This window comes from Pseudomonas sp. DSP3-2-3 (assembly GCF_049898225.1).
Taxonomy (GTDB): Bacteria; Pseudomonadota; Gammaproteobacteria; order Pseudomonadales; family Pseudomonadaceae; genus Aquipseudomonas.
This window is the reverse complement of sequence record NZ_JAFCXH010000002.1, coordinates 1-230686: the sequence shown is the minus strand read 5'-3', so window position 1 is coordinate 230686 and position 230686 is coordinate 1. Positions and strand designations below refer to the sequence as shown.

Sequence of the window (230686 nt, the reverse complement as noted above, 5' to 3'; positions counted from 1 at the left end):
TAAGCATTGACCAGGCCGATCTGTGGATAACTCTGCAACCATTGATGGGCCAGTTCCGGTGCCATGGCTTCCCCGGTCGGCAGCATCCAGCGCAGGCGCTCAAGTGACAGACGCTCTGCCGCGAGCATGCCTTGAATCAGTGACGGCACGCTTTCCAGCACGGTGATGCCGCTGTTCTGTACATGTTCCAGCAACCCCTGCGGATCGTGCGCAATGGTGTTGGGCACGATATCCACCCGCGCCCCGAACAGCGGCGCAGCAAGGAATTGCCAGACGGAAATATCGAAGCTTTGCGACGCGGTCTGCGCGATCACGTCGAACTGATCCAGTTGCAGGTACGGCACCTTGCTCAGTTGATTGTTGAGCATGCCGCGTTGTTCGACCATCACGCCTTTGGGCTGCCCGGTCGAACCGGAGGTGAAGATCACATAAGCCAGGTTATCCGGCCCGGAATAAATCCCCGGATTGCGCACCGAATGCGTGCCCTGCTGCACGTCTTCCCAGACCAGCAAGCGCGGTTTGCCGGCGCAGGAGAACCCTTCGAGCAAGCCCAGCGCCTGCTCGCGATAGGCCTCGGTGCAGACCAGCAGCGGCGTTCCGCTCTGCTCGATAATGCCGCTCAGGCGCTGATCCGGCAGGCCGGGGTCCAGCGGCAGGTAACCCGCGCCAGCCTTGAAGCTGCCGACGATCATGCCTAGCAGATCCAGGCTCCGTTCGGCCAGCAAGGCGACCGGCTGATCAATTTGCACACCAGCTTCGCGCAAGGCATGGCCAAGGCGATTGGCGTGACGATTGAGGTCTTGATAACTCCAGTTGCGCTCCAGACACGTGGCGGCGATGCGCTGGGGATGCGCCTCGACCTGGGCTTCAAACAGCTGCGCATAGCCTTGCTCAAGGGGATAGTCATACGCGCTGCGGTTGCAATCGTCGATCAGGAATTGCCGCTCCGCATCGGCCAGCAATGGCAAGTCCGCCATCGTGCCCTGAATGCCATCGGCCAGCGCCAGCAGCAGACGCTTGAACTCGCCGAGCAAGCGTTCAACGGTTGCGCCATCGAAATAACGCTGATCGAAGGACAGATGCAGGCCCAACTCATCGCCGGGATAACACACTGCCGTCAGCGGGAAATTGGTGTGGGTGCGACCCGAATCCGAGCTGGCGCTCAGGCTTTGCGCACGATCCAGCACCGACACTTCCACCGGGGCGTTTTCGAAGACGAACAGGCTGTCGAACAGCGGCTGGCCCTTGGGCAGCTCGCTGCATTCCTGAATCTGCACCAGCGGCATGTACTCGTGCTCGCGCAGTTGCAGATTGCTGTCCAGCAGGCCGTGCAGCCAATCCAGCACCGAGCGGCTTTGGTCAGCCGCAGGCAGGCTGACCCGCAGCGGAATGCTGTTGATGAACAACCCGACCGTGCGCTGCATCTGCGGCATGTCCACGGGACGTCCAGCCACGGTGACGCCGAACACCACGTCGCGCTCGCCGCATACACGGCGCAGCACCAAGGCCCACGCGGCCTGCGCGAAGGTGTTGACCGTCAGTTGATGACGCTGGGCCAGCTCTTTGAGGCGCTGTCCGTCCTGCGCATCCAGACGCGTATAACGGTCACCGACAATCATGCCGCCGCTGTGCCCGGCGTGTTCACGCAGCAACGGGCGATCCACCGGAATGAACGTGGTGCGCTCGAAGCCCTGCAAGTTGGTACGCCACCAGTGTTTCGACTGGGCGATGTCCTGGCGCTGCAGCCAGCCAATGTAATCGCGATAACGCGGTGGCGCGGGCAATGCAGCTTCGCGTCCCTCACCAAGCGCGGTGTAGATTTCGAAGAAGTCGCTCATCAGCAAGCCACGGCACCAGGCATCGATGAGGATGTGGTGGTTGCTCATCATGAACCAGTAACGCCCGGCGCCAATGCGGATCAGGCGCAGGTGGAATGGCGCTTCATGCAGCAGATCGAAACCGGCCTCGCGCTCGTTTTTCAGCAGCGCTTGCAGGCGCTCTTCATGGCCGTGCTCAGGTTCGGCGCTCCAGTCGACAAACTCGATGCGGGTGGCGCCGGGCTTGTGGATGATTTGCAGCATTTGCTCGCCGCTGTCCCAGCAGAACGAGGCACGCAAGGCTTCGTGGCGGGCAACCACCGCTTGCCAGGCCTGGGCGAAACGTTGCGGGTCGATCTCGCTGTCGATGCGATACCGGTCCTGCATGTAATAAATGCCGGTGCCAGGTTCCAGCAGCGTGTGCAGCAGCAAACCTTCCTGCATCGGCGTCAGCGGATACACGTCTTCAATGGCCGCCACCGGGATCGGCAGCGCATCCAGTTGTTGCTGACTGAGCCTGGCCAGCGGGAAGTCCGATGGCGTCAGGCCGCCCGCATCATCGGCCAGGCAATGGGCGATCAGTCCTTGCAGCTCGGTCAGATAATCATTGGCCAGGGCATCGATGTGGGTCGCGTCGAAACGCTCGTGGCTGAACGTCCAGCGCAACACCAGTTCGCCGCCATACACCTGACCATCAATGCTCAACGCATTTGGCAATGGCGCCTGTTCGTCGTGAGTCGGGCCGACATCGGCATCCAGCGGTTTGAACAGCGCGTCATCGGCGAAACTCTGATCGAACTGGCCCAGATAATTGAAGGTGATCAAGGCCTGGGGCAATGCGGCCATCGCCTGCCGACACCCATCATCGGCCAGATAACGCAACACGCCGTAACCCAGACCTTTGTGCGGCACGCTGCGCAGCTGTTCCTTGATGGCTTTGATCGACGGCGCCAAACCGGTGGCGTCGGCAATGTCCTGCGGCACCAGGCGCAACGGATAAGCGCTGGTGAACCAGCCGACGCTGCGGGTCAGGTCGATGTCATCGAACAGGGTTTCACGGCCGTGGCCTTCCAGCTGAATCAGCGCGGCCTTGTCGCCAGTCCAGCGACACACCACGCGAGCCAGTGCGGTCAGCAGCAAGTCGTTGACCTGGGTGCGATAGGCCGCTGGCGCCTGTTGCAACAACTGCCGGGTGCGTTGGGCATCAAGGCGCACGCTGAGAGTTTGCGCCTGAGCGTTTAGCTGACGGCCTTGGGGATGATCGAACGGCAAACTGCTGCTGTCGATCAACTGGCTTTGCCACCAGGACAACTCTTCACGCAGCGGTTCGCTGACGGCATAGGTCTGCAAACGCTGGGTCCAGTCGCGGAACGCGCTGGTTTTCGCTGGCAATGCTTGCTGGCGATAAGCCGATTGCAAATCATCCAGCAGAATCCGCCAGGACACGCCGTCCACCACCAAATGGTGAATGGCCAGCAGCAGTTGCTGCGGCGCTTTGCCGTCGCTGACCAATACTGCGCGCAGCAATGGGCCGCGCTCCAGATTGAGGCTGCGTTGCGCATCGGCGAACAGCTCCGGCGACGCTTGCTCCGCTCGCCACAACACGGCGCATTGCTCCATCGGCGCGTGCTCGGCACTCCACACGCCAGCGTTGCGTTTGAAGCGCAAACGCAAGGCATCGTGCTGCACCAGCACTTCGCGCAGTGCCTGTTCCAGGCGGACCGGGTCGAGGATTTCAGTGGGTTGCAGCAGCAGCGACTGGTTCCAGTGCTGCGCCTGAGGAATCTCGCTGGCGAAGAACCAGTGTTGAATCGGCGTCAGTTTTGCCGCCCCGAGGATCGGCCCTTGTTCGGCGAGAATCAATTCGGCGCGAGTCGCCACGCTGGCCAGGGTCTGCACGGTCTGGTGCTGGAACATGTCGCGCGGGCTGAAGTGAATCCCCGCCTGACGCGCCCGGCTCACGACCTGAATCGACAGGATCGAATCGCCGCCCAGTTCAAAGAAGTTGTCCACCAGACCGACCCGCTCGACATTCAGCACGTCGCGCCAGATCGCCGCCAGGGCTTGCTCCAGCTCGCTTTGCGGGGCGATGAACTGTTGGCGATGGTGCTCCGGGTCCGGCGCGGGCAAGGCTTTGCGGTCAAGTTTGCCGTTGGCGGTGAGCGGCATGCTGTCCAGCAGGATCAGCTGCGCGGGCACCATGTAATCCGGCAACTGGCTGTGCAGGTGAGTCCGCAAGGCATCACGCAGCTCAGCAGTGTCGCCTTCGCCAACCACATAACCGACCAGTTGCTTGCCGCTTGGCGCATCCAATGCCAGCACCACGGCTTCACGCACGGAAGGATGCTCCAACAGGCGACTTTCGATTTCCCCCAGCTCGATGCGGAAGCCGCGAATCTTCACTTGATGGTCGATGCGACCGAGGTACTCCACGAGACCGTCGGCGCGCTGGCGCACCAGATCACCGGTGCGGTACATGCGGCCGCCATTGGCACAGAACGGATCGACGACAAAACGCTCGGCGGTCATGCCCGGTCGCTGATGATAACCACCGGCCAGCCCGGCGCCGCCGATGTACAGCTCGCCGGTCGCGCCCTGGGGCAACAGCGTCAGGTCGGCATCAAGAATGTAGGCGACTCGCGCCCCGACCACGCTGCCAATCGGCACCGTGGCTGCGCCCTCTTCCAGCACGTGCGGCGCCAGACACGCCAGCGGCATGACCACGGTTTCGGTCGGGCCATAGGCATTGAAGAACTGCTCCGGCTGGAACGCCGCGCGGATGCGTTGCAGGTGTTCGCCGGTCAGCGCTTCGCCGCCGGTGATACACATGCGCACCGGCAAGGTTTGCTGCTGGCTGGCCAGCCATTGCGCCAACTGGCTGCCGTAGCTCGGGGTAAAGCCAAGAATGTTGATCTGCTGCTCACGAACCAGCTGGCAGATTTCCTCTGCATCCCACTGCCCTTGAGCACGCATGACAACCCGCGCGCCGCAGAGCAACGGCACCAGGAGTCGTTCAGTCGCGGCATCGAAGTTGATCGAATAAAAATGCAGCTCGCAATCATCGTCGCGCATGCCAAAGCGCTGGATCACCGCCTGACAATGCATCGCAATCTCACCATGACTGACCGTCACACCCTTGGGTTTGCCAGTGGAGCCGGAGGTGTAGATCAGATAAGCCTGATGCTGCGCCAAGGTGACGTTGGGCAGGTTGCTGGGGTCATAAAACTCTTCCTCCTGTGGGAGCGAGCTTGCTCGCGAAAGGGCCGATACAACCGACGCATTTTCAGAGTCTGCAACACCGTCTTCGCGAGCAAGTTCGGCTCCCACAGTCCCGCGCTCACCCCCCACTCTTTGTGGGAGCGAGCTTGCTCGCGAAAGGGCCGATACAACCGACGCATTTTCAGAGTCTGCAACACCGTCTTCGCGAGCAAGCTCGGCTCCCACAGTCCCGCGCTCACCCCCCACTCTTTGTGGGAGCGAGCTTGCTCGCGAAAGGGCCGATACAACCGCCGCATTTTCAGAGCCTGCAACACCGTCTTCGCGAGCAAGTTCGGCTCCCACAAGCCCAGTTTTTGTCAGCGGATAACAGCCAACTCCCTCAGGCAACTCCCCCAACGCATCAAACAACGCCGTATCGCCCAACAGCAAACTAATGCCGCTGTCTTCAATCATGTAACGCAAACGGTCCAGCGGGTATTCCGGATCCAGCGGCACGTACGCGCCGCCAGCCTTGAGAATCGCCAACAGACCGATGACCAGTTCGTGGGAGCGCTCCGGCGCCAGCCCGACCCGCACTTGCGGACCGACGCCACGCTCGCGCAGGGCCCGGGCCAGCTGGTTGGCGCGATTGTTGAGCTGGGCATAACTCAGGGTTTGCCCGGCAAACGTCAGCGCGCCAGCCTCCGGGGTTTTGCGCGCCTGCTCCTCGAACAGCTCATGAATGCACTGCGACAGATCATGCTCGCCCGCCTCTTCAGCCAGACCGGCAATCAAACGCGTCTGCTCGGCAGGATCAAACAGTTGCAGCTCGCTCAAGCGCTGGCCCGGATCGGCGATCAAGCCTTGCAGCAAGTTGCGCCAATGAGCAGCCATGCGCGCAATACGCGGTTCATCGAACAGATCGCGGCTGTACGTCAGGCAACAGCCCAGGTGCTGGTCAAGATCCGTGACTTCCAGATTCAGGTCGAACTTGGTCGCGTGGGCATCGTTGACCAGATAATCCACCGCCATGCCCGCCAACGTGCGGCTTTGCTGGAACTCCCAGCGCTGCACGTTGCACATCACCTGAAACAACGGGTTATACGCGGCACTGCGCGGCGGTTGCAGGGCTTCGACCAGATGATCGAACGGCAGGTCTTGATTGGACTGACCTTCAATGACGGTCTGACGCACCTGATCGATCAACTGCGCAACACTCATCTGCCCGTCGAGCTGGCAGCGCAGCACTTGAGTGTTGAGGAACGCGCCGATCAGCCCTTCGCTTTCCGGGCGGATGCGGTTGGCGACCGGCGCGCCGATGCGCAAATCCTGCTGCCCGCTGTAGCGATAGAGCAGCACCGCCAGCGCAGCAGTCATGGTCATGAACAGCGTCAGGCCGTGTTCAGCGTTGAAGCGGCGTACCTGGGCCGCCAGTTCGTCGCCCAGATCGAAGCGATACAAGCCGCCGCGATGGCTTTGCACCGGCGGACGCGGGCGGTCGCCGGGCAGTTCCAGCAGCGGATGTTCATTGCCCAGCTTTGCGGTCCAGTAATCCAGCTGACGCTGGCGCTCGCCAGATTCCAGCCATTGCCGCTGCCAGACGCTGTAGTCCAGGTATTGCACCGGCAGCGGTTCGAGCGGCGATTCGCGATCATCGACAAAAGCTTCGTACAGCGCACTCAACTCTCGGGCGAAGATATCCATCGCCCAGCCTTCGGTAACGATGTGATGCAGGGTCAGGACGAAGTAGTGTTCCTGCTCGCCAGCCTTGACCAGACAGGCGCGCAGCAACGGGCCGCGCTCCAGATCAAAAGGCTCGTGAGCCTGGGCATCAGCAAACGCCTGCAACTGCTGCTCGCGGGCGCTTTGGCTCAGCCCGGAGAAATCCTGCCATTGCATCTGCACGGTGGATTCAGCAGCAACCTGCTGACAGGCCACGCCATCGACACTCGGGAACGTGGTGCGCAAGGTTTCGTGACGGGCGATCAAGGCTTGCAGGGCCGCTTCGAAACGGCTGATATCGAGCACGCCGCGCAACCGCGCCATGCCGCCGACGTTATAGGCCGGGCTGTCCGGTTCCATTTGCCAGAGGAACCACATGCGTTGCTGGGAATAGGACAACGGCACCGGCTGGCTGCGATCAACCCGCTGAATCGGCTGTTGCCGATTGCTGTCGCCCGCCAGTTGCATCCGCGCAACCTGCTCGGCAAACGCGCCCAGCTCGCTGGCATCGAACAACACCCGTAACGGTAATTCCACATCGCAGGCCTGACGCACGCGGGAAACGATCTGCGTGGCCAGCAATGAATGCCCGCCCAGGGCGAAGAAATCGTCGTTGAGCCCCACTTGCTGCAACCCCAGGATCTCGCGCCAGATGGCGGCGATCTGCTGCTCAAGTTCGGAACGCGGTTCGACGTGCACGCGTTGCTGCCATTGCGGCTCAGGCAAGGCGCGGCGGTCCAGCTTGCCGCTGGGGCTCAACGGCATCTGCGCCAGACGTATCAGCTGCGCCGGGACCATGTACTCCGGCAGTTCAGCGGCCAGCGCGGTTTTCAGTTGTTCGGAGGACACGTCGCTGTCCGCTGTGTACCAGCCGATCAGCTGCGCGCCAGCCTGGCTTTCGCGCACCAGCACCACGGCTTGCAACACGTTTGGCTGAGTCAGCAAGCGCGCTTCGATTTCCTGGGGTTCAACGCGAAAGCCGCGCAATTTGACCTGCTGATCAAAACGCCCCAGATACTCGATGACACCGTCGGCGGCCCAACGCGCCCGGTCGCCGGTGCGATACAGGCGCGCGCCCTCCTCGCCCAATGGATCGGGCACGAAACGCTCGGCGGTCAACTCGGGTCGACCCAGATAACCACGGGCCAGGCCGATGCCGCCAATGCACAGTTCGCCAGGCACGCCGGCCGGCAGCGGATTGAGTTCGCTGTCGAGAATCCGACACAGCACGTTGCCCAGCGGACGGCCAATGGGCGAGCGCGCACCGTCTTCGCTCCGGCAATGCCAATGGGTGACGTTGATGGCGGTTTCGGTCGGGCCGTAGCGGTTGTGCAGTTGCACCTTCGGCAATTGCGCCAGCACCCGGTTACGCAGCTCGGCGGGCAAGGCTTCGCCACCGGAGAAAATACGCTTCAGGCTGCTGCACGCCGCGATTTGCGGGTCTTCGATAAACAGCTGCAACAGCGGCGGCACGAAGTGCAAGGTCGTCACGCCGAATTGCTCGACCAGTTCGATAATGCGCCGAGGATCACGATGCTCGCCGGGCGCAGCGATCACCAGCTGGCAGCCGATAATCAGCGGCCAGAAGCACTCCCACACCGACACGTCGAAACTGACCGGTGCCTTCTGCATCAGCACGTCAGCAGGCGTCAGTTGATAGGTGGCCTGCATCCATTGCAGGCGCTCGGCCAGTGCGGCGTGGGTGTTGCCGACGCCTTTGGGCTGGCCGGTGGAGCCGGAGGTGTAAATCACATAGGCCAGGTTAGCGCCATTGAGGTGCAAACCTGGCGCGCTGCGTGGCCAGTTATCCAGATGCAAGGTGTCGAGGGTGATAGCGGTGACATTTTGCTCCACCGGCAACTCTGCCAGCAGATGGCTCTGGGTCAGCAGCAGTTCAACGCCGCTGTCGCGCAGCATGAAACCGACACGCTCTTTCGGGTACTCCGGGTCCAGCGGCACGTAGGCACCGCCAGCCTTGATGATCGCCAACAAGCCGATCAGCAGTTGCGGCGAACGCTCGGCGCAGATACCGACGCACACGTCCGGGCCGACGCCTTTGTCGCGCAAGTAATGCGCGAGCTGGTTGGCCTGGCTATCAAGACTGGCGAAATCCACTTGCCCGCCGTCCCAGACCAGCGCGATACGTTCCGGTGTCAGTGCCGCCTGCTCGGCCAGCAACTCCGGCAACCAGCGCGTGGCGGGCGGGCAAGGTGCGCGACTCCATTCCAGTTGCCGGGCCTGCTCGGCAGCACTGAGCAGCGAGATATCGCCAATACACTGTGTGGGTTGATCGCAGATCTGCTGCAACAAGGCGGTGAAATGCTCGGCCATGCGCTGCACGGTCTGCACGTCGAACAACTCGGCGGCGTAATCAAAATGCAGCGCCAGACACCCGCGATGGTCTTCTTCACTGTGCAGTTGCAGCTCGAATTTGGCTTCGCGGCTGTGCCACGGCAGTTCATCGGCGAGCAGCCCCGGCAAGCGGCGCAGCGCACTCAGGTCCCGTTGCTGATGGTTGAACATCACTTGAAACAGGCCTTGCTCCCGCGCATGGGGCATTGCTTCGAGTAGCTGCTCGAACGGCAAGTCCTGATGGGCCTGGGCGCCGAGGGCTGCCGCGCGGGCTTCGCGCAGCAACTGGTTGAACGGCTTGCGTGAATCCACGGCACCGCGCAGCACCAGCGTGTTGATGAAAAAGCCCACCAGACCCTGGGTTTCCAGACGCGGGCGGTTGGCACCGGGCACGCCGATGCGAATATCAGTCTGGCCGCTGTAGCGATGCAACCACCCCTGGAACGCGGCCAGCAGGACCATGAACAACGTCGCGTCATGTTCCTGGGCGGTGTAGCGCAGGGAGGTGCTCAGGCCTTCGTCGAGCAACACGCTGTAACGCGCCGCCCGATGGCTGTGCAACGCACTGCGCGGATGATCGGTCGCCAATGCCAACGTGGGCTGTGCGTCACCCAGTTGCTCGGTCCAGTAAGCCAGTTGCCGCGCGGCTTCACCCGCCGCCAGCCATTGCCGCTGCCATTGCGCATAATCGGCGTAGTGCAGCGGCAACGGCGCGAGCGCCAGGTTCTGGCCTTGACTGGCAGCCGCATAAAGCCTGGAGAACTCGTCAATCAGCACGTTCAGCGACCAGCCGTCCGCGATGATGTGATGCAGCGTGACCCAGAGTTGATGTTCCTGCTCGTCGAGGCGTACCAGCGTAACGCGCAGCAGTGGACCGTTTTGCAGATCGAAAGGGGTTTGCGCTTCCAGCTCTCTGGCCTGCATGGCCTGAGCGTCGCGTTCGCTGGCGGGGATCGGGCTCAGGTCCAGGTGCTGCAAGGCAAAGACCGACGCCGGCTCGATGCGTTGCAACGCTTGCCCTTCGCGCTCCAGGAAGCGCGTGCGCAAGGCTTCATGGCGCTGGATCAACTGCTGGAAGCTGGCGATCAACGCCGCCTGATCCAGCTCGCCGCGCAAACGCAGCGCCGCAGGGATGTTGTAAGCCGCGCTTAGCGGCTCCAGTTGCCAGACAATCCACAAGCGATTCTGCGCCAGGGATTGCGGCAAGTCGTGATCACGCGGCAGCGCTTCAATGGCGTTTTGCATCGGCACACCGGCAGCTTGTTGGCGAGCGACTTCGGCGGCGACCTCAGCGGCAAAGGTCGCCAGCGTCGGCGATTCAAACAGCAGGCGCAGGTTCAGCTCCAGGCCAAGCACTTCCCGCAGGCGGGCCAAGACCTGCGCCGCAGCAATGGAATTGCCGCCGAGCAGGAAGAAATGATCATCGGCCGCGATCTGCTCCAGGTGCAGTTGTTCGCGCCAGATGGCGGCGATGGTGTCTTGCAAGTCGTCGGCCGCGCCGGCCAGCACGTGCTCAAGATGCTGTTCATCCGGATAGCGCGCATAGCTGTCGAGACTGCCCTCGGTCAAACCCTTGGCACAGGCGGCGCGTTGCAGCTTGCCGCTGGAAGTCTTGGGCAGCGCGCCGGGATTGAGCAGCACCACGACGCTGGGCGCTTCCTGAAATGCTTCGGCAACGGTTTGCCGAATGACCTTGATCAACGCCTGCGGTGCGAGGATTTTCTGCACGCTGCGGCTGACTTCTGCGGCGATACCGATGCTGTCCACACCGTTTTCGCTGATGGCGAACGCCGCGACCCGGCCCTTACGCACCACATCCACTTCGCGCTCGATGGTCTGCTCGATGTCTTGTGGATAAAGGTTGTGACCGCGCACGATCAGCATGTCTTTCAGGCGGCCGGTGACGAACACTTCGCCATCACGGATAAAGCCCAGATCACCCGTGCGCAACCAGGTGCGGCCATCACGCTCGACAAAGGTTTTGGCACTGGCTTGAGGATTGCGCCAGTAGCCATGGGCAATGCTCGGGCCCGCAGCGCAGATTTCGCCGACCTGATTATCGACCAGCACTTTGCCGGTTGCAGGTTCGACAACCTGCACCGCGTGATCCGGCTGACTGCGGCCGCAGCTCATCAACAGGCTGCCGCTGCCCGGCTCTGCGCGATTTTGCGTGAGGGCTTGCGTGTCCACCTCGATATTCCCGATGCCGCGCCCGCGTTGCCCGCCGCTGACGAACAGCGTCGCTTCGGCCAGGCCGTAACAGGCGAAGAAACTTTCTTGAGTGAAGCCAGTGGCTGCAAATTTGCTGCTGAACTGATCGAGGCTGTCTTGCCGGATCGGCTCGGAACCGGAGAACGCCACCCGCCACTTGCTCAGGTCCAGACCGACCAGGGCCGATTCGCTGATCCGTTCACTGCACAGGCGATAGGCAAAATCCGGCGCACCGCTGATGGTTCCGCCGTATTCGCTGATGGCTTGCAGCCAGCGCACCGGCCGCGCCAGAAAGTATCCCGGCGACATCAGGACGCACGGCACGCCGCTGAAGATCGGTTGCAGCAACCCGCCGATCAGCCCCATGTCGTGATACAGCGGCAGCCAGCTGACGATGACGTCGTCCGGGTTCAGGTCGATGCCAAAGCCGCGCCGGATCAACAGTTCATTGGCAACCAGATTGCCGTGAGTGACCTGCACGCCTTTGGGCAGCGCCGTGGACCCGGAAGTGTATTGCAGAAAGGCGATATCGTCGGCGTGTATATCCGTCGCGCGCCAATCGTTGGCCAGCGCGTCGTCAAGGCTGTCGACGCACAACAGTTGCGGCGCGTTCGCGCTGTGCAGTTGCTCCATTTGCAGCAGCGAATCGCGCAGCGCGGAACGGGTCAGAATCAGCCGGGGTTCGGCGTCGGCGATGATCGACAGCAGGCGCTCCTGATGATGGCGACGCGCCGACTCGGGCGGATAAGCCGGCACTGCGATGATCCCGGCGTACAGACAACCGAAAAACGCGGCGACATAGTCCGGACCGCTGGGGAACAGCAGCACCGCACGCTCGCCGGGACAGGCCTGGGCCTGCAACGCAGCGGCAATGGTTCGCGCCCTCAGATCCAGCTGGCGATAGCTGAGCACCGCGCCTTCGCTGGCGTCTTCGGCAAGAAAACGCAGGGCAATTCGATCAGGCTGGTGGGCCGCACGTTGTTGCAGGGCCTGCACCAGAGTGTTGGGGAGTTCGAATGCGTCGATCATGGTTGTTCCTGCCTGAGTCTGGCTTGCAATCGGGAATGCCGGGGATGGGCGCGCCGAACGCGCGCCGGGTATCGCGGTGTGAATCAGCTGGCCGCTGCGGCGGGTGAGCGTTGGCGGCCGGCACGCGCCAGATGCTGCTCGGCATAACGCCGCAGACAACGCAGCAAGGCGCTTTCCTGTTTCTGCAGGAAAAAGTGATGGCCTTCGAACATGTCCAGGGAGAATCCGACGGTGGTTTCATCCTGCCAATCGAGCAGCTCTTCAACACCCACGCTGTCTTGCTTGCCGCCGAATACATGGACCGGCATCGGCAGCGGTTCGCGATGCAGGTATTCAAAGCTGCCGCACAACAGGAAGTCCGCGCGCAGAATGGGCAGCATCAGCTCCATCAGATCACGGTTGGCCAACGCGTCCTCGGAGGTGCCTTGCAGTGTTCGCAAGCGCTCGATGAGCTCGGCGTCGGTCTTGGCAACGCGGTATTCGCTGACATCACGACGCGCCGGACCGGCGGTTGCCGAGGTGAACAGACATAACGGCGCAGGCGCGCCCAGATCTTCCAGCGCGTGGGCCAGCTCATAGGCCAGCAGCCCGCCGAGACTGTGACCAAACAAGGCGTAGTGCTGATCCGGCGTTTGGGTACAGTGCTGGCTGACTTCCCGCGCCAGTTGCCTGGCAAGCCCGCGAATATCGGTGTGCAGCGGCTCGTTCATGCGCATGCCGCGTCCCGGCAGTTCCAGCGGATGAACTTCAAGCCACTGCGGCAACACTCGTCGCCAGCGGCTGTAAACCATGGCGCTAGCACCGGAATACGGCAGGCAGAACAGACGCAAGCTGTTGAAGGCGCTCACTTCAGGCCACCACTTTGTCCTGATCCATCTTCTGTCGCAGGCTCAGCGGGCGCATGTCCGTCCAGTGCTGCTCGATATATTCCAGGCATTCCTTCTTCAGGCCTTTCATGCCAACCGCGCGCCAGCCATTGGGGATGGCTTTGTAGTCGGGCCAGATGGAGTACTGCTCTTCGTGATTGCACACCACTTGGAAGGTGAGGTCTTCGCGATCAAATACCATGTCATTCTCCTGTTGCATGGGGCCAGGCGGTGAGCCGGCACTGTCACCAAGGAGAACGGATGGGATTGCGAATTAATTAGTAACAGGAGGTTCTGCCAACTCTGCGCGGCCTACGAGCTATCAGAACGCCAGCAGTAAAACTTGCGGTTAGTTATATTTCTCAATTGACAATAATTATCATCCAGCCTAATTTGTTGCCCGGTGTGTAGGAGGCTTCTCCTACAAAGCTTCAGCTGCCCATTGCTGCAAGGTGATTTCCATGCCGGAACAATTATCCACAAGTACGTGCGATTCACCGTTACTCCAGGCGTTCGTAGAAAACCGCCTTATCCTGGTCAAAATCGCCGCCCGCATCACGGGTTGTCGATCAAGGGCCGAAGACGTTGTGCAGGATGCCTACTTCCGCCTGCAATCCGCGCCGCAGATCACTTCATCGATCAAGGCGCAACTGAGCTACCTGTTCCAGATCGTGCGCAATCTGGCGATCGATCACTATCGCAAACAGGCTTTGGAACAGAAGTATTCAGGCAGCGAGGAAGAAGGACTGAATGTGGTCATCCACGGCGCATCTCCTGAAGCTTCGCACATCAACTTCACGACCCTGGAAACCATTGCCGATGCCTTGACCGAGCTGCCGAGCCGCACCCGGTATGCTTTTGAAATGTATCGTCTGCACGGCGTCCCGCAAAAAGATATCGCCAAGGAACTGGGCGTATCACCGACCCTGGTGAATTTCATGATCCGCGATGCCCTGGTGCATTGCCGCAAGGTGTCCCGCCAGGAACCCCGCGCTCTTCGTCGCTGACAGCTATCGGGCAGGTCATCCCTGCCCGCGCTGCGCTCCACCTACCCTCTCCCGTCACAGCCAGTCGCAGTGGGCATAGAAACGCTCGCGATCCAGGCTCATGAGTGCCGCGCGTTTGTGCGGGAAGTCGAACTCTTTCTCGCGGATAAAGCCCTGCGCCTGCATGTAGCTGATCATTTTTGCGTTGTCCGCGCGGGGTTCCGACACGATCCGCCGGGTGCGCTCTTCGGCGCTGAACACGTAATGCAGCAGCGCTGACAGCCAGCTGGCGACCTTATGCGGCCCCCGATGACTTTCCTCGCCGACCAGCATGTGAATGCCGCGGTCAGATTCGGCCGCGTCATAGAACGGCGCGATGCGATCTTCCAGCGCCCAGTACACCTCAAAGTAAGCAAACGGCTGATCGTCGAAGCAGCCAATCAAGGTCAGGGTATGGGGATCGGCTTGCTGCTTGAGCAAGTAATCACGATGCTGCTCAAGCGTGCCGCCTTCCTGCCAGAACGCCAGAACCCGCGGGTTGTTTTGCCAGCGGTTGAAACGCTCAAGATCCTGGTCGATGTCGAGGGTACGCAGGGAAATCCAGCTACCCAGGCGGGCATCGAATCGCCGATAGACTTCGCCAGCCGGCTTGGGCGGACGGATCAATTGCACGGGGCTCAGCGGTAATGAAGAGGGCATGTTCCGGGCTCACGAAAAAAGACGTATTCCATGAGAAAACGTCAGTCGCGCGAATAAATTTAGCGGCTTCGACCGACCGTTGGCCCGGAACAGAAATGAATGCTGCAGCGGCGCGCGCATCCATGTGAAAATGTCGACCACCATTTAACGAGCCAGGTCGGGAGGCTCAGCATGCGTTACGCACAGGATCACAAAGCCCAAACTCATCAACGCATTCTGCATGAGGCGTCGGCGCGTTTTCGGCGCGACGGCATCGGCGCGACAGGTCTGCAACCTTTGATGAAGGCCTTGGGCTTGACCCATGGCGGCTTTTACGCGCACTTCAAATCCAAGGACGATCTGGTGGAAAAAGCCCTGCGATGCGCGGTGGATGAGTCCCGCGAGCGCACTGCACCGGTTTTTGCTGAAGAAAATGCGCTGGAGAAATACATCGATTTGTACTTATCCGAAAGCCATCGTAGCAATCCCGACAAAGGCTGCCCGCTGCCGACCATGTCCTGCGAACTGGGACAGCGCGGTCAACCCAGCCCGATCACTGACGAACTGATTCAGGCCCGACTGGCTTCCCTCAAGAACACTCTCTCCGGCCCTGATGCCGAAGCACAAAGCATGATGATGCTGTCGACGATGGTCGGCGCGCTGATGTTGTCACGCAGCGTGCAGGACACGGAACTGTCGGACCGGATCCTGGCAACTGCCCGGGAATGGTTGAAGAAGACCCCGAGCAAGACGTGATCAGTCACGCCAGCGGCGAAACAGTACGCTGGCGTTGACGCCGCCGAAGCCGAAGCCGTTGGACAAGGCATATTCGATTGCCATCGGCCGCGCGGCGCCGTGCACGATGTCCAGCCCGTGTGCCGCCTCGTCAGGATTGTCGAAGTTGAGCGTCGCCGGGGCGACCTGATCGCGAATCGCCAAGGCGGTGAAGATCGCTTCTATCCCACCCGCCGCGCCGAGCAAGTGCCCGGTTGCGGATTTGGTCGACGTCACCGCGATTGAGTTCTGATCACCAAACACCGCCTTGATCGCTGCCATCTCACCTTTATCCCCCACCGGCGTGGACGTGGCATGCGCGTTCAGGTGCTGGATCTGCGCAGGTTCAATGCCCGCCTGGCGAATCGCCGTTTGCATGGAACGCTGAGCGCCACTGCCATCCTCCGGTCCGGCGGTCAAATGGTAGGCGTCGGCGCTGGTGCCATACCCGACCAGCTCGACAATCGGCGTGGCACCACGGGCCAGCGCATGCTCCAGGGATTCAATCACCAGGATCCCGGCACCTTCGCCCATGACGAAACCGTCACGATCCCGATCAAAAGGTCGCGAAGCTTGCTCCGGCGTTTCGTTGAAGTCGCTGGACAGGGCCCGCGCTGCGGCAAACCCCGCGAGGCTGACTTTGTCGATAGCCGCTTCCGCTCCGCCGCAGATGGCAATGTCAGCCTCGCCGCAGCGAATCAGCCGCGCCGCATCACCGATGGCCTGCACGCCAGCCGCGCAAGCAGTAACCGGGGCACCCAGCGGACCTTTGAAACCGTGCTGGATAGAGACGTGACCCGCCGCGAGATTGACCAGGAAAGATGGAATCGTAAACGGTGAAAGACGCCGCGGCCCGCGTGTATCGGTGGTGCGCACCGCTTCGGCGATGGACACAAAACCGCCGATGCCTGAACCGATGATCGTCGCCGTACGTTCCTGGGCGTGCAGCGTTTCCGGGGCCCAGCCGGCCTGGGCGATGGCTTGCTTGGCTGCGGCGAGGGCGAACAGGATGAAACGATCCATCTTCTTCTGCTCTTTGGCAGGCACGGCCCAATCGGCATCGAAACCCGCTTCGGCATCATCGGCCAACAGCGGCACACGGCCACCCACTTTGCCCGGCAGATCAGCAACAACCTCTTCCGGCAGCCTGACAATGCCGGATCGACCTGCCAGCAAACGTTGCCAAACCGGCTCGACCCCGCAGCCTAGAGGTGTGACAAGGCCCATGCCGGTGACCACGATTCGGGGACCACTCATACGCTCGTTCTCCTGGTTTTCATCGAAGGGTTCAGCCTTTGTAACGAGCTGCCTAAAAGACGGCCTGATTAAATTACGACCATAATTTAAGCGCATTGTATGTCGGCCGACATTCATCATGTCAAGGGGCTGGAAAGTTTTGGTGTGACGGGAATGACGGAAGGGGTTGCAACGAGGAGGGAGCAAGACGGCCGATCCTTGATCGGCCGGGTTGGAGCGAGGTCAGGGCGCGTTACTGAACCACAAGCTTTTCGCGGTTCTTTTCCAGAATGGCTTTGCCAATGCCCTTCACTTCAATGAGCTCATCAACCGACGTGAACTCGCCATTGGTCTCGCGGTAGGCAACGATGGCATTGGCTTTACCCATGCCAATACCGGACAGCTGTTTTTGAAGGGTGTCCGCATCGGCGGTGTTGATATTGACCTTATCGGTTATCTGTTGCTGCATGCTCGCCATCTTCGGCGCGTCGATTGTTGCAGGCGGCATCGGGGCGGCCGTAACCGCGACCGAAGCACTGGTTAGCAAAGCAAACAATAGCGAGGACAAAAAAGATTTACGCATTAGCAGGCTCCATAACATCATTAAAGTGGGCAACTTTCCAAAGTTGCTCATTCAAATTAGTTGATGAATGGGAGCTGTCAAAGGTGGCAAGAGTTTCGAATTATTACTTCCGTCCGAGGTAAAAATAACTTACAACTAATCAGATAAATTTGATCAATCCAATTCCCTGTCAAAACTCGCCGCGACGCTCCTGATATATCCAGTCAACAATTTCTCCGTCCGGCGAATAACCACTGACGGTTTCCCTGAGTTGTTGTCTGACGGCGGTATAGTCATCGTCTTCAACGGCTGTAAGAAGTTGCGAGAGACGCACCTTCAATACTTCCCAGGACAGATAGTCTTCCTGAGCGCTCATGATCATCGGATGTTCGGTCGACACCACGTTATCGCCGATCAACAATTCTTCGTACAATTTTTCGCCTGGACGCAGTCCAGTGAATTCAATAGAGATATCGCCATGAGGATTTTTCTCGGATCGAATACTCAGGCCTGACAAATGCACCATCTTCTCTGCAAGTTCGACGATCTTCACTGGCTCGCCCATGTCCAGAACGAACACATCTCCGCCCTGCCCCATGGAACCGGCCTGGATTACCAACTGGGCGGCTTCCGGAATAGTCATGAAGTAACGGGTAATTTTCGGGTGCGTGACCGTCAATGGTCCGCCGGACTGGATTTGCTTATGGAAAAGCGGAATCACCGAGCCCGAGGAGCCCAGGACGTTGCCAAAGCGAACCATGATGAAACGGGTTTTGTTGACTTGATAAACATTGCCCTTGTCACCGAACATTACCGGCGCTGTTTCGCGGCTCAAGGCTTGCAGGGTCAATTCGGCCAGACGCTTGGTGCTGCCCATGACATTGGTTGGCCGGACAGCCTTGTCCGTGGAAATCAGCACAAAGTTCGCGACACCCGCCTGCAGCGCGGCCTGGGCAGTGTTAAGCGTACCTACGACATTGTTGATCACGCCTTCGGCAATATTGTGCTCAACCATGGGCACATGCTTATACGCTGCGGCGTGATAAACCGTTGCCACATGCCAGGTTTTCATGATGTCCAGCAACTTGGAGTGATTGCGAACCGAGCCCAGAATCGGCAACAACTTCACTGACAGAGACTCGCGCGCAACACGCTGCTCAAGCTCGGACAGGATGGTGTAGAGGTTGAACTCACTGTGATCGAACAACAACAGCGTCGTCGGCCCAAGCAACAGAATCTGTCGACAGAGTTCTGAGCCGATCGACCCTCCGGCTCCGGTTACCAGCACAACCTGGCCTTTGATGCAGCGCTCCAGTAAATCCTCCTGGGCGGGTACGGAATCGCGCCCGAGCAGGTCGGCAATGTCCACTTCCTGGAGGTCGTCAACCTTGACCCGGCCTGCCGCCAGATCCATGAAGCCGGGCACGCTGCGCACATGCAGCGGAAAGCCTTCGAGATACCCCAGAACCTCGCGACGTCGGCCTCGGGTCGATGACGGAATCGCCAGTAATATTTCCTGAGCGCCTGTGACCTCGATCATTCGCTGAATGTGCTTGGGCTTGTAAACCTGCAGCCCGGAAATCACGCGATTGGAGATGGATTCGTCGTCATCGATAAATGCCACCGGCCGCATCAGGCGGCCCATTCTCAGGGCTGCGACCAGTTGATTACCTGCCGCGCCCGCGCCATAGATCGCGACCTTGGGCAAACCGTCATCACGGTTGGTAAACGGCACGTGCTGCGCGGCAGAAAACCAGTCGCCGAGGAAATATTGACGCATCGCCAGGCGTAGCCCACCGATCATCACCAGGCTCAACCACCAATAGTTGAACATGATGGAACGCGGCACCACAGGCTGATGATTGCTGTAGGAATAAACGATGCAGCCCAGAATAAGAGCGGAAAGACTGACGGCCTTGATGATCGCTATCAGCGCATCGTTGCCGAAATAGCGCATGACAGCGCGGTACATTCCGAACCGGATAAACAGAGGGATAGCGACAATCGGCGCGCTGATGAACAGCCAGGTATGTTTTTCCAGCGGATTGATCAGGTCGTCGATTCCCAGACGAACGACGAACGCCATCCAAAGCGCGAACCAGACCAATACGACATCAGTGGCGACCTGAATCACACGCTTTTGTCGACGCGGCAGTGCCACCAAAAAATTCCGTAACGTGTTCATGACTCCTTCCCGCACCTCTTGCTACCCCTCTCGTTTCGACACAACGAATTTGAACTGTTACGCAAACACGGAATTGTTTCAATTTATCTGAAAAACCGGGGTGCCGCGCTGTCAATCGCGCTCGAATGCACCCGCACTGAATTTGACTGCCAGCAACACCAGCGGCACATAGGCAATGCAAATCCCCAACAGCCCGTCAATTCCGGACGTTGCCACCCACAGCGCTACGGGCAACAACCACAACAGGTTAATCAGGCCCACTGCCAGCGTGACTGGGAGGTGCCGACCGTACCGCCGTGATGCGAATTGATAAGCATGACTGCGATGGGCTTCGTAGACCTTGTCCCCACGCAACAAACGCCGGATGAGGGTGAAGGTCGCATCGACAATGAACACTCCCAGCAAAATCAACCACGCCCAAAACAGTTGGGGCGACGCCCAGCCCGCCTGCAGCGAAGCCACACCTAGTACGACACCCAGAAAACCGCTGCCTGCATCGCCCATGAAGATTTTCGCCGGCGGGAAATTCCAGAAGAGAAACCCGGCAACGGCCCCTGCCAGCAACACCGGCATCCAGATCAGCTCGGTAAAACCGCACACCATGTAAATAAAGCTGGCGCCGCAACAAACGCTCAACGCCTCAATACTGGCAATGCCGTCGATGCCATCCATGAAGTTGTAGAGATTAAGCATCCATACTAGATAGAAGGCCGCGAGAACGTTGCCGACAAAACCGAGATCGACCCGCACGCCAAAAAAATCCAGTGGCGCCATACCGCCCAACCAGAACAGCGCCCATGCAGCAGCAGCAAAATGACCAAGCAACCGCCAACGAGCGGCAATGTGCCCGTGATCGTCCATGAAACCGATCACCGCGACCAGAACTCCTGCCCCTCCCACCGCTATAAGTGCAGCAGCCGGAAGCTTCTGCTGGACACCGAGCAACACCAGCGCCAGCAAAAATGTAACCACGATAGCAACGCCGCCCCCGCGTGGCGTCGGCACCGAATGCGAACTACGGGCATTGGGCACATCCATCAAACTTTGCGAAAGCGCATAGCGACGAAGACCAGCCGTCAGCGTTAACGACAACAACACCGCTACTACGACCCACCACCACTCACTCATCGTTTTTATGTTCCAGATAATATTTCGCAGTCGTCTTCATGGCTTCTTCGACACTGACCGGAGGCACCCAGCCGAGCATCGTACAGGTTTTGCTTATATCGACCTGCAGGGAACCGCAGAGTCGTTGTGAAAAAGCTCGCTTCCCCAACAGCGTGGCGGCTGTCGTCAACAACCACATCGGCACCGGGATCAGGCGCGCTGGCTTACCCAGGGCCTTGGCCATTTGCCTAAGCAGCCCGGTTGTAGACAGATCATCGCCGTCGCTCACCAGAAACGTCTGGTTGGTTGCGGCCGGATGTTGAATGCACGTGACAATCAGATCCACCAGATTGTCCAGCGCAACCAGACTGCGCCGGTTGTTGATGGCACCGAGCGGCAGCGGAACACCTTTGTCGAGCCAGCGCATCATGCTCAGGAAGTTGGCCTTGACGCCCGGACCGTAGACCAGCACCGGGCGAATAATGACCACTTCCATGCCCGTGCGACCGGCGAGTTCTCGAAGCCCTTGCTCCGCCTTCGCCTTGGAGACGCCATAGGGATCAGAAGGATTGGCAGGCTGGTCGGCTGTAAAGGGTTTGGCTGATGCTGTTGCCTCGCCGTTCACCTTGATTGAACTGATGAAGATAAAGCGCTTCACGCCAGCAGCCGCAGCCTGCTCGGCAAGGTTCAGCGTTCCGGCTACGTTGATGCGCAGATACTCCGCGTCAGGATCTGCTGAAGAGTCGTTCATCACGTGGACGCGGGCGGCGGCGTGGATAACAACGTCCACGCCCTCGACAAAATTTTCCCACTGAGCGTCCGGGTCGATCGACTTGATCGTTACAACTTCCACGGCATTCTCGGGTTCGGAGCAATCACCACGTACGGCGACACGTACCGAAAATGCGGAGCGACCCGACAAATGACGCGAAATGGCACCACCGACAAACCCTGTCGCGCCAGTAATGCCAATCAATGTGGTTTTACCAACCATGAGACCGTACTCTGGAAATCTCAGGGATGTTACCGGCAGGACTTCAAAACTCAATTGAAATATTCAGAGTGGTTGCGTGGGTGCCAAATAACACGATGTGTGTATAACGCCCGTGCGGCGATGCGGCACGTCAGCTATCTGGGCTTCTACAATGTTTAATAGCAAATCTGACAGATTGCCCGGCGCCAACAGTTATTAGCTGGCAATCGTTACGGCGCGCTTTTTAGTCGCGTACTTACGCTTCAGTGAGGCATTCAAAGCCTCCTTCGCATCGGACTCACCATGCACCAGCCGCACCTCTTCGGGCCATTCACTCATCCCCGTCACGAACTCAATCAAGTCACCTTGATCCGCATGCGCAGAGTACCCGCCCACAGTGGTCACGCCTGCGTTGATTGCGAAACGCTCCCGATCCAGTTCTACGTAACCGCCCTGCGGTCCGTACTTTTGAATGGCTGCGCCGGGAGTGCCTTTGACTTGATAGCCTACGAAGAGAACGTTGTGTCGGCTATCGCCCAGCATAGCCTTGAGGTAATTGACGATTCGGCCGCCTGCACACATACCGTGACCTGCAATGACAATCGCTGGACGTTTGGTACTGGATAGATAGTTGACGACCTGGAGATGCTTGTCGTGACTGTCGATGGTGACCAATTGTTCGAACGCCAAGGGGCTACGCCCGTCGCTCAGTCGCTCCTGAGCTTCAGCATCCCAGTAGTCGTTGAAGTCCCTGTATATCCTGGTGAAGCTAGCTGCGAGGGGAGAATCCAGAATGACTGGCAATTGCGACCAGCCCACCGCCGGACCAGTTTGAACACCTTCAATATCGGCAGGGAAAGGCGCATTGGCGAGCGCTTTACGGCGCAGGATATCTTCGATTTCATACAATAGCTCTTGCGTGCGGCCAATGCTGAAGGCCGGAATCAATACCGTGCCGTTATCGGCCAGGGCTTGATCTATAACCGCTTCGAGCCGCTGCTGTCGGCTGGCGCGATCTTCATGCAAGCGGTCACCATAGGTGCTTTCCAATACCAGTATGTCGGCTCGCTCGGGCGACTTGGGGCTTGGCAAAAAAGGTGTATGGCTTGAACCCAGGTCGCCGGAAAACACTACACGCTTGTTACGCGACTCCAGCGGGTAATTGATATCGCACTCAACATACGCCGAACCCAGGATATGCCCTGCTCGCTGCAGGCGAATGCTGCATACCAATTGATCGGTTTCAACGATCGTGAACCATCGATCAAACGGCAGTGCGATTATTCGTTTGTTGATGATCGTCAGATATTTATCCAGCTCCTCTTGGGAACGGCCAAACTGATGACTGAAAGCGTCTTGGAGGACAACTGGCAACAGATGAGCAGAGGGTTCGCTACACAGAATGGGACCGTTGTACCCGGCAGCCAACAACTCCGGAATGCGACCGACATGATCGGTATGCACATGGGTTAGTACCAACACCTTTATGGTGTCCAGAGCAAACTGAATGGAGTTGACAGCGGACCGCTTTTTTCCGTCAACAGGTTCCAACAAAGTCCCACAATCGACGAGCAGGCTGTGATGTTTATCCATATGTAACTCATGACATGAGCCAGTAACAGTCGCAACGGCGCCATGATGAGTGATTTGGGGATAGTGCATGAATGACCTCTTCAATCCTGACTCAGCGGTAGGTCAGAATCCTCGCAGCAAGCCAAAATGCCGTCGTGCACATACATGCGCTTAGGGGCATTTCAAACACACTTCGATTGGTTCAACCATGCTCGTCTATATAGGGAATGAGGTGCATTTTGCTCGCGAGCAGATTTATTGCAACTGGGTTGACAACACCATGCATTGGCGAAACCAGATACAAAATAAAAATCCAACCCTATAAACAAAGGGGTCAACGTATATGCCATATAACCAAGTTATACAGCCTTACAAGAATCAACTATTTTTCTTAGCAATTTAGAAGAAAATTCCTACAAACTTTGATGGAACCGCTACGAAGGCAGGCAACCCTTTCGCAGACAGATGCAGGTCAAGCGAATATTTTTACCGGATTTTCGATCAGGTCCGGAGATGAAGAACAGCCCGGGAACATCGTGGGAGGATTCCGAGATTTCAGAATCCGACGGACGCAGACTGCGGAGTACTGCAACAAGACGGCTAGATAGCCGCCACTTTGCGTTTTTTGCGCAGACTCATTGCCCATGACAAAAACGGACCAATGAGCATGCCGATCAAAAGCGCGAGGACTATGGGCACCGCTAGGGAGAGGTGCGGCGCCGACCATCCCAGGAATGCCAGCGAAACAGGTTGCTGGTTTTCCAGGATGAAAATAATCGTGGTCGCGACTACGGCCAAGGCGACAATGCCCAGGAGCGCGCGTACTAGAATCTGCATGTATCTATTCTCCGTTCTGAAGGTCTAGAGCCCTTCTTCTTCGTCTTCATTAACGCGGTCGCGCAGTTCTTTGCCTGGCTTGAAGTGCGGAACAAATTTGCCATCGAGCGTAACCGACTGGCCGGTTTTTGGGTTACGGCCCACACGCGGAGCGCGATAGTGCAAAGAGAAGCTGCCAAAGCCACGTATTTCGATACGGTCGCCGGTGGCCAGACATTGGGACATTTGTTCAAGCATGGTCTTGATGGCCAGCTCAACATCCTTGGATGAGAGCAGCCCTTGATGGGTGACAATTCGTTCGATCAACTCCGACTTCGTCATATTTTTCCCTTCTTTTTCAAGCAGCTAGATCAGCGCTCCGAAGGTTTTAGCATGACCGGATCGATTTGAACAGCCCGAGTATTGACTTATGTGATCCTTACACTGTTGGAAAATCGTCTCCCGTGGGCAAAAGAGCTAATGCAAGGCGAGAGACCGGAAAGCGCCCCTAAGGCTCCTCAAGGCGAAAACGTCAGGGATAGCTAGGCGAACCGACCGTTGTCGATAAGGCCGACTATCGAAGCACCAGGAGCCCATAGTCAAATCCCGCCCACAAAAAAGGGCGACCGAAGTCGCCCTTTTTAATGGTCAATCAGAACTTAGTTCTGTTTTTCCATTTGTGCGCGAAGCAGGTCACCAATAGTGGTAGGACCGGTGCTTTCTGCAGTTTCTGGCTTGCTACGCAGGCTTTGGATCGCTTCTTTCTCGTCTTCAACGTCTTTCGACTTGATGGACAAGCTGATCACGCGGCTCTTGCGGTCAACGCTGATGATCTTGGCTTCGATCTCTTCGCCTTCTTTCAGAACGTTACGCGCGTCTTCAACGCGGTCACGGCTGATTTCGGAGGCTTTGAGGGTAGCTTCGATGTCGTCGGCCAGAGTGATGATGGCGCCTTTGGCGTCAACTTCTTTAACGATACCGCGGACGATTGCGCCTTTGTCATTGACAGTGACGTACTCGGAGAACGGATCGCTTTCCAGCTGCTTGATACCCAGCGAGATACGCTCGCGCTCTGGATCTACAGACAGGATAACGGTGTCGAGTTCGTCGCCCTTCTTGAAACGACGTACGGCTTCTTCGCCCACTTCGTTCCAGGAGATGTCGGACAGATGAACCAGGCCGTCGATGCCGCCGTCCAGACCAATGAAGATACCGAAATCGGTGATCGACTTGATGGTGCCGGAGATTTTATCGCCCTTGTTGAACTGGCCAGAGAAATCTTCCCATGGGTTAGATTTGCACTGCTTGATGCCGAGGGAGATACGACGACGCTCTTCGTCGATGTCCAGAACCATAACTTCCACTTCGTCGCCGACTTGAACGACTTTCGAAGGGTGGATGTTTTTGTTGGTCCAGTCCATTTCGGAAACGTGTACCAGGCCTTCCACGCCTTCTTCCAGCTCTGCGAAGCAGCCGTAGTCGGTCAGGTTGGTAACACGGGCAGTTACGCGAGTGCCTTCCGGGTAACGAGCTTTGATAGCAACCCATGGGTCTTCGCCCAGTTGCTTCAGGCCCAGAGAAACACGATTGCGTTCGCGATCGTACTTCAGGACTTTTACATCGATCTCATCGCCAACATTGACGATTTCCGATGGATGCTTGATGCGCTTCCAGGCCATGTCGGTGATGTGCAGCAGGCCATCGACGCCACCCAGATCGACGAATGCGCCGTAATCCGTGAGGTTCTTGACGATACCTTTGACTTGTTGGCCTTCCTGCAAGGACTCGAGCAGAGCTTCGCGCTCGGCACTGTTCTCGGCTTCGAGGACGCTGCGACGGGAAACGACAACGTTGTTGCGTTTCTGGTCGAGCTTGATGACCTTGAACTCGAGCTCTTTGCCTTCCAGGTGAGTCGTGTCACGCACAGGGCGGACGTCAACCAAAGAACCTGGCAGGAACGCACGGATGCCGTTAACGTCGACAGTGAAGCCGCCTTTAACCTTACCGTTGATAACGCCCTTGACCACTTCTTCAGCTGCGAAAGCCGCTTCCAGAACGATCCAGCACTCGGCACGCTTGGCTTTTTCGCGGGACAGCTTGGTTTCGCCAAAGCCGTCTTCGACCGCGTCAAGAGCAACGTGAACTTCGTCGCCGATCTTGATGGTCAGCTCGCCAGCGTCGTTGTGGAACTGCTCCAGCGGGATGAGGCCTTCAGATTTGAGACCGGCGTGAACCGTCACCCATCCAGCCTGGTAATCGATATCAACGATGATCGCGGTGATGATCGAACCGGCCTGAAGGTTGAGGGTCTTTAGGCTTTCTTCAAAAAGTTCTGCAAAGCTTTCGCTCATTTTAATTCCTGTTGATCAAGGGCGAAGAATACGCCCATCTGCCACATTCCAGACAACGTGGGTTTCGTTCAAGTAAAAGAAAGCCTGCGGGACTCGACTGGTCTCCCACACGCTTCTTTGTCATCCGGCGATATCGCGAAGCGCGATTTCACTCATGATGCGTTCCAACACCTGCTCGATGGATAATTCCGTGGAATCCAGCTGTATGGCGTCATGCGCCGGCTTGAGCGGCGCTACCGCTCGCTGGGTGTCACGCTCGTCGCGTGCACATATCTCATCTAGCAGACTCGACAGACTAACATCATCGCCTTTGGCCTTCAACTGCAAGTAACGGCGTCGAGCACGTTCCTCGGCACTGGCGGTCAGAAAAATCTTCAGCGGGGCGTCCGGAAACACCACCGTACCCATGTCGCGCCCGTCTGCGACAAGGCCCGGCTCTTCCTGAAAGGCCCGTTGACGTTGCAGCAATGCATCACGCACCGCAGGCAATGAAGCGACCTGCGAAGCGCCGCTGCCGATTTGCTCATTACGAATCGAATGGGTCACGTCCTCGCCTTCGAGGATGATGCGCTGCCCCTGACCGCCAGGCCCGGCTTCGAATTGCACATCGAGGTGCGCGGCCAGCAGCTTCAGGGCTTCTTCGTTGGTCAGGTCGACGCCATGGTTGCGAGCGGCGAACGCCAGCAAACGATAGAGCGCGCCGGAGTCCAGCAGGCACCATCCCAACCGCTTGGCCAACAAACCGGCAACTGTGCCTTTACCTGAACCGCTTGGTCCGTCGATGGTGATAACCGGTGCTTTAATCTTCACAGCTGTCCCTCTTGCACTACACGCATGCCGACTTGAGCGCAAAGCGCGAGAAAATTTGGGAACGACGTAGCGACGTTCGCGCAATCATGAATGTGAATCGGGGCCGAGGCCCGCAGTGACGCAACGCTAAAGGCCATGGCGATACGATGGTCGCCATGAGCATTCACGACGCCGCCACCGATCTGACTCGCGTCAATAATAATCCCGTCCGGGGTCGGTTGAACGCTCACGCCAAGCGCCAGCAGACCATCGGCCATGACCTGGATACGGTCCGACTCTTTAACCCGCAACTCCTGTGCACCGCGCAAGATAGTACGCCCTTCTGCACAGGCCGCCGCAACGAATAAAACCGGGAACTCGTCGATTGCCAGAGGCACCAGCGCCTCGGGGATTTCGATACCCTTGAGCTTCGCCGAGCGCACGCGCAGGTCCGCCACCGGCTCGCCGCCCACTTCACGCTGGTTTTCCAGGGTGATGTCCGCCCCCATCAAACGCAGGATCTGGATCACGCCGATGCGGGTCGGATTGATGCCAACGTGTTCAAGCAACAGATCGGCACCTTCGGCTATCGAGGCCGCGACCATGAAAAACGCCGCCGAGGAGATGTCTGCCGGCACTTCAATCCGGGTAGCCGTCAATCCTCCACCGGATTCGACACAGACCACTGAACCGTCGACGCTCACCGGATAGCCAAAACCACGCAGCATTCGCTCGGTATGGTCGCGAGTCGGCGCCGGCTCGATCACACTGGTCTTGCCCTCGGCATACAGACCCGCCAGCAACAAACAGGATTTAACCTGAGCGCTGGCCATCGGCATGTCATAGGTCAGACCTTTGAGCGCCTGCCCGCCACGAATCGTGAGCGGCGGACGACCTTCAGCAGCGGTCTCTATGACAGCACCCATCTGCCGTAAAGGATCGGCAACCCGACTCATGGGACGCCGGGAGAGCGAGGCGTCTCCTGTCAGCATGCTGTCGAAATCCTGTGCCGCGAGCAGGCCGGCGAGCAAACGCATCGACGTGCCGGAGTTGCCCAGATAAACAGGGCCCGGTGCAGCTTTCAGCCCGTGCAGGCCAACCCCGTAAATAATCACCCGGCCGTGATGCGGACCTTCGATCACCACACCCATGTCACGAAAAGCCTGCAACGTTGCCAGCGCATCTTCGCCTTCAAGAAAACCTTCGACTTCAGTGATGCCGTCGGCCAGGGAACCGAGCATGATCGAGCGATGAGAGATGGACTTGTCCCCCGGCACTCGAATCTGCCCGATAACGCTACCGCCCGGGCTGGCAACAAATACCAGGTCCTTGACGGGCTGTTCATCGACATAGGCCCGGCGCGCCAGGATCTTGCCGAAATGTTCGCGAGCCACGCGCGCACGGGTGAACACGCCCAGCAATTGATGCCCGTCACCCGCATCAACCGCGTCGCGCAACGCATCGAGGTCGCTGCGGAAGGTATCCAGAGTCCGTAAAACCGCCTCGCGATTGGCGAGGAAGATGTCATGCCACATCACCGGGTCGCTGCCGGCAATACGCGTGAAATCGCGAAAACCACCGGCCGCGTAACGGAAAATATCCAGGTTTTCATTGCGCTTGGCCAACGAATCCACCAAACCAAACGCCAGTAAATGCGGCAGATGGCTGGTCGCAGCCAGCACTTCATCGTGACGTTCGACCTGCATGTGCTCGACATCGGCGCCCAGCTCGGACCACAACCGATCAACCAGCGCCAAGGCTTGCGGGTCGGTTTCGGCCAGCGGCGTCAGAATCACTTTGTGACGTTTGAATAACTGGGCATTGGACGCTTCCACACCGCTCTGCTCCGAACCCGCAATCGGATGCCCCGGCACAAAACGCGCAGGCATGCCGCCAAAAGCCTGGGTTGCAGCCCGCACGACGTTACCCTTGGCGCTGCCCACATCGGTCAGCACGGCATCGCCAAGGTCGAAAGTGGCCAGCAACGCGAGCATTTTTTCCATGGCCAGAATCGGCACCGCAAGCTGAATGACGTCGGCACCACGACAGGCAGCTGCCAGGTCTTCTTCACAGCGATCAACGACACCCAGCTCTACCGCCAGCTTGCGCGATTGAGGGTCGAGATCGACACCAACCACTTCGCCGCACAATCCGCTTTCGCGTAAACCTTTGGCGAAGGAGCCGCCAATCAAACCCAGACCTACTACTACCAGGCGGCCGATCATAGGCCGGGCAGATTGCATTGAGATGACATCAATCACGCGCCAGAACCTTGGTCAGCGCTTCAAGGAAACGGGTATTTTCCTGCGGCAGGCCAATGCTGACGCGCAAGTGATTGGGCATGCCATAACCGCCGACCGGTCGCACGATCACGCCCTCGCGGAGCAAGCTCTGATAAACAGACGCGCTTTCACGCCCCAGATCCACAGCAATAAAGTTGCCTTTAGAGGGAATCCAGTCCAGGCCCAGCAAACGCAAGCCGCCTTCCAGTTGCTCCATGCCCACTTCATTCAACTGGCGGCTTTTGGTGACGTATTCCACGTCATCCAGCGCGGCGCACGCAGCCGCCAGCGCGAAGCTGTTGACGTTGAACGGCTGGCGCACTCGATTGAGCACATCGGCAACGGCTGGCGAGGACAGGCCATAACCGACCCGCAACGACGCCAGGCCATAGGCTTTGGAGAAGGTGCGCGACACCAGCAGGTTCGGAAAATCGGCGAGGTAATTCAGGCCATCAGGCAGTTCGGCGCCTTGGGCGTATTCGATATAGGCCTCGTCCAGCACCACCAGCACATGTTTAGGCACAGCGGCGAGAAACCTGTTCAAGGCATCCGGGCCGAACCAGGTACCGGTCGGATTGTTCGGATTAGCAATGAAAACCACCCGCGTGTTGCTGTCGATAGCCGCCAGCATTGCAGGCAGATCATGGCCCCAGTCTTTAGCCGGCGCGACATGGGCGTCAGCGCCAACGGCCTGGGTCACAATCGGATAGATGGCGAACGCAAACTCGCTGAACACCGCATTGAGCCCCGGCGCCAGGTAAGCCCGGGCAACCAGTTCAAGGATATCGTTGGAGCCATTGCCCAGCGTCACCTGACTGGTTTGCACCCGGCAGCGCTCGGCAAGACGCTTTTTCAACTCAAAGCCGTTGCCGTCGGGATAGCGGGTCAGCTCGGCGAGCTCGTCACGAATGGCAGCCAAGGCTTTGGGACTGGCGCCAAGAGAGTTTTCGTTACTCGCCAGCTTGATGATGTGCGCCGGATCGATACCCAGCTCACGAGCCAGTTCGTCCACGGGTTTACCCGGAACGTAAGGCGAAAGTTTTTGCACGCCCGGCTGCGCCAGGGCGAGGAAGTCGGCAGTCATGTCTCGCCCCTTGTTAAAGAACTGCTTTCGGGTAGGAACCCAGCACCTTGAGCGCTACGGCTTCCTGACTGATCTGTTCCAGCACGGCCTTGACCAACGGATCACGGTGATGGCCGACGAAGTCGATAAAGAACACGTAGGTCCATTTACCGCTGCGCGAAGGTCGCGTTTCGATGCGCGTCAGATCGATTCCGTTTTGATGGAAAGGCACCAGCAACTCATGCAGCGCGCCGGGCTTGTTGCTCATCGAGACGATGATCGAGGTCTTGTCGTCGCCGGTCGGTGGGACTTCCTGGTTGCCGATGATCAGGAACCGGGTGGAGTTATCCGGGCGGTCTTCGATCTTTTCTGCCAGACGGGTCAAGCCATACAGGCCAGCAGCCATGTCGCCGGCAATAGCCGCCGAGTTCCACTCGCCCTTGACCCGCTTGGCAGCTTCGGCGTTGCTGGCGACGGCCACGCGCTCGACATTCGGGTAGTGAGCGTCCAGCCACTTGCGGCACTGCGCCAGTGATTGAGCGTGGGAATAGATGCGGCTGATGCTTTCAGTCTTGGTGCTTTCGCCGACTAATAGATGGTGGTGAATACGCAACTCGACTTCGCCACAGATGACCATGTCGTGTTCGAGAAAGCTGTCCAGCGTATGGTTGACCGCGCCTTCGGTGGAGTTTTCCACCGGAACTACGCCGAAATTCACCGCACCCGCCACGACTTCACGAAACACTTCGTCAATGGCGGCCATTGGCAGACTGATCACTGCGTTGCCGAAGTGCTTGATCGCAGCGGCCTGGGTAAACGTGCCTTCAGGGCCTAGATAAGCCACTTTCAGCGGTTGCTCCAGAGCCAGGCACGACGACATGATTTCGCGAAACAGCCGCGCCATCTCTTCGTTACTCAGTGGGCCGCGATTGCGCTCCATGACACGCTTGAGCACCTGGGCTTCGCGTTCCGGGCGATAGAAAACCGGCACTTCGCCTTCGGCCAGGGTCGACATTTTGACCCGCGCCACTTCCTGCGCACAGCGCGCGCGTTCGCTGATCAACTCCAGGACTTTTTCGTCCAGGCTGTCGATGCGGACCCGCAGCGCCTTGAGTTCTTGTTCGGACATTAGCCGTGTTCCTTCTCGAACTCTGCCATGTAGGAAACCAGCGCGTTGACGGCGGTGATGTCCACGGCATTATAGATAGAGGCACGCATGCCACCGACCGAGCGGTGACCCTTGAGGTTCAGCAATCCGCGAGCGTCAGCACCGACCAGGAATGGTTTGTCCAGGCGATCATCGGCAAGGCGGAACGGCACATTCATCCACGAGCGGTCGGACTTGTTGATCGGGTTGCTGTACAGGCTGCTGGCATCGATGAAGTCATACAGCGTGCGCTGCTTGGCTTGATTGAGCTTGCCAATGGCCTCGACACCGCCCTGCTCTTTCAGCCATTCGAACACCAGACCGGACAGATACCAGGACAGCGTCGGCGGCGTGTTGTACATCGAGCCGTTGTCGGCCGCGACCTTGTAATTGAGCATGGTCGGGCACAGCGAACGCGCGCGACCCAGCAGGTCTTCACGAATGATCACCACCACCAGGCCGCTTGGGCCGATGTTTTTCTGCGCGCCGGCGTAGATCATGCCGAAACGGGAGATATCCACCGGACGCGAAAGGATGTCCGAAGACATGTCGGCAATCAGCGGCACGTCACCGGTTTCCGGGATCCAGCTGAATTCCAGGCCGCCGATGGTTTCGTTGGGCGCGTAATGCACGTAGGCCGCGTCTTTGGACAGCTGCCATTCGTTCTGACCGGGAATCGCGAAATAGTCATAGGGTTTGGCGGTTGCGGCAACGTTGACGTGGCCGTAACGCGAAGCTTCTTCAATGGCTTTCTGCGACCAGATACCGGTGTCGATATAGTCGGCGGTGCCTTCTTCAGGCAGCAGGTTCAGCGCAATCTGGGCGAACTGCTGGCTGGCGCCGCCTTGCAGAAACAATACTTTGTAGTTAGAGGGAATCGTCAGGAGGTCGCGCAGATCCTGCTCGGCCTTATTGGCAATGGAGGTGAATTCATCGCTGCGATGACTCATTTCCATGACGGACAGGCCTTTGCCATGCCAGTCCAGCAGTTCCGCCTGGGCACGCAGCAGAACAGCTTCAGGTAGCGCAGCAGGACCTGCGCAGAAGTTAAAGGCTCGCTTGCTCATATCCACTCTCACTACGCGCTGATTTCTCAGGCTTGGGTCGTTTGAAGTTGGAAGTGCCGAAGGCTGCGAACGGTTTTGAACCGTTCGCAGCCTTCGGCAACTCCTGCAGGAAACCTTTGGAATCCCTGCTATTTACACATCAGATCAGCTTTGCGGTTCTTCGTCGTCCGGCGCAGCGTCGGCTTGCAGGTCGCCGCCGGCATCGCTTTCTTCTGCGATATCGAGCATTTCGCCTTCAATAGCGTCGCCTTCCAGCTCTTCACCGTCCAGATCAACGCCTTCGAGTTCTTCGCCTTCGACTTCCGATGGCTCCTGCACACGCTCCAGGCCGACCAGTTTTTCGTCGCTGGCCAGCTTGATCAGCGTGACGCCCTGGGTATTACGGCCCAGGCTGGAAACTTCGTCGACACGGGTACGAACCAGTGTGCCCTGATCGGAAATCAGCATGATTTCCTCGCCGTCGAGTACCTGAACCGCGCCGACCAGTCGGCCGTTACGTTCGTTGCTGACCATGGCGATAACGCCCTGACCGCCACGCTTGTATTCAGGGAACTCGGAAATTGCCGTGCGCTTGCCGAAACCGCGTTCCGATGCAGTGAGAATCTCGCTGCCTTCTTCCGGGATCAGCATGGAAATCAGCTTCTGGCCTGCTGGCAGACGCATGCCGCGAACACCGCGAGCGGTACGGCCCATGGCTCGAACGTCGGATTCCTTGAAGCGCGTGACCTTGCCGCCATCGGAGAACAGCATGATTTCCTGCTCGCCATCGGTGATGGCCGCGGAGATCAGGATGTCGCCTTCATCAAGTTCCAGCGCGATGAGACCGACGCTACGCTGACGGCTGAAGGCCACCAGCGGAGTTTTCTTGACGGTACCGTTGGCGGTGGACATGAAGATGAACGGCGCCTTCTTCTTGTCTGCGGCCTTGATACGCGCCTTGCGTTCTTCTTCGGTCTCGGTACTGTTCTCGTCATCGATTTCGCCTTCGATGACTTCGCCTTCTTCCTCGTCAGCCCGCTTGCGCATGGCTTCCAGGTCTACCGGCAGCATGGTGGTGATGTATTCACCTTCGCTGAGCGGCAGCAGGTTGACCAGCGGACGTCCGCGCGCAGCACGGGATGCTTCAGGGATTTCGTAAGTCTTGAGCCAGTACACCTTGCCTTTGCTGGAGAACATCAACAGCGTGGTGTGACTGTTGGCAACCAGCAGGTGAGCAATGTAGTCCTCATCCTTGACGCCGGTAGCCGATTTACCTTTACCGCCGCGACGCTGCGCCTGATAGACCGCCAATGGCTGGGTCTTGGCATAGCCGCCGTGGGAAATGGTTACGACACGCTCTTCTTCAGTGATCAGGTCGCCGAGCGTCAGATCCAGGCGCGCATCGAGAATTTCGGTGCGGCGCACGTCGCCGTATTCGGCGCGGATCAGCTCCAGCTCTTCGCGGATGACTTCCATCAGACGCGTGGCGCTGTTGAGGATGCGCAGCAGTTCGCCGATCTGGGCCAGGATTTCCTGGTACTCAGTCAGCAGTTTTTCGTGTTCCAGACCGGTCAGGCGGTGCAGACGCAGTTCAAGAATCGCCTGAGCCTGTTCCGGCGACAGGAAATATTTGCCGTCACGCAGGCCGTATTGCGGATCGAGGTTGTCCGGGCGGCATGAGTCCGCACCGGCGCGCTCGACCATTTCCACCACCGCGCTGGATTCCCACGCGGTGGAAATCAGCCCGACCTTGGCTTCAGCCGGTGTCGGCGAGGCTTTGATCAATGCAATAACCGGGTCGATGTTCGACAGGGCAACCGCCTGGCCTTCGAGCAAGTGCCCACGTTCACGGGCTTTGCGCAGTTCGAAAACGGTACGGCGGGTAACCACTTCGCGACGGTGGCGGACGAAGGCTTCGAGCAGATCCTTGAGGTTCAGGATTCGCGGGCGACCATCGATCAGCGCAACAATGTTGATGCCGAACACCGCTTGCAGCTGGGTCTGGGCATAAAGGTTGTTGAGGATCACCTCAGGCACTTCGCCACGACGCAGCTCGATCACGACACGCATACCGTCTTTGTCGGATTCGTCGCGCAGCTCGGTGATGCCTTCGAGTTTCTTCTCTTTAACCAGCTCGGCGATCTTTTCGATCAGACGGGCTTTGTTCAGCTGATACGGCAGCTCTGTGATGACGATCTGCTGGCGGCCACCGACCTTGTCGATATCCTCCACCATCGAGCGGGCGCGCATATAGATGCGGCCACGACCGGTGCGATAGGCTTCGACGATGCCGGCGCGACCATTGATGATCGCAGCTGTCGGGAAGTCGGGGCCCGGGATGTATTGCATCAACTCGTCGATCGACAACTCGGGGTTGTCGATGAGTGCCAGGCAGCCGTCGATGACTTCACCGAGGTTGTGCGGCGGAATGTTGGTCGCCATACCCACGGCAATACCGCTGGAACCGTTGACCAGCAGGTTGGGAATACGCGTCGGCATGACCGCAGGGATCATTTCCGTGCCGTCGTAGTTCGGCACCCAGTCCACGGTTTCTTTGTGCAGGTCAGCCAGCAGCTCGTGCGCCAGCTTGGTCATGCGCACTTCGGTGTATCGCATGGCAGCGGCGTTGTCGCCGTCCACCGAACCGAAGTTGCCCTGACCGTCTACCAGCAGGTAGCGCAGCGAAAACGGCTGCGCCATCCGGACGATGGTGTCATAGACAGCAGTGTCGCCGTGCGGGTGATACTTACCGATAACGTCACCGACCACACGGGCGGATTTCTTGTACGGCTTGTTCCAGTCGTTACCCAGCTCGCTCATCGCGAACAGCACACGCCGGTGCACGGGCTTCAAGCCATCGCGCGCATCCGGCAATGCCCGACCGACGATTACGCTCATCGCGTAGTCGAGGTAGGACTGCTTCAGCTCGTCTTCGATATTGACCGGGAGGATTTCTTTGGCCAGTTCGCCCATGAGAAGCCTGATTCCTTTTTCTGGTGAAACCTCGTCACATCCATGCGGGACGAACGAAGCTCGCCGCTGCTGGCATTTGCCTGGCAACGACTTACGACAAATCAACGAGTTAAGCTCTGGATCTGCGCAGTAAGGACGACTACGAATAGCGCCCTTGGAAACCGCCGGATGTTACCACAAACGCCGCTACGCACCTATCCTTTGAAAGCCCTGAAAATGAGCCACGGTCCTGTAAGACGTCTGAGAAACGCTTACAGGACCGCATAGCACCCTCTGGACAAACTGCTGATGGCGCAACAAAGCACTCAATGCAGGCGCTTGCGACACATCAATTGAGTCATTTTCGCGGCATCCGGGCGCTCGACGATGCCCTTTTCAGTAACGATGGCGTCAATCAGGTCAGCCGGGGTTACATCAAAAACAGGATTGAACGCATCGACGTCCGCGCCAACCCGCTGCCCGCCTATTTCCAGGAGCTCACGCCCCTCGCGCTCTTCGATGACGATGTCTTCGCCGCTGGCGGTGTCCATGTCGATGGTCGAGCTCGGAGCAACGACCATGAAGCGCACGCCGTGATGCATGGCAGCCACGGCCAGTTGATAGGTACCGATCTTGTTCGCCACGTCACCATTGGCGGTAATCCGGTCCGCGCCGACGATTACCCAGGTGATGCCTTTGGTGCGCATCAGGTGCGCTGCGGCCGAATCGGCATTGAGCGTCACCGGAATGCCTTCGTTGGCCAGCTCCCAGGCCGTGAGTCGCGAACCTTGCAGCCATGGCCGGGTTTCATCGGCGTAGACACGTTCGATCATGCCTTCAAGGTACGCCGCGCGGATCACGCCAAGGGCCGTGCCGAAACCACCCGTGGCCAGTGCGCCGGTATTGCAGTGAGTCAGAACGGTCTGCAGATTGCCCTGGTGCTTGCGAATCAGGTCAGCGCCCAGTTGGGCCATGGTCAGGTTGGCTTCCCGATCGCTCAGGTGAATCGCCACCGCCTCGGCTTCCAGCGCCTGCAGCGCATCGTCGCTGTGCTTGACGCGCTGCAGGCGATCACGCATGCGGTTCAGCGCCCAGAACAGATTCACTGCCGTAGGACGCGAACCCGCCAGCACCTGGAAATCTTCCTCCAGCGCCGCGACCCAATCGCCGCCCGCCGCAATCCGCGCACGCGCGCCCAACACGACGCCATAGGCGGCGCTGATGCCGATTGCCGGCGCGCCGCGCACCACCATCGAGCGAATCGCCTCGGCGACGCCCGCAGCACTGGTATAAGTCAGCCAGATTTCCTGGAACGGCAGGACCCGCTGATCCAGCAGATGAAGAGCGTCATCCCGCCAATCGATGGCTTTCACCTTCTCCGCAGCCATAAGTCGATCGCGCATTGCACACCCCATACTAAAAACCAATGCCGGACACCAAAAGCCGCCGATTATAGCGAGCCGCCCGCGAAGACGCTCGGGTATACTTCGCCGTCCCTGTAATAAGCCCTGGAAACCCAGTCATGCCCAACCCCTCAGCGCCCCTCGATCTCCTGCTCCTGCCCACCTGGCTGGTGCCGGTCGAACCTGCTGGCGTGGTGCTCAAGGAGCACGGCCTGGGTATTCGCGATGGCTGTATCGTTTATATCGGTCCACGCGCCGAAGCGATGAAGCAATCGACGCTGGAAACCCTGGAGTTGCCGGGCATGCTGCTCAGCCCCGGTTTGATCAACGCCCACGGCCATGCAGCGATGACGCTGTTTCGCGGTCTGGCCGATGATTTGCCGTTGATGACGTGGCTGGAAGAACACATCTGGCCCGCCGAAGGCAAATGGGTCGATGAAGACTTTGTTCGCGACGGCACCGATCTGGCGATTGCCGAGCAGCTCAAGGGCGGCATCACTTGTTTCTCGGACATGTACTTCTTCCCGAAAGTTGCCGCAGATCGTGTGCATGTCAGCGGCATGCGCGCGCAAATCACCGTCCCGGTGCTGGATTTCCCGATTCCCGGCGCCCGCACCACCGACGAAGCGCTGCACACCGGCGTCGAGTTGTTCAACGACCTGATCCATCATCCGCGTATAACAGTCGCGTTCGGGCCTCACGCGCCGTACACCATCGGCGATGACAACCTGGAGAAGATCCGGGTGATCGCCGATGAACTCGACGCGATGATTCAGATGCACGTTCACGAAACGGCCTTTGAAGTCGGTCAAGCTGTTGAGCTGACCGGCGAGCGGCCGCTGGCCCGACTGAATCGTCTGGGCATGCTTGGGCCGCGCTTTCAGGCGGTGCACATGACCCAAATCAGCGATGAGGACCTGGCTTTGCTGGTAGAAAGCAACTCCAGCGTTATCCATTGCCCTGAGTCGAACCTGAAACTGGCCAGCGGCTTCTGCCCGGTCGAACGTCTGTGGCAGGCTGGCGTCAATGTAGCAGTGGGCACCGACGGCGCGGCCAGCAACAACGATCTGGATTTGCTGGGCGAAACACGCACGGCGGCGCTATTGGCGAAAGCGGTCGCTGGCTCTGCCACGGCGCTGGACGCCCATCGCGCCCTGCGCATGGCCACCCTGAATGGCGCGCGCGCCTTGGGCATTGCGCAGGTCACCGGTTCGCTGGAGATCGGCAAGGCGGCAGATATTGTCGCCTTCGATCTGAGCGGCCTGGCCCAGCAGCCAATTTACGATCCGGTATCGCAGCTTATATATGCCACCGGCCGCGACTGCGTCAGCCATGTCTGGGTGGCGGGCAAACAGTTGCTAGCAAACCGCCATTTGACGCGCATGGATGAACAGGCGCTGTGCGAAACCGCCAAAGCCTGGGGTCAGCGCATTTCAGGCCACACCGGCCACTCAGAATAAAGCTGCACTGGCACCATAACTGCCAGCCTGGCGACACGATTTTCCAAGTTTAAGAGGACTTCCCATGAGCAACGTCGACCACGCTGAAATCGCCAAATTCGAAGCCCTGGCCCATCGCTGGTGGGATCGCAACAGCGAATTCAAGCCGCTGCACGATATCAATCCACTGCGTGTGAACTGGATCGACGAACGCGTCAATCTGGCCGGCAAGAAAGTGCTCGACGTCGGCTGTGGCGGCGGCATTCTCAGTGAAGCCATGGCCCTGCGCGGCGCGACAGTTACCGGTATCGACATGGGCGAAGCGCCGCTGGCGGTGGCTCGACTGCACCAACTGGAGTCCGGAGTCAGCGTCGAATATCGGCAGATCACCGCCGAAGACCTCGCCGAGGAACTGCCGGAGCAGTTCGACGTGGTGACCTGCCTGGAGATGCTGGAGCACGTGCCCGATCCATCCTCGGTGATCCGCGCCTGCTTCCGCATGGTCAAACCCGGCGGCCAGGTGTTCTTCTCGACCATCAACCGCAATCCCAAAGCGTATCTGTTCGCCATTGTCGGCGCCGAATACATCATGGGCCTGCTGCCGCGCGGCACTCACGACTTCAAGAAATTCATCCGCCCGTCTGAACTGGGCGCCTGGAGCCGTGCTGCCGGCCTGCAGGTCAAGGACATCATCGGCCTGACGTACAACCCGCTGACCAAGCACTACAAGCTGGCATCGGATGTCGACGTCAATTACATGATCCAGACCCTGCGGGAGGTGTAAGCCATGCGCTTGAGAGCGGTTCTATTCGACATGGACGGCACCCTGCTCGACACCGCTCCGGACTTCATCGCCATCTGTCAGGCGATGTTGGCGGAACGCGGCCTGCCGGCGGTAGACGACAAGCTGATCCGTGACGAGGTTTCCGGCGGCGCCAAGGCGATGGTCGCGGCGACGTTTGCCCTTTCGCCCAACGCCGAAGAGTTCGAGGCCCTGCGCCTGGAGTTCCTTGAGCGTTATCAACGCGACTGTGCGGTCCACAGCAAACTGTTCGATGGCATGGGCGAACTGTTGGCGGATATCGAGAAAGCCAATCTGATCTGGGGCGTGGTCACCAACAAACCGGTGCGCTTCGCCCAGCCGATCATGGAACAGCTCGGGCTGGCGGAACGCTCGGCGCTGCTGATCTGCCCGGATCACGTCACCCATAGCAAACCGCACCCGGAACCGCTGATCCTGGCCTGCAAGATGCTCGACCTGGACCCGGCCAGCGTGCTGTTTGTCGGTGATGACCTGCGTGACATCGAATCTGGTCGCGATGCTGGCACCAGGACCGCCGCCGTGCGCTACGGCTATATCCATCCACACGACAATCCCGATCATTGGGGTGCGGATGTGGTGGTCGATCATCCGCTGGACCTGCGCAAGGTGCTGGATAACGCGTTGTGCGGGTGCTGACACGCGAGCTGTAGGAGCAAGCCTGGTGGGAGCGAGCTTGCTCGCGAAGGCGCCGGGACATTCGACACGTTTTGAAGCTCCGGCGCGGCTTTCGCGAGCAAGCTCGCTCCCACAAAAAGCTCGCTCACGCCTTTCCAGGATAATTCTCAAGAGGTAACCCATGTTCGATTACACCCCTCGTCCTGACCTGCTGACTGGTCGGATAATTCTGGTTACCGGTGCCGGCCGCGGCATTGGTGCTGCGGCTGCGAAAACCTACGCGGCCCACGGCGCGACCGTGTTGCTGCTGGGCAAGACCGAAGCCAATCTGACCCAGGTCTATGACGAGATCGAAGCGGCTGGCCACCCTCAGCCGGTGGTGATCCCGTTCAACCTGGAAACCGCACTGCCCCATCAATACGATGAACTGGCGGCGATGATCGAAACTGAATTCGGTCACCTGGACGGCCTGCTGCACAATGCGTCGATCATCGGCCCGCGCACCCCGCTGGAGCAACTGTCCGGCGAGAACTTCATGCGCGTCATGCAGATCAACGTCAACGCGATGTTCATGCTGACCAGCACGCTGTTGCCGCTGCTCAAGCTGTCGACGGATGCATCGGTGGTATTCACTTCCAGCAGCGTCGGACGCAAGGGTCGCGCTTACTGGGGCGCTTATGGCGTATCCAAGTTCGCCACCGAAGGCCTGATGCAGACCCTCGCCGACGAACTCGACACCGTCGCGGCGGTTCGCTCCAACAGCATCAACCCCGGCGCTACCCGTACCAGCATGCGCGCCCATGCCTATCCTGCTGAAAACCCGCTGAACAACCCGACGCCGGAGGAAATCATGCCGGTCTACCTGTACCTGATGGGCCCCGACAGCACAGGGGTTAACGGGCAGGCGTACAACGCTCAATAAGTGGCTTGATCAACAATGGATAAGGCATTTGCCACGGTGCAAAACACCGTCGGCGAATGCAGTCAATTAACTGGCTCATTCTTTCTGTCATTTAACTGTCGCCCGACGACCCGCTTTTGGCAATTCGGTTCAATATCTATCTGAACTCAAAGTCATATATATAAATGAACTAGATGGCACAAGTTTCGCTCTAATCGAGCCAAGCCAGCAATATGTGCTGAGGAGTGAGACCATGATTTCTCCTACCCAGACCAACAATACCAACGCTATTGATTTCGACGCCGCCAAATTGCAACGACTGGGTTTTTGTAATAGGCAAAGTCAACACATCGTACCGCCGCCTGTCGACTTGTCCCAGTTGATACAGCAACTCGGCCTGCATTTACAGACCAGCCTGGAAGTGGAACGGGTTCTCTCGATCTTTTTTCAAGGCGTGCAGCGCTGGATGTCCCTCAGTGCGCTGACTTATGACCACCGTGATAGCGATTTGCATCTACAGCTCGGCGAGCGCTCGCATCACAGCGTGAACTACAGCCTGAGTAACGAAGGCGAATACCTGGGAACCCTGCTTTTCCAGCGTAACCAACGGTTTACCGAGCAAGAGCTCACGGACCTTGAGTCGCTGCTGGCCTGCCTGCTGTTCCCGATGCGCAATGCCCTGCTTTACCGCTCGGCGACGCAGAGTGCCCTGCGCGATCCATTGACTGGAGCGGGCAATCGCATCGCGATGGACCAGACCCTGTCCCGGGAAATCGAAGTCGCCCGTCGTCACATGCAGCCGTTGTCGCTGCTAATGCTCGACATCGACCACTTCAAACAGGTCAACGATACCTATGGGCATTCCTCGGGCGATGAAGTGCTCAAGGCTATTTCCCTGGCAATCAAGGGACAGCTGCGCAATATCGACCGGGTGTTTCGTTATGGCGGTGAAGAGTTTTTGATCGTGCTGTCGAACACCGGACGCGAATCTGCGGCAATGATCGGTGAGCGCCTGCGTAAAGCCGCACATGACCTGATCTATCCGATTCTGGACCATCCGCTGGAGCTCACCGTCAGCCTCGGCTGCTCGACGCTGCTGCCAGCGGAGTCCGCTGACAGCCTGTTGCGGCGTGCCGATGCCGCGCTCTATGTCGCAAAGCGCGAAGGCCGTAATCGACTGGCCATGGCAAGTTAATCCTCAGCTTTCAAGCTCGGCCGCCCGCGTGCGATGCGTAGCCGTCTTGTCCAGTTGCATGCAGTGCTCCAGAAACAGGAACATATAGTCATAGCTTTTGGTGACCGCCTGCCGCAATTCAGCCTGCAAGTGTTGACTCGGATCGTTACCCGCCAGGGTACAGATGATTTCCAGCGCTTCCCACGGATGTGAATCATCGTATTGCGCATGCATCTTCAGCCACTTCATGGCCCGCTTTCTTGATTCTTCCGGAAACGACTCCGCGTATTCGCCGCTGGAACACACCACTGCCGACCATTCCCCCGTCGCCCCCTCGATGGCGTAGTTAGTGGCCGCGATAGCCACAATCAGCGAATCGGCCGAGCTGGTATGCCAGCACCAATGACTCAATGCATGTAAATGCGGTGATACCCGCTGCGCTTTCAGGTCGTCCAGCGAAACACCATGAGCCTCGCTCCAGTGGATCCAGTAATCCGCATGATTGAGCTCCACCCGGATATTACGCATCAGCCAGCGCCGCGCCATGTCTTCACCGGGATGACGGGCGAAGCGGGTCTTGGCAAGATTGTTGGCCATATAAACTGCGAACTGTTCAACTACCGGCCAGCCGCCAATCAAGTACTGGCGCATGATCTTCGGACTAAGCTGCCCGTCACGCATGCGTTGATAAAGCTCATGTTCAACGACTTTCGCCTTGGCATTGCTGCAATCCTGGATTAGCCGCTGCGCCCAAACTGGATAACTACTGGCTTCCATAAGCGGACCGTTTCTGCTGAAAGCTTCGATCACTGTGTGGCTCCTTTTGTAGGTGTAGGTTTCAGTATTGGTCAGCGAAATATGCCTGGCGTGCTGAATAGCATTGTCTTGGTCCGCACGGCGCGGGGCCGCAGACTTTCACACGTAAACAATGCGGGACGCTCGATCAGAAATCCTTGAGCAAAGTCCACTCCAATTTCCCGCAATGCCTCTTCGATTTCCGGAGTCTCGACAAATTCGGCAATGGTGCGCTTGCCCATGACATGACCGATATGATTGATCACTTCGACCATAGCTCTATTAATGGGATTGTCGAGCATGTCTTTGACAAAACTTCCGTCGATCTTCAAAAAGTCCACGGGCAAGTGTTTGAGGTATGCAAACGACGACATACCGGCGCAGAAATCATCCAGAGAAAACTGGCATCCCAGGCTTTTCAATTCATTGATAAATCGAATGGCGCTTCCCAGGTTGGCAATGGCATTGGTTTCGGTGATTTCGAAGCAAATCGATGAAGGCGCGATCTCGTAGGTGAGAAATTGCAGCTTGAGGTATTCGAGGAACGCATCGTCGCCAATACTGGAACCGGACAGGTTGATCGCACAGACCACCAGCGGCCCGCTGTAACTTTTATCCTCCGCACATTGCGCAATGATTTTAAAGACGTTCTGCACCACCCAGCGATCCAGCGTGGTCATCAAGCCATAGCGCTCAGCAGCGGGGATAAAACTGTCGGGCTGGATCATCCGCCCGGACTCGTCACGTAACCGCAACAGGATCTCGATATGTCCTGCTTGTCCGCCGCCATGGCTGATGTCGGAGATTTCCTGGGCATACAGGCAGAAACGGTTTTCTTCCAGAGCCAGATGCAGGCGCTGGATCCAGGCCATCTCGCCGAAGCGCACGGATACCTCGGAATCGTCGGCGTGATAGACCTGTACGCGGTTGCGGCCCTTTTCCTTGGCCATATAACACGCCATGTCAGCAGCGCGCAGCGAAGCTTCAAGGGTGGTCGGGACATGGGAAATATGCACCAGGCCGATGCTGACGGTGGTGACAAAGGGCCGGCCTTTCCAGACGAAATGCAGGCTTTGCACACTCTGACGCAGGGTTTCGGCAATCTTTTCCGCCAGTAGCGGCGGGCAGTCTTCCAGTAATATGCCGAACTCATCGCCACCCAATCTGGCCAGGGTGTCGCCTTCACGAATGCCTTGCTGCAACAACGCGCAGATGTGCCGCAACAGCTCATCACCCGCCGCATGCCCGCTGGTGTCGTTCACCAGTTTGAATTGATCAAGATCCAGGTACATCACCGAGTGTCGATTCGGCTGGCGGGTCAGACCGATCAGCGCTAGGTCCAGACGCTGCTCGAACTCGCGTCGATTGGCGAGGCCGGTCAACGCATCGTGGGTCGCCTGCCAGGACAGGTTGGCGATGTATTGATGCTCTTGCGTCATGTCGTGCAGCACCAGCACGGTACCGCTGATCTTGCCATCGGTCTGGATCGGTGAGCCCACCAGAGCGACCGAGACGATGCTGCCATCAAGCCGCTGAATCAATTTGGAATGTTCGCTGCCGCCTCTCAATTTGCCGCTGAGGATGCGCTCAATCAGGCTGTGGCTGTCCTTCTGATCGTTTTCGTCAAGCAGGCTGAATAGCGCAGCCAGAGGCAATCCGCTGGCCTGGCCATTTTTCCAGTGCGTCAGGCTTTCAGCTGCGGGGTTCATATAGACGATCGAACCTTCGACGTCTGTGGTGATGACCCCTTCGCCAATGGATTCCAGGGTGATTTGCGCCCGCTCCTTCTCGACCTGCAACGCATCGGCAAAGGCGTGGCGTTGGGCGAGCAGTTTGTGGGTGCGCAACAACGCCAGCATCACCAGGACCACGGCGGTTGCCAGGTTGACGATCAATAACAGTCGCAGAATGCTCCTCGAGCCAGCGCCCAGGGCGTCGCTGAAGGCTTTCGCCGTTGGCGTCACGTCTTCATTGATCGTATTGATCTCGGCACGCCATCGGCCTGCATCACCGTAAGTGGCTTCTCCGGAGTTGATACGCTCGTGCATCTGGCGCGCAATATCATCCAGCCGCATCAAGTACTCGTCGCCCTGGACCCACAGATCCACGGCCTTTTGCATATAGCCATAGTGCTGAAAATGCAGGTACAGCCAGATGACCCCGGAAACATCATCGGGATGATTGCCGCCCTGCAGGATGCCTTGCCGCGCAAGATCGAGTGCCGGCTCAGGCTGGTCCAGCGCCATTCGCGCCAGATGGCCGCCTTTGGGCACCGCGATAGCTTGTTGATAGCGCAGATAATCGAGTTCGTCGCGGCTGTTGGCGTAAAGACTCAGGTAATGGATGGCGTCCTTTTGCCCTTTCGACCAGAGGCTTTCGCCGGCGACATAGCTGCGCACGGCTGACAGCGTGTACAAGCTGACGCACCCAAGCAAAGCCTGGAATAGCGCAACAGCAATAAATGGCCAAACAACGCCCAGCAGACGGGGCTTTTCGAGAATCCGCTTTTGCCTCATGGTTTCCCTTTCATAAGCGTTAGCGTTGCCAGATGCTCAACAAGCGGCCTGATCAATTTCATCCTTGCCTCAGACTAGGCTAATTCCATGAAAAGGTCGGGGGATTTTCTCAAGCTTGAAACAGGCTGGCGTTGCGGCGTCATCATGACACCGCGCCTATAAGAAGACGGATCAGAAGAAAGTTAGTTCTCGGTATTTCGGGAAAATTCCGCGCACTTCTGAGGCAGCGACCGTCAGATATGTTGCAGATGGCCGTAAAGCTTGGCATAGAGCCCGCCATCGGCGATCAACTGCTGGTGATCACCCTCTTCGGCAATTCTCCCGCCATCGAATACCAGCACCCGATCCGCCTGCTTAACCGCCGACAGACGGTGCGCAATGATCAGCGTCGTGCGTCCGTTAAGGAAGCGCGACAGGGCTTGATGCAAGCTGTATTCGGTAGCGGCATCCAGCGCCGATGTGGCTTCGTCGAGGATCACCACCTTGGGGTCGGACAACACCATTCTGGCGATGGCCAATCGCTGGCGCTGCCCGCCGGACAAACGCACGCCGGAACGCCCGACAATACTGTCCAGTCCATCGGGGAAGGCGCGAATCGTCGGCGCCAGTTGCGCAATCTCCAGGGCCCGCCAGCACGCTTCGTCGCTCCGTTCACGGCCCATGCTCAGATTGGCGCGCACCGTGTCGTTGAACAGCGCCGGATGTTGCAGCACCACCGAGACATTTTCCCGGACGGTCTCCAGACCCATTTCCTCCAGGCTTGCCCCACCAAAGCGGACAGTCCCGGATTGCGCGGTATACAGACCCAGCAGCAGTTGCACCAGCGTGCTTTTCCCGCCGCCACTGGCACCCACGATGGCGACTTTCTCCCCAGGGGCGATGGTCAGGTTCAGCTGATCCAGAACGTTCTCTTCGCCATAAGCGAAACTCAGGCCGCGAATTTCGATGCCGACGGTTTCCTGCCCTGCAAACGGATCGGCACCGCCCGGATATTGCGGCTCGTCAGCGCGGGCCAGCAGCTCGTTGATCCGGGTCAGCGCGCCGCCAGCGGCGTACCAGGCGTATTGCAGATTCAATAATTGCTCGACCGGACCGATCATGAACCACAGGTAACTGAATACCGCGAGCATCTGCCCGATGGACAGGTCGGAAAACAATACGGTGAGCATCGCCGCCGCACGAAAGATATCGATGCCGAATTGAAACAGCAGCCCGCTGGCACGACTCGACGCATCGCTTTTCCATTGCGAGGCGATGGCGTAATCGCGAACTTCCTGAGCGCGCAGCCCAAGCCGCCCGAGAAAGTAGCCCTGACGATTGCCGGCGCGGACTTCCTGGATCGAGTCCAGGGTTTCAGTCAGGGCCTGGGTAAAGCGCGAGGTGCTGTCGTTTTCCTGCTTCTTCAGATGCTTGACCCGCTTGCCCAGCTTGACCGTGGCATAAATCACCAGCGGGTTGAACAGCATGATCAACAGGGCAAGCTTCCAGTGCATCCACACCAGAATCCCGGCGGTTCCGGCCAGGGTCAGCATGGCAACCAGAAACCGGCTGAGTGTGTCGCCGATGAATTTGTCCACGGTGTCGAGGTCGGTGACCAGATGCGTGGTAACGGTGCCGCCGCCGAGGCTTTCATATTCGCCCAGCGATATTCGTTTGAGACGCTCGATAAGCCGGATGCGCACCCGGTAGACGATGTCTTTGGACAACCGGGCGAAAAGCCGGGCCTGAATGACGTTGAACACCAGCGCACCCAGGCGCAGGCACACCGTGGCGAGCAACATCAGGCCGATATAACCGACCGAGGTTTGCAGGCTGTCGGGCAGAAAGTGGTTCATGAACGTGAGCGCGCTGGCGCCGTGTCCGAGCAATACCTCGTCCACCAGCAACGGCAGCAGCAATGGAATCGGCACGCTGCACAAGGTCGCCAGCACGGCGACACCATTGGCGATCCACAAGGCTTTTTTATGGCGCACTGCCAGACGTCGAATTTCTGCCCAGCTCAGTCGATCGATGCGCCCGGACGGATCGCTCCCGCCTTGATCAGGTTCATGCACTGGCGGCACGCTCCAGCCATCGACCCAGCAGCGGCGAGAGATCCTCCAGGGATTGATAACCATTGGTCAGCAACGCCAACTGACCGTTGCGTTCAGCCAGCAAGGTCGGAAACCCGGCGATACCCAAATCCTGCACCCAGGCAAAATCAGCAGCCGTCGCGGCATGTTGCTCAGTGCTGTCGAACGCCTCGGCGAATTCAATGCGGGGCAGACCCGCCTGCTCGGCCAGTTCGGTGAGCAACGCCGCCTGGGTCACATCGCGCCCATCAAGATAGAACGCTTGTTGAATGAGTCTGACCAACTGCCACGCGCTGTCCGGATCGAGGCTGCGCGCGGCCACCACCGCCCGACAGGCGGGCTCGGTATCGTAGACAAAACCATCGGGCAACGCATCGTCAAAACGGAAGGCTTGCCCGGTGGTTTCCGCCACCGCTTGCCAGTGCTCAAGGATGTAACGTCGGGTCGTCGGCTCAAGTGCAGCGCCGCTGCCGGTGCGCAAGCCGCCCATCACCAGCTGCAAAGTCATGCCGCCCGCCTGCGCTTGCTCCACCAACGCCTTGGCCACGTCGGCAAAGCCCCAGCACCAGGAACACATCGGGTCCATTACATAGAGCAGGCGAGCAGACATGGATCAAGCCTCGGTTGGCAAACGATAGTTACGGCCGATAGGGTGTGGCTGATTACGCTGCTTCGCCAGTTCGATCTGCTTCTGCCGATCAATGGCGCTGCGGCGGGTTTTCTCGCTCAGCGTGTCCCAGCAATGCGGGCAGCTGATGCCAGGCGTGTAATGCTCGCTGGCGCGGTCCTCGGCATTGATCGGCGTGCGGCAGGCGTGACATTGATCGTAGTCGCCTTCGGTCAGGTCATGGCGCACGGTGACGCGATTATCGAAAACGAAACATTCACCACGCCACAGGCTTTCTTCCTGAGGCACTTGTTCCAGATACTTGAGGATCCCGCCCTTGAGGTGGAAGACCTCGCCGTAACCTTCGCCGAGCATGAAACTCGAAGCCTTTTCACAGCGGATACCGCCAGTGCAGAACATGGCGACTTTCTTGTGCACCGCCGGGTCGAAGTGTTCCTTGATGTACTCGGGAAACTCGCGAAAGCTGGTGGTCTTCGGGTCGATGGCACCTTCGAAGGTGCCGATGGACACTTCGTAATCGTTGCGGGTGTCGATCACCAGCACTTCCGGATCACTGATGATCGCGTTCCAGTCCTGCGGATCGACATAGGTGCCCACGGATTTATTCGGGTCAACGCCTTCGACGCCCAGGGTGACAATCTCTTTCTTGAGCTTGACCTTGGTGCGGTAGAAGGGTTGCTCGTCGCAATACGACTCTTTGTGGTCGATGTCGTCCATGCGCGGATCGTTCTTCAGCCAGGCCATCAGCCCGTCGATACCTTCGCGGCTACCGGAGACGGTGCCATTGATGCCTTCTTCGGCGATCAGCAGCGTGCCTTTGATGCCATTGTCGACCATCGCCTGCAGCAGCGGTTCGCGCAGGGCAACGTAGTCGCTGAGCGTGACAAACTTGTATAGCGCGGCCACGACGATCGGTTGAGTCATCGGCTTTTGTGTCATGTGTTTCTCCAGGTGGCGACCCTCGCAAAGGGCCTACCGGATCAGAATTCAGAATGAAAAACGCGCCGACAGAGCGGCGCGTTGCGGATTCTAGCAAAAATCAGGGTTAATCCGATAACCCCCTTTCAGACGACAGTCAATGACCACCCGCACAGGTCGGCGAGGCAGGCGCGGCACCGGTCTTAGCCCATTCTTCGGGGGTAAAGGTGTGCAACGCCAACGCGTGGAACTCACCCATCAGACCGCCCAGAATGCCGTAGACCTTCTGATGACGCTTGACGGCGTTGAGCCCTTCGAATTGCTCGCTGACAATAATCGCCTTGTAGTGAGTCTGCTCACCGCGACTGTGCATGTGGCTCTCGTCGAGCACTTGCAGGTGCAGTGGCTGAAACACGGCCAGTGCCGATTCGATACGCTTTTGCATGGTCATGACAGGTCTCGCCCGATCAGTCGGTTAAGGCTTTTGGGCTGGAGCAGGAGCTGCCTTGGCAGGTTCCAGTTCCGCAGTCATGTCAGCCAGCAGTTTGTTGACGACAGGTACCGCGCTTTCCAGTTTGCTCTGGGTCAGCTGAGCCGATTGCTGAGTCATCTCAGGCATTTTGGTCAGCACTTTCTTGCCCAGTGGAGACTGGTAGAACGCAACCAGATCCTTCAACTCGCTTTCGGTGAAATTGGCGGTGTAGAGCTTGATCATGTCGGGTTTCAGCTTGTTCCAGCCGATCGCCTGATCCAGCGCTGCGTTGGCTTTGGCCTGATAGGTTTCAAGCAACGCTTTTTTCGCTTCAGGGGCTTTGGTTTCGGCAAAGCGCTGAGCAAACATCTGTTGCACTTGCATGTAGACCGGGGTGCCCAGCTTGTCAGCATGAGCCAGCTTGAGGAACGTTTCGGCACTGGCGTTATGGCTGGCGGTATCGGCAAGAACCTGGCCGCTGGCACAAACCAGTACAACCGCGGTACAGATGGCACGAAGACGGGTCATCGAGTTTCCTTTCTAGCAGGCGAGGCAATACCTCAAGGCCGACCATTCTGCGCCCATGTCCGCTTTTGGCTCAACCCCTGACGCGCCGAGCGGTTAAAAACGCTAATTAGGGAACCCAATATGGATAGCAAAGCCTAAACTTCGCATTGATGCGCACTGAACTTTGAGGAGTGAACCCGTGAGTCGTACTGAAACTGACAGCCTTGGCCCGATCGAAGTCCCCGATGACGCCTACTGGGGAGCACAGACTCAACGTTCGCTGATCAACTTTGCCATTGGCGATCAGCGTATGCCCTTGCCGGTGCTGCACGCCCTGGCGCTGATCAAGAAGGCTGCGGCCCGGGTCAACGACCGCAACGGCGATTTGCCCGCCGACATTGCCCGGCTGATCGAGCAGTCCGCCAATGAAGTACTGGGCGGCGAGCACGACAGCCAGTTCCCTCTGGTGGTCTGGCAAACCGGCTCTGGCACGCAGAGCAACATGAACGTCAACGAAGTGATTGCCGGGCGCGCCAATGAACTGGCCGGGCAAGGCCGTGGCGGCAAGACCCCGGTACACCCCAACGATCACGTCAACCGCTCGCAAAGCTCCAACGATTGCTTCCCGACCGCGATGCACATCGCTGCCGCCCAGGCGGTTAAAGAGCAGCTTTTGCCAGCAATCGCCGAGCTGTCCAACGGCATTGCCGAGCAGTCGGCACGGCATATGAAACTGGTCAAGACCGGCCGCACGCACATGATGGACGCGACGCCGATCACCTTTGGCCAGGAGCTTTCCGCGTATGTCGCGCAGCTGGATTATGCCGAGAAAGCGATTCGCGCCACCCTGCCCGCCGTCTATGAACTGGCCCAGGGCGGCACGGCGGTCGGCACGGGCCTGAATTCACCTCACGGTTTCGCCGAGGCAGTCGCCGCTGAACTGGCGGCATTGTCCGGCCTGCCCTTCGTGACCGCGCCCAACAAGTTTGCCGCGCTGGCTGGCCATGAGCCGCTGACGGCGTTGTCCGGCGCCTTGAAAACCCTCGCCGTGACCTTGATGAAAATCGCCAATGACCTGCGCCTGCTGGGCTCCGGTCCGCGTGCCGGCCTGGCTGAAGTCAGACTCCCAGCCAACGAGCCCGGCAGCTCGATCATGCCCGGCAAGGTCAACCCGACTCAGTGCGAAGCGCTGTCGATGCTGGCCTGCCAGGTCATGGGCAACGACGTCACCATCGGTTTCGCCGCGAGCCAGGGCCACTTGCAGCTGAACGTCTACAAGCCGGTGATCATTCACAACCTGCTGCAATCGATACGCCTGCTCGGCGACGGCTGCAGCAACTTCAACGAACACTGCATCGCCGGCATGGAACCCGACGCCGAAAAAATGGCTGAACACCTGGAACGCGGCCTGATGCTGGTGACGGCGCTCAACCCGCATATCGGCTATGACAAATCCGCCCATATCGCCAAGAAGGCCTACAGTGAAGGGCTGACGTTGCGCGAGGCTGCGCTGGCCCTGGGTTATCTGACCGATGCCGAGTTCGATGCCTGGGTCCGCCCGGAAAAAATGCTTGAGGCTGGCAGCAATGGTTGATCCGAAAAGCGGCGCGACACCCCTGGAAGGGTATGGCAAACGCATCCTGATGATTTTCGGTACGCCGAAATCTGCAAGCTTCGGGCACGCGCTGGGCGAGGCTTATGCCCTGGGCGCGCGCAGCGAAGGCCACGTGGTGCGGATGCTCAAGCTGGGAGAACTGGACTTCGACCCCGTGCTGCATAACGGTTACGAACAAAGCCAGAACCTGGAGCACGATCTGCTCGAAGCCCAACGGGAAATCCATTGGGCCGAGCATCTGGTGTTCGTCTACCCGGTCTGGTGGGGCGGATTGCCCAGCGTGCTCAGCGGGTTTCTCGACCGGGTATTGATGCCCGGTTTCGCCTTCAAGACCCACGGTCGCAAGCACATTTCCAACGAACTGCTCAGGGGCCGCACGGCTGAGCTGTTGGTGACCATGGACACCCCACCGCGCTATTTTCGCTGGGTATACGGCGCACCGGCGCACCGGCAGATGGTACGCACCGTGCTGGCGTTCTGCGGGATCAAGACCAAGCGCCTGACTGAATTCGCCCCAGTCCGCATCTCGTCCGAAGAGCAGCGCCAGCAATGGCTGCGCAAGGCCGAAATGCTCGGGCGCAAGTAGCCCCGATCTACATCAGCCCAGCGTCAGGGCTGCACTGCCAGCCTCGCCTTCCTTGCGCGCCATCCGGCAAGCATCGAAGGGCCGAGTGCGACCAGCGCCGAACCGGCCACCACCAGCACCGCGCCGCCGTAGCCCAGCAGGTTGATCTGCTCGGCTTGCACGTACTCGGGCCACAACCAGGCAGCGATTGCCACGCAGGCAAAGGTCACCAGCGGAGTCAGCGCCAGCGTCGCACTGACGCGCGATGCTTCCCAGTGGGCCAGCGCCTCGGCAAACGCGCCATACGCCACCAGCGTGTTCAAACAGCAGGCCAGCAACAGCCAGCCTTGCAGCGGGCTCAGTTGCAGCGCCTCGGCAGGATGCGCCCACGGCGTAACCAATAGCGCGCAGAACAGATAGATCACCATCATGACCTGCACCGAATTCCACACCGTCAGCAACTGCTTCTGGCTCAGGCCGTAGAACGTCCACACCACCGCCGCCAGGAACACCGTCAGCACGCCTGCGGTGTATTCGCTCATGGACGTCAGCAACTCGCCGAGGCGCTGATTGAAGAACAACGCAAAACCGATCAACAGCACCGCCAGGCCCACGCCTTGCGCAATACTGAAACGTTCCTTGAACAGAAAAATACTGCTGATCAATAACAGGATCGGACCCATCTGAATCATCAACTGGGCGGTGCCGGGGCTGAGCAGATTCAGGCCGATCAGATACAGCACGTAGTTGCCCACCAGCCCCAATACCGCCAGCAGGACCAGAATCTTGCCCTTGCGGCCCAGCACCTTGAAGCTCGGCAAGCGCTTGACTGACGCCAGCCATATGAACAGCAGCGATCCGGACACCAAAAGTCGGAACCACGTCACAGTGACAGGGTCCATCACTTGCAGCACTTGTTTGAGCTTGACGGGCAGAATGCCCCAGAGCAGCGCTGTCAACAGCGCCAGACACAGGCCATAAATCCATCGGCCAGACGAGATGTGCATGAAGAATTCCCAGGCAAGTGCAAAAAGTGCAGGCGATCATTGTAGGTGTGGATTGCGACTCGACACAGTTGCAGTTGAGCGCGCAATACGGCCAGAACTGTTTTAGTCGGCCTTCGCCCCAAGCAGTTCCCCAGATTCATTTTTCAGCAGGAGAAGATCATGTTCGGCAAACGTGAGCAGGACCCGGCCCCCACCGTCCACTATCGCAGTGACCGGGTAACACGGGTCAATGGCGAATATTTTTTCAGCACTCGGGAAAATACCCTTGAAGGTCCGTACCCCAACCGTACTGAAGCCGAGCGCGAAACCGAGGCTTATATTCAACGCATGCAAGCCCTGAACGGCAGCCGGCGCGAAGCTTTGAACAGTTAATGTTCAGCCGTGATTGCGCGCAAAAGTGTCGGCACCCATGGCCTTGATCTGCCCCTCGATCAAGGCTTCGAACGGAGCCAGCAGTGGCGCAAATGACTGCGGCGCTTCAAGGATCTGCAAGGCGTGGGTGATCGCTTCGAGGGTGGACAATGCGTCTGGGCCCGGAGCCTTGCGCAAGCGGTAACGGGACTCGGGCACGTGTTCCAGCGTGACCCGTGGCAGCGCCGCCAGCAGCGGGTTGAGGTGCAGCAATTTGCGCGCCTTGCGCCAGGTACCGTCCGGCACCACCAGCAGCATCGGCAACCCGTTTTTCTCCTGCGTTACCAACGCCTGCGCATCGTCGCCGGGAAATAACAGTCGCGCCTGATAACCCGGCGGATTGAGCAGTTCATGCATGTCTTCAAAAACTTCCCCAACGACCAACTGCGCATTATTCAAGCCCAGCGCCGCCAGCCGCCCGGTGTTCAACGCATGCTGAACTTCACTGGGGTGCTGCAACACCAGCACGCGAGTGCGGCTGTCCAGTTGCGGGATCAGCGAGCACAGGCAATGGCTTTCGGGGCGCAGGCAACGTTCACAGCGCGGGCGGGACATCGGGCGTTCCTCTGGCAGAATTCGGTCAGACAGGATTGAGCTGCGCTTTAAGCAGGTCGCGGAAAGTTTGGATCAACGGCTCGCGGCTGCGACCCCGGCGCACGATCATGGAAAACGGCGCCTGATAACCGAAGGTTGCCGGCAGCAGCACGCGCAAGTGCCCCGAATCCACCCACGAATGGGCATAGTGCTCCGGCAGATAACCGATGTAGGCGCCGGACAGCACCAGAATCAGCTGCGCCTCCATACTTTCCACCGTTGCGGCGCTGTGTTTGAAACCATGCCGTGCCAGTTCCGCCTGGCTCCAGTAACCGCGTCCGACCATGCGTTGCTGGGCGATCACAGGCTCGGGAATACGCCGCTCGGCAAACAAGGTGTGGCGGTTGCTGCAATACAGCCAATGCTGCTCGCGATACAGCGGTTGATACAGCAGACCGTTCATCCGCGTGGAGAACGAGCCGATGGCCAGGTCCAGCCGGTTATCCAGCACGCCGAGCTGCAATTCGTAAGGGCTCATCACCGACAGGTGTAAATGCACCGCCGGGTGTTCTTCGCTGTAGGCACCAATGACTTCGGCAAACGGCAAGGCCGGATCGCTCACCGTGGAGTCCAGCACGCCGAGGTTGAGCGTACCGCGCAGCTCGCCCTTTAGTGCGGCGGCATACAACTCGAACCCTTCCAGCTCACCCAGCAGACGCAGGGTTTCCTGATGAAACAGTTCGCCTTTGCTGGTCAGACTGAACCCGCCGCGCCCCCGATGACACAGGACGATACCCAGCGCCGCTTCCAGCTGGCTCATATAAGTGCTGATCGCCGACGTGGAAAGGTTGAGTTCCTGCTGCGCACTGGCAAAGCCCTGGTGGCGCACCACGCTGGCAAAGATACGCAGCAGTTTGAGATCGGGTAACGCGCTGGGCATGGGGGTTCCGATAGAAAGTGTGTGTTGAATCGCGGCCCCGTAGCAGCGAACGCCAAGGCCACGCAGCTTAGCGCAAAACCGCATTAGTTTCGAAATCTCTAAACTAAGTATTTCGCCCCAGCGATTGTTCCCTGCTGCCCCACTTCCCAGAATCGACGCATTCAAACCAACGATGAGGCAATCCCGTGGAAAAGATTTTTCACCAACCACTGGGCGGCAACGAAATGCCGCGCTTCGCCGGTATTGCCACCATGATGCGCTTGCCGCACCTGCAATCTGCGGCCGGCCTGGACGCTGCTTTTGTCGGCGTGCCACTGGATATCGGCACCTCTCTGCGCGCCGGGACCCGCTTCGGCCCGCGTGAAATTCGCGCTGAGTCAGTGATGATTCGCCCATACAACATGGCCACCGGTGCTGCGCCGTTCGATTCGCTGTCAGTGGCCGATATCGGCGACGTGGCGATCAACACCTTTAACCTGCTGGACGCCGTGCGCATCATTGAAGAAGCCTACGACGAAATCCTCACCCACGACGTGGTGCCGATGACGCTGGGCGGTGACCACACCATTACCCTGCCGATCCTGCGCGCCATTCACAAGAAATACGGCAAGGTCGGCCTGGTGCATATCGATGCCCACGCTGACGTCAACGACCACATGTTCGGCGAGAAAATCGCCCACGGCACTACCTTCCGCCGCGCGGTTGAAGAAGGTTTGCTGGATTGTGATCGCGTCGTGCAGATCGGCCTGCGGGCCCAGGGCTATACCGCCGAAGACTTCAACTGGAGCCGCAAACAAGGCTTCCGCGTAGTTCAGGCGGAAGAATGCTGGCATAAATCCCTCGCGCCGTTGATGGCGCAAGTTCGCGAAAAAGTCGGCGGCGGTCCGGTTTATCTGAGTTTCGATATCGACGGCATCGACCCGGCCTGGGCGCCAGGCACCGGCACCCCTGAAATTGGCGGCCTGACCACCATTCAAGGCATCGAAATCATCCGTGGTTGCCAGGGCCTGGATCTGGTCGGTTGCGATCTGGTGGAAGTCTCGCCACCGTACGACACCACCGGCAACACCTCCCTGCTGGGCGCCAACCTGCTCTACGAAATGCTGTGTGTCTTGCCGGGTGTGACTCACCGCTAGAAACACATGTGGGAGCGAGCTTGCTCGCGAAAAAGCCAACGTAGCCGTCGAGACTCTCGCAATGAGTGACGTAGCATTCGCGAGCAAGCTCGCTCCCACGGTATTCAGTTTGATTGAGAGCCTGGAATTCAATGAGCGACCACAACAACGTACTGCAAGCCGCCGCCGATCTGGTGACGGCGTTTGCCAGCAATAACCGCCAAACGTATTTCGCGGCATTCAGCGCGGACGCGACCTTCGTGTTTTATACCCTGGAAAAACCGCTGCTCAGCCGCAGCGCCTATCAGACGTTGTGGGACAGTTGGCGGGAAGAGGGATTTGAAGTGCTGTCCTGCGTATCCAGCAACGCCCATGTCAGCGTGTATGGCGATGTGGCGATTTTTCTCCACGACGTGACCACCGAGTTGCGCGCAGGGGGCGAGCAAAGCACCAGCGAGGAACGCGAAACCATTGTGTTTGCCCGCCAGGCCTCCGGTAACTGGCTCGCCATTCACGAACATTTGTCGGCTACTCCCTAATAAAAAAGCAGTACTCCACAAGCACCAAATGATCGGAGCAGATCATGGATAACAATAAACAGCGCGCGCCCACCCAACGTCCCACCAGCAGCATCGAAACCTTCGGCGTAGAACAGATTCCCGATCACGCCCGCAGTGCCACTCCCCGCGATTTGTTCCGACTGATTTTCGGCGGCGCCAATACCTTTGCCACCGCAGTGCTGGGCAGTTTTCCGGTATTGTTCGGTTTGTCCTTTCAAGCGGGCGTCTGGGCGATTGTCCTTGGCGTATTGGTCGGTTCGATCATCCTCGCGCCAATGGGCCTGTTCGGCCCACTCAACGGCACTAACAACGCAGTATCGTCCGGCGCGCATTTCGGTGTGCATGGCCGAATCGTCGGTTCGTTCCTGTCGCTGCTCACCGCAATCGCTTTCTTCTCGCTGTCGGTCTGGAGCTCGGGCGATGCATTGATCGGCGGCGCGAAACGTCTGATCAACCTGCCGGAAACCGACCTGACCCTTGGCCTGGCCTACGGCCTGTTCGCCATATTGGTCCTGACAGTCTGCATTTATGGCTTTCGATTCATGCTGTGGGTTAACAAGATCGCGGTCTGGGCGGCGAGCCTGCTGTTCCTGCTGGGGATCTTCGCGTTTGCCAGCACGTTTGATGCGGGCTTCGCCGGCACCGTTGCCATGGGCCAGGAAGGTTTCTGGGCCGCGTTTATCGGCTCGGCGCTGGTTGCCATGAGCAATCCGGTGTCGTTCGGCGCATTCCTCGGCGACTGGTCGCGCTACATTCCACGGGATACGCCCAAGCGGCAGATCATGCTTGCCGTCATCGGCGCCCAGGTCGCAACGTTAATTCCATTCCTGTTTGGCCTGGCCACCGCGACCATCGTCGCCATCAAGGCGCCGGACTACATCGCCGCCAATAACTACGTCGGCGGCCTGCTGGCGGTTTCGCCGACCTGGTTCTTTCTACCGGTGTGCCTGATCGCAGTGATCGGCGGCATGTCCACCGGCACCACGTCGCTGTATGGCACCGGGCTGGACATGTCCAGCGTGTTCCCGCGCGTGCTGTCGCGGGTCAAGGCGACGCTGCTGATCGGCGTGATGTCCATCGCGTTCATCTTCATCGGCCGCTTCGCCGCCAATCTGGTGCAGAGCGTTTCGACCTTCGCGGTGCTGATCATCACCTGCACCACGCCATGGATGGTGATCATGATCATCGGCCTGCTGGTGCGACGCGGCTTTTATTGCCCGGAAGACTTGCAAGTCTTCACCCGGGGCGAAAAAGGCGGTCGTTACTGGTTCAGCCACGGCTGGAACTGGCGCGGGCTGGGTGCCTGGATTCCCAGCGCGCTGGTTGGCCTGTGCTTCGTGAACCTGCCGGGGCAGTTCGTCGGTCCGCTGGGCAACCTGGCCCAAGGCATCGACATCAGCCTGCCGGTTACCCTGGGCCTGGCGTCTCTGGTGTATCTGGCCCTGCTCAGCCTGTTTCCGGAACCGGCTGCCGTGTATGGCCCCAACGATCCGCGCAGCCAGAAATCCCTTGGCGCTGCTCCGGTAGCGGAACAGACGGCTGTCTGACCGTTGCCGCTACTAGCGAACATAAAAGAGGATGTCCACGGACATCCTTTTTTACATCTGCAGCTTTCTATGCCCCGAGTTACGGCGGATTTGAGCTAGCCTTGATGATGCAGTGCAAGGAATGCTGTACACCGAATTGCTGTTCATCAAGCAGATCACATGCATATGGATCGATTTGGAAACACCCTGTTTTATGGAAGTTGGGGCTGATCCTCTAAATGACGGATAACAGGGGCTTTCATGAACCGCAACGAAATCCAGCAACACGTCTTCGACACGATAGGCATCATCCTGGTCGACAAGTCAGAGATTCATGAAGATTCCAGCTTCAAGGATTTGATGCTCGATGAGGATGATGTGAACGAGCTGTTCAAACAATTGCAGGATGACTACGGCTTTGAATTCCCGGCCGCCGTCAAACTGCGGGCCGTCGAAAAACCGGAAGAGTTGATCCTGCCCATGCTGGTGGACTTGATCCTGATGCTGAAAAAAGACCAGCCAAAGCGCTCGGACAAAAAACCCGAGGGTACAAGCAAGGAATAAAAAGGAAGATCAGGCCGCCATTCAGGGCCTGTTATCAGCGACGGGACGCGGGCGCGCCCCGGCAGAAGACGCCGTTTCGACTACCGACGTGGACGGCGTTGTTTATCATTCTTGTCGTTGCTGCGCACCGGAATCGGTTGCAGTTTGGGCCGTTCGATAAGACCCAAGGCAACGCCCAGATCGTGAAGCCATTCTTGCAGTTTGGTATTCATAAAGCCCCCTTCAGGGAAATACTCGACGACCGACATCTTTAAGCCGCTTCAACAGAATAGTGCTATTTCACACTTTACGCCTGCTACCGAGTGTCGCGGAAAAACATTTTTCCCGATGTGCCCAATGTGACAGCTTCAGGACTAATCCCACGTATTTAAACGACCAACGGCAGCCCAAGACATGCGCCGACACAGTTTAGCGCCTCAGCAGTCCGCGCAACTTGCGGCGAATCCATTGTTCGCCGCTGACCAGGGTAATCCCGAGTAAAACCAGAATCGCCCCGATCACAAAATTGAAGCTCAGCGGCTCATCCAGCAGCAGCACGCCGAAGGTCACGCCAAACAGCGGCGTCATGAACGAAAACACCGCCAGATTCGACGCCAGGTACCGGCGCAGCAGCCAGAACCAGGCGAGGTAACTCGCGCACGACACCACCAACCCTTGAAACAGCACGCTGCCAATGCCAACCGGCGTCAGCTCGACCTGGGTGATCTGGCCGCTGACCGCAGCAATTAGCAGCAGCCCGACCAGACACACCATCAATTGATAAAACAGAGTCAGGGTTACCGGCGCCTCGGACAGTCGGGATGCGCGCACCACTACGGTGGTTGCACCCCACGCCATGCCCGCCAGTACGCCAAGGCCATCGCCGATGAGCATGTTGCGATCGATGTTGGTCAATGACATGCCGCCGACGAAAGCCGTGGCGATACCCAGGAACGCGAGAAAAATCCCCAACCACTGCAGCGGTCGTAGCCGCTCGCTGGGCAGACGCCAATGCAGCCCCAGCGCGGTAAAGATCGGCGCGGTATAAAGGAACACCGACATATGCGCAGCACTGGTCAGCGCCAGACCCTGGGCGATGAACAAAAACTCCAGGCCGAAGAGCGATCCGGCCAGCAGCCCGGCGCGCCAGGTGCTGTTGATTTTCCGGTGGCCGCCTTGCCAGCACAGCGCAACACCCACGATCAGCGCGGCGATGCCGGAACGTCCCGCGGCCTGCATGATTGGCGCAATGTCCGGTGCAGCCCACTTGATCAGCACTTGCTGCAAGCCCCAGATCACGCACAGCACCAGCATGACTTGCAGGGCGAAACCATCGGCGCTTTTGCGCGTCACGCTCATGCTCAAAGAGTCCATTCGGAAAAAGAAAAGCGGCGGATCATCTCACACCTTTTATTCAGGTAGCTGCGCCAGGCCTTCATCGTCGGTCATTGCCCGCTCCAGTAGCTCCGCTGGCAGGTTCTTGCTGGCACGCGCGCCGAGCAACTTGAGCTGCTCGCTGCGACTGACCAGGTTGCCGCGCCCATCCGTGAGCTTGTTGCGCGCCGCGCTGTAGGCTTTGTCCAACTGCTGCAAGCGATTGCCAACTTCATCCAGATCCTGAATGAACAGCACGAATTTGTCGTAAAGCCAGCCGGCCCGCTCGGCGATTTCCCGGGCGTTCTGGCTCTGGCGCTCCTGCTTCCAGAGGCTGTCGATCACCCGCAAGGTCGCCAGCAACGTCGTCGGGCTGACAATCACGATGTTGCGGTCGAAGGCCTCCTGAAACAGATTGGGTTCGGCTTGCAACGCGGCAGAAAAAGCCGCCTCGATCGGCACGAACAACAACACGAAATCCAGACTGTGCAAACCTTCCAGACGTTTATAGTCTTTGCCGGACAAGCCTTTGACGTGGTTGCGCAGCGACAACACATGCTGCTTCAACGCCGCCTGACCGATAACTTCGTCGTCGGCGCTGACGTATTGCTGGTAAGCCGTCAGGCTGACTTTGGCGTCGACCACCACCTGCTTGTCGCCCGGCAGCATGATCAGCACATCCGGCTGGAAGCGCTCGCCATCCGGCCCCTTGAGGCTGACTTGCGTCTGATATTCGCGGCCCTTTTCCAGGCCGGCGTGTTCCAGCACACGCTCAAGAATCAGCTCGCCCCAATTGCCTTGGGTCTTCTGGCCTTTGAGCGCGCGGGTCAGGTTGGTCGCCTCATCGCTCAGGCGTTGATTGAGCTGCTGCAAACGCTCCAGTTCCTTGCTGAGGGAGAAGCGTTCCCGGGCCTCCTGCTGGTAGCTTTCCTCTACACGCTTTTCGAACGACTGAATGCGTTCCTTGAGCGGATTGAGCAACTGCCCGAGTTGTTGCTGACTGGTTTCGGCAAAGCGCTGCTCACGCTCATCGAAAATCTTCCCGGCCAGTTCAGCGAACTGGGCACGCAGCTCGTCTCGCGAACCCTGAAGGTCATCCAGGCGCTGCTGATGGCTTTCCTGTTGCTCACGCAGCTCGGCAGCCAGTGAAGCGCCGCGTGCGTCCAGCTGGCGCAACTCAGCCTCTTTGGCGGAACGTTCGATGCTCCAGGCCTGCGCCGCATCCTGGGCACTGTCGCGTTCCTGACGCAGCAATTCCACTTCCCGCCGCAGCGCCGCAAGGTCGGCCTGCTTTTGCGCATTGGCCTGGCTCAAATCGCTGATTTCATCGCGGCTGGCGTCCAGCTGCGCGCTGAGCCCGTCCTGAGCCATCTGCGCAGTACTCAAACGCTCGTCCAGCAATGCGCTTTCGGCCTGCTGGCGAACCAGCTTGCGCTGCAGCTGCCAGGCCAAGGCCAGTAAAGGTATTGCCGCTGCACCAAGCCCCAGTAAAAGGCTGGTCAAGTCCATCGCCATAGAGACTCCTGGTGTCTGTCTCGAGCCACTGACAGTAAAGACATGCCGAACTCCGATTCCCGGCATTATGCGCAGAACAGCGATTTGCGCCAGACATCGGTTGTCATGGCAGATGCTGCGGCTCAGTAACGGTTTAGCTGGCCGAGCAGTCGTTGCGCGTCGAGTGAACCCTTGGCCGATGCAAGTTCGAGCCAGTGCCGCGCCTGGCGGGGCTCGCTGATCGGGGCCTGGGTACACAGACGCCCGTATTCGTACTGCGCAGTGCAATCGCCAGCCCGAGCGGCCTGCCGCAGCAGTTCGTGACCGATGCGCCGATCACGGGCGTTGCCACAATCGTGGCACAGCATTTTGCCTAATCGGCTCTGCGCCACCACAACTCCTTGACGCGCCGGTTGCTTGAGCAGGCGACCGGCAAAATGCTTGATACTCGGTTTGCTGCCCAGACGTGGGCTGTCCAGCAGCCACAAGGCAACGCGCAACGAAAACCGTGGAGGTTCGTTTGAAGAAGTTCGAGGCTCTAGAGATGGATCAGGACGCGGTTTCATAAACACTGCGGGGGCAAATCAGGAGGCGCGCAACTCTACACTTTTTCTCGCCGAGGTAAAGTCCCGAAACCAAGAGATGCCCGAAATAGAGCAAGCGCTTGGGACAATCCACAGAACCTGTGGATAACTCAGTGGACAACCGTACTTTAACTCTCGCAAACGTAGGCAGAATGGGGCCTCCACTCAAACTGACGATTTTTTCACCAGTTAAAAAATACGATGTTTTTCATTGACTTAATAATTCACCACGGTAAATCAAGCTCTTAGGAGCGGTTGTGACAGTGATGTGGCAGCATCGTCGCGCAATGTGCACAACTCAATTTCCAACCGCTATCAGACACCCTTGCCGTCATCGCAAATCCGCATTGAGCGAGACTCATTTTCAATCAGGGCAGCCCCGGCAGGTCAGCCAGTGGTGCATGAATCGACCGCTGCCACGGCACTGGCATCGGAAAATCCGGCATTCAACTTTCCAATCTGGTCGTGTCAGTGGAATATAGGCGGCCATTTTCCAGCAACGGTCTTCTTCCTTGCGTGAAGTTTTCAAGTTTATTGCCCTGTTGTTGCTCGTCTGCACCGTTACCATCGCGGTCACACTGACGCTGCCGATGCCTGATAACGCTGTATTCGCCGTTGCAGTACTGCTGCCGGCCATCGCGCTGGCGTTGATCATCAGCGTTGAGTTGAGCGAAGGCCGGATCAACGGCGTGGGCGAAATCATGCGTGCCATCGAAACCCGCCAATCCAGGCGCCTGACGCTTGCCGCATATCTATTGGGCTGCGCGCTGGTGGCCGCGACGCTGGTGTTGGTGTACGACGGGGTTTTTCGTACGCGGTAGATTTTATTTGGCACTGCCCCTTCCATCGCGGTCGATGATCGGTTAGCATTGCCGCCGTTAGTACCAAGCTGAAAGTCAATTCTGGTCGAACAATCCCCCCGACAAGCATCCTTCCGATTCGAAGGTGTTGTTGCCAATAAGGGATCGACCACCTCGATGGTTTCCAGACATGAACCCTACGCGCTGATTACCCACCAACGGGAGCTGTAGCGTAAAAAGTTTCATGGCCTGATAGAACCAGCCTGCAAATTGATCAGGATCTGCACCCAGAGCGGCGAACCTTTGCTCTTGTTGTGTTGCCTGCCCTCCTAAGTACCTACCGGTCAGCCCGAGCGCCATACAATCCAGCGCGCTTCAACTGTCTGCTTTGTTCCAGTCAGGTTCTTCGCCCTGCCCTACCTGAAAATAACAGGTGTTGGCCCGCGTTTACTGGGACGTTTTATTTTTGCACGGCCTTATTCCGTGTTGTTCAGGAACACCATAACCATGACTACTCATACACAGACTCAGGATGCCATCCGCACCCTTACTCACGCTTTCGCACCAATGAACTGCCTGATCATGGCTGCTCGCAAAGGTTGCTTCAGCTTCACCATCGTCAACGAACACGGCATCGCTCGTCACAGCGAACGCCTGTACCCCGATCAGTACTCCAGCGCCGAGCCGCTGCAGGCCGTGATCGAGCGTACCCGTCAGGCACTGGTTGCCTGATAGAGACCGCATACTGAGCGCCACTCAGCCGGTCAATAAAGCCCCGCCCCTCGAAAGGCGGGGCTTTTTTTCGTCTGCGTTTCGGCCTTCTGAATCACTCGATAATCCGCGCTGCCTATCGCCAAGGGATATATAGAGAGCAGTGCTAGACGGGAAATAATTTAAAAACAGGGTTTTACACGCAATAGATGACACTACACTTCAACTTGAGCGGCAATGCCGCTTCCGGCGAGCCTGATCCGATTCATCGCTGCCACGCGCCAGGCTCGTTGGCCACCAGCTCCCGAGGGTGTCATGGGAATTGCAGCCAGTGATCTATCTCGACACGTTATTCGGCCGACATTGATATATCTCGATCGTCATAGTGCTTGCGCCGAATCCTTCCTGCTTGGCGTTGCCGCCAGCCAGTCAGCCCTGGGCGCCGCCCTCGACAGCCGACGCGGCCATGGCCTGTACTGCATCCCCGAACTGCGCCACCGACAGATCTGGGACAATTACCTGGCCCTTGATCCTGAATTGGCCAGCCGGGTGCGCGGACTTGCCAGCCAGCATGCGTTTCTCACCGGACCGCATCTGGAGCTGACCGTCAATTTGCGCTACTCCACTGCCATCGCCTGGTTGATGGTCGAAGCCCACGGCGTATTTTTGCCCAGCGATGAAAACCCGCTACTGATGGCCAGAATCTGGCGAGAAATATTTGAGCCCCAAGGACGTTTGAGGGACTTCATCAGTGCGTGGCAAAGTTGCGTCGCACCGCTTTCCTACCCTGTGTGAACAGGCTTGCGGAAAATCACGTTAGCGGGAGATCCCACCACAATATAAGGATTGTCCTACAAGAATCGCTCTAACTCGCGGCATTCAGGCTATAGCGCATTGCTAAAAATGTTGGTAATTTCCGCGCGGTGATCAACACGGAGTTCTAATAATGAAAAAAGTAATGCTCAAGACCACACTTAGCCTCGCAGTCAGCCTGGTTTCCTCTCAACTGTTCGCTGCCGGTTTCGCCATCAACGAGCAGAGTATCAGCGGGATGGGGACTGGTTTTGCCGGCCGCTCTTCTTCTGCCGATGATGCCAGCACCGTATTTGGCAACCCCGCCGGGATGTCCCGCCTGAAGAGCGAGCAAGTGAGTGTTGGCGCAGCCGCCATCATCGCCAAGACCGATATCAAGCACGGTCGTGGCACTTTCGGCGGCAGTAACGATGGCGATATGGTACCGGTCGTCGGCGTTCCGATGGGCTACTACGTAAAACCTATCGATGATCACTGGGCATTTGGCGTTGGTGTCTATGTTCCTTTCGGTCTGGTTACCGACTACGAAAGCGGCTTCGCGGGCCGTTACTGGGGCGACAAGAGCCACGTTCAGGTCATCACCTTCCAGCCAACCGTCAGCTACGCCTTCAACGACAAGGTCTCCATCGGGTTCGGCCCGACCATCAACCGCCTTGACGGTGAACTGACTTCCTCGACGTTGACCGCCGCTACTCCGGGCCGCAACGATGGCAAAGTCAAGATCAAAGGTGATGACACTGCAATCGGCTTCAACGTCGGCATCCTGGTGCAGGCCACTGACACCACGCGTCTGGGCCTGACCTACCACTCCAAGGTCGATTACAAACTCGACGGCAAAACCAAGATCCAGGGCGCCGGCTTCGGCCCGTTCAGCGGCCAGAAGTACGATGCTTCGCTGGACATCAGCACGCCTGAATCGGTCGATTTCTCGGTCACGCAACAGCTCGACGAGAACTGGACTGTCTATGCGGGCAGTACCTGGACGCGCTGGAGCCGTCTGGAAGACATCACCGTAAATAACGATGGCGTTCCACGTCAGCTGGGTGGTTCGACTGGCGCCATTGGCACGATCTCCGAAGAGCAGAACTGGCACGACACCTGGGCACATGCCATCGGTGCCTCGTACAAGGTCAATAAAGAGTGGACCTTGCGCACCGGTTTCTCGGTGGATCAGTCGCCAACCAACAACACCAACCGTTCGCCACGCATCCCGACCGGCGACCGCAAGGTGTTCAGCCTGGGCGCTGGCTGGAGCCCGACCGACAAGATGACCATCGACGTGGCGTATTCGTATCTGCACGAAGACAAAACGAAGATTCGTGATGCCAGTTCGACCAAGGGCGCGTACAGCGCTGACTACCAGAACAGCGCACACGGCCTGGGTACTTCGGTCACCTATCGCTTCTGATACTGAGAACCCGGTAGGCTGAAAAAGCTACCGTCCGTTCACAAAAAGCCCCGCAATCGCGGGGCTTTTTGCTGCATGGCAATCAGGTCATGGCCTGGAAGCGATCGCCTTTTCGACGGCGGCGATCAGTTCCGGATCATCCGGCGCAGTCAGGCTGGAGAAGTTGGCGATGACCTTGCCCTGACGATCGATGACGTATTTGTAGAAGTTCCAGCGCGGCGCACTGCTTTGCTCGGCGAGGACTTTGAACAGGTGCGTCGCCTGCGGACCTTTGACAATCTGCGGCTCGGTCATGGTGAAGGTCACACCGTAGTTCACGTAGCAAACCTTGGCCGTTTCTTCACCATCCCTGGACTCCTGCTTGAAGTCGTTGGACGGCACACCGACCACCTCCAGCCCTTGCCCCTTGAAGCGTTGATTCAACGCCTCCAGGCTTTTGAACTGCGGCGCGAAGCCACAGAAACTGGCGGTATTGACCACCAGCATCGGCTTGCCGGCAAAGCGCTGGCACAGGTCGATATTTTCCTTGGCGCGCAGTTTGGGCAGCTCGCCCTGCAGCAACGCTGGACATTCGGCAGCCAGCGCCGGACCGGTCATGGCAAACATAAGAAGTGGAAGAGAAAACCAGCGAATGGTCATACGGCACCTGAGCGCACCGAGGGTGCGATAGTTATTGTCTGTGGACACGCTACCCCGCGTCGCAAAAAATGCCTGGTCGAGCGGGATAAAGGTTACACATTCAAGCTCAGCAAGCACCCATGCCCAACTGCAATGCAGCCAGGCCGACACCTTGCCATGCCCACCAGACCAGCATCAGCAACAGCGCAATACCAAAGCCGGCACCCCAGCTCCAGAACCTGTTCACGCAGCATTCCCCTGCATCTGCAGACGCGCCACCGGACGCTCGCGTACCGGCCAGTTCAATGCGGCGGCCAGCAGGCTGAGCAGGATCGATACCTGCCAGATCAAATCGTAATTTCCGGTCCGGTCATACACCACGCCACCCAGCCAACCGCCAAGAAAGGCGCCCAACTGGTGGAACAGGAACACAATGCCACCAAGCATCGACAGGTTGCGCACGCCAAACAGCGTGGCGACCGTGCCATTGGTCAGCGGTACCGTCGACAGCCACAGCAAGCCCATTGCTACACCGAACAGATACGCCGTGGTTTCGCTCAACGGCACCCACAGGAACAACGCGATTACCACCGCACGCAGCAAATACAGGCTGGTCAACAGGCGCGGCTTGGACATCCGCCCGCCCAGCCAACCTGCGGTATAGGTGCCGAAGATATTGAACAGGCCGATCAGCGCCAGCACCGTGGTGCCGACCTTGGCCGGCAAATGCTGATCAACCAGATAAGCTGGCAGATGCACGCCGATGAACACCACCTGAAAGCCGCAAACGAAGAAACCCAGAGCCAGCAACCAGAAGCCGGAATGGGAACAGGCTTCGTGCAGTGCTTCACGCAGGGTCTGCTCACCACCGACCAGGGCGGTAGGAACGTCCTTGAGCATCATTACCAAAGGCAGAATCAAGGCGACCAACGCACCTAATACCAGCAAGGCACTGGACCAGCCCAGCCAGCTGATCAATCCCAGCGTGCCCGGCAACATGGCGAACTGCCCGAACGACCCGGCGGCGCTGGCGATCCCCATGCCCATGCTGCGTTTTTCCGCAGGCAGCGCCCGCCCCACCACACCGAGAATCACCGAAAACGAGGTGCCCGAAAGACCGATGCCGATCAACAAGCCCGCGCTCAGGGACAAACTCAAAGGCGAGTCGGCCATGCTCATGGTCATCAAGCCAATCGCATAGAGAATCCCGCCGACGAATACCACTTTGGCGGCGCCGAAACGGTCCGCCAAAGCGCCCGCAAATGGCTGCGCCAGGCCCCACATCAGATTCTGAAAGGCAATGGCAAAGGCGAACACCTCGCGACCCCAGCCGAAATCGGCACTCATGGGCGCCAGGAACAAGCCGAAGCCGTGCCTGGTGCCCAACGACAGCGCCAGAATCAGCGCACTGCCCAACAGAATCCAACCACTGGTACGCCAAACCGATGTCATGCTTATTCTCCAGGCAAAGCCGGCCAAGTTGGTACGTGGATATACCCGTAACAGGATGTGTGCAAGGGAGGATGGTGTCAATGTTGACGACCCGCGCCGTCGCCCAGCGTCACGCCGATGTCGTTGGAACGAGGCTTGCCCGCGAATCAGACGCGTCGGTGGGCCAGACAGACTGCGTTATGGTTCTTCGCGAGCAAGCTCGGCTCTCACGGTTTTATAAAATCGCCACCGCCAGCAAGACCGCCACTTCCAGCAGCTCCAGCATCGCACCCGCGGTATCGCCGGTGGTGCCGCCGAGTCGGCGCAGCATCAGATGCCGTAGCCAGAAGAACCCTACTGAGGCGACCAGCAGCGCCAGCAAACCGGAGATTCCGGCGATCAGCACGCAGGACAACGCGCTGATCAGCAAGACCTGCCGACCGGCTCTACGTGGCAAGTGATCGGCCAAGGCCTGGCCCAGACCGCCAGCGCGCACATAAGGCGTGCCGAGGAACAAGCCCAGCATCGCCGCGCGCCCGATCAACGGCGCAAGCAGCAAGCCCAGTGTCTGTTGATTTTCGATCAATGCCATTAGTGCGCTGAATTTGAGCAGCAACACCAGCACCAGCGTCACCACCGCAATCGGCCCGCTGCGCGGGTCTTTCATGATGCTCAGCGTACGCTCGCGGTCGCCGAAACCGCCAAGCCAGGCGTCGGCGCTGTCGGCCAGGCCATCCAGATGCAGGCCGCCGCTGAGCAACACCCAGGCGGTCAGCAGCAACGCCGCGTGAAGCATCGGCGGTGCGCCGTCGAGCAGCGCATTCAGACTCAGCAGCAATACGCCGAACAGCACACCAACCAGAGGATAGAACAGCAGCGAACGGCCCAATTCCTGGGGTTGCGGCATGCCGGGCAGACGAATCGGCAGACTGCTGAGAAATTGCAGGGCTATCCAGAACGGCAACATCTCAAACCTCCGCCAGCAAGCCGCCCGCAGCGACTGTTATCGACAGCAGCGCACCGTGCCCGACCTGAACTTGCAGCAACTGTTCACGAGGCAGGCCCCGCGCCTGGGCAAGCAACAAACGCATTACGCCGCCGTGACTGATCAGCAACACCCGTTCGCCAGCATAAGCCTGCTGTAAACCCTGCACCGCAGCCAGAACCCGTGCCGAGAACTCAAGCACCGGTTCGCCATTGGGCGGAGTAAAGCTGTACGGATCAGCCCAGAACAGTCCCAGCCCTTCGGCATCGGTTCCCATCAGCTGTGCAGCGCTGTGCCCTTCCCAATCGCCGAAATGCAATTCCTGCAACGCGGGTTCAAAGCTCAACGGCAGCGCCGACTGTTCGGCCAGTTCTTCGGCGAAACGCGCGCAGCGTTGCAAAGGCGAGCTGACGATCCGATCCCACGGCCCTCCTTCGATTACCGCCGCACGCATTTGCGCCCAGCCGATATCGGTCAGGGCGTCGTCGAGGCTGCCGCGCATGCCGCCGCCGAGTTCGGTTTCGCCGTGGCGCAGCAGGTCCAGGAGCAAAGTCATGCCGGGCGATCTGCCACGGCGGCTTCAGCGAAGGTCGCCATGCCGTTGTGCAGCTGACAAGCCAGACGCACCAGCGGCACCGCCAACGCCGAGCCGCTGCCTTCGCCCAGACGCAGGCCCAGATCCAGCAGCGGTTCGGCGTGCAGGGTTTCCAGCAGATGACGATGCCCAGGTTCCGCGCCACGGTGGCCGAACAACAGCCATTCCCGGCACGAAGGATTCAAGCGCACCGCTACCAACGCGGCCACGCTGCAGATGAAACCATCGACCAGCACCGCGATGCCTTCCTGGGCGCAGGCCAGATACGCGCCGACCAGCGCCGCGATTTCAAAGCCGCCCAGGCTGAACAGGCTTTGCAGCGGATCGCCCGCGTGCTCGACATGCAGCGCCAGCGCGGCTTCAATCACGTGGGTTTTATGGGCGATGCCCGCTGCATTCAGGCCGGTGCCGGGACCGACCAGCAGCTGTGCCGCGCATTCCAGCAACGAGCAGGCCACAGCACTGGCCGAGGCAGTGTTACCGATGCCCATTTCGCCGCCCACAAACAATTCGCTGCCCACCGCCTTGGCACGCAACACGCTGTCGCGTCCGGCCTGTAACGCCAGCAAACCCTGTTCCTGAGTCATCGCCGGGCCCTTGGCGAAGTTGGCCGTACCCGCACCGATGCGCAAATGACGTACACCCGGCAGGTCCAGCGGCGCAACGGTGCCCAGATCCACCACATCCAGTTGCGCTGCCAGTTGCCGGGCCAGCACGCTGATGGCCGCGCCGCCAGTGACGAAGTTATGCAGCATTTGCCCGGTCACTTCCTGGGGATAGGCCGAGACACCTTCGGCCACCACCCCATGATCTCCGGCAAAAATCGCGATCCACAGCGCATCGGCACCGGGTTTGACCCGGCCCTGTAGACCGGCGAGCTGCACCGCGACCCGCTCAAGCTGGCCGAGGGACCCGGCGGGCTTGGTCAATTGCTGCTGACGCGCCAGCGCTTCTTCGCGCACGGCCACGTTGCTGGCTTGCGCGGGATTGAGCCACCAGGAATTACTCATAATGCGGATCCTTTCAAAGTCAGTGGCAAGCCGGCAACGGTCAACACCACGCGATGGCAACGTTCGGCCAGGGCTTGATGCAACAGGCCGGCTTCGTCGACATAGCGGCGGGTCAACTCACCGAGAGGCACGACGCCCAACCCGGTTTCATTGCTGACAAAAATGATTTCACCCAGCAGCAGCGCCAGGCAATCGAGCAGTGCCTCACGCTCCAGCGCCAGACGCTCGGGGTTTTCCAGCAGCAACAGGTTGGTGAGCCACAACGTCAGGCAATCCACCAGCAGGCAATGGTCCGGTGCGGCGTTTTCCCGCAGCACGCGGCTCAGTTCGAGTGGTTCTTCGATCAGCCCCCAGTTTTCCGGACGCCGCTGGCGATGCAACGAGACACGCTGATTCAGCTCGGCGTCCACCGGCTGGCTGGTGGCGATATAAATGACGTCCAGCCCCGACTCGCTGGCAAGCTTTTCCGCCAGACGACTCTTACCGGAGCGCGCCCCGCCGAGGATCAGTTGTTGCATATGTGCGCGCCTCTTCTTAGAAAACTCGGAACTGCTTGTCTAGCGCGAGATGCCCTGTGGGAGCGAGCTTGCTCGCGAAGAGGTCATCCCATCCGGTACCTTCGCGGAGCCTGAAATAACGCCTTCGCGAGCAAGCTCGCTCCCACAAGCCCTGGATTTCCTGCACCACCCGCAATGTCAGGTACATCCCAACCCACACAGCTCACGCAACAGCGCGCCGTCCAGATGGTTTTCCACCAGATCCGCCAGCCGCTCGATGTCCCGCTCGCGCAGGGCGTGATAATCCACTTCCTGCACGTTTTCCAGCCCCGCCCAACGCAACAGCGCGCTGCAGGCGGCGGGTGTTTCGAACAGGCCGTGCAGGTAAGTGCCGAGGATTTGCCCGTCAGCGCTTTGTGCGCCGTCGCAGCGATTGTCATCCAGCTGCACTGCCGGATTTTCCAGCGCCGCGCCCGTGGTCACACCCGCATGAATTTCATAGCCGCTGACCTCGACACCTCCGAGCAACAGTCGGCCACGCACATTGCGCAGTTGCTTGTGTTCTTCAAGCACGGTGCTCATGGCCAAGAGACCCAGGCCCGGACTTGATCCTGCCGCACCTTCCAGCCCCAGCGGGTCATGCAGTTGCTCGCCGAGCATTTGCAAACCGCCGCAAATTCCCAGCAGCTTGCCGCCGTACCGCAAATGCCGGGCAATGGCGCTGTCCCAGCCATTGTTGCGCAGATAAGTCAGGTCGCTGCGCACGCTTTTCGAGCCCGGCAGGATGATCAAATCAGCCGGCGGAATGGTCTGACCGGGGCCGACGAACTGCAAATTGACTTGCGGATGCAGGCGCAGCGGGTCGAAATCAGTGTGATTGCTGATGCGCGGGAGGATTGGCACCACAACATTCAGCACCTGCTCGACCTTGTCGGTCTGGCGCTGATCGAGGCCGTCTTCGGCCTCCAGATGAAGATCCATGACATACGGCAGCACGCCGACAACCGGTTTGCCGGTGCGCGCTTCGAGCCAGTCCAGCCCCGGTTGCAGCAAGGCGATGTCGCCGCGAAAGCGGTTGATGATGAAACCTTTGACCCGCGCCTGCTCGCTGGGCGACAGCAGTTCAAGGGTGCCGACCAAATGAGCAAAAACCCCGCCGCGATTGATATCGGCGATCAGCAGCACCGGGCAATCCACCGCCTCGGCAAAACCCATGTTGGCGATATCGTTGGCGCGCAGGTTGATCTCGGCAGGCGAACCGGCGCCTTCGACGACGATCACCGGATACTGCTCGCCCAGCCGTCGATGAGACTCCAGCACCGCTTGCATCGCGATCTCTTTATAGCCGTGATACGCCACCGCATTCATGGTGGTGACAGCGCGACCGTGAATAATCACTTGCGCACCGGTGTCGCTGTTGGGCTTGAGCAGCACCGGATTCATGTCAGTGTGCGGTTGCAGGCCACACGCCTGAGCCTGCACCGCCTGGGCGCGGCCGATCTCGCCGCCGTCCGCCGTCACCGCACTGTTGAGCGCCATGTTCTGCGGCTTGAACGGCACGACGCTGACACCCTGACGCGTCAGCCAGCGGCACAATGCCGTCACCAATGTGCTTTTGCCGGCGTCCGACGTGGTGCCTTGCACCATCAAGGTGGTCATGGATTTTCCTGATTGAATTCGCCAAGGGCGTTGGCCAGGCGTTGCCAATCCGCCTCATCGCGAGGCAGGCCGAAGCGCAGGCTGCTGTGGTGCGGGCCTTCGTCGAGGAACAGACGCAGCAAGATGCCCCGCCGGGCGCAAAACTCATACAACGCTGACGCACGGGGCGTGACCAGCCATTGAAACAGCGCGCAGCCGCCGTGCGGCGTCAGGTCATGGCGCGTGAGCAATTGCACCAGACGCTGACTGGCCTGATCGGTGCGCTGGCGTTGCTGGTGATGACCGTCTGTATCTCTCAGGCAAACCGTACCAAGTTCCCGGGTCGGGCCGCTGACTGCCCAGGGTCCGATATCTTTGGCCAGCAACTTGAGCAGATGCGGCTCAGCCAGCACAAAACCCAGCCGTGCCCCGGCCAGACCAAAAAACTTGCCGAACGAGCGCAACACGATCAGCCCGGTGCGCCAGGTTTCGGCCGCCAGGCTCAAACCCGGGGTGTTATCCATGAAGGCTTCATCCACCACCAGCCAGCCGCCCCGCTCCGCCAGCCGGGCATGCCACTTGAGCAATTGCTCAGGCGTCAGGTTCAGGCCGGTAGGATTATTGGGGTTGACCACCACCAGCACGATGAGGCTGTCGAGGAAATAATCGACTTCGTGTTCCAGCACTCCCCGGACCAGAAAACCGGCGCTGCGCCAGGCTTGGGCATGTTCGGCATAACACGGCGACAACACGCCGACCTTACCGGCGCCACGCAAACGCGGCAGGGCTTGAATCGCCGCCTGGGAACCCGGCACCGGCAACACCTCGGGAGCGCCGTAGTAAGTGCAGGCGGCTCGTTCCAGACCGTCGTCGGTTTCCGGCAGTCGCGCCCAGGCTTGCGGGGCGATTGGCGGAATAGGCCAGGCCCAGGGCGCAATGCCCGTGGAAAGATCCAGCCACTCACTTTCGGCAATGCCGTAATCGCGCGCAGCAGCACGCAGTCGTCCACCGTGTTCAAGCATAGAATTCAGCTCCCACACACAAAATCAGCAACCAGAGCCAGACACCGCGCTGCACCAGTTGCCAGCCTCGATCAATGGACTGCGCATCGGCGGGCAAGCCCTCGCCCAACTGCGGACGCTGATGCAGCTCGCCGTGATAAATCGCCGCACCGCCGAGTTCGACACCCAGAGCGCCGGCGCCCGCCGCCATTACCGGACCGGCATTGGGGCTGTCCCAGGTCGGGCCCTGAGTTCGCCAGCAGCGCAATGCGAGTCGGGTTTTGCCCAATAGCGCGTAGGTCAAAGCCACCAGACGCGCAGGAATGTAGTTAAGCAAATCATCGATTTTGGCGGCCGCCCAACCGAAACGCTCAAAGCGCTCGTTGCGATAGCCCCACATTGCATCCAGCGTATTGCTCAATCGATACAACACCACGCCCGGCGCACCGGCGACAGCAAACCAGAACAGTGCGGCAAACACTGCGTCACTGCCATTCTCCAGCACAGATTCGGTGGCCGCACGGGCCACTTCAGTAGCATCCAGCTCCGAAGTCTGGCGGCTGACCAGATAGCCGACCCGCCGCCGCGCTTCGTCAAGATCGTCGGCGCGCAACGCTTGGGCCACCGGCTCGACGTGCTCGCCAAGGCTGCGCAGGCCGAGCGCACAGTACAGCGCAAGGATTTCCACCAACCAGCCTATATAAGGCAGCCAGCTCAACATTGTGGCCAGCAACGTCAATGGCACCACGGCGAGAAACCACGCGGTGACGCCATGGCTGCGCCAGCCGCGTCCGCCAGAATTGAAGCGCCGCTCGATGCGATCGGCAAAGCGCCCAAAGGCCACCAGCGGATGCGACCGCTTCGGCTCGCCCAGCAACGCATCCAGCGCCACACCGGCGACGCTCAACAGCGCCACACTCATTGACTGACTCCCCATTGATTCTCGTAGAGCATTTCACTGAGCGGACGTTCTTGCGTCCAGCCTTCCATGACCAGCATCGGTGCCGGGTAAAATTCGCTCACCGGTCCCAGACACAAGACCGCCAGCGGCTTGGCACCGGCCGGCATGTTGAGCAGATCAGCCAGCGCCTGGGGTTCGAACAACGACACCCAGCCCATGCCCAGCCCTTCGGCACGTGCCGCCAGCCACAGGTTCTGAATGGCGCAGGACAACGAGGCCAGGTCCATTTCCGGCAGCGTGCGGCGGCCAAAAATGTGTTTCTCGCGGTCATCCATCAGCGCGGCGACCAGCACTTCCGCGCAATCGTCGATGCCCTCGACCTTGAGCTTCATGAAATCGTCAGCGCGCTCACCCATCGCTTCGGCGGTGCGCAGCCGTTCCTGCTCGACCTGCGCCTTGATCTGCGAACGCAAGGCCCGGTCGGTGACGCGAATAAACCGCCACGGCTGCATCAAACCGACGCTGGGCGCCTGATGCGCCGCACCGAGCAACCGCGCCAGCAGTTCCGGCGCAACCGTGCCGCCGCTGAAATGCCGCATGTCGCGGCGTTCGGCAATGGCTCGATACACTGCGGCTCGTTCGTCAGTGCTGAACGCTTGGTCATTCATGGCTTGAAAAGCGCCGCAACCGCTTGAGGATTGGAAGGGAAATAGAAGTGGACGTAGGACGCCGTCATGCGCCCGTCGCGATAGACCGCCTCCGCGCCGCGCCCGCCGTTGGGGCTGATGCCACGGGCGATGGGCTGCAATTCGGTGCTGGTCAGCGAATGGTGATACGTGTGGCCGCGCAGTTCGCCTTCCGGCAACGCAACTGTTTGCAGCGCCAATGCCGCCAGACGCTTTTGCATGACCGCTTCACCGGCGAGCAAACCCACCAACTCGGCGCGCTGACCGTCGACATCGGTCAAGGCGTCGAGCAGGTACAACATGCCGCCACACTCGGCCAGCAAAGGCTTGCCCGCCTGATGATGCTGGCGAATCGCGTTCAGCATCGACGTGTTCTGGCTTAGCGCCACGTGGTGCAGTTCCGGATAACCACCGGGCAGATACAGGCTGTCGGCAGGCGGCAGCACCGAATCGCGGATCGGCGAGAAGAACACCAGTTCGGCACCCATGGCACGCAGCAGATCCAGGCTCGCGCCGTAGGTGAACGCAAACGCTTCGTCATGGGCGACGGCAATCGTTACGCCTTGCAGTAAAGGCTCGGCGGGTACCAGGTCCGGCGCAGCGAAGGTCACCGCAGGCGGCAGTTCAACTTCGCAGGTGCTGGCCAGTGCTGCGGCGGCGGCATCCAGACGCAGATCAAGATCGTTCAACTCGCTGGCCTGCACCAGCCCCAAATGCCGGCTTGGCAATTCGATGCCGGTTTCCCGGGACAACGCGCCGTACCAGCGCAAACCTTCGGTGAGGCTGCCTTCGAGCAGTTGCGCATGCCGCACGGTGCCGACCCGGTTGGCCAAAACGCCGGCGAACGGCAGGTCCGGCTGATAACGCGCCAGGCCCAGCGCCAGCGCGCCGAAGGTCTGGGCCATGGCCGTGCCGTCGATCACGCCGAGGACCGGCACGCCGAAATAACGCGCCAGGTCCGCGCTGGACGGCGTGCCATCGAACAGGCCCATCACGCCTTCGATCAGGATCAGGTCGGCTTCACCTGCCGCTTGCCACAACAGGCGGCGGCTTTCATCAGCGCCGACCATCCACAAATCGAGCTGATAAACCGGCGCACCGCTGGCGCGCTCAAGAATCATCGGGTCGAGAAAATCCGGGCCGCATTTGAATACGCGAACCTTGCGACCCTGATTGCGATGCAAACGGGCCAGCGCGGCGGTGACGGTGGTTTTGCCTTGGCCGGAGGCCGGTGCGGCGATCAGAACCGCCGGACAATGACGCGGTTCACTCACAACTCGATGCCTTTTTGCGCTCGAATGCCGGACTGGAATGCGTGTTTGACCACGGTGATTTCCGACACGGTGTCGGCCATGTCAATCATTTCCGGTTTCGCGCCACGGCCGGTGACAATCACATGCTGCATCGGCGGCCGGGCTTGCAGGTCGCTGAGCACTCGCTCGATGTCCAGATAACCGTGCTTGAGGGCGATGTTCAGTTCGTCGAGGATCACCATGCCGATGGCCGGATCACGGAGCATTTCCAGGGAAACTTCCCACGCTGCTTCGGCGGCGGCGATATCACGCTGGCGGTCCTGGGTTTCCCAGGTGTAGCCCTCGCCCATCACGTGATAGCGAACCTGCTCTGGGAAACGTCGGAAGAAGAACTCTTCGCCGGTGCTGTTGCTGCCCTTGATGAACTGCACGACACCGCACTGCATGCCGTGGCCCATGGCCCGGGCCAACATGCCGAATGCAGAACTGCTTTTGCCTTTACCGTTACCGGTCAGGACCAGCAACAGCCCGCATTCATTGGGTGCACTGGCGATGCGCTCGTCCATCACGGCTTTTTTGCGCAACATGCGCGCCAGATGGCGTTCGTCACGTTCGGGGGATTCGTTCATCTCAGCTCTCCGCTTGAGGGCACGCGAAAGCAGACGGCAGGCAATAGCAAATGACTGGCAGCACGACTTTCGTCATGCCCAGAGCATCGCCCGCCGTGATGCTGTTGAATGGATCAGGCCGGTCTCCGGGCTCATGAGCGGGAAATCCCCTACTGTGCGCCTTCCCAAATCCTTGCAGACCCAGTGGCATCAGGCACAGCGTTGACTCATCTACCGTTGCGGGGGCAGCACCGGAATTGGTCGCCATGAGCGTCCTTACCGGTTTCCCTGTTTCACTCAAACATTTGCTGCAGCGATTTAAAACGTAGCGAGCGACGACAAGACAAGGCGGAAACAGGCGAGAAAGCGGAGTTGAGGTTCCCTCAATGAGCATTTCGAGTCTGTTTCCAACGCAGTATTGTCGAGCGCAGCAGTTTTAAACGCTGTAGACCTGAGCACCTGAAACAAAAGGCGCAGGTTAGAGGGTTGGGGATTGAGCGTCAATCAACTCAGCAACAGGTTGAACCTCGAAAGCACAGGCGTCTCTATCTCTTACTGGAACACTGCCCGTTATGGAGATCGATCATGTTCAAGCTCAGACCACAGTTCGCGGTTTTGCTACTGGTTGCCGGAGGCCTTGCGGCCTGCGGCGAATCTTCGACCCTGCAAGTCACCGACGGCACCGGGCCGTCACCAAAGTTGCCGGAACCGAACAAGACGATGATTCCGACCGTCAACATAGCGCCAGCGGTGGGCTGGGAAAAAGACGCCAAACCCGTCGCGGCCAAGGGCACGCAGGTCGCCGCTTTCGCCGAACATCTGGACCACCCGCGCTGGCTTTACGTGCTGCCCAATGGTGACGTGCTGGTGGCGGAAACCAACTCGCCGCCAAAGCCTGATGACAATAAAGGCATTCGCGGCTGGGTCATGGGCAAAGTCATGGGCCGCGCCGGGGCCGGTGTTCCCAGCCCCAATCGGATTACCTTGCTGCGCGACAAGGATCACGACGGCATTGCCGAAACCCGCACGGTGTTCCTGGAAAACCTCAATTCGCCGTTCGGTATGACCTTGGTGGGCAACAAGCTGTATGTCGCCGACACCGACCGCCTGATCAGTTTCCCGTATCAGGACGGCCAGACCTCGATCAGCGCGCAGCCGACCAAAGTCGTCGATCTTCCGGGCGGCACGCTGAATCACCACTGGACCAAAAACGTCATCGCCAGCAAGGACGGCAGCAAGCTGTATGTGACGGTCGGTTCCAACAGCAACGTCGCGGAAAACGGGCTGGCAGCTGAAGAAGGTCGCGCGGCAATCTGGGAAGTTGACCCCGCCAGCGGTTCGCATCGGATCTTTGCTTCAGGCCTGCGCAACCCCAACGGCATGGATTGGGAGCCCACCACCGGCAAACTCTGGACGGCGGTCAACGAGCGTGACGAAATCGGCAGCGATCTGGTGCCGGACTACATCACTTCGGTGCAAGACGGGGCGTTCTATGGCTGGCCGTTCAGCTATTACGGCCAGCATGTGGACGTGCGCGTAACTCCGCAGAATCCGGAGCTGGTGGCCAAGGCCATCGCACCTGATTACGCGGTCGGCCCGCATACCGCGTCACTTGGCCTGGTGTTCGCCGATGGCAAGACGTTGCCGGCGCCGTTCAATGAAGGCGTGTTCATCGGCCAGCACGGCTCCTGGAACCGCAAACCACACAGCGGCTACAAAGTCCTGTTCGTGCCGTTCAGCGGCGGCAAGCCAAGCGGCGCGCCGATTGACCTGCTGACCGGTTTCCTGAATGCCGACGAAAAAGCCCAGGGTCGCCCGGTCGGCGTGGTCAATGATCATCAGGGTGGGTTACTGGTGGCGGATGACGTGGGGAACAAGATCTGGCGGGTGACTGCGGCGAAGGCACAATAAGTTAACGGCCTGTACAAAACTTGTGGGAGCAAGCTTGCTTGCGAATGCGTCCGGGAAGCTTGCAAAGATGTTGAACGGGCAAATGTCTTCGCGAGCAAGCTCGCTCCCACAAGTGAAACGCGGTCATCTCGTGGGACCGGATCTATCCGGGAAGGCGTCGGTGTAGACACCACATCTTCGGCATCTGTGGGTTGCCCCCAAACATAGAATCTCCCACAGGTTCGGTTCGTGTCCTACGGATTACGCGCCAGACTCGATGGCTGAATCACGCGCTTGGCATTCAGGTAAGCGCGCTGCCAATACGGCTTGTCCAGACTGTCCAGCTTGACCGTGCCGCCGGTAGCTGGCGCATGCACGAAACGCCCTTCCCCGACGTAAATCCCCGCATGGCTGACCTGCGAGCCACCGCCGGTGGCGAAGAACACCAGGTCGCCAGTCTGCAGCTGTTCACGACCCACATTCGGCGCGCGCATGCCGATCATGTCGCGGGTCGACCGAGGCAGAGCAATGCCCGCCGCGTCACGATAGACGTAGCCGATCAAACCGCTGCAATCAAAACCGGAATCAGGCGTGTTGCCACCCCAATGATAGGGCGTGCCGACCAGCCCGAGCGCGCGAAACATCACGTCTTCGATAGCCGGGGAAAAACTTTCAGGAGGAGCAATCAGCACCGGACGCTGAACAATCCGGGGCTTGGAGGGTGGCGGCGGCGCGCTGGCGCAAGCGCCGAGCAAGGCAGCAAGAGTAATGACCGCAAGGCGTATCGTAATCGACATGGATACAACAACCTGAGCTGGATGCGGCTGCTTGCCGAGGGCGCTAAATGCGCAAAACAGGCTTATAGCCTGTTTTTGCATAACACGGTAGTGATTACTTGCGGCGCTTGAGCGTAGTCGTGGTCATTGCAGTCGTCTGCGGCGCGATATTTGGCGATTCCATCGCCAGGGCGCGCTTGGCCTCGATGAACGTCTTGCTCCAGTACACATCGTCCAGGCTGTCGACGCGAACACCACCACTGCGACGGCTGCTGGAGTGAATGAACTGATTGTCGCCCAGGTAGATGGCTGCATGGCTGACACGACCGCGACCGGCAGTGCTGAAGAACAGCAGGTCGCCCGGCGCCAGATCATTGCGCTTAACCAGTGGCGCATCGATGTTGATCATGTCGCGAGAAGAACGCGGCAGGCTCATGCCAGCTTTCTCACGGAAAAGATAACCGATGAAACCGCTGCAATCGAAACCGGTGCTGGTTGAGGTGCCACCGAAACGGTAGCGAGTACCGATCAGGGATTTGCCACGCTCAAGGATGCTGTCAGCCAGGGCTGGCAGTTGATAAGGCTTGTTGTCGGCAAACTGAGCCAGCTCGGCTTCAGTGGCCAGTTCTTCCTGCAACACCGAGCGATCGGAACGGCTGGCGGAGGATTGCGCGGTGATCTGCGTCTTGTACTGCTGTTGCTGCGCATCTTGTTGAGATACCGGCATGTTGGCCGAGCAACCGAACAGTAGTGATACGAGTGCGAGAGGCACGAGGGGTGCGAAGCGAGCTAGCATGGGCACAACCGTGGCTGACTGTTAAGGTGGCGAGACTATGCCAACTATGATCCTCATTTGCAAATTCAATCGAACTATATGTGACTTACCAGTTCGCTCATGACATGTACCGCTCGGCACTGCAAAAAAGCATCCATCTGCAGACTCTGGTCGGTAGGCGTCAAATTAATCTCCGCCGTAAAACCGCCGCAAACCCTTGTCCTGAATAGGGGTTCATGGATGTAGGGGAAGCTTGCGGTGGTACCTATGCTCAACACCGCATCAAAGCCCTTTGCCATCTCTTGATGCAGGGTTTCGAGGGCCAGCTCCGGTAGCAGCTCCTCGAATAAAACGACGGACGGTCGCAGAATGCCACCACAGTGACTGCACAACGGCGGCAACGGGCGGTCCAACTGCGCAGTCCATTCCGGGTCTTGCGCAGCGCATGACTGGCAATAGACCGGTGCCAGTTGACCATGAATCTCGATCAGTCTTTCAGGCGGGCTGCCAGCGGCGCGGTGATAGCCGTCGACGTTCTGCGTCAACACCCAGCAGTCGGGCTTCTTGCGTTGCAGTTGGGCGATAGCGTAATGCGCGTCATTGGGTTGCGCGCCCAGGCAGGCCTTGGCCAGTTGCGCGATGTACTTCCAGCACAACGCAGGATCACGGCGCAGCATCGGCCCGGACAGGGCCATTTCGATAGGTAGGCCATCAGCGGTCTTGTCGTTGTACAAACCGCCGACGCCGCGATAAGTCGGCAGGCCGGAATCGGCAGACAGCCCGGCGCCGGTGATGATCAGAATTCGCCGGGCATGTCGCAACGCTGCTGCAACCTGCAACACCAACGCCTGATCTACCACCCCAGCGTCTCTTTGAGGAACGGAATGGTCAGCTTGCGTTGCGCTTGCAGCGACGCCTGATCGAGTCGCTCAAGCAAGTCGAACAACGCGCTCATGCTGCGCGTGCCGCGCGTCAGGATGAAATGCCCGACCTCATCGGTCAGGTGCAGCCCGCGTCGCGAGGCGCGCAGTTGCAGGGCGCGCAGCTTGTCTTCGTCCGACAGGGCACGCATCTGGAACACCAGGGCCATGGTCAGGCGCGATTTGAGATCGGGGAGTTTGACCGGCAGCTCACGGGGCGATTGCGACGCCGCGATCAACAGGCGACGCCCACTGTCGCGCAGCCGGTTGAACAAGTGAAACAAGGCCTCTTCCCACTCGGGTTTGCCGACCACAACCTGCAGATCGTCGAGACAGACCAGTTCGTATTGTTCGAGGTTGTCGAAGAGTTTGACGCCTTGATCAATGACTTCCGCCAGTGGCAGATAAACCGCCGGCTCGCCCATCTGCTCGAAGCGCAGGCACGCGGCCTGCAACAGGTGCGTGCGCCCTACGCCGTCCTTGCCCCAGAGATAAATCAGGCTTTCGGTCCAGCCTGCGTCGGCTTCGCACAGCCGCTCCACGTAGCCGAGTGCGGCGGCGTTGGCGCCTGGATAGTAATTGATGAAGGTGGCGTCATCACGCAGACGCACACCCAGGGGCAGCTGAATCGGTTTCATGCTGGCTGAACAGCTCATGTGAGCCGTTAGGGGCCTCTGTGTAAAGTGTGCAAAGTTTATACCCGTGACGCTGGGCACACAATGCGCGAGACCATAAGGAAAATCAAAGGTTTGCGTGCTTTGCGAGGTTGCCGAACAATTGCCGGGAAAAATCCTGCAATAAAAAAGGGCGTGGACACTTGTCGTGCGCCACGCCCTTCGCGATGCAGCAATTTGCCCTACAGCTCAGGGTCGCCCATGCCGCCGTAGATGTCCGAGTCCTTATAAAGGTCATGAACATGTCGCACCAGAACCATGATCACCGCCGCCACCGGCAGCGCCAGTAGGATGCCGGTAAAACCGAACAGCTCGCCGCCCGCCAGAATCGCGAAAATCACCGCCACCGGATGCAGGCCGATGCGATCCCCTACCAATAGCGGCGTGAGCACCATGCCTTCCAGCGCCTGACCGACCATGAATACCGCAACGATGCCCATCATCGGATACAGGTCGCCGCCGAACTGGAACAACCCGGCTATCAATGCCGCGCCGATTCCGATCACGAAGCCCATATAAGGAACGATGGCCGCCAGACCGGCAATTACCCCGATCAACAGGCCCAGTTCCAGACCCACCAGCATCAGGCCCGCCGCGTAGATCACGCCCAGCGCCACCATCACCAGCAACTGGCCCCGGATAAATGCGCCCAGCACTTCATGACATTCGCCCGCCAGCTTGACGACCTGCCCTTCGCGATGACGCGGCAGCAAGCTGCGCACCTTGCCCATCATGACGTCCCAGTCGCGCAGCAGGTAAAAGCACACCACCGGGATCAGCACCAGATTGGTGATCAGGCCAATCAGCGCCAGACTCGACGCCGTCGCTTTGGACAGGACGATACCGACGATGTCGCCGGTCTGGCCCATGTGCTCGGAGATCGCCGCCTTGACCTTGTCGAACTTCCAGAAACCGTCGGCAAGCCCGAATTTGGCCTGCGCCCACGGCAGCGCCGTGTGCTGCAACCAGTCGAGCATTTGCGGCGCCAGCTCATACAGGCGGAACAACTGCTTGGCCAGCATCGGCACCAGGACCAACAGCAACGCCAGCAGAATCAAGGTGAACAGGGTAAACACCGCGACCACGCTCAAGGTCCGCGACAATCCGGCCTTTTCCAGGCGATCCGCCAGCGGGTCGCCCATGTACGCCAGCAGCAGCGCTACCAGAAACGGCGTCAGAATTGCGTGCAACAGGTAAACAAACAGGAACAGCAGGACAATCCCGCCGAGCCAAAACCAGCGCCGTGTGTCAGTCATCAAAGTCCCTCAGCTTCATAAAGTGCAGCAGTGTTTGAAACAGACCGCCGCTTACCAGCGGAAGTGCAATTGTGGGCCCGCCGCTGGCACGATCAGCGGTGCGGCGCCCGGTGTAGCGGTCGTACCATCGACCGGCGCGGCAGCTACCGGAGCTGGTGCAACTTCCCCGGCCGGCACTTCCTGCAACTTGGCCAGGGACAGTTGCGAACGCAGTTGATCGGCATTGGCGCTGACTTCATAGCTGATGCGATCGCCATCGACCGTTTTGAGGCGCGCACCAAAAGGCTCAAGCAGACGCATCAACTGCGCGTAACGCTCCAGATTCATGCCCTGCACCTCCAGCGTCAAGCCAGTAGCAGCGCCGGGTTTGACCACATAGCGCGGCGCCAGACGCTGGCTTACCGCTAACAGCACGGCATCGGCCAATGCCTCGGAGGTCGCGCCGGTCGCAGTGCCTTGTTCGCGTTGCTCGCCCAGCCACAAACGCCATTTGCCCTGCCACTGGCCGCCCTCTTCCTTGGCATGCACCGCCAGCAATGCGTCGGCGCCATAGCGTTCGGACGCTTCCTTGAGCGGCGTCGCATCGCTGCCTTCAAGGTTTTTCGCGGTACCGACGCCTTGCTCGCCAAGATCGGCCAGTGGCAGGCGCAACGGCAAGCCACGATGCTGGGCCGCACGCCGCAGCGGCTCGGCCGCGCTCTGACCATCGCCCACCAGATTCGAGCCATCGGTTGCGTCATTCAGCCACCAGCCAAGAATAGTCGGTCGATTGCTGCCCCAGATCGGCAGACCGGCCTGGCGCAGCGAACGGTCGGTGCTGGCGGGATCAAAATCCACCAGCAGCGATTCCGGCGGACCGGCCTCGTAGCCGAACTGGCTGATGATCTGCTGCGGATTCTTGCGCAGCTCGGCGAGCGCCGGGCCTTGTACGGACTTGGTGTCGCCGGTCAGACGCAACACCAGCGTGTCCAGTGCGGCTTGAGTGGCGCGGGTGCGCTCATCCGGAGTCTGGCCGCTGACCGGCTCGCGCACCTGATAAAGATTGTTGACGGTTTCGGCGAAGCTCGGCAGACAGATGAACGACAGGCAGCCGGCGAAGAATATTTTTGAGAGACCCATGGACAGTTCCCGGACAGAAAAGCGGCAGAAAAAACAACCGTAACAAGATAGCTGGCTTGGCTGAGACCGCAGAGCCAGGCCATTCATTCAAATTCCAGATGCAGGCTACACCTTATAGAGGCCTCGCCAAACGAGCCAGAGCGGTCATCGCCCGGTTTATTTTGTATCGATCAAGCCTGCCCGTCGGCCTAAGGATGGCCGCTGCCGCCCAAGCCTGATAAAATCGCGCGCCTTCGCAGACTGGTGATGGTGGCGGCCCGAAAAACTGCATTGCACGCAGGTGCAGTTTTCCAGTGGCCCCGCCGTTTCCGTCGATCCCACCCGAATCCCCCCTAAAGGCCTGGATTATGAGCAAGCAACCCTCCCTGAGCTACAAAGACGCCGGTGTAGACATCGACGCCGGCGAAGCATTGGTCGAACGCATCAAGAGCGTTGCCAAGCGCACCAAGCGCCCGGAAGTCATGGGCGGTCTGGGTGGCTTCGGCGCCCTCTGCGAAATCCCGGCTGGCTACAAGCAGCCTGTGCTGGTTTCCGGCACCGACGGCGTCGGCACCAAGCTGCGCCTGGCCTTGAACCTGAACAAGCACGACACCATCGGCATCGATCTGGTCGCCATGTGCGTCAACGACCTGGTGGTGTGCGGCGCAGAGCCGCTGTTCTTCCTTGATTACTACGCGACCGGCAAGCTCAACGTCGAAACCGCTACCCAGGTAGTGACCGGCATCGGCGCTGGCTGTGAACTGGCGGGTTGCTCGCTGGTGGGCGGCGAAACCGCTGAAATGCCTGGCATGTACGAAGGCGAAGACTACGACCTGGCCGGCTTCTGTGTTGGCGTCGTGGAAAAAGCCGACATCATCGACGGCTCCAAGGTTGCTGCCGGCGATGCCCTGCTCGCCCTGCCGTCCTCCGGCCCGCACTCCAATGGTTACTCGCTGATCCGCAAGATCATCGAAGTGGCCGGTGCAGACATCGAAAATATCCAGCTCGACGGCAAGCCGCTGACCGAACTGCTGATGGCGCCAACCCGCATCTACGTCAAATCCCTGCTGAAACTGATCAAGGACACTGGCGCGGTAAAAGCCATGGCCCACATCACCGGCGGCGGTCTGCTGGACAACATTCCGCGCGTACTGCCTGAAGGCGCGCAAGCCGTGGTTGACGTCGCCAGCTGGCAGCGTCCAGCAGTGTTCGACTGGTTGCAGCAGCAAGGCAACGTTGCCGAAAACGAGATGCACCGCGTGCTGAACTGCGGCGTGGGCATGGTCATCTGCGTCGCTCAAGAGCACGTTGAAACGGCATTGAACGTACTGCGCGAAGCCGGCGAGCAGCCGTGGGTGATCGGTCAGATCGCTACCGCTGCCGAAGGCGCTGCACAAGTCGAGCTGAAAAACCTCAAGGCGCACTGATGCCTGCAACCTGTGATGTGGTGGTGCTGCTGTCTGGCACCGGCGGCAACCTGCAAGCCATGATCGACAGCTTCAAGGACGGGAATCATCCCGTCCGCATCCGCGCGGTGATCTCCAACCGCGCCGATGCTTTCGGCCTGCAACGCGCCCGCGACGCGGGCATCGAAGCCTGCGTGCTTGACCACAAGGCGTATGACGGTCGCGAAGCGTTCGACGCCGCGCTGATCGAGCTGATTGACACCTTCCAGCCGCACCTCGTGGTGCTGGCGGGTTTCATGCGCATCCTCAGCGCCGGGTTCGTCCGGCATTATCAGGGCCGCCTGCTGAATATCCACCCTTCCCTGCTTCCTCTCTATAAAGGCTTGCACACCCATCAACGGGTGCTGGAGGCTGGCGACGCCGAGCACGGCTGCAGCGTGCACTTCGTCACCGAGGAACTCGATGGAGGACCGCTGGTCGTACAGGCAGTAATTCCGGTAGAGTCCGACGACTCTGCGGCAAGTCTGGCGCAACGCGTTCATGCCCAGGAACATCAGATTTATCCGCTGGCCGTCCGCTGGTTTGCCGAAGGCCGCTTGAGCCTTGGCGAAGAAGGTGCATTATTGGACGGTCAGTTACTCGCGGCTCATGGCCACTTGATACGAACCTAGGAGATATTATGCGTCGCGCTTTGCTGTTCGCTTTCGCTCTGCTCGCACTGCCTGCCGCTCATGCCGCAGACCTGCAACCGTTCTCCGCCAGCTATACCGCCGACTGGAAGCAATTGCCCATGAGCGGCACTGCCGAGCGCAGCCTGGCAGCAGGTCCGAACGGAACCTGGACCTTGAATTTCAAGGCTTCCATGATGATTGCCAGCCTGACCGAAGTCAGCACGCTGAAGGTCGACAAAGACGTACTGCTGCCGCAGACCTACACCTTTGAGCGTGGCGGTCTGGGCAAATCCAAGAAAGTCGACCTGGTGTTCGACTGGTCCACCAAGTTCGTTACCGGCACCGATCGTGGCGATGCGATCAAGCTGCCGCTCAATCGTGGCATTCTCGACAAATCGACTTATCAGCTGGCCCTGCAACATGACGTGGCCGCAGGCAAGAAGAGCATGAGCTATCAGGTGGTTGACGGCGATGAAGTCGACACCTATGACTTCCGCGTCCTGGGCTCGGAAAAAGTCGCAACCAAAGCCGGCCAGGTCGATGCCATCAAGGTCGAGCGCGTGCGCGACCCGACACAAAGCAAACGCATCACCGTCCTCTGGTTCGCCAAGGATTGGGATTACCTGCTGGTTCGCCTGCAACAGGTTGAAACCGACGGCAAGGAATACAACATCATGTTGCAAGACGGCACGGTGAACGGCAAAGCGGTCAAAGGCAGCTGATTCGTCAGCCCGCCTGCAATGCCAGAGCCCCGCTTTTAAGCGGGGTTTTTTGTGGTGCGCCGTTGGAGGCTTGCGCGCGAATCGGTGTTGACGCCTTCGCGGGCAAGCCTCGCTCCAACGAAACCGAGGCTTCGGCTTTTGATTTTGATTTTGATTTTGATTTTGATTTTGGCTTTTCCGTGCCGCGATCTGGTAGACACCGCCAAACGCGCGTCGGGAGGCTGAGCGCAGGTGTCGTGGTGTGGGGCAACCGGCATGGATGCCGGTCGAGCGCCGTTGCGCCATGGATGGCGCGTCGGCGCGTACCCACACCACGGCACCGGAGTGAAGGAACCGCTGCGAAGCAGAGGCCGGACGTCAGCGCAGAATGGTTTCCCCCCTTTGCCGAAACAAAGGGGGTCGACCGTCAGGGCGAAACCGGAATAAGCCGCACCGCAAAAGCCGTTGGCGCCACCCAGTTATAAACGCGAAATAAAGTGTTTCGAAGCGCGCAACGTGTACATGAAAAAACCTTCATTTAGCCGCACCCCCCCTGCAACCCAGACAATTCAAGCCCTGCGGCGATGTTCCCGTTTCCGCAACAAACCCTTGCACACTCAGGCTATTTACTTAGGAACCTAACAAATCCTATAACAGAGGCCTGCGACACATCGCCGCAGCCTCAAGTCAGGAGCCTGAACCATGACCGTACGAGTTACTGAACGCGACGACGCCCATATCTCTCACGAAACCATCGCTGATGGCATTCAGATCTGGGATGTACACCAGCAAGATCAGTTGGTAGGAATGTTTCATGTCGAGTCCGATGCCCATCGCTACAAGGCTGAGCTCGAAGAACTGGAAAGCAGACGCAACCAGTAAGACGCACTTTCAGAATCGCATCAAAACAAAACCCGCACTTGGCGGGTTTTGTTTGTTTCGCATTTACCACATCAGATCATCAGGGATTTTGTAGGCCGCGTACGGATCATCGCCATCGGCTTCTTCCGTCGGTTCGCTGAGCAGCACGATGCGCCGTGGATCGCGCTCCTGGATCTTCAGCGCCGCTTCCCGGGGAATGACTTCGTAGCCGCCGCCGTGATGCACGATGGCCAGCGAACCGCTGCTGAGCTTGCTGCGCATCAGGCTGTTGACCGAAAGACGTTTGACCTTCTTGTCGTCGACAAAGTTGTAATAGTCTTCGGTGGTCAGCTTCGGCAGGCGTGATACTTCGATCAACTGCTTGATCTGCGCGGCACGGGCTTTCTGCTCGACCTTTTCCTGCTGTTGGCGATTGAGTTCCTGATCGCGCCTGGCCTTTTCGGCCATGGCTTCCTGGGCGGCACGCTTTTGCGAGTCGTCGATCTCGATCTGGCCTTTGTGGGCCAGACGTTGTTCTTTCTGCTTGTCTTTGCCGACCTGTTTGGCCTGCTTTTGATTGACCAGACCTGCCTTGAGCAACTGGTCGCGAAGGGAAAGGCTCATTGTCTACTCACTTATGCAGATACACCGGGCTCAGCCACAGCTGGGCGCGTTCTTTTCCTGACGTTTGGCTTCGCCCCAGAGAGCGTCCATTTCTTCGAGGGTGCAATCTTCGATGGGACGATGGGTCTGGCGCAATGCCTGTTCGATAAATCTGAAGCGACGTTCGAATTTAGTGTTGGCGGCACGCAAAGCGTTTTCTGGATCGACTTTCAAATGCCGAGCCAGATTGACGGCAGCAAACAGCAGATCACCGACTTCTTCGGCAATCGCCTCGGCATCGTTGCTGGCCATGGCTTCAAGGACTTCATCCAGTTCTTCGCGAACGTTGTCCACCACCGGCAGCGCGGCAGGCCAGTCAAAACCGACCCGTGCGGCGCGCTTTTGCAACTTGGCGGCACGGGACAAGGCAGGCAAAACGGCGGGCACGTCATCGAGCAAGGACAGCTGCTCCGGCGCAGAAGCCTTGTCGGCGCGCTCCTCGGCCTTGATCTCCTCCCAACGCTGCTTGACCTGATCTTCACTCAAGCGCGGGGTTTCCAGCGGCGCGTACAAATCACCGGTAGGAAACACGTGGGGATGGCGGCGGATCAGTTTGCGGGTAATCCCGTCGATCACGCCAGCAAACTCGAAGCGCCCTTCTTCCCGGGCCAGCTGGCTGTAATACACCACCTGGAACAGCAGATCACCCAGTTCACCCTTCAGATCATCAAAGTCACCGCGCTCGATGGCGTCGGCCACTTCGTAGGCTTCCTCGATAGTGTGCGGCACGATGCTGGCGTAATTCTGCTTCACGTCCCACGGGCAACCGAACTGCGGATCGCGCAGCCGGGCCATAAGGTGGAGCAGGTCGTCGAGAGTGTGCATAGGGTTCCCTTCGGTCACAGCCGCAAGCTACAAGCTAAAAGCTTTAAGTTGTCCGCGTACAGCTTGTAGCTTGCGGCTAAAAGCTACCAGCTGCGCCTCAAGGCGTCCGATTCCGCCGCGTCTCGATAATATTCGGCAACTGGGAAATCCGACCCAGCAAACGCCCCAGTGCATCCAGGCCCGGAATCTCAATGGTCAACGACATCAATGCGGTGTTGTCTTCCTTGTTCGAGCGGGTATTGACCGCCAGTACGTTGATCCGCTCGTTGAGCAGCACCTGGGAAACGTCACGCAGCAAACCGGAGCGATCGTAGGCACGGATAATGATGTCCACCGGATAGGTGAGCACCGGTATCGGTCCCCAGCTGACCTGAATGATACGTTCCGGCTCGCGACCACCGAGTTGCAGCACCGATGCGCAATCCTGGCGGTGAATGCTGACGCCGCGGCCCTGGGTGATGTATCCGACGATGGCATCTCCCGGCAACGGCTGGCAGCAGCCGGCCATTTGCGTCATCAGGTTGCCCACGCCCTGAATCTGGATATCGCCACGTTTGCCAGGCTTGTAGCCGGTGGCCTTGCGCGGAACCAGTTCGATCGGTTCGTTGCCGCGTTCCGGCTCGACCAGCTGCTGCGCCAGATTGACCAGTTGCGTCAGGCGCAGATCACCCGCACCCAAGGCCGCGTACATGTCTTCGGCGGTCTTGAGATTGGCTTTTTCCGCCAGCTTGTCGTAGTCCACCGCAGGAAAAGCCAGACGCGCCAGCTCCCGCTCAAGCAGGGTTTTACCCGCCGCGACGTTCTGATCCCGCGCCTGCAATTTGAACCAGTGAACAATCTTGGCCCGCGCCCGCGACGTGGTGATGTAGCCCAGGTTCGAGTTCAGCCAGTCGCGGCTCGGCGTACCGTGCTTGCTGGTGATGATCTCGACCTGCTCACCGGTCTGCAGGCTGTAGTTGAGCGGCACGATACGGCCGTTGATCTTCGCGCCACGGCAGTTGTGGCCGATCTCGGTATGCACCCGATAAGCGAAGTCCAGCGGCGTCGCACCCTTGGGCAAGTCGATGGCGTGGCCGTCGGGAGTGAAGACGTAAACCCGGTCCGGCTCGATATCAACGCGCAGCTGTTCAGCCAGGCCGCCGATATCACCCAGTTCTTCGTGCCATTCCAGCACCTGACGCAGCCAGGAAATTTTCTCTTCGTAATGATTGGAGCCGGATTTGACGTCGGTGCCTTTATAGCGCCAGTGGGCACACACCCCGAGCTCGGCTTCTTCATGCATCGCGTGGGTGCGAATCTGCACCTCCAGCACCTTGCCTTCCGGGCCGATGACGGCGGTGTGCAGCGAGCGATAGCCGTTCTCCTTGGGGTTGGCGATGTAATCGTCGAACTCCTTGGGAATATGCCGCCACAAGGTATGCACGATACCCAGCGCGGTATAGCAATCGCGCATTTCCGGGACCAGCACGCGCACGGCGCGCACGTCATAGATCTGGCTGAATTCCAGACCCTTGCGCTGCATTTTGCGCCAGATGGAATAGATGTGTTTCGCCCGGCCACTGATGTCGGCGGTAACGCCGGTCGCCAGCAGCTCGTTTTCCAGCTGGCACATCACGTCGCTGATGAAGCGCTCGCGATCAAGGCGACGCTCATGCAGCAGCTTGGCGATCTGTTTGTATTGTTCGGGCTCAAGGTAGCGGAAGGACAAGTCCTCCAGCTCCCATTTGATGTGGCCGATGCCCAGGCGGTGGGCCAGCGGCGCATAGATGTCGAAGACTTCCCGGGCGACGCGGTTGCGTTTTTCCTCGTCGGTATTCTTCACCGCGCGGATGGCGCAAGTCCGTTCGGCCAGTTTGATCAAGGCCACGCGGACATCGTCGACCATGGCCACGAGCATCTTGCGCAGGTTTTCCACCTGCGCCTGACTGCCCAGCACCAACGATTGGCGCGGGCTGAGGCTGGCACTGATGGCGGCCATGCGCAGCACGCCATCGATCAGTTTGGCGACGGTCGCGCCGAAGCGCTGCTCGACATCAGGCAGCGGAATCTTGCCTTCGCGCACGGCACGGTAAAGCACCGCCGCAACCAGTGAGTCCTGATCGAGCTTGAGGTCGGCCAGGATCTCGGCGATTTCCAGACCGGTCTGGAAACTCGACGTGCCTTCCGCCCAGCGGTTCTTTGAAGCGTTGTCCTGTTGCTCGGCATTGCGGGCAAATTCACAGGCCTCTTTCAAGGCTTGTCGATCCAAAATCAGGTCGACGCTGACCACATGATCCAGCCATGCGTCGAGGTTGATACTGCCGTCTGTGTTTATCGGCTGGTGTGCTCTCACCTGTACCATGTCTTACCTTCCCTACGGCGCGATGAATAGCGCCTACAGTCCCTGGCCTTCTTGAGCGAACACTCCTTGCCGGGCAAGCAAGGACTGGCATTCGCGGGCCAATTGGATTAAACGAGACTCCATGTGAACCGCTGACTCAATTCCCTAAGCCGCTGCTCACTTACTCGCTTCAAATAAAGCCATCGCCTCGACATGAGCTGTCTGTGGAAACATATCGAGGATTCCGGCACGTTTTAATCGGTAGCCCTGTTTGACCAATTCGACAGTGTCGCGAGCCAAAGTTGCCGGGTTGCATGACACATAGAGCAACCGTTCGGCACCTAATGCCTTGAGCTTGCGCACCACCTCGAAAGCGCCGTCACGCGGCGGGTCCAAGAGTACCGCAGAAAAGCCCTCTGCGGCCCAGTTCGCTTGTGCCAGCGGCTGGGACAAATCCGCCTGAAAAAAGACTACGTTGTGCAGATCATTACTTATTGCATTGGCCGACGCACGCTCGACCATGGTCGCGACACCTTCGATTGCAACCACTTCTCGGGCCAGTCGGGCCAGGGGTAACGCAAAATTTCCCAGACCACAGAACAGGTCCAGAACCCGCTCGTCGGACGTGGGTGCGAGCCAGTCCAGCGCCTGTTCGATCATCGCGGTATTGATCGCCGCGTTGACCTGGATGAAGTCTCCCGGCCGGTAAGCCAGGTCCAGATTCCAGGGTTCCAGGCGATAGCCCAAAGCCTGTGCAGCGTCCATCGGTTGCGGATCACCTTCGCCATGCAGCCAGAGTTGCGCGTCATGGTCTTTGCAGAACGTTTGCAGGGTTGCCAGATCGGCATCGGCCAGCGGCGCGGTGTGGCGCAGCAATACAGCCGTGGAAGATCCACTGAACAGCTCGACATGACCCAACACCTGCGGTTTGCTGAAGCTTCTCAGCATCGCCGGCAATTGCATCATGATCGATTGCAAGGCCTGTACCAGCACCGGGCATTCTTCAATGGAAACGATGTCCTGGCTGGCAGCGGCGCGAAAGCCGACATCCAGGCGTTTGGCCTTGGCATCCCAGCGCACCGCAACCCGGGCACGTCGCCGGTAGGCGAATTCGGCACCGGTCAAAGGCGCCGCCCACTCTTGCGGCTCGACACCGGCCACGCGCTGTAATTGCTCGGCGAGCATGCGCTGTTTCAGGGCGAGTTGTTCGCTGTGGGGCAAATGCTGCACGCTACAGCCACCGCAGCGGCCGAAATGCACGCAAGACGCCGGACGGCGCATGGCGCTGGCCTGAAACACACGTTCGGTGCGGGCTTCGACGACTTTGCCGTGGGCGTTGAGCACCCGCGCTTCAACTTCTTCACCGGCCAGACTGCCGGCGACGAACCAGGTTCGCCCATCGAGAAATGCGATACCGCGCCCGTCGTTGGCCAGACGCTCGATGGTCAGCCGCTGTTTTTTTCCGGTGGGGATCTGCGTCGCCCGAACACCGCCTGCTGGTTGGAAGCGCAGGCCTCTTTCATGTTTGGCCATCAGTTGGGCGCGTCGTAGACGCCGGTCGACAAGTAACGGTCGCCACGGTCACAGATGATCGCGACCATGACCGCATTTTCCACTTCACGAGACAGACGCAACATGCCCGCTACCGCACCGCCGGAGGAAACGCCGCAGAAGATGCCTTCTTCGCGCGCCAGACGCCGCATGGTGTCTTCGGCTTCGGCCTGGGCCATATCGACAATGCGATCAACCCGGTCAGCCTGATAGATGCGCGGCAGGTACTCTTCCGGCCAGCGACGAATGCCCGGAATCGCGGCGCCTTCCATGGGTTGCAGACCAATGATCTGGACCTGTGGATTCTGCTCTTTCAGATAACGGGAAACGCCCATGATCGTGCCGGTGGTGCCCATCGAACTGACGAAATGGGTGATGGTGCCGCCGGTCTGCCGCCAGATTTCCGGGCCGGTACTGGTGTAGTGCGCCTCGGGATTGTCGCCGTTGGCGAACTGATCCAACACCTTGCCGCGGCCTTCGTGCTGCATGCGCTCAGCCAGGTCGCGGGCGCCTTCCATGCCCTCTTCCTTGCTGACCAGGATCAACTCGGCGCCATAGGCGGTCATCGCTGCCTTACGCTCGGCACTGGAATTGTCGGGCATGATCAGAATCATCCGGTAACCCTTGATCGCCGCAGCCATGGCCAGGGCGATGCCGGTATTCCCGGAAGTTGCTTCAATCAGGGTATCGCCGGGATGAATCTGCCCGCGCAATTCGGCGCGGGTAATCATCGACAGCGCCGGACGATCCTTCACGGACCCGGCCGGGTTATTACCCTCCAGCTTGAGCAGGAGAATGTTACTGGTATCGCCCGCCATACGTTGCAGACGCACAAGCGGGGTGTTGCCGACGCAATCGGCAATGGTTGGGTACTGCAGGGTCATGGCGTATTCGCAATCCAGACTGCGGGGGCGCCTATCATAACGGCAAACGCCAAAACCCCATATCACGCAAAGTGCGGGGTATATCGCTAAATGGAATAAGGGCTGAGGCTTGCTGTAGAACCGGCTTTAGCCGGGAGGGCAAATTGACGCCTTCGCGACTAAAGTCGCTCCTGCGGCCGATTCGCGGGCAAGCCTCCAACGGGTCTACAGTCGAGCATGTGTTCAGGTCCGTCACCTCACAATCCGTGGGAGCGAGCTTGCTCGCGAAAAGGTCGGCAAACCCGACACATCTGCGGCGCCTGAAATATCGCCTTCGCTAGCAAGCTAGCTCCCACAGGTGGAATACGGTCATCCCGAGGCACCGGATTTATCCGGCAAGGCGTCGGTACAAACAAGACATCTTCGGCGCCTGTGGGGTTGCCCCAAACATAGAATCTCCAACGGGTCCGAAGCTTACACATCATTTTTCGCCAACAACCGCATCTGCAACCGCAACCCACCCTCGATGTTCTGCGCCCACAACGCCCCGCCCTGCAAGGCCAGAGAGTTACGGGCGATGCTCAGGCCGAGACCGAAACCGCCGTTGCCAGGGCGCGACCCGTCCAGGCGGGTGAACGGCGCAAATATTCGCTCCAGTTCCCGCTCGTCCACCCCGCCGCCCTGGTCGTCGAGCCAGAGTTGCCAGAACTCCCCGTCAGGCTTGCCACCGAGACGCACGACCCCGTGCGGCGGCGAATGACGAATGGCGTTGCGCAGAATATTTTCCAGCGCCTGGGCCAGGGTATTGAGGTGGCCACGGACCCAGCAATCAGCGTCCAGATCGCACTGCAACTGAGCAGCGGGCCAGCCGCTTTCGAAACAGGCGTTCTCGGCGAGCATTTCCCAGAGCGCCAGCACCTGAATGTCTTCCTTGGGCAGTTGCCGGCGCTCGGTGTCGAGCCAGGCCAGTTGCAAGGTGTCGTCCACCAGACGCTGCATGCCGTCCACCTCGCGGCTCAGTCGCCCCCGTAGATCGACGAGGCTTTGCTCACTCTCGCAAGCCACCCGCAAACGGCTCAAGGGCGTCCGCAGCTCGTGAGACATGTCCCGCAACAATTGCTGCTGGACGATGACGGTGCTGTGCAGCCGTTCGGCCATTTGATCGAAGGCGCGGCTCAATTCACCCAGTTCGTCCTGACGATTGGTCATCTGGCTGGACAAGCGCTGCGCCAATTGGTCGGCATGCCAGGCATTGGCCTGAGCGCGTAGGTGATTGAGCGGCTGGATCAACAATCGATACAACCCAACGCACAACAACAGGGTGAAGACCCCGGGAATCACCCCATTGGTCAGCACTCGCCAGAGCACCACGTAACGGCCCGGCACGAAGCGTTTGGGCAACTCAATGACCAGGCTGCCCGCAGTGGGGTCCATGGGGAACGGGATTTTCAGCCAGGGCGTGGTCCGCGAACGACTGCTGGTGGGCCAGTCGAGCCCGCGCAGAAAGGTCATGTGCTGGCTGTCGACTTCACTCAGCGGATAACTGCTCAACGATTGCAGATCCGCGCCGATCACCCCGACCCAGCCGCTTTCGCTGCGACCGATCTGCGCCAGCCAGGCGTCGACACCGGCTTGTTGCCCGGAAACCCATGCACGTTCGGCGTCGGCGGCGTAATCCATCAGCGTGTCGCGTGCTTCCTCGGACAGGTACGCGTTGCGCTTTTCGGCGTAGTGACCCCAGGTCAAGCTCAGCCAGATCATCAACAGGCAAAAACCGACCAGCAGAAAAGCCAGCTTCCAGAACAGCGAATGCTTGCCCGGCAGCCGGGAAAAGGACTCAATCATCGGCGTGTGCAGCGCTCAGCACATAACCTTTGCCCCACACCGTCTGCACCTGTCGCTCCAGATAGCCGATGCCCTTGAGCTTGCGGCGGATCTGGCTGATGTGCATGTCCAGGCTGCGATCATGCTGGGCATAACCGCGCTGCAGCACATGCTGATAAAGGAAGGGCTTGCTCAGCACCTCTTCAGGATTACGCCACAGGGTTTCCAGCAGACGATATTCGCTGCGGGTCAGATCGCCGCGACGCTGCTCAAAACTGACATCGCAAAGCGCCTCGTCGAACACCAGTTCCCGACTGCCCTGCCCCGGCAGCGTGACGGGCGCAGGCGCATGGCGGCGTTCCAGGGCGACCCGCCGCAGGATCGCTTCGATGCGCACGCGCAGCTCGGCCATGCTGAACGGTTTGGGCAGGTAATCGTCGGCACCGTTGCGAAACCCGGTGATGCGATCGGTTTCCGCGCCCAACGCCGACATCAGGATCACCGGCAAGCTATGACTGCGGCGCAGATGGGTCAGGATTTCCAGCCCGCTCATGCCCGGCAGCAGGATATCCATCAACACCACGTCAAAGGACTGGCTTTGCGCCTGGACCAGTCCCTGGCTACCGTTCTGCTGCCAGGTCACCTGAAAACCGCACCGACCCAACTGCTCATGCACATAAGCGCCGAGCACCGGGTCGTCTTCTATAACCAGGATATTGGGAAGGTGGACGGTTTCGGGATTCATTATCTTTCGCGATTAATTCTCAATCGCCGATTATTCAAGATTGACGAGGGATGAGCAAGCGGGCGCAAGGTTGTTGACGCATGGCAGATCCATGCCTGAAGCGCGGCGCGGTAAGATGCCGGCAGTTACGAGCGGTAAAATCGCTACACTGCGTGAATATTGGCTCGCGCGATGCTGGTTCCAATTCTCAAATCATCCTGGCTGCTGGAGAAAGAGCGTGCTGAACAAGCTGGGCATCAAAGGCCGCGTACTGCTGCTGACCATCCTGCCCGCCAGCCTCATGGCTGCGGTATTGGGCGGCTATTTCACCTGGATGCAGCTCTACGACCTGCAAAACCAGCTGTTGCAGCGCGGGGAAATGATTTCCGAAGAACTGGCGCCGCTGGCAGCACCCGCGCTGGGTCGCAGCGACCGGGTTTTGCTGGAGCGCATCGCCGTACAGGCACTGGAACAGACCGATGTCCGTTCAGTGTCATTCCTCAGCCCGGAGCGCGAGGTCCTGGCCCATGCCGGGCCCAGCATGATCAACGAAGCCCCCATCGGCAGTGCCACGCGCCTGCTGCAACGCTCGGGCAACGATGCGACGCGCTATCTGTTGCCGGTGTTCGGCCGCCAACGCCATTTGACCGGCGCCATGGTGCCCGAAGAAGCTGATCGCCTGCTGGGCTGGGTCGAGCTGGAACTGTCCCACACCGGGACCTTGCTGCGCGGGTATCGCAGCATGTTTGCCAGCCTGTTGCTGATCGTAGCCGGTCTGGTGCTGACCGCCCTGCTCGCGGTACGCATGAGCCGCACGATCAACGTGCCGATCAGCCGCATCAAGCAGGCCGTGGCCCAGCTCAAGGATGGCAATCTGGAAACCCGCCTGCCACCGCTGGGCAGCCTGGAACTGGACGAACTGGCCTCGGGCATCAACCGCATGGCGGCAACCTTGCAGAATGCCCAGGAAGAACTGCAACACAGCATTGATCAGGCCACGGAGGATGTGCGGCAGAATCTGGAAACCATCGAAATCCAGAACATCGAACTTGATCTGGCCCGCAAGGAAGCCCTTGAGGCTAGCCGTATCAAGTCCGAATTCCTCGCTAACATGAGCCATGAAATCCGCACGCCGCTCAATGGCATTCTCGGTTTTACCCACTTGTTGCAGAAAAGCGAGCTGACCCCGCGCCAGTTCGATTACCTGGGCACCATCGAAAAATCCGCCGACAGCCTGTTGAGCATCATCAACGAGATTCTCGACTTCTCGAAGATCGAAGCCGGCAAGCTGGTGCTCGACAATGTGCCCTTCAATCTGCGTGACCTGCTGCAAGACACCTTGACCATTCTCGCCCCCGCCGCCCATGCCAAGCAGCTTGAGCTGGTGAGTCTGGTGTATCGCGACACGCCGCTGTCGTTGCTGGGCGACCCGTTACGCCTCAAGCAGATCATGACCAATCTGGTCAGCAACGCCATCAAGTTCACCCGCGAGGGCACCATCGTCGCCCGCGCCATGGTCGAAGACGAAACCGAAGACAGCGCGCAATTGCGCATCAGCGTGCAGGACACCGGCATCGGCCTTTCCAGCCAGGATGTGCGCGCGCTGTTCCAGGCCTTCAGTCAGGCCGACAATTCGCTGTCGCGGCAGCCGGGCGGCACCGGCCTGGGACTGGTGATTTCCAAACGCCTGATCGAGCAGATGGGCGGTGAGATCGGCGTGGACAGCACCCCCGGCGAAGGCTCGGAGTTCTGGATCAGCCTCAATCTGCCCAAGGCACGGGACGATATCGAAGACCTGCCCGCACTGCCGTTGCTGGGCTTGCGTGTTGCGGTCCTGGAACATCATGACCTGGCGCGCCAGGCGCTGGAGCACCAACTTGAAGACTGTGGCCTGGACACGCTGGTGTTCAATAATCTGGAAAACCTGCTCAACGGCGTGACCGCCGCGCACCAGACTCCGGCCGCCATCAGCCTCGCGGTGCTGGGCATCACCGCCCACGAACTGCCGCCGGAACGCCTGCGCCAGCACATCTGGGATCTGGAAAACCTCGGCTGCAAAGTCCTGGTGCTGTGCCCGACCACCGAACAAGCGCTGTTTCAGCTGTCCGTACCGGATATCTACACCCAACTGCAGGCCAAACCGGTCTGCACGCGCAAACTTCGCCGCACCCTGTCTGAACTGATCATGCCCAAGGTCATTCGCAACGATGCCGTCGAACCGCTGTCCAGCCGACCACCGCGCCTGCTTTGCGTGGACGATAACCCGGCGAACCTGTTGCTGGTCCAGACGCTGCTGGAAGACATGGGCGCAGAAGTGGTGGCCGTCGACAGTGGCTACGCCGCGTTGCAAGCGGTACAGGCCGACACCTTTGATCTGGTGCTGATGGACGTGCAGATGCCCGGAATGGACGGTCGCCAGGCCACCGAAGCCATTCGCGCATGGGAAGTCGAGCGCCAGAGCTCGTCACTGCCGATCGTCGCCCTCACGGCTCACGCCATGGCCAATGAGAAGCGCGCCCTGTTGCAAAGCGGCATGGACGATTACCTGACCAAGCCCATCAGCGAGCGGCAACTGGCTCAGGTGGTGCTCAAATGGACCGGGCTGGCCCTGCGCAATCAGGTGCCGGAGCCGCGCGCCGAGAAAGCCCGAAGCAGCGCGGATCTGGACGTTCTCGATAATGAAGAAGGCCTGCGCCTGGCCGCCGGCAAGCCTGATCTGGCCGCCGACATGCTGGCCATGCTGCTGGCCTCCCTGGAAAGCGACCGCGAAGCGATCCGCACGGCACGTGAAACAGGCGACCATGCCGGATTGATCGAAAGGGTCCACCGCCTGCATGGCGCGACGCGATACTGCGGAGTTCCGCAATTGCGTGCGGCCTGTCAACGCAGCGAAACCCTGCTCAAACAAAACGCTCCGGAAGTCCATGAGGCGCTCGATAACCTGGAGAAAGCCATCAACCGCCTGACCATCGAGGCACGGGTGAGTGTTTGAAGGCGCGCTGCCGGGATCAATGGGTGGGAGCGAGCTTGCTCGCGAATAGAGCAGTCGATTCAAAACTTCCGAGCCTGAAACAGGGTCTTCGCGAGCAAGCTCGCTCCCACAAACCAAGGAACCCTCTACCCTCATGCACACCCTCATTTTCAGCAGCCAGACCTACGATCGCGAAAGCTTTCTCGCCGCGAAGCTGCCCGCCGACCTGAAGCTGCAGTTTCAACCGGCGCGCCTGACCGTGGAAACCGCCGCGCTGGCGGACAAGCATCCGGTGGTCTGTGCGTTCATCAACGATGACTTGAGCGCGCCGGTGCTGGAAATTCTCGCTGCGGGTGGCACCCGGCTGATTGCCTTGCGCTCGGCGGGTTACAACCACGTCGATCTGCCCACCGCGCAGCGGCTGGGGATCAGCGTGGTACGGGTGCCGGCCTACTCGCCCCATGCCGTCGCCGAGCATGCCGTTGCGTTGATTCTCTCGCTCAATCGTCACCTGCACCGCGCCTACAACCGCACCCGCGACGGGGATTTCAGTCTGCACGGCTTGACCGGCTTCGATCTGGTGGGCAAAACCGTAGGCATCGTTGGCACCGGCCAGATCGGCGCGACTTTCGCGAAAATCATGGCAGGCTTCGGTTGCAAGCTGCTGGCCTACGATCCGTACCCCAATCCGCACGTCCAGGCGTTGGGTGCCGAATACGTGAGCCTGCCGCAATTGCTGGCCCAGGCGCAGATCATCAGCCTGCATTGCCCGCTGACCGAGCAAACCCGGCACCTTATAAATGAAGCGTCGCTGGCGACCCTTCAGACCGGCGCGATGCTGATCAATACCGGACGCGGCGCGCTGGTCGACACCCCGGCACTGATCGAGTCGTTGAAAAGCGGGCAACTGGGCTATCTGGGGCTCGACGTCTACGAAGAAGAAGCGTTGCTGTTCTTCGAAGACCGCTCTGATCGGCCATTGCAAGACGATGTCCTGGCGCGCTTGCTGACCTTTCCCAACGTGATCATTACCGCTCATCAGGCGTTCCTGACTCAGGAAGCGCTGGGCGCCATCGCGCAGACCACGCTGGACAACATCGCCGCCTGGGCCGATGGCGCCGCGCAGAATCTGGTGGTCGGTTAACAGGGACAGCGCGCCTCGAACGCATGATAGGATGCGCGCAATTTGGAGGACCCCATGGCCGAACACGATTTTCGCTACAGCATGCTCAACCCGCAACACACTCTGACCGAGTGCCGCACTTTGGCGCCCGGTCGCTATCAAGTCACCGGCAATGGCGGCTCGATTCATGACAACGATCAGTTGCTGGTCACCATCAAGGGCAGCAAAACCCTGCACATGCGCCTGATCGTCGCCAAAGTTCGACACTTGATCAACCCGCCCGGCCAATGGATTGCCGTGGCCAGCGGTCCGGTCTTCGACGAGCTGGCGATCCATCAGTGGAAGGTCAACTGCGACAGTTGCACGACCGTGCTGGATTTCGAGTTCATGGTTGACGCCAAACAAGGTGTTTCGGCGCAAAAACCGGCGGCTGCGGCGCGCATTGCCGAGCTGGGTTGGAAAACTGTTGGCGACAAACATCTGTGCAAGAAATGCCAGGAGAAAGCCGCATGAAACAGCTGGCTTTCCTGGGGTTGGTTGGCGGCGCGCTGCTGGTCGGTTGTGCGGCTCAGCCGCTGCCGATCAAACAGGATCAAAGCTATGTGCTGGAGTGGATCGGTGAACGCCCGCTGATCGACAGCAGCCACTTGACCATGACCTTGGGCGCGGACGGTCGCGCCTATGGCACGGGCGGCTGCAACCATTGGTTCGCGTCCTACACCCTGGACGAAAAAAGCATCAATTTCGGCCCGGTTGGCAGCACCCGCAAACTCTGTCCACCGGCGTTGATGGAGCAAGAACAGCGTTTCCTGCAGGCACTGGATAAAGTCCAGCGCTGGGACATCTCGCCCATCGACCAACTGCGCCTGTGGCCCGCCGAAGGCAAGCCGCTGCGGTTTTGGGAAGAGAGCTGATACGCCGCGCCAGCCAGTGTGGGAGCGAGCTTGCTCGCGAAGAACGATCACGCGGTAATCTGGCCCACCGAGGCGCCTGATTCGCGGGCAAGCCTCGTTCCCACAGGATGGCGTTGATTCTACCCTTCCCCACGCAACGCCTTCAGCCGCTGCGCAACACCGGCTGCGGTTTGTTCGCCGAGCAACTGCTCACGCAGCTTGCCCTTGTCGTCGATGATGTACGTCACCGGTAATGCTTCGCTTGGCGGCAGTTCGTAGCGTTCGGCCGGGTCCTGGGCCAGGACAGTGAACTTGATACCCAACGCGTTGGTAGCCGTTTTCAGGTCTTCGCCTTGCAGGTTGTCGAAGTTGACCCCAAGCACGCTGACCTGTTGATCCTTGAGCTGTTCGGACAACGCATTGAGCTCCGGGATTTCCGTGCGGCACGGACCACACCACTCGGCCCAGTAGTTGATGACCAGCCAATGCTTGTCGATGCGATTGCCCGCCACCTTCTGGCCGTTCTGATCCGTGCCCAGGTCCGCGCCGCAACCTGCAAGCAACAGACTGCCGACAACCGCTACTATCGCTGCCAATCGCCTTGCCATGTTTTCCCCCACTGCCATCGAATCAGAGCTAAACCTGCGACCGATCACCACCCCATGTTCAGCCGGTGCCATCACACGGGTAGAATAGCCGCCACCTTACGCAAGATGCGACCTGCAAATGACCGATCTGACGCTTTATCACAACCCGCGCTGTTCCAAATCACGCGGCGCGCTGGAACTGCTGCAAGTCCGCGGCCTGAGCCCGACCATCCTGCTGTATCTCGAAACCCCGCCCGACGCCGCGCAATTGCGCGAGCTGTTGGCCAAGCTGGGCGTCGGCGCCCGGCAACTGCTGCGCACCGGTGAAGACGACTACAAAACCCTCAATCTTGGCGATAAAAGCCTCAGCGACGACGATTTGATCGCCGCCATGGCGACTCATCCAAAACTGATCGAGCGTCCTATTTTGATCGCCGGCGACAAGGCAGCAATCGGCCGCCCACCGGAAAACATACTGGAGATCCTGCCGTGAGCGCGCCTTATATCCTGGTTCTGTTCTACAGCCGCAACGGCTCGACCAGCGAAATGGCCAGGCAGATCGGACGCGGTATCGAAGCTGGCGGAATGGAAGCGCGTCTACGCACCGTGCCGGCGATTTCCACCGAGTGTGAAGCCGTGGCGCCGAGCATCCCTGAAAGCGGCGCGTTGTATGCCAGCCTCGATGACCTGAAGAACTGCTCCGGCCTGGCCTTGGGCAGCCCGACACGTTTTGGCAACATGGCCGCGCCGCTCAAATACTTTCTCGACGGCACCAGCAATCTCTGGCTGACCGGCGCACTGGTCGGCAAACCCGCCAGCGTATTCACCTCCACCGCCAGCCTGCACGGCGGTCAGGAAACCACGCTGATGTCGATGCTACTGCCACTGCTGCACCACGGCATGTTGATCACCGGCCTGCCTTACAGTGAATCGGCGCTGGTGGAAACCAGCGGCGGCGGCACACCTTATGGCGCCAGCCATCACGCCGGTGCCGACGGCAAACGTCCGCTGGACAAGCACGAAACCGAGTTGTGTCGCGCGTTGGGCCAACGACTGGCGAAAACCGCGCAATTGCTGGAGACGCCTCGTGGCTAAACGGCCAAAAGTCCTCCCCGCGCTGGAATGGCTGGAACCCAGGGTGCGCATCAGCCGGGTCGTCAGCCTGATCTGCTTTTTGGGCCTGATCGCCCTGCTGACCATTTATTACCTGTTTATCGCCGACCTGCACGGCGCCAGGCCTTGGGTCATCCTGATCATCGAACTGGTGCCCTTGCTGCTGCTTGCCCCCGGCATGCTGGTCGGCAACACGCGCAGCCATTCCTGGACCTGCTTCGTGGTCAACCTGTACTTCATCAAGGGTGCGCTGGCGGCTTACGATCCAAATCGCTCGGTGTTCGGCGTGCTGGAAATGCTCGCCAGCCTGGCCGTGTTCACCAGTGCATTGCTGTACGTGCGCTGGCGTTTTCAATACAACCGCAAACTTGCGGGTGAAGGTTCGGTCTGAGGTTTACCCAGACCCGTGCGTTGGAGCATGAATGCAAGACTACAAATGGCTGAATGAGTATTGCCTGAACCGTTTCGGCTCAGCGAACGCCCTGGAAGCACATCTGCCGACACCCAAGACCACCAGACAACTGCAAGCCATCAGCGCCGACCGTTATCTGTCGACCATGGCGCTGCGGGTGTTTCGTGCCGGTTTGAAGCACAGCCTGGTGGATTCGAAGTGGCCGGCGTTCGAAGAAGTGTTCTACCGCTTCGATCCGGAAAAAGTCGTGCTGATGGGCGCCGACCATCTGGAGCGCCTGATGCAGGATGCGCGGATCATTCGCCACCTGGGCAAGCTCAAGAGCGTGCCGCGCAATGCACAGCTGATCCTGGACATCGAGCAGGAACACGGCAGCTTCGGCCAGTTCATCGCGCAATGGCCGGTGGATGACATCACCGGGCTGTGGCAATACATCGCCAAGCATGGCAACCAGATGGGCGGCCTTTCCACTCCGCGCTTCCTGCGCATGGTCGGCAAAGACACCTTCATCCCGACCTGGGACGTGGTCGCCGCGCTGAACGCACAAAAAATCGTCGACAAGGTGCCGACCAGCAAACGCGATCAAGCCATCGTCCAGCAGGTGTTCAATCAGTGGCACAGTGAAAGCGGGCGGCCGTTGTGTCAGCTCTCGGCGATGCTGGCGTTTACCGTCAACCACTGATTTTTTTCCGCCAACCCCCGACAGAAGCGCTCGCCATCACGCGCTTCGTATACCATATCCGCCAGTCAACCCAACATGAGTCATCTGCGTGCCCCTTCTTCTGCCTGACGCTCCCAACCTCGGTGTCGCCCCTTCGGCGTCCGAAGTGATTGCCAAACACCTGCGCGACGCCATTATTTCCGGGCATTTCGCCGAGGACGAGCCTATTCGTCAGGACGACATCGCCAAGGTCTTCAACGTCAGCAAGATTCCGGTGCGCGAAGCCCTGAAACGCCTGGAAGCCGAAGGTCTGGTGCAATTCCAGCGCAACAAGGGCGCGGTGGTCACGCGGATTTCCGAGCCGGAGCTGGCGCAGATTTTCGAAGTGCGGGTCCTGCTGGAGGTTCAGGCGATTCGCCTGGCCGTGCCGAAGATGACCGACGACCACATCAAACGGGCGTTGGCCATCTGCGATGAGTTCATGACCGACGACAACGTAGGACGCTGGGCGGAACTCAACTGGGCTTTTCACACTTGCCTGTATGAAGCGGCCGAGCGGCCTTTCCTGCTCAACCTGATTCGCTCGATCCACGACAAGGTCGAACGCTACCTGCGCCTGCAAATGAGCTTCGCCGAAGGCAAGCTGCGCGCCGATCAGGAACACCGGGAGATTCTCCAGGCCTGTGCTGATCGCAACGTCGACAAAGCCGCCGAACTGATCGATCACCACATCATCGGCGTGTGCCGCGAGCTGTACGCGCACCTGCCCAACGAGTCGATCCGCGAAGTCTGAGGCTGTGCCGATTTCGTCATCGACGCAGGCGAAATCCTTCAAGACCTTCCACACCGTCAGCGTCACTCTGTAGTCGTCTCTCAACGGCAGGTGACCTGATGAAACGCATCCGCATTCTCGATTCCCACACCGGCGGCGAACCGACGCGGCTGGTGCTGGAAGGCTTCCCCGAACTGGGCACCGGCAGCATGGCCGAACGCCGGCAGATCCTTGCTGAGCAGCACGACGACTGGCGCGCCGCAACCGTGCTGGAACCGCGCGGCAGCGACGTGCTGGTGGGCGCGTTGCTCTGCGAGCCGGTTGATCCCGATGCGTGTGCGGGGGTGATTTTCTTCAATAACAGCGGTTATCTGGGCATGTGCGGCCACGGCACCATCGGGTTGGTGGTCTCGCTCGCGCATCTGGGCCGCATCAGCGCGGGAGTGCATCGCATCGAAACCCCGGTGGGCACGGTTGAAGCCACGCTGCATGAAGATGGTTCGGTCAGCGTGCAGAACGTGCCGTCCTATCGCTATCGCAAGGCGGTGAACGTCGAAGTGCCCGGCATCGGCAGCGTTACCGGGGATATTGCCTGGGGCGGCAACTGGTTTTTCCTGATTGCAGAACATGGTCTGAGCATCAGCAGCGACAATCTCGACGCACTCACCGCCTATACCTGGGCGGTGCGTCAGGCCCTGGAATCGCAACGCATCCTCGGCGAAGACGGCGGCGAAATCGATCACATCGAGCTGTTCGCCGACGACGATCACGCCGACAGCCGCAACTTCGTGCTCTGCCCCGGCAAAGCCTACGACCGCTCGCCCTGCGGCACCGGCACCAGCGCCAAACTGGCGTGTCTGGCCGCCGACGGCAAACTCGCGCCGGGGCAGATCTGGCACCAGGCCAGCGTGATCGGCAGCCAGTTCGAAGGTTTCTATGAATGGCAGGGCGAGCGCGTGGTGCCGACCATTCGTGGTCGCGCCCACATCAGCGCCGAAGCGACATTGCTGCTGGCCAGCGACGACCCGTTCGCCTGGGGCATTCGCCCGTGACGGCGGAGCGATCCGCCGATGTGATCATCATTGGCGGCGGGATTATCGGCGCCGCCTGCGCCGATGAACTGGCCAGCCAGGGTCTTGACGTGCTGGTGCTCGATTGCAATCGACCTGCCGCAACCGCAGCGGGCATGGGCCATCTGGTGGTGCTGGACGACAATCGCGACGAACTGGCCCTCAGCGAATATTCCGTACGCGCCTGGCGCGAACTGGCCCCGCAACTGCCGGAAGACTGCGCGATGCGCACCAACGGCACGCTGTGGCTGGCCTGCAACGCGGAAGAAATGGACGCGGCCCGCGCCAAACAACAGACCTTGCAGGATTACGGCATGAGCTGCGAGCTGCTTGGCGCGCAAGCCGTGGCCGAAGCGGAACCCGCGTTGCGCAGCGGTTTGCATGGCGCTCTCAGAGTCAGCGGCGACGGGATTCTCTACGCGCCGAATGCCGCGCGCTGGCTGTTGCAACGCCATGGGCCGCGCATCCGCCAACGCACAGCGCAGGTCACCGAGGTGCAAGGCAATCGGCTGCGCCTGGCTGACGGCCAATGGCTAAGTGCGACGGCGATAGTTCTCGCCAACGGCATCTACGCCAGCGAGTTATGCCCGGAGCTGCCGCTGCACGGCAAGAAAGGTCACTTGTTGATCACTGATCGCTATCCCGTACAAATCCGCCACACGCTGGTGGAACTGGGCTACGTCACCAGCGCCCATAACGCGACAGGCCCTTCCGTGGCGTTCAATGTGCAACAGCGGCCCACCGGTCAGCTGTTCGTTGGCTCCTCCCGGCAGTTCGATAATCAGGACGCCGAAGTCGAAGGCTGGATGCTCGGTCGCATGCTGCGCCGGGCCAGTGAATTCCTGCCGGGGCTGAGCCAGATGACGGCGATTCGCAGCTGGACCGGTTTTCGCGCCGCGACTCCAGACGGGCTGCCGCTGATCGGCGAACATCCCCGCCAACCCGGCCTGTGGCTGGCGGTCGGCCACGAAGGACTGGGAGTTACTACCGCGCCCGGCACTGCGCGTCTGCTTGCCGCACAACTGTTGCGCAAGCCTGCGCCGCTGCCGATTGACGCTTATCTGCCGCAACGTTTCATCGGAGCCGCCGCCCATGCCTGAGTTGCGTATTGATGGTCAACTGCTTGAGGTCATTCCCGGCACAACCGTGGCCGCAGCGCTGGACCTGATCGGCGACGGCTGCAGCCGAACCTCGGTGAGCGGTCAGCGGCGTGCGCCGTTGTGCGGCATGGGAATTTGTCAGGAATGCAGGGTCAGCATCGACGGCAAACGCCGTTTGGCTTGTCAGACGCTATGCCACGACGGCATGAATGTGGAGACGCGGCCATGAACGAGTCAGTCGACTTGCTGATCATCGGTGCAGGCCCGGCAGGACTGGCGGCGGCCTTGGCGGCAGCGCCCAGCGGAGCACGCATTGCATTGCTTGATGACAATCCGTTGCCGGGCGGGCAGATCTGGCGCGACGGACCGCAGGCGGATATTCCCGCTCAGGCCCGATCCATGCGCGATGAAATCCAGGCTTTTGCCAACATCAGCCGGTACAGCGCCAGCAAAGTCATCGCCCGTGGCGGGCCTCGGCAATTGCTGGTGGAAAACGCCGAGCGCGGCTGGCTGATCAGCTACGAAAAACTGATCCTGTGCACCGGCGCTCGTGAATTGCTGCTGCCCTTCCCCGGCTGGACTTTGCCAGGTGTCACCGGCGCGGGCGGTCTTCAAGCCCTGATCAAAGGCGGCCTGTCCGTGAAGAACCAACGCGTGGTAATCGCGGGCAGCGGCCCGCTGTTACTGGCCAGTGCGGCGACCGCCAATGCCAAGGGCGCGCAGGTGTTACGTATTGCCGAACAGGCGTCGATGACTGCGCTGGCCGGTTTCGCCGCAAGTCTCTGGCAATGGCCGAACAAGGCCTGGCAAGCCATTGGATTGATTGACGCGCAATACCGCCCGGCCAGCCATGTGATCGCTGCGCTGGGCACGAATCGCCTGGAAGCCGTGCGAGTCCAGACTGGTCAGCGCAGCGAAGAAATCCCCTGTGAACGGCTGGCCTGCGGCTTTGGTCTGGTGCCGAACGTCGAATTGGCTCAGGCCTTGGGCTGCCAGGTGATTGACCGCGCCATCGTCGTGGATGAATGGCAGGCAACCCGCCTGGAGCATCACTACGCAGCGGGGGAATGCACCGGCTTTGGTGGCAGCGAACTCGCGCTGGTTGAGGGTCGCATTGCCGGTTTGGCGGCCATGGGCTGGCAGCAACAGGCGCAAGCGCTATGGCCGCAACGCCAGCGCTGGCAGCGTTTTGCCGATGCGTTGCGGCGCAGTTTCGCCCTTGCTCCCGCGATCAAAAACCTCGCCGAGCCGGAGACGCTGGTGTGCCGGTGCGAGGACGTTTCCTACGCCGCGCTGGCGGAGCATTGCGACTGGAAACACGCCAAACTCGCCACCCGCTGCGGCATGGGCGCTTGCCAGGGCCGCATCTGCTCGACCGCCACGCAAACCCTGTTCGGCTGGGAGCCACCGGTAGCCCGCCCGCCCTTCAGCCCGGCGCGGGTGGAGACGTTGATGGAGTTGGATTCACTGGACCTGTAGGAGTCGAGCTTGCTCGCGAAGAACATAACGCGGTGTATCTGGATCACCGAGGCGTCCAATTCGCGGGCAAGCCTCCAACGGATCTGGACGTACAGCCGATGCATTTGCGTCTACTGGAATGCCGTCTTCCCGGCTAAAGCCGGTCCCACAATGGGACCGGCTTTAGCCGGGAAGGCGTCGGTTCCGACAATACGTCTGCGGCGCCTGGCGGTTGACCCCAGACATAGAACAAGTTCTGTGCATCCCAAGTCACTTGCAGCATCATCCAGTCAACTCTTCTCCTCAGACTTCGCCAATGCTCGACCTGACCCAAACCCCCGCCCCGCGCAATCTTGAACAACTGCTCGCCAGTCTTGAGCTGGTGGCGCCGTTGCTGGATGCGATTCCGGGTGTGGTGTTTTTCATCAAGGACACCCAGGCGCGGTATGCGCTGGTCAATCACACGCTGGCGTTTCGCCTGGGCTTCAAGCACAAAAGTGATCTGGTCGGGCGCACCGCCGAAGAGGTGTTCCCGGCGCGCTTTGGCCCGCAATACACCGAGCAGGACCGGCGCGTGCTGGCCGATGGCAGGCAGCTGACCGATCAACTGGAACTGCACCTTTATTATGGCAACCAACCGGTCTGGTGCCTGACCCACAAACTCGCCTTGAGGAATCAGTCAGGGGCAATCATCGGCCTGGCGGGCACCTCGCGGGATCTGCAACTGCCGCAGTCGACGCATCCGGCCTATCCCAAGCTGGTCGCGGTCGACGCTTATATTCGCGAGCATTTCGCCCGGCCCATCACCCTTGCCGAACTGACGTCCATCGCGGGCCTGTCCATCGCGCAACTGGAGCGGCAATGCAAACGCATCTTCCAGCTCACGCCCCGACAGATGATTCACAAAGCGCGTCTGGGTGAAGCATCGCGGCTGTTGCTGCAAGACATGTCCATCACGGAAATCGCCCTGCGCTGCGGTTACACCGACCACAGCGCGTTCAGCCGCCAGTTTCGCGCCCTGACCGGATTTTCCCCGAGCCAGTATCGGGAATCCCAAGGCGACGCGTGACGCTCGCCTGTGCACCAATGAAGCACCCCGCCCACTATTTGCTCCCTTATGTAACAGCCTTGGACTGTTGAATTCTGCGATAAACCGCTGCAACCGTTGCTTATAGCTATTCCGGCAAAACAGGCACAACCTGTGCATATCAAATATCGTATACGAAATTACTTATCCTGATTTCTTCACTCACACCATGAGGCGTTTATGAAAAATCCAGCTGTCGCTGCTGCCCTCCTTGCCGCAATGAGTGTTTCCCTGATCAGTACCGCCCAGGCCGACAAACTCGATGACATCATCGATTCCGGCAAGCTGCGCTGTGCGGTGACGCTGGACTTCCCGCCCATGGGCCTGCGCGATGAAAAGAATGTCCCGGTTGGCTTTGATGTCGACTACTGCAACGACCTGGCGAAGGTGCTGGGAGTAACTGCCGAGATCGTCGAGACGCCGTTCCCGGACCGGATTCCTGCGCTGGTCTCGGGCCGCGCCGACATTATCGTGGCCTCGACTTCCGACACCCTGGAGCGGGCCAAGACCGTGGCAATGAGCGTTCCCTACTTCGCGTTCTCCATGGTGGTGCTGACGCGGGAAAACACTTCGATCAACAGTTATGAAGACCTCAAGGGCAAGCCGGTGGGCAATACCAGTGGCACCTTTGAAGCCATCGCCCTGGAAAAAGACCAGAAGAAATGGGGCAGTGGCAGCTTCCGCGCCTATCAGACCCAGAACGACACGATCCTCGCCGTTGCCCAGGGCCATATCGATGCGTCGGTGGTGACCAACACCGTGGCCGCCGCGACCATCAAGTCCGGCAAATACAAAGGCCTGAAAGTTGCGGGCAACGCGCCGTATGTCATCGACTACGTGGCACTGGCCGCCAAGCGCAATGAATACGGCCTGATCAACTACCTGAACCTGTTCGTCAACCAACAAGTGCGCACCGGGCGCTACGCTGAACTGTATGAAAAGTGGGTCGGCGGCAAGCCAGTTGATCTGACGGTGCCAGCGGTTTATCGCTGAGTTACTGGAGCCGCAATGCTCTGGCCCCTGTGGGAGCGAGCTTGCTCGCGAATGCACTTTTACAGGCATGAAAATGGGTTGTTTGAAATAGGCCCTTCGCGAGCAAGCTCGCTTCCACCACGCTCGTCAGCAAAAAGTTACACAGGTTTTTGCTTACCCATTCAGGAGCCACCCATGCCGGATGTTTCACTCAACGCCCGCTGTCTGGTCAGCGGCTCGGCCCAGGGCGAGTTGCTGTGGGCCGAGGTCGGCTTGAGTTTCTGGGGCGGGGTCGATCCGTTCAGCGGCGAGGTCATTGACCGGCATCACCCGCTCAGCGGGCAGATCATCAGCGGCCGCATTCTGGCGATCCCCAGCGGCCGTGGTTCCTGCACCGGCAGCAGCGTATTACTGGAGCTGATCCTCAACGGTCATGCGCCGGCTGCACTGGTGTTTGAACAGGTCGATGACATCCTGACCCTGGGCGTGGTGATTGCCGAGCAGATGTTCGACCGCTCAATCCCGGTGATCAGCGTGGGGCGCGAAGGATTTTCCGCCCTGCGGGAGATGTCCTGGGCGCAGGTCGAAGCGGACCGGCTCAGTGCTTATGCCGAGCAGCCCGCCGTCGCGCTTGAAGCAACCGCTGCACCCGCCCAATTGCCATGGCAGCCAAGCCTGAAATTGAGCGAAAACGACCAACATTTTCTCGCCGGCAGGCATGGCAAGGCGGCGCAAGTCGCGATGGGCATCATCTTGCGCATGGCGGAACTGCAAGGCGCCCACGAACTGCTGGATATCACCCAGGCGCACATCGACGGCTGCATTTATACCGGTCCGGCGAGCCTGCGTTTTGCGCAACAACTGGTGCAATGGGGCGCCAACGTGCGCGTGCCAACCACCCTGAATTCCATTTCCGTCGACAAGCGCCGCTGGCGGGAGCTGGGCATTGACAGCGCGCTCGGCGAACCGGCCAGTCAGCTGGGCGATGCCTACCTGAACATGGGTGCCACCTTGAGCTTCACCTGCGCGCCGTATCTGCTCGACAGCGCGCCCAAGGCCGGCGAACAAATCGTCTGGGCCGAATCCAATGCGGTGGTCTACGCCAACAGCGTGATCGGCGCCTACACCCTGAAATATCCGGATTACCTCGACATCTGCATCGCCCTCACCGGCCGCGCGCCATTGACTGGCTGCCATCTGGCCGAACAACGCTATGCCCGGGTGCGCATCGAGCTGCCACCGCTGGCCGATCTGGACGACAGCTTTTATCCGTTGCTCGGCTATCACGTCGGGCTGTTGTGCCGCAGCGAAATCCCGCTGGTGTGCGGTCTGGAACAGGCGCGGCCGAGTCTGGATGACTTGAAAGCTTTTGGTGCGGCATTCGCCACCACCTCAGCAGCGCCGATGTTCCACATTGCCGGGGTGACGCCGGAAGCGAGCACGGCCGAACTGGCCTTGGGCGGGCATGCGCCGACGCGGACGTTGCGCATCACCCACGCGCAACTGTTGAGCAGCTGGCGCGAACTGGACAGCGCGCAGGAACCGCAGGTTGATCTGATTTCCCTGGGCAATCCGCATTTTTCAGCCAGCGAATTCGCCGCGCTGGCACAGCTTTGCCAGGGCAAACAGCGCCATCATGACGTGCCAATGGTGATTACTTGTGGCCGCGATGTGCTGGAACAGGCCCGGCGCGCGGGTGATATCGCCGTGCTCGAAGCCTTCGGCACGCAGTTCGTCACCGATACGTGCTGGTGCATGCTCGGCGAACCGGTAATCCCGGTCGCCGCACAGACATTGATGACCAACTCCGGCAAATACGCGCATTACGCGCCAGGTCTGGTGGGCCGCAAAGTGCACTTCGCCAGCCTTGCCGAATGTGTTGCGACAGCGTGCAGCGGCGTGGCCAGCGGTCACTTGCCCGCCTGGCTCAGCCAACCGGAAGCGCCAGCGGAGCTTGCTTATGTTTGATTACAACTTCCACTGGCGCGCCGCATTCAAAGCCTTGCCGGACATGCTCGGCGGCGCGTGGGTAACCTTCGAAACCGCCGCGTTGTCGATGATTCTCGGCGTATTGATCGCCTTGTGCCTGACCTTCATGCGCCAGGGCAAGAATCCGCTGCTGCGGGGCTTTGCCGCCACCTGGATTTCCATCGCGCGCAACACGCCGTCGCTGTTCCAGGTGTACATCCTGTATTTCGGCCTGGGTTCGTTCGGGCTGCATATCAGTTCCTGGGCCGCGTTGCTGGCGGGTATCACCATCAATAACGCCGGCTACCTGGCCGAGAATTTTCGCGGTGGGCTCAAGGCGGTACCTGACACTCAACTGCGTGCCGCCCGCTCGCTGGGCATGAGCGCCCCGCAAGCCTATCGCTTGATCGTCATCCCGCAATTGCTGCGCATCGTGTTTTATCCGCTGACCAACCAAATGGTCTGGGCGGTGTTGATGACCTCCATGGGCGTGATCGTCGGGCTCAACGACGACCTGACCGGCGTCACCCAGAATTACAACGTGATGACGTTCCGCACCTTCGAATTCTTCGCCATCGCGGCGGTGCTCTATTACCTGATCGCCAAGGCCATCGTGTTCATCGCACGGCTGCTGTCCTGGCGCCTGTTTCGTTATTAAGAGCGTTATGAGGAGGGATGGACATGTTCAATAGCAGCTTTACCTGGAACGACATGCTGTTCCTGCTGGATGGCGCGAAAGTGACGATCTTGCTGACCCTCGCGGCGATGGCCATCGGCACCCTCGCCGGGGTCATCTGCGGGTTTCTGCGCGCCCTGCTGCCTCGCTCGACAATCCCGCTGGCGTGGCTGCTGGACGTGTTTCGCAGCGTGCCGTTGCTGATTCAATTCGTGTTGTTCAATGCCCTGAAAAGTATCGTCGGCTTGAACTGGTCAGCCTTTGCCGTGGCCTGCGTGGTGCTCGGTTTGTATGTCACCGCGTATTGCACCGAGGTCGTGCGTAGCGGCGTGTTGTCGGTGCCGATGAGCGTGCGCCGCGCCAGCCGCTCGTTGGGTTTGACCTACTGGCAGGACTTGCGTCAGATCGTTCTGCCCATGGCGACACGCGTGGCATTTCCCGGCTGGGTCAACCTGCTGCTGGGCGTCATGAAAGACACGTCGCTGGTGATGTGGATCGGCATTGTCGAGTTGCTGCGCGCTTCGCAAACCATCGTTACCCGGATTCAGGAACCGTTGCTGGTGTTGTGCATCGCCGGCGCGATTTATTACGTCATGAGCCTGGTGGTTGCCCGCCTCGGCACCCGACTGGAAGCAAGGTGGCAGGAAAATGATTGAGATCGACAACGTACACAAATCGTTCGGCGAACTTGAAGTCATCAAGGGCGTGAGCCTGACCGTCAACAAGGGCGAAGTGGTGTCGATCATCGGCGGCTCGGGCTCGGGCAAATCCACATTGCTGATGTGCATCAACGGCCTGGAGTCGATCAAGAGCGGCAGCATTCGCGTGGATGGCACCGAAGTACACGCCAAGTCCACCGACATCAATAAGTTGCGGCAGAAAATCGGCATCGTCTTCCAGCAATGGAACGCGTTCCCGCACCTCACCGTGATGGAAAACGTGATGCTGGCGCCGCGTACCGTACTGGGCAAAAGCAAGGCCGAAGCCGAGGAACTGGCGGTCCGCCAGCTGACCCACGTCGGGCTGGCGGACAAGCTCAAAGTGTTCCCCGGCAAGCTGTCCGGTGGCCAGCAACAGCGCATGGCAATCGCCCGCGCGCTGGCCATGTCGCCGGATTACATGCTGTTCGACGAAGCCACTTCGGCCCTCGATCCGCAACTGGTGGGCGAAGTGCTGGACACCATGCGCATGCTCGCCGAAGACGGCATGACCATGATTCTGGTGACCCACGAAATCCGCTTTGCCCGGGACGTGTCAGATCGCGTGGCGTTTTTCCGCAACGGCCTGGTGCATGAAATCGGCACCCCGGATCAGGTCATCGGTAACCCACAGCGGCCGGAAACCGCTGATTTCCTCAAGTCCATCAACTAGCAGGAGGCCCGACTGATGCGTTCATCGAAAGTCATTCATGTGGTCAGCTGTCACGCCGAGGGTGAAGTCGGCGATGTGATCGTCGGCGGCGTCGCGCCCCCGCCCGGCGAGACGATCTGGGAGCAATCGCGCTGGATCGAACGTGACAATGTGTTGCGCAACTTCATGCTCAACGAACCGCGCGGCGGCGTGTTCCGCCATGTGAATCTGCTGGTGCCGCCGAAGAATCCCAAGGCGCAGATGGGCTGGATCATCATGGAACCCGCCGACGTGCCGCCGATGTCCGGCTCCAACTCGCTGTGCGTCGCCACGGTGCTGCTGGACACCGGCATTTTGCCGATGACCGAGCCGGAAACCCGGCTGATACTGGAAGCGCCCGGTGGCTTGATCGAGGCCGTGGCGCAGTGCAAGGACGGCAAAGTGCAGAGCGTCGAAGTGCGCAACCTGCCGTCGTTCGCCGACCAGCTGGGTGCCTGGATCGAAGTGCCAGGGATCGGCTCGGTCCAGGTTGACACAGCCTATGGAGGCGACAGTTTCGCGATTGTCGACTCCATCAAACTGGGCTTTGCCCTGACCGCCGACGAGGCAAAAGATCTGGTGGAAACCGGCCTGAAAATCACCCTCGCCGCCAACGAGCAATTAGGCTTCGAACACCCGCTGAATCCGGACTGGAAACACATTTCCTTCTGCCAGATCGCCGCCCCGCTGCACTACGAACACGGCATCGCCACCGCCGCCAATGCCGTGGTGATCCGCCCCGGCAAGATTGATCGATCGCCCTGCGGCACCGGCTGTTCGGCGCGCATGGCAGTCTTGCATGCCAAAGGCCAACTGGCGGTGGGCGAACGCTTTGTCGGGCGTTCGATCATCGGTTCGCAATTCAACTGCCGCATCGACAGCCTGACCGAGGTTGCCGGACGCACAGCCATTGTCCCGGCGCTGTCAGGCCGGGCGTGGATCACCGGCACCCATCAACATTTGCTTGATCCGAGCGACCCATGGCCTGAGGGCTATCAGTTGTCGGATACCTGGCCGGTGGGGTTGCAGCTTTGAATTGATCACCGTGGGAGCGAGCTTGCTCGCGAAGGGGCCAGTTGTTCTTCATGCAAGGTTGGGCCTGAGTAAATGCCTTCGCGGGCAAGCCTCGCTCCAACGGGCAAAATTTGCTTAATCTTAAACGTATACGAAATACCATTCATCCAAAACGGAGTCACTCATGAGCCAACACGTATCCTGGAGCGGCGTTTTCCCAGCCGTCACCACTCAATTCAACGCCGATTTTTCCGTCAACCTGGAAGCTACGCATAAGGTCATCGCCAATCTGGTCCGCGATGGCGTTTCGGGGTTGGTGATTTGCGGCACCGTCGGTGAAAACACCTCGCTGAGCGTGGCCGAGAAAATCAGTCTGGTGGAAGTCGCCAAAGACGCGTCTGCCGGACGTGTACCGGTGATTTCCGGGATCGCCGAGTTCACCAGCACCAACGCCTGCGACGTTGCCAGACAAGTGGCCAAGGCCGGTGCCGACGGGATCATGCTGATGCCGGCGCTGGTGTATTCGTCCAAGCCGTTCGAAACCGCCGCGCACTTTCGCACTGTGGCCGCCGCCACCGATGTGCCGATGATGGTCTACAACAATCCGCCTATTTATAAGAACGATGTCACGCCGGACATCCTGATTTCCCTGGCCGACTGCGACACCATCGTCTGTTTCAAGGACTCTTCCGGCAACACCAATCGCTTTATCGACGTGCGCAATGAAGTCGGTGATCGCTTCATCTTGTTCGCAGGCCTGGACGATGTGCTGGTGGAAAGCGTTGCGGTGGGTGCGGTGGGCTGGGTGTCGGGCATGTCCAACGCCTTCCCGAAAGAAGGCGAAACCCTGTTCCGTCTGGCCAAAGCCGGGCGCTTCGCCGAAGCCATGGCACTTTATGAGTGGTTCATGCCGCTGCTGCACCTGGACGCACGTCCGGATCTGGTGCAGTGCATCAAGCTCTGCGAAGCCATCATGGAACGCGGCAGCGCCCTGACCCGCCCACCCCGCCTGGCCCTGCCGGATGCGGATCGGCAATACGTCGAGGGCTTGATGGCTACGGCCATGGCCAGTATGCCGGTGTTGCCGGAGGTGGGGTTGTAAGGGAGCGGCGAATTCGTCGTTGGAGCGTGGCAGCACAATCCAGGTGATGCCACTTCATTGTGGGAGAGGCCCCTCTCCCACGCGCCCATGGAATCTCCAACGCATCTAGATATTGACGATGCTCACAAACCGCGAAGCCGCCGTCTCATCGATGCGCAGGTTGTTGAAGTCGAACAGATTGCGGTCGGCCAGCTGTGAGGGCTGGACGTTCTGCAGGCTGCGGAAAATGCTGTCGACGCGGCCGGGAGTCTTGCGTTCCCAGTCCTGCAGCATGTCCTTGACCACCTGACGCTGGAGGTTTTCCTGGGAGCCGCAAAGATTGCACGGGATGATCGGGAAGTTCTTGAAGTCGGAATAGGCCTGGATGTCTTTCTCATGGCAGTACGCCAGCGGGCGGATTACCACGTTGCGGCCATCGTCGGCGCGCAGTTTGGGCGGCATGGCCTTGAGCGTGCCGTTGAAGAACATATTGAGGAAGAAGGTTTCGACGATGTCGTCGCGGTGATGACCGAGAGCCATCTTGGTCGCACCGATTTCATCGGCGAAGGTGTACAGCGTGCCGCGACGCAGGCGTGAACACAGCGAACAGGTGGTCTTGCCCTCCGGGATCAGTTCCTTGACCAGCGAGTAGGTGTCCTTTTCGACGATGTGATATTCGACGCCCAGTGATTTCAGATACGCCGGCAGTACGTGCCCGGGAAAGCCGGGCTGCTTCTGGTCCATGTTCACCGCGACGATCTCGAAGCGCACCGGGGCGACTTTCTGAAAGTGCATCAGCACATCGAGCAATGTGTAGCTGTCCTTGCCGCCGGACAGGCAGACCATCACTTTGTCGCCCTCTTCAATCATTTTGTAATCGGCCACGGCTTCACCGGCCTGGCGGCGCAGGCGTTTCTGCAGTTTGTTCTGATTGACTGAAAGGGTGCCCATGGCGCTGATATCCGGTGGCTGTGACAAGGGGGAAGCTGGAAAGGCGGCTATTTTACGCATAAAGAATTCAGGCATAAAGAATGCGCGCAGTTAGCGACTGATGGCAGGTAAATGGCAATTCGGCAACCATCGGCTATTAGCAGCGGGCCTGACATTGCCAATCACTCTAAGCAACACGGTTTTCCGGGTTCACGGCTTTCTATACTGCGTGGAGAGGTCGCATCCGTTGATCCATTCAAGTTGTGGCCTTTTACCTGCGGAGCTGTACCTGTAGGGCTTTGCCCGCGCAGGCGCCCTTGTCGGGCACGGCATACACGAGCGGAAGGAGTGACACGCATGATCCATCACGTCTGGGGACTGTTCACGCATCCCGATCAAGAATGGCAACAGATACGTGGCGAAGAGGAAGAAAGCATTGGCCACATGTACCTCACCCACACCCTGATCCTTGCCGCGATCCCCGCGGTTTCGGCGTATATCGGCACCACCCAGATCGGCTGGGTGATTGGTGATCGAGCACCGGTGATGCTCACCCATGAAAGCGCGCTGTGGATGACGATCATGTCGTACCTCGCCATGCTCGCTGGAGTCGCCGTAATGGGCGGTTTCATTCACTGGATGGCCCGCACCTATGACGCCACGCCGAGTCTGGCGCGCTGCATCGCTTTTGCAACCTACACCGCGACACCGCTGTTCATCGGCGGGCTGGCGGCGCTCTATCCGCATATGTGGCTGGGCATGCTGATCGGCACAGCGGCCATTTGCTACACCGTTTATCTGCTGTACGTCGGGCTACCGACTTTCATGGGCATACCGGCTGACGAAGGCTTCATGTTCTCAAGCTCGGTACTGGCCGTGGGATTAGTGGTGCTGGTGGCGATCATGGCGTTTACCGTGGTGCTGTGGGGAGTCGGTGTAGGGCCCGAATACACCAATTGATCTAATGAGGACATTGTGGGAGCCAACTTGTTGGCGAGGCGCTGCGTCAGGCCGCTTCGCGAGCAAGCTCGCTCCCACAAAGTTCGCGCATTCAAGAAGGCCTATTCGTCTATCCACAACCATTCGGCAGCTCGGGTTTTCGGCTAGCCCCGGCTTTGCGTCATACTTGGCTTCTCTGGAGATCGAGAAAGCATGGCCGAGCAACTCAATACCCGTGTCGAAGTCTGTTATCAACAAGCCGAAGAATTTTTCAAACGCCCTTTCAAACGCCCGGTAGTCAGCCTCAAGCTGCGCGGCCAGAAGGCTGGCGTCGCGCATTTGCACGAAAACCTGCTGCGTTTCAATCCGCAGCTGTACCGCGAGAACAGCGAAGACTTCCTGCGCCAGACCGTGCCTCATGAAGTCGCACACCTGATTGCCCATCAACTGTTTGGCGATCATATCCAGCCGCATGGCGAAGAATGGCAGCTGATCATGCGCGGCGTGTACGAACTGCCGCCCAATCGCTGCCATACCTACGCCATCAAGCGCCGCAGCGTAACCCGCTACATCTACCGCTGCCCTTGCGCTGGCAGCGACTTCCCGTTCTCGGCCCAGCGTCACCAACTGGTCAGGAAAGGCCGGCGTTATTTATGTCGGCGCTGTCGGGAGACACTGGTGTTCAGTGGTGAGACGCGGGTGGAATAGCACCTCTGCCCCGCAAACAACCTAAAACAGTGGGAGCGAGCTTGCTCGCGAAGAGGCCAGTACATCCACAAAGGATCTGGACACTGAACTGTTGCCTTCGCGAGCAAGCTCGCTCCCACCAATCAATACGTTACAGAATAGCGCCGGCATCACGCATCGCGGCCACCTCATCGGGAGAAAACCCCAACTCCACCAGCACCTCTTCACTGTGCGCCCCCAGTTCAGCGCCAATATGGCGGGGTCCCGCCAGGCCGTCCGAGAACTTCAAGGGACAGGCGATTTGCGCCTGGGTAGTGCCATCCTCTCTCGGCACCTGCGTGACCAGCGCCCGCGCCTGCAATTGCGGATGCAGCAGCGCTTCGGACAGGCTCAGCACCGGCTCGACACAGGCATCGATCTGCGCGAAACCTGCCTGCAACTCCGCGAAGCTGCGCTTTTCGAACTCCATTCTCAGCTCGTTTTTCAGCGCGGCCTGGACCTGTGGCGAAGCAGACAAGCCTTGCGTTGCCAACTCCGGCCTGTCCAGCGCAGTGCACAATGCCTGCATGAATGCCGGTTCCAGGCTGCCCACGGCAAACCAGCGCCCGTCTCGACTGCAGTAATAGTCGTAGAAGCTGCCGCCGTTTAGCAGCTGTTTCTCCCGTTCAGGTTCAACCCCACAGGTCAGATAACCCGCGCCGGCCATGGCGTTCAGGCTGAAAGCGCAGTCGGTCATGCTCACATCGACGTATTGCCCCAATCCGGTTTGCTGGCGGGCAACCACGGCGGCCAGCAGACCAATCACGCCATGCAGCGAACCGCCCGCCACGTCTGCCGCCTGAATACCCAGCGGCAGCGGTCCGCTTTCACGTCGCCCGGTGTAACTGGCAACGCCGGCCAGCGCCAGGTAATTGATGTCATGCCCTGCCCTGTCTCGATACGGCCCGGTCTGGCCATAACCGGTAATCGCGACGTAGATCATGCGCGGGTTGAGCGCCTTGAGCGCTTCGTAACCGATCCCCAGCCGGTCCATCACGCCGGGGCGGAATTGTTCCAGGACGATGTCGTAATCCACCACCAGACGCTTGATCACCTCCAGCGCGGCGGGCTGCTTCAAGTCCAGCGCCAGGCTGCGCTTGTTGCGGTTCAGCCAAGCGTGGCTGGCGGACGTACCTTGATCATGCGGCGGCAGGTTGCGCAGCAGATCTGGCCGCGTCGGCGATTCGATGCGCAGCACTTCGGCGCCCATGTCCGCCAGCAACAGCGAAGCAAACGGGCCCGGCAGCAGGGTTGAAAAATCCAGCACTTTGAGTGACGACAGCGGACCTTGCATGGACGCTCCTTGGCAAGACTGAGGTGCGTTCAGCGTAGCCCTGCTGAACATCAAGCTGAGCAATCGCAGGAATAAAAAAACCCATCCGAAGATGGGTTTTTGGTGCGACGCGTGCCGTTAGATCGGTTTACGTGTCGGGATAGGGCGAGTCAGCGGCTCAGGAGCCAACTCTGCTACGCCCAGATCATCTACTGGACCGGTGTTGTCGATGCCACGGCCGCCAGAGATCAGCTCCGATTGCAGCTTGTCGTTGTCGAGTTCGCCGACCCACTTGGCAACCACCAGCGTGGCAACAGCGTTGCCGACCAGGTTGGTCAGTGCGCGCGCTTCAGACATGAAGCGGTCGATACCCAGGATCAGCGCCAGACCGGCAACCGGCAGGTGACCAACCGCCGACAGGGTTGCAGCCAGTACGATAAAGCCGCTACCGGTCACGCCAGCAGCACCTTTGGACGACAGCAGCAATACCAGCAGCAGGGTGATCTGGTGCGTGATATCCATGTGGGTGTTGGTCGCTTGAGCGATGAACACGGCCGCCATGGTCAGGTAGATCGAAGTACCGTCCAGGTTGAACGAGTAACCGGTCGGGATTACCAGACCTACTACCGACTTCTGCGCTCCCAGGCGTTCCATCTTGATCAGCATGCGTGGCAGTGCCGATTCCGAAGAGGAAGTACCCAGCACGATCAGCAGCTCTTCACGGATGTAGCGGATCAGCTTGATGATGCTGAAGCCGTGAGCGCGAGCGATGCCGCCCAGTACGACCAGCACAAACACGACGCAGGTGATGTAGAAGCAGATCATCAACTGACCCAACTGCACCAGCGAGCTCACGCCGTAGGCACCGATGGTGAACGCCATGGCGCCGAAAGCACCCAGTGGCGCCAGCTTCATGATCATGTTGATGATGTTGAACATCACGTGCGCAAAGCGATCGATGAAGTCCAGGACCGGCTTGCCGTAGGCACCCAGGCGATGCAGCGCGAAGCCGAAGATCACCGAGAACATCAATACTTGCAGGATGTCGCCGTTGGCGAAGGCACCGACAATGGTGTTCGGAATCACGTTAAGGATGAAGCCAACGATGCTCTGGTCTTTACCCGCTGTGACATAAGCGGCGATTTTCGAGGCATCAAGCGTGGTGACATCGATGTTCATGCCGGCGCCCGGCTGAACAACGTTGACCACGATCAGACCGATCAGCAAGGCGATAGTCGAAACGATTTCGAAGTACAGCAGCGCGTAGCCGCCAGTCTTGCCGACCGACTTCATGTTCTGCATACCAGCGATACCGCTGACCACGGTGCAGAAGATGATTGGGGCAATGACCATTTTGATCAGTTTGATGAACCCGTCGCCCAGCGGCTTGAGGGCCTTGCCGGTTTCCGGATAGAAGTGACCGATCAGAACGCCGATCACAATTGCTACGATCACCTGGAAGTACAGGGATTTATACAGGGGCTGACGAGTCGTCATGTTGAAGTCCTCAAGAGTGTCGTCGCATCATCCAACTGACGCACGCGGCACCTAACGAGCTAACCCTCCTGCAACTGGAGGGATTTGTTTTGGCGAGCTGCACGGGGCAGACCTCTACCGCACATATCGCAAGGTGCGTGCCAGTTCCGAAAAAGCGGCGCAAAAGCAATGGTTGCGGGGGTTTTCTGTTGAATGGGGTTTGTGAACCGCCATGAGCGTGGCGGTTTTCCGCCTGGAAGCCGGAAATTATCGGCGACGGTGGCGGGTATCCGCCTCATGAGGTTTTTTTGTGGGCCGAACGTGTTGGCTGAAGCGGTGGACCCAGGTGCACCGCTTCGCGAGCAAGGTGGATCGCCACCCCGGTCGCTCCCACACAAATTCGCTCGTGGGAAGGTCAGAAATGAATCCTGAACGCCGCGCCACCCAAAGGCGAATCCTCCAGGGTCAGACGCGCGCCATAGCTTTCGATGATGTCCTTGACCACCGCCAGACCGATGCCCTGTCCGGGGTTCTGGCGATCCAGACGTTCGCCCCGTTGCAGAATGCGTTCGCGCTGACTTGTGGGTACGCCCGGACCGTCGTCTTCGACACACAACTCATCGCCATCTTCACCGGAGCGCAGGCTGACTCGCACTTCACTCAGGCACAGGCGATAGGCGTTTTCCAGCAGATTGCCGAGCATTTCCAGCAAGGCGCCCTGCTCCATGGGCACCACGCATTCTTCGGGCAGATCCAGCGTGACCTTGACCTGCTTGTCGCGATAAACCTTTTCCAGCGTATTGCACAGGCTCTCAACCACCGGCCGCAACGCCACGTGATGCCGCACCAGACCGCTCTTGCGCAGGCTGGCACGTTGCAACTGGTAACCGATCTGCTGGCTCATGCGCTCGATCTGCGATTGCAGAATACGCGCCTGTTCCAGGTCTTCCGGGCGCTTGGCCATGGTTTCGCTGACACCCTGCAATACCGCGAGCGGGGTTTTCAGGCTGTGGGCCAGATCGCCGAGGGAATCGCGATAACGGATGCGCTGTTCGCGCTCGCTGAGCAGCAGACGGTTCAGGGAACCGGTAAGCCGCAACAGTTCGCTGGGATGATTTTCACTCAGGCTGTCCCGCGCGCCGGATTCCACCTGATCGAGTTCCTGACTCAAGCCGCGCAACGCACGCAAGCCCCAGGTCAAGCCGATCCAGAGCAGCGCCAACAACACCAACAACGCAGCGCCAAAGCCCAGATAGAGTTTTTCCCGCAGCGCCGCCACGGTTTCCTGATACTCGCGAACCGGTTGCAAGGCGACGATGCTGAACGCGGCATTGCGCCCGCCGAGCAACTTGATCTCGACGTCATAGACGAAGAACTCTTCGCCGTTAGGCTCTTTGATCTTGGCGAATTCGCTGCCATTGCCGTCATAACGTGGCTGGTAGTCGATGAATTCGTCTTCAGTGGCCAGCGAACGCCAGACCAGTTCGCCCTGGCGGTTGTAGATGTAGCCCAACAATCGGCTGGACGGCAGGTTGAATTGCTCGCCCGGTAAAACCGAAGGCATCAACAGGCGACCGTTTTCAACCCGCGCGGCGGAAATCAGCGTCGTGACGTCCGACGCCAGACGCTGCTCGATGGAACCGCGCAAGGCCAGGCTGAAAGCGCCTTGCAGGGCAGGCAACATCAACAGCATGAAAATCACTGCCAGGGTCGCGGCACCAATCAGCAGCCGCAGATGCAGCGAACGAATCATTTACAGCGCTCGGAAAACAGGTAACCCAGCCCGCGCACGGTTTCGATAGGTTTGAAGGCGTTGGCGCCTTCGATCTTGCGGCGCAGGCGGCCGACCAGCACCTCGATCACATTTGGATCGCGCTCTTCGTCATCGGGGTACAACTGCTCCATCAAGCGTTCTTTGGGCACCACTTGCTGATGATGGCGCATCAGGTATTCGAGAATCCGGTATTCATAGGCGGTCAGCGCCAAGGGCTGTTCGTCCATGGACGCCTGCTTGCGGTTCAGATCGAGTAATAACGGCCCGGCGACAATCGTCGCCTGAATGAAACCGCTGGAGCGCCGCAGCAGCGCGTTAAGGCGTGCTTCCAGCTCTTCGAACTGGAACGGCTTGACCACGTAGTCGTCCGCGCCGGCCGCCAGACCTTCAACCTTGTCTTGCCAGTTGCCCCGCGCGGTCAGGATCAGGATCGGAAACGCCTTGCCCTGGGTGCGCAGCTGGCGAATCAGATCAAGGCCGCCCATGCCGGGCAGGCCGAGATCGATCACCGCGAGGTCGTGATTGAACTGTCCGGCCTGATAAAGCGCCTCTTCAGCATTGGCCACCGCCTCGACCACGTGACCGGACTCGGTCAGCCGGGTCAGCAAGTGATGCCGCAACAAGGCCTCATCCTCAACCACCAACAACTTCATGACGCTCTCCTGGGCATGCCAGCTCAATTTGATGAAATTTCAATTCGGGAGGGTCGGTAGGAGGGGGCTTGTCCCCGAAAAACCTCACCTCGGACCGCGTTGATTTTCGGCTTCTCAATGCCTGATTGATTGCCATCGGGGACAAGTCCCCTCCTACCGGATCTCCCGCAGGCCTGATATGTGCATCACAACCGGTACTGCGTCGGCAGCCAGTCTTGCGGGCTGCCGGTCAGACTCGTCGATACCTGAACCGAATCGCCCGGACCGATTGTGCCAGCCCTGAACAGATTAGTGCGGCCAACCTGCGCCGGACTTACATCGTAGTGCCCCGACAGGCTTTCCCGTGCGACCGGCATGCCATTATGCGTGCCGGAAAGGTTTTGATAACCGACCGAATAATACGGCTGGTTTGCGTGCGGATGATTGGCATTCTGCTGGCTCAAGCCCTGGCTCCACACATGGCTCGTCCCGTGGCGCAGTTCGCTCTCGGTTCGGTCCATGCGCTCGCTGGTCTTGCCCGGCGGCGGGGTCAGTTCCAGCGCGCCATCGGCAGCTTGCGCAGCTGCACTGCCGCCGAGAAAAGCCAGGGCCAGGAAAAACTTGTTGAATGTCAGCATAGTCACCTCCGCTCGCGCATCGCGCTGTCTGAGTACGGGTTCAGACTAATCCCGGCGCCCTGAACCATCCCTGAACACCCTCTCATAGGTTCTGTACGTCAGCTGAATAACTATCTACCGCATCCGCTGCCACGCCGGCGGGCACAATCGACTAGGCTTGCCCATCATCCCGTGACACTGCACTTATAAGAGAAGGAGCTGATCATGCGTTTCTGGATTGCATTGCTGATGATGGGCCTGGCAGGCCTGGCCCAGGCGGAAATCAAGACCCGGCAGGTGGACTATCAAAGCGCTGACGGCACCAAATTAGTGGGCTATTACGCTTATGACGACGCCGTCAAAGGCCAGCGCCCTGGCATCATCGTCGTCCACGAATGGTGGGGGCTGAACGACTACGCCAAGCACCGCGCCCGTCAACTGGCCGCGCTGGGTTACAGCGCCATGGCCATTGATATGTACGGCGAAGGCAAGAATACCGAGCATCCCAAGGACGCCCTGGCCTTCATGCAGGCAGCGCTTAAAGACAGCAAGGCCGCCGCCCAGCGTTTCGATGCCGGGCTTGAGCAGTTGAAAAAACAACCACAGACCAACCCGAACAAGGTCGCCGCCATCGGCTACTGCTTCGGCGGCAAGATCGTGCTCGATGCCGCCCGTCGCGGTGAGGCTCTGGCTGGCGTGGTCAGCTTCCACGGTGCACTGGTCACCGATACGCCCGCCACACCCGGCAGCGTGAAAGTGCCAATGCTGGTGGAGCACGGCGCCAAGGACAGCATGGTCACCCCGGAAAACGTCGCGGCATTCAAGAACGAAATGGACAAGGCCGGTGCCGACTACAAGTTCGTCAGCATAGAAGGCGCCAAACACGGCTTCACCAACCCCGACGCCGACCGCCTCAGCCATGGCGAACACGGCGGCCCGGATATCGGCTACGACAAGGCGGCCGATCGGAGTTCGTGGACGGACATGCAGGTGTTTTTGAAGCGGGTGTTTGGGCCGTAGAAGACTCGGCACATCCAGGGAGCGTTAGTTGTGGGAGCGAGCTTGCTCGCGAAGACCATTTCCAGGGCCAGGAAGGCACTGGATTCCCTGGCCTCTTCGCGGGCAGGCCTCGCTCCAACGGAAATTAGCTTCGCCTCTAAAAATTTGGCCGAAGCCGACCGCCCTTCCCCATTTCTCATTCCCCCGGCAAAATGCCGCCCATGACTCAAACCACGACACTGCCCGCCTGCTGCCCCGCGCTGACTCATCATTGGCCATTGCCTCAAACCCTGGACGGCGCGGTGTTGGTGAGCGCTCGTTTCAATCCTGCGCAACTGGTGGAAGGCGACTTTGAGCGCTGCCGGATCGCCCAGCCCGCCAGCATCCAGCGCTCGGTCGCCAAGCGGCAGACCGAGTTTCTCGCCGGGCGGTTATGCGCCATGGAAGCCATGCGGCGGCTGGACGGACGGCAATTGGCGCCCGACCTGGGTGAAGACCGCGCGCCGGTCTGGCCTGCTGATATTTGCGGGTCGATCACCCACAGCACCGGCTGGGCCGCAGCCATCGTCGCTCACAAACAGCAATGGCGAGGATTGGGGCTGGATACGGAAAACATGCTCAGCCTTGAGCGCGCCTCGCGACTGGCCGGGGAAATCCTCACGCCTGAGGAAATGGCACAGATGGCCGCCGGCCCCGCAGAGCAGATCGCGTTGCGGGTCACCCTGACGTTTTCCATCAAGGAAGCGCTGTTCAAGGCGCTGTATCCCATCGTGCAACAGCGCTTCTATTTCGAACACGCGCAACTGCTGGAATGGTCCAAAGACGGCCACGCCCGCCTGCGCCTGCTGACCGACCTGTCCAGCGAATGGCACAACGGCAAGGAGCTGGAGGGGCAATTCAGCGTGCAGGACGCGCATGTGTTGAGTCTGGTGAGTATTGCGGGCTGAAGCCTCGCCAACAAGTTGGCTCTCATCAACACCGCATTTGCATCTGACCAATGAGGACCCGTGGGACCGGATTTATCCGGGAAAAGGCCGGTTCATTCACTGCATTTCGTCGTCAGAAATGCCGTCTTCCCGGATAGATCCGGTCCCACATGTTCGGTGTTTGCCTGACGACAGAAGCGGGCAATGTTCACACCGCCCAACCCACTCCACCTGATAACTCAAGCAACAGCTGCGACGCTGGCGGCGTGGCGGACTGCGGATATAGCTCACGGCCTTGAATAACGGGTTTGGTCGTCCATCCGGTCGCTGTTTGAGATCAAGCAACGCAAAGCCTTCAGCCAACGGCTTGTCGGTTCGCAGGCGCAACTGGTGAAGGCAGGTTTCCAGATAATCCCCGGCATTACCCCACAGAACGCTGCTCGCCACGCCGCCGTAAGCCGCTAACGCCTCGATGAACGGCTGCAGATTGTCATCAAGCAAATCGGCAAAGCGCTCACCAGATTCAAGGGTTTCGAGCTGACGAACGCTGCCCGCACCGAACTTGACGCCTGTGGGCAGGCCGCGCCCGTCAAGCGCCAGACTCACCTGTTCAAGCGCCAACGGCCAGTGCCAGTCGCCCAGCAAGCTGGCAGTTAACACCGGCGGGATCAGCTGCATGAAGTAATACTTGGACCATTGAGAGACCAACACCGGCAAATGCGTGGCCATCAACTCTGCGCCGTAGACCTTTAACAGCAACGCATCCAGCACCTCGACTGAGAGTAACTCCGGCACACGCTCGAACTTCATTGCGGCTCCTGCGTGCGTGGCCAGGCCAGGCTGAAACAGGCGCCGCCCAGGCGGGAGCTGCGGCCGATCAAGGCTCGACCGCCGTGCCAGTGGATGATCCGCCGCACAATCGACAACCCCAGACCATGGCCGCCCGACGCGCGGGTGCGGCTGTCGTCGAGGCGCATGAAGGGGGTGAAAATTCGCTCCCAGGCGCTTTCGGGAATGCCCGGTCCGTCGTCTTCAATATCGATGCGGCAACGATCCGGCGACAGTTCGAAGCTGATCCGCACCTCGGATTCAGCATGCCGCATCGCATTGCTCACCAGATTCTGCAGCGCCCGATGCAGATAACGCGGTTCAGCCTCAACCCAGGCGGTCTCGCCCTCGGCAAGCTCGGCACAATCGCCACGCGACACGCGTACATCGGCGCGCAATGGCGCCAGCTCGGCGATCACCTGATCCAGCAAACGCTGCAAATCAATGCTCTGGAAATTCAGGGTCGGCGCGCCCTGCTCCAGGCGCGCATAGGTCAGCATTTCATCAACCAGCTTGTCCAGGTCCTGAATATCGCTGTCCATGCCGACCATGTATTTATGCCGGGTTTCGGGCGTCGTGGCGTCGCTGATCATTTCCAGCCCGAAGCGCAGGCGCGCCACGGGCGTGCGCAGCTCATGGGACACGGCGCGCACCAGTTCGCGCTGAATGGTCAGGGAACGCTGCAAGTGCTCGGCCATGCCGTTGAACGCCACCGCCAGGCGACCGACCGAATCCGCGCCGGAGTCCGGCACTCGGGTGTCCAGGCTGCCCTGGGCGATCAACGTGGCGGCGGCTTCCAGCTCCAGCAGGCGCCGCTCAAGGCGCCGCACCAGCAGATACACCACCAGACCGATCAGACACAGTCCAAGAAAAGCGATCAACACCAGCAACTCGGGCGGATAGGGGCTCATCTGATACAGCGGGCCGATTTCCAGCACCCAGGGCGTGTCGACGATGCCAGCAAACACCCGGATCGAATCACCGCCCTTGCCCAGAGCCATGACCGTATCGCCCTCGTAAACCCGGCGACGCTGATCATCGTCCACGTCAGCCTTGTCCAGCGGGATCAGTTGCAGATCAAAACCAAAGCCCTTGCTCAGGCGCAACGCTTCAAGACGCGCCGGCTGCTCGGCGACCGGGAAACGCACCAGTTCATCAATCAACAGGAAAATCGTCGCCCGCGCCAATTGCTCGGTGATCTGCTGCACTTCGCCGGTCAGCAGCAACGGTTCGCTGTTGCTGATCTGCCGGTAAACCTTGGCGGCGTGCGGGCCAGTCTGTTCCACCACTACTTGTCCGCGTTGCAGGCGATTGCGCGTGCCGCCGCTGACCTGCGCCTGCTCGGCGGTTTGCAGGCTCAGCGGTATGCCGAGCAATCGCTCCCACACCGCGAGGGCACGATGACGTTCGATAGCATCCATCAGTTGCAGATTGTCAGCCATCAACGCAAAGGTGCCGTGGGCCAGTTGATCGCGGTACTGCTCGGTGCGCACCTGATTGAGCAGATGGAGGCTCAACACGCCCAGCAATGCGACCAGAACCAACACGCCCAGCATGCCGCCGTAGATGCGCAGGAAGATTGAGTTCATAGGAATTTGATTTTCTGTGGGAGCGAGCTTGCTCGCGAAGCGACCAATACGTCCAAACCACCTTCAGCGCCTGACACATCGCTTTCGCAAGCAAGCTTGCTCCCACAAAGTGGGGGTTTACTCTTTAGCATGCGGCATCGCCTGCGCCGCTTCCGGCACGAATAGATAACCTTTACTGCGCACGGTCTTGATCAGGCGTGGATGGTCTGGATCGTCACCGATTCTGGGGCGAATGCGCGAGATGCGGACGTCTATCGAGCGGTCCTGGCCGTCGTAACCGAAACCGCGCAGCGCAGTGAAGATTTCTTCCCGGGACAGAATCCGCCCGGCATTGGCCACCAGTAACCAAAGCAGATCGAACTCAGCGCTGGTCAGCTCGATGCTGCTGCCCTGCAACCAGGCTTCGCGCAAGGCGTTGTCGACCACCAGCGGACCGAACTCCAACCGCCGCAACTCGCCCGCTGGCGCCTGCGGTGGTTCGCTGCGCCGCAACAGCGCATGAATCCGCGCCAGTAACACCCGTGGGTGCACCGGCTTGCAGACAAAATCGTCCGCGCCGGTGTCCAGCCCCTGGATTTGATCGGAATCGTCAGTACGCGCCGTGAGCATCAGGATCGGCCCTTCGAAGCGGTCGCGCACCTTGTGGCAAATACTCAGGCCATCTTCACCCGGCAGCATCAGGTCCAGAATCACCAGATCAGGCTGTTCCGCAAGGATCCGCGCAGCCGCCAGGGCGCCATCGCCTTCGATGCTGACGCGCAGACCGTTGTTCTCAAGGTAGTCGCGGGTCAGCTCGGCCAGACGCCGGTCATCCTCGACAATCAATACGTGCCAGGCTTCTCGCTCCACAGTGGGCCTCTTGAACTGTTGTTCTTATTAATGAGCTTTGCCAGCCGAAATGGGTCAAACCGGAGCGCCATCGGCAGCGAGTGTAGCAACCGCCCGCACCAAGCACACCACATGCCAGATCGGCCTTGCGAGATGCATTTTTTGTGATAGGGTTCGCGCCCGCAAAAAACCCTCGGCACCCGTAAAAAAACGTAAACAAGCATGACAAACGGTCAGGTCCAGTAGTTCTGCGGCCTACACGCAGTTTGGGCATTTCATACAGGATTTACACACAGCTTTATCCACAGATGATGCGTTGCAATTGATGTCCAAAACGCATTATCTTGTAGCCCGGCGCGAAAAAAACCCTACATATAGGGTTTTGCGATAAAAACCCAACACAAGTAGAACGGGAATTTCAAGCATTTTTCTCAAGCTTTGTCAGGTGAACCAAAGGCCCAATTAATGGCCAAAGCTCCTCCTGCCAAAGCCTGAGCTGCACGTCCCGTTGACTACGGCAGATCAGTACATTTGTTGCAATATAAAACGAGCACTCTTCCAGAGATTTCCAGAGGTAACGAGCAACGATTCGTTACCTTTTTTGACTTCAAAGCCGGGACGGCGCGATCCGCCGCCCTTTATCCATTTTGAAGTCGTTACGGCCGACCTTTGTCGACTGAATGCCTTCAAGACGGAACGGTGGGTACAGACCAGTACCCAAACAAACTTAAAGAACGTGGAGACACCCATGCAAACAGACACAACTCGCGAGAACTCGCCGAACCAGGCGCCGCAGTCAGGCCAATCGCAACAGGACCTGTCCGCGACCGCTCCCGGCCAGCTGCGCGTGATCAAGCGTAACGGCACCGTCGTCCCGTACACGGATGACAAAATCACCGTCGCCATCACCAAAGCGTTTCTCGCAGTTGAGGGCGGTACCGCCGCTGCGTCTTCGCGTATCCACGACACCGTTGCGCGCCTGACCGAACAGGTCAGCGCTACCTTCAAGCGTCGCATGCCTTCGGGCGGCACCATCCACATCGAAGAAATCCAGGATCAGGTCGAACTGGCCCTGATGCGCGCCGGCGAACAAAAAGTCGCCCGCGACTACGTGATCTACCGTGATTCCCGCGCCAAGGAACGTGCCGTCCGCACCAGCGAAGCACCGGTCCAGGCGCATCCGTCGATCCGCATCACCCGCGCCGACGGCAGCATGGCGCCGCTGGACATGGGTCGCCTGAACACCATCGTCACTGAAGCCTGCGAAGGGCTGGAAGAAGTCGATGCGAACCTGATCCAGAGCGAAACCCTGAAAAACCTGTACGACGGCGTGGCGCTCAAAGACGTCAACACCGCACTGGTGATGACCGCGCGTACCCTGGTCGAGCGTGAGCCGAACTACTCGTTCGTCACCGCCCGCCTGCTGATGGACACCCTGCGAGCCGAAGGCCTGACCTTCCTGGAAGTCGCCGAAAGCGCGACGCACCACGAAATGGTCGACCTGTACGCCAAGGCCCTGCCTTCGTACATCGCCAAAGGCATCAAGTACGAATTGCTCAACCCGATCCTGGCCAGCTTCGACCTGGAAAAACTGGGCAAGGCGATCAACCACGAGCGCGATCAGCAGTTCACGTACCTGGGCTTGCAAACCCTGTACGACCGTTACTTCATCCACAAGGATGGCGTGCGTTTCGAGCTGCCGCAGATCTTCTTCATGCGTGTGGCCATGGGCCTGGCGATCGAAGAGAACGCCAGGGAAGATCGCGCCATCGAGTTCTACAACCTGTTGTCGTCCTTCGACTACATGTCCTCGACGCCAACCCTGTTCAACGCCGGCACCCTGCGTCCGCAGTTGTCCAGCTGCTACCTGACCACCGTGCCGGATGACCTGTCGGGCATCTATCACGCGATCCACGACAACGCCATGCTGTCCAAATTTGCAGGCGGCCTGGGCAATGACTGGACACCGGTTCGCGCGCTGGGCTCTTACATCAAGGGCACCAACGGCAAATCCCAGGGCGTCGTGCCGTTCCTGAAAGTCGTCAACGACACCGCGGTAGCAGTCAACCAGGGCGGCAAGCGCAAAGGCGCTGTCTGTGCGTACCTGGAAACCTGGCACATGGACATCGAAGAGTTCATCGAGCTGCGCAAGAACACCGGTGATGATCGTCGTCGTACCCACGACATGAACACCGCCAACTGGATCCCTGACCTGTTCATGAAGCGCGTCTTCGATGACGGCCCGTGGACCCTGTTCTCGCCATCGGAAGTGCCGGATCTGCACGACCTGACCGGCAAGGCATTCCAGGAGCGCTACGAGTACTACGAAGCGCTGACCGAATACCCTGGCAAAGTGAAACTGTTCAAGACCATCCAGGCCAAGGATCTGTGGCGCAAGATGCTCTCGATGCTGTTCGAAACCGGCCACCCATGGTTGACCTTCAAAGACCCGTGCAACCTGCGCAGCCCGCAGCAGCACGTGGGCGTGGTCCACAGCTCGAACCTGTGCACCGAGATCACCCTGAACACCAACAAGGACGAGATTGCAGTCTGCAACCTGGGCTCGATCAATCTGCCGAACCATATCGTCGACGGCAAGCTGGACACCGACAAGCTCAAGCGCACCATCGACGTTGCCGTGCGCATGCTCGATAACGTAATCGACATCAACTACTACTCGGTGCCGCAAGCCAAGAACTCCAACCTGCGCCACCGTCCGGTTGGCCTGGGCATCATGGGCTTCCAGGACGCTTTGTACCTGCAACACATTCCTTACGGCTCCGATGCCGCTGTGGAATTCGCCGACCGTTCCATGGAAGCCGTCAGCTACTACGCGATCCAGGCTTCCTGCGATCTGGCCGACGAGCGCGGCGCTTACGAGACGTTCCAGGGTTCGCTGTGGTCCAAAGGCATCCTGCCGCTGGATTCGCAACAGATCCTGATCGAACAGCGTGGCCAGAAGTACATCGACGTTGACCTGAACGAAACCCTGGACTGGGCGCCAGTACGTGCCCGTGTGCAGAAAGGTATTCGTAACTCCAACATCATGGCCATCGCACCGACCGCGACCATCGCCAACATCACTGGCGTATCGCAGTCGATCGAACCGACCTACCAGAACCTGTACGTGAAATCGAACCTCTCCGGCGAGTTCACCGTGATCAACCCGTACCTGGTCCGCGACCTCAAAGCCCGCGACCTGTGGGACTCGGTCATGATCAACGACCTGAAGTACTACGACGGTTCCGTACAGCAAATCGAACGCATCCCGCAGGAGCTCAAAGAGCTTTACGCGACTGCCTTCGAAGTGGACACCAAGTGGATCGTCGACGCGGCAAGCCGTCGTCAGAAGTGGATCGACCAGGCTCAGTCGCTGAACCTGTACATCGCTGGCGCATCGGGCAAGAAGCTGGACGTGACCTACCGGATGGCCTGGTACCGTGGTCTGAAAACCACTTACTACCTCCGTGCCCTGGCCGCGACCAGCACCGAGAAATCCACCGTCAACACCGGCAAGCTCAACGCAGTATCGAGCGGTGGCCTGGGCCCGGACGACTCCGCACTCAGCGCCCCCCGCCCAACCGAAGCCGCCCCGGCCGGTCCAGCGCCAGTGCCTAAGGCCTGCGCCATCGATGAGCCGGATTGCGAGGCTTGCCAGTAACCTGTATATGTTTTAGAACGTATACTTTATAAAGAGTAACACCCTCTAACCCTAATAAATACAAGGGGTTGGAGGGTTTACTTGTCGTATACCCCTCCCTATACTCGCCGCCCTATCTAGCTCACAGGTCGGAAGCGTATACATTGGTCAGTTACTCCATCAGATCCTTCACTGCGTCAGACGACCTGCCTATGGCTGTGCTCGTTGATCAGGAAGGTCGTCCTCCCTTCCTTCCCAATGTCTATGTAACCCTCAGATTTAGAGATGTGGGTCTTGCCGTTACCACCATTGAGAAAGTCCTTCGTTCATTAGGGATGGCCTACCTGTGGGCAATTTCCCGGAAACTCGATTTCGATCAAATCCTTCGATCAGAGGCGTTTTTATCGATTGAGCAGTGCGAAGACCTGGCGTTCTTCCTTCGTCTTGATCGCGGTGCCCAAGACGAGATCGTTAGGGAGTCGCTGGCTACTCGACCTCGCAAGATCGTGCGATTAGAGCAGGTGCGTAGTGCAGGTGCTCCGAGCGTAAATAGAACAATGTTATCCGCAACGGAAGGTGGCTACCGCATTCGGACGGTGGCGAACTTTCTTGAATTCAATCATGAGCGCATCAGCCCAAAGGCATCAGAAAAGCCTCGTAAAGACCTCGCCGAAGCGCGAGAACGGGCCATAACCGCCTTGCGAGCTCAAGAGCCTAGGGCGAAGGCTTCTGGGGAAGGTGATGCTCCAGAGGGTCTTTCTGAGGAGGTAATGGATGCCTTAGACGCCGCGTTTGAGCCAGGATCAGACACCAACCCGTTTCAATCTGATTTCCATCAGTATCGAAATCACTTGATGTACCGGATTTTCAGTGAGACTGCTATCAGGCGCAGTGAACTTCGATACATACGCGTCGAAGACATCGACCATGCGGCACGCCGTGTACGCGCCCGAGTATCGAAGACCGTTGCGCGGACGTTGCCCATATCTGAGCAAACCTCAAACGACTTTCATGACTTCGTTATGAAGCATTGGGTCAAGATTCCCCTCAACGCAAGAAGACATGGCTACCTTTTCACAACCAGCAAAGGCGACCACTTGTCCGTGGAGGCCATAAACCTTGCGTTCAGGGAGCTTCGTCGTAAGCAAAATCTGCCTGCGAGTATTGCCCCTCACGCGCTTCGCAGGACATGGAATGACCGTCTTAGCAGGAAAATTGATGCCCTGCCTCCAGAGAAACGGATGAAGCCAGAAGAAGAGAAGCAGGTAAGAAACCGCCTCAATGGGTGGTCGAAAAAGTCACAGATGGAGGAGCGGTATGCTCGTCGACATATCAGGGAAAAGGCGGACAAAATCGCTGAAGATCTGGCTAATGAACTGAGAGGGCAAGATGATGAATGATTCTCATCTCAGGAACTCACAGAGCCAAGATGACTCGATCAGCCAGAGGTTGGCTAGAGAAATTGTGCTGCTTGATGGGCGTATCGTAAAAGTGAAAATAGGCGTCCCGCTGAAATTGAACGATAGGGACGGCAACGCCACACCGATGGTTTTCAATGCCTTTGATACTGATAATGCATTTCATCGAAGCATTTTTTCCTGCCTAGCGACCACACTGTCGACGCATAGCCTTCGTTATAACTCTGCGGTCTGTTACGCAATGGAGAAATGGCTGAGCCTTCCCACTATGGAGGGGAAAAGTCTCATCGGAATCCCCGAAATAAATGAGCTGTCTGAAATTCCAGCCAGCTACAGGCCTTTTATCGTCCCACTCTTGCGTCGGGTGAAGGATATGGGCTCATCAGTATTAACCGGCGAAGTCTTGGACTTTCTTGAGAACACCCATGGTTGGGAAGAGAAATCTAAAGGCGCGTACTTCAGCCTTATTACCAACGACCCAGAGAAAGGCGCTCTTACCGAGCAAGAAATCCATAATGTAAATGCGGCGTTAAACAAGTCATTTTCGCTAGGAACGATTGATCAAGATACGTACACATTATGTTGGTTCTTTATTGGAACGGGTGTGCGCCCAGTTCAAGCAAGGCGTATTCGAAAAAAACATGTGACTATCCATGATCATGCAGGCTTTGAGGTAACCCTGAAAATCCCGCTTGCAAAGGCAGAGTTGACAGTCGCAGATGAGTATTGGATTCGGCGCGCACCGACCGTCCTAGCGGAGTGCCTGATCAACTATCTCAACACCCCCGGAGTGCTTGAAATCTCAGATGACGATCATTTGTTTGCGGCCAACTCAACTCGTGAGCTCTCCCTAAGGGTGATGTCTGCGTTCGAGAACCTTGATACATATTCCGAAAGACTGGGAGGAAAGATACCAATAACGCCTTACCGCTTCAGGTACACCCTAGCTACCAGAGCTCTGGCGCAAGGCGCATCGGATTATGAGGTGGCTCGCCTGCTCACGCATCGAAGCACCTCCTGTATTCAATACTACAGAGCATCCATGCCAGAGCTCCAGAAGCCCATCCGAGAGGCTCTGGGCAAGGAGATGGGCTACTTCGCGAGGGCATTCCAGGGGACAGCTATCTCCGGTCTTCATGAGGCCACCAGGGCCGGCGACCCTGATGCCGTTATCAGCGATTTCATGAGGCTCATGGGCATGCCCGTGGGTGCGTGTGGCACTCGCGCTGAATGCCACCAGAACGCCCCAGTTGCGTGTCTGGCGGGATGTTCTCATTTCGAGCCTTTGCTGAGCGCGCCGTGGGAGATTTTAATGGCTTCTCTAGTGGAGGATCAGGAACTCGAAACAGAGCCGAGGATCCGCCAGATCAATCACAGTGCAATGTCGGCTATTCAACAGATCATTACCATCCGCGACACATCGGAAGAAGCAATTTAAATGGGCGACATCGTACATTTCATTGGTAGAGATGAGCTGAGCGCTCAGGAAAACCTCGATTCATTCATCTCAAACGCCAAGACCAACTTTCCTTTCACCAACGTAACTTGGGAAGATAACAGCTGGGATATCTCTACCTTTATTATCGGAAGAGCCCAAGGCAAAACGAAGAAAATCGCACACTTCAAATCTCTACGGGACGAATCCCGTAATAAATCGACCGTTGAAATTCCATTTGAAATTGATTTTCTACCATTCGCCAAGTCTACATTCAGTGAAGTTATGCGTCGCCTACGTCTGGCCGAATTCAACAGGCATTTGTATGCGCTTCAGGCGATTGAGCAAGCGCTGCTTGATTCCAAGTGCAGACCATGCATCACACAACTTACCCCAATAGTGCTCGACAAGGCTGCTGACTTGTTGAAAACAAGATTTAAAGATCCTTGGGCGACAGCTAGGGTTCTCGAACGGATTGTTACTGAAGTAGTTAATCCCGCTCGCCTCACCCCAAATCTTTTGGAGTGGAAGAGTCCAATTGGTTACAAAGCACCTGTAAGGAATGACAGGGTTGCGACAAAAGAATCTGAAAAAGCGGTCGCCAGACTCCCGTCTCTCGAATCCATATTGGCATTGGCGGAGATTCATCACACCAGTAGCCATGTGTCGGACAAGCTGACAACCGCTTTCGTCTCTCTGGCGATGTATGCCCCAAGCAGGTCGTCTGAAATACTGAGTCTTCCAGTAGATTGCATCCGATCAGCAGACACCAAAGAAGGCCCCATCATGGGCATCGCCTGGTCGCCTGCCAAAGGGGCGGGAGCAATGACGAAATTCGCAGCTTCCGATGAGTTCGAGGCAGTCGTAGAAAAGACAGTCAACTACCTGATAGATCTAGGTGCGCCTGCTAGAAAAGCTGCGGCCTGGTATGCCGAGAACCCAGGAAAACTCTATCTCCCGGCTGGGACGGAGCACCTGCGTCACCAGCCGATAACACTCTTTGAAGCCGCCACCATCATTGGCAAGACCACCCCGATCAAGGGCTTCCACGCTGATCGGTATTCACTGGTAAAACGTGCGGATCGCACTACAGACAAGTCACGCATGGGTGCTGAGTCGCAGATGGCGCACTGGGTTGCACTTTACGAATTTGAATCGTTTGAAAAGTTCGTATTGGCGAAGCTCCCGGCTGTGTTCCCGATTCTTGATGGCCATACCGGTCTGAAGTGGCACGAGGCGCTATGGGTGCTCCCTGAAAACATCTTCCGCCCCAATGCAGAGCCTTTGCTCCATGTACCTTCACCCCTATCGACGAATCAATTCAATAACCAGCTAGGGGCCAATCCCGGTGGGGTTACGATTTTCAGTCGAAACGGCAAGATGAACTCAGATGGCAGTCCCATCGCGATCACCACACACGATTTTCGTCACTTGCTGAATACATTGGCCCAGAGCAAACACCTGAGTGAGTCACTCATCGCATTTTGGTCTGGGCGCAAGAGCGTCAAACAGAACGAATGGTACGACCACTTACCTCAGGAGGCCTTCATCGAGGCTTATCTGAAGCTAGGAGCCAACGAGCGCCCACTTGTTGTTGAGGGCCATCTCGAAGCCAAAGTGAACTCGATAGCCATTGCTCACGGGCTCACCCGAGATCAGGCTCTTAAGATTGAGTTAGGAGCGACGCACCGCACCCGCTATGGCATTTGCCGTCATGACCATGCACTCACTCCCTGCCCGAAGGACAAGGACTGCGTAAACTGTGGAGAGCACACCTTTACGAAGGGCGACAAACGCCATCATGACGAAGCTGAGTTCCAGTTTAAGCTGCATGAAAAAGCCGTAAGGGATGCAACGAGCGCTCATGAACGAGGTGAGCCAGGGGCCTCCCGCTGGCTTAATCTGCACACTCCGAAGCTCGAACGCTGGCGGCTTGTTCTCAACAAGCTGAATGATCCAGCCATATCAGATGGAGCATTCATCACACTACCTCCTCCAGAGAATTCGCAATCGAAAGCCGGCTTGGCTCAGGCTGTCAGGATTGTTAACCAAGACGTCCCTTCGCCTGCGCCATCCGTGGCAAGTGCGGATGTAGATTCAGACGCAGATGAGAAGCTTCTACTAGACATGGATTTTTTCTAAATGGGTGCGCCAAAGCTAAATGATTCCGGGATCGACAAGGCCGTTCGCCTGCTCGACGGCTGGGCCGGGAAGCTGACTTGGGATCGCTACCTGGCAATGTTAGAGGTCGAGATCGGACACAAGTACACCAAAGCTGCAATGCTCCGGCATCCACGCATCAAAGCCTCTTGGGATCACGCAAAGGAGCTCGCCAGGGACGACGTTGGTGCAAACGTATCTCGTAGCGCCATCGAGACAGAAAAGGCTCTAGAGCGCGTCAACCTGCTGGAGAGCAGGGTCGAGCGCCTGACACGGGAGAACAACGCTCTCTTGGAGCAGTTTGTAAGGTGGGGCCACAACGCGATTCGGGGAGGCCTCACCCTGGATGACCTTGACCGTCCCCTGCCATACGCCATGCCAAAAGAGATTCGGTAGCGTTCTAACCGGGATCGACGAACGGTCAAATGAGGTGGCTTTCGCATGCAAGAATGACCACGGAATGAAAATTTCCGGGGTCGTAATCTCGTTTTATTAGCGTATACTTCCGGCACGAAAAGCGGGCTAAATCCTGCAAATGTATACGTTTTTTTGCGACTTGTTTGACAAAAAAACTGGCGAACCCCTTATGTGTACGACGCGAAATCTATGTATACGTTTCTATATATAAAGCTTTTGCCAGTAAGGCAAAGCCCAGCCCGCTCCCACTCTCCCGTGGGAGCGAGCTTCAACCCCGCCCCGTTGGAGCGAGGCTTGCCCGCGAATAGGGTCCGCACGCTATAACTGTTGGTATACGCAAAAACCGGGAGCATCAAACCCTCCCGGCCTATTACCGCCCCACCACCCTTTCCGCTACACTGAGCTTCTTTCGAACCTGGAGGTCGCCACTATGCCCACCCCCTCCCTCGCCGCAAAAAAAGCCTATTGCGCTAAAACACGCAGATCAAACTACGCAGCAAGCCTGCGCCTGGAAGGCTTTGATACAACGCCACTAGACGCTGAACGCACACTCGCGTCCCGTGAGGAACTGCTTAAAACCTATCGCAACAAGCAGAGCTGATGCTCGACAAGTACGGCGTCGGTCAGGACCCTTATTGCTATCTCGACACTTCGGTCCTGCGAAATCTTCTTGATCTGACTGATGATCAAACGTTGTCAGAAGCCGAGCGTGCCCTTTCTGAAGTCGCTGCGGATGCCATCGAATTTGCACCACCTCCCTACGACCTTTCTTACCTGCAATCCGTGCATCGCAGATTGTTTGCCGATCTCTACGAATGGGCCGGAGAGCTGCGCACTGTCGACATATCCAAAGACTCAACCCACTTCTGCACAACCAGCCGCATCGAACCCGAAGCCAAAAAGCTATTCACTCATCTTGCCCAAGCTAACTGGTTCCAAGGGCTCGATCGCTCAGCCCTTGTCGCTGCAAGCGCAGAGTTGTTTGGTGACTTGAATGTTGTACATCCTTTCAGAGAAGGCAACGGCCGAGCACAACGCATCCTGTTCGAACACATCATCGTCAATGCGGGATACGAAATCAGCTGGTGGGCAGTGGATGCGCAGGTGTGGCTCCAAGCCAATATTGATGCGGTGGTTTGCGATTACAAAGCGCTGACGGGTGTGTTTGAGCGGTGTGTTGGACAACCAATCAGTAGTTAACTTTCATCATCGATCTGAAATACGGCGAAAACCGTCCGTCGTTTTTGAAGGTGGAATCCTCGGCTGAATCCTTGCGCAAAAACCTCCCATCCCCTGCGAAGCCCTTTATCCCCGGCCTCTCGGAATATTGACCTTAATCAAGCCAGGAATTCTTATCCGGAAACGTACGCAACAGCGATTGCCGTCGAATGGCTCACACTATATGCTGCGTTTCGAAATGTAAAAAAACACCACATAAGGGATTCCGCTTCGTTTTTCGCTCATTTCCCTGTAATTGGGAATGAATGCGCAAACGCAAAAGAAAAAGCGAAAGTCGCCTACCAAAACTCAGTCACGGATGAACAAGTGCCGGGCAAAATCTGTATAATCCCGCGCTCGCTCCAGGGTACCCAAATGACCAATTGCCACAGCAATATCGTCTTACCTGAAAGCATCCTCTACCCGTTTTGCTCGCCTGTGAGGCACCGCCGCCGCGGCAGCAAATCCAGTGAGCGACCGCCTGCTTAATAAACCGGCCAATCACGAGACCCGAGTGAATACTCAAAAATTTCGTTGCCAGCGTCATCAACACGACGCAGGCACTACATCCTTTAAAATTCAGGAGCTTCCACCATGCTGAGCTGGGACGAATTCGATAAAGAAGACGGCGAAGTAGTCGCCAAAGCGACCAACGCCGGTCACGCCAACGAAGCCAACATGGACCGCCTCGACAGCGCCGGTGGCGCTGCGGCGACCGAAGCACGCAACATCACCGACAAAGACTCCCCTGCCCTGATCCGCGCGAAAAAAGCGCTGGACGCACTGGACGTCGCTGAAGGCCTGGCCGAACTCGAAGGCGCCAGCGCTCGCGTTGCCGTTGACGAAAAAATGATGATCAACTGCCGCGCTGACCTTAACCAGCTCGTGCCCTTCAAGTACGACTGGGCCTGGCAGAAGTATCTGGACGGTTGCGCAAACCACTGGATGCCGCAAGAAGTCAACATGACCGCCGACATCGCGCTCTGGAAAGACCCGGAAGGCCTGACCGACGACGAGCGCCGCATCGTCATGCGCAACCTGGGCTTCTTCTCCACCGCCGACTCCCTGGTTGCCAACAACCTCGTGCTGGCCGTGTACCGCCTGATCACCAACCCGGAGTGCCGCCAGTACATCCTGCGCCAGGCCTTCGAAGAAGCGATCCACACCCACGCATACCAGTACTGCATCGAATCGCTGGCCATGGATGAAGGCGAGATCTTCAACATGTACCACGAGATCCCATCGGTCGCGAAAAAAGCCGCCTGGGGCCTAAAATACACCCGTTCGATCTCCGATCCGAAGTTCGAAACCGGCACCGTCGACACCGACAAAGAACTGCTACGCAACCTGATCGCCTACTACTGCGTCCTGGAAGGTATCTTCTTCTATTGCGGCTTCACCCAGATCCTCTCCATGGGCCGCCGCAACAAAATGACCGGCGTCGCCGAGCAGTTCCAATACATCCTGCGCGACGAATCCATGCACCTGAACTTCGGCATCGACGTGATCAACCAGATCAAAATCGAAAACCCACACCTGTGGGACGCCGAGATGAAGGAAGAAGCCAGCCAGATGATTCTGCAAGGCACCCAACTGGAAATCGAATACGCCCGCGACACCATGCCTCGCGGCGTACTGGGCATGAACGCCGCAATGATGGAGGACTACCTCAAATTCATCGCGAACCGTCGTTTGAGCCAGATCGGTTTGAAAGAAGAATATCCAGGTACCACGAATCCGTTCCCATGGATGAGCGAAATCATGGACTTGAAGAAAGAGAAGAACTTCTTTGAGACGCGGGTTATTGAGTATCAGACGGGTGGGGCTTTGAGCTGGGATTGATTTTCTACGTCCGTTTACAGTTGAACCGCAGAAAAAGGCCGCGTAATGCGGCCTTTTTTATAGATTTACTAAAGGGAATTTTATGTACAGTGATGCGTTAATAAATGAACATAGAGAGTGGACCGAGAAAGCCATTATTTTATTAAGGGAATTGCTACCATTAATGACTCCAGTAGCTCTATACGAGCAATGGACAAAAGAGGAGCAACAAACTTTAGGAATGCTGTTAACAGCATCAGCGCGCTCTTCAGAAAGTACCTTACTGCTGGCATCATATGGACAGCTGTGGGACGCGGAGGTAACGCTAAGATCAGTATCAGAAGCCTCCCTGAAATTTTGCTATATGCTTCAACATCAGGACTACTTTAAAAGCAGACATTTAGAATATAGCAATGATCAATTTTGGGCAGGAGTACTTAAAGACGAGCAAAAAATTAGAGATCTACTGAAAGTACTACATAATCCAAACGATCCGCGTTGGCGACCATTTACTGATAGATTGGTTTCAGAAGAAGAAAGAGAAAAAATAAAATCGAAGTTCGAATATAAAAATCAACGAGCTTTGGATAGTCGCTGGGGATTCACCGGAATAATACGTGAATTCCAACGAAATGACGACCCTCTCCTCAAAAACTTAATAGGCCTGGCGCACGGTTACTCGGTAGCAAGCCATATTCAGCATGCAGATTATCAGGGTATATCTATTCCTATGGATCGAGATGCACGAAGTACTGAAAGAAAAGCAGCCGTTCACTCGGTGCATTTAGCGCGCTTGATATCCGACACCTTACAATTTTTTATTATCCGCCTCATTGGAGGTTATCGATTCGTAAACCATCCTGCGACCAATATCGCCCATGCCCAAGAAAAAATCTCGACCTTATTTAAAACCTTTGGAAACAGTTATGACAACTGGATCAATATCGAGTACCTAGGAGATACTGGAAGCCCAGCTTAAGGAGGCAACACCTGCAAGTTTTGCCTGTCACACACCACTCCCGCTAAAAGCGAGCTGAAGACGGAGCCAAATCCCCTATAACGGTTATAAGTTACAAATAGATAAAGACCGCCTTTCGCAGCCTTTATCTCTGTCAACCCAAGAGCGCATCAACAACTAATCCTTGACCACTTTAGCAACTTCTACGCGCTGCATTAAATACGAAATTAGGCTTAATATATTCAAACAATCCAATTCCGAAAAAACATCAGGAACCAATGAATCAAGAGGCGCATGTGATATTGGATTTCTGAAGCCCTGGATCAAACCTCGCGACAAGGAGTCCTGCCCCTGCTGCATATTAAAACCCGTTACCGAGTTTAAATCATTGATTTCTAAATAGGGTGTATTTTTACTCGAAAATGCCTTACCAGTAAGCTCAGTTCCATCATCAGTCAACCCCGTCAGATCTCTAATTAACTGACAATATATTTTGGTGCCCTGATCAGCTGCATCGCCATACTGCCTGTTTTTATAGTAAGCTTCAACTCGACCACGCATATTACTATTAAGATGCCGCCAATGCAGAAGCGGATATTCAGGTACGATTTTGTGCAGGGCCTCGATAATTGGAGTAAATTTAGTTAGTGCATCCTCACCACTCAGCACATCCAGAATTTCAGAAGTATGCGCCGCAATATCTTTAGGCATTGTTGACATCCACTGCTGGGTATCAATACCTGTAATACTTTTCACCTGATCGTCTTTTTTATTTTTTCTCTGCTCACGCCAACTTGCATTAACCTTAGAGACAACGTCAGAAAGAAAGTCTCGAAAAACCGTCATTTCTTCATTATCCCAATTTATGGACTGCCGATTCGTCGATATCACATCCTCAGCTAAAAGATCTATGAAGTCAGCCTGAATCCAACCAGTTAGATACTGAAAAAAATGACTGGATGTACTGTTGGAAAAAAACTCAGGCGCATTTACGAGCTTGCCACGAGAAAAGACAGAAATCCCTCGCAATCCAGAATTAGGCTTAAGCGGCGTTTCCGCGGTATAAAAACTCCCCACGACTTTTCCTTTGAATTCGCTATCGGCATCGACGAAATCTTCGATAGACCATTCAAACTCCTTATTCAACTGTGAATATCTACGCTCATTATCTACAAAAAGCCTTTCACCTCTCGGCCCAACTAAGCTGATATTAAACGAGGAATCAACAATAAATATCTTTGACAGTCCATCCGCAAGCCCTTCAACATCAAAAGGTGATTGACGCTTGAGCTCTGACAGCTTAATTGTAGTACCATTCGGCCGATCAGTGGCTTGATCCACAATATCAGCTACAGGGCTATAGATACCCTCTGCAGCCATTAATTTATCCCAATCCAGCACAAATCTATTTCTTTTTTTATCTCGAGTAGTATCTACCGTTATAACTTTTGCCAAACCAAAAAGGGCTAGTTTTCCCAGACCCTTTTTTCCTGTTGGTAACCTACCAAATCTTACAGTAGGCTTATCGCCTTCCTCTATTCGACGATTTCTCCCTATGACAAGAAACTTTCGTTGGATATCGCCAACTGACATCCCATGGCCGTCATCGACCACATTTATTGACGTCGGGACGCCATTACGCTCAGTAAATTTAAGTGAGACGCTCGACGAATCAGCATCGTATGCATTCGAAATCAACTCAGCCAGAGCAGGAGGTAATGTCGAATACATACGGACTCCCAAATGCTCAATGGTTTTCGGTTCAAACCTCATTTCTAAAGTGTTAGCCATACCCACCCCCTCAGCTACTATTCCATAAACACGGAAGCATCCAATGACTCTTGTTGCTAATAACTTACGCGATTAGCAGCATAAGAAATCAACTAATTGCCTTTACAATCACCTCAAGCAAAGCTTCTCCAAGTTTAACTGGAACTGCGTTACCGATCTGCGCCCCCCCAGCAATCAATCCGCCCTCAAACACATAATCGTCTGGAAAACTCTGAAATCTAGCAGCTTGTCTCAGAGTAATACCATGATTTTCAACAGGATGAACAAACCTGCCCTTCGAAGGATTAATACACGCGGTGGTCATTGTAGGCCCCGGTGCTGACGGGTCAATTCTTCCATATACATCTTTATGCCCATCATGCGCATGATGACAGGGTAGCACTCTGCCTGAGTCCTTTCGACTCCCTCCATTTAGAGGGGTTCTTCTAAATACCTCAACCAACCCAGGAGTGTGATTCATGTGAATATCGTTCTGATCGCCTGAAAGCACTTCTTTTTTAAACACAACTTCCGCTTTTTCCCAAGGAATCAAAGTCGGATCTGCGACTATCGCCGCGTCGTCTCCATGAGTCGATGCGGGCGGCCAATCAATATTAACGACTAAATCATTGCGCACCCCAAGAATAAAAACCCTTTTTCTTCTCTGAGGGACGCCAAAATCTCTCGCATCAATAATTGCAGGTGGATAGAGTTTATAGCCAGCAGCACCACCTCGAAGGTAAAGCTGCTCTAAAAAAAATTTATGTCTTCCCCATAAAATCCCAGGTACATTTTCCATCAAAAAAACTTTAGGCCTTAATGCACTCACATACTCAAAATAACGAAGAACCAAAAGATTGCGAGGATCATCAACTCCCGCCCCGTTTATACGATGGACGGAAAACCCCTGACATGGGGGGCCTCCAAGCAATACATCACACTCCTGCTGGTCCGAAAAATGCTTTTCTATCAAAACCTCCGGACCTAAGTCGAGAATATTTTCCTCATAAAGAACGGGGAAGCTACCCTTTACCAAGTTTCTCCTATATGTAGAGCAGGCATGCTTATTTAGTTCAACAGCTGCAACAATTCTTATCCCACTATTTTTTGCTGCAAGAGAAAACCCGCCAGCTCCAGCAAACAGATCGACACCAGTTAACGATTCACGACGTTCACTTTTTAGCTCATGAGCCTTAACCTCGTTAGCCAGGGAATCTTCATCTAGCGCTGAAACTCTATACATATTATTTAATCTAACACTCAAAATTAAGTAAATGAATCGATACAACTACAGCTTCAACAAAATCTGGTATGCAGCCCTGTCACTGAATGCCCTCGCAAGGCTGTATTTTCGTTATGGGTAGACAAAATCACGGCCACCCCAAATGAATCCGATCTCAAAACTCGTGGACTCTTGAAAATCGCTGTGGTGTCATCGAAAAATGTCGATTTCACTGCTAACCCCTAACGCAAAAAGAAAATTCAAAATCAGGAGTTAGTAATTTACCTGGGTTCAAATCAAAAGGCACCACCCACAACCTCAACCCCGCCGAATACTCAAAAACCGGCAACGCCTCCGGAAACGACGCTCGCCTCGGATAGATCAGCACCAAATCCCCCTGCCCTCCGAGGTATTTGTGGCCGTACGCGAACAACTGATAGAAATCCGATTGGCTTAAGCCGTAGTTTTGGCTGCTCAGCTCACTGTCCAAGCGTTTCCACTTGGTATCCAAAACCCAGCTTTTGTCGCCCTGAGTGATCATCAGGTCAGGGCGTAGCTGGAAGACTTTCTTGTCGTTGTGCTCGCAGAGGTATTCGCTTCTACGCTGCGTGAGCAGGGTTGCGTCCGGCGGCAGCGAATCCTTCAAGCACGCGGCAACGTAGCGTTCGAACAACTTTTCCATTGGGAACAGCAAACTCATGCCTTGCCACTCGCCAGCAATGGCCAGCGGTGTTTGTTGCTGGATAATCAGTTCACACCACGGTTTGACTGGCTGGTAATGGGCCATGAGTCGGTCATTGCGCCACTGTTTGAAGTCTTGTGCTGTGTCGCGGCTGGTTGGGAGTTCCAGGAGCATTGAGCGTAGCTCGTGGGATAGGCGCCAGTTGCTCGGGTCTTGGGTGGTTTTGCAGACGATATCTAACGCTGTTTTGAGCAGACGATTTTCTGGGCGATTAGGTAGGAATATGTCGTGGCGGATGTGGAAATGATGTTGTCGGCCTGGCGGCTGGCGCATTTGTCGGGCGCTGTTGAGTTGGCCGCGCAGGTAGCGCTGCTCTTCTTCGACCCGTTGATAGTCGAACCGCAGGCCGCGTTTGATCAGGTGGTCTAGCGCCTCAAGAAAGCTGCTCATGACCCACTCGGTCAGCGGTGCATCGAAGCGTTGGAGCGCAGTTGCGCCCACCTTGCGGGTGGGCAGGTCTAACGATTTTTGAATCATGCGCCTGAGCAATGCTCGGCTTTGTTGGATGCAGTCGCCCTGCTCGAAGTGCTTTGGCAGAATTTCGATGCGAGTGCCGCAGGGCGTTTCCAATGCGCCTACGTAGTTATCGAGCTTGAGCCAGCGGCGATCTTCGATCTGTACCAGTGCTGCGCCAGCTTTACTGAAACGGGAGTTCAGTTCGCACAGCCAATCGAACGCCGACGCCGAGACTTGGGCTACATCGAGCGTTGGATTTTGAATATGGCTGGTGGTAAGCCGAGCATATTCACGAACTGTGAGGGTTGTTTTCACCGCTCTTGTTCGCTCAGGAATTTGATGATCTTACGCCCTAAGCTATGAGTATTCTGTAACGTGCCCGACGCCGTAAAAATGGAGATGCCGTATTTATGCGCGATATCGCGCAGGACAGGCTTTGAGGTTTCTACGAGCTTACCGCCACGAAAGACATCGACATGGCCGTTGGTGGCTTGCCGGATAGACAAGTCTCCTTCCTGAACCTCTATAGCTTTAACAGGGACAATCATCGCTTCGGAGTGATCAATGATGCCGAGATACGCCCCGATATTTTTGAACGCAGCAGAATTAATCTCCCAACGCTCGTTATTCTGATTGACGGTGACCGACTCCCCAAACAAAACATTTAGGTCTTGGTTCGGTTGTAGCAGGAAGCGATTTTCGATGGTTTTGCGTTGATCGTTCAAAACCCACTGAATCCGCTGCCAATCCTCAAAGAAATACTCCTGAAGCAGCGGCAAAATCTGCTGGCGGAAGATGCCCTCTAACCGCTCCAGCGTAGGCTCGGATTTGAGAGGCATAAAGTACGCATGGCCAAGGCAATGGTCACGATCAAGCAAGGCCGCAATGCGTTGGTTCATAACGCTGAGCAGTTCATCAATAGCAACGCCTTCGACCAAAACCTCATCTAGTAGCTCAGGGTTTGGAGGCACCTCAACGAAGGTGAAGCGTCGGCGCAGCGCGATATCTAACGTGGCTAGCGAGCGATCAGCGGTGTTCATAGTGCCAATCAGATGAACGTTGCCGGGAACGCTGAAACGCTCCTTTGAATAGGGCAACGTCACTTCCAACGCTTCGGGCGCACCAGCACGTTTGGAAGGTTCTATGAGGGTAATCAGTTCGCCGAAAATTCGGGAAATGTTGCCTCGATTGATTTCGTCGATGATTAGAACTTTGGCCGTTTCGCTTGCGCTCGTGGGTGTAGGCTCGAACAGCCCGCCCTCTTGCGCACCAATCATATGCTCGACCATTGATGGCAAGAAATTCTTGTAGCCGTTAACAAGGAAGGGATCAAACGTCGAGTTTTCAACTTTCTTATCCCAGCTCTGGTCACGCAGATCGCTGATGTCTATTTTTTTCATAAGAACGGCGTTGGCTAATCCACGCAGCATTCTCATGCCAATTTCTAGACGATTACCCTTGGGCTTCTTCAGCTCGACAACATCGTCCGAGGCATAGATGACTTCATAACCCGTACCATATGCATCACCGAGTCTGAAGGGGCGAAATGTTCGCTGCCGCGCACACAAGCTTTTAAAGACACCCGGCACCACGCTATAGCGCAGCTGCCCATCATCCCCGCTATCCGCTCGCAGTCCCTCTACAAAATCTTCATAGCTGAAGCTTTGGTGGAATGTGACAAAGCAAACATCTCCGGTGTCAGCCAATTCGTCAAAGCGCCGTTTCAACGCCGCACGCTCGTTTCGATGTGCAGCTAAGTAGACGGGATCAAGAATCTCCAGCGTCGCTTCAATGGTCGCGTAGGTTTTCCCCGTGCCAGGCGGGCCGAAGAAAATTTGATTGAGCGAAGCCATCCGGGAACATCCTTGTAGGAAGATTCCGACACCATAGCCAGATGGCCAGTATGGGTAAAGCGCTACTGCGATAAGCGTCGGATATTTTCAGAATCCCCCTACAACCCTGCCCCTTGCCCGCCCCACCAACGCGCTCTAACCTTGCACCGCGCCTAAGAAACGCTCCAAAACCTCAAAGCAGCGGCCAGACCGCACCCGATAAAATGCGGCTTTTTTGTACCTGCGGCTTCCGACTGCGCGTCCTAAAATTTCTGTATGTCGGGAGTGGACTAATACAAGACCCGCAAGGGAAATACGTCCGGCCTTGTTTCTCTGCTTTTGAGGTTTCTTAACTCCCGACGCCTATAGCCTTGCAAAGGCTGAAAATGCAGAGATCTCACAAATGCTTAACCTCGACTTACCAAGGCAACCCACAACCGAAGCCCTCCAACCCACCATCTTCCTACGCCACAACCGCCAACTGCGCACACTTCTCCTGGAATCCCAGGTCTGGTTCTGCGCCCGGGATTTCAGTCGTTTGATGGGTTGGCCGTTGAATGAGCGCACGACTCGCAAGCTGGATGACGATCAGCGTCGGGTGATGGTGTTGAGTAATCATTACGGCCCTGAGGAGGAGTTGATGGTGAGTGAGTCGGGGATTTACGAGATGTTGGTGCATCACTGTCATGCGGAGAATCGGCATTTGCGGCGCTGGATTACCAATGAGGTGGTGCCTTGTTTGCGTGACGATCGGGCGCCGGGTAATGACGGTTCGCCGAGTTTGAGTGTGTTGCAGTGGCAGGAGTTGTCGGTGTGTTTGCTGCATTGGCAGAGCGAGCCGTGGATTCGGTTGCGGGATATGCCGAGGATGTTGCCCCATGGGCAGTTGTCCGGGGATTCGGTGCGGGGTCGCGGGCGATTGCCTTGGTGGCGGGCGGTTTGGCGGGGGGTTGGGTTTGGTTGAGTCGGTTCGGCGGCGGGGTTGACGTGGAAGTGCCAACCTCTTCGCGAGCAAGCTCGCTCCCACAGATTAATTGAAGTCCGTTGGAGTGAGCGGGCTCTGCGTTTGCCGTCCGTAACGACCTCTAAGCAGGTTCCTCTAAATCACAGCATGGCTTTAGGCCTTTACTTCAAGCGGGACAATTGCGCACCATTGCCGACTCGCACAGGAAGCTTCTGCTCAGTTCGCAAAAGGCAACGGACATGTCCCGCAAAAACTCGTCAAACCTCCCCGCCCTGCTCTCGGCCGCCAGCAAATTGCCTTGGTGGCTCGGCATCGTTCTGGCCGTTGCATCGGGCTTGTATCTGCACTCGGTCGCCATTGAGCCGCTGCCGACTTATGCCGGTACGCGCCAGCTGAGCCCGATGCTGATCAATACAATCTTCAAAAGCATGGCGACGTTTGGCCAGGTTCTGCTGCCGATGTTTTTCCTCGGCGGCGCGTTGGGTTCGTTATTGGGGCGACGTAAGCGCCGCAACTTGCTGGATTCAACCGCTACACCCGGTGGCAATACGCTGCTGAGCATCAGTTGGCGCGAATTCGAATTATTGGTGGGCGAAGCACTGCGGCATCAGGGTTTCAGCGTGCAGGAAGCGGGCGGCGCCGGGCCGGATGGCGGGATTGATCTGGTGGCACGCAAGGATGGCGAAAAGTATCTGGTGCAGTGCAAGCAATGGCGTTCGGTGCAGGTTGGTGTGCCGGTGGTTCGTGAACTGTACGGCGCAATGGCGGCTGAAGGCGCTGTAGGCGGTTTCGTGATTAGCAGTGGGCGATTTACCAAAGCGGCAAAGGAATTCGCCTCGGGGCGCAATCTGAAGTTAGTGGATGGCGATTTGTTGAATCGCTGGATTGCGGATGCCAAGCGCGTCGCGCCCACGCCGATAGCAGAGCCGGTCAACCTTGAGCCTCGGGTCGAGCCGGTTATCGAGCCTGAAGTCAAAATCGCTACGCCGCCAAAGGAACAACCCGTCGAGCCCGAAGCTCCGGCCTGCCCACATTGTCGCAAAGCGATGGTCATGCGCGTCGCCCGGACCGGGGCAAATGCCGGGGGGAATTTTTGGGGTTGCTCGGCCTATCCGAAGTGTCGGGGGATTCGGGCGATATTTGCGCCGATGGTGGTTAAGTAGTCGCAGCAGCGCATTTGCTCCTACGCCAGCTGGCAATGCGGGATGTACATTTCGCGAGATCAAGATTCTTCTCTTGTCAATTTATCTGGCCAGAAGTCAGCCAGGGTTGCGTGGTTTCACCAGCCGTAACCTGTTCCGGATGCGGCAGTTTTACGAAGCCTACCGAGGCAATGAAATAGTGTCAGCACTGCTGACACAAATACCCTGGACCCAAAACCTGATCATACTCAGCCAGAGCAAGCGTCCTGAAGAGCGCGAGTTTTATCTGCGGATGGCCATCCAGGAAAAGTGGTCTAGCAGGGAGCTCGAACGACAATTCAAAGCAGCGCTGTTCGAACGTTCGATGACCCAACCTGCAAAAATCTCAGCAGTGCTGAGACAAACTCATCCCGAAGCTCTGAGCATCTTCAAAGATGCCTACATGCTGGAGTTTCTCAGCTTGCCGGGGACGCACGGCGAGGCTGATTTGCATCGTGGTTTGGTGCAACGTCTCAAGGACTTTCTCAGCGTACTGGGCCGGGACTTCTGCTTCGTGGGCTCACAGTATCCGGTGCAAGTTGGCAGTCGTGATTTTGCGCTGGATCTGCTGTTTTTCCACAGGGGCCTGAACTGTCTGGTGGCGTTCGAGCTCAAGGTCGGGCGCTTTGAGCCGGAATATCTCGGAAAATTGGGGTTTTATCTTGAAGCACTTGATCGTGACGAGCGCAAGCAGCATGAAAACCCTGCGATTGGCGTGCTGCTGTGCGCTAGCAAAGAAGATGAAGTGGTCGAGTACGCCCTGAACCGGTCGCTGTCGCCGGCACTGATTGCCGAATATCAGACTCGCTTGCCCGACAAGAAGCTGTTACAGGCCAAGCTTCACGAGTTCTACTTACTGAACACGCATTCGTCTGCGCAAAAGTAACTCCAACGTTCAATCGACGAGCGTTCGACATCCCTCCCCCCATTCAGGCAGGATGCCAGCACTTGCTGGCCTGCCATCTGTCACGCCTATTCAAATGCTCTTCATGAGGAAACCCAATGCGGTTTTTCAGCTGTAAAACCGTTCTATTCATCGCCGCCATTACCCTCGGTCTGAGCAGCGCCAGCCTTTATGCAGCGACCAGGCATCATGCGGCGCAGAAGACACAGAAGGCGCCAACGGGGCAGAAGGTTTCGATGCTGGGCGGCAAGTTTGTGTTCCGGTTGCCCAAGGAATACGTGAAGAGCCCGATGCCGGAGATCGACGCCAAGGCCAAGGCGGCCGGGGTGACGGGTTCGCTGTACATGAACAAGGGCGCCAAACGCGTGGTGATTGTGACCGAAACGCCGCTGGAATCAGGCGAGAAGGTTTCGAGCAATGATGGCCCGACGCTGGATGGCGTGATCGCTGCCACCCGTGAGCAGCAGAAGGCCAGTTACAAAGACTTCAAAGAGCTAGGCGAGAAGAAGATGGTGCGCCGGGGTCTGGGCGTGCGGCAACTGGACATTTCCGGCAGCGTCGATGGCGGCAAGGTCCTGAGCACCACCGTGACGGCTGCATCGGGTAAGCGCATGGCGATGGTCAATGTGATTTCGCTGCAGAAAGACGCCAAGGTTCATGGGGAACTGTTGAAGACGATTACTGATAACAAGAAATGAGGTCGCTGCTTTTTTGGCAGCAATTGAAGCCCTAAAAGCAGCTGATTTCCACTAAAAGTGTTTTTTAGACCAAACGTCGGTGAATCTGAATTTACGTCCTTCGCCCCTCCGCCAACATCCGCAACGCCAACCCGAACATCACCGTACCCATCAGCCATTTCTGGACCACGGCCCAGGTCGGGCGCTGGGTGAGGAACACGGCGATGGAACCTGCGCCCATGGCGATCAGGGCGTTGACGCTGAGGCTGACGGCGATCTGGCAGCTGCCGAGGATCAGCGACTGGCTCAGCACGCTGGCGCCGTTGTCCAGAGTGAGGAACTGCGGCAATAGCGAAAGATAGAGCACAGCCACTTTCGGGTTTAGCAGGTTGGTCATCAGGCCCATGAGGAACAGTTGTCGATTGCTGTCCTTGGGTAAATCCTTAACCTGAAAAGGTGAGCGGCCGCCGGGTTTGACGGCTTGCCAGCCCAGGTACAGCAAATACACTGCCCCGGCGTAACGCAGGGTGTCGTAGGCGTAAGGCACTGCCATGACCAGCCCGGTGATGCCGAACGCCGCGCAGAGCATGTAAAAAAGGAAACCGACGCCCACTCCGCTCAGGGAAATCAAACCTGCCTTGCGTCCCTGTGAGATCGATCGCGAAATCAGGTAAATCATGTTCGGTCCGGGTGTCAGAACCATGCCCAGGCAAATGAGCGAAAAAGCGATGAGGCTGGAGAGCTCTGGCATGGTGACTTCCTGTTGCCGAAAGTTGAAGGGCGCTGCGCAGTGGAGAACCGGCGAGCTGCATTGCAGCCCAAGGCTGCACGCGGGTCAATGTTCATTTCACGGGTCAGTCCACCCGCAACGCCGCCGAAAGCCAGTCAACCAGCTTGTGAACCTTGGGCAACGACTCGCGATTACGCGGCCACGCCAGGTGCAGGTCCAGGCCTTCGGTGGCCAGCTGCGGGAGGATTTCCACCAGTTCGCCGCGCTGCAGTTGTTCGGTGATCAGCCAGGTCGCCAGTTGCGCAACACCGCTGCCCGCCACAACGGCGGCGACCTGGGCTTCGGCGTCGCCGACGATGATGCGGCCGTCCATCATGCGCATTTGAATCTGTCCGGTGGCATCAACGATCAGCCACGGGCTGGTGCTGCCATAAGACTTGCCATACAGAATGCACGCGTGATCCGCCAGGTCGTCGACGGTTTGCGGCGCACCGTGACGTTGCAGATAACTCGGGGCAGCACAGAAAATCACCCGTTCGGTGCCCAGATAACGGTGCCCCAACGTTGAAGGCCAGGCCGCCGAGCCGCCGATCCTGACCGCGAGGTCGACGCCCTCCTCCAGCAAATCCACGAAACGGTCGGTGAAGGATACATGCGGCCGCAGCTTCGGATATTGTTCGGCAAATTGCAGGATCAGCGGCAAAACCTGCAACCGTCCAAAGGATGCGGGCAAATCCACACGCAGATGGCCGGCTGGCTCGGAGCGCTGCGCAGCCAGTGCGGTCTCGGCATCTTCAAGCTCGTCGAGGATACGTCTGCAAACGGCGTAGTACGCCGTACCCTCTTCGGTCAGGGAAAGACTGCGTGTGGTGCGCTCGAACAGACGCATGCCCAAGCGGCTCTCCAGGCGCGCCACACTTTTGCTGACCGCTGAGTTGGTCAGATTCAGGCGCTCTGCGGCAGCGGTGAAGCTGCCAGCGTTGGCCACGGCGACGAAGGTGACAATGCCCTTGAGGCGGTCGGTAGAAATCATGGCTGAGCGTCAATTGATGAAATAGATTCCATAGTGCCCGGAAAAACCACCAAAGATAAGAAGTCGTTTCTCTAATAACCTAGCGGCATTCTTAATTTCGGGTCTTGTTTATGCCTTCTTTTGACACTACCGCCGCCGGCACAGCCAGCGGCGAGAAATCCACCGGCGCGGGATTGTCCATTGCCATTCTGGCCTTGGCCGGCTTTGTGATCGTCACGACGGAATTCCTGATCATTGGTTTGCTGCCATCGATGGCACGGGATCTGGGCATTTCCATTTCCGACGCCGGGCTGCTGGTGACGCTGTTTGCCTTTACGGTGATGCTGTTTGGCCCGCCGCTGACTGCGATGCTCTCGCACCTGGATCGCAAACGTACCTTTGTGATCATTCTGCTGATATTCGCGGCGGCCAATGCCCTGGCGGCGGTTTCCAGCAATATCTGGGTGTTGGCACTCGCCCGCTTCATTCCGGCGCTGGCATTGCCGGTGTTCTGGGGCACCGCCAGTGAGACTGCCAGTCTGTTGGCCGGTCCCGAGCGCGCTGGCAAGGCGGTCGCTCAGGTTTATCTGGGTATTTCCGCTGCCATGCTGTTCGGCATTCCGCTGGGAACTTTGTTCGCCGATGCCGTGGGCTGGCGTGGCGCGTTCTGGGCGCTGACCGTGTTGTCGATGTTGATGGCGTTGCTGTTGTGGATCTCCATGCCATCACTGGCGCCGACCGCAAAAGTCGGGCTGGCCAAACAGGCGAAAATCCTCAGCGACCCGCGTTTCATTGCCAATCTCGTGCTGTCGATCCTGTTGTTTACGGCGATGTTCGCCGCCTACACCTATCTCGCCGATACGCTGGAGCGCATTGCGCTGGTGCCTTCCGCTCACGTGGGTTGGTGGCTGATGGGCTTTGGTGCGGTCGGCCTGATTGGTAACGGCCTCGGCGGGCGCTACGTGGATCGCAGCCCGCTGGGATCGACCATCGTTTTCGCCGTGCTGCTGGCCTTGGGCATGACCGCCAGCGTTCCCGCGGCGGGTTCGTTGCCGCTGTTGTGCGCGGTGCTGTTTGTCTGGGGCGTTGCCCACACCGCACTGTTCCCGATCTGCCAGATTCGCGTCATGAAAGCTGCGCCGCACGCCCAGGCCCTCGCCGGCACGCTCAACGTTTCAGCGGCCAATGCCGGGATTGGTCTGGGTTCGGTCATCGGCGGCATGACCATCGAACACCTTGGCTTGCACGATGTAGGGTATGTCGCAGCAGTGATTGCGGTTCTCGCCATCATTACCGCTGTACTGACGATGCGCATGAAAACCGACTAAACATGTCGCGAAAACCCTCAAACCGTCGCAAATCAACATGATTTGTGACGGTTTTTTTAATTATGGCGAAAGGCCCTTCCCATAACCGGCGCCGGAGGCTCAAACTCCGGTCTTTCGGTCTTGTTCAAGGTTTCAGGCCGGTCAACAGTACACCGGTGAACGTGATGAAGAATTACGAAGGCAAAGGATTGTCGTTTGCCAAGCGCATCTATTGGTCACGCAGTGTTGGCGTAAGCATCGGTTGCTTCAGCGTCGCGGCCACGCTCTATCCCTTGCATCCGCCGACCTGGATCTGGGTGTTGATGGCCTGCAACGTTCTGGCCTGGCCCCACATTGCGCTGAGGCTGGCAACACGCTCCCCTGAGCCCTATTACGCGGAACGCCGCAACATCCTTTGCGACTCTATCGCTGGCGGCTTCTGGGCTGCGGCCATGGGTTTCAGCCCGCTGCCAACGGTCACCGTTCTGGCGATGATGGGGATGCACAACGTCGCAGCGGGCGGCCAACGGTTGTTTCTGCTGGGTTGCCTCGCCCAGACCTTCGGCGCACTGATCGCCATGCTGTTGGTTTTCCCCTCGTTCGTACCTGAAAGCACCGCGCTGCAAATCTACGCCTGCCTGCCGGTATTGGTGATTTATCCGTTGTTCGTAGGCTATTCCAGCTACCGGCTTGCGCTGAAACTGAGCGAACACAAACACATCCTTGGCAAACTCAGCCGTACCGATAGCCTGACCGGCTTGATCAACCACGGCTCGTGGAAGGATCTGCTGCAGATCGAGTTCGGCAATTGTCAGACGCTGGCACGCCAGACCACCGTCGCGCTGATCGATATTGACCACTTCAAGCAAATCAACGATACCCACGGCCATATCTCCGGCGATGCAGTGCTCAAGCAGATGAGCGCCGCACTGGTTGCCAACCTGCGCGAATGCGATCTGGCGGGGCGCTATGGTGGCGATGAATTCTGCGTGATCCTGCCCAACACCAGCGAGACCCTGGCTCGGGAAATTCTGGAGCGGCTCAATCACGAAGTCTCCAATTATCGCGACAGCGTGCTACCGGACCTTCACATCAGCCTGAGCATCGGCATTGCGACCTATCAGCCTTACCTGATCGATGCAGCTGCCTGGCTCAATGAAGCCGACAAGGCGCTGTACGTCGCCAAGACCACAGGCCGCAATCGAATCTGCGCCGCAGAACCCGCGTTAGCTGCCAATGACGAGCCAGAACTGGATATGGAAGCTTCAGCGTCCTGAACCCCAAAATCACAAATCCGTTGGAGCGAGGCTTGCCCGCGAATCGGCCGGTACATCCTGTCTATAACTTATTTACATCAGACATTACACCTTCGCGGGCAAGCCTCGTTCCAACAAGTATCATCGCCTCTTATATATATCGCCGAACATATCAGCAAGACCGTTTATTAACTGTAGATATATTCTCCAATAGCCATTCCGGCGCGTGTTCTTCAAGGAGCTTGCTGATCGGTTCATCCAGTTCGAGCGTACCGTAGAGAACTTCTTCCCGATCCAGGTGTGTCTGCTGAACCTGACGATAATCGGCCGGGTAGATGCTCTGTTCGATGGGCAGCAGGCGATCAAAATGTTCGAGCAATCCCTGGAATACAAAGCGACGCTCGACAGTATTGACCGTGGTCGCGATGAGTCTGAAAAAGAACTGGGCGTCTAGTTGTCGCAAGGCTTCAGACGCGGCATAACGTTCGGCCAGAGTGTAAGGCGCGCCCTCGTCGAAGACCACACAACACAGGAGCTCGCGAGTATTACCACTGAACGGATTATCGCAAGCGGTGCATCTTTCATGCTGCCCAAGAACGAAACGGACTGCATGCTCGGCCAACTCCATGCGTTCGCCATCCTCCAGTTCCAGTACGTCCTCCAGCAAAGGGGCCTGTCTGCCGAGGCGCGCGATTTGTCGGCCGAAGTTCATCAGCAATCCCCGCGGCCCCAGCAATTGCGCCTGCTGATCACTCAGTAGGGCATTTGACAGCGCCGATTGCCTGGCCGCCAATTTATGGAATGCATGAAGATCTCCCCGGCCTTCATGCAGATAATGCCCAAACAGGCACCGTAATGAACCGTCTTCCTTGATAAACGAAACGCTCATGAATCACTCCCTAACCTAAACAGAACTTTTGTTATTGTGTTGTGCAGCGTTATCGTCCCTGGACCGGGATCTATTGTGTACTTTCACTCTCGCGCTATCCGCAGCTATCAAACTTGCTCCACATGGCCGCGTACCGGTGCAAAGCCATGAGTTCCACCCGTCTGCGGACGCTATGCTTTTTCAATAGAGAAGAAACATGATCGCGCGCGGTATAAGCACTTATCTGTAGATGACCGGCAATTTGTTTGTTGGTAAATCCCTGCAGTAGCAGACTCAAGACTTCCCTCTCGCGACCTGTCATCTCCATGATGTACCTTTTTGCAATTAATTTGCTCGACGGGTGAAAGGTAGGATCAATCCATAAAACAATCATTTGCAGCGAATAGTCCTACAACCAGTTCGGAAAGTCTAAACTCACGACTTACACACCGTGAACAAAACCGCTACCAGACGTGTAGGCGGCGAGATTAAACGCGCGAAATGATAATTACAATCATCTGTAATAAATAAATTCGGCAATGAAATTTCTTACACGACACATTGAAAACTACATGTTAGAAACAGGAAACAGCCCGCAACTTGAATAGAAACGGGCTGACAGATATCAGACTTCAACTCTGCTTGAACATCTCTTCCGCGCGCTTGCGAATCTCGTCGGGGGTCAGATCCTGCTTGTGGGTCGCAATAAACCAACAGTGCCCGTAGGGATCTTTCAGGGTGCCGGTCCGGTCGCCGTAAAACATGTCGGCCACCGGCGTCAGTGATTCTGCACCCGCTTGAACGGCTCGCTGGTAGACAGCATCGGCGTCGTCGACATACAGATGCAGCCCGAACGGCGGTTTGCCGGCTTTATCCGGGCTTCCCAGCGCGCCCTGCTCGCAAGGCTCGGACAGCATCAACATGGAACTGCCAATGCGCAGTGCGGCATGGCCGACGCGGCCGTCGGGCGTATCGAGGCGAAAATCCTCGGTAGCACCGAACGCTTTCTTATAAAACTCGATGGCCTGAGCGGCTTCCTTGACGCCCAGATAAACCGTCAGGCTGTGATAGCCCTCAGGTTTGGCTTTAACACTCATTTTTGTTCTCCTCTGTGTGTGGCAAGGTGTTCATCAAGGCTTCAGATCGAACAGCGCCTTGCCGCTTTCCATGTCGAACGGTGCTGAAAAATGCTCGTGCACCGCTTTCCATTCACCGTTGATGCGCCGATAACCCGCGCTCGCCCGCATCCAGGATGATTTCTGCTCGCCCTTGTCATCGGTCCCGCCGCAACTGCACAGCCAGTGGGCGAAAGCGAGATCGTCATCCGCGTAAATCAGCAGATCCCGCGGCTCGAAGAGCATCGCCCCTTCGCACATGCCCAGGCAAAACTCCCAGTGTTTGCGGTAGGCCTCGGCGCCTTTGAATTGCAACTGAATGATCGCGTCATAAGCGACGATGTCAGGCGCGTAATAGGCCATGATCCGATCCAGATCCTTGTCCCGCACCGCAGCGGTCCATTGTTTGATTAGCGCACCGATAGCCTCGGTGGCGCTCTGGGTATCCAGGTGGGTAGCAGCTTTCATGACGTTCTCCTGTGGTCGTTGCGCTCAGCGGCTTGCGGCCTGAGCAGACTGCTGCAAATTCAGGGTTCGAACCGGGCGCACTTCGACACTGCCCACACGCGCAGCCGGAATATGCGCCGCGATATGTAGGGCGTCGTTAAGGTCCTTGGCATCGATCAGGTAGAAACCGGCCAATTGTTCCTTGGTTTCGGCAAATGGCCCGTCGGTGATCCGCACTTTGCCGTTGCGCATGCGCACGGTGGTTGCGGTCTGCACCGACTCCAACGGCTCGGCGGCCAGCATGTGGCCGCTGGCGTGGACCGATTCGGCATAGGCGAAACACTCGTCATCACGCGGACTGTCCGGATGCGTATGCAGGATCTGTTCGTTGCTGTAGATCAGGCAAAGGTATTTCATGGCGTCCTCCATTACGGGCGTTCTGCCCTATGCACTGGATTAGTCGTACAACCCCAGCGGAAATCGACAGGGTCAGCAGCTGAATTTTCGGCGCCGACAAACGGTTACAGATGACTCAGGCTTGAGATTCAAGTTCGTGCAGACGCCCTTCGAGAAACTGCCGGTCGACGCTTTGCCGGGACTTTTCGATGGCCATGCGATATGCCTTGCGCGCTTCATCGAGGTGGCCTGCGCGCCGGCACAAATCAGCCTTCGCCGACCAGGCCAGGTGGTAGTCACGCAGTTCCTCACGATTGAGCAGCGCATTGATCAGCGCCAGGCCTGCCTGCGGGCCGCGCAGCATGGCAATCGCAACCGCTCGATTAAGCTCGACCACCACCGAGTCGGTGAGGCGCAGCAATACGTCATAAAGTCCGACGATTTGCGCCCAGTCGGTAAGCTCGGCGCTGGACGCCTCGGCATGCACCGCGGCGATTGCCGCCTGTACGCTGTAGACGCCGTGCCGCCCGGAACGCAGGGCTTGCTCGACCAACGTTTCGCCCTCGTCAATCATCGGCCGATCCCACAGGCTGCGATCCTGCCGCTCCAGGATCACCGGTTCGCCGCTGGCCGTCATACGCGCGGGACGCCGCGCCTCGTTGAGCAGCATCAACGCCAGCAAGCCCGCAACTTCCGGTTCTGGCAGCAGATCCAGCAACAGCCGCCCCAGGCGAATCGCTTCGCTGGACAGGTCATTGCGGGTCAATTGATCACCGGACGAGGCGAAATAACCCTCGTTGAACACCAGATAAACCACGCGCAGCACGGCATCCAGGCGTTCGGGCAGTTCGGCGAAGGACGGCACTTCATAGGGAATGTGCGCGTCAAGAATCTTGTTTTTGGCTCGCACGATGCGTTGCGCCACAGTGGACGGCTTGGTCAGGAAGGCTCGGGCGATTTCTTCAGTGGTCAGGTCGCAGACTTCACGCAGGGTCAGCGCGACCTGAGCGTCGTCGGTCAAGGCCGGATGGCAACAAATGAAAATCAGCCGCAGCCGGTCGTCTTCGACACTGTCCAGATCGGGTGTCTGCACCTGGTCTTCCAGCTCCCGGGCCATCTGGATCAACGAGGCATTGAAACGCGAGCGACGGCGCAGGCTGTCGATGGCCTTGAAGCGCCCCGCCGATATCAGCCATGCCCGGGGACTTTGTGGCACGCCGGTTTGCGGCCACTGCTCGACCGCCGCGATGAATGCGTCCTGCAAGGCTTCCTCGGCCAGTTCGAAATTGCCCAGCAGGCGGATCAGCGTGGCCAGAACCCGACGGGACTCTTGACGGTAGAGGTTCTCGACTTCGGCGTTGATGGTTCGCGTGTTTTTATTATTGTGCTCACGATGCTGCTTCATGCCTGACTCTCGCTTGGCGTACGAGAGAGCGTAGCCTGCGCGGCATCAGCGTGATTGCCGCTCCAGACCAAATGCACACACCAGGCTTAACGCCCCGCCAGTACCGCGTCGACCTGCACGCCTCGGCGCAGGCCGTACACTGCTGCGGTCAACACGCCTGCGGTGCCCATCACCGCGCAGTAGACGACGCACACCCATGGGCTCCAGGGCATCAGCGCGATCAGCATCAAGGGCGTGGTGCTCGCCCAAAGCGCATAGGCGATGTTGTAGGTGAATGAGATACCGGAAACGCGAATTTTCACCGGGAACAGCCCGACCATGACCGAAGGCACCACACCGACAATGCCGCAGGCCAGACCGGCGATGGCATAGGCGATGCCCGGCGTAAGCCACTCACCGATCAGGCTGGCATATAACGAAGCGATGCCCAGCGGCAGTAACAGGCTGTAAAGCATCACGCCGCGCCACGCGCCGATTCGGTCCACCAGCAGACCCGCCAGCACGCAACCGATATTGAGAAACACGATGCCCAGGCTGCTCAACGCGAAGGTGTGGCTGGCGCTCATGCCAAACCGCTGCTGCATGACCGTGGGCGTGATGACCACCAGCACAACTACGGCGGAGGTCAGCACGCAGGTCAGCAAGACCGCCGGCAGCAAGGACTGGCGATGCTCGCGCAATACCGCCTTCAACGGGAATTCCGCCATTTCGCTGCGCTGCGCATGCAGAGCCATGAACACCGGCGTTTCGCTCAACCAACGGCGCAACCAGACGCCAAAGATGCCGAACACACCACCCAGGAGGAACGGAATGCGCCAGGCGTAATCGAGGATTTCCGCAGGCGAGAAGACTTTCGCCAGCCACGTGGCCACCAGTGCTCCCAACAGATAACCAAAGGTCAGCCCCGCTTGCAGCACGCCCAAGGCATAACCGCGATGCCCCGGCGGCGCATGTTCAGCAACGAAGACCCAGGCACTGGGCACTTCGCCGCCCACCGCCGCGCCTTGCAGAATGCGGAAACCGAGCAGGATCAATGGCGCCCAATAGCCAATGTGCGCGTAGGTGGGCATCAGGCCGATCAACAGGCACGGCAGCGCCATCATCAGAATGCTCAGGCTGAACACTCGTTTGCGCCCAAGCCTGTCCGCGAAGTGCGCCATCAGGATGCCGCCCAACGGCCGGGCCAGATAGCCGGTGACGAAAATGCCGAAGCTTTGCAGCAGACGCAGCCATTCGGGCATTTCCGGCGGGAAAAACAGTTGGCTGAGGGTCAGCGCAAAGAACACGAAGATAATGAAGTCATAAATTTCCAGCGCCCCGCCCAACGCCGCAAGGCCCAGGGTTTTGTAGTCAGCGCGCGACAGCGGCTGGGGACGTGATCGGACAATGGCCGTCATAGAGAACCCGAAACGGTGGAAGACATGGGGGCGACATCAGGTCGCAGGGCGCGAAGAATAGCAAACTCACGCGCGATGAGTTTGTCACTGCATCGCGCGTGAGCTCAGGCGGCGATATTACCGCCCTGAGCCTGAATCAATTGCGTCCGGCGCGGCGTTCGGCTACCTGACCCAGGACGGCCAGATCCATGTGACCTTCATCGTTGGCCTGAGCATCGAGCAGACTGCCGTACACCACGTTGGCCACGGGCAACGGCACCGCCACATGCTCGGCTGCCGCCAATGCCAGGCTGATGTCCTTGAGCCCCAATGAAGCTTTGAACAAGGCCGGTTCATAACGACGCTCGGCGATCATGCCGCCATAGCCTTGATAGACCGGACCGGGGAAGATGCTGCCGGAAATCAGCTCGATCAGCGTAGCGGGTTCGATCCCGTACGCATCCACCAGCACCGCCGCTTCGCCCATGGTTTCGATGGCAGACGCAAGCATGAAATTGACCGCCAGCTTCAGCATATTCGTTTTCTAGACACAGTCCTGATATCAAATGATTTTTATCATGTTTAACAAATGGTTATATGAATGTTGAGTCTATTTTTGAACCTGTAATTTGACACCAAGCAGAAGCCAGCTACCGTTACGTCAGCGGCCTCCCTCGGATGAACTTTGTGAAGATACCTAATATCACCTACAAATTCTCAGATCAGGGTACCGTTGTTTTCACGACCCAAAATCCACGAACTAAGAAAGGTCGCATTGAGGTCACAATAACTATCCCCGACAATGTCGAATGGGCAGAACTTGAGCCAATCTGCGACGGGATGGTCGCTCGATGTCAAGGCTTAGCTTTACTGACAGGACAGTCGTATATTATCTGCTTGAAATACATTTTCTTTTTTATAAGCGAAGAAAACAAATCGATTCCCGGAGATGGAAGCACTGAGTGGAAGCGATTTATCGTAGACAATTTCATTCATCATTTTTCGGACAGCCACCATCAAGACGTGGAAGAGGAGTCGATAGTCAAAACGAAGAGCAAGTACGAAACTCGGCGCGCCAACTGGAGGCTTATTGCCGGTCTGTACAAGAAACTGAAGCAGTTGAAAATAATACCGAGCAACGTGATTATCCCCAGAGCTACACCGAAACGACCTAAGCTAGGTAACGCGACCGTCCCATTGGGCTATCAGCAGACCCTAAGCGCGCTTATCGAGCCGGACGAACCCTGGCCAAAATCGTATCTGATTGATCGAACCATTGGACTTTCCAATGAAGAATTCTTCGACGCGATAAGAACAAAGCTCATCCAAGCGACCAACTCAACTATTGAAGGTTGCGTGGAGTATTGGGAAAAGATGAAAGCCGTTCATCAACTTGGTAAGTGTTTGATAGCAGCAATCACTGAAGAGCAAATCGAGGCTGTTATTGCCAGCGGGGTTTACTACAAGAACGGCAAACATTTAGCCGACCCTGACTCTGCCCAGGGGTTCAGCTGGTTTCTTGCTACTATAAACTATTATTTTCGCAACACCGACCAATTGAAGGCAGTCAACTATACGGATATGATGAATATCCCGTTTTTACGCCCTATAGTAAACAATCACAACATTCAAATCCGCATCAATCAAGAGATCAAAAAGCTGACAGCCGAATCAAGCAATATTCAGCTTAATACTAATGAAGCTTTGAACCGCTTGCTCGGATTTTTCTCGGCTAGGGATTGTGCAGCGGCATGCATGGTCTTGATCAAGGAGAACCCGCGTTTTACTTCAATGTCCCTCCAACAAGCTGACTTGTTGATGCCGAACGGGGTACCGTACATATTCTCCAATGCGGACAATAGCAAAACATTCTTTGGAATCAGTAAACCTAGGGCAAGTGCTCGCAAAATATCGTTGCTTCCAGCGCTAAGTGAAAGCATCTTCAACGATGTTCTTGCATGCACTGAATGCTTGCGCTCAAAGCTATTGAAAGCTGGCAACATTAATTACAGAAAGTTGTTCTTAACTTCGACCGATCAAGGAATTGGAAATCCGACCAGTATAGCCAGGAATGTAAGCGGTGCAGGGGTAGGCAGATCATTGTTCGAAGAACTGGGTCGCTTCGTGAAAGAAGGGCAGATATTAAGATCTAGCTTTACCCTTCCGGCCATGAGAGCGACGCAAGGAATTCTGGAGTTTCTGCACACTGGGAGCTTACATGCGGTAAGTGATAAGCTGGGCAACACAATTGATGTGGTGAGAAGCAGTTACGTCCCAAGATGGCTTTTAGAGCGGTGGGTCGTGCGCCTAATTCGGGTATTTCAGCAGAAGCTGATAATTGTATCAGCCCATAGCGATCCCTGGTTGTTTGCAGCCACCGATTTCTTGACTGAGGGACAATTGCTCAAGTTCATAATAAAAACAGTGACGGAAAGTACTGGACAAGATGCATTCTCACGGATGATTAGAGATAAGCTCGGCCCGAAGGTATTGGGTCACACAGAGGTGTTCGAGCCTCTAGCCGTGCGAAATATGACCCTGAAGTTGACTCCAACATCTCTTGCATTGATATATGCATACGCGGATGGAGTTAATTCCATGGATCAAAACTTAAGATACGTTAAGGACATCGAATCCGGACTCAGTGCTGACTCGATCAACCTACTCGCCTGTATAATGAAAACTGCTGCCAGTGACAATTGTGAGGAACATATTAATTGGTCAATCAGGAATAACCTTCAAGGCGACTCAGTTGCTGAACTAAGGGACTGTCATAAGCTTGCACTGGCGCAAGTCGGTACTTTCAAGACTACAATCAAAGCTTTCAGGTTGAGTACACGCACCTGCGGAGGCAACTGAGCATGTCGCAGAACAGCACAAAAGTCTCCAATCCCAGGGAGCATGCCCGGCTTTTACGAGAGCAAGCGTTGCAACTACTGGAAGAACCGTCTACTGACTTTGAAGCATCTTGGCTACTCCAAGGCGGTATCGGCAGTCACACCTGGTTGGTACATATTCCCGGAGAGTCACCAATCGAACTTTCATTCTCACACTTACTTCCGGATAAAACTAACCTTATAGAGCTAGAAAACAGTAAGTTGCTAACCACGATCCAGCATTTCGCTTTTAACATGCGCTCTGGATATGTCAGTACTGACATCGGCCCGAACCGCTGGTTAGAATGTGTGGCGTGGGTAACTAATCTGGCTAGTTACCTAACCTTACACACAGAAATATACGATGTAAAGAATTACGGATTTGGCCAGCTGGACAAAAATGGGTGTGAAGTTTTACTTGAGGATATTAGCTTAGGAAGCTGGGGGCGCGCGCTTTTACACCAAGAGCGAATTCTCGACATATTTCATGAAGCCGTGTCCGGAACTAAAGCGCCAGTTGATATGATTGAAAATCCTTTTCTCCTCTCCGAGGAATTCATAAGCAGCGTAGTAAATTATCTACAGCTGAACCAACTTTACACCGACTCAAATCTGAATCAAGGGGCAACCAGCACAGGACTGGTTTCAAGGACATTTTTGGCGGAGCTACTAGGTTGCCACCCTAGTGCATTTCAACATCTGAATATGCGTGCGTTTCTTCGGCAGTTTGAGCCCACCTTGAAGCACGAGTATCTATTATTAGAAGCCAATCGGCGTGGTGCGAATCACGCCTCGCATAAAACCGCGCTCGTTGCCGACACACTTGAACATACCATCGGCGTCAAAGCTTTCACAAATCATGTAATTATTCTAAAGCACTTTCTTTCCGCTCACTCTAGTTTTCCAGATGAAATTCCTAAAGTCTGTATCGATGAAAAGGATCTTTCACTCGGAAACAGGGCGCGGCTTCGGAAGGCGGGCCATACGGAAAAAATACCTTTAACTACTGGCATTAGAGGAATTAGCGCATCGATCAAATGGGTGATGGTCTATGGAGACGCCCTTGTCGATTCTATTATTTACTACACTCAGCAATCGTTAAGAATAAACATGGACGGCTCGCCTTACAGTCACAAACACAGAGCCAAACACAAAGATTTCCTCACCACAATTGATAATTTCATGTCGACCCCTTACGAGGAACTTCCTTCTTTCCCTTTGGGCGCGGCTCTTCATATTACTACCCTAAATCCTCAATCCCGATCCTCCGACCCGGCGGAAGGAGTTTCTTTTATCCATGTCATGCAGTCTTTTATAGGCGCTTGCACAGTGATGATCGCGTCGATGAAGCCAATGAGAGAAGGAGAAATCTCCAGCTTAGAAAGGATCTGCCTCGATATAGACACCGTTGATGGCGGAGCGTTTATGACTCACGAAAACAAAAAAAGCGGCTCCATGGGGCTAAATGATGACATTCGTCGTCCCATACCCTACGTGACAGCTCGTGCAATTCAGCTTCTTCAAAGGCTTGGAACGGCGCTAACGAAAATTTATGGTGATGATTCTGAATATGCTTCCAAGTTATTCTATTTCCCATCTGCTGTAGGTTTCACTAAGCCCTCCGGCAAGGGGCTAGACTTTCGCATCGACAAATGCGTCAAAGCGTTTTGTGATCAGATAAGCCTTCCTATCGATAAATTTGGTCGCCGGTGGTATATACGTAAACATGAGCTCAGAAAATTTTTTATCATCACTATGCACCAACATGCAGAGATGAGTTCGAATGAAGCATTAAGGCATCAAGCTGGCCACTTAGCTTTTGACAGCCTCGGAAAATATTTAGCCGGAGAACTACCACGGGATGAAATTTGTCAATATGAGGCCGAATGTATAGATGAGAAATTAATCAAGCTAGAGCAGGGTCTTTTGAACCGTAACGAAAATAGCGGTCTGGCGGCATTGTATGATGACGTATCCAAAATGTTCGGTGTTAGATCGGTAAAATCTAGGAATAAAAGACAGTATTTCAATCTTCTTCAAAAGTTGTTATATGCCAAAGATATCATGATAATCACTTACACCATTCATGCTGAAAATTTCGACGGGGAAGTTTGGGATACGGATATAGCAATTAAATACGGGAATAAGTCAGATGAAAAATTCTAGTTATGAAAACGTCAGTCAACGCTGTGTGTGGCTTTTCGAAGTGAAAAACGAGCCCATTCAAATCTCCAGCATTTATGTGGATCAATTAAAATCAATGAAGGAATTTGCAAAGCTTTTCGTGCAAGGTAAGTTTAGTACGTTATCTTACAATACAATGAGAGCCGCAGCGATAAACTCCACGCCGAACGGCGAATTCAAATACAGCTTCAAAAATAACTGGGAGTTACTTTCTCACCTACGAGCAGACGCATTCAACACTATCAATGAATCACGAAGAAATTTAAACTCAAAACCTACTAAACTTGAGAGTAATGAAATTGAGAAACAGGCATTGCTACACGCTCATATCTGTTCTACGGCATACTTAGAAATTTATAGGTTTTTAGACACCCTTGCTAACAACGACCTGTCGCTGAGCGCAAAAACGAGAAAAACTTTAGATAATTTTACATCGCAGTCAATGATAAAATACAGAGCTATCTTCTCGGCAGAGAATGCCACTAGCATCCCACTTCTGACCTTGGTTAAAGGCGGCAAAAAAAAATGAGTCAAAAACTTTATCGTCAGCTTGATCATGTTTGTATCCCATACAGTGTCAGCCCCAGTGGAAACGGTAGACTCAGGACACGAACCATAGAGCAATTGGTTCTGTTTTTTTGGCCCAACGGCAAACCGTGCTCTGCGGTAAATGCTTGGCTAATGGCTATATCGCGGAAATCAACTGGGCTTGAGTCTAGCAAGACCGCGGCAGTTGAGATAACACACTTGGTCAGGTACTGCTGGAGCAAAGCTATTGAGTTCGGCGACATCACAGACGCTGACTTGTATGATCTAGCCCAAGCATTGCGTGATCAAAGGAAGCTAAAAAATGGCGTGTTATCCAAAGCCAGGGAGGAAAACCAGATACATCAAGTTATGTCAAGGTCGCTTGACTTCATAATTTGGCATGACCGCAACGTAAGACCTTATCAAGTTGCCTCAATCATTGGTGAGGAAGGTAGTGGCGCCCAAATAACTGTGGAGATAGCGTACAACGTTCGCACCGGACGGCCTTACTACTCTCATTCGTCTATTCCACATAGAAGAGAAACCCTTGGAGATAAACACCCAATGCCCGACGCTTTCATCACTGATATCGAAAATCAAATATATCGTAGAAGCACAGAAGAATTTGAAGAATCGAATCTGGATTCACTCTCGACCAATAAGAGAGTGAGATTAGCACAAAGATATTATATATATGAACGACGTATGTTTATGATCTGGATCATGAAGCTGACGGGACTACGACCGGAAGAAATGCATAGGATTTCCTTACAACTTAATTCAAATGTCGAAGCTGACTTATGCATAATGCTACCGACGATGAAGAAACGGCAGCAACCTCCCCCACTGCGACGGTTCAATATTAACCTTGATGATGCGATCACATTCACCAGATATTTGGATGCACGAATTGATTTCCTCAATATTCTTAAAGATTGCGAAATTACGGTTGGTGAGCCGCCGTGCTTGTTTCTAGGAGAAAAAGGAACACCCATTCTCAAGGCATCTTTGGCGACTGATTTTAAAAGACTTGCTTTAGGTGCTAACCTTACAAACATCAAGGTATGCCTTTCCATGTTTCGACATCGCTTCATCACTCAACATCTCAGCTATGAAATCTACCGAGAAATGAAAAATGATATCAAGCTGATGGATGTATATCCTGAGTCGGTTCGGGATAAAGCTTATTTAACCGTATCCAAATTAACCGGCACTAGACCCACTTCCCTGAACCATTACTTCCATGATGCGCACAGCCTAGCTCTAGATTTAATGCGCAGCCAGAGGGACGTCAACGACATGAGGTCATTCAACTCTAAAATGGAAACGTTGCTTCGATTAAAGCATGACGTAAAGCGAAGCGATCAATCAGAAATTATAGATGACATTGAAAGAATCATGGACAAGTGGGAAAAGCTCAAGACCAAAAACGTTGATATATGAGCTGCAAACTACTGTTGCCCTTGTAAAATTCTTTTACATCAGCATCGTGGATACCTTTAACCAAAATAGGACATCCAATAACAGACCCCGTGTCCGACTTAATCGCTATAGAAAGGCAGGCTATAGCGGTACTCCCCCAAAAACGCACCGAGCGTGGCCTCAAATTCCTTTTCTGACTGCAGACCTGTGTCACTTTTCCATTGCATGAAGCTGGGCAGCGTGTGTTGTTCAAGCTTGCGATATTCCGCTAGGCCAGCTTCCCGGTGACGTATTCGCAAGGCACTTGAGCGCGCAGCCGCATGGACAATGAGCGTTGTCCGATTCGTGATGCCAAGTTGCTCATGGCAAATTCAATATCATTGTAGCCAGCTTGAGCGACAGACTGCCCAGTCGCATTGAGCCAATGCTTTAAATACTGACCATCCTGCCGGCGCCGTGGCAGCGTTTAAGCTCGCTGGAACTGTCCTAAACGGGTCATTAGACTGGACTTGCGACAAAAATCGCGCTGAAAAAACGTTACCGTTTTTTTCTGCAGCTATGACCCCACCTACCTACATCCGATTACACCGCCGCTCTTTCGAGAGGAAAATTACTGATCCTCGCAACTGTTTCAATATCGAAAAGCTAAAACGCAACGGTCGCCTGCTACTTGAGCACGTCATGCCAACGACTACAAATTCCGGCTATGGATTCGGCTGGGGCCTACAACAGAGATGCAGGCAGAGCTGTTCTAATCGCGAGGGAAACTCTTGCCCCATCGCGTACTTTAAGCCGAGCTTGCCTGACCTCGGCGTAACGGCGCGTCTATGACATAGTTCATACACACACCAATCGGATAAATCGCCCCTGAAACGAAAGGTTTCACTTCCTCACGGATGTCCTCGGAACTGAGCTCCTCAGCGGCGAGATGGCACACCAGCTCTATGTCGATTCCCATGCTTGCCGCAATACTTAAAATGGCAAGCAATGCCTCCCTCGATTCCCTAACTTGATTGTCAGTCATGGCATACTCCTCCCTGGTTTCCAGCAACGATAGACGCGGCACACATGGAGCAAGGACTGAATAGGAATAACGCCTAGATCGGAAATAGCTTAACGGAATTTGGTCTGACGTCGAACCTGATGGCGAGCAAGCGTGTTGCCGAAAGCAAGGTGGCGGCATACTGGCAAGGTTGTCGGGGATTCTAGTAAGCTGCTTCGCACACGACTTTCAAGGTGCAAGTGGCGCTTTCACTGGTGGCTGTAGCAGGACGTGATGAAGAGTTGCTGCTGCCCAGAAAAACCAAGTCGCAGCTGGTTCTGATGTAGGATCCTCTTAAGTGACTTCCTAGACGAAGTAATGCGGCTATTTTTTACGACTTAACACCGCAACGCTTAGATAGCTGACCTTCGCACCCAGGATCAGTGACTGACATGACATCTGAAAATGGCGATCCGGACGCAGTGCCAGCCCTGACAGCTAGGGAGGTTTGCCAAGTACTGTGTGAGGTGACATTTGGCCGTCGCGTGATGAGCAAGCTGGGTGCCAAAGCTTGGGATGAGGTGTATGCATGCCACTTCATTGTGGATGTGGATGGCTGGCGTATAACCCTCTATAACGATTGCGACACGTTAGATTATTGCGAGGAATGTATGAGTCCAGATGGAAGACGCTGGGCATTTGATCCCGGTGATCGATTTGGGACAGATCCGGTAGCTTTACTCAGTACCTGGGAGCACCGAGCACTTGAGCGTTTTTTGAAATCGCTTTGATCACGATGAAAGCTCAGAGCAGGTTGCTGACGCGGTGGTTTACGGACTAAATCGGGCGAGCGCGACCTACCAAGGATGGGACTGGGTTAAGAGTAGTAATTGAGAGAATGATCGTTTTCACTAGGCATTCTTCTACAAAAAACTGATCTGCCAATAGCAGACCAGCTTTTGATGTAGGACTACTACTGCCGAGCTTGGGCTACCCACGCGTCGAATGTAGACTTGTTGTTACTGATCCACTCGTCCGCGAGTGCCTTGATGGTGCGCTCGCTTGCACCTTTTTGACTCAAAGTTTGCTCCCAGTCTGACCACGACTGAAGAGGAAACGAAACCTGCTCGACGAGACTTTTGACTGCAGGATTCTTGGCGATGAAATCTTTGTTACCAACGCTCTGCCAGTTCCAGGCGGCCATGGCCATGCGGCAAGGATCTGCATTTCCTGCGCACCCTGGCACGCCTGGGGTGAGTGCGCTTGTAGTGCTATGCATCGCTTCAGGCAAAGCATCAAACGGAGTAGGAAGCCAGACCACGTCTTTACCGGGAACGAGAGCGGCGGTCATCCAGGACGGAATCCATGCGTAGAACAACACAGGTTCTCCACGCTTAACCTTTGCAATAGTCTCAAACATCAGCGCTTCATATTTGCCTGTGACCGTCTTGACCGTATTCCTCAGGCCAAACTTGTCAACTTGATACTGAACGACCGCATCGCAACTCCAACCTGGATCACAGGCGATAAGGCTCGCCTTACCATCCTTCCCGAACAGACCAGCGATCTTCGGATCTTTCAGTTGCTCAAGGGATGTAATCCCATACTGATCGGCCGTTTTCTTATCGATCATGTAGCCGTTATACCCCCCCCCCTGGATCGCACCATGACCAATTTTGACAAGATCGTTCTGAACCTTGTCAAAGCTAGGCTGGCGTTGTGGGAAATTGATATCCACCGAGAGATCAAGATCACCGTTGGCAGCGGCCTCGAAGAATAGAACAGAGCTCAACGTGCTGGGCTTTATCTCATACCCTAGCTCGCCTAAAGCGATTCTTACAATTCTATTCACAACGTAATTGGCACCCATGCTATCCGACTGCGCAAACCGAACAGTTTTTCCTTCACCGGGATTCTCAGCGGCAACGGAGCTACTCAAGAACGCTACGCTCAACGCACCTGCAGCAACGGTGGTGAGGAAATTTTTCAGCTTAAACATGGCACAGCCCTCTTGGCACGAAAATAGTATCGGCAGGTGGAACCGGTGAACCGAGGTGCATAAAAGAAACACCAAACGCATTCAATGCCCATCGCACTTGTTTATTATAATTCTGTGCAAATAAAGACTCTGCTAACGAGTCATGCTCTAACCCTGTTGGGCCACATCAGCCGCTGAAACAGCGATGTCTTTTTCCTTTTCTTTGTTGGAACTGCAAGTTTCTGGGTGATTCGATCTAGCATCATTGCCAACAACACGATCGCAATGCCACCCACAGCCGCACGTCCAACGTCAAGTCTTCCCAACCCTTGCAGGACAACAAGTCCTAAGCCATCTGCGCCGATCATCGCAACAACAACAGACATGACCATTGCAGTGAGAACGGTTTGGTTCAATCCGCCTAAAATAGTCGGGATGGCCATGGGAAGTTGAATCTCCCAAAGAAGCTGACGTCTGTCGGCACCAAATGCCAGGCCCGCCTCAACAATTTCTGTGTCCACCATCCGAATCCCTAGGTAGGTAAATCGAATTAATGGAGGAGCTGCCGCAATAACTACCGCAACTTCGCCAGAAACAGTTCCCACACCGAAGAGCATGACGACTGGAACCAAATACACAAATGATGGCGTGGTTTGCATTATGTCCAGGATGGGGCGAACGATTGCCCATATCTTTTCACTACGCGCACACAGGATACCAACTGGCACTCCGATAACTAAGCAGATCACGATGGCTGTGGTGATCAGCGATAAAGTCGTCATTGCTTCTGGCCAGACGCCAAGGGCAGCAATACCGACGAGAGCCAATCCAGTAAACGCTGCTACCCCAATGCTGGCCACCCGATAAGCAAGCAATACCAGCAAAGCGACCATTACCGGAAACGGAATTGCGTGAAGAACCTTGTCATTGAAAGCCAGTAAGTTTTCAATCGGCCAGCGAATAGCGAGGAAGAATGATCGGCCATGGAGACCCAGCCATTCGACCCCAGTAGAGATCCATTCCTCAAACGGAAAAACAGCGATATCTTGAGCTTCAAGCATTTGGCTGGCCTCCAAGCACAGGTTCAGGTGAAGAGACAGCGGAGATACATTCGAGAATATTGCTCGCCTCGACGGTACCTGCAAATGCTCCTGTCGTATCCAGAACGGCGGCCTGAGGTGCAGACTTCAAGATTCTGGAGGCATCAATCAGTTTTGCTGATGCTGGGAGCGAAACGAAATTCTTGTCCATCAATTCAAGAATTTGACCGCCCGATTTAACTTCACGCAGCCCCTGCGCAGTCAGGGATCCGACTACTTTGCGGCTGGAGTCCAGTACAAAGCCAAAGTCTGATGTCATCCCACTGCTTGCGAGCACTTCATACCCCGACGTCGAGAGGATGACTTCTGCCGGCTGCTTAACAGAGTTGATATCGAACAACCTTGCCCTGTCCACTTCTTTGGTGAATCCACATACATATTCACTGCCGGGCGACATGACAATGGACTGTGGTGTGCCCTCACGCGCAACCTTACCATCACGCATAATCGCGATCCGCGTTCCCAGCTTCAATGCTTCCTGGAAGTCGTGGGTAATGAACAGGATGGTCTTTTTCAACGTTCGTTGGAGACGGAGCAGTTCATCCTGCATCTCGGCGCGAATCAAAGGATCTAGCGCACTGAACGCCTCATCCATAATCAGTACGTCGGCGTCTGTGGCAAGTGCGCGAGCCAATCCGACCCGCTGACGCATTCCGCCAGAAAGCTCATGAGGATAGTGGTATGCCCACTTCGCAAGCCCAACAATGGCCAAGACTTCCTCTGCTCTTTTTCGGCGCACCGTAGAAGAGAGGCCCCGCATTTTCAAACCAAACTCGGTGTTCTCGATAACAGTCTTGTTTGGCAAAAGCGCGAAGTGCTGAAAGACCATGGAGATGCGAGTGCGTCGGACGTCTCTTAGCTCCTTACCCTTCAGCGGGACAATATCTTCACCGTCAAGCAAAATCTTGCCAGCTGTGGGCTCATTCAAGCGATTGATGCAGCGCGCCAATGTCGACTTTCCAGATCCGGAAAGCCCCATGATCATGTAAATAGATCCACTAGGGACGCTGAGAGAAACATCATTCAGCCCCACAACCGCGCTCGTTTCAGCCAAGACTTGATCTTTATCGGCGCCGTTGCGAAGCATCTCTATCGCCCGCTGGGGGGATGGAGAGAAAATCTTGTAGAGATTTTCAATCTTTAATCTGTCGTCCACATTTACCTCCAATATTTCCTTGACGCCAGATCTGGATCACAATGTTTTAATCGTTATGTGAACACCTGAACATAAGGAAAAAAGCCTTTATTAAGAAGTTGAGCACGCTGCAGCAAGGCGGCCCGAACACACCATGACGCACTTTCTAGTGCAGCGGCGAGAAACTCGCCGGTACCAGAATACGGTTTTCAGCACTTTCAATCAGTGCTGCAAGTTTTGGTATAAACGCTTGCCATTTAGGATCCTCAGACAACGCAGCTCGCTTCTTAGCCCGATCATCCAGGCTTTCATACGCCCACATATGCACTACATGGCTGAGAGGCCCTATCTCCGTTGAGAAATAACCAATAAGATGACCCAAATAAGACTTTTGAATTTCGATACCCTCATCGCGAACCAAAGCCATATAGTTACCCATCTGACCATTTCTAATCTTGTAGATCCGCTCTTCAACTATCATTACGCTCTCCACCAGCCGCTGTCCTCATAAACTCATCCATCATGTTAGCTACCAGTTTTGGAGCTTCAGTCAGAATCGAATGCCTAAGGCCCGGCAAGACAAAAAGCACGGAACCACTGATTTGATCATGCATAAACCGCGCCATTCTTGGATTGGATCCCGAGTCTTCTTCGCCTGTAGAGATTAAGGTTGGGCAGGCAATATGAGTGATCTCATCCCCAAAATCAGTTTCCGCCAATACCCTGTAAGCAGACGCATAGCACTCAGGATCGTTGCTTGCGTTTCTCGCTCGAAGTTCTTTAATAAGCTCTGGGTTCTGACGCTGGAAATCTTCTGTCAACCATCGTGAGAGCGAAGAGTCATAATGGGAACCGCTAACATTGTTTTTGAGCGCTTCAAGACGAGCCGCTACTCTGGCTTTCTCATCCTGGTTTCGACCCGCAACAGTAGAAAGCAGGATCAAGCTCTTGACTCTTTCGGGGTATCTGAGAGTAAGTCTCTGCGCAATCAAGCCCCCCAAAGAGAATCCGGCCAGGCTGAATGATGTGAAGCCAACATGATCTGCTAAAGCAATGACTTCGTCGACGATTTCATCAATATCATAAAACCCTTTCACGAGCGTAGACTTTCCATGACCGCGCATATCGAAAGTCAAAATCTTATAGGAATCATGCAGACAACTTACCACCTCCTCCCATGCGAGAAGACTTGATCCGACGCCATGGATGCAGATTACAGCCTGCTCACCTGTGCCTTGCGACCGATAATTCAGAGTGACGCGCCCGAGATTAATTTGCTGATCTGCAGGCTGAAGATTCATGCAAAGCTCCTGGAGCTGGATGTTTCCCTCTGCGCAAAGAACGGCATTACTTCGTCGATAAAAAGGCGAAGTGTCTGCTTCTGCATTTCAAAGGGAAGATTGAAGTTTAAGCCCAGGCAATACTGATCGACACCCGCTGCTTCGTAATCAAGCAACTTGGCTATGACCTCATCTGGTGTACCAAACATCAGATTCTTACGAATATTGTCTGGGTTATAGTTCTCTTTACCCTTGACCGCTTCAAACGGCACCGCATCGGGGAAGCCGTCGTTGACAGTCCCGATGTTCTGCATCAGGTTTTCAAAGTGACGCCCATGATCAATGCTGTACTTGACAGGCAGCTCCCAGTCGTCGGTTTTTGCATACAAACAGGTTCTGCGTTGCATCATAAACCGAGGCCTGGACACCTCAGGATGGTCAGCCACCGCCTTGTCAAACTTCTCTCCCAACACCTTGATCTCGGCCGCTGGCATGGCGAGAGGGGTGGACATGATGTTTGCACCAATGCTGACAGCCCAGTCAAACGTTCCTGGATCACGGGCCGCAACCCATATAGGCGGCTGGCCGCTCACAGGCTTGGGCACTGCGGCAGTTTTTGGAAACTTCCAGTAGTGCCCCTCGTGAGCGTAGTCGCCCGTCCAGAGTTTCTTGACCGCTGGTACGAGCTCCTTCATGTAACCCACACCCTCGCGCTGGTCAATGCCGGGCTGCATACGGTCAAATTCGTACTGATAGGAGCCTCGGGCGATACCGAACTCAAGCCGGCCACCTGTCAACTGATCGCACATCGCTGCCTCCGCTGCAAGGCGGATAGGGTTCCAATAGGCAGCAGCCAAGGTACCCGTTCCAAGACGAATACGTTGGGTGTGTTGGCCCAACCACACTAGAGTCTGGAATGGGTTTGGAGCGATCGTACACTCAAGGGTGTGGTGCTCAGACGTCCACAGCGTTTCGAAGCCGCCTTCATCGGCAATTCGTGCGAGTTCAAGCATGTTCGCGATCAATGTAGGCATCGGAGTGCTTGGTGAGAATCTTTCCAAACTTATGGCAATTGCAAATTTCACTGAGATGTCCTCAACGTCTTAGCGCAGACGGATAACGAATGGATCCTGCTGAGCGCCGGAGTAGTCGATCACGATATTTTTCGCTCGCGAGAATTCGCGCATGACATCGAATCCACCACGACGTCCGTAACCGCTCTCTTTAAATCCATTGTTCGCAGACATGTAGGCTGCTGACCGATAGGTATTGATCCACACAGTGCCGGCGTCGATTTGGTTCGCAAATCGCATCGCCCGATCAATGTCCCGCGTCCAAATTCCCGACGCCAACCCGTAGTTGGTGTCGTTCGCCATCTCGATCATCTCTTTCTCGGATTTGAACGACGCAACCCCAACGACTGGGCCAAATAGCTCATCACGCATGAACGACATGTGATTGCGGGCATTGCTCAGCACAGTGGGTTGGAAATACCAACCGCTCGAAAGCGCCTCCGATCCTGGTCGCTTTCCTCCAGATGCGATCTTCGCCCCTTCTTGAACCCCGGCTCCAATGTAGTGCTCCAGCTTCTGCAACTGAGCTTTCAGGGCGAGCGGGCCAACGTCGGATGTCTCATCCATGGGGTGGCCGAGCGCGATCTGATCCGTGCGAGCGACTAAAGCCTCGACGAAACGGTCGTAGATACTCTCCTCGACGAAGCAACGCGACCCGGCAACGCACGTTTGACCCGCAGCAGCGAAGATCCCTGAGACAACGCCATTGACCGCCCGGTCGATGTCGACATCGGCGAATACAACGTGTGGGGATTTGCCACCCAGCTCCATCTGGCACGGTGCTAGGTGCTGCGCGGCATTGGCGGCAATTCGACGACCGGTGTCGGTGCTACCAGTAAAGACGTATTTATCTACGCCCTTGTTGGTTGTGAGCGCCTCACCAGTAATAGCGCCATTCCCGCTCACGACATTAACGACACCAGGAGGGAAGCCTGCCTCCATGACAAGCTCGGCGAGAGCAAAGGTAGATGCTGTGGCATGCTCTGAGGGCTTGATAACGACCGTGTTGCCGATGGCTAGGCACGGCGCGAGCGTCCCAGTGAGCAGCATCAGGGGTGAATTCCATGGCGTGATCATTCCGATCACACCCAGTGGCTCACGAACGTTAAAATTGAGCTGGTCGAGCTTATTGACGGGAATCGTATCCCCCTGCAACTTGTCAGCCATGCCCGCAAAATAGGTGTAGGAGTCAGGTAGCGCGCGCATTTGAGCACGCATTTCACGCATGAGTTTCCCGTTATCCCGGCATTCCAGCAGGGCCAGCTCTTCCGCATTTTCCGCGATCAGTTCTGCCAGGCGTCGAACAAGCTTACCGCGATCAGTCTGTGTCATCCGACGCCAGGTCGGATTGATAAACGCACTGCGCGCGGCCCTGACGGCATCGGCTACATCCTCTTCACCGGCCTCGGAGAATTGATACCATGGTTGTCCGGTAGATGGGTCGTAGCTATCAATGTACCGTCCTGTACTCGACGCCACATACTCACCATTGATGAACAACTTTAACCTTGAGCCTTCACAGGTGTTAACGGTTGTTTTCATAGCTTCTACTCTAAACTTGTTGTTCGCGATTGAATTCATCCCAGGTCTGGGCTGCACCCTCGATCATCGCAATTCGGCCTCCATCGCTGGATCCCATGTAGATGCTGAATTTTTGATCTTTACGTTCCCGCATGTACCGACGAACTACTGCTCGCAACTCATTGGTCGGCATCAAATCGAATGGCAATTCATTTATGTCGAAGAATTTATAAGCAGGCGGCAGTTCAGCAGTCTGCACGCCAGCAAGCTGCGCACGAAACACGATGACACCTGGGTCTTGGTCATTGACGTCGAACATCGAATAAAGAAATGTCGCATTGGGGAGCAAACTGAGGCTTGAGTCGCCTACCGGTAGTGCAGATTTATTAGCACGCTGGGTTGATTCCGGCAGTGCCCACCCGCTTTTACCATCAGAGCAAAATAGAATGCTGTCACCTGACTCAATCAGGTACGTGCTCACCATTCCGTGCGAATTCAGCCAGCTTTCAGGCAAAGGGTTCTTCAAAGCCGCATAACTACCTCTGTTAAAGCACAGAGGGGATCGCGGGCTTGTGCCAAAGGCTTGGATCTGGCCGATCAACACCACGTGATCACCGGCATCTACCCGGCTATAGGTCGTGCAGTCAAACCAAGTTAGGCTGTCGGCCAATATCGGCGCGCCGGTGTGTACCCGGTCATGCTCGACACTTTCGAACTTATCAATCGCTTTGGATGCAAACTTGTTAGAAACGTGAATTTGATCTTCGTGTAAAAAATTGACCGCAAAACATTCACTTTCGCTAAAGGCCTTGTAGCTAGCAGCCGCTTTGCCGACACAGACCAATAGCAGAGGCGGATCAAGCGAGACTGAAGTAAAGGAATTAGCCGTCATACCTCGTGGTAGCCCATTCTCGTCTTGTGTCGTAATAACAGTCACTCCAGTCGCGAAGGTACCAAACGCCTGGCGAAGAGCTTTCGGATCAATAGCAGGCGGTTTTGAGTCCGGTGTGATGTCAGCCATGGGAGACCGTCCTTTGCTGCGGTTAATAGCAAGCCTACTGCCAGGTAACTAAACGCCTCTCCTACGATCAGGAGCACGCCGTCAGTTATTTTTCCGTCCAATCGGACTAATCCTGTCTGAGCAGTTGGGGTGGTGCAGAGGGCAACGGAAGGGCAGCAGACTCGCATTCACCATCCCTACTGCCGAGTGTGGAAGCCGAGTGCTTACTGTTTTTTTGCAGCTTCCTGTTCCATTTCCGCCATGTCCTGGAATCGATCGGCGATTCTCGGATGCGGGCGGGATCCGTCAGCGGCACCGATGGCGACGAGGATTTCGTCTGGCCCGGGAGCATCCGCGATTTGGAAGGTTGCAGTCAGGAAGTGTGAGCGCTTGCCAGTAGTGGTCTTGTGAACCATCGGCAAAGAAATCAGGGCACCTGGGCCGGTGCGCACGTTGGTGAAGCTGAGATAAGCGGTGCCGTCCACGGCCTCGCGAAACATGTTGCCAAATCGCAAGGTGTGAATCAGACCTGAAGCGTGTTCGATCTCACCGCTAGTGCCTACACATGCCGCCTTACCATAGGCCTCTACCTTATCCGCAGGCATGAGGGCGATAAGCCGATCCGTCATCTCCTTGCCCAAAGACGGCGCAATCTCCAAGATTTCCGGGCGAAGATTTTCAACAAAACCTTTCCCTGCCCACGGATTCTTCAAGATGGCAGCAACCACGACCATGGTGATCGGCGGCTCGGCGTTCTTCCCGCCTTCGATCAGGGTTTGCTCAATAAAGGTGCAGTATTTTCTTACGTTGAGGGTCATTCCGAACGTCCTTCAGATAACAGCGATGGAAAACGGTGTCATCAAGGTAAGGCGTTCAGGGTCGCTGGACTTCCTCTGAACAGAGGCATACAACAACCTTTGTTTACTCGGAATCGTGCTATTACCCAGCCTTTTTCGAAGGCATATTCACCGTTTGGGGGTAATCAAAGGTGAAGTTCTTGAATACGACTATGCAGTTGCAGTCACTGAGGGATGTCGCCAGCCAGATCAACTCCGGCGCAAACCTGACTGACACGCTGTGCCAGCTTGTTCGCGTTAGCTGCGAGCACACTGAGTGGGCGTTGGGTTCAATCATGGCGATCGACGTGCTTGAGGGGTATGCCTTCGTTCTGGCCAGGCACGACCCAACTCTCCTGAAACGCCCATTGGTTGATCGATGGGATTTGACGCAAAGCCCCGCGATCACCGCTCTCCAACGAAATGAGCCGGTTTACATCCGTGACGTCCGTGACAGCGAATATTCGGGCTACCGCGCTGAATCATTCGAAAGGGACTACCGGACGGTGCTAGTGATGCCCATGGGGTGCAAGGATGACCAAGGACGCCCAATGGTACTGAGCGTCCTCTCTCACCAGATCAAAGAAGCGGCAGAGGACGATCTAGCGTTTTTGGGGATGATCGTGCACCTTGGAGCTATAGCCGTTGCGCGCGAGCATCAGCTGGAAGCACAAAGGCTTGCGGCAGAGCAGCTGCAGCAGGCATTGCGCGTGCACACGACTCTGATTGAGCACGTGCTCGCTCAGAACTCTACGTCGTCACTATCGCTCATGGTGGGAAGCCTTCTGCCAACGCCAGTCGTTGCTGTCGACTTTAACGCCAATCAGGTCATAGCCGGGAGGTCGCCTGACGCTCTTCGCTTTGATGATCTGGGTTGGCAAAAGGCAGCCGCAGGCGCAATGAGTGCGCAAATCATCAAGAGCTGCCATGACGCATTAAACAGCTCGATTCGAGACTCCGTCCCAATATTCCTCGATGATGGCAGCGGTGGATTGACCTTCAAAGTGCGAGTCGAACCACTGACAATTGACAACGAATTAGTGGGTGCAATTATTTTATTTGCTCTTGACACCTCTTTGGGAGAGCTAGATCAGATAATGCTGGAAAGCGCGAAATTTGCACTCAGCGTGCAGATGATGCGCAGCTTCATCCGCTTTCGGTTTGAAACCAAAAACATCACAGAACTTCTGTTCGAGATTTTAGAACGCAGATGGCGTGACGAAGCGGACGTGCATCTACGAGCAAAACGCCTCGATGTAAACCTGGACGTGGTTCAGCAAATGATCGTGATCGAGTTCCCACGCTCTCAAAAAAACAGCCAGCGCCCGACGCTGAACCTAAGCCAAAATGTTTCGAGAGTTTTTCAACGCGCAACCATCACCTCGAACGTAATACCGACCGAGCACGGGCTGATATGTTTGATTCCCTTCGGCGGCGAGCAGGCATCCCGAAAACTGTCCAAAGTCATGAAGCAGATAACAGATGATCTCACCCACTACCTTGAGTCCGAGCCTATCGCGTTCGCCAGCGGCCCCTGCCGCTTGCTGACTGAATACGCCGACGCTTGGGACAAATGCCGCAGGATGATTGATATCGCCAAAACCTTCGGTAAAACCGGAGCCCTTTCGAATCATGACTTCGGGCCGATGCCAATTCTTATAGCAGCCGTTGGGGGTGAAGATATTCGTGCTTTCGTCAATGAAAGTGTAGGCGCCATGGTCGCTCACGACATTGACAATAAAACCAATTATTTGGAGACGGTGTCAACGTACCTGGATCAGAACTGCCGGGCCCAAGCGTGTGCCGACGCTATGGATTTACACGTCACGACGCTTCGATACAGGCTCACGAGAATAAAAGAGCTTTTCTCAGTGGAGTTTAACACGCCGGAGAAACGCTTTGCCTTTGAGCTTGCCGTGAGACTTCAGCGTGCTATCAATTAAGAGAATGAGGCCAACGCACTCGCTAGGTGTGATGGCCTGGCCTCGTATGACAGATTAGAAAATACTGAAAGGATATTCAGTGATTAGCCGAACCTCATCTATCTGTCCTCCACGCTCGTCACTGCGATAGCTGGCGTGTCGGATTCGAAAAGATAGGCTTTTTGCTTGCCCGCTTTGTACGACGTACCGGCCTTCAACGTTCCGCTCCCACGCACTGCCGTCGATATCAACCCCGCGACCGTTCTTGAAGTCATATCCCTTCACATAACGAGTCATGAAGCTAAGTCCGGGGACACCAAAGGAGGCCATGTCGAGATCATAGCGAAGCTGCCACGACTTCTCATCTTCATAGTCGAAATCTGAATACTGCACAGAGTTGGCAAAAAAGAAGTTAGCACCACCATCAGGGCCATACAGATAATCCCCTTTACCGATCACCTGTTGGTATGCCGCCATGAACTGATGAGCACCCGTCTTAAATGTTGTAGCAATACTCCAAATATCATTATCCAGATTGCCGCTGCGTGCCTCACCTGTACTTTTCGTATCATAGCCGTTGAAATCAAATTTCAGCGAGCTCGTCGCATTCAAAGGAACTACATAGTTGGCATTGGCGTAATATTTTCTGAAATGGTTTTCAGTATCCGCGTAATATAAACTCCCTGACAGTTGATCAGTAAACTTATACGCGCCCCCCAGGTAATCAACCGATGTCATTCTACCGCTGTCTCTTGACGACTGATTACGGTTGGTGAGCCCCGTAAAATGCCCAGCATTCAAACGCAGGTTTTTGAATTCCTCACTCACAACCGAAATGCCATCAACGGTTTCCGGCAGAAGACGGGTATCCGAAATATTCAGGATCGGAAGTGTCATCAGTTGCGTTCCGTACTTCAAAACAGTGTTAGACACGCGCATCTTCAGTACGCCTCCACCCTTGGAGTAGTCGTCCTTGGCGCCATTGCTGTCCTGCTCCAGCAACCCCGTACCACCGCCAGTTCGACCATCGCCGGTGTCAAGCTTTAGCCCGTAGAGGCCGATGAAATCGAACCCTAAACCGACAGTGCCTTGAGTGAAACCTGATTCCAAAGTACCGATGAAGCCCTGCCCCCACTCTTCACCGTAATTCTGAGTAGCCCCCGATGCCCTATTGTCACGCTGCATATACATGTTACGCGCTTTTATATTCAGCTTTGTACCATCAAAAAAACCGACAGCATCAGACTGACTACTCGCCTGCGCAACTTGACCGCTCCCAAAACTCAATACCAATGCTGCAACGCCATACTTGCCATACGTCATTGAGTAGCCCCTACCTAGAGTCATTTATGTTATGGCATAGAGGTGAATAGCAGCCCCAAGATGAACGCATCCATTTCTGCATCTTGTGTTTAACCATGCCGACTCTTGATGATCAGCTTGGCAATAGGAAAACGCTTCCCTGCGAACAACTTTTAAGGTCAAGCCAGCACGAACCAAACATTCTGCAAATGCAGCTGGGCTATAACTTTGGCATATCGACTAGCTGGTGACCCCATCTTTTAATCTACTAAAGGAGTAAGGCCGACAGAGATAAACTTTGTTTCAAGGTAGTCTTGGATTCCCCACTTGCCACCCTCTCGTCCAATGCCACTCATCTTTACGCCGCCAAAGGGCGCTTGCGACGTAGAGGGTGCGCCATCGTTTATCCCGACGATCCCGTATTCGAGTCGCTCCGACACTCGGTGAGCTATGTCCAGATCTTTAGTCCAGATATAAGCCGCCAGGCCGAAAGGCGTGTCGTTAGCCGCTGAAATCACCTCTTCAGTTGTCTCAAACTCCAGTAATGGAGCGACTGGGCCAAAAGTTTCTTCGTTCATAATCAGCATCCCAGGCCGAACATCAGCCAGGATTGTCGGCTCAAAATACAGGCCTCCAAGTGCTTTCCCGCCTACTAACACACGAGCCCCTTTCTGGACTGCGTCGTGGATGTGACTCTGCACTTTTTCCAGCCCCTGCTGGTCGACCAGTGGGCCTATTTGAGTTTCAGGATTTGAAGGGTTACCAACCTTGAGTGCAGAGACTTTTGAACTCAGCACTTGTGCCAACTGTTGGGTGATCGACTTGTGCACGTATATACGGTTTGTACAAACACAAGTCTGGCCAGCATTGCGAAATTTGCATGCCATGATCTCATCGGCTGCACGCTCGATGTCAGCATCACCAAAGACGATAAATGGCGCATGCCCGCCTAGCTCCAGCGAAACTTTTTTCATCGTCTCTGCTGATTTGCGGTACAGCATCACACCGACTTCGGTGCTTCCTGTAAAAGTCAATTTACGTATGCGAGCGTCGTCAAAAAATTGATTTGACACCTCGGCCGGCTGGTTGGACGTAATAACCTGAAAAGTCCCCTGCGGCCCCCCAACTTCAAGCCATAGCCTTTCCAGCAGGATCGCTGTAAGCGGTGACTGCTCAGCAGGCTTCACGATTACGGTGCACCCTGCCGCAAGAGCGGGTGCAACTTTGCGAGTAATCATCGCTGCCGGAAAGTTCCAAGGGGTGACCGCGTAAACTGGGCCCACAGGCTGTAGCAGCGTGTACAACCTTTTGTGCTCATGCTGGCTGGAAAATGTGTCTCCGTAGAGGCGTTTCGCCTCTTCGGCATACCATTCCGCAAATCCTGCCGCGTACATGACTTCACCGCGAGCCTCTCGGATAGGCTTGCCCATCTCGGTGCTTATCATCAAAGCGATTTCGTCGGCACAAGCAACGATACGGTCAAACCATTTACGTAGAAGGTGGCTCCGAGCGTCTGTGGTCGTACGGCTCCACGATTTAAAGGCATCAACCGATGCATCCGCGAACATCGCTGCATCTGATGCGTCGCAATCAGGAACTCGCGCAAAAACCTCCCCGGTGGCAGGGTTCGTCAGTTCGTAGAAGGCCGAGGTCTTTGAGCGCATCCCGTGCGATGGCAGTGTCCACGTTTCTACGGCGCTGCTCGATACAAGTGATTTCGTATTCATATGTGTCCGATGTGACCTGATTGATTACGGATGGGCATCAACGAGCACGCTACTCAGTGCTGGTGAACACTCGTCAGAGCGCGCTCGAACATCCCTAGGGCCCTGGTGACATCTGCCTCAGCAATGACAAGAGGGCAGATGAACCGCACGACGTTTCGGTAAATACCGCACTTGATGAGCAGCAGGCCTTCGGCACGTGCAGCATCAATGATCCGCTGCGCCAACCCTGCGTCCGGTTTTTTTGACTCTCGGTCGGTGACGAACTCGATCGCAGCCATGGCGCCTATAGCGCGTACGTTGCCGATGCTTTCAAAACGCTTTTCGAAAGCTTTGAATCCTTCGATCAACTGAGCGCCAATGGCCTGACTTCGCTCTAGAAGATTCTCCGCCTCAAAGACATTGATCACTTCCAGCGCTGCGGCGCAGCCCAGAGGGTTACCTCCATAAGTCCCGCCCAGTCCACCAGGCTCAATCGAGTCCATGATCTGTGCACGCCCCACCACCCCAGAAAGAGGTAGGCCACCTGCAAGGCTCTTCGCAACCGTGACGAGGTCAGGCTGGATGCCCGAATGCTGGAACCCGAACATTTTTCCAGTACGGCCAAAGCCGGTTTGGATCTCGTCGCAGATCAGCACAATGCCAAGCTCTTCGGTTTTCTTACGTAAGGCCTGCATGAACTCGTTGGGGGCAGCGATGAATCCGCCATCGCCTTGAACGGGTTCGATGATGATGGCTGCAACACGATTGGCCGCAATCTGCGTGTCGAAGATTTCCTGTAATGCGTTCAGAGCGTCCGTAGTGGATACACCTCGATACTCATTAGGGTACGGGGCGTGATAGATGTCGGGCGCGAACGGCCCGAAGTTCTGGCGATAGGGCTGACTCATGCCTGTAAGCGTCATACCCATGAGCGTCCGGCCGTGGAATCCGCCGCGAAACGCGATAACTCCCGGACGGTTCGTATAGCCTCGGGCGATTTTGATCGCATTTTCTACGGCTTCGGCGCCTGTTGTAAGGAACACCGATTTGTAGGAATCGCTTTGAGAAACCAGCGAATTGAGCTTCGCTGCAAGTTCTACGTAAGGCTGGTAAGACGCAACCTGGAAGCAGATGTGGGAGAACGTTTCGAGCTGCTTGCGCACTGCCTCAACAATACGCGGGTGGTTGTGCCCCACGTTCAAGACACCAATACCACCGACGAAGTCGAGGTACTCATTCCCATCCTCGTCCCATAGATAGGCGCCAGCGGCGCTTTTGACGTTAATGGGATGAGCAACCGCAACACCACGCGATACATGCTGTAAGTAGGCTGGGGCGTCTAAATTTTGAACCTTGGACATAGCAGTCACCATTCGTGTAAGTGACCTCATCCTAGGATGGCAAATCCTGCACAACTACTCATGAAACGTAGGATCAAAACGCCTACCCCCCCTATGAAAACGACTAAGGCGCAGGCGTTGGATCCGACGATTGCTTTAGATACTAGGATTGTTATTGGTAAAACGAGCCACACTGCGTATGGCCGGATGTTCAGGCTACCCAGCCTCTTTTTCAGATCACAACCGGAATCGATGCTGGCTCAATAACCAAAGCCACGATTCACCGTATGGAGAAGCGGCTGGCCCGATCGGTCACGCAGGATGCTATCAACCACCACCGCAGCTCCACCCTCGATCTGCATGGTGCTTGCAATGTGGGGCGTGACCCATACTCTCGGGTGCTTCCAGAGACGGTTACATAACAGCAATGGTTCTTCCTGGAAAACGTCAAGAACGGCGCCCCCGACTTGACCGGAGTCAAGCGCCGCTAGCAGATCAGCCTCATTCAGATGCCCGCCACGCCCCACATTGATCACTCCAGCTCCAAGGGGAAGCTGCCTGAAAAGATCCTCGTTCAGGATTTCGCGAGTCTGCTCCGTTAGAGGAAGCAGGTTGACCAATACGTCGCATTGCTCCAGGAACTCTTGAAACTCTTCTCGCCCGACATAGATGTCGACGCCATCAATCGCCTTCATGGAGCGGTTCCAGCCGAGAAGCTGAAAATCGAATGACTGAAGTTTCGCTAAGCATGTGCGCCCCAAGTGACCTATGCCCATGACGCCTACTCGTCGCCTCGCAGCCGCTTGGATGTCGCGAGGCTTCCAAGACTCAGTTAGCTGATCATTGCGGTAATCAATCATGTCGCGATGCAATGCGAGCACCGCAAACACCACGTATTCCGCCATGCTTTGCGCAATAGAATCCTCAACCATGCGTACGAGTGCCACCCCTTCTGGAAAGGACGATACATCGAACTGATCGACCCCCGCGCCAGCTGAGAAAACTATTCGTAGGGATGTGTATTTCTCAAGATCCGCTATCGGATCCCACGTCAGAATGTAGGTGACATCGGCTGGATCGACGTCATCCAACGATTGAATGAACCGCAGGTTAGGCAACTCAGCCGTCAGCAAGCGGCTCCAGCGCTCGGCCCTTTCTGCGTAAGAGTTGTACAGGAAATACATACTATGGCTCGCCGGTAGGTTAATGGTGCAGAACCATGATGGGCAGCTACGACAGGAAATTCCTCCTTCGGTAAGATGAAAATTTTGGTCGCCAATAGCATCGGAAGTAGGAAGAAGCACATAGGACTAATGAGGTAGAACGTCATCACCAAGCGGCGGCCATCGCCCTACCCCTCGGCGGCGAGCATCAAGCCCGTGGTTTGAACTCTGTTGACGCAGCGGGCATATGGACTCAAATTGTCCCTGCCTGAGAAACATTGCTTCACATCGGCAATATCGAGATTGTCGAAACCGGCCTATCAGGTGAAGCACGGGCAGCCGTTGACCACCAGTTCCTCCAAACAGCACATCTAGCGGGCCCATCCCCCTAAGCTTTCGGTCATCTGAATCGTGGCAGACAGCACCTGCGACTTCAATGCCCACCGGCTGTGATGCAGTAGTCGAAGCGCCGCGCCTGAGCACAAGCTGCTCGCGCATCCAATCCTCCGCCAGTTCAAACTTGGACATCATCTCTTCGAACTCTTCGAGGGACAGTCGATGGGGCACGTTACCGGGTTCCATCACAACTCCAGAAGATGGGCATAATTGGGTGTGCTCGGGATCAGACCGACTCAATCGAAATCACTTCGAAATATCGAAATTTCTTCTGCTTTGCGGCGGCCTTGGCTTCGGCTTCAGCGACAAGCGTGCTGAGTGTATTGGCGTCATAAACGAACGCTTCAATCGGGCCTTCAAAGGTCTTAGTCACCTGCAACGTTACACGCAGCCTAGGTGACAATGGCTTGGAGGGCGCAGCCTTCTTGGGGCGACTATGTATTGTGGCAGGCTGGGAGTCTTGATCTACCAATTTGCCGACCTGACTCCCCAAGCTCGGCCGGAGAATGCGAAGCCCTCAAAGGAATAGAGCATGTTGCCGCTGACCGAAAACTGACCCAGTAAAGGCTGTTCTGCCGACTGAAAACTGACCCAGGTGTTCAACTGCTTCTGCTCAATTTTTGAGCAGGAGAACACAGGGTGATCAGCATGGAAATGATGGGCAAAATTCGGCGGATGTATTTTCGCGACAAGCTGTCGCTGCATCAGATAGCCAAGCGTACCGGGCTGTCGAGAAACACCATCCGAAAATGGGTCAGAGCACCCGAAGCAACTCAACCGGCGTACCTGCGGTGCGCAGCCTTCAACAAACTCAGTCCATTTCACGAGACGCTGGAACAGGCGCTCAAGGCCGATTCCTTCCGGGCAAAGCACAATCGCAGGAGCGCCAAAGCACTCTTCGAACAGATCAAGGCCGAGGGTTACGACGGCGGCTACAGCCAGCTCACCGCCTTCATACGCTCGTGGCGCGGTGAGCAAGGCAAATCCTTACGGGCCTTTGTACCGTTGACGTTCGCACTCGGCGAGGCCTTTCAGTTCGACTGGAGCGAAGAAGGTCTGCTGATCGGCGGCCTGTTACGACGCATCCAGGTCTCCCACATGAAGCTGTGCGCCAGTCGCGCATTTTGGTTGGTTGCGTATCCCAGCCAAGGCCACGAAATGTTGTTCGATGCCCATACCCGCTCGTTTGGCGCGTTAGGTGGGGTGCCGCGTCGCGGCATCTACGACAACATGAAGACCGCTGTCGACAAGGTCAACAAGGGTAAGGGGCGCACGGTCAATGCTCGGTTTACCGTGATGTGCGCGCACTATTTGTTTGATCCGGACTTCTGCAATGTGGCTTCGGGCTGGGAAAAAGGCATCGTCGAAAAGAACGTCCAAGACAGTCGGCGACGCATCTGGCTCGATGCTCAAGATTGCATGTTCCACACCTTTGAAGAACTGAATGTCTGGCTCGGACAACGTTGTCGTGCGCTCTGGAGCGAGCTGCTGCACCCGCAGTACAACGGGCTGACGGTAGCGGACGTCCTGGAACTGGAGCGGGTGGAAATGATGCCAATGCCCACCGCCTTTGACGGCTACGTCGAACGCACCGTGCGGGTCTCCAGTACCTGCCTGATCAGCGTGGCGCGAAACCGCTACTCGGTGCCGTGTGAGCGGGTCGGCCAGTGGGTCAGCAGCCGTCTGTATCCTTCTCGGATTGTAGTCATCGCCGATGAAACGATGATTGCCAGTCACGAGCGCCTCTTTGATCGAGATCAGGTCAGTTTTGACTGGCAGCATTACATCCCGCTCATCGAACGCAAGCCCGGAGCGCTGCGCAATGGCGCTCCGTTTGCTGATCTGCCGAAGTCGTTGCAACTGCTAAAACGCGGCCTGAGGCGTCACACCAACGGTGATCGAATCATGACGCAGGTACTGGCGGCGGTTCCCATCGCCGGGCTCGACGCGGTGTTGGTGGCGGTGGAGTTGGTACTTGAATCAGGCAGCCTGAGCGCTGACCACATCCTGAATGTCCTGGCTCGACTGACATCGACAGCAGCCCCTCCGTCCGCCGAAACCAGCCTTCAACTCAAGATAGCGCCTGTCGCCAATACGGCGCGCTACGACCGACTCCGTGCCACCGATGAGGAGACTCGCAATGCGTGATCTTATGGCGGAACTCAAAGAACTGCGTCTGCATGGCATGGCCAGCGCCTGGGAAGAACTGGCTTCGCAAGGAGAAGCCTCAACGACCTCGTCGAAATGGCTGCTCGAACATCTGCTTCAACAGGAACATGCAGATCGCGCCGTACGGTCTGTGAATCATCAGATGAACATGGCCAAACTCCCCATGCATCGTGATTTGGTCGGCTTCGACTTCAGCGCTTCCAGCGCAGACGCCCGTTTGGTCAGGGATCTGTCCAACCTGGGGTTCACCGATACTGCGCAGAATGTCGTGTTCATCGGCGGGCCTGGAACAGGCAAAACACACCTGGCCACCGCCTTGGCCGTGTCCGGGATCACGACGCATAACAAACGCGTGCGCTTCTACTCCACGGTGGATCTGGTCAATTTGCTGGAGCGCGAAAAATACGATGGAAAGGCAGGCCGAATCGCCCAAGGACTGCTTCGCACAGACCTGGTGATACTCGATGAGCTGGGGTATTTGCCCTTTAGCCAGAGCGGTGGAGCCCTGCTATTTCATCTGCTGTCCAAGTTGTACGAGCACACCAGCGTGGTCATCACCACCAACCTCAGTTTCTCGGAATGGTCGAGCGTTTTTGGCGACGCCAAGATGACTACTGCGCTGCTGGATCGGCTCACGCATCACTGCCACATCGTCGAAACGGGCAATGAGTCCTACCGCCTGCAACACAGCAGTTTGATTGCACAGACAAAGATCAAGTCACGTGAACGAAAGCGCAAGGACGGTATCGAGGACGATGAGCCGTTTTGATCTGCACAATAAATACCCTGCCGCATGCCTACATGCGGTGGGGCTTGATGCCTCTTCTCACTGGGACACTGCTGCTAAGCTTATCCACAATTGCTGGGGCAAAAATCAGCAATCCGCCCTGGGTCAATTTTCAATCGGCAGGGTGGGTCAGTTTTCAATCAGCGCCGACAGAATGGCCTCAGCAGTGGCTCCATAGTACGGTCAATGCAAGACCAAAGTCGATTTTAACCAACACACGACCAAACTCCGCGATGAAGTTAAAGGCGGGATGGCGAGAACGACGCTCTACATAGTTAACCGATATACCTTAACCATTCATGCCAGCAGCAAGAATTGCTGATGGCATGGGGCAAGCAGTTTCCGGTGACACGCTGGGAAATGTAGAGCAGCACACGCATCGCAGTTCATGGCACACCCCATAGTCTCGTCAGGAGCGCCCCGCAAATGGACGCAAGGCTACAAGATACTAGGTGACCGCGTTGGCAGCTCTCCACCCGCGTACTTACCGCTCAGAAAGGGTAAAAAAAACACGCTCGGAATCGATAGGCGTCATCATAGGCAACAGCAACAGCCTTGTGTACCGCCGGTCTAAGGGTTGGCAGAACTGTATCAACGCATCCTTGAAATACTATGCCTAAGAGTCCGCGTCTCAATCGGCGGGCTATCGGAAAGCAGCAAACTGCAGCTGTCATTGAAAAATCCCCAACGTAGTAACCTTCATCAAAGTGAATATTAGATCTGTTAGGTGCTTCGCCGAACACCTGCGCCGATTTGTAATTTTGGCACGACCTGCCCGTCGAGCCTAGCTGGAGCCTGGATAGCATTACTAGTAAAATCTGAAACGTCGACCCCAAATTCCTCACATACTTAGGCACCGCTTTTCCAAGCGTTTGACACCCACAGATCGTGATTCAGAATCCAACTAAGACAACTATACTGACCCTAAAAATAACATGACCCGCAATTGTTGCTTCCGAAGACCATGTCAGAAACTCATAACGGCTTAGTTATTTTGTATGTAATGGTGATTTTAGGATTCTCGTTAAAGTTAAATATTGAAACATATCCCGGCCCCGCTGGCAGGCGTTGACGCAAAGTTCGAGATACGCCAACCTGTTTTTTCTTGCAAGCACTATCATCCTCCGAAGAGCAAATTATCACCCAGACCTCAAGAGCAGAGTCATCACCAGTGGTGCTAGATACATTCTGAAGCAAGAAATCAACAGGGCCTTCGCTTTGCAAATCTAATGAAATATTTTTAACCTGACCCGAATCTAATTCCTCCGGCCCATATTGATCTTCGCGATTTTTTTCCTGAGGCTCTTTTTTATTTCCGTCCGGCGTTATTTCTACTAATGAAAACTCCGTTGCTACCAACTCAGCCACCAAAACACCATAATAAGACGGAGAACCAGTGTTCGGATCAAACTCCGCGCCCGCAACGATACCCACAAGAGCATTGTTGCCTTTCATTACGACCGGAGCGCCACTCATACCACTGGAGGTCAAAACATCAGTTTTCACGATCCCCAAGCTATTGGGTATAGTGCTTCCTAAAGTCCCGCTAGTGATAGTTACGCCTCCAGGATCCCCTGCGGCAGTTACATTAAAGCCATAGGCAGAAAGCTCTTTCCCCGCAAGGTCAGTACCATCGACTTTAACATACGCTAAATACGGGAAGCTTTCTCCATATGATGGAGTAAAACGCATCAAGGCTGCGTCAACATCTACCGTCTTGCCGTATCGAATGAGTGACCGTGATGGTGTAGTCGCAGCAGTCCCGATCGACCCTTTACAGTCATAACCCACAGGAACTACATGCTTAGCGGTTAAAACATAGCCTTTCTCACTTACTAAAACCCCAGCACCTTTAGTAATACTGCCAGCATTATCACGGCACTCTATGTATACGACAGATGGTGGTACTGGCTGGCCGAAGGAGTAAGCTCCAAATGCCAGAAGTAATATTACTATATAACCTATCCTTTTAATTATCATTTTTTTGCCCGATCCATTCTCTTATTATCACCGCTAAGCGGGGTGTTAAGCGCGTAGCAGCATTATTTGAACTCCATGGTTCGTGCCCGTGTAAGCCATTCGTATGAACACCAATAACTGAGGCCCCACCAGCAAACATCACTGGAGCTCCACTCATGCATCCAAACGTGTCATTCTGATAAAACAGCTTCATAGGCAATAACTCATTGATCCGACCACTGCTCGACCACTGCCTTCCATAAGGGTGTTTATCGCAGGGGTAGCCCATGATGACGATCTCACGCCCTTTACTCTCGTTGATCACACTTCCAAGCTGCACCCAGCCTGTTCTGTTTCCTATCTTACAATCTAACCGGATAGCTCCTATGTCGTATAACCTAGATCCTTCGCTATTGACTGCGTCAACCCAACCTTTCAAAGAGTACAAATCGGTTGCTTTGCACTCACCATAAGGGACGACTGGCCCATTCCTAGCCGGAATCACGATCACAGAATCATGCCAGCCATCTACCGTCGCACCATCATGTACACAGTGGCCTGCAGTCAAAACCATGTTATTAGAAATCATAACACCGCTGCATCCATAGCTGCTTTCCACTGCCTTTTTTTTGAAGATAATTTGCACTACTGCTCTATTTGGGTATACCGTAGTTAACGGTATGACCGTCCTCGTGTCTGGCTGAATTACTGAATAAGGAATAAAGCTACTCTCCTTTTCTTTAAATTCAGGTGCGATCTCATATCCTGCATAAATTGGATGCAACTCAACAACGGAATTTTTACTTTTATCACTTGCGTTATTATTGGGTTTGATGACTCCAGTCCCTGTAACCAATGCCGGTTCAGAAGGAGGGCCAGCATCGTCGCCTTCAGAAAAATACGTCACACTTTTATTTTTAAGATTGTAACCGACGCCCATATTGGATTCTTCGGTTTCTGATACCTCTTTATCTTCGCCCTCTGTAGAATCCGTCCACTCAGTTTGACTTACCAACGAATAAAGCGTGTCTTCATCGACGATCCCGGTTACCCTCAATGAACGGCTTTTTTGATATTTTTCTAAGGCTGATTTAATAGACAAAGGACTTGTATTGCTCTCGTTAGCAGCCAACGGAAGGAAGCCAAGATCCCGTAAAATATCTACTGAGCCCGTTTCCTTAATGGCTTGCAATGCGCCTGTACCGGAATCATTTAGCTCTGCCGTTTCCTGCTCGGCTTCAATTACTCGTCTGATAATTCCGAACCAAAGTTTCGAGGCGTCATATCCTAATGCGCGAGGGCCGTTGATTGCCCGTCTAACACCTTTCAAGTCATTCCTATCGGCAATTTCATTAATACTCCTTGACTGCCAATATAACAATGATATCTCCACTCCGTATTTTATTTCTCGGGCAAGATCAGGTTTTTTTTCTAAAGGTATTTCCATTCGACGCCCTGTCATTTGAAAGTTGTAACGACCTGTTAATTGTATATATCCTGAGCCCCGATACTCCCACCCATCCGTAGTAGATCTTCCTCTATTACCCAACCTATCACCATACACGTAGTTTGCGATTTCCTTGGGTCGATACTCAAGCTGAGCCGCAAGCGCAGGGGTAATACTATTGAAGGTTCTTACGAGTTGAGCTGATGAGTACATCATATTCTCATCAAGCCTAACCAGACCACCCGTCTCAGTGAATATTTGTGCAAGGTAATGCTGTATTCTCAAATTACTATTTACGCCTGCCGAATCAATTACTTCAAGCTTGTCGATTACCCCTGACAAAATTAGGGAGGAAGCACGGGGTGAAATTTTAAGCATATTCTCTCGCGTTAAAATATTACGCCACTCATTGGCTTGGACAGCTCCATCATAAAAATCAGAAAAAAGCCCAAGCAATATCACTAACAACCAGTGTTGCCTAGTCACAAAACCTCCTCAATGGATATATCTTCGCCCGCCCTGAGATATACTCCATACCGGATTCCGCCATCTAGTTTGCTAGGAACAATCACGATCAACTTTACCTAGCGGCCCATAAAATCAAGTTACGATTAGCATAGGCCTCCACTGTAAATCCATTAGCTTAATTCACTATAACGATCATCGCACTTATAACACCTGCGCATAGGTATGAACAACGATTTGATCACGGCCGATTGACGAAAAACAAACATCACCCTCATCCAACCCCCAAGATCGTTAAATCTGTAACTTTAACAATACACCTCGTTTTACAGCATACTCATTAGCTCATTAACAACTATCGTCCCCCTGCTGCGTATCGCCCACCTTGGTACAACCTCGAACTGCTGCATTGACGGTAAGCGATCGATGCGAAACCCTGAAAATGAGTATCTCGCCAACAGGCTCAAAAAGCCGGCGTCGTGCACGCGTCAGCACCACGGGTGAACGAGTAAATGACAAAAGCCGGGATCTGGAGCCTATAGAAAACAACCATAAAGTCGGCCGAAACCAGGAGGCCTTCTTCATCCACACTGAGTCTTCCTGACGGGAACATAATGACCCTCAATAGCCAGAGAGCCCCCAGCTTGGACTTGCAGTTTGAGGTCAGATTTGTTCAGCTCAAACCACGTCCTCTGAAAAATGATGTTGAGCCATGACGACGTTGAACAGTGTCGAGATCTGGCAATGGGCTTTGATCTGGTCGACCATCGCAAATGGTAGGGCGCGGCCCGTCAATTCGATGGATCCTGAAACATCCATATTGACTATCGGAGATAGTGCGAGCCAGCCGGGCGCAGGTTTGATTTACCCAGCAGGCTGGGTTCAGAGGCCTAGGGCGTATCTATCGTATATTCCATGGTTCGTAAAGCGCAAATCCTAATCTGGCATAAATAGCGAAAACAGTCATAATGGCGTTGCGCCATTTACCTAGAAGACAAATGCACAGATTCAACAATGCTTTTTCAATCATTGCATTAAGCGTACACCACCCAAGCTATGCTGCCTATTCTCAGCAGGATTGGCCTGCGCTTCTGCATCTTACTTACATTTTTCAGAGGATGAATCATGACCGACCTAACAGATAACTCGCTCCTAAAGTTAATCGAGAGCTTTTACAAAGGAAACGAAAGCACGATAATAAAGGGCGCGCCACTGCTAATTGGTTTTTTAATATTCTTTATTTACTTCATGGATAATTCTTTTTTCCCAGCTATTGATCTGTTCAGCCTGGTATCATTACTAACAGCTGCCTTTATCATTGGTTCGTTTTTTATAATTGCGACTTTTTTGGGATTGATTTATCCCGCGAAAAGCTGGTTTCATTTATTTCTTGCTGACGGGTCGATCTGGGGAGATATTACAGGAGGTTCACCAGCCAACCAACAGAAAGCAAAAAAGCTGATTCATTGGTTTTTCACCCTCCCTGTAATAATTAGCTGCAGTTTGAATACAGTGATTATCGAAGTGTCGCACTCTACATTATTTAAAATGTGGGCTTTTTTTATAACTGCGGCTGTGGTCAGCGTTACATTTGGAGGTGCTATCACCAAGGTTTTTAATCTATCCGCAAGCGCATTTAAAAAATATGTCATGACCATATGGCCTCCACTGATTTTTTCTAACTTCATCTGCTTCGGGTTTGAAATAGCACTTCTTGAATCCGATGAAACGAACAACGGACTTACGGCCCTGACATCTCCTGCAATCACTGGGACTTGTATAGGGCTATTGCTGATCCTGATTACCATTTATACAATACAAGCAAAATCAATAAGAACCACCTTCATGGCGATAACTACAGGCTTCGCTGTAATGATCTTAATGGGCATGCAACACAGCGTCCCTTCGCAGATTGTAAAAACATTAGGAGTCGGCAACTACACCGCACGCTCGATTATTTTAAAGCCAGAGATGTGTCAATCTTTAAAAGAGGCCAGCTTCATAATTGATCATTGCACCATAGGCTGGGTGCACGTAATTTGGGAGTTGGGGGACGCCTATAAAATCTCTTACAAACCAGATTACCGAAAAATAGATAAAAACGGGGACAGGCTTACCGAGTGCCCGGGAATTGAGCCCTGCGGGACGATTTTGACGCTACCAAAGGACTCAGTAATTGTAGTGATCAAATAAAACACTTTGATCACAGATGAATACAGAACAAATGAGTCCGACGTAGGCACGTTCCGTCCTCGGAAGTCTAGCTCTAGAACGTGCGCCCTGGAAAAAGCCACCGTGGTGGCCCTTCCTACTCCGTTTCCATCGTCACTGGCTGGGTATGGTGACGTAGATATTTTCCTTATACTCTGAATTGTGATATCGATACTGTTATCCAAAACTGCATGCGCCTTGTAGAAGCCATTCTTGACTTCTTCATTATTCGACACGGCAATGTATTTCGAAGGTTATGGAACTGATTCTTGATAATTTTTGCCACTACCGTATACGCGACTTCAATTGCAAGCTCGCTGTCGATACATTTACCCCTATGGACAAAACGAAAGCGGCAATCCAACCGTAAGGGTGGTTGTTCTTCTGATCCAGTAGGATTGACGGCTTCCAGAGATATACGGGCACAATCGTGGCCAACAGGAGCTAAGAGGCTGAGTGGCCAGCGGATTTCAACTAAGCTCATGCAGGATGCATAAGCTAATGTCGAGTTCGAGGTACAGCCACCAAAGGTCTTTGAGCGCTGCTATTCGGTACTGCACCCACTGGAGGAAACGCGAGACTGCGCAGACGAAGCAGTTGTCATGCTCGGTCGCTGCCAGCGTTGGCGGCTCAGTAACACGCCCGATAAGCAGGCGACCTTTGACGTCTTGCCGATTCTTCAAAAAACAGCCTATAAGTAAGCTAAGCCTGAGCCACGGAACCATCCTTTGCCGTCATGGGCGCCCGGGGGTTGACGGTGGCCGATTCAGCACGAATGCGTACGCCAGTAATTTCGCCTAGGGCCCAAAAAGGCGAGTTCTCGATGAGTTTTAGTCGTGTATCCTTGCGCTGGTAAGGATACTTGTCTGATCCAATGAAGGGCCACAGAAAATGATCCCTCCATTTCTGCCGTCACAAGTTTCACACTTCCAACAGCTCTACGCGCACAAAGCTCTAACGCCTTGGGTGGGAGCTTCCCCTCACTCCTGGGCCGAGTCAGTCTACGCTGGCCTTGGTAAAGACTATGGACTATCCACGGGACAGCTCACTCGCGCAGCGCTCAGGGCTCTCTGGGCAGATCCTTGTGTTTCAGACGAAGCTTGTTTTCTGAGCACGATGGCATGGGGCGGAATGCAACGGGGTAATGGGCGTAGATCGTGGGCCTCACGCAGTCATTGGCTACCCGTTTGCAAAGCGTTGCGTGATGGGATACATAGCCGTGCGACGGGTTTTTCCGCATTTTCAATGCTTCGGGCACAAGGCAAACTGCCTGGTATGGGGCCTGCCTATTTTACAAAAATATTGTTCTTCGCTGAGCCCAATGCGGACGCCTACATCTTGGATCAATGGACAGCGCGTAGCATTCACATCCTCAGCGGACAAGGAGCGATCCCTGCAGTGCGTAAAGATTATGCTTCCTCTAGGAAAGCCTCTGAACTAGGTACACCATCGAAGCTTCGATTGATTGTAGACGACAAGGTGACTGTCGCTGATTACCTTGATTACTGCCGACAGGTCGAACGACTAGGTGAAATGCTTGATCTTCACCCGCATCAAGTCGAGGAGCAGTTGTTTAGTGCTGGAGGAAAATCGCCGCATCCGTGGCGAGACCACGTTATGAAGGCTTGGGTTAGTCCAACGTCTAGCCTGTATCGTTGAGTCGAGGCTCATATGTCGAATGTGGACTTCATAATGAGACGCATCACTGAAGCACTTATGATCGTGCTGTTTGCGACTGTGGCCTTGTGGGCAAGCATCATTGAAGCCGGTGGTGCAGTCAGCGTCCGCGGCTACACACGCTCAAACGGGACTTATGTAGCGCCTCATTATCGCTCAGCGCCCGATGGAGTATTCGGAAACAACTGGAGCACATTCGGCAATATCAATCCACATACTGGAAAACCAGGTATTTTGACATCACCCTCCCACTCGACCGGATCTACCTATGCCGCTCCGGTGCAATTGCCAAACGATACAGATAGCCAGCAGCCAGTTACGTCGTCAAAAATCCGGAACAATCACTCTAATTTAATTAATCAACTAAATCACTCTTTACCAGACCATGCGAAAATTGATTATAGTGGCCGTAGCTGGGAGTGCATTAGAGGTTATAAAAGAGATGAACTCGGCTGCACGCCAGTCTTTATACCCCCTAACGCCAAACTAAATTACTTTGGCAATGAATGGGAGTGCAATCGCGACTTTAAGAAAGTGAGCAATACGTGTACTCCTGTAATAATTCCTGAGAACGCTAAACTAGATTATTTCGGCCATGAGTGGGAGTGTGACCGTGGCTTCGTCAAGCGAACCGATCACTGCCTAGCGGTTAGCATTCCCAATCATGCAAAGCTCGACTATTTCGGCCACAACTGGGAGTGTGAGAGAGGCTACCGACAGTCAGGTAACACCTGCGCGGCCGTAATAATTCCTGCAAATGCGAAACTGGACTATTTTGGTCACAATTGGGAATGTGATAGAGGTTACAAAAAATCAGATAATCAATGTGTCTGGTTGCTAGTCCCTAAAAATGCAAGGCTCGATTATTTCGGCCACAACTGGGAATGCGATGCAGGGTATCGGAAAACCGCAAGCGCATGCCTATTAGTAAGAGTGCCTTAAACGGCAATACACTCCCGAGGCTGCGTTTAACGTTATGCGCGCCTGCTACGGTGGCTGAGTAACAGCATGATAGGCGCTGATCAATCAACCGTTAGTTGTGAAAGGAATTAACCACCTATAACATAGGCGTCGAATTTGCGAATTTTAAAATGATTCACACGTCCCAAAAAAGACCCCATCGTTGATCAGGTATACAAAAGGCTTCTTTTTACCTGGTAGATACTCCAAGACATTGAGTGCTGTAAGAGTTGTTCCTGGCATGCCTCTTTCCACCCCCACTGATGACATTACTTTGAATGAATTATCAGTATCGCCAGGGTCAATTACGGTCGGCACTGAATCGGTTGAATTTTTTAATGCGCCTACCGTGATTCCTGTTGCACGATCAATGGTGAACTGCTTTCCTATGAGTCCCTCCGTAACTATTTTGTAGATTGGGCCGGAGTCTCCCTCCGCCTGAGAAAAACGTTCAATCGTACATAGATAGTCGAGACGACCTAGCAAAGCCGCGGATGCCTGTAGGCCGAATCCCCAAGCGAACGCGCATAGACAGATCGAAAACGACTTCACAGCGACCTCCTGAGGTTTTGCCTGCGCCAGAGACTCACGCTCTTCACTCATCTTTAGTAGCCGTTTGACGTGACAACTATAAATCAGGTTAGCTCTCCCGGAGCTTGCCGTCAGGGGCGGGGCATGCGATTCCAGCAGCGGCATAGACCTGAAATCTTCCTGTTGAGGGCATAGGGATGCAACCCATAGCTAAGAAATTCGGCTATAAGAATGGAGCAACGAACTCAACGACGGCTCTGCCAGCATCCTTAGGATCCCTTCGAGTCGCCAGCCTCCTCCCTTGAAGATTCCAAAGCTGATGATTTCGCCGATTTGAACCCTGACCAATACAATCTTGATTTGAATTTAATCGAAATAGTCGACCGTCTATGGCTCGACATCCCTTAGGACTGGCAGGAAGAATGGAAATTCTTTCCGACCTCGATAGGTACGTGCCATCGTAAGTCGCCACCCTGGAACGGTGCTCTTTGAGAACGCCAACAAGATCGCCATACATATCTCCCAGGTATCCCGAATGCATCGTCTCGTCCGCAAGCACTGCACGTGGCGCTTCGTAACTTCAGTTAGAAGAGTGAAGAAACGAAGTCAGCGACCGGTTCTGGCAGTAAATCTTGAGGGTGATCTCCACCGAGAGTGGCTAGCCCGCTCTTCCCTCTTATAACCCCAGAACTGATCACATCACCAGTCTGAACACGAACGACATCAACCTTGACCTCTACCCTATCGCGAATCATCGATCACTCTGTTGCCCTGTCTTCCCAATGCAGGATTGAGCGTGGCCGGTTTGGTGGGATGATGGTGCTCCAGACCTGAACAGGCAAATGGTAGCGAACACGCCATACGCGGACTGGTACCAATCCTTGGCCGCTAGCGATCCTTCGTAATCAGAAACGACTTTTCTGTCTCAGACGCATCCAACGCCTAGAGGGCTAGCTTTCCCTTAGTCCAGATCAACCCGGCTAAGGACTGCAGATGACCTTCTACATCTTCCTCATCGTTTGCTGTGCTAGACACACTCAACGCGTTATGGCTTGCGCAGATATGAAAACGCCCCGGTAAACCGGGGCGCTATTTTTACAGCTTTAATCTACGTCGACGCTATTTCCAACTCGCGACCAGAACCGCATCTAACTGATTCTGCTGCGCTTGAGTCAAACTACTTTCTGCACCAGCACTCACGCCGAAAGATGCCATGGTGTCGACCAGGCTTTGCACCTGGCTGTCCAGCAAGGTTTTCCCGTCAGCTGTTTTGAACTGATCCACATGGTAGTCATTGGAAGCGTACCAATTACTAACCACGACCTTGTCGGGGGTATCGACAATACCGACTTCCAGGTCGTTACTGCTGCGACGGAACCAGAGATCCTCAAGACTGACGCTAGCGTCGAACTGAACGGTATCAGTACTGGCGCTCGTGCCATAGTTGTTGATTGAGTCCTTCCCTCCTCTGACTCCAAACGCATAAGTGTCATTGCCTTCACCGCCAGTCAAGATATCGTTGCCCGCCCCGCCATCAAGCACGTCATCACCGTCACCGCCAGAGAGCGTGTCAATACCTGCATCGCCCAGTAAATGATCATTGCCCGCCTCGCCGTAAAGCGTATCGGCACCAGCCCCGCCAGAAATCGTGTCGTTACCATTGGCACCATAAACAACGTCATCACCCATGCCTGCGCTGATCACGTCGTCGGTAGCGAATCCACGCAAGATGTCATCCGAGTCAGTACTGCGAACTATATTCGACTTGATTGCAGTTTGATCCCACTCACTTCCATCAGCAAACTGAATGCGATCAACCTGATATCCGGCAGTTGCATCCGTGGTGAAATGTGAGGCGACGCGCAAGCTATCCGAGCTACCAATAACCTGGATAAGCAGGTCGTTGTTTTCACGTTTAACGAGCACATCTGTAGGGTTTAGATCGGTCAGTTCGATCGTATCGGCTTTCCCTACGCGAACCTCGCCGCCGTTGTTGATAGTGTCCTGACCAGAGCCCTTGCCGAACAGGTAGGTATCGTCTCCGTTACCACCGTTCAGAACATCGTTGCCTGCTCCGCCATCGAGAACGTCATTACCGTCATTGCCGTTGAGGGCGTCGTTGCCGGCACCACCTTGCAGCGAGTCATTACCTTCGCCTCCGTTCAGAGTGTCGGTACCGTCATTCCCCTTGAGGGTATCGTCACCGCCTCCACCGTTCACGATATCGTCGCCCAATCCGGCATTAATGAAGTCGTTACTACTGGTGCCGGAAAGCGTGTCATCGCCATCCGAACCTTGCAGTACCTGGAACTTGATCGCGGCCTGATCCATGAAGCTACCATCGGCAAACTGGATACGATCAATCTGATACCCGGCAGTCGCATCTCCCTGGAAGTGATACATCACTCGCAGGCTGTCTGTCGTGCCGTTGACCCGGATGACCATATCCATGCCATCACGAGTAACACTTACATCAGTGGCGTTTAGGTCAGTCAGTTTGACAGTATCCAGCTTGCCTGCACGAGTCTCGTTGGCGTAGTAGATGGTGTCCTGCCCAGCCCCTTTGCCGAAGATATAGGTGTCATCTCCCGCGCCACCGTCCAGGCGATCATTGCCGGCGCCACCATCGAGCACATCATTACCCTCTCCACCGTAGAGGCTGTCATTGTCTGCGCCGCCCAGCAGGACGTCATTTCCTTCGTTACCATTGAGCGTGTCGGCACCGGCGCCGCCGGTAAGCATGTCACTACCCGCCATGCCGCTAACAGTATCGTCCCCAGCTCCAGCATCGACGGTGTCGTCCGCCGAAGTCCCTGACAGTGTTTCGTCTGCCGCAGTGCCGTGCAGGATCTGCTTCTTGATTGCGGTCTGATCCCAGAAACTGCCATCGGCGAACTGGATACGATCAATCTGATATCCAGCCGTCGCATCGCCCATGAAATGGTAAACAACCCTGAAGGTATCGGTTGTTCCATTGACCCGGATAACCAAGTCATAGCCATCGCGTGACAAACTCACTTCGCTGGCGTTCAGATCGATCAATTTCACGGTGTCGATCTTGTCTGCCCGGGTTTCGTTGGCGTAATAGACACGGTCTTGGCCAGAGCCTTTGCCGAACAGATAGGTATCGTCACCATTCCCACCATTCAGCAGGTCATTGCCTAATCCACCATCAAGGACGTCATTACCATTCCCGCCGTTGAGGGTGTCGTTGCCAATTCCACCTTGAAGAAGGTCATCACCATCATCACCGTTAAGGGTGTCCGTGCCGCTACCCCCGATCAAAGTGTCCTTACCTGCGCCACCACTAATCGTGTCGTCACCCACTTCACCGGACAAGATGTCATTACCGCCACCACCGCTAACAGAGTCGTCACCCGCGCCAGCATTGATCACGTCGTCCGTTTCGTAACCAGTCAACGACTGGTTAGCGTCTGTGCTTCGCAAAACTTCGGTCTTGATAAACGTCTGATCCCAGTAGTTGCCGTCGGCAAACTGAATGCGATCAATCTGATATCCAGCCGTAGCGTCGCCCATGAAGTGGTAAACAACACGCAAGCTATCGGTTGTGCCATTCACTTTGAGGACAAGGTCATAGCCCTCGCGAGAAATGGTGACGTCACGCGCATTCAGGCCGAGCAGTTTCACCGTATCAAGTTTGCCTGGACGAGACTCGTTGGCGTAGTAAATCGAATCTTGGCCAGATCCTTTACCGAACAGGTAAGTATCGTCACCGGCACCACCATTCAGGATGTCATTACCTGCACCACCGTCGAGAATATCAGCGCCCGCGCCACCATTAAGGGTGTCCTTACCAACGCCGCCGTTCAGCTTATCATCACCATCATCGCCGTTAAGCGTGTCCGCACCGCTACCGCCAGACAGAGCGTCGTTACCCGCTCCACCGTAAACGGTGTCATCACCCGCACCCGCGTCGATAACGTCATCGCTAGCGTAGCCCATCAAGCTTTGATCCGAGTCCGAGCCCTTCAGCACCTGCGTCTTGATGATCGATTGATCCCAGAACGAACCATCACCGAATTGGATGCGATCCAACTGATAGCCGGAAGTCGCATCGCCAATGAAGTGATTCGACGCTCGTAAACTATCGGTTGTGCCATTGATACGGATGATCAGGTCATTGCCATCGCGGGCCAGGCTGATGTCTGAGGCGTTCAAGCCATTCAGTTTCAAAGTGTCTACTTTGCCCGCACGGGTTTCGTACGAAGACAGCGTGTCTTGACCCGAGCCTTTGCCGAAGATGTAAATATCGTCGCCTGCACCTCCATCCAGACGGTCATTGCCTGCGCCGCCATCGACAGTATCGTTACCAACACCGCCATTGAGGGCGTCGCTGCCTGTGCCACCCTGAAGAAGGTCGTTGCCGTCATCGCCGTTAAGCGTATCGGCTCCAGCGCCACCCAATAGCGTGTCATTACCGCCGCTACCGCTGACCGTATCGTCACCGGCTCCGGCGTCAATCACATCGTCTGTACTGTAGCCTGTAAGAGACTGACTACCGTCCGTTCCTTGAATCACACGTGACTTGATAGCGGACTGATCCCAATAGCTACCATCTGCAAATTGGATTCGATCAACTTGGTATCCAGCTGCAGCGTCACTCTGGAAGTGATTAGAAACTCTCAGGCTATCAGTGGAACCATTTACGCGAATAACGAGATCAGCACCTTCCCGAGAAAGGGAGACATCAGACCCGTTGAGATCCATCAGCTTTACAGTATCGAGCTTGCCGACACGATTTTCATAAGAGGAATAAATGTCTTGCCCTGCTCCCCGACCGAACAGATAAGTATCATCGCCTGCCCCGCCATCCAGCCGATCGTTACCACTTCCGCCATCCAGCGTGTCGTTCCCGGCACCACCACTCAATGTGTCGTTTCCTGCTTCGCCCTCTAGGACATCATCACCTTCGTCGCCGCTAAGAGTGTCTGCGCCTCCCCCACCGATCAATGCATCGTTACCTGCTCCGCCACTGACAGTGTCGTCGCCACCCCCTGCGTCGATCTGATCATCTGTTTTATACCCGGCTAAGTACTGGTCAGCCGCAGTGCCAAGTAGCACTTGGGCTTTGATCACATCCTGACTCCAGAAGGTGCCATCCGAGAACTGGAGTCGATCTACTTGATAGCCGGACGTCGCATCGCCTATGAAGTAACTCGACACTCGTAAACTATCGGCCGTGCCATTGATATTGATAACAAGGTCATAGTTCTCACGCTTCACGCTAATGTCGGTAGCAGTAAGATCAACCAACTTGACGACATCCAACTTGCCCACGCGAGTTTCGTTGGAGGAAATCGTGTCCTGCCCTGATCCTTTGCCGAACAGATAGATGTCGTCACCTACACCGCCGTCCAGACGATCAGCTCCCGCACCACCATCAAGAATATCGTCCCCGGCACCACCGCTCAGGGTGTCGTTGCCAACACCTCCAGTGATCACATCATTGCCGCTTGTGCCATTGAGATTTAGTGGTGCAGCCGAAACTACCACGCTTGCATTGATATCAGCCTTGCTCCATATATCGCCACCTTCAAACCGAAGCTGATCAATGGCGTAGCCCGATATGGTGCTGGTACTAAAGTGCGAAGCCACTCTCAGGGTATCGCCAGTGTCTTTGACCTGAATGATCAGGTCATCCGACTCTCTACGCAATATGACATCCGTAGAGGTCAACCCCTCTAATTTTACAATGTCCAGTTTGTTGGCAGTCGTGTCGTTGTAGAAATAGTTGTTAACGGTGTCCTGCCCGGAACCTTTTCTGAAGATATAAGTATCTGATCCGGCCCCGCCGGCAAGTGTATCGTTACCGATCCCACCATCCAGGACATCGTTACCTGTTTCTCCATTAAGCGTATCGCGGCCTTCGCCTCCCAAAAGCACGTCCTCACCGCCTCGACCACTCAACGTGTCGTTGCCAGCAGACCCCGTCAGTACATCCGCTGACTCATAACCGATTAGAGTATCATCGCTATCAGATCCGCTCAGCATGGCCGACCTGATCTGAGCGTTAGTCAGAATGGCTCCGTCATTGAATTGCAATTGATCAATTGCATAACCAGAGATTAGGCTAGAACTGAAATGCGAAATCACACGAAGGGTCTCGCCAGTCTCTTTAATTTGGATAACCAAATCGTCCGACTCGCGCCGTATCGAAATGTCCGAGAGGTTCAGCCCATCAAATTTAATGACATCCAGTTTGTTAGCCGTCGTGTCGTTATAGGCATAGTTATTGATCGTGTCCAGGCCCGAACCTTTTCGGAAAATATAGGTATCCGAACCAAATCCACCCCCCGACGAATCATCACCGGCACCACCATCCAATAGGTCGTTTCCATTCCCACCTGATAGCGTATCGTTACCAGCCCCACCCTGGAGGATATCGTTACCTTCCTCTCCATTGAGGCTGTCTTTGCCGTCACCGCCATCAAGAGTGTCGTTACCTGTACGCCCGCTGATGGTGTCATTGCCAGCAGAGCCTTTGAGTACGTCATCGGTTTCATAACCGATAAGGGCATCGTCACCCTCAGTTCCATTCAGCAGTGCCCTTCTGATCTGCGAATTATCTATTACTGCTCCGTCGGCAAACTGAAGCTGATCGATGGCATATCCGGAAATCATACTGGTGCTGAAATGAGAAGTGACCCGAAGGGTTTCACCTGTTTCTTTAATCTGAAGAACCAGATCATCGGACTCACGGCGGATAAGCACATCCTCAGAGTTGAGGCCCTCAAATCGAATGACGTCGAGCTTGCCTGCTGTTGTATCGTTGTAAGCAGAGTTGCTGATCGTGTCATGACCTGCTCCCTTACGGAACAAATAGGTATCTGAACCAAAACCACCACTCAACGAGTCGTTACCCAAACCACCATCAAGAGAATCATTCCCATAACCGCCATTCAGAGTGTCATTCCCAGCACCACCGAGCAGCGTGTCATTACCATCGTCACCGGAAAGCGTGTCTTTACCATCGCCCCCATTCAGAACATCGTTACCGCCGCGACCACTGATCGTGTCGTTTCCACTAAGCCCGTTAAGAACATCTGCCGACTCGAATCCAATAAGGGAATCGTCCTCTTCTGTTCCGACGAGCATGAAGGCCTTGAGTTGATCAACGTTCAAAGTTGATCCATCTGCGAACAACAATTGATCGACGGCATACCCGGAAATCGCACCGGAGCTGAAATGCGAGGTAATGCGTAATGTCTCTCCTGAATCACGAATCTGGATAATGAGATCGTCCGACTCACGACGCAGGGAAACGTCAGCCTGGTTCAGTCCTTCAAGCCTTACCACATCGAGCTTATTGACCGTGGTGTCGTTATAGGCCGAGTTATTGATGGTGTCCTGTCCGGAGCCGTGGCCAAAGACATAGGTGTCGGATCCATATCCGCCACTCAAAGAGTCATTCCCTGAACCACTATCCAGAAGGTCGTTGCCGTAACCACCATTAAGAGAATCGTTGCCCGAACCGCCGAGAAGCAGGTCGTTTCCATCATCACCTGAAAGGGTATCCTTGCCATCTCCGCCATCAAGTCTGTCATTTCCAGAGCTACCGCTGAGCGTGTCATTACCATCCTCACCGGTAATGACGTCATCAGTGCCGTATCCCGTCAGGACGTCGTCACCATCGGTTCCCAAGAGCAATGCAGCTTTGATCTGTGCGTTACCCAGAACCGTACCATCGGCAAACTGAAGCTGATCAATCGCATAGCCGGAGATCGTGCTGGTACTGAAATGGGAACTGACGCGTAATGTTCCACCAGACTCTTTAATCTGAATCAGCAGGTCATCCGACTCACGCCTGATAGTCACATCCGACATGTTCAGATCTTCAAGACGAATCACATCCAGCTTATGTTCAGTCGTATCGTTGTATGCAGAGTTATTGATCGTCTCCTGGCCATAGCCTTTACGAAAAATGTAGGTATCCGACCCTTTACCGCCGGCGAGCGAGTCTGTACCAGCTCCGCCATCAAGAAAGTCATCGCCGTCACCGCTACTCAGATTATCGTTCCCTTTTCCACCCAGCAGAGTGTCGTTGCCACCCTCGCCGTAAAGCGTGTCATTACCCTCTCCGCCATCCAGAGTGTCATTGCCCGCTCGCCCACTGAGTACGTCGTTACCCGCCAATCCGCTCAGCTTGTCATCAGTGGCATAGCCAGTGATGGTGTCATCCCCAGCAGTCCCCAGCAGCAAAGCGGCGGTGATTTGGGTTTTATCCCAGAAAGTACCGTCGCCGAATTGCACTTGGTCGACGGCATAGGCGTCGCTACTGAAGTGCGACGAGACACGAAGTGTTTCGCCCGTTTCAATGATCTGGACAATGAGATCGTCCGACTCACGACGAATACTGACTTGGGAGGCAGTAAGTCCCTCCAGTTTCACGACATCAAGTTTGCTCTGAGTCGCGTCCTGAGACGCATAGTTCGAAATAGTGTCCTGACCAGAGCCTTTGTGGAAAATATAGGTGTCTGAACCACTGCCACCACTCAACGAGTCGTTGCCTGATGCCCCATCCAGAATATCGTTACCGTTTCCACCGGAAAGCGTGTCATTACCAGCACCGCCAAACAGAGTGTCGTTGCCATCCTCGCCATACAACGTGTCTCGGCCATCGCCCCCTTCCAAGATATCGTCGCCAGCTCGACCACTAATTGTGTCGTTGCCGCCGAGCCCTTTCAGCGTATCCGCAGTCTCATAACCTGTGATGCTGTCGTCACCAGCAGTACCGGTCATTAGCGCGGACTTGATAAAAGACTTGTCCCAAACTGATCCATCAGCGAATTTCACCTGATCGATTGCGTAGCCGTACGCGACGTTTGAACTGAAGTGTCCGCTCACCCGAACAAAGTCATTCGTATCCTTGATTTGAATGATCAAGTCATCGGACTCGCGTCGAATCACGACATCTTCAGGGCTGAGACCTTCAAGATGAACTACGTCCGACTTGTCAGGATTGGTCTCATTGGATACCGCATTGGAAATAGTATCCTGCCCTGCACCGCGCCGAAAAACGTAGGTATCTGAACCAAGCCCGCCTGCGAGCGTGTCATTACCTGTTCCACCGTCCAGTCCGTCGTTACCCTCTCCGCCGTTAAGTGCGTCGTTATCAGCACCGCCCAGCATAGTGTCAGCGCCTTCATCTCCGTTGAGAGTATCCTTCCCAGCACCGCCATCCAGCATGTCATCGCCACCACGGCCGCTGATCGTGTCGTTGCCTGCCAGGCCGAACAGTTGATCAGCAGTCTGATAGCCAATGATCGTATCGTTGTCGCCAGTTGCCCTCAGCACTTCTGTTTTTAGTTTTGCTCCATCCCAGGCGGTTCCGTCTGCGAACTGAAGCTGATCCACCGCGTAGGCGCTAGCACCGTCTTGGCTGAAGTGAGAGTTGACGCGTATTGAATCGCCTGTTGACTTAATCTGGATGACCAGATCGTTAGATTCTCTACGCACCGTGATATCGGCCGGGTTCAACCCATCCAGTTTGACGATATCGACTTTATTGGCAATCGTATCACCCGATGTAGCATTATTGATTTGATCCTGTCCTGATCCTTTTCGGAACAGATAGGTATCAGATCCCATGCCGCCATCGAGCGTATCGTTTCCGCTACCGCCATCCAGAGTGTCGTTGCCATTGCCGCCGTAGAGTAAATCAATACCGGCACTGCCGTAGAGAGCGTCGCTTCCCTCTTCGCCGTACAACGTGTCGTTACCAGCATCACCTGACAACGTGTCATTCCCGGCCCGACCGTAAATCGTATCATTGCCCAGACCGCCGCTGATGGTGTCGTCGGATGCATAACCCGTCAGGACATCGTTACCATCAGTGCTCTTGAAGGCCGCCATCGTTTTGACTTGATCCGGCCTCCAGATCGTCCCATCGGCGAAACGAATCTCGTCAAGCTTATAAGCGTTATCACCGTCATTACTGAAGTAACTGGAGACGGTTATGTTATCGGTACTGCCGCTCAGCGTCAGAATCAAACTGTCGCCGGAACGAGTGACAGCGATATCGCCAGGCACGATGCCCGATGCAAACTCAATGGCATCCGATTTATTGGTGCTGGTGTCGTAGTTGCTGATCGAATCCTGGCCCCAACCTCGGCTGAAACGATAGGTATCGGAGCCTGCACCGCCCGACAACGAGTCGTTACCGGCACCGCCATCGAGGACGTCATCGCCAGCATCGCCATTGAGATTATCGTTGCCGCTGTTGCCTTCGAGCAGATCGGCCCCGGCACCACCATACAGCGTGTCGACACCGTCGCCACCCGACAACAAGTCCGTCCCGTCACCGCCATTAAGGGTGTCGTTGCCAGCATCACCCTTCAAGGTATCGTTGCCAGCCTGGCCATAGAGGGTGTCGTCACCCAGGCCACCGCTCAGGGTGTCATCGGAGGCATAACCCCAGATTGAATCATTGCCATCGGTGGACTGCATTGCCAACGACTTGACCTGATCGAGTGACCAGTTGGTGCCGTCAGCAAACTTGATCGACTCCAGCTGATAGGCGCTCACGCCATCGTTGCTGAAGTAGCTGGAGACCGTGATGCGATCAGTTGTTCCACGCAGCGTGAGAATCAAACTGTCGCCGGAACGAGTGACAGCGATATCGCCAGGCACGATGCCCGATGCAAACTCAATGGCATCCGATTTATTGGTGCTGGTGTCGTAGTTGCTGATCGAATCCTGGCCCCAACCTCGGCTGAAACGATAGGTATCGGAGCCTGCACCGCCCGACAACGAGTCGTTACCGGCACCGCCATCGAGGACGTCATCGCCAGCATCGCCATTGAGATTATCGTTGCCGCTGTTGCCTTCGAGCAGATCGGCCCCGGCACCACCATACAGCGTGTCGACACCGTCGCCACCCGACAACAAGTCCGTCCCGTCACCGCCATTAAGGGTGTCGTTGCCAGCCTCACCTTTCAAGGTGTCGTTGCCAGCCCCGCCCGACAACGAGTCGTCCCCAGCATCGCCGCTCAAGACGTCATTGCCTGCCAAACCAAATAGAGAATCGTCCCCCATCCCGCCACTTAATGTGTCATCAGTAGCACCGCCCCATAACTGATCATTACCATCCGTGCTCAGTTGAGAAATTGCTCTAACTTGTTCAACAGTCCAAAAACTTCCATCATCAAATTGGATTTTATCGACCGCATATCCGTTGTTGGCCAACGTCACGTCGTCGAAATAGCTTTGAATCGTAACGCTGTCTTGAGTACCTCGAACAGTAAGAACGAGGTCGTAGTTGTTACGCTTGACGATGATGTCCGCCGACGATATATCCTTGCCAAAGACAAGCGTATCGGGCTTCGCCCCTGCATCATCTACGTCACCATTCTGAATAGTATCTTTGCCATCGCCTAAATTGAAATGGTAGGTGTCGGCGCCGTCTCCACCAGCAAGATAATCATTGCCAGCACCGCCATAGATTTCGTCGTCGCCCTCCCCGCCATAAATATTATCGTTACCCGCTAACCCTCTTAAATGGTCGTTACCAGAAGCACCATTCAATACATCGTTACCGATACCGCCTATATTGTTGCTGTGCCCCATAGCTGAGAGCAGAGCTGAGAAATCACCATCCTCAGTTTTTCCAGCATTCCGAAGTTCAACCAATAATTTTTCGCCGAAATCACCTCCATCAGCTAACCCCTTAGCGAATTCGGAAATCAACAGCTCCCCTCTCTCGGGATTTACATCGAATTGGGCTTTTAGCTTGGATACGACAGTTGATACATCCCAATGAGTACCATTTTCATCATATGTAGCACTGAGGCCGTCGAATAGCTCCGCCAAATGCGTCTGAAGCATGAGCTTGTCATAAACAATGGACGCAAAATTATCAAACGCCTGAAGCAATTTAGCGGCTGCGGGGCCGTGCGGATTAGGATCACGTGTCCCCCAGCACCAAGTACCTAGATAATCTTCGCCCAAAAACGTCTCTAAAGTCGCGAGCTTACGAGCATCACCAATGACATTTCCGTAAATTTGCGTAGCGGCACGGCTTTTAGGATCAACATCCTGCACTCCAGCCCAATGATAAATAATATCTAAAACTAGCTTCTGCCTAGCTGACGCATCCAGCTCATTTTTGAACGATTCGACCAGAAACTGAAGGGGCTTATCACGGGCCATTGCCTGCTGCAGATCATGGGCATTCCCGAACCCTTCGATATTAGGCAAAGATGCTATTTCAGGCGAGATTTCAATCTCAGAATTATCGATCGTATCCGAGCCATTAACATCAAACCAGACATCTTCTATTGCAGCAAGAGATCCGTCAGTTCGTGTGTAAGTACTAAGCTGTCGATGCTCGTTACCATTTGCATCAATGATATTACGAGGTACATTCCCATTAGCATCCAGCTTACCCGGATCAGAGTAAGACAATTTAATTGAGGCAACTCCCGCCTGATCCAGGGATAACAGTTCACCGGCATCCACAGCACCATTTGAGTCTTTATCTACCCATACGTTTATTTCAGAAAATGCCGCATCACGAGAATCAAAAATCCCATCTTTATTACCATCAAAATCAGCTAGCGCCAAGAAGCCATTGGCTGCTTTTTGACCTATTGAAACGGTTGTTTTATTTCCAAAAAGTTCTAATCCAGAGTCGATTTTACCGTCGTGATTCTTGTCAAAAACTAACAAGCCGTCATCTTTTCCTACCCACCCAGTACTTTCCGAAAACCCATTACCATCGTGATCAAAGTGAACTCCGGGAGAAACCCCAACTGTCTCCACTCCATCACCATCAAGATCTAACACCAAGGGGCTTGTGGTAGTTTCCGCATCATCGAACGACGACCCCATCTTGCCAATATCATCTTTTTCAACTTTTGAGAAGTCAGGAATAAAGCCAGGAGGGAAATCAAACTCACCCTCCTCCTCCTCCTCCTCTTCCTCCTCTTCTGAAGATCCAGCATCCCCGTTATATGTCTCCTTAACCTTCATACCGCCGTCTTTATCAATACCAATACCAAGACTTCCTGTCTCAGTCTTGAATTCCCCATTCTCGCCTTCCTTTTTTATTCTTTTAAAACCGATATCAGCCCCATCCCTTCCAAAACCAAACTCGGTATATGTCCCATCTTTCTGTTCTTCAGTATATCTACCAAGCCCACCTAAGCCGTCCTTATCTTGAAAAATTTGTACTGTACTGGTCGACCCATCGTCATTAGTCCAAGTATAATAAATCTTTCCAAAATTATCAGGAGCCAAATCAAAATGACTTATTTCGCCATTTTTACCTACGTGATTTAAGTCGATATTTCCCTTCGACCCAAAACCAATATCCATACTTGTATTATTATCATGCAAGTTTACACTAGTAGGATTTCCATAAGTATCAAAGGTAATACCCGCGTATGTATCCTTACCAATAGGCAACTGCAGGCCAATTTTAGTTTTGCTTGAAGTGCCACCATCTGAATGCTCAGATGTCACCTTGACAGCAGAACCATTTTTTGTTGTGACCTGACCAGTAGCACCAAACTTACCACCTGAATAAGTCAGAGTAGCTGTTGCAGTCGCAGAACCCGACATAAAAACTCCTGTAATTTTAGAAAATCATTTTCGGAAAGTAAAAAATTAGCGGATTAATCCGGTGTTAATTTTAGGCGATATATGACACCACTCCCCCATAGCGCAGCTATTAAAAAGCTAGTATCCCATCAAGGCCACATCCGTGGCTGCATAAAAATCCTAACAGTGACGGCCAGGAAAGGCGGCCCTGCATCGGCACATGCAGTTGACAAACAACTCAACCCTCTCGGTCTTTCCCCTAAAAAAAGACGCTATCCGAATAGCATTTACGCCAATAATAAAACAAATAGCAAAAATATCAATTTGCCTTTAGCTATTACGCTCCATCACTTAATAACTTAAACTAATTCTGCGCACACCACCAACTATAAAATTTAGTACCCACAATCTGCCTTAATAATAAGACAAGCAAAAGGCCGTAGAACTTTTTCACCCGTAGTGATACCATTTTAACCAAGCTGTGGAAACCGCTAACCCAGCATCCTTAAAGGCAGCCATCCATCTATAACGGCCAAAACGGAGTTGACCAACTTGAATCCCCTTAGATTAATAATTTCACTGGCACTTACAGTTTCATCTGCCGTTTCGCACGCATCTATCGAAGAAGGATTACAAGCTTTAAAACAAAATAATTATGATAAAGCCATACATCTTCTTCGATCAGAGGCTGATGGTGGCTCCGCACTCGCTACGCGTTATCTAGCCAAGCTCTACTTAGCAGGTAATGGTGTGCCTCAAAATTTTTTAGAGGCAGCAAAACTGTTTAAAAAAGCAGCCGACAAAGGAGATACTTTATCTGAAGCGGAGCTAGGCTCAATGTATGAGCACGGACAGGGTGTCAAGCAGGACTACTCTAGGGCTGCGGAGTTATATCAGGGCGCTGCAAATAAAGGCTTGCCTGAGGCGATGCATGCATTATCAATTTTATATGACAAAGGTTTGGGTGTCCAAAGAGATTCTCGAAGAGCTTTCGACTTACTTCAAACGGCTGCAAACAAAGGCAACGTCTCAGCACAGAACGATCTCGCTATAAAGCTCATGACGGGGGACGGCACGCAAAAAGATCCAGAGAGAGCTATGAGGTTTTTCCATTCAGCAGCCAAACAAAATGATCCTGTGGCTCAGCGAAATATTGGTATTGCATATGCCAAGGGTTTGGGTGTAGAGAAAAATCATGCGAAGGCAGTTCATTGGTATGAACTCAGTGCAAAGCAGGGAGATGTTATTGCTCAGATCGCATTGGCGCAAACATATGAACAAGGCAATGGCGTAGCTGTCGATTATACTTTGGCGCTTACATGGTATAAGCATGCCGCAGCACTGTCTAACGAGTTTGCCAATTTCAAGGTTGGTTATTTTTATTGGAAAGGACTAGGTACTAAGCAAAATTCGGTAGAAGCTGCAAAATGGTTAACCCGATCTGCAGATAATAATTTTCCTGCCGCACAGACAACTCTAGCATTGCTTTACGTAAACGGAGATGGCGTCAAAAAAGATGATGAAACCGCCTTTAGACTTTATAAAAAGGCAGCATCACAAAATTACCCTCAAGCGATGTTTGAGCTGGCCCTAATACTTCAAAACAATGAAAGCCCACATCAAAATTTCTCCCAAGCAGCAATACTTCTAGAGAGACTTTCTGACCTTGGATTTAGCCAAGCCCAAGCACAACTTGGGAGGCTGTATGAAAGGGGACTTGGAGTAGAAAAAAACTACGACCAAGCAATTTCTCTTTATATATCTTCGGCCAATGAAAATAACAAACTAGGGGATGGACTCGAGTATTTGGGGCTCGCATATGAAAAAGGCATTGGAGTACGGAAAAATCTAATAATTAGCTATGCCCTCCTGCAAAACGCTTTGACAAAATCTCCAGAAAAAACTTACCTCACCGAGAGAATCACCAAAATTTCAAAAAATTTGAGTGACACAGAACTTGAGCAAGCAAAGGTGCTTTCGTCTAAAATCAGCTTAGAAGGAATAGCTGTTTTGGACTTAAAAAAATAACGTTCCTAGTCAGATAGCGCTGTAGAAGTTCAACCTTTTACAGCGCCGTCGCCCTCATTCCACCCATTTAAACTATCTTTCGTGAAGCGATTCTGTTATGTGCTGTCTTAGCGGACTCAAAAAATACTCTACAATTCGCCGTTTATCCGTCTTCACTTCCGCGGTCACTGCCATTCCTGGGGTCAATTCAAACTCTCTGCCATCAACTAACAAACGATTTTTTTTCAAATGAATTTTGCTGCTATAGAGCAGACCACGCTTCTCATCTTCAATCGCATCTCGCGAAACGCTGACTACCTCTCCATCAATCGTTCCGTACTTAGTGAAAGTAAAGGTCTCTACTTTCACTGTCACATCCTGTCCCACATGAACAAAACCAACGTCCTTGTTTTCTAGCATTGCCTCCACTTCCACAGAAACCTGGGAAGGCACCAACATCATCAGAGGCTGGGCAGGCGTGACTACCCCACCGACAGTATGGACATTCACTTGCTGAACAGTACCGTCCACGGGCGCTTCAACTGTTGTCAGATCTTCCTGATACCGGGCTTTCGCTAATTCCTGGCTCAACGACGCAACCTTTTGATCCGCTTGCTGCAACAGATCAAGCATCGCTCTCCTGGTCTGTGCAACAACTCCTTCCCTTCTCCGCTCCGCTTGTTGACGCGCGGCATTGGACTGAACAACGCTCACCTGCTGGACAGCAAGCTGGCGCTCCAAGTCCAGTCGAGCCTGTTGCTTTTCAAGGTATGCGTGACGAGCGATGTATTGCTTCTGCAGCAAATGCTCGTAGTCCTGGGCAAGCTTTGCCGCGATGGGCAAAGTCTTTTGCAGACTCGCGACCTGGGCGCGGGCAGCTTGAATGTCCGCTTGGCGCTGCAGTATTTCCGCTTCGCCCTGATCCAGGTTACTGCGATATTCCTGATACTGCCCCTGAAGCCATCGCTCAGCAGCAAGAACATGCTCTGGGTCGCCGCCGGGAATGGTATCCGCCAGAGATCGCGGCGCATGGTTACCGTTGATGGCATCCAGCATCGCCCCGGCTCGGGCGCTATCAATACGAGCAGCCAGTAGATCGCTCTTGACCCGCCCGACATCAGCATCCGCTGACGTAGAGTCCAATTCAAGCAGAAGCTGCCCGGCTTTGACCACTTGCCCATCGCTCACATAAATCGCCTTTACCACTGCAGTCTCACTCGATTGAATGATTTTGGTTTTGCCACTCGGGATAATTTTTCCGCTGGCCGTGGCGACTATGTCGATTTTTCCGACACAGGCCCAAATCAATAACAGGAAGGCAAAACTGATGATCACCCAGATAAAGATTCGAGGAGCCGGATGCACTGGCTGATCTTGCAGTTCAAGCGCAGCAGGCAGAAATTGAACTTCATGTGCCAAACGCTTAGGGGCATCCATTTCCTTGCGCCGGCGCCAAGAGTCACGCCAGGCTTTGCGATAGCGTTGACCCAGTCCCATTTTTTGAGCATCAGCCATGGCCGCCGCCCTGTTGCAAACGATGGAGACGGGAGTAATGCCCGGCCTGATGAGTCAGCAGCTCGGCGTGCGTGCCCTGTTCGACGATTTGTCCCCGGTCAACAACGACGATGCGATTCGCATCGCGAACTGCTGATAGGCGGTGGGCAATGATGATGACCGAACGCCCCTTGCAGATGGATTTCATGTTCTGCTGAACAATCCGCTCGGACTCGTAATCTAGAGCACTGGTTGCTTCATCGAAAATAAGAATGCGGGGATTACCCATCAGCGCCCGGGCAATGGCTATACGCTGACGCTGCCCACCGGACAGTGAGGAGCCATGCTCACCAACCATGGTGTCGTAGCCTTCAGGAAGCTCCAGGATGAAGTCGTGAGCTCCCGCGAGCTTTGCAACGTCGATCACGGCTTCCAACGGAACGCCGGGGTCGCTTAACGCAATGTTTTCCCGAATGCTACGGTTGAACAGCATGTTGTCTTGCAGCACCACACCAATCTGCCGGCGCAACGACGAAACGTCGGCCAACGCCAAGTCCATCCCATCAACTAGGACGCGCCCCCGCTCAGGCACATAGAGTCGCTGCAGCAGCCTTGTCAGCGTGCTTTTGCCTGAGCCGGATCTTCCGACGACACCGATGACCTCACCGGCTTCAATCGCGAGGCTGATGCCCCGAAGAATCTCAGAGCCATCTGGACGATAACGAAAGTGAACCTCATCAAACTCGATACGCCCTTTGATGGGCGGGAGCGCGCTACGAGTAGCCTGAGTCAACTCAGTCCGGGTATTGAGGATGTCACCCAACCGCTGCACGGATACACCGGTTTGCTGAAAGTTTGTCCACAGCTGAGCCAGACGCATGATCGGTTGTGCGACTCGACCAGCAAGCATATTGAAGGCAATTAGTTGCCCAACGGAAAGCTGACCGTCGATGACCAGTCGAGCGCCCACCCAAAGTGTGGCCACGGTGACCAATTTGCCAATCAACGAAACGCTCTCGTTGGCGATGGTCGACAAAGTCTGGGTTTTGAAACCTGCTGCCACGTACCCCGCTAACTGGTTGTCCCATTTACGAACAGCCTGGGGCTCAACAGCCATCGATTTCAGGGTGTCTATACCGTTAACCGTCTCTACCAGAAATGCCTGATTTTCAGCGCCCCGAGCAAAGCTGTCATTCAGACGTGCCCGCAATATCGGCGTGATGAAAATCGAAACTAGGATGTACATAGGGAGTGACAATAGGACGATCAGCGTCAGCCAACCGCTGTAATAGAACATCACCGCGATGAAGACTGCCGAGAACAAAATATCGAGGAGCAAGGTGATGGCATTGCCGGTAATGAAACTACGGATGTTTTCGAGCTCCCGCATCCTCGCTACCGAATCCCCTACCCTTCGCGCCTGGAAATAGGAAAGCGGCAGTGTGATCAGATGCCTGAATAACTTGGAGCCTAACTCCACGTCGATTCGGCTGGCGGTATGGGCGAAAACGTAGGATCGCAAGCCCGATAGACCAGATTCAAACAGCATCACACCCGCCAGGCCAATTGCGATCACGTCAAGGGTGGTCAATCCATGGTGTACCAGCACCTTGTCCATGACGACCTGAAAAAAAAGCGGGGTGATCAGCGAAAAAATCTGCAGCACGAAAGAAACCAGCAATACCTCGCCGAGAAGCTTTCGATACTTAACGACCGCCGGAATGAACCAGGTGAAATCGAAACGCGAGGACTCACCCGCGTTCCCTGCTCCCGTTCCTATGAAGAGCAGTCGCCCAGCCCAGCGAGCGGCCAAATCCTCGATCGTAATGATCTCGGGACGCTGAGAACGAGGGTCATGAATGAGCACCTTGCCTTGGTCGAGGCGCGCCACGATAAAAAACTGCCCGTCGGCGCCTTGTGCGATTGCAGGCAAAGGGGTGCGATCCAGCCTGTCGATAGCCGCTTTGGCAAACTTGGCCTTAAGGCCTAATTTTTTTGCAGCTAGAAGCAGCTCGGATGGCTGGAGAGCTTCACCTGACGAAAATTCATGGGCTAGTTGTTCAGGGGATGCTGACACCTGATGAAAACGAGCCAGCATCACAAGCGATGCGAGTCCCGTGTCTATCGGTAAAGCGTTATTAGACGCTACGCCTGGATCCGTGGAGGTCATAAAGCATCCCTGCAAATTAAGGTGAAGCGCGCCGGAGTCATTGCTGGCGGTTAGCCATCTCAATATAGCTGAACAGTACCTGAACGGATACAAAATATTACAAGGCAAGACGAAGCGATGACGCCCATCAAAAATTGATGGGAATCACTGCAATTGATGTTGAAAAAAGGACGACAAAATCACTGATATGCGCAGGCATAGCTGGTGATCTACGCCTGGAGCGAAGTAGGTATCTGACCGTTCATACGGTTGCGGTACGCTGCACGGAGCTTAAAGATCCGCAGGAAGGAAATCCCGGCTTGGGTCATAGTCCTGCTTAAGGTAAGCAGATAGAGACCTGAGGTCATCCGGGCTGAGCGAGCCCGCTGCTTGTTTGAGCTTCAGGTTGTCCAGGATGTAGTCATAGCGAGCATCGTTATAATCTCGAACAGCCGCATACAATTGCCGCTCAGCGTTCAACAGATCAACAATGTTTCTGGAACCAATATCGACGCCGACCTTGTTGGCTTCGACGGACTTTCGGCCCGAACGAATGCTCTGGCGTCGAGCGGCTATCTGCTCAATGTCTGAGTTGACCCCCCGAAATGCGTTTCGCGTATTGAGCACCACCTCACGACGCCGGTCTTCTTGTTCATCCTGACTTTGGTACAACCGCTCCGTCGATTCTCGAACCTGCGAATTCACCATTCCGCCAGAATACAGTGGGATGTTCAGTTCAAGACCTATGCTGCCCTGGGCAACGTTGCCTCGGTATCCGCTTGTCCCGGACTCCGCAGGGTTGCTATATCCAAAACCATCGTTATTGCCTGTGCGGTACGACGCCACAGCATCCACCGTAGGGGCGTGCCCTGCCTTACGCTGAAGAAGAGTCTGCTCGGCGGCGCTCACCGCGTGCTCGGCAGCCTGCAACTGGAAGTTTTGCTTTATAGCAGCATCCACCCAGAGAACCGGATTGTTAGGCGTGGGAGGTGTAACCGGTAGTTGATGCCCCATACCAGCCAGAGAGTCATAGGACTCTTTAGTCAAGCGAGACAGGGCCTCATAGGCATCATCGACCTTGCGTTGAATCAGCTGCCGATTAGCGCGGGCATTGTCGTAAGCCGCCTGCGCATCGTAAACGTCGGTAATGCTTGAAGCCCCGTCCTCCAGCCGCCCTTGAGCTTGATCTCGCTGCCGCAAAAGCGCTGCTTCCTCAGCCTCAGCGGCGGCTCTAGCATCAAGCTGGCGCAGCGTTTCAAAATACGCCTGGGCAGCAGTCAAAATCAGCTCTTGCTCCTTCGCGGAAAGCTCAAGCGCCGCCTGGCTAACCGTGAACTCTGCTGCTTTGAATTGATACCAGCGATCTATACGAAACAGAGGCTGACTTAAGTTGGCCCGAAAGGTCGCACTGCTGCGCTCCCTGGTCAGAGCAGGCTCGTCGCGCTCTAACCGAGTTACCTCGGTCGTAGCGCCTGCCGTGAGGCTTGGCAGCAACCCAGAACGCGCCTGTGGTGTAGCTTCCAATTGAGCATGATAGGTATGCCGGGCAGCGGAAAGCCTCGCATCGTTTAACGATGCAGCTTGATAAACCGCGAGTAGATCAGCGTGCTTTGAATATGGCTCACGTGCCAAGGCTTCTTGGCCATTCATGGTGAAAAGGCAAAGAGAAAGCGTGCAGAGGGAGAAGTAGTGCTTCATCGACGTTCCATGTACCAAATGCATCCAGACAACCTAAATGCCAGCCAGACAGGTTTGTCGGCTAGCTGCTAAAACTCTTTAGCGCTGCACAGCAAGCGCCGCGGTGTATCTATTCGTAGCCACATCACCAAGCATCTACGATGCTCCCACCAACCCCTCCTCAATTACGTCCTCGCGTGAAGCCGGCTTGCTGATTACGACCGCTCCATCTGAGCGCTGAGTGATTTCAAGAATATCACCCACTCCCATCCCACTTGCGCGAGCATTTCGGGAGCCAGCTCCACCACGGCCCCACCCTCTACGTCATCAATGAGCGCTGCCTGAACCCGGGCCTCTAGCGCGAGCAAAAAGCACTCTAGCCCCGCTCGGTTTTTGAGAGATCCATGTGCGGAAATTATCCCGGTTTTTTTCAGCAAGTCCGCGCCCGCGACGAGCACAGGTATCGACAACAACTTCGGCAAAAATTAGCTCACTGTCGGCATTAGAGCTATCCATGACGGGCCCAATTGCAGACATGATCAAGTCGATTCGCTGCCGTAATTTGTCCACTAACGCCTCCTCGCACTCGACTATTCTGGCGTGCATCACGAACTCCGGGCTACTCATCGCCATCTCGTATCGGTGTCCAGGCGATATGCTTTTCACAACGCATGCTGACCCACCGCTCTCCGACTAGCTCCCCAGGCTTGCCGTAGACCTCGCAAATCGTCAAGGATGCCTCCTGTGCAGCATGCACCGCCGCTCGACAAAAACTCATCACCGCCAGCGATATAAAACCGTAAACCGCCGGATTTTTCCTTAACTTGGATCACGATGATTTGAGGTGTGCCGAGGTTGGCATCCAAGTGTGTGTGTGCAGTTCATGGCAAGGCTATTAAGTAAATTCAGCCAGCCGGGGTAGCAGGCCATTTCCCGCACATGCTCACTGCAAAACAGCTTGGAATAGCGCTCCCACAGTACGGGCAATAGATCATCAATCACGATACGGGGCTCCCATGGATTGCTGGAGAGCTACCAGCGCGGGCAAGCTCACGTGCTTCGGAGCGCGACGGCCGGCAAGGATGTACAGAGCGTCTTTGCTTTCAAAAAACAGGTTTCGAAGGTTGTCTGGTAGCCCCTGACAACGCCTGTACCCATGGATATTGAAAGGATCGCTAGCAAAGACAACCTGGCCCGCATACAAATCGGTTGAGCTTTGGCGCTGCGCCTCAATCTGAATAGTCATGTCATCTGGAACCATTACGTCCAGAATCATCCAAGATCTCACAATGCAAAATGATCTCCCTTTGAACTCATCGCCGGACAGGTGAAGAGCTTCTTGACGAGCCCATCAACAAATGTCGAAATATTGTGCACTTTCGCCACTCCGCTCACGGACTCAACGGCACGTCCCTATACCCCAGCGGCAGGGGTCTTGCCCTATAGATTCAGATCGCGCTCCAGTTGATCCACTAGGGTAAGGTCAGACGCGTCGCCAGAAACTATGAGGCTCTGTTGGAGCACGTGGTAGACGTGAGACCGGAGTGTAGCCCTGACGGAGACATAGCTAAGAATTGCCTCACCTTCGTGCAGCAATCCTTTCCGATCAAGCGCTGTCCTAAGCGCATGCAGCCCACAAGTGCCGATCTGAGAGGCATGCATCCGCTCCACGCCCGCGTGACCAGGTTCTCGCAAATAGCAGCTCACCGCTACATCCACTAAAACCTCAAACGCCTGCTGCGAAAACGTATGCTGCGCTTGTGACCAGATTTTCGACTCCAGACTGTACTCCATCATGCCATCCCAAATTTAAGACGTAGTTCAACGAATTTGTGCGCTCCGCTGGGACGAACGACTTTACAAAAAACCTATGAGCTTCGCTCTTTGAAGACAAAAGGTGAAGCAGCGGCCTAGCGGCCAATGGACGATTTCCCCCTACCCCCGATGCCAGCGTTCATGCCTGTTCAATGCCAACTTTCTTCCAAAAACACAGCAACGAACAGATCAAGGGCACGCCAAAGATGTGAAAAAAAGCCTACGTTGGAGGGGACGACGAGGATGCTGCTTTTTCTTTGCTCTCAATATAAGAACTCCGGTTTCAAAAATATTTTTATAGAGCAGAAAGAAAAAATAAATTTATTTACTTATAAATAACGTTTTGTATCAGTTGCTTGATATTTTTTTTGGCTGGCAATTATTGTTGCTCTCATCACCTAAAATCGGATTTCTGTTGGGTAATCGAGTGCCATCACTGGCGGGCCAACTCATGGACAAACAGGCAGGCGGTGACGCCAGACAGCAGTTTGGGGGTGTACCTCACAGCTGACGGTTGCGTCAGATAGTCGGTTATTGATCGCGATGCAGATCATGCTTCTGATAGTAGCAGTGCTATATCCAGAGCCAATTCATGGCTGGAGCTTAGTCGGTACCCATCGCTGGACGCTGAGCTTCCGACTACATTTAGCGTTAGTAAACTAAATAATGGCGAACCGATGCAAACGATCCCAACGCAGGGCGCCAGCGACGACGAATGGGATGAGTATGCACGCCAAGGCTGTGAATTCCTGAAGCCTCATCTTGCCGAATTTCTAACTGCACGGTTCTCATACAAGCCGCGTTACGTCGGCCAGACGCTTTGGAGATCTGGCTCCACAGTCTCGGCTTTCACAAGAAAGTACGACCTCTACTTTCGCGTATTTGTCCGCCCGCAAGACTTCTGGCCTAGGGAGTGCATTATCTTGGCGCGCCTTATGCTCAAAGAGCAGCGTGCGGGCCACGGCCGGGGGCTGCTAGAGGTGTTGGTGAACCTCGCACACAGCTCAGGTATAAATTTCTTGCCATCGAATGCGCCAATGACAAAGCCGTCGCAGTCGGAAAGCGGATGGGCTTTGATCCCTACGAAGATGGGCGGCACTGGGTCGGATCAATCCCTGACAACGCTGGAACGAATCGAAATAATTAGGGCGAGGCGAAAATCAAGGGGGAATAACTGGGCTTTCTTGTAGATACGTCGTAAGCGTCTGGCAAAGTCGTGTTGACTGATGCGCGGATAACTATTGGCCATTCGTAACAAGTTATCGCGGTGAAAAGAGCTTCACTACACTCGCTGGAGCGTCATTGCCGAAGAAGCTCTGGTGATTCTTAGCCGTTTCCTCCGCGAAGGCGGCGCTGCGTGGGAACAGTGCTTGCTCGTACACAGCCAGAGCTGCCTCTACATTCCCGAAATGATCCCGTATCGCGTGAGCGAGTGAGGCCCCGTCATAGATCGCGAGGTTGGCACCTTCCCCGGCGAATGGCGACATCAGGTGTGCAGCGTCGCCCACGAGCGTGACATCAGGTCTGCGCTCCCACCGGTGGTTAATCGGCAGGGAATGAATCAGCCGCACAAGCGGCGTGGTATCGCTTGCGGTGACCAACGCGCGAAGCGGCGCAGCCCAGCCTATAAACTCATCGGCAACCTGCTGAAGTGCCGCCGCCGGATGGTTAAAGTCCACTGCGTCAATCCATACTTCAGGCTTGTTCAGCGCAATGTAGGTGTGCAGCGTACCGTTTGCGTGGTGATGAGCAAGGATGGCCTTCCCTGGCGCAACAGCCATCAGCGTTCCAGTGCCGATGGCGTCGGCGCTGGCTTGATGTTGGGTGGGGCCATCGAAGAGGTGGGTTTCGATGAAAGCCGTGCCGGCGTAATGAGGCTTTGCGGCAGAGACCAGCGGGCGGACTCTCGACCACGCACCGTCTGCGCCCACCAGCAAGTCTGCTGTCTCTGTCGAGCCGTCGGCGAATACCAGTTCGTGCAGTCCCTCGGCACCGCGATTCGCATGCACAAGCTTGCGACCCCATAGGATGGATTCAGCAGGTAGGGATTTGATTAGAAGGTGCCGAAGTGCGCCCCTATCAACTTCTGGTTTGGCCGAACCGCCCAGGCCGGGCCTGTCAAACAAAACGGTGCCGTATTTGTCGACGATACGCTTGGCATCTTCACCCGGAAGCGCGAGGGCCAGGAAAGCATCATAGAGACCCGCAGCTTTCAGTCCCACCTGACCATTGTATTCGTGAATGTCCAACAGGCCACCTTGCGCTCGCGCTGTTGCCGATACTTCGCTCTCATAAATGGTGGCTGGTATGCCGTTGACATGCAGGACACGTGCAAGCGTCAATCCTCCGAGGCCAGCCCCCACAATAGCGATACGAGGGGTAGTCGATGAAGTCGATGATTCGGGGGGGCTGTACATGGCGTGTTCCGGTATTACGAGCATCGCCAAGAAGCAAGGCACTCGTAGAGCTCCGACAAAATGTCGGGGGAAAACGCTGGCCGACCTTCCGGGAGACAGAAGGAGGCGTGTACGCGATTGCCTGATGGTGCGGCAGTGTGACCCGCGCGATACAAGCAACCGTTTTTCGCGGCTTAGACGCGTAATTTTGCATAGCGAAGTCTAAGGCGTCAACACGTGCTCAATGATCGTTTATTGGCGCAGCTTTGCTGCAGAGGCGTCCACCTATGCGGTAGTAACTCACCCACCAGCCGTGCAGGATATGTCGGTAAACGCGTCAAAACATCCTTCAGATAAGCGTACGTATCATGTCCATTAAGCCGTGCTGACTGGATCAAACTCATGATCGCAGCCGCCGTTTGCCGCTGCGCAGTGAACCTGCAAAGAGCCAGTTCTTGCGTCCAAGAGCCCATGGCCGGATCTGGTTCTCGCACCAATTATTGTCAATGGGTACGGCCCCGTCATCAAGGTAGCGCGATAGCGCTGCCCAGCGTTTCAGACTGTAATCCAATGCTCTGCTGATAGCCGATCCTTCGGGTACAAGTTCTCGCCGGGCGATCATCCAGGCATGCAGCCTATCCATCACCGGCACGGCTTTTTCTTGCCGTATTCGGCACCGTAAATCCGGTTCCAAGTCGCGGGCTTCTCTTTCGATTTCGTACAACAACTGGATATAGCGCAGCGCTTGCTCGGCGAGCGTGCTTTTATTCGTAGTGTGCAGTTCGAAGAACTTGCGCCGTGTATGGGCCATGCACCCAATCTCGGTCACGCCGAGTTCAAAGCTGGCCTTGTAGCCGCCAAAGTCGTCGCAGACCAGCTTGCCCCTCCAGTCTTGCAGGAAGTTGCGAGCATGCTCACCGGCACGGCTGGGACTGAAGTCATAAACCACCGCTGCCAAGTCCGAGAACTGGCTGGTGGCGTAGGCCCACACATAGGAACGGTGAGTTTTCTTTATTCCCGGCATGAGCATCTGCACCGGTGTTTCATCTGCGTGGATGACTTGTTGCCCAAGCACTACTTCGCGCAGCGCGTCGACCAGAGGCTGCAACTGCACTCCCGTCACGCCAACCCATTGAGCCAATGTTGAACGTGGAATCGCAAAGCCTGCTCGACCGAAGATCGACTCCTGACGGTAAAGCGGCAGATGGTCAGCAAACTTGGCAATCATTACGTGCGCCAGCAGCCCGGCGGTCGGGATGCCCTTATCGATGATCTGCGCCGGAACCGGTGCCTGGATGAGCCTTTCGCAGTCATCGCAGACCCATTTGCCACGCACATGGCGCTCGACGGTGAACACACCGGGCGTGTAGTCCAGCTTTTCGCTGACGTCCTCGCCGATGCGTTTGAGGGCGCAGCCGCATGGGCAGTGAGTGTTGTCTGGTTCGTGATGGATCAAAGTGCGTGGAAACTCAGCTGGCAATGCCGTGCGCTTTGGCTTTTGTTTCTTCTCGGTAGGAGTTATCGCTGCCTGCAAGCTTTGAAGCTCGGCCTCAATCGCTGCGATATCGGTATCGATCAGGTCATCGAGCAAACTGGCCTGCTCAGGATTCATCTGCTCGCTGCGTTTGGCAAACTTCAAACGCTTGAGTTGGGCGATCTCATGAGTCAGCTTTTCGATCAACGTTTGGTCGCGGTTGATCTTCTTGCCCATAGTCTCAACGGTTTTACCCATCGTTTCGACCGTCTTGCCCAGCGTGTCAACCTGATTGTCGAGGCTCTCGACGCGCTGCATCAACTGCGCGGCCAAGGCGCGCAGTTGTTCAGGGGACAGGTGATCGAGATTTGGGAGCGAAGTCATGGGGCCGATTTTGCCAGAGCAGGCAATTTGCGGCGATAGGTCGATGGGCTAATGGCAGCCGCTAAAGCAGTGTGATCGAGCCTCCAGAACCTGCGCGCTGCCATGGCAGCCCCAGCACCAATGCCTGAAGTTGCTCGGTATCCAATTCCATTTCTGAGCCATGGCGAACGCCGGGCCAGTGAAACTTGCCTTGGTTCAACCGACGCGCCGCCAGCCATATTCCGAAGCCGTCATGCACCAGCACTTTCATGCGATTGGCGCGGCGGTTGGCGAACAGATAAGCACAGTGCGGCTGCGCCGCACCGAACGCTGCAATCACCTTGGCTAACGCCGTATCGGTGCCTGCCCGCATGTCCATCGGCTCAGTGGCGAGCCAGATGGAGTCGATGCGAATCATCGCAGAAGGTCTCGAAGAAAGGTCGCGCAGGCAGCAGCACTTTCAGTGGGCCAGTTCACTGTGACGGTGCCGCGCGAGTGCTGTATCTCAACGTGGATATTTGACGATGCGTGCGAGTGTGCAACGGCCAGCGACACGGGTAACGGAATAAATGCAGGTTGCAGCGCCGTGCTTTTCTGCGCTTGCAGGCGAATCCATTTGTGGACGAGGTTTGCATTGAGGCTATGGCTGAGTGCGACGCTGGCAATCGAAGCACCGGGCTGTGCACACTCTTGAATGACTTGGGCTTTGAAGGACTTGGAATAGGAACGGCGTGTTGGCTGCATGAAATACCCGCTTAAAAGGCTAGAACTGGTGCCCACTTAAATTTAAGTGCACACCATGTCTTGGCTTTGCGGGGCTGGGTAGATGACTTGGCCGGACGGTTACGATACGTCATCCCCTTTTCCCTACTGAATGGGAGCTGAATACTCTTAAGCGTGACGCTCGAAAGCGAGCCTCGTAGACTGGCTCCTCAGAAATGAATGAAGTACGGCAAATCTAATATAGGAATACGAGTTTTGGGCCGTAGGCAAACCTCGAGCATGGAGCATCACATGAGAAGGCAGCTGGCGGTGTGCGGATTTGTATTCATGCTGATGCGCCCCGCATTTGCAACAGAGGTTGAAGAATTTGAAATCTTCATCAGAGCCAAGAGCTGGTATCCGGCAGGCTTGATGATGTTCGATCTTGCCCAAAAAACGTCACCCAATTCATCTTTCGCTTCCGAAATGTCAAAGGCCGGTTACAGCGAAGAGGCGCTTGCTCAAGCGTACAAAAAACCGATGGGCCAGAGAGCTTACGACTTTCTGCAGATTGCACAGGACGCTGTAGCACTACAGCACTCTAGGCGAATTGAACTGCTCGCATTGGCGGAACAGGACGCTCAGGGGGGCGCGAACCGGTGGGTTCTTGGTTATATAAGTGCGACGTATCTCTCCCTCGGAGTGGAGAGCGAAGCAAAGCAGAGCTATGCGACGTACATGGCCAGGCCCAACCCTACCCCACTAGACTACCGCCAATTAGCAGAGGCATTCGAAGCACTTGCCCCTGCTGTGAAAGTCGATGCCTGGGCAATCGATCCTATATTGGAGCGGTTGGCAACCGTGAAGCCTGGGTTTGATACGGCATTTACTTTCCAAAAACTGAGCCTTCTGTACTTCCGGGGCGGAAATGCAGGGAAAGCTTTGTCGACGCTTGAGCGCGGCCTGCAAGTAGCAGTTGCTCTTGAGAATCAAGGCGCCAGGCGCACGGCGGTCAACTTGCTGGCCGAGACTGCCTTGGTGCTTGGCAACGTCAAGCTGGCAGAAAAGTATGGAGATGTCAGGTATCTGATAGCGCCTTTGGCCGTAAATGCAGCACGTATCGGGGAAACTCAAAAGGCACTCGATATCTTGCCAAAGCTTGGAGCAAATTTGTATGTAAATCATCGAGACGATGCGATTAGGACGATTATCCGAGAAGCAGTCGACCGCCACGACTTGGTAACAGCCAGACGATTTCTTCAGGAATTACCGTCATATATGTACCCGCTTTCAGCCCTATTTTGGCTGCAAATAGCTGACATAGAAAAAGCGGCAGGCAACAGTCGCCAAGCTGAAGTCATCACCCTTGCTGCGCTCGCTCCGTTTAGCGAAGCGAGTCTGGAGAAAACGAGTCCACACGACTTTTCTCTTATCTACCGATTGGCGACGATGTTGATGGCTAGCGGTGAGTCCGATAAAGCACAATTGCT

General features: G+C 56.2%; 183 protein-coding genes, 5 pseudogenes and 1 riboswitch (1 of these 189 cut by a window edge). Of the genes and pseudogenes, 77 read left to right on the top strand and 111 right to left on the bottom strand.

The window, feature by feature from the left end:
* The 3 genes from ACP7E4_RS03840 to ACP7E4_RS03830 all read right to left on the bottom strand — a co-directional run.
* Positions 1 to 12329, bottom strand: the 5' portion of a protein-coding gene (locus ACP7E4_RS03840; RefSeq protein ID WP_426111728.1) for a non-ribosomal peptide synthase/polyketide synthase. The gene continues 955 nt to the left of window position 1, outside the view; only the first 12329 of its 13284 coding nucleotides appear in the window; it begins with the start codon at positions 12327 to 12329; the stop codon falls past the left edge of the window.
* A gap of 83 nt (positions 12330 to 12412) precedes the next feature.
* Positions 12413 to 13177, bottom strand: a complete 765-nt coding sequence (locus ACP7E4_RS03835; protein WP_426111730.1) for a thioesterase II family protein — start codon at positions 13175 to 13177, stop codon at positions 12413 to 12415.
* 1 nt (position 13178) lies between these two features.
* Positions 13179 to 13397 (bottom strand): MbtH family protein, encoded by a 219-nt coding sequence (locus tag ACP7E4_RS03830; protein WP_020289209.1) that lies wholly within the window; start codon positions 13395 to 13397, stop codon positions 13179 to 13181.
* A gap of 259 nt (positions 13398 to 13656) precedes the next feature.
* Between ACP7E4_RS03830 and ACP7E4_RS03825 the strand changes: the two genes are divergently transcribed.
* On the top strand, positions 13657 to 14202 hold the full coding sequence (locus tag ACP7E4_RS03825; protein ID WP_426111732.1) for an RNA polymerase factor sigma-70: 546 nt from the start codon (positions 13657 to 13659) through the stop codon (positions 14200 to 14202).
* Between the two features lie 54 nt (positions 14203 to 14256).
* Here the strand turns inward: ACP7E4_RS03825 and ACP7E4_RS03820 are convergent.
* Positions 14257 to 14841: pseudogene (locus tag ACP7E4_RS03820) on the bottom strand (GNAT family N-acetyltransferase); the annotation flags it as partial.
* Between the two features lie 210 nt (positions 14842 to 15051).
* Here ACP7E4_RS03820 and ACP7E4_RS03815 point away from each other — a divergent pair.
* Complete coding sequence (locus ACP7E4_RS03815) at positions 15052 to 15615, top strand: TetR/AcrR family transcriptional regulator (RefSeq protein ID WP_426111734.1); 564 nt, start codon at positions 15052 to 15054, stop codon at positions 15613 to 15615.
* On the opposite strand, the gene fabF is transcribed toward ACP7E4_RS03815, so the two are convergent.
* The 16 genes from fabF to mtnA form a co-directional block, all read right to left on the bottom strand.
* Positions 15616 to 16890, bottom strand: a complete 1275-nt coding sequence (gene fabF, locus ACP7E4_RS03810) for a beta-ketoacyl-ACP synthase II (protein ID WP_426111736.1) — start codon at positions 16888 to 16890, stop codon at positions 15616 to 15618.
* 232 nt (positions 16891 to 17122) lie between these two features.
* A complete protein-coding gene (locus tag ACP7E4_RS03805; RefSeq protein ID WP_426111738.1) occupies positions 17123 to 17452 on the bottom strand; it encodes a ComEA family DNA-binding protein in 330 nt (109 codons plus the stop codon).
* A gap of 169 nt (positions 17453 to 17621) precedes the next feature.
* Positions 17622 to 19616, bottom strand: coding sequence for a polysaccharide biosynthesis protein (locus ACP7E4_RS03800; protein WP_426111740.1), 1995 nt, complete (start codon positions 19614 to 19616; stop codon positions 17622 to 17624).
* 111 nt (positions 19617 to 19727) lie between these two features.
* Positions 19728 to 20744: an MraY family glycosyltransferase gene (locus ACP7E4_RS03795; RefSeq protein ID WP_426111742.1), complete on the bottom strand. Its 1017-nt coding sequence runs from the start codon at positions 20742 to 20744 to the stop codon at positions 19728 to 19730.
* Positions 20737 to 21717, bottom strand: a complete 981-nt coding sequence (locus tag ACP7E4_RS03790) for a UDP-glucose 4-epimerase family protein (protein WP_426111744.1) — start codon at positions 21715 to 21717, stop codon at positions 20737 to 20739. Before ACP7E4_RS03790 ends, ACP7E4_RS03795 begins: the two co-directional genes overlap by 8 nt.
* Before the next feature lie 195 nt (positions 21718 to 21912).
* Positions 21913 to 23358, bottom strand: a complete 1446-nt coding sequence (locus ACP7E4_RS03785; protein ID WP_426111746.1) for an MBL fold metallo-hydrolase — start codon at positions 23356 to 23358, stop codon at positions 21913 to 21915.
* A 510-nt stretch (positions 23359 to 23868) separates the two neighbouring features.
* A complete protein-coding gene (locus tag ACP7E4_RS03780) occupies positions 23869 to 24105 on the bottom strand; it encodes a lipopolysaccharide assembly protein LapA domain-containing protein (protein ID WP_426111748.1) in 237 nt (78 codons plus the stop codon).
* Between the two features lie 24 nt (positions 24106 to 24129).
* Complete coding sequence (ihfB, locus tag ACP7E4_RS03775; protein WP_020289192.1) at positions 24130 to 24426, bottom strand: integration host factor subunit beta; 297 nt, start codon at positions 24424 to 24426, stop codon at positions 24130 to 24132.
* A 317-nt stretch (positions 24427 to 24743) separates the two neighbouring features.
* Positions 24744 to 26435 (bottom strand): 30S ribosomal protein S1, encoded by a 1692-nt coding sequence (gene rpsA, locus ACP7E4_RS03770; protein ID WP_020289191.1) that lies wholly within the window; start codon positions 26433 to 26435, stop codon positions 24744 to 24746.
* 120 nt (positions 26436 to 26555) lie between these two features.
* Positions 26556 to 27245: a (d)CMP kinase gene (gene cmk / locus ACP7E4_RS03765; RefSeq protein ID WP_020289190.1), complete on the bottom strand. Its 690-nt coding sequence runs from the start codon at positions 27243 to 27245 to the stop codon at positions 26556 to 26558.
* Entirely contained in the window at positions 27242 to 29449 is a 2208-nt protein-coding gene (locus ACP7E4_RS03760) for a bifunctional prephenate dehydrogenase/3-phosphoshikimate 1-carboxyvinyltransferase (RefSeq protein ID WP_426112064.1), read from the bottom strand. The genes cmk and ACP7E4_RS03760 overlap by 4 nt, the downstream gene beginning before the upstream one ends.
* A 28-nt stretch (positions 29450 to 29477) precedes the next feature.
* Positions 29478 to 30590 carry a histidinol-phosphate transaminase gene (gene hisC / locus ACP7E4_RS03755; RefSeq protein WP_426111751.1) on the bottom strand — a complete coding sequence of 371 codons (1113 nt, stop codon included), beginning with the start codon at positions 30588 to 30590 and terminating at the stop codon, positions 29478 to 29480.
* A 13-nt stretch (positions 30591 to 30603) separates the two neighbouring features.
* Positions 30604 to 31698 carry a prephenate dehydratase gene (gene pheA, locus ACP7E4_RS03750; protein ID WP_426111753.1) on the bottom strand — a complete coding sequence of 365 codons (1095 nt, stop codon included), beginning with the start codon at positions 31696 to 31698 and terminating at the stop codon, positions 30604 to 30606.
* Entirely contained in the window at positions 31698 to 32783 is a 1086-nt protein-coding gene (serC, locus tag ACP7E4_RS03745) for a 3-phosphoserine/phosphohydroxythreonine transaminase (RefSeq protein ID WP_426111754.1), read from the bottom strand. The genes pheA and serC overlap by 1 nt, the downstream gene beginning before the upstream one ends.
* A 144-nt stretch (positions 32784 to 32927) precedes the next feature.
* Entirely contained in the window at positions 32928 to 35735 is a 2808-nt protein-coding gene (gene gyrA, locus ACP7E4_RS03740) for a DNA gyrase subunit A (protein WP_426111756.1), read from the bottom strand.
* A gap of 305 nt (positions 35736 to 36040) precedes the next feature.
* Complete coding sequence (gene mtnA / locus ACP7E4_RS03735; protein WP_426111758.1) at positions 36041 to 37117, bottom strand: S-methyl-5-thioribose-1-phosphate isomerase; 1077 nt, start codon at positions 37115 to 37117, stop codon at positions 36041 to 36043.
* A gap of 119 nt (positions 37118 to 37236) precedes the next feature.
* On the opposite strand from mtnA, the gene ACP7E4_RS03730 reads away from it, so the two are divergent.
* The 5 genes from ACP7E4_RS03730 to ACP7E4_RS03710 all read left to right on the top strand — a co-directional run bounded on the left by ACP7E4_RS03730 (position 37237) and on the right by ACP7E4_RS03710 (position 42090).
* Complete coding sequence (locus tag ACP7E4_RS03730; protein WP_426111760.1) at positions 37237 to 38577, top strand: TRZ/ATZ family hydrolase; 1341 nt, start codon at positions 37237 to 37239, stop codon at positions 38575 to 38577.
* A gap of 64 nt (positions 38578 to 38641) precedes the next feature.
* Positions 38642 to 39340, top strand: coding sequence for a bifunctional 2-polyprenyl-6-hydroxyphenol methylase/3-demethylubiquinol 3-O-methyltransferase UbiG (gene ubiG, locus ACP7E4_RS03725; protein ID WP_426111762.1), 699 nt, complete (start codon positions 38642 to 38644; stop codon positions 39338 to 39340).
* A gap of 3 nt (positions 39341 to 39343) precedes the next feature.
* On the top strand, positions 39344 to 40015 hold the full coding sequence (gene mupP, locus ACP7E4_RS03720) for an N-acetylmuramic acid 6-phosphate phosphatase MupP (RefSeq protein WP_426111764.1): 672 nt from the start codon (positions 39344 to 39346) through the stop codon (positions 40013 to 40015).
* 160 nt (positions 40016 to 40175) lie between these two features.
* Positions 40176 to 40916 (top strand): YciK family oxidoreductase, encoded by a 741-nt coding sequence (locus ACP7E4_RS03715; RefSeq protein WP_426111766.1) that lies wholly within the window; start codon positions 40176 to 40178, stop codon positions 40914 to 40916.
* 232 nt (positions 40917 to 41148) lie between these two features.
* Positions 41149 to 42090 (top strand): GGDEF domain-containing protein, encoded by a 942-nt coding sequence (locus tag ACP7E4_RS03710; protein WP_426111768.1) that lies wholly within the window; start codon positions 41149 to 41151, stop codon positions 42088 to 42090.
* Positions 42091 to 42093: 3 nt separating this feature from the next.
* On the opposite strand, the gene ACP7E4_RS03705 is transcribed toward ACP7E4_RS03710, so the two are convergent.
* The 7 genes from ACP7E4_RS03705 to ACP7E4_RS03675 form a co-directional block, all read right to left on the bottom strand.
* Entirely contained in the window at positions 42094 to 42879 is a 786-nt protein-coding gene (locus ACP7E4_RS03705) for a TenA family transcriptional regulator (protein WP_426111770.1), read from the bottom strand.
* Positions 42880 to 42917: 38 nt separating this feature from the next.
* Positions 42918 to 45380: an EAL domain-containing protein gene (locus ACP7E4_RS03700; RefSeq protein WP_426111772.1), complete on the bottom strand. Its 2463-nt coding sequence runs from the start codon at positions 45378 to 45380 to the stop codon at positions 42918 to 42920.
* A 233-nt stretch (positions 45381 to 45613) separates the two neighbouring features.
* Positions 45614 to 47434 carry an ABC transporter ATP-binding protein gene (locus tag ACP7E4_RS03695; RefSeq protein WP_426111774.1) on the bottom strand — a complete coding sequence of 607 codons (1821 nt, stop codon included), beginning with the start codon at positions 47432 to 47434 and terminating at the stop codon, positions 45614 to 45616.
* Complete coding sequence (locus ACP7E4_RS03690) at positions 47427 to 48029, bottom strand: DsbA family protein (RefSeq protein ID WP_426112066.1); 603 nt, start codon at positions 48027 to 48029, stop codon at positions 47427 to 47429. The genes ACP7E4_RS03695 and ACP7E4_RS03690 overlap by 8 nt, the downstream gene beginning before the upstream one ends.
* Positions 48030 to 48065: 36 nt before the next feature.
* Positions 48066 to 49019, bottom strand: a complete 954-nt coding sequence (locus ACP7E4_RS03685; RefSeq protein WP_426111776.1) for a rhodanese-related sulfurtransferase — start codon at positions 49017 to 49019, stop codon at positions 48066 to 48068.
* Positions 49020 to 49155: 136 nt separating this feature from the next.
* The gene (locus ACP7E4_RS03680; RefSeq protein ID WP_020289173.1) at positions 49156 to 49449 is read right to left on the bottom strand and encodes a BolA family protein; all 294 of its coding nucleotides are present in this window, start codon (positions 49447 to 49449) and stop codon (positions 49156 to 49158) included.
* 24 nt (positions 49450 to 49473) lie between these two features.
* Positions 49474 to 49998 carry a DUF2059 domain-containing protein gene (locus ACP7E4_RS03675; protein ID WP_426111778.1) on the bottom strand — a complete coding sequence of 175 codons (525 nt, stop codon included), beginning with the start codon at positions 49996 to 49998 and terminating at the stop codon, positions 49474 to 49476.
* A 178-nt stretch (positions 49999 to 50176) separates the two neighbouring features.
* Here ACP7E4_RS03675 and ACP7E4_RS03670 point away from each other — a divergent pair, with 178 nt between their 5' ends.
* Complete coding sequence (locus tag ACP7E4_RS03670) at positions 50177 to 51571, top strand: class II fumarate hydratase (RefSeq protein ID WP_426111780.1); 1395 nt, start codon at positions 50177 to 50179, stop codon at positions 51569 to 51571.
* Positions 51564 to 52178 (top strand): NAD(P)H-dependent oxidoreductase, encoded by a 615-nt coding sequence (locus tag ACP7E4_RS03665; protein WP_426111782.1) that lies wholly within the window; start codon positions 51564 to 51566, stop codon positions 52176 to 52178. The genes ACP7E4_RS03670 and ACP7E4_RS03665 overlap by 8 nt, the downstream gene beginning before the upstream one ends.
* A 23-nt stretch (positions 52179 to 52201) precedes the next feature.
* Here ACP7E4_RS03665 and ACP7E4_RS03660 read toward each other — a convergent pair whose 3' ends face one another.
* A complete protein-coding gene (locus ACP7E4_RS03660) occupies positions 52202 to 53164 on the bottom strand; it encodes a DMT family transporter (protein ID WP_426111784.1) in 963 nt (320 codons plus the stop codon).
* A 159-nt stretch (positions 53165 to 53323) separates the two neighbouring features.
* Between ACP7E4_RS03660 and ACP7E4_RS03655 the strand changes: the two genes are divergently transcribed.
* Positions 53324 to 53536 (top strand): DUF6316 family protein, encoded by a 213-nt coding sequence (locus tag ACP7E4_RS03655; protein ID WP_426111786.1) that lies wholly within the window; start codon positions 53324 to 53326, stop codon positions 53534 to 53536.
* Between the two features lie 3 nt (positions 53537 to 53539).
* Here the strand turns inward: ACP7E4_RS03655 and ACP7E4_RS03650 are convergent, their stop codons facing one another.
* Entirely contained in the window at positions 53540 to 54130 is a 591-nt protein-coding gene (locus ACP7E4_RS03650) for a tRNA-uridine aminocarboxypropyltransferase (RefSeq protein ID WP_426111788.1), read from the bottom strand.
* A 25-nt stretch (positions 54131 to 54155) separates the two neighbouring features.
* Complete coding sequence (locus tag ACP7E4_RS03645) at positions 54156 to 55049, bottom strand: LysR family transcriptional regulator (protein ID WP_426111790.1); 894 nt, start codon at positions 55047 to 55049, stop codon at positions 54156 to 54158.
* 185 nt (positions 55050 to 55234) lie between these two features.
* On the opposite strand from ACP7E4_RS03645, the gene speB reads away from it, so the two are divergent.
* From speB to ACP7E4_RS03625, 4 genes are all read left to right on the top strand, one after another.
* The gene (speB, locus tag ACP7E4_RS03640) at positions 55235 to 56185 is read left to right on the top strand and encodes an agmatinase (protein WP_426111792.1); all 951 of its coding nucleotides are present in this window, start codon (positions 55235 to 55237) and stop codon (positions 56183 to 56185) included.
* Positions 56186 to 56316: 131 nt separating this feature from the next.
* Positions 56317 to 56703 carry a YybH family protein gene (locus ACP7E4_RS03635; protein ID WP_426111794.1) on the top strand — a complete coding sequence of 129 codons (387 nt, stop codon included), beginning with the start codon at positions 56317 to 56319 and terminating at the stop codon, positions 56701 to 56703.
* A gap of 44 nt (positions 56704 to 56747) precedes the next feature.
* Complete coding sequence (locus ACP7E4_RS03630; protein ID WP_426111796.1) at positions 56748 to 58271, top strand: purine-cytosine permease family protein; 1524 nt, start codon at positions 56748 to 56750, stop codon at positions 58269 to 58271.
* 240 nt (positions 58272 to 58511) lie between these two features.
* Positions 58512 to 58814 carry a hypothetical protein gene (locus ACP7E4_RS03625; RefSeq protein ID WP_426111798.1) on the top strand — a complete coding sequence of 101 codons (303 nt, stop codon included), beginning with the start codon at positions 58512 to 58514 and terminating at the stop codon, positions 58812 to 58814.
* Between the two features lie 80 nt (positions 58815 to 58894).
* Here ACP7E4_RS03625 and ACP7E4_RS03620 read toward each other — a convergent pair whose 3' ends face one another.
* From ACP7E4_RS03620 to ACP7E4_RS03605, 4 genes are all read right to left on the bottom strand, one after another.
* Positions 58895 to 59026, bottom strand: a complete 132-nt coding sequence (locus ACP7E4_RS03620; protein WP_276204929.1) for a PA1414 family protein — start codon at positions 59024 to 59026, stop codon at positions 58895 to 58897.
* A gap of 196 nt (positions 59027 to 59222) precedes the next feature.
* The gene (locus tag ACP7E4_RS03615) at positions 59223 to 60152 is read right to left on the bottom strand and encodes a DMT family transporter (RefSeq protein WP_426111800.1); all 930 of its coding nucleotides are present in this window, start codon (positions 60150 to 60152) and stop codon (positions 59223 to 59225) included.
* 51 nt (positions 60153 to 60203) lie between these two features.
* Complete coding sequence (gene rmuC / locus ACP7E4_RS03610; protein ID WP_426112068.1) at positions 60204 to 61568, bottom strand: DNA recombination protein RmuC; 1365 nt, start codon at positions 61566 to 61568, stop codon at positions 60204 to 60206.
* A gap of 236 nt (positions 61569 to 61804) precedes the next feature.
* Positions 61805 to 62227 (bottom strand): tetratricopeptide repeat protein, encoded by a 423-nt coding sequence (locus tag ACP7E4_RS03605; protein ID WP_426111802.1) that lies wholly within the window; start codon positions 62225 to 62227, stop codon positions 61805 to 61807.
* A gap of 530 nt (positions 62228 to 62757) precedes the next feature.
* Here ACP7E4_RS03605 and ACP7E4_RS03600 point away from each other — a divergent pair.
* The 4 genes from ACP7E4_RS03600 (at position 62758) to ACP7E4_RS03585 (ending at position 65977) form a co-directional block, all read left to right on the top strand.
* Complete coding sequence (locus ACP7E4_RS03600) at positions 62758 to 63066, top strand: hypothetical protein (protein WP_426111804.1); 309 nt, start codon at positions 62758 to 62760, stop codon at positions 63064 to 63066.
* Between the two features lie 486 nt (positions 63067 to 63552).
* Positions 63553 to 63777 carry a hypothetical protein gene (locus ACP7E4_RS03595; RefSeq protein WP_020289155.1) on the top strand — a complete coding sequence of 75 codons (225 nt, stop codon included), beginning with the start codon at positions 63553 to 63555 and terminating at the stop codon, positions 63775 to 63777.
* Positions 63778 to 64071: 294 nt separating this feature from the next.
* Positions 64072 to 64551 carry a hypothetical protein gene (locus ACP7E4_RS03590; RefSeq protein ID WP_426111806.1) on the top strand — a complete coding sequence of 160 codons (480 nt, stop codon included), beginning with the start codon at positions 64072 to 64074 and terminating at the stop codon, positions 64549 to 64551.
* A gap of 151 nt (positions 64552 to 64702) precedes the next feature.
* On the top strand, positions 64703 to 65977 hold the full coding sequence (locus ACP7E4_RS03585; protein WP_426111808.1) for an OmpP1/FadL family transporter: 1275 nt from the start codon (positions 64703 to 64705) through the stop codon (positions 65975 to 65977).
* Between the two features lie 87 nt (positions 65978 to 66064).
* Here the strand turns inward: ACP7E4_RS03585 and ACP7E4_RS03580 are convergent, their stop codons facing one another.
* The 12 genes from ACP7E4_RS03580 to cobO form a co-directional block, all read right to left on the bottom strand.
* Entirely contained in the window at positions 66065 to 66616 is a 552-nt protein-coding gene (locus ACP7E4_RS03580; RefSeq protein WP_426111810.1) for a glutathione peroxidase, read from the bottom strand.
* Positions 66617 to 66838: 222 nt separating this feature from the next.
* A complete protein-coding gene (locus ACP7E4_RS03575; protein ID WP_426111812.1) occupies positions 66839 to 68047 on the bottom strand; it encodes an MFS transporter in 1209 nt (402 codons plus the stop codon).
* A 214-nt stretch (positions 68048 to 68261) separates the two neighbouring features.
* Positions 68262 to 68993 (bottom strand): adenosylcobinamide-GDP ribazoletransferase, encoded by a 732-nt coding sequence (locus tag ACP7E4_RS03570; protein ID WP_426111814.1) that lies wholly within the window; start codon positions 68991 to 68993, stop codon positions 68262 to 68264.
* Position 68994: 1 nt separating this feature from the next.
* Entirely contained in the window at positions 68995 to 69567 is a 573-nt protein-coding gene (gene cobC, locus ACP7E4_RS03565; RefSeq protein WP_426111816.1) for an alpha-ribazole phosphatase family protein, read from the bottom strand.
* Positions 69564 to 70616, bottom strand: a complete 1053-nt coding sequence (gene cobT, locus ACP7E4_RS03560) for a nicotinate-nucleotide--dimethylbenzimidazole phosphoribosyltransferase (RefSeq protein WP_426111818.1) — start codon at positions 70614 to 70616, stop codon at positions 69564 to 69566. Before cobT ends, cobC begins: the two co-directional genes overlap by 4 nt.
* A complete protein-coding gene (gene cobU / locus ACP7E4_RS03555) occupies positions 70613 to 71134 on the bottom strand; it encodes a bifunctional adenosylcobinamide kinase/adenosylcobinamide-phosphate guanylyltransferase (protein ID WP_426111820.1) in 522 nt (173 codons plus the stop codon). The genes cobT and cobU overlap by 4 nt, the downstream gene beginning before the upstream one ends.
* 177 nt (positions 71135 to 71311) lie before the next feature.
* Positions 71312 to 72772: a cobyric acid synthase gene (locus ACP7E4_RS03550; protein WP_426111822.1), complete on the bottom strand. Its 1461-nt coding sequence runs from the start codon at positions 72770 to 72772 to the stop codon at positions 71312 to 71314.
* Positions 72769 to 73773 (bottom strand): threonine-phosphate decarboxylase CobD, encoded by a 1005-nt coding sequence (cobD, locus tag ACP7E4_RS03545; protein WP_426111824.1) that lies wholly within the window; start codon positions 73771 to 73773, stop codon positions 72769 to 72771. Before cobD ends, ACP7E4_RS03550 begins: the two co-directional genes overlap by 4 nt.
* Positions 73766 to 74674 carry an adenosylcobinamide-phosphate synthase CbiB gene (cbiB, locus tag ACP7E4_RS03540; protein ID WP_426111826.1) on the bottom strand — a complete coding sequence of 303 codons (909 nt, stop codon included), beginning with the start codon at positions 74672 to 74674 and terminating at the stop codon, positions 73766 to 73768. The genes cobD and cbiB overlap by 8 nt, the downstream gene beginning before the upstream one ends.
* Positions 74671 to 75321 (bottom strand): 5,6-dimethylbenzimidazole synthase, encoded by a 651-nt coding sequence (gene bluB, locus ACP7E4_RS03535; protein WP_426111828.1) that lies wholly within the window; start codon positions 75319 to 75321, stop codon positions 74671 to 74673. The genes cbiB and bluB overlap by 4 nt, the downstream gene beginning before the upstream one ends.
* Positions 75318 to 76613 carry a cobyrinate a,c-diamide synthase gene (locus tag ACP7E4_RS03530; RefSeq protein ID WP_426111830.1) on the bottom strand — a complete coding sequence of 432 codons (1296 nt, stop codon included), beginning with the start codon at positions 76611 to 76613 and terminating at the stop codon, positions 75318 to 75320. The genes bluB and ACP7E4_RS03530 overlap by 4 nt, the downstream gene beginning before the upstream one ends.
* Positions 76610 to 77221 carry a cob(I)yrinic acid a,c-diamide adenosyltransferase gene (cobO, locus tag ACP7E4_RS03525; protein ID WP_426111832.1) on the bottom strand — a complete coding sequence of 204 codons (612 nt, stop codon included), beginning with the start codon at positions 77219 to 77221 and terminating at the stop codon, positions 76610 to 76612. Before cobO ends, ACP7E4_RS03530 begins: the two co-directional genes overlap by 4 nt.
* Before the next feature lie 99 nt (positions 77222 to 77320).
* Positions 77321 to 77544: riboswitch (cobalamin riboswitch) on the bottom strand.
* 241 nt (positions 77545 to 77785) lie between these two features.
* Here cobO and ACP7E4_RS03520 point away from each other — a divergent pair.
* Positions 77786 to 79111 carry a PQQ-dependent sugar dehydrogenase gene (locus ACP7E4_RS03520; RefSeq protein ID WP_426111834.1) on the top strand — a complete coding sequence of 442 codons (1326 nt, stop codon included), beginning with the start codon at positions 77786 to 77788 and terminating at the stop codon, positions 79109 to 79111.
* 233 nt (positions 79112 to 79344) lie between these two features.
* Here the strand turns inward: ACP7E4_RS03520 and ACP7E4_RS03515 are convergent, their stop codons facing one another.
* From ACP7E4_RS03515 to ACP7E4_RS03490, 6 genes are all read right to left on the bottom strand, one after another.
* Positions 79345 to 79887, bottom strand: a complete 543-nt coding sequence (locus ACP7E4_RS03515; RefSeq protein WP_426111836.1) for a C40 family peptidase — start codon at positions 79885 to 79887, stop codon at positions 79345 to 79347.
* A gap of 94 nt (positions 79888 to 79981) precedes the next feature.
* Complete coding sequence (locus ACP7E4_RS03510) at positions 79982 to 80662, bottom strand: C40 family peptidase (protein ID WP_426111837.1); 681 nt, start codon at positions 80660 to 80662, stop codon at positions 79982 to 79984.
* 74 nt (positions 80663 to 80736) lie between these two features.
* A complete protein-coding gene (locus ACP7E4_RS03505) occupies positions 80737 to 81501 on the bottom strand; it encodes an NAD-dependent protein deacylase (protein ID WP_426111839.1) in 765 nt (254 codons plus the stop codon).
* The gene (gene hda, locus ACP7E4_RS03500; RefSeq protein ID WP_426111841.1) at positions 81495 to 82199 is read right to left on the bottom strand and encodes a DnaA regulatory inactivator Hda; all 705 of its coding nucleotides are present in this window, start codon (positions 82197 to 82199) and stop codon (positions 81495 to 81497) included. Before hda ends, ACP7E4_RS03505 begins: the two co-directional genes overlap by 7 nt.
* A 218-nt stretch (positions 82200 to 82417) precedes the next feature.
* Positions 82418 to 83491, bottom strand: coding sequence for an AI-2E family transporter (locus ACP7E4_RS03495; protein ID WP_426111843.1), 1074 nt, complete (start codon positions 83489 to 83491; stop codon positions 82418 to 82420).
* Positions 83492 to 83542: 51 nt separating this feature from the next.
* Positions 83543 to 84610 carry a DUF2066 domain-containing protein gene (locus ACP7E4_RS03490; protein ID WP_426111845.1) on the bottom strand — a complete coding sequence of 356 codons (1068 nt, stop codon included), beginning with the start codon at positions 84608 to 84610 and terminating at the stop codon, positions 83543 to 83545.
* Positions 84611 to 84957: 347 nt separating this feature from the next.
* Here ACP7E4_RS03490 and purM point away from each other — a divergent pair, with 347 nt between their 5' ends.
* The 4 genes from purM (at position 84958) to ACP7E4_RS03470 (ending at position 88249) form a co-directional block, all read left to right on the top strand.
* On the top strand, positions 84958 to 86016 hold the full coding sequence (gene purM / locus ACP7E4_RS03485; RefSeq protein ID WP_065832062.1) for a phosphoribosylformylglycinamidine cyclo-ligase: 1059 nt from the start codon (positions 84958 to 84960) through the stop codon (positions 86014 to 86016).
* On the top strand, positions 86016 to 86666 hold the full coding sequence (gene purN, locus ACP7E4_RS03480) for a phosphoribosylglycinamide formyltransferase (RefSeq protein WP_426111848.1): 651 nt from the start codon (positions 86016 to 86018) through the stop codon (positions 86664 to 86666). The genes purM and purN overlap by 1 nt, the downstream gene beginning before the upstream one ends.
* Positions 86667 to 86674: 8 nt before the next feature.
* Positions 86675 to 87388, top strand: a complete 714-nt coding sequence (locus tag ACP7E4_RS03475; RefSeq protein ID WP_426111850.1) for a DUF3108 domain-containing protein — start codon at positions 86675 to 86677, stop codon at positions 87386 to 87388.
* 681 nt (positions 87389 to 88069) lie between these two features.
* Positions 88070 to 88249: a hypothetical protein gene (locus ACP7E4_RS03470; RefSeq protein ID WP_426111852.1), complete on the top strand. Its 180-nt coding sequence runs from the start codon at positions 88070 to 88072 to the stop codon at positions 88247 to 88249.
* A gap of 63 nt (positions 88250 to 88312) precedes the next feature.
* Here the strand turns inward: ACP7E4_RS03470 and ACP7E4_RS03465 are convergent, their stop codons facing one another.
* The 7 genes from ACP7E4_RS03465 to ACP7E4_RS03435 form a co-directional block, all read right to left on the bottom strand.
* A complete protein-coding gene (locus ACP7E4_RS03465) occupies positions 88313 to 88852 on the bottom strand; it encodes a DUF2058 domain-containing protein (protein ID WP_426111854.1) in 540 nt (179 codons plus the stop codon).
* 30 nt (positions 88853 to 88882) lie between these two features.
* On the bottom strand, positions 88883 to 89716 hold the full coding sequence (gene mazG / locus ACP7E4_RS03460; RefSeq protein WP_426111856.1) for a nucleoside triphosphate pyrophosphohydrolase: 834 nt from the start codon (positions 89714 to 89716) through the stop codon (positions 88883 to 88885).
* Between the two features lie 97 nt (positions 89717 to 89813).
* Complete coding sequence (relA, locus tag ACP7E4_RS03455; RefSeq protein WP_426111858.1) at positions 89814 to 92057, bottom strand: GTP diphosphokinase; 2244 nt, start codon at positions 92055 to 92057, stop codon at positions 89814 to 89816.
* A gap of 156 nt (positions 92058 to 92213) precedes the next feature.
* On the bottom strand, positions 92214 to 93569 hold the full coding sequence (gene rlmD / locus ACP7E4_RS03450; RefSeq protein WP_426111860.1) for a 23S rRNA (uracil(1939)-C(5))-methyltransferase RlmD: 1356 nt from the start codon (positions 93567 to 93569) through the stop codon (positions 92214 to 92216).
* Positions 93569 to 94471, bottom strand: a complete 903-nt coding sequence (gene cysM / locus ACP7E4_RS03445) for a cysteine synthase CysM (protein ID WP_426111862.1) — start codon at positions 94469 to 94471, stop codon at positions 93569 to 93571. Before cysM ends, rlmD begins: the two co-directional genes overlap by 1 nt.
* A 453-nt stretch (positions 94472 to 94924) precedes the next feature.
* Complete coding sequence (locus tag ACP7E4_RS03440) at positions 94925 to 96295, bottom strand: histidine kinase sensor domain-containing protein (RefSeq protein ID WP_426111864.1); 1371 nt, start codon at positions 96293 to 96295, stop codon at positions 94925 to 94927.
* Complete coding sequence (locus ACP7E4_RS03435; protein WP_426111866.1) at positions 96288 to 97019, bottom strand: response regulator transcription factor; 732 nt, start codon at positions 97017 to 97019, stop codon at positions 96288 to 96290. The genes ACP7E4_RS03440 and ACP7E4_RS03435 overlap by 8 nt, the downstream gene beginning before the upstream one ends.
* Positions 97020 to 97236: 217 nt before the next feature.
* Between ACP7E4_RS03435 and ACP7E4_RS03430 the strand changes: the two genes are divergently transcribed.
* The 4 genes from ACP7E4_RS03430 to ACP7E4_RS03415 all read left to right on the top strand — a co-directional run bounded on the left by ACP7E4_RS03430 (position 97237) and on the right by ACP7E4_RS03415 (position 102006).
* Positions 97237 to 99990, top strand: coding sequence for a response regulator (locus ACP7E4_RS03430; RefSeq protein WP_426111868.1), 2754 nt, complete (start codon positions 97237 to 97239; stop codon positions 99988 to 99990).
* Positions 99991 to 100123: 133 nt separating this feature from the next.
* On the top strand, positions 100124 to 101113 hold the full coding sequence (locus ACP7E4_RS03425; protein ID WP_426111870.1) for a 2-hydroxyacid dehydrogenase: 990 nt from the start codon (positions 100124 to 100126) through the stop codon (positions 101111 to 101113).
* A 54-nt stretch (positions 101114 to 101167) separates the two neighbouring features.
* A complete protein-coding gene (locus tag ACP7E4_RS03420) occupies positions 101168 to 101605 on the top strand; it encodes a hypothetical protein (protein WP_426111872.1) in 438 nt (145 codons plus the stop codon).
* On the top strand, positions 101602 to 102006 hold the full coding sequence (locus ACP7E4_RS03415; RefSeq protein WP_426111874.1) for an META domain-containing protein: 405 nt from the start codon (positions 101602 to 101604) through the stop codon (positions 102004 to 102006). The genes ACP7E4_RS03420 and ACP7E4_RS03415 overlap by 4 nt, the downstream gene beginning before the upstream one ends.
* Before the next feature lie 119 nt (positions 102007 to 102125).
* Here ACP7E4_RS03415 and ACP7E4_RS03410 read toward each other — a convergent pair whose 3' ends face one another.
* Positions 102126 to 102593 (bottom strand): TlpA disulfide reductase family protein, encoded by a 468-nt coding sequence (locus tag ACP7E4_RS03410; RefSeq protein ID WP_426111876.1) that lies wholly within the window; start codon positions 102591 to 102593, stop codon positions 102126 to 102128.
* 118 nt (positions 102594 to 102711) lie between these two features.
* On the opposite strand from ACP7E4_RS03410, the gene arsC reads away from it, so the two are divergent.
* The 17 genes from arsC (at position 102712) to ACP7E4_RS03325 (ending at position 117366) form a co-directional block, all read left to right on the top strand.
* Entirely contained in the window at positions 102712 to 103065 is a 354-nt protein-coding gene (gene arsC / locus ACP7E4_RS03405; RefSeq protein WP_426111878.1) for an arsenate reductase (glutaredoxin), read from the top strand.
* Positions 103062 to 103667, top strand: coding sequence for an NAD(P)H:quinone oxidoreductase (wrbA, locus tag ACP7E4_RS03400; protein ID WP_065832077.1), 606 nt, complete (start codon positions 103062 to 103064; stop codon positions 103665 to 103667). Before arsC ends, wrbA begins: the two co-directional genes overlap by 4 nt.
* On the top strand, positions 103660 to 104076 hold the full coding sequence (locus tag ACP7E4_RS03395; protein ID WP_426111881.1) for a DUF2069 domain-containing protein: 417 nt from the start codon (positions 103660 to 103662) through the stop codon (positions 104074 to 104076). The genes wrbA and ACP7E4_RS03395 overlap by 8 nt, the downstream gene beginning before the upstream one ends.
* Before the next feature lie 31 nt (positions 104077 to 104107).
* Positions 104108 to 104779 (top strand): DNA-3-methyladenine glycosylase I, encoded by a 672-nt coding sequence (locus ACP7E4_RS03390; RefSeq protein ID WP_426111883.1) that lies wholly within the window; start codon positions 104108 to 104110, stop codon positions 104777 to 104779.
* Between the two features lie 100 nt (positions 104780 to 104879).
* On the top strand, positions 104880 to 105551 hold the full coding sequence (locus tag ACP7E4_RS03385) for a GntR family transcriptional regulator (protein ID WP_426112070.1): 672 nt from the start codon (positions 104880 to 104882) through the stop codon (positions 105549 to 105551).
* A 98-nt stretch (positions 105552 to 105649) separates the two neighbouring features.
* A complete protein-coding gene (locus ACP7E4_RS03380; protein WP_426111885.1) occupies positions 105650 to 106582 on the top strand; it encodes a 4-hydroxyproline epimerase in 933 nt (310 codons plus the stop codon).
* The gene (locus ACP7E4_RS03375) at positions 106579 to 107700 is read left to right on the top strand and encodes an NAD(P)/FAD-dependent oxidoreductase (protein ID WP_426111887.1); all 1122 of its coding nucleotides are present in this window, start codon (positions 106579 to 106581) and stop codon (positions 107698 to 107700) included. The genes ACP7E4_RS03380 and ACP7E4_RS03375 overlap by 4 nt, the downstream gene beginning before the upstream one ends.
* Positions 107693 to 107929, top strand: a complete 237-nt coding sequence (locus tag ACP7E4_RS03370; protein ID WP_426111889.1) for a (2Fe-2S)-binding protein — start codon at positions 107693 to 107695, stop codon at positions 107927 to 107929. Before ACP7E4_RS03375 ends, ACP7E4_RS03370 begins: the two co-directional genes overlap by 8 nt.
* The gene (locus ACP7E4_RS03365; protein WP_426111891.1) at positions 107926 to 109179 is read left to right on the top strand and encodes an FAD-dependent oxidoreductase; all 1254 of its coding nucleotides are present in this window, start codon (positions 107926 to 107928) and stop codon (positions 109177 to 109179) included. Before ACP7E4_RS03370 ends, ACP7E4_RS03365 begins: the two co-directional genes overlap by 4 nt.
* Before the next feature lie 295 nt (positions 109180 to 109474).
* Complete coding sequence (locus ACP7E4_RS03360; RefSeq protein WP_426111893.1) at positions 109475 to 110227, top strand: helix-turn-helix domain-containing protein; 753 nt, start codon at positions 109475 to 109477, stop codon at positions 110225 to 110227.
* Between the two features lie 198 nt (positions 110228 to 110425).
* Positions 110426 to 111238 carry a transporter substrate-binding domain-containing protein gene (locus ACP7E4_RS03355; protein ID WP_426111895.1) on the top strand — a complete coding sequence of 271 codons (813 nt, stop codon included), beginning with the start codon at positions 110426 to 110428 and terminating at the stop codon, positions 111236 to 111238.
* A 174-nt stretch (positions 111239 to 111412) separates the two neighbouring features.
* Positions 111413 to 113185, top strand: coding sequence for an aconitase X (locus ACP7E4_RS03350; protein ID WP_426111897.1), 1773 nt, complete (start codon positions 111413 to 111415; stop codon positions 113183 to 113185).
* Positions 113178 to 113843: an amino acid ABC transporter permease gene (locus ACP7E4_RS03345; RefSeq protein ID WP_426111899.1), complete on the top strand. Its 666-nt coding sequence runs from the start codon at positions 113178 to 113180 to the stop codon at positions 113841 to 113843. Before ACP7E4_RS03350 ends, ACP7E4_RS03345 begins: the two co-directional genes overlap by 8 nt.
* A 23-nt stretch (positions 113844 to 113866) precedes the next feature.
* Positions 113867 to 114517 carry an amino acid ABC transporter permease gene (locus ACP7E4_RS03340; protein WP_426111901.1) on the top strand — a complete coding sequence of 217 codons (651 nt, stop codon included), beginning with the start codon at positions 113867 to 113869 and terminating at the stop codon, positions 114515 to 114517.
* Positions 114510 to 115232, top strand: coding sequence for an amino acid ABC transporter ATP-binding protein (locus ACP7E4_RS03335; RefSeq protein WP_331150294.1), 723 nt, complete (start codon positions 114510 to 114512; stop codon positions 115230 to 115232). The genes ACP7E4_RS03340 and ACP7E4_RS03335 overlap by 8 nt, the downstream gene beginning before the upstream one ends.
* A 15-nt stretch (positions 115233 to 115247) precedes the next feature.
* Positions 115248 to 116285 (top strand): trans-3-hydroxy-L-proline dehydratase, encoded by a 1038-nt coding sequence (locus ACP7E4_RS03330; RefSeq protein WP_426111904.1) that lies wholly within the window; start codon positions 115248 to 115250, stop codon positions 116283 to 116285.
* Between the two features lie 163 nt (positions 116286 to 116448).
* On the top strand, positions 116449 to 117366 hold the full coding sequence (locus ACP7E4_RS03325) for a dihydrodipicolinate synthase family protein (RefSeq protein ID WP_426111906.1): 918 nt from the start codon (positions 116449 to 116451) through the stop codon (positions 117364 to 117366).
* 105 nt (positions 117367 to 117471) lie between these two features.
* On the opposite strand, the gene ttcA is transcribed toward ACP7E4_RS03325, so the two are convergent.
* Entirely contained in the window at positions 117472 to 118296 is an 825-nt protein-coding gene (gene ttcA, locus ACP7E4_RS03320) for a tRNA 2-thiocytidine(32) synthetase TtcA (RefSeq protein ID WP_426111908.1), read from the bottom strand.
* Between the two features lie 336 nt (positions 118297 to 118632).
* Here ttcA and ACP7E4_RS03315 point away from each other — a divergent pair, with 336 nt between their 5' ends.
* Together ACP7E4_RS03315 and ACP7E4_RS03310 are read left to right on the top strand one after the other, a co-directional pair.
* Entirely contained in the window at positions 118633 to 119235 is a 603-nt protein-coding gene (locus ACP7E4_RS03315; RefSeq protein ID WP_426111910.1) for a Yip1 family protein, read from the top strand.
* 192 nt (positions 119236 to 119427) lie between these two features.
* Positions 119428 to 119922, top strand: a complete 495-nt coding sequence (locus tag ACP7E4_RS03310) for a SprT family zinc-dependent metalloprotease (RefSeq protein ID WP_426111912.1) — start codon at positions 119428 to 119430, stop codon at positions 119920 to 119922.
* Between the two features lie 130 nt (positions 119923 to 120052).
* Here the strand turns inward: ACP7E4_RS03310 and ACP7E4_RS03305 are convergent, their stop codons facing one another.
* From ACP7E4_RS03305 to ACP7E4_RS03285, 5 genes are all read right to left on the bottom strand, one after another.
* The gene (locus ACP7E4_RS03305; RefSeq protein WP_426111914.1) at positions 120053 to 121234 is read right to left on the bottom strand and encodes a CaiB/BaiF CoA transferase family protein; all 1182 of its coding nucleotides are present in this window, start codon (positions 121232 to 121234) and stop codon (positions 120053 to 120055) included.
* A gap of 117 nt (positions 121235 to 121351) precedes the next feature.
* Entirely contained in the window at positions 121352 to 122710 is a 1359-nt protein-coding gene (locus ACP7E4_RS03300; RefSeq protein ID WP_426111916.1) for a dicarboxylate/amino acid:cation symporter, read from the bottom strand.
* A gap of 394 nt (positions 122711 to 123104) precedes the next feature.
* Positions 123105 to 124442 carry an ATP-binding protein gene (locus tag ACP7E4_RS03295; protein ID WP_426111918.1) on the bottom strand — a complete coding sequence of 446 codons (1338 nt, stop codon included), beginning with the start codon at positions 124440 to 124442 and terminating at the stop codon, positions 123105 to 123107.
* Positions 124439 to 125116 (bottom strand): response regulator, encoded by a 678-nt coding sequence (locus ACP7E4_RS03290; protein WP_426111920.1) that lies wholly within the window; start codon positions 125114 to 125116, stop codon positions 124439 to 124441. The genes ACP7E4_RS03295 and ACP7E4_RS03290 overlap by 4 nt, the downstream gene beginning before the upstream one ends.
* 185 nt (positions 125117 to 125301) lie before the next feature.
* A complete protein-coding gene (locus tag ACP7E4_RS03285) occupies positions 125302 to 125733 on the bottom strand; it encodes a hypothetical protein (RefSeq protein ID WP_426112078.1) in 432 nt (143 codons plus the stop codon).
* 204 nt (positions 125734 to 125937) lie between these two features.
* Here ACP7E4_RS03285 and ACP7E4_RS03280 point away from each other — a divergent pair, with 204 nt between their 5' ends.
* Positions 125938 to 126732, top strand: a complete 795-nt coding sequence (locus ACP7E4_RS03280; RefSeq protein WP_426111922.1) for a dienelactone hydrolase family protein — start codon at positions 125938 to 125940, stop codon at positions 126730 to 126732.
* Between the two features lie 200 nt (positions 126733 to 126932).
* Positions 126933 to 127658, top strand: a complete 726-nt coding sequence (locus tag ACP7E4_RS03275) for a 4'-phosphopantetheinyl transferase family protein (RefSeq protein ID WP_426111924.1) — start codon at positions 126933 to 126935, stop codon at positions 127656 to 127658.
* 96 nt (positions 127659 to 127754) lie between these two features.
* Here ACP7E4_RS03275 and fhuF read toward each other — a convergent pair whose 3' ends face one another.
* The 3 genes from fhuF to ACP7E4_RS03260 form a co-directional block, all read right to left on the bottom strand.
* Positions 127755 to 128486 carry a siderophore-iron reductase FhuF gene (gene fhuF / locus ACP7E4_RS03270; RefSeq protein WP_426112072.1) on the bottom strand — a complete coding sequence of 244 codons (732 nt, stop codon included), beginning with the start codon at positions 128484 to 128486 and terminating at the stop codon, positions 127755 to 127757.
* The gene (locus ACP7E4_RS03265; RefSeq protein WP_426111926.1) at positions 128444 to 130054 is read right to left on the bottom strand and encodes an ATP-binding protein; all 1611 of its coding nucleotides are present in this window, start codon (positions 130052 to 130054) and stop codon (positions 128444 to 128446) included. Before ACP7E4_RS03265 ends, fhuF begins: the two co-directional genes overlap by 43 nt.
* Positions 130055 to 130171: 117 nt before the next feature.
* Positions 130172 to 130903 (bottom strand): response regulator, encoded by a 732-nt coding sequence (locus ACP7E4_RS03260; protein ID WP_426111928.1) that lies wholly within the window; start codon positions 130901 to 130903, stop codon positions 130172 to 130174.
* 727 nt (positions 130904 to 131630) lie between these two features.
* Here ACP7E4_RS03260 and ACP7E4_RS03255 point away from each other — a divergent pair.
* The 9 genes from ACP7E4_RS03255 to ACP7E4_RS03215 all read left to right on the top strand — a co-directional run bounded on the left by ACP7E4_RS03255 (position 131631) and on the right by ACP7E4_RS03215 (position 143970).
* The gene (locus ACP7E4_RS03255; protein ID WP_426111930.1) at positions 131631 to 134543 is read left to right on the top strand and encodes a ribonucleoside-diphosphate reductase subunit alpha; all 2913 of its coding nucleotides are present in this window, start codon (positions 131631 to 131633) and stop codon (positions 134541 to 134543) included.
* Between the two features lie 191 nt (positions 134544 to 134734).
* On the top strand, positions 134735 to 135922 hold the full coding sequence (locus ACP7E4_RS03250) for a tyrosine-type recombinase/integrase (RefSeq protein ID WP_426111932.1): 1188 nt from the start codon (positions 134735 to 134737) through the stop codon (positions 135920 to 135922).
* Positions 135912 to 137378, top strand: coding sequence for a tyrosine-type recombinase/integrase (locus ACP7E4_RS03245; protein WP_426111934.1), 1467 nt, complete (start codon positions 135912 to 135914; stop codon positions 137376 to 137378). The genes ACP7E4_RS03250 and ACP7E4_RS03245 overlap by 11 nt, the downstream gene beginning before the upstream one ends.
* Entirely contained in the window at positions 137379 to 139517 is a 2139-nt protein-coding gene (locus ACP7E4_RS03240) for a hypothetical protein (protein WP_426111936.1), read from the top strand.
* Positions 139518 to 139931 (top strand): hypothetical protein, encoded by a 414-nt coding sequence (locus ACP7E4_RS03235; RefSeq protein ID WP_426111938.1) that lies wholly within the window; start codon positions 139518 to 139520, stop codon positions 139929 to 139931.
* Positions 139932 to 140382: 451 nt separating this feature from the next.
* Positions 140383 to 140553 carry a YhfG family protein gene (locus ACP7E4_RS03230; RefSeq protein WP_139110554.1) on the top strand — a complete coding sequence of 57 codons (171 nt, stop codon included), beginning with the start codon at positions 140383 to 140385 and terminating at the stop codon, positions 140551 to 140553.
* Complete coding sequence (locus tag ACP7E4_RS03225; protein WP_426111940.1) at positions 140553 to 141152, top strand: putative adenosine monophosphate-protein transferase Fic; 600 nt, start codon at positions 140553 to 140555, stop codon at positions 141150 to 141152. Before ACP7E4_RS03230 ends, ACP7E4_RS03225 begins: the two co-directional genes overlap by 1 nt.
* 612 nt (positions 141153 to 141764) lie before the next feature.
* Positions 141765 to 143012: a ribonucleotide-diphosphate reductase subunit beta gene (locus ACP7E4_RS03220; RefSeq protein WP_020289075.1), complete on the top strand. Its 1248-nt coding sequence runs from the start codon at positions 141765 to 141767 to the stop codon at positions 143010 to 143012.
* 82 nt (positions 143013 to 143094) lie between these two features.
* Entirely contained in the window at positions 143095 to 143970 is an 876-nt protein-coding gene (locus ACP7E4_RS03215) for a DUF5677 domain-containing protein (RefSeq protein WP_426111942.1), read from the top strand.
* 156 nt (positions 143971 to 144126) lie between these two features.
* On the opposite strand, the gene ACP7E4_RS03210 is transcribed toward ACP7E4_RS03215, so the two are convergent.
* From ACP7E4_RS03210 to ACP7E4_RS03195, 4 genes are all read right to left on the bottom strand, one after another.
* Complete coding sequence (locus ACP7E4_RS03210) at positions 144127 to 145740, bottom strand: TIGR02391 family protein (protein WP_426111944.1); 1614 nt, start codon at positions 145738 to 145740, stop codon at positions 144127 to 144129.
* An 88-nt stretch (positions 145741 to 145828) separates the two neighbouring features.
* Positions 145829 to 147007, bottom strand: coding sequence for a DNA cytosine methyltransferase (locus ACP7E4_RS03205; RefSeq protein WP_426111946.1), 1179 nt, complete (start codon positions 147005 to 147007; stop codon positions 145829 to 145831).
* 169 nt (positions 147008 to 147176) lie between these two features.
* Positions 147177 to 148454 (bottom strand): McrC family protein, encoded by a 1278-nt coding sequence (locus ACP7E4_RS03200; protein ID WP_426111948.1) that lies wholly within the window; start codon positions 148452 to 148454, stop codon positions 147177 to 147179.
* Positions 148451 to 149992, bottom strand: a complete 1542-nt coding sequence (locus tag ACP7E4_RS03195; RefSeq protein ID WP_426111950.1) for an McrB family protein — start codon at positions 149990 to 149992, stop codon at positions 148451 to 148453. Before ACP7E4_RS03195 ends, ACP7E4_RS03200 begins: the two co-directional genes overlap by 4 nt.
* Positions 149993 to 150374: 382 nt before the next feature.
* On the opposite strand from ACP7E4_RS03195, the gene ACP7E4_RS03190 reads away from it, so the two are divergent.
* The 4 genes and pseudogenes from ACP7E4_RS03190 to ACP7E4_RS03175 all read left to right on the top strand — a co-directional run bounded on the left by ACP7E4_RS03190 (position 150375) and on the right by ACP7E4_RS03175 (position 153718).
* Positions 150375 to 150935 (top strand): BRO-N domain-containing protein, encoded by a 561-nt coding sequence (locus tag ACP7E4_RS03190; RefSeq protein WP_426111952.1) that lies wholly within the window; start codon positions 150375 to 150377, stop codon positions 150933 to 150935.
* A gap of 239 nt (positions 150936 to 151174) precedes the next feature.
* A complete protein-coding gene (locus tag ACP7E4_RS03185; RefSeq protein ID WP_426111954.1) occupies positions 151175 to 152098 on the top strand; it encodes a restriction endonuclease in 924 nt (307 codons plus the stop codon).
* 42 nt (positions 152099 to 152140) lie between these two features.
* A pseudogene (locus tag ACP7E4_RS03180) lies at positions 152141 to 153002 on the top strand (PDDEXK nuclease domain-containing protein).
* Positions 153003 to 153118: 116 nt separating this feature from the next.
* Entirely contained in the window at positions 153119 to 153718 is a 600-nt protein-coding gene (locus ACP7E4_RS03175) for a polyribonucleotide nucleotidyltransferase (RefSeq protein ID WP_426111956.1), read from the top strand.
* Positions 153719 to 153809: 91 nt separating this feature from the next.
* Here ACP7E4_RS03175 and ACP7E4_RS03170 read toward each other — a convergent pair whose 3' ends face one another.
* Both ACP7E4_RS03170 and ACP7E4_RS03165 read right to left on the bottom strand, forming a co-directional pair.
* Positions 153810 to 154448 (bottom strand): LysE family translocator, encoded by a 639-nt coding sequence (locus tag ACP7E4_RS03170; RefSeq protein WP_426111958.1) that lies wholly within the window; start codon positions 154446 to 154448, stop codon positions 153810 to 153812.
* A 103-nt stretch (positions 154449 to 154551) separates the two neighbouring features.
* Entirely contained in the window at positions 154552 to 155460 is a 909-nt protein-coding gene (locus tag ACP7E4_RS03165) for a LysR substrate-binding domain-containing protein (RefSeq protein ID WP_426111960.1), read from the bottom strand.
* 110 nt (positions 155461 to 155570) lie between these two features.
* Here ACP7E4_RS03165 and ACP7E4_RS03160 point away from each other — a divergent pair, with 110 nt between their 5' ends.
* Positions 155571 to 156767 carry an MFS transporter gene (locus tag ACP7E4_RS03160; protein ID WP_426111962.1) on the top strand — a complete coding sequence of 399 codons (1197 nt, stop codon included), beginning with the start codon at positions 155571 to 155573 and terminating at the stop codon, positions 156765 to 156767.
* A gap of 164 nt (positions 156768 to 156931) precedes the next feature.
* Positions 156932 to 158023: a diguanylate cyclase gene (locus ACP7E4_RS03155; protein WP_426111964.1), complete on the top strand. Its 1092-nt coding sequence runs from the start codon at positions 156932 to 156934 to the stop codon at positions 158021 to 158023.
* A 151-nt stretch (positions 158024 to 158174) separates the two neighbouring features.
* Here ACP7E4_RS03155 and ACP7E4_RS03150 read toward each other — a convergent pair whose 3' ends face one another.
* The 8 genes from ACP7E4_RS03150 to ACP7E4_RS03115 form a co-directional block, all read right to left on the bottom strand.
* Entirely contained in the window at positions 158175 to 158891 is a 717-nt protein-coding gene (locus tag ACP7E4_RS03150; protein WP_426111966.1) for a hypothetical protein, read from the bottom strand.
* 94 nt (positions 158892 to 158985) lie between these two features.
* Positions 158986 to 159198 carry a LuxR C-terminal-related transcriptional regulator gene (locus tag ACP7E4_RS03145; RefSeq protein ID WP_426112074.1) on the bottom strand — a complete coding sequence of 71 codons (213 nt, stop codon included), beginning with the start codon at positions 159196 to 159198 and terminating at the stop codon, positions 158986 to 158988.
* Between the two features lie 304 nt (positions 159199 to 159502).
* On the bottom strand, positions 159503 to 159967 hold the full coding sequence (locus tag ACP7E4_RS03140; protein ID WP_426111968.1) for a VOC family protein: 465 nt from the start codon (positions 159965 to 159967) through the stop codon (positions 159503 to 159505).
* A 33-nt stretch (positions 159968 to 160000) separates the two neighbouring features.
* On the bottom strand, positions 160001 to 160453 hold the full coding sequence (locus tag ACP7E4_RS03135; protein ID WP_426111970.1) for a YybH family protein: 453 nt from the start codon (positions 160451 to 160453) through the stop codon (positions 160001 to 160003).
* Between the two features lie 24 nt (positions 160454 to 160477).
* Positions 160478 to 160849: a YciI family protein gene (locus ACP7E4_RS03130; protein ID WP_341520961.1), complete on the bottom strand. Its 372-nt coding sequence runs from the start codon at positions 160847 to 160849 to the stop codon at positions 160478 to 160480.
* A 115-nt stretch (positions 160850 to 160964) separates the two neighbouring features.
* Positions 160965 to 162233 carry an RNA polymerase sigma factor gene (locus ACP7E4_RS03125; RefSeq protein WP_426111972.1) on the bottom strand — a complete coding sequence of 423 codons (1269 nt, stop codon included), beginning with the start codon at positions 162231 to 162233 and terminating at the stop codon, positions 160965 to 160967.
* Positions 162234 to 162319: 86 nt separating this feature from the next.
* Positions 162320 to 163630, bottom strand: a complete 1311-nt coding sequence (locus ACP7E4_RS03120; RefSeq protein WP_426111974.1) for an MFS transporter — start codon at positions 163628 to 163630, stop codon at positions 162320 to 162322.
* A gap of 136 nt (positions 163631 to 163766) precedes the next feature.
* The gene (locus tag ACP7E4_RS03115) at positions 163767 to 164144 is read right to left on the bottom strand and encodes an NAD-binding protein (RefSeq protein ID WP_426111976.1); all 378 of its coding nucleotides are present in this window, start codon (positions 164142 to 164144) and stop codon (positions 163767 to 163769) included.
* Between the two features lie 152 nt (positions 164145 to 164296).
* Here ACP7E4_RS03115 and ACP7E4_RS03110 point away from each other — a divergent pair, with 152 nt between their 5' ends.
* The 4 genes from ACP7E4_RS03110 to ACP7E4_RS03095 are packed head-to-tail and all read left to right on the top strand — an operon-like array spanning position 164297 to position 170640.
* Positions 164297 to 166468, top strand: coding sequence for a hypothetical protein (locus ACP7E4_RS03110; RefSeq protein WP_426111978.1), 2172 nt, complete (start codon positions 164297 to 164299; stop codon positions 166466 to 166468).
* Positions 166469 to 166470: 2 nt separating this feature from the next.
* Positions 166471 to 168651, top strand: a complete 2181-nt coding sequence (locus ACP7E4_RS03105) for a hypothetical protein (RefSeq protein ID WP_426111980.1) — start codon at positions 166471 to 166473, stop codon at positions 168649 to 168651.
* Complete coding sequence (locus tag ACP7E4_RS03100; protein WP_426111982.1) at positions 168638 to 169198, top strand: hypothetical protein; 561 nt, start codon at positions 168638 to 168640, stop codon at positions 169196 to 169198. The genes ACP7E4_RS03105 and ACP7E4_RS03100 overlap by 14 nt, the downstream gene beginning before the upstream one ends.
* On the top strand, positions 169195 to 170640 hold the full coding sequence (locus ACP7E4_RS03095; RefSeq protein ID WP_426111984.1) for a hypothetical protein: 1446 nt from the start codon (positions 169195 to 169197) through the stop codon (positions 170638 to 170640). The genes ACP7E4_RS03100 and ACP7E4_RS03095 overlap by 4 nt, the downstream gene beginning before the upstream one ends.
* A gap of 766 nt (positions 170641 to 171406) precedes the next feature.
* Here the strand turns inward: ACP7E4_RS03095 and ACP7E4_RS03090 are convergent.
* The gene (locus tag ACP7E4_RS03090) at positions 171407 to 171643 is read right to left on the bottom strand and encodes a hypothetical protein (RefSeq protein WP_426111986.1); all 237 of its coding nucleotides are present in this window, start codon (positions 171641 to 171643) and stop codon (positions 171407 to 171409) included.
* Positions 171644 to 172053: 410 nt separating this feature from the next.
* On the opposite strand from ACP7E4_RS03090, the gene ACP7E4_RS03085 reads away from it, so the two are divergent.
* On the top strand, positions 172054 to 172392 hold the full coding sequence (locus tag ACP7E4_RS03085) for a DUF7693 family protein (protein WP_426111988.1): 339 nt from the start codon (positions 172054 to 172056) through the stop codon (positions 172390 to 172392).
* Positions 172393 to 172574: 182 nt separating this feature from the next.
* Here the strand turns inward: ACP7E4_RS03085 and proX are convergent, their stop codons facing one another.
* The 9 genes from proX to ACP7E4_RS03040 all read right to left on the bottom strand — a co-directional run bounded on the left by proX (position 172575) and on the right by ACP7E4_RS03040 (position 181506).
* Positions 172575 to 173600, bottom strand: a complete 1026-nt coding sequence (gene proX / locus ACP7E4_RS03080) for a glycine betaine/L-proline ABC transporter substrate-binding protein ProX (protein WP_426111990.1) — start codon at positions 173598 to 173600, stop codon at positions 172575 to 172577.
* A gap of 140 nt (positions 173601 to 173740) precedes the next feature.
* On the bottom strand, positions 173741 to 174640 hold the full coding sequence (locus tag ACP7E4_RS03075) for an ABC transporter permease (protein ID WP_426111992.1): 900 nt from the start codon (positions 174638 to 174640) through the stop codon (positions 173741 to 173743).
* Positions 174633 to 175835: a quaternary amine ABC transporter ATP-binding protein gene (locus ACP7E4_RS03070; RefSeq protein WP_426111994.1), complete on the bottom strand. Its 1203-nt coding sequence runs from the start codon at positions 175833 to 175835 to the stop codon at positions 174633 to 174635. The genes ACP7E4_RS03075 and ACP7E4_RS03070 overlap by 8 nt, the downstream gene beginning before the upstream one ends.
* A gap of 145 nt (positions 175836 to 175980) precedes the next feature.
* On the bottom strand, positions 175981 to 176295 hold the full coding sequence (locus ACP7E4_RS03065) for an NIPSNAP family protein (protein ID WP_426111996.1): 315 nt from the start codon (positions 176293 to 176295) through the stop codon (positions 175981 to 175983).
* Positions 176285 to 177115 (bottom strand): alpha/beta fold hydrolase, encoded by an 831-nt coding sequence (locus ACP7E4_RS03060; protein WP_426111998.1) that lies wholly within the window; start codon positions 177113 to 177115, stop codon positions 176285 to 176287. Before ACP7E4_RS03060 ends, ACP7E4_RS03065 begins: the two co-directional genes overlap by 11 nt.
* Complete coding sequence (locus tag ACP7E4_RS03055; RefSeq protein WP_426112000.1) at positions 177112 to 178179, bottom strand: LLM class flavin-dependent oxidoreductase; 1068 nt, start codon at positions 178177 to 178179, stop codon at positions 177112 to 177114. The genes ACP7E4_RS03060 and ACP7E4_RS03055 overlap by 4 nt, the downstream gene beginning before the upstream one ends.
* Before the next feature lie 18 nt (positions 178180 to 178197).
* Entirely contained in the window at positions 178198 to 179709 is a 1512-nt protein-coding gene (locus ACP7E4_RS03050; RefSeq protein ID WP_426112002.1) for an aldehyde dehydrogenase, read from the bottom strand.
* Between the two features lie 10 nt (positions 179710 to 179719).
* Complete coding sequence (locus tag ACP7E4_RS03045; RefSeq protein WP_426112004.1) at positions 179720 to 180709, bottom strand: flavin reductase family protein; 990 nt, start codon at positions 180707 to 180709, stop codon at positions 179720 to 179722.
* Positions 180710 to 180912: 203 nt separating this feature from the next.
* Entirely contained in the window at positions 180913 to 181506 is a 594-nt protein-coding gene (locus ACP7E4_RS03040; RefSeq protein WP_426112006.1) for an amino acid synthesis family protein, read from the bottom strand.
* Positions 181507 to 181676: 170 nt separating this feature from the next.
* On the opposite strand from ACP7E4_RS03040, the gene ACP7E4_RS03035 reads away from it, so the two are divergent.
* Complete coding sequence (locus tag ACP7E4_RS03035) at positions 181677 to 183467, top strand: helix-turn-helix domain-containing protein (RefSeq protein ID WP_426112008.1); 1791 nt, start codon at positions 181677 to 181679, stop codon at positions 183465 to 183467.
* A 54-nt stretch (positions 183468 to 183521) separates the two neighbouring features.
* On the opposite strand, the gene ACP7E4_RS03030 is transcribed toward ACP7E4_RS03035, so the two are convergent.
* From ACP7E4_RS03030 to ACP7E4_RS03010, 5 genes are all read right to left on the bottom strand, one after another.
* Positions 183522 to 184769, bottom strand: coding sequence for an OprD family porin (locus tag ACP7E4_RS03030; protein ID WP_426112010.1), 1248 nt, complete (start codon positions 184767 to 184769; stop codon positions 183522 to 183524).
* Positions 184770 to 185008: 239 nt separating this feature from the next.
* Positions 185009 to 186475 (bottom strand): NAD-dependent succinate-semialdehyde dehydrogenase, encoded by a 1467-nt coding sequence (locus ACP7E4_RS03025; RefSeq protein ID WP_426112012.1) that lies wholly within the window; start codon positions 186473 to 186475, stop codon positions 185009 to 185011.
* A gap of 53 nt (positions 186476 to 186528) precedes the next feature.
* On the bottom strand, positions 186529 to 187815 hold the full coding sequence (gabT, locus tag ACP7E4_RS03020; RefSeq protein WP_426112014.1) for a 4-aminobutyrate--2-oxoglutarate transaminase: 1287 nt from the start codon (positions 187813 to 187815) through the stop codon (positions 186529 to 186531).
* A gap of 239 nt (positions 187816 to 188054) precedes the next feature.
* The gene (locus ACP7E4_RS03015) at positions 188055 to 188978 is read right to left on the bottom strand and encodes a 2-hydroxyacid dehydrogenase (RefSeq protein WP_426112016.1); all 924 of its coding nucleotides are present in this window, start codon (positions 188976 to 188978) and stop codon (positions 188055 to 188057) included.
* 601 nt (positions 188979 to 189579) lie between these two features.
* Positions 189580 to 189825, bottom strand: a complete 246-nt coding sequence (locus ACP7E4_RS03010) for a hypothetical protein (protein WP_426112018.1) — start codon at positions 189823 to 189825, stop codon at positions 189580 to 189582.
* Positions 189826 to 190001: 176 nt separating this feature from the next.
* On the opposite strand from ACP7E4_RS03010, the gene istA reads away from it, so the two are divergent.
* The 3 genes and pseudogenes from istA to ACP7E4_RS02995 form a co-directional block, all read left to right on the top strand.
* The gene (gene istA / locus ACP7E4_RS03005) at positions 190002 to 191501 is read left to right on the top strand and encodes an IS21 family transposase (protein WP_426112076.1); all 1500 of its coding nucleotides are present in this window, start codon (positions 190002 to 190004) and stop codon (positions 191499 to 191501) included.
* Complete coding sequence (gene istB / locus ACP7E4_RS03000) at positions 191494 to 192291, top strand: IS21-like element helper ATPase IstB (protein WP_426112020.1); 798 nt, start codon at positions 191494 to 191496, stop codon at positions 192289 to 192291. Before istA ends, istB begins: the two co-directional genes overlap by 8 nt.
* Before the next feature lie 208 nt (positions 192292 to 192499).
* Positions 192500 to 192631 (top strand): annotated as a pseudogene (locus ACP7E4_RS02995) (endonuclease); the annotation flags it as partial.
* A gap of 653 nt (positions 192632 to 193284) precedes the next feature.
* On the opposite strand, the gene ACP7E4_RS02990 reads toward ACP7E4_RS02995, so the two are convergent.
* Positions 193285 to 194289 (bottom strand): trypsin-like peptidase domain-containing protein, encoded by a 1005-nt coding sequence (locus ACP7E4_RS02990; RefSeq protein WP_426112022.1) that lies wholly within the window; start codon positions 194287 to 194289, stop codon positions 193285 to 193287.
* Positions 194279 to 196201: a trypsin-like serine protease gene (locus tag ACP7E4_RS02985; RefSeq protein WP_426112024.1), complete on the bottom strand. Its 1923-nt coding sequence runs from the start codon at positions 196199 to 196201 to the stop codon at positions 194279 to 194281. The genes ACP7E4_RS02990 and ACP7E4_RS02985 overlap by 11 nt, the downstream gene beginning before the upstream one ends.
* A gap of 1104 nt (positions 196202 to 197305) precedes the next feature.
* On the opposite strand from ACP7E4_RS02985, the gene ACP7E4_RS02980 reads away from it, so the two are divergent.
* From ACP7E4_RS02980 to ACP7E4_RS02970, 3 genes are all read left to right on the top strand, one after another.
* Positions 197306 to 198373, top strand: coding sequence for a hypothetical protein (locus ACP7E4_RS02980; RefSeq protein WP_426112026.1), 1068 nt, complete (start codon positions 197306 to 197308; stop codon positions 198371 to 198373).
* Between the two features lie 909 nt (positions 198374 to 199282).
* Positions 199283 to 200050, top strand: coding sequence for a hypothetical protein (locus tag ACP7E4_RS02975; RefSeq protein WP_426112028.1), 768 nt, complete (start codon positions 199283 to 199285; stop codon positions 200048 to 200050).
* 33 nt (positions 200051 to 200083) lie between these two features.
* Positions 200084 to 201010: a hypothetical protein gene (locus tag ACP7E4_RS02970; protein WP_426112030.1), complete on the top strand. Its 927-nt coding sequence runs from the start codon at positions 200084 to 200086 to the stop codon at positions 201008 to 201010.
* Between the two features lie 144 nt (positions 201011 to 201154).
* Here the strand turns inward: ACP7E4_RS02970 and ACP7E4_RS02965 are convergent, their stop codons facing one another.
* The 3 genes from ACP7E4_RS02965 to ACP7E4_RS02955 all read right to left on the bottom strand — a co-directional run bounded on the left by ACP7E4_RS02965 (position 201155) and on the right by ACP7E4_RS02955 (position 215140).
* Complete coding sequence (locus ACP7E4_RS02965) at positions 201155 to 201724, bottom strand: hypothetical protein (protein ID WP_426224878.1); 570 nt, start codon at positions 201722 to 201724, stop codon at positions 201155 to 201157.
* 419 nt (positions 201725 to 202143) lie between these two features.
* The gene (locus tag ACP7E4_RS02960; protein ID WP_426112034.1) at positions 202144 to 202314 is read right to left on the bottom strand and encodes a DUF4823 domain-containing protein; all 171 of its coding nucleotides are present in this window, start codon (positions 202312 to 202314) and stop codon (positions 202144 to 202146) included.
* Between the two features lie 364 nt (positions 202315 to 202678).
* Entirely contained in the window at positions 202679 to 215140 is a 12462-nt protein-coding gene (locus tag ACP7E4_RS02955; protein ID WP_426112036.1) for a calcium-binding protein, read from the bottom strand.
* A 531-nt stretch (positions 215141 to 215671) separates the two neighbouring features.
* Between ACP7E4_RS02955 and ACP7E4_RS02950 the strand changes: the two genes are divergently transcribed.
* On the top strand, positions 215672 to 217147 hold the full coding sequence (locus tag ACP7E4_RS02950; RefSeq protein ID WP_426112038.1) for a tetratricopeptide repeat protein: 1476 nt from the start codon (positions 215672 to 215674) through the stop codon (positions 217145 to 217147).
* Positions 217148 to 217219: 72 nt separating this feature from the next.
* Here ACP7E4_RS02950 and ACP7E4_RS02945 read toward each other — a convergent pair whose 3' ends face one another.
* The 8 genes and pseudogenes from ACP7E4_RS02945 to tnpA all read right to left on the bottom strand — a co-directional run bounded on the left by ACP7E4_RS02945 (position 217220) and on the right by tnpA (position 229238).
* Complete coding sequence (locus ACP7E4_RS02945; protein WP_426112040.1) at positions 217220 to 218641, bottom strand: HlyD family type I secretion periplasmic adaptor subunit; 1422 nt, start codon at positions 218639 to 218641, stop codon at positions 217220 to 217222.
* The gene (locus ACP7E4_RS02940) at positions 218634 to 220790 is read right to left on the bottom strand and encodes a type I secretion system permease/ATPase (RefSeq protein WP_426112042.1); all 2157 of its coding nucleotides are present in this window, start codon (positions 220788 to 220790) and stop codon (positions 218634 to 218636) included. The genes ACP7E4_RS02945 and ACP7E4_RS02940 overlap by 8 nt, the downstream gene beginning before the upstream one ends.
* 270 nt (positions 220791 to 221060) lie before the next feature.
* Complete coding sequence (locus tag ACP7E4_RS02935) at positions 221061 to 222467, bottom strand: TolC family outer membrane protein (RefSeq protein ID WP_426112044.1); 1407 nt, start codon at positions 222465 to 222467, stop codon at positions 221061 to 221063.
* A 973-nt stretch (positions 222468 to 223440) separates the two neighbouring features.
* Positions 223441 to 223776, bottom strand: a pseudogene (locus ACP7E4_RS02930) (DUF6957 family protein); the annotation flags it as partial.
* 1744 nt (positions 223777 to 225520) lie between these two features.
* Complete coding sequence (locus ACP7E4_RS02925; protein ID WP_426112046.1) at positions 225521 to 226678, bottom strand: FAD-dependent oxidoreductase; 1158 nt, start codon at positions 226676 to 226678, stop codon at positions 225521 to 225523.
* A gap of 209 nt (positions 226679 to 226887) precedes the next feature.
* Positions 226888 to 228515, bottom strand: a pseudogene (gene tnpC / locus ACP7E4_RS02920) (IS66 family transposase).
* A gap of 61 nt (positions 228516 to 228576) precedes the next feature.
* Entirely contained in the window at positions 228577 to 228912 is a 336-nt protein-coding gene (tnpB, locus tag ACP7E4_RS02915; protein ID WP_426112048.1) for an IS66 family insertion sequence element accessory protein TnpB, read from the bottom strand.
* Complete coding sequence (tnpA, locus tag ACP7E4_RS02910; protein WP_426112050.1) at positions 228909 to 229238, bottom strand: IS66-like element accessory protein TnpA; 330 nt, start codon at positions 229236 to 229238, stop codon at positions 228909 to 228911. The genes tnpB and tnpA overlap by 4 nt, the downstream gene beginning before the upstream one ends.
* Positions 229239 to 229508: 270 nt before the next feature.
* Here tnpA and ACP7E4_RS02905 point away from each other — a divergent pair.
* Positions 229509 to 230686, top strand: a 1178-nt coding sequence (locus tag ACP7E4_RS02905; RefSeq protein ID WP_426224877.1) for a hypothetical protein, incomplete at its 3' end; no start/stop codon positions are given.

What these genes read in the sequence shown, in the direction of transcription:
- arsC (WP_426111878.1), top strand. Translation starts at nt 102,712, where the DNA reads ATGACCGATCTGACGCTTTATCACAACCCGCGCTGTTCCAAATCACGC.
- purN (WP_426111848.1), top strand. Translation starts at nt 86,016, where the DNA reads ATGCCTGCAACCTGTGATGTGGTGGTGCTGCTGTCTGGCACCGGCGGC.
- ACP7E4_RS03520 (WP_426111834.1), top strand. Translation starts at nt 77,786, where the DNA reads ATGTTCAAGCTCAGACCACAGTTCGCGGTTTTGCTACTGGTTGCCGGA.
- ACP7E4_RS03435 (WP_426111866.1), bottom strand. Translation starts at nt 97,019, where the DNA reads ATGAATCCCGAAACCGTCCACCTTCCCAATATCCTGGTTATAGAAGAC.
- mtnA (WP_426111758.1), bottom strand. Translation starts at nt 37,117, where the DNA reads ATGCGCGATCGACTTATGGCTGCGGAGAAGGTGAAAGCCATCGATTGG.
- ACP7E4_RS03370 (WP_426111889.1), top strand. Translation starts at nt 107,693, where the DNA reads ATGCCTGAGTTGCGTATTGATGGTCAACTGCTTGAGGTCATTCCCGGC.
- ACP7E4_RS03225 (WP_426111940.1), top strand. Translation starts at nt 140,553, where the DNA reads ATGCTCGACAAGTACGGCGTCGGTCAGGACCCTTATTGCTATCTCGAC.
- ACP7E4_RS03350 (WP_426111897.1), top strand. Translation starts at nt 111,413, where the DNA reads ATGCCGGATGTTTCACTCAACGCCCGCTGTCTGGTCAGCGGCTCGGCC.
- ACP7E4_RS03700 (WP_426111772.1), bottom strand. Translation starts at nt 45,380, where the DNA reads ATGAGGCAAAAGCGGATTCTCGAAAAGCCCCGTCTGCTGGGCGTTGTT.
- rpsA (WP_020289191.1), bottom strand. Translation starts at nt 26,435, where the DNA reads ATGAGCGAAAGCTTTGCAGAACTTTTTGAAGAAAGCCTAAAGACCCTC.
- ACP7E4_RS03590 (WP_426111806.1), top strand. Translation starts at nt 64,072, where the DNA reads ATGGGAATTGCAGCCAGTGATCTATCTCGACACGTTATTCGGCCGACA.
- ACP7E4_RS03595 (WP_020289155.1), top strand. Translation starts at nt 63,553, where the DNA reads ATGACTACTCATACACAGACTCAGGATGCCATCCGCACCCTTACTCAC.
- ACP7E4_RS03130 (WP_341520961.1), bottom strand. Translation starts at nt 160,849, where the DNA reads ATGAAATACCTTTGCCTGATCTACAGCAACGAACAGATCCTGCATACG.
- ACP7E4_RS03290 (WP_426111920.1), bottom strand. Translation starts at nt 125,116, where the DNA reads ATGAAGTTGTTGGTGGTTGAGGATGAGGCCTTGTTGCGGCATCACTTG.
- ACP7E4_RS03235 (WP_426111938.1), top strand. Translation starts at nt 139,518, where the DNA reads ATGGGTGCGCCAAAGCTAAATGATTCCGGGATCGACAAGGCCGTTCGC.
- istA (WP_426112076.1), top strand. Translation starts at nt 190,002, where the DNA reads ATGGAAATGATGGGCAAAATTCGGCGGATGTATTTTCGCGACAAGCTG.
- ACP7E4_RS02980 (WP_426112026.1), top strand. Translation starts at nt 197,306, where the DNA reads ATGACCGACCTAACAGATAACTCGCTCCTAAAGTTAATCGAGAGCTTT.
- ACP7E4_RS03265 (WP_426111926.1), bottom strand. Translation starts at nt 130,054, where the DNA reads ATGAACTCAATCTTCCTGCGCATCTACGGCGGCATGCTGGGCGTGTTG.
- ACP7E4_RS03090 (WP_426111986.1), bottom strand. Translation starts at nt 171,643, where the DNA reads ATGACTGACAATCAAGTTAGGGAATCGAGGGAGGCATTGCTTGCCATT.
- mupP (WP_426111764.1), top strand. Translation starts at nt 39,344, where the DNA reads ATGCGCTTGAGAGCGGTTCTATTCGACATGGACGGCACCCTGCTCGAC.
- ACP7E4_RS03165 (WP_426111960.1), bottom strand. Translation starts at nt 155,460, where the DNA reads ATGATTTCTACCGACCGCCTCAAGGGCATTGTCACCTTCGTCGCCGTG.
- ACP7E4_RS02955 (WP_426112036.1), bottom strand. Translation starts at nt 215,140, where the DNA reads ATGTCGGGTTCTGCGACTGCAACAGCTACTCTGACTTATTCAGGTGGT.
- cobT (WP_426111818.1), bottom strand. Translation starts at nt 70,616, where the DNA reads ATGAGTAATTCCTGGTGGCTCAATCCCGCGCAAGCCAGCAACGTGGCC.
- ACP7E4_RS03760 (WP_426112064.1), bottom strand. Translation starts at nt 29,449, where the DNA reads ATGATCGGCCGCCTGGTAGTAGTAGGTCTGGGTTTGATTGGCGGCTCC.
- ACP7E4_RS03210 (WP_426111944.1), bottom strand. Translation starts at nt 145,740, where the DNA reads ATGGCTAACACTTTAGAAATGAGGTTTGAACCGAAAACCATTGAGCAT.
- ACP7E4_RS03730 (WP_426111760.1), top strand. Translation starts at nt 37,237, where the DNA reads ATGCCCAACCCCTCAGCGCCCCTCGATCTCCTGCTCCTGCCCACCTGG.
- ACP7E4_RS03335 (WP_331150294.1), top strand. Translation starts at nt 114,510, where the DNA reads ATGATTGAGATCGACAACGTACACAAATCGTTCGGCGAACTTGAAGTC.
- ACP7E4_RS03380 (WP_426111885.1), top strand. Translation starts at nt 105,650, where the DNA reads ATGAAACGCATCCGCATTCTCGATTCCCACACCGGCGGCGAACCGACG.
- cobC (WP_426111816.1), bottom strand. Translation starts at nt 69,567, where the DNA reads ATGACTTTGCTCCTGGACCTGCTGCGCCACGGCGAAACCGAACTCGGC.
- ACP7E4_RS03465 (WP_426111854.1), bottom strand. Translation starts at nt 88,852, where the DNA reads ATGAGCCTTTCCCTTCGCGACCAGTTGCTCAAGGCAGGTCTGGTCAAT.
- ACP7E4_RS03410 (WP_426111876.1), bottom strand. Translation starts at nt 102,593, where the DNA reads ATGGCAAGGCGATTGGCAGCGATAGTAGCGGTTGTCGGCAGTCTGTTG.
- proX (WP_426111990.1), bottom strand. Translation starts at nt 173,600, where the DNA reads ATGTTTAAGCTGAAAAATTTCCTCACCACCGTTGCTGCAGGTGCGTTG.
- ACP7E4_RS03440 (WP_426111864.1), bottom strand. Translation starts at nt 96,295, where the DNA reads ATGATTGAGTCCTTTTCCCGGCTGCCGGGCAAGCATTCGCTGTTCTGG.
- ACP7E4_RS03160 (WP_426111962.1), top strand. Translation starts at nt 155,571, where the DNA reads ATGCCTTCTTTTGACACTACCGCCGCCGGCACAGCCAGCGGCGAGAAA.
- ACP7E4_RS03115 (WP_426111976.1), bottom strand. Translation starts at nt 164,144, where the DNA reads ATGCTGAAGCTGGCGGTCAATTTCATGCTTGCGTCTGCCATCGAAACC.
- rlmD (WP_426111860.1), bottom strand. Translation starts at nt 93,569, where the DNA reads ATGGCCAAACATGAAAGAGGCCTGCGCTTCCAACCAGCAGGCGGTGTT.
- ACP7E4_RS03685 (WP_426111776.1), bottom strand. Translation starts at nt 49,019, where the DNA reads ATGACACAAAAGCCGATGACTCAACCGATCGTCGTGGCCGCGCTATAC.
- ACP7E4_RS03240 (WP_426111936.1), top strand. Translation starts at nt 137,379, where the DNA reads ATGGGCGACATCGTACATTTCATTGGTAGAGATGAGCTGAGCGCTCAG.
- ACP7E4_RS03510 (WP_426111837.1), bottom strand. Translation starts at nt 80,662, where the DNA reads ATGCTAGCTCGCTTCGCACCCCTCGTGCCTCTCGCACTCGTATCACTA.
- ACP7E4_RS03030 (WP_426112010.1), bottom strand. Translation starts at nt 184,769, where the DNA reads ATGACGTATGGCAAGTATGGCGTTGCAGCATTGGTATTGAGTTTTGGG.
- hisC (WP_426111751.1), bottom strand. Translation starts at nt 30,590, where the DNA reads ATGACTGCCGACTTCCTCGCCCTGGCGCAGCCGGGCGTGCAAAAACTT.
- ACP7E4_RS03325 (WP_426111906.1), top strand. Translation starts at nt 116,449, where the DNA reads ATGAGCCAACACGTATCCTGGAGCGGCGTTTTCCCAGCCGTCACCACT.
- relA (WP_426111858.1), bottom strand. Translation starts at nt 92,057, where the DNA reads ATGGTACAGGTGAGAGCACACCAGCCGATAAACACAGACGGCAGTATC.
- ACP7E4_RS03605 (WP_426111802.1), bottom strand. Translation starts at nt 62,227, where the DNA reads ATGAAACCGCGTCCTGATCCATCTCTAGAGCCTCGAACTTCTTCAAAC.
- ACP7E4_RS02970 (WP_426112030.1), top strand. Translation starts at nt 200,084, where the DNA reads ATGAGACGCATCACTGAAGCACTTATGATCGTGCTGTTTGCGACTGTG.
- ACP7E4_RS03790 (WP_426111744.1), bottom strand. Translation starts at nt 21,717, where the DNA reads ATGGTTGGTAAAACCACATTGATTGGCATTACTGGCGCGACAGGGTTT.
- ACP7E4_RS03065 (WP_426111996.1), bottom strand. Translation starts at nt 176,295, where the DNA reads ATGATAGTTGAAGAGCGGATCTACAAGATTAGAAATGGTCAGATGGGT.
- ubiG (WP_426111762.1), top strand. Translation starts at nt 38,642, where the DNA reads ATGAGCAACGTCGACCACGCTGAAATCGCCAAATTCGAAGCCCTGGCC.
- ACP7E4_RS03060 (WP_426111998.1), bottom strand. Translation starts at nt 177,115, where the DNA reads ATGAATCTTCAGCCTGCAGATCAGCAAATTAATCTCGGGCGCGTCACT.
- ACP7E4_RS03630 (WP_426111796.1), top strand. Translation starts at nt 56,748, where the DNA reads ATGGATAACAATAAACAGCGCGCGCCCACCCAACGTCCCACCAGCAGC.
- ACP7E4_RS03475 (WP_426111850.1), top strand. Translation starts at nt 86,675, where the DNA reads ATGCGTCGCGCTTTGCTGTTCGCTTTCGCTCTGCTCGCACTGCCTGCC.
- ACP7E4_RS03280 (WP_426111922.1), top strand. Translation starts at nt 125,938, where the DNA reads ATGCGTTTCTGGATTGCATTGCTGATGATGGGCCTGGCAGGCCTGGCC.
- ACP7E4_RS03645 (WP_426111790.1), bottom strand. Translation starts at nt 55,049, where the DNA reads ATGCCCAGCGCGTTACCCGATCTCAAACTGCTGCGTATCTTTGCCAGC.
- ACP7E4_RS03655 (WP_426111786.1), top strand. Translation starts at nt 53,324, where the DNA reads ATGTTCGGCAAACGTGAGCAGGACCCGGCCCCCACCGTCCACTATCGC.
- ACP7E4_RS03170 (WP_426111958.1), bottom strand. Translation starts at nt 154,448, where the DNA reads ATGCCAGAGCTCTCCAGCCTCATCGCTTTTTCGCTCATTTGCCTGGGC.
- ACP7E4_RS03230 (WP_139110554.1), top strand. Translation starts at nt 140,383, where the DNA reads ATGCCCACCCCCTCCCTCGCCGCAAAAAAAGCCTATTGCGCTAAAACA.
- ACP7E4_RS03680 (WP_020289173.1), bottom strand. Translation starts at nt 49,449, where the DNA reads ATGACCATGCAAAAGCGTATCGAATCGGCACTGGCCGTGTTTCAGCCA.
- mazG (WP_426111856.1), bottom strand. Translation starts at nt 89,716, where the DNA reads ATGCACACTCTCGACGACCTGCTCCACCTTATGGCCCGGCTGCGCGAT.
- ACP7E4_RS03085 (WP_426111988.1), top strand. Translation starts at nt 172,054, where the DNA reads ATGACATCTGAAAATGGCGATCCGGACGCAGTGCCAGCCCTGACAGCT.
- ACP7E4_RS02960 (WP_426112034.1), bottom strand. Translation starts at nt 202,314, where the DNA reads ATGATTCGCGATAGGGTAGAGGTCAAGGTTGATGTCGTTCGTGTTCAG.
- istB (WP_426112020.1), top strand. Translation starts at nt 191,494, where the DNA reads ATGCGTGATCTTATGGCGGAACTCAAAGAACTGCGTCTGCATGGCATG.
- ACP7E4_RS03585 (WP_426111808.1), top strand. Translation starts at nt 64,703, where the DNA reads ATGAAAAAAGTAATGCTCAAGACCACACTTAGCCTCGCAGTCAGCCTG.
- ACP7E4_RS03310 (WP_426111912.1), top strand. Translation starts at nt 119,428, where the DNA reads ATGGCCGAGCAACTCAATACCCGTGTCGAAGTCTGTTATCAACAAGCC.
- ACP7E4_RS03470 (WP_426111852.1), top strand. Translation starts at nt 88,070, where the DNA reads ATGACCGTACGAGTTACTGAACGCGACGACGCCCATATCTCTCACGAA.
- ACP7E4_RS03570 (WP_426111814.1), bottom strand. Translation starts at nt 68,993, where the DNA reads ATGTTGCCGTTCTGGATAGCCCTGCAATTTCTCAGCAGTCTGCCGATT.
- gyrA (WP_426111756.1), bottom strand. Translation starts at nt 35,735, where the DNA reads ATGGGCGAACTGGCCAAAGAAATCCTCCCGGTCAATATCGAAGACGAG.
- ACP7E4_RS03690 (WP_426112066.1), bottom strand. Translation starts at nt 48,029, where the DNA reads ATGTGTTCCTGGTGCTGGGGCTTTGCCGACGTGGCCAAGGCGTTGGTG.
- ACP7E4_RS03390 (WP_426111883.1), top strand. Translation starts at nt 104,108, where the DNA reads ATGCAAGACTACAAATGGCTGAATGAGTATTGCCTGAACCGTTTCGGC.
- ACP7E4_RS03150 (WP_426111966.1), bottom strand. Translation starts at nt 158,891, where the DNA reads ATGAGCGTTTCGTTTATCAAGGAAGACGGTTCATTACGGTGCCTGTTT.
- ACP7E4_RS03490 (WP_426111845.1), bottom strand. Translation starts at nt 84,610, where the DNA reads ATGGGTCTCTCAAAAATATTCTTCGCCGGCTGCCTGTCGTTCATCTGT.
- ACP7E4_RS03015 (WP_426112016.1), bottom strand. Translation starts at nt 188,978, where the DNA reads ATGTATTTCCTGTACAACTCTTACGCAGAAAGGGCCGAGCGCTGGAGC.
- ACP7E4_RS03185 (WP_426111954.1), top strand. Translation starts at nt 151,175, where the DNA reads ATGTCCCGCAAAAACTCGTCAAACCTCCCCGCCCTGCTCTCGGCCGCC.
- gabT (WP_426112014.1), bottom strand. Translation starts at nt 187,815, where the DNA reads ATGTCCAAGGTTCAAAATTTAGACGCCCCAGCCTACTTACAGCATGTA.
- ACP7E4_RS03795 (WP_426111742.1), bottom strand. Translation starts at nt 20,744, where the DNA reads ATGAGTGAGTGGTGGTGGGTCGTAGTAGCGGTGTTGTTGTCGTTAACG.
- ACP7E4_RS03415 (WP_426111874.1), top strand. Translation starts at nt 101,602, where the DNA reads ATGAAACAGCTGGCTTTCCTGGGGTTGGTTGGCGGCGCGCTGCTGGTC.
- ACP7E4_RS02965 (WP_426224878.1), bottom strand. Translation starts at nt 201,724, where the DNA reads ATGCCGCTGCTGGAATCGCATGCCCCGCCCCTGACGGCAAGCTCCGGG.
- ACP7E4_RS02935 (WP_426112044.1), bottom strand. Translation starts at nt 222,467, where the DNA reads ATGAAGCACTACTTCTCCCTCTGCACGCTTTCTCTTTGCCTTTTCACC.
- ACP7E4_RS03650 (WP_426111788.1), bottom strand. Translation starts at nt 54,130, where the DNA reads ATGTCCCGCCCGCGCTGTGAACGTTGCCTGCGCCCCGAAAGCCATTGC.
- ACP7E4_RS03340 (WP_426111901.1), top strand. Translation starts at nt 113,867, where the DNA reads ATGTTCAATAGCAGCTTTACCTGGAACGACATGCTGTTCCTGCTGGAT.
- ACP7E4_RS03250 (WP_426111932.1), top strand. Translation starts at nt 134,735, where the DNA reads ATGGCTGTGCTCGTTGATCAGGAAGGTCGTCCTCCCTTCCTTCCCAAT.
- ACP7E4_RS03275 (WP_426111924.1), top strand. Translation starts at nt 126,933, where the DNA reads ATGACTCAAACCACGACACTGCCCGCCTGCTGCCCCGCGCTGACTCAT.
- ACP7E4_RS03710 (WP_426111768.1), top strand. Translation starts at nt 41,149, where the DNA reads ATGATTTCTCCTACCCAGACCAACAATACCAACGCTATTGATTTCGAC.
- ACP7E4_RS03620 (WP_276204929.1), bottom strand. Translation starts at nt 59,026, where the DNA reads ATGAATACCAAACTGCAAGAATGGCTTCACGATCTGGGCGTTGCCTTG.
- ACP7E4_RS03245 (WP_426111934.1), top strand. Translation starts at nt 135,912, where the DNA reads ATGATGAATGATTCTCATCTCAGGAACTCACAGAGCCAAGATGACTCG.
- ACP7E4_RS03155 (WP_426111964.1), top strand. Translation starts at nt 156,932, where the DNA reads ATGAAGAATTACGAAGGCAAAGGATTGTCGTTTGCCAAGCGCATCTAT.
- ACP7E4_RS03805 (WP_426111738.1), bottom strand. Translation starts at nt 17,452, where the DNA reads ATGCGTAAATCTTTTTTGTCCTCGCTATTGTTTGCTTTGCTAACCAGT.
- ACP7E4_RS03190 (WP_426111952.1), top strand. Translation starts at nt 150,375, where the DNA reads ATGCTTAACCTCGACTTACCAAGGCAACCCACAACCGAAGCCCTCCAA.
- ACP7E4_RS03815 (WP_426111734.1), top strand. Translation starts at nt 15,052, where the DNA reads ATGCGTTACGCACAGGATCACAAAGCCCAAACTCATCAACGCATTCTG.
- ACP7E4_RS03660 (WP_426111784.1), bottom strand. Translation starts at nt 53,164, where the DNA reads ATGCACATCTCGTCTGGCCGATGGATTTATGGCCTGTGTCTGGCGCTG.
- ACP7E4_RS03550 (WP_426111822.1), bottom strand. Translation starts at nt 72,772, where the DNA reads ATGACCACCTTGATGGTGCAAGGCACCACGTCGGACGCCGGCAAAAGC.
- ACP7E4_RS03300 (WP_426111916.1), bottom strand. Translation starts at nt 122,710, where the DNA reads ATGACGACTCGTCAGCCCCTGTATAAATCCCTGTACTTCCAGGTGATC.
- ACP7E4_RS03515 (WP_426111836.1), bottom strand. Translation starts at nt 79,887, where the DNA reads ATGTCGATTACGATACGCCTTGCGGTCATTACTCTTGCTGCCTTGCTC.
- ACP7E4_RS03345 (WP_426111899.1), top strand. Translation starts at nt 113,178, where the DNA reads ATGTTTGATTACAACTTCCACTGGCGCGCCGCATTCAAAGCCTTGCCG.
- ACP7E4_RS03145 (WP_426112074.1), bottom strand. Translation starts at nt 159,198, where the DNA reads ATGGAGATGACAGGTCGCGAGAGGGAAGTCTTGAGTCTGCTACTGCAG.
- ACP7E4_RS02925 (WP_426112046.1), bottom strand. Translation starts at nt 226,678, where the DNA reads ATGTACAGCCCCCCCGAATCATCGACTTCATCGACTACCCCTCGTATC.
- ACP7E4_RS03665 (WP_426111782.1), top strand. Translation starts at nt 51,564, where the DNA reads ATGGTTGATCCGAAAAGCGGCGCGACACCCCTGGAAGGGTATGGCAAA.
- ACP7E4_RS03580 (WP_426111810.1), bottom strand. Translation starts at nt 66,616, where the DNA reads ATGACCATTCGCTGGTTTTCTCTTCCACTTCTTATGTTTGCCATGACC.
- ACP7E4_RS02990 (WP_426112022.1), bottom strand. Translation starts at nt 194,289, where the DNA reads ATGATAATTAAAAGGATAGGTTATATAGTAATATTACTTCTGGCATTT.
- ACP7E4_RS03495 (WP_426111843.1), bottom strand. Translation starts at nt 83,491, where the DNA reads ATGACTGACACACGGCGCTGGTTTTGGCTCGGCGGGATTGTCCTGCTG.
- bluB (WP_426111828.1), bottom strand. Translation starts at nt 75,321, where the DNA reads ATGAATGACCAAGCGTTCAGCACTGACGAACGAGCCGCAGTGTATCGA.
- ACP7E4_RS03315 (WP_426111910.1), top strand. Translation starts at nt 118,633, where the DNA reads ATGATCCATCACGTCTGGGGACTGTTCACGCATCCCGATCAAGAATGG.
- tnpA (WP_426112050.1), bottom strand. Translation starts at nt 229,238, where the DNA reads ATGCAGCCAACACGCCGTTCCTATTCCAAGTCCTTCAAAGCCCAAGTC.
- ACP7E4_RS03830 (WP_020289209.1), bottom strand. Translation starts at nt 13,397, where the DNA reads ATGGTATTTGATCGCGAAGACCTCACCTTCCAAGTGGTGTGCAATCAC.
- ACP7E4_RS02975 (WP_426112028.1), top strand. Translation starts at nt 199,283, where the DNA reads ATGATCCCTCCATTTCTGCCGTCACAAGTTTCACACTTCCAACAGCTC.
- ACP7E4_RS03305 (WP_426111914.1), bottom strand. Translation starts at nt 121,234, where the DNA reads ATGCAAGGTCCGCTGTCGTCACTCAAAGTGCTGGATTTTTCAACCCTG.
- fabF (WP_426111736.1), bottom strand. Translation starts at nt 16,890, where the DNA reads ATGAGTGGTCCCCGAATCGTGGTCACCGGCATGGGCCTTGTCACACCT.
- ACP7E4_RS03785 (WP_426111746.1), bottom strand. Translation starts at nt 23,358, where the DNA reads ATGCACTATCCCCAAATCACTCATCATGGCGCCGTTGCGACTGTTACT.
- ACP7E4_RS03045 (WP_426112004.1), bottom strand. Translation starts at nt 180,709, where the DNA reads ATGGCTGACATCACACCGGACTCAAAACCGCCTGCTATTGATCCGAAA.
- ACP7E4_RS03040 (WP_426112006.1), bottom strand. Translation starts at nt 181,506, where the DNA reads ATGACCCTCAACGTAAGAAAATACTGCACCTTTATTGAGCAAACCCTG.
- ACP7E4_RS03100 (WP_426111982.1), top strand. Translation starts at nt 168,638, where the DNA reads ATGAAAAATTCTAGTTATGAAAACGTCAGTCAACGCTGTGTGTGGCTT.
- ACP7E4_RS03825 (WP_426111732.1), top strand. Translation starts at nt 13,657, where the DNA reads ATGCCGGAACAATTATCCACAAGTACGTGCGATTCACCGTTACTCCAG.
- ihfB (WP_020289192.1), bottom strand. Translation starts at nt 24,426, where the DNA reads ATGACGAAGTCGGAGTTGATCGAACGAATTGTCACCCATCAAGGGCTG.
- ACP7E4_RS03360 (WP_426111893.1), top strand. Translation starts at nt 109,475, where the DNA reads ATGCTCGACCTGACCCAAACCCCCGCCCCGCGCAATCTTGAACAACTG.
- ACP7E4_RS03075 (WP_426111992.1), bottom strand. Translation starts at nt 174,640, where the DNA reads ATGCTTGAAGCTCAAGATATCGCTGTTTTTCCGTTTGAGGAATGGATC.
- ACP7E4_RS03635 (WP_426111794.1), top strand. Translation starts at nt 56,317, where the DNA reads ATGAGCGACCACAACAACGTACTGCAAGCCGCCGCCGATCTGGTGACG.
- cobU (WP_426111820.1), bottom strand. Translation starts at nt 71,134, where the DNA reads ATGCAACAACTGATCCTCGGCGGGGCGCGCTCCGGTAAGAGTCGTCTG.
- ACP7E4_RS02940 (WP_426112042.1), bottom strand. Translation starts at nt 220,790, where the DNA reads ATGACCTCCACGGATCCAGGCGTAGCGTCTAATAACGCTTTACCGATA.
- ACP7E4_RS03285 (WP_426112078.1), bottom strand. Translation starts at nt 125,733, where the DNA reads ATGCTGACATTCAACAAGTTTTTCCTGGCCCTGGCTTTTCTCGGCGGC.
- ACP7E4_RS03295 (WP_426111918.1), bottom strand. Translation starts at nt 124,442, where the DNA reads ATGATTCGTTCGCTGCATCTGCGGCTGCTGATTGGTGCCGCGACCCTG.
- ACP7E4_RS03675 (WP_426111778.1), bottom strand. Translation starts at nt 49,998, where the DNA reads ATGACCCGTCTTCGTGCCATCTGTACCGCGGTTGTACTGGTTTGTGCC.
- ACP7E4_RS03140 (WP_426111968.1), bottom strand. Translation starts at nt 159,967, where the DNA reads ATGAGTGTTAAAGCCAAACCTGAGGGCTATCACAGCCTGACGGTTTAT.
- cobD (WP_426111824.1), bottom strand. Translation starts at nt 73,773, where the DNA reads ATGCTTGAACACGGTGGACGACTGCGTGCTGCTGCGCGCGATTACGGC.
- ACP7E4_RS03120 (WP_426111974.1), bottom strand. Translation starts at nt 163,630, where the DNA reads ATGACGGCCATTGTCCGATCACGTCCCCAGCCGCTGTCGCGCGCTGAC.
- ACP7E4_RS03215 (WP_426111942.1), top strand. Translation starts at nt 143,095, where the DNA reads ATGTACAGTGATGCGTTAATAAATGAACATAGAGAGTGGACCGAGAAA.
- ACP7E4_RS03575 (WP_426111812.1), bottom strand. Translation starts at nt 68,047, where the DNA reads ATGACATCGGTTTGGCGTACCAGTGGTTGGATTCTGTTGGGCAGTGCG.
- ACP7E4_RS03355 (WP_426111895.1), top strand. Translation starts at nt 110,426, where the DNA reads ATGAAAAATCCAGCTGTCGCTGCTGCCCTCCTTGCCGCAATGAGTGTT.
- ACP7E4_RS03125 (WP_426111972.1), bottom strand. Translation starts at nt 162,233, where the DNA reads ATGAAGCAGCATCGTGAGCACAATAATAAAAACACGCGAACCATCAAC.
- cysM (WP_426111862.1), bottom strand. Translation starts at nt 94,471, where the DNA reads ATGACCCTGCAGTACCCAACCATTGCCGATTGCGTCGGCAACACCCCG.
- ACP7E4_RS03105 (WP_426111980.1), top strand. Translation starts at nt 166,471, where the DNA reads ATGTCGCAGAACAGCACAAAAGTCTCCAATCCCAGGGAGCATGCCCGG.
- ttcA (WP_426111908.1), bottom strand. Translation starts at nt 118,296, where the DNA reads ATGGGCACCCTTTCAGTCAATCAGAACAAACTGCAGAAACGCCTGCGC.
- ACP7E4_RS03025 (WP_426112012.1), bottom strand. Translation starts at nt 186,475, where the DNA reads ATGAATACGAAATCACTTGTATCGAGCAGCGCCGTAGAAACGTGGACA.
- ACP7E4_RS03800 (WP_426111740.1), bottom strand. Translation starts at nt 19,616, where the DNA reads ATGAACACGTTACGGAATTTTTTGGTGGCACTGCCGCGTCGACAAAAG.
- cbiB (WP_426111826.1), bottom strand. Translation starts at nt 74,674, where the DNA reads ATGAGTGTGGCGCTGTTGAGCGTCGCCGGTGTGGCGCTGGATGCGTTG.
- serC (WP_426111754.1), bottom strand. Translation starts at nt 32,783, where the DNA reads ATGAGCAAGCGAGCCTTTAACTTCTGCGCAGGTCCTGCTGCGCTACCT.
- pheA (WP_426111753.1), bottom strand. Translation starts at nt 31,698, where the DNA reads ATGTCCGAACAAGAACTCAAGGCGCTGCGGGTCCGCATCGACAGCCTG.
- ACP7E4_RS03780 (WP_426111748.1), bottom strand. Translation starts at nt 24,105, where the DNA reads ATGCAGATTCTAGTACGCGCGCTCCTGGGCATTGTCGCCTTGGCCGTA.
- tnpB (WP_426112048.1), bottom strand. Translation starts at nt 228,912, where the DNA reads ATGATTCGCATCGACTCCATCTGGCTCGCCACTGAGCCGATGGACATG.
- ACP7E4_RS03135 (WP_426111970.1), bottom strand. Translation starts at nt 160,453, where the DNA reads ATGAAAGCTGCTACCCACCTGGATACCCAGAGCGCCACCGAGGCTATC.
- ACP7E4_RS03195 (WP_426111950.1), bottom strand. Translation starts at nt 149,992, where the DNA reads ATGGCTTCGCTCAATCAAATTTTCTTCGGCCCGCCTGGCACGGGGAAA.
- ACP7E4_RS03420 (WP_426111872.1), top strand. Translation starts at nt 101,168, where the DNA reads ATGGCCGAACACGATTTTCGCTACAGCATGCTCAACCCGCAACACACT.
- hda (WP_426111841.1), bottom strand. Translation starts at nt 82,199, where the DNA reads ATGAAACCGATTCAGCTGCCCCTGGGTGTGCGTCTGCGTGATGACGCC.
- ACP7E4_RS03425 (WP_426111870.1), top strand. Translation starts at nt 100,124, where the DNA reads ATGCACACCCTCATTTTCAGCAGCCAGACCTACGATCGCGAAAGCTTT.
- ACP7E4_RS03715 (WP_426111766.1), top strand. Translation starts at nt 40,176, where the DNA reads ATGTTCGATTACACCCCTCGTCCTGACCTGCTGACTGGTCGGATAATT.
- ACP7E4_RS03330 (WP_426111904.1), top strand. Translation starts at nt 115,248, where the DNA reads ATGCGTTCATCGAAAGTCATTCATGTGGTCAGCTGTCACGCCGAGGGT.
- ACP7E4_RS03175 (WP_426111956.1), top strand. Translation starts at nt 153,119, where the DNA reads ATGCGGTTTTTCAGCTGTAAAACCGTTCTATTCATCGCCGCCATTACC.
- ACP7E4_RS03095 (WP_426111984.1), top strand. Translation starts at nt 169,195, where the DNA reads ATGAGTCAAAAACTTTATCGTCAGCTTGATCATGTTTGTATCCCATAC.
- ACP7E4_RS03625 (WP_426111798.1), top strand. Translation starts at nt 58,512, where the DNA reads ATGAACCGCAACGAAATCCAGCAACACGTCTTCGACACGATAGGCATC.
- purM (WP_065832062.1), top strand. Translation starts at nt 84,958, where the DNA reads ATGAGCAAGCAACCCTCCCTGAGCTACAAAGACGCCGGTGTAGACATC.
- ACP7E4_RS03255 (WP_426111930.1), top strand. Translation starts at nt 131,631, where the DNA reads ATGCAAACAGACACAACTCGCGAGAACTCGCCGAACCAGGCGCCGCAG.
- cobO (WP_426111832.1), bottom strand. Translation starts at nt 77,221, where the DNA reads ATGAACGAATCCCCCGAACGTGACGAACGCCATCTGGCGCGCATGTTG.
- ACP7E4_RS03050 (WP_426112002.1), bottom strand. Translation starts at nt 179,709, where the DNA reads ATGAAAACAACCGTTAACACCTGTGAAGGCTCAAGGTTAAAGTTGTTC.
- ACP7E4_RS02945 (WP_426112040.1), bottom strand. Translation starts at nt 218,641, where the DNA reads ATGGCTGATGCTCAAAAAATGGGACTGGGTCAACGCTATCGCAAAGCC.
- ACP7E4_RS03220 (WP_020289075.1), top strand. Translation starts at nt 141,765, where the DNA reads ATGCTGAGCTGGGACGAATTCGATAAAGAAGACGGCGAAGTAGTCGCC.
- ACP7E4_RS03615 (WP_426111800.1), bottom strand. Translation starts at nt 60,152, where the DNA reads ATGAGCGTGACGCGCAAAAGCGCCGATGGTTTCGCCCTGCAAGTCATG.
- ACP7E4_RS03365 (WP_426111891.1), top strand. Translation starts at nt 107,926, where the DNA reads ATGAACGAGTCAGTCGACTTGCTGATCATCGGTGCAGGCCCGGCAGGA.